The sequence below is a fragment of the Ectopseudomonas composti genome (assembly GCF_001567565.1).
GTDB lineage: Bacteria > Pseudomonadota > Gammaproteobacteria > Pseudomonadales > Pseudomonadaceae > Aquipseudomonas > Aquipseudomonas composti_A.
In genome coordinates, this window is the sequence record NZ_LSSW01000030.1 from 1 (window position 1) to 224,529 (window position 224,529).

The 224,529-nt window shown below is 63.1% G+C and carries 214 protein-coding genes, 3 tRNA genes, 1 other RNA gene and 1 pseudogene (1 of these 219 only partly in view); 103 read left to right on the forward strand and 116 right to left on the reverse strand.

The genetic code is table 11. The features are described from left to right. Window positions 1-33 precede the first annotated feature (33 nt). Window positions 34-1,158 (forward strand): glycine cleavage system aminomethyltransferase GcvT, encoded by a 1,125-nt coding sequence (gcvT, locus tag PCLY_RS20240; protein WP_061242141.1) that lies wholly within the window; start codon window positions 34-36, stop codon window positions 1,156-1,158. Between the two features lie 126 nt (window positions 1,159-1,284). On the opposite strand, the gene PCLY_RS20245 is transcribed toward gcvT, so the two are convergent. Beyond that, window positions 1,285-1,863, reverse strand: coding sequence for an NADPH-dependent FMN reductase (locus tag PCLY_RS20245; RefSeq protein ID WP_061241664.1), 579 nt, complete (start codon window positions 1,861-1,863; stop codon window positions 1,285-1,287). Between the two features lie 84 nt (window positions 1,864-1,947). Between PCLY_RS20245 and soxR the strand changes: the two genes are divergently transcribed. The 3 genes from soxR to PCLY_RS20260 all read left to right on the forward strand — a co-directional run bounded on the left by soxR (window position 1,948) and on the right by PCLY_RS20260 (window position 5,035). Continuing rightward, complete coding sequence (soxR, locus tag PCLY_RS20250; protein WP_156458639.1) at window positions 1,948-2,400, forward strand: redox-sensitive transcriptional activator SoxR; 453 nt, start codon at window positions 1,948-1,950, stop codon at window positions 2,398-2,400. A gap of 732 nt (window positions 2,401-3,132) precedes the next feature. Continuing rightward, window positions 3,133-4,392, forward strand: coding sequence for an OprD family porin (locus PCLY_RS20255; RefSeq protein WP_061241668.1), 1,260 nt, complete (start codon window positions 3,133-3,135; stop codon window positions 4,390-4,392). Window positions 4,393-4,579: 187 nt separating this feature from the next. After that, complete coding sequence (locus tag PCLY_RS20260; protein ID WP_061241670.1) at window positions 4,580-5,035, forward strand: GNAT family N-acetyltransferase; 456 nt, start codon at window positions 4,580-4,582, stop codon at window positions 5,033-5,035. A gap of 25 nt (window positions 5,036-5,060) precedes the next feature. Here the strand turns inward: PCLY_RS20260 and PCLY_RS20265 are convergent, their stop codons facing one another. Beyond that, a complete protein-coding gene (locus PCLY_RS20265; protein WP_061241672.1) occupies window positions 5,061-6,188 on the reverse strand; it encodes a M14 family metallopeptidase in 1,128 nt (375 codons plus the stop codon). Between the two features lie 247 nt (window positions 6,189-6,435). Between PCLY_RS20265 and PCLY_RS20275 the strand changes: the two genes are divergently transcribed. Beyond that, a complete protein-coding gene (locus PCLY_RS20275) occupies window positions 6,436-6,972 on the forward strand; it encodes a tetratricopeptide repeat protein (protein ID WP_061241676.1) in 537 nt (178 codons plus the stop codon). A gap of 16 nt (window positions 6,973-6,988) precedes the next feature. Here PCLY_RS20275 and PCLY_RS20280 read toward each other — a convergent pair whose 3' ends face one another. The 4 genes from PCLY_RS20280 to PCLY_RS20295 form a co-directional block, all read right to left on the reverse strand. After that, window positions 6,989-7,411: a YybH family protein gene (locus PCLY_RS20280; RefSeq protein ID WP_061241678.1), complete on the reverse strand. Its 423-nt coding sequence runs from the start codon at window positions 7,409-7,411 to the stop codon at window positions 6,989-6,991. Window positions 7,412-7,433: 22 nt separating this feature from the next. Then, complete coding sequence (locus PCLY_RS20285) at window positions 7,434-8,213, reverse strand: DUF899 domain-containing protein (protein WP_061241680.1); 780 nt, start codon at window positions 8,211-8,213, stop codon at window positions 7,434-7,436. A 28-nt stretch (window positions 8,214-8,241) separates the two neighbouring features. Next, window positions 8,242-8,604: a YciI family protein gene (locus tag PCLY_RS20290; protein WP_061241682.1), complete on the reverse strand. Its 363-nt coding sequence runs from the start codon at window positions 8,602-8,604 to the stop codon at window positions 8,242-8,244. 158 nt (window positions 8,605-8,762) lie between these two features. Then, entirely contained in the window at window positions 8,763-9,479 is a 717-nt protein-coding gene (locus PCLY_RS20295; RefSeq protein ID WP_061241684.1) for a UTRA domain-containing protein, read from the reverse strand. Window positions 9,480-9,795: 316 nt separating this feature from the next. Between PCLY_RS20295 and PCLY_RS20300 the strand changes: the two genes are divergently transcribed. The 6 genes from PCLY_RS20300 to PCLY_RS20325 all read left to right on the forward strand — a co-directional run bounded on the left by PCLY_RS20300 (window position 9,796) and on the right by PCLY_RS20325 (window position 15,125). Further along, a complete protein-coding gene (locus PCLY_RS20300) occupies window positions 9,796-10,854 on the forward strand; it encodes an ABC transporter substrate-binding protein (protein WP_061241686.1) in 1,059 nt (352 codons plus the stop codon). 202 nt (window positions 10,855-11,056) lie between these two features. Continuing rightward, window positions 11,057-11,863 (forward strand): alkaline phosphatase family protein, encoded by an 807-nt coding sequence (locus PCLY_RS20305; RefSeq protein WP_061241688.1) that lies wholly within the window; start codon window positions 11,057-11,059, stop codon window positions 11,861-11,863. Further along, window positions 11,860-12,705, forward strand: a complete 846-nt coding sequence (locus tag PCLY_RS20310) for an ABC transporter permease (protein ID WP_061241690.1) — start codon at window positions 11,860-11,862, stop codon at window positions 12,703-12,705. Before PCLY_RS20305 ends, PCLY_RS20310 begins: the two co-directional genes overlap by 4 nt. Continuing rightward, window positions 12,692-13,489 carry an ABC transporter permease gene (locus PCLY_RS20315; protein WP_061241692.1) on the forward strand — a complete coding sequence of 266 codons (798 nt, stop codon included), beginning with the start codon at window positions 12,692-12,694 and terminating at the stop codon, window positions 13,487-13,489. Before PCLY_RS20310 ends, PCLY_RS20315 begins: the two co-directional genes overlap by 14 nt. After that, complete coding sequence (locus PCLY_RS20320) at window positions 13,486-14,472, forward strand: ABC transporter ATP-binding protein (protein WP_061241694.1); 987 nt, start codon at window positions 13,486-13,488, stop codon at window positions 14,470-14,472. The genes PCLY_RS20315 and PCLY_RS20320 overlap by 4 nt, the downstream gene beginning before the upstream one ends. After that, window positions 14,472-15,125 carry an HAD family hydrolase gene (locus PCLY_RS20325; protein WP_061241696.1) on the forward strand — a complete coding sequence of 218 codons (654 nt, stop codon included), beginning with the start codon at window positions 14,472-14,474 and terminating at the stop codon, window positions 15,123-15,125. Before PCLY_RS20320 ends, PCLY_RS20325 begins: the two co-directional genes overlap by 1 nt. Before the next feature lie 52 nt (window positions 15,126-15,177). Here the strand turns inward: PCLY_RS20325 and PCLY_RS20330 are convergent, their stop codons facing one another. After that, window positions 15,178-16,032: a LysR substrate-binding domain-containing protein gene (locus PCLY_RS20330; RefSeq protein ID WP_061242143.1), complete on the reverse strand. Its 855-nt coding sequence runs from the start codon at window positions 16,030-16,032 to the stop codon at window positions 15,178-15,180. Window positions 16,033-16,175: 143 nt separating this feature from the next. On the opposite strand from PCLY_RS20330, the gene PCLY_RS20335 reads away from it, so the two are divergent. Further along, a complete protein-coding gene (locus tag PCLY_RS20335) occupies window positions 16,176-17,018 on the forward strand; it encodes a bifunctional allantoicase/(S)-ureidoglycine aminohydrolase (RefSeq protein ID WP_061241698.1) in 843 nt (280 codons plus the stop codon). A 121-nt stretch (window positions 17,019-17,139) separates the two neighbouring features. Here the strand turns inward: PCLY_RS20335 and ahpF are convergent, their stop codons facing one another. From ahpF to PCLY_RS20350, 3 genes are all read right to left on the reverse strand, one after another. Next, window positions 17,140-18,696, reverse strand: coding sequence for an alkyl hydroperoxide reductase subunit F (ahpF, locus tag PCLY_RS20340; RefSeq protein ID WP_061241699.1), 1,557 nt, complete (start codon window positions 18,694-18,696; stop codon window positions 17,140-17,142). Between the two features lie 254 nt (window positions 18,697-18,950). Beyond that, complete coding sequence (gene ahpC / locus PCLY_RS20345) at window positions 18,951-19,514, reverse strand: alkyl hydroperoxide reductase subunit C (protein ID WP_061241701.1); 564 nt, start codon at window positions 19,512-19,514, stop codon at window positions 18,951-18,953. A gap of 156 nt (window positions 19,515-19,670) precedes the next feature. Further along, complete coding sequence (locus tag PCLY_RS20350; protein WP_061241703.1) at window positions 19,671-20,633, reverse strand: NAD(P)H-quinone oxidoreductase; 963 nt, start codon at window positions 20,631-20,633, stop codon at window positions 19,671-19,673. A 128-nt stretch (window positions 20,634-20,761) separates the two neighbouring features. On the opposite strand from PCLY_RS20350, the gene PCLY_RS20355 reads away from it, so the two are divergent. Both PCLY_RS20355 and PCLY_RS20360 read left to right on the forward strand, forming a co-directional pair. Further along, window positions 20,762-22,840, forward strand: coding sequence for a carboxy terminal-processing peptidase (locus PCLY_RS20355; RefSeq protein WP_197432216.1), 2,079 nt, complete (start codon window positions 20,762-20,764; stop codon window positions 22,838-22,840). Window positions 22,841-22,937: 97 nt separating this feature from the next. Beyond that, a complete protein-coding gene (locus tag PCLY_RS20360) occupies window positions 22,938-24,692 on the forward strand; it encodes a bifunctional diguanylate cyclase/phosphodiesterase (RefSeq protein WP_061241708.1) in 1,755 nt (584 codons plus the stop codon). Here the strand turns inward: PCLY_RS20360 and PCLY_RS20365 are convergent. The 3 genes from PCLY_RS20365 to PCLY_RS20375 are packed head-to-tail and all read right to left on the reverse strand — an operon-like array spanning window position 24,681 to window position 25,844. Continuing rightward, window positions 24,681-25,166, reverse strand: coding sequence for an SEL1-like repeat protein (locus tag PCLY_RS20365; RefSeq protein ID WP_061241710.1), 486 nt, complete (start codon window positions 25,164-25,166; stop codon window positions 24,681-24,683). The genes PCLY_RS20360 and PCLY_RS20365 overlap by 12 nt on opposite strands. Continuing rightward, complete coding sequence (locus PCLY_RS20370) at window positions 25,159-25,524, reverse strand: hypothetical protein (RefSeq protein WP_061241712.1); 366 nt, start codon at window positions 25,522-25,524, stop codon at window positions 25,159-25,161. Before PCLY_RS20370 ends, PCLY_RS20365 begins: the two co-directional genes overlap by 8 nt. After that, window positions 25,521-25,844: a helix-turn-helix domain-containing protein gene (locus tag PCLY_RS20375; protein WP_061241714.1), complete on the reverse strand. Its 324-nt coding sequence runs from the start codon at window positions 25,842-25,844 to the stop codon at window positions 25,521-25,523. Before PCLY_RS20375 ends, PCLY_RS20370 begins: the two co-directional genes overlap by 4 nt. 171 nt (window positions 25,845-26,015) lie before the next feature. On the opposite strand from PCLY_RS20375, the gene PCLY_RS20380 reads away from it, so the two are divergent. Further along, on the forward strand, window positions 26,016-26,786 hold the full coding sequence (locus PCLY_RS20380) for a substrate-binding periplasmic protein (RefSeq protein WP_061241716.1): 771 nt from the start codon (window positions 26,016-26,018) through the stop codon (window positions 26,784-26,786). On the opposite strand, the gene PCLY_RS20385 is transcribed toward PCLY_RS20380, so the two are convergent. From PCLY_RS20385 to PCLY_RS20400, 4 genes are all read right to left on the reverse strand, one after another. Further along, complete coding sequence (locus tag PCLY_RS20385; protein WP_061241718.1) at window positions 26,737-27,180, reverse strand: YkvA family protein; 444 nt, start codon at window positions 27,178-27,180, stop codon at window positions 26,737-26,739. The two genes, PCLY_RS20380 and PCLY_RS20385, sit on opposite strands and share 50 nt — an antisense overlap. 335 nt (window positions 27,181-27,515) lie before the next feature. After that, the gene (locus PCLY_RS20390; RefSeq protein ID WP_061241720.1) at window positions 27,516-28,244 is read right to left on the reverse strand and encodes an FKBP-type peptidyl-prolyl cis-trans isomerase; all 729 of its coding nucleotides are present in this window, start codon (window positions 28,242-28,244) and stop codon (window positions 27,516-27,518) included. A 188-nt stretch (window positions 28,245-28,432) separates the two neighbouring features. Next, window positions 28,433-28,509 (reverse strand) — tRNA-Asp (locus PCLY_RS20395). A 15-nt stretch (window positions 28,510-28,524) separates the two neighbouring features. Continuing rightward, window positions 28,525-28,600, reverse strand: a tRNA-Val gene (locus PCLY_RS20400). 294 nt (window positions 28,601-28,894) lie between these two features. On the opposite strand from PCLY_RS20400, the gene rdgC reads away from it, so the two are divergent. Continuing rightward, a complete protein-coding gene (rdgC, locus tag PCLY_RS20405) occupies window positions 28,895-29,815 on the forward strand; it encodes a recombination-associated protein RdgC (protein ID WP_045734751.1) in 921 nt (306 codons plus the stop codon). A gap of 77 nt (window positions 29,816-29,892) precedes the next feature. On the opposite strand, the gene edd is transcribed toward rdgC, so the two are convergent. Then, a complete protein-coding gene (gene edd / locus PCLY_RS20410) occupies window positions 29,893-31,716 on the reverse strand; it encodes a phosphogluconate dehydratase (RefSeq protein WP_061241722.1) in 1,824 nt (607 codons plus the stop codon). A gap of 130 nt (window positions 31,717-31,846) precedes the next feature. On the opposite strand from edd, the gene gap reads away from it, so the two are divergent. Together gap and PCLY_RS20420 are read left to right on the forward strand one after the other, a co-directional pair. After that, entirely contained in the window at window positions 31,847-32,848 is a 1,002-nt protein-coding gene (gene gap / locus PCLY_RS20415; protein ID WP_061241724.1) for a type I glyceraldehyde-3-phosphate dehydrogenase, read from the forward strand. 13 nt (window positions 32,849-32,861) lie between these two features. Next, complete coding sequence (locus PCLY_RS20420) at window positions 32,862-33,326, forward strand: methylglyoxal synthase (protein WP_061241726.1); 465 nt, start codon at window positions 32,862-32,864, stop codon at window positions 33,324-33,326. Here the strand turns inward: PCLY_RS20420 and arfB are convergent. Continuing rightward, window positions 33,323-33,736 (reverse strand): alternative ribosome rescue aminoacyl-tRNA hydrolase ArfB, encoded by a 414-nt coding sequence (gene arfB, locus PCLY_RS20425; RefSeq protein ID WP_061241728.1) that lies wholly within the window; start codon window positions 33,734-33,736, stop codon window positions 33,323-33,325. The genes PCLY_RS20420 and arfB overlap by 4 nt on opposite strands. 131 nt (window positions 33,737-33,867) lie before the next feature. On the opposite strand from arfB, the gene PCLY_RS20430 reads away from it, so the two are divergent. Then, window positions 33,868-34,932: a metal-dependent hydrolase gene (locus PCLY_RS20430; protein WP_061241729.1), complete on the forward strand. Its 1,065-nt coding sequence runs from the start codon at window positions 33,868-33,870 to the stop codon at window positions 34,930-34,932. A 46-nt stretch (window positions 34,933-34,978) separates the two neighbouring features. Further along, window positions 34,979-36,814, forward strand: a complete 1,836-nt coding sequence (locus PCLY_RS20435; protein WP_061241731.1) for an ABC transporter ATP-binding protein — start codon at window positions 34,979-34,981, stop codon at window positions 36,812-36,814. Between the two features lie 102 nt (window positions 36,815-36,916). Here PCLY_RS20435 and PCLY_RS20440 read toward each other — a convergent pair whose 3' ends face one another. Further along, window positions 36,917-38,242, reverse strand: a complete 1,326-nt coding sequence (locus tag PCLY_RS20440) for a DEAD/DEAH box helicase (protein WP_061241733.1) — start codon at window positions 38,240-38,242, stop codon at window positions 36,917-36,919. Between the two features lie 197 nt (window positions 38,243-38,439). On the opposite strand from PCLY_RS20440, the gene PCLY_RS20445 reads away from it, so the two are divergent. Together PCLY_RS20445 and PCLY_RS20450 are read left to right on the forward strand one after the other, a co-directional pair. Then, a complete protein-coding gene (locus tag PCLY_RS20445; protein WP_061241735.1) occupies window positions 38,440-38,847 on the forward strand; it encodes an anti-virulence regulator CigR family protein in 408 nt (135 codons plus the stop codon). Window positions 38,848-38,945: 98 nt separating this feature from the next. Continuing rightward, on the forward strand, window positions 38,946-39,524 hold the full coding sequence (locus PCLY_RS20450) for a dihydrofolate reductase family protein (RefSeq protein ID WP_061241737.1): 579 nt from the start codon (window positions 38,946-38,948) through the stop codon (window positions 39,522-39,524). Here the strand turns inward: PCLY_RS20450 and rarD are convergent. The 4 genes from rarD to PCLY_RS20470 all read right to left on the reverse strand — a co-directional run bounded on the left by rarD (window position 39,511) and on the right by PCLY_RS20470 (window position 42,500). After that, entirely contained in the window at window positions 39,511-40,416 is a 906-nt protein-coding gene (gene rarD, locus PCLY_RS20455; protein WP_061241739.1) for an EamA family transporter RarD, read from the reverse strand. The two genes, PCLY_RS20450 and rarD, sit on opposite strands and share 14 nt — an antisense overlap. Then, on the reverse strand, window positions 40,416-41,288 hold the full coding sequence (locus tag PCLY_RS20460; protein WP_061241741.1) for a carboxylate/amino acid/amine transporter: 873 nt from the start codon (window positions 41,286-41,288) through the stop codon (window positions 40,416-40,418). The genes rarD and PCLY_RS20460 overlap by 1 nt, the downstream gene beginning before the upstream one ends. Window positions 41,289-41,450: 162 nt before the next feature. Then, window positions 41,451-42,050, reverse strand: coding sequence for an FMN-dependent NADH-azoreductase (locus PCLY_RS20465; protein WP_061241743.1), 600 nt, complete (start codon window positions 42,048-42,050; stop codon window positions 41,451-41,453). Window positions 42,051-42,185: 135 nt separating this feature from the next. Then, window positions 42,186-42,500 carry a hypothetical protein gene (locus tag PCLY_RS20470; protein WP_061241745.1) on the reverse strand — a complete coding sequence of 105 codons (315 nt, stop codon included), beginning with the start codon at window positions 42,498-42,500 and terminating at the stop codon, window positions 42,186-42,188. A 77-nt stretch (window positions 42,501-42,577) separates the two neighbouring features. Between PCLY_RS20470 and PCLY_RS20475 the strand changes: the two genes are divergently transcribed. From PCLY_RS20475 to PCLY_RS20485, 3 genes are read left to right on the forward strand one after another with little or no spacing between them, the layout of a single operon-like run. After that, window positions 42,578-43,504, forward strand: coding sequence for a LysR family transcriptional regulator (locus PCLY_RS20475; RefSeq protein ID WP_061241747.1), 927 nt, complete (start codon window positions 42,578-42,580; stop codon window positions 43,502-43,504). Between the two features lie 10 nt (window positions 43,505-43,514). Next, window positions 43,515-44,312, forward strand: coding sequence for an alpha/beta fold hydrolase (locus PCLY_RS20480; protein WP_061241749.1), 798 nt, complete (start codon window positions 43,515-43,517; stop codon window positions 44,310-44,312). 5 nt (window positions 44,313-44,317) lie between these two features. Further along, window positions 44,318-44,872: a peptidylprolyl isomerase gene (locus tag PCLY_RS20485; RefSeq protein WP_061241751.1), complete on the forward strand. Its 555-nt coding sequence runs from the start codon at window positions 44,318-44,320 to the stop codon at window positions 44,870-44,872. A gap of 138 nt (window positions 44,873-45,010) precedes the next feature. Here PCLY_RS20485 and fpr read toward each other — a convergent pair whose 3' ends face one another. Next, entirely contained in the window at window positions 45,011-45,790 is a 780-nt protein-coding gene (gene fpr, locus PCLY_RS20490; protein ID WP_061242146.1) for a ferredoxin-NADP reductase, read from the reverse strand. Between the two features lie 112 nt (window positions 45,791-45,902). Here fpr and PCLY_RS20495 point away from each other — a divergent pair, with 112 nt between their 5' ends. Continuing rightward, window positions 45,903-46,829: a LysR family transcriptional regulator gene (locus tag PCLY_RS20495; RefSeq protein ID WP_061241753.1), complete on the forward strand. Its 927-nt coding sequence runs from the start codon at window positions 45,903-45,905 to the stop codon at window positions 46,827-46,829. A gap of 5 nt (window positions 46,830-46,834) precedes the next feature. On the opposite strand, the gene PCLY_RS20500 is transcribed toward PCLY_RS20495, so the two are convergent. Both PCLY_RS20500 and erdR read right to left on the reverse strand, forming a co-directional pair. Continuing rightward, on the reverse strand, window positions 46,835-47,200 hold the full coding sequence (locus PCLY_RS20500) for a diacylglycerol kinase (RefSeq protein WP_061241755.1): 366 nt from the start codon (window positions 47,198-47,200) through the stop codon (window positions 46,835-46,837). A gap of 139 nt (window positions 47,201-47,339) precedes the next feature. Then, on the reverse strand, window positions 47,340-47,990 hold the full coding sequence (gene erdR / locus PCLY_RS20505) for a response regulator transcription factor ErdR (protein WP_061241757.1): 651 nt from the start codon (window positions 47,988-47,990) through the stop codon (window positions 47,340-47,342). 204 nt (window positions 47,991-48,194) lie between these two features. On the opposite strand from erdR, the gene PCLY_RS20510 reads away from it, so the two are divergent. Then, window positions 48,195-49,121 (forward strand): DMT family transporter, encoded by a 927-nt coding sequence (locus PCLY_RS20510; protein WP_061241759.1) that lies wholly within the window; start codon window positions 48,195-48,197, stop codon window positions 49,119-49,121. Here the strand turns inward: PCLY_RS20510 and PCLY_RS20515 are convergent. Then, on the reverse strand, window positions 49,081-49,803 hold the full coding sequence (locus PCLY_RS20515; protein ID WP_061241761.1) for a tRNA-uridine aminocarboxypropyltransferase: 723 nt from the start codon (window positions 49,801-49,803) through the stop codon (window positions 49,081-49,083). The genes PCLY_RS20510 and PCLY_RS20515 overlap by 41 nt on opposite strands. 59 nt (window positions 49,804-49,862) lie before the next feature. Beyond that, window positions 49,863-51,560 carry an OmpP1/FadL family transporter gene (locus PCLY_RS20520; protein WP_061241763.1) on the reverse strand — a complete coding sequence of 566 codons (1,698 nt, stop codon included), beginning with the start codon at window positions 51,558-51,560 and terminating at the stop codon, window positions 49,863-49,865. A gap of 292 nt (window positions 51,561-51,852) precedes the next feature. Here PCLY_RS20520 and PCLY_RS20525 point away from each other — a divergent pair, with 292 nt between their 5' ends. After that, window positions 51,853-52,254 carry a quorum-sensing-regulated virulence factor family protein gene (locus tag PCLY_RS20525; RefSeq protein WP_061241765.1) on the forward strand — a complete coding sequence of 134 codons (402 nt, stop codon included), beginning with the start codon at window positions 51,853-51,855 and terminating at the stop codon, window positions 52,252-52,254. Between the two features lie 13 nt (window positions 52,255-52,267). On the opposite strand, the gene PCLY_RS20530 is transcribed toward PCLY_RS20525, so the two are convergent. Then, complete coding sequence (locus PCLY_RS20530) at window positions 52,268-52,462, reverse strand: hypothetical protein (protein ID WP_061241767.1); 195 nt, start codon at window positions 52,460-52,462, stop codon at window positions 52,268-52,270. Between the two features lie 381 nt (window positions 52,463-52,843). Between PCLY_RS20530 and PCLY_RS20535 the strand changes: the two genes are divergently transcribed. Both PCLY_RS20535 and PCLY_RS20540 read left to right on the forward strand, forming a co-directional pair. Then, window positions 52,844-54,247: an MBL fold metallo-hydrolase RNA specificity domain-containing protein gene (locus PCLY_RS20535; protein ID WP_061241769.1), complete on the forward strand. Its 1,404-nt coding sequence runs from the start codon at window positions 52,844-52,846 to the stop codon at window positions 54,245-54,247. Between the two features lie 132 nt (window positions 54,248-54,379). Further along, window positions 54,380-55,453 (forward strand): LOG family protein, encoded by a 1,074-nt coding sequence (locus PCLY_RS20540; RefSeq protein WP_061241771.1) that lies wholly within the window; start codon window positions 54,380-54,382, stop codon window positions 55,451-55,453. Window positions 55,454-55,573: 120 nt separating this feature from the next. Here PCLY_RS20540 and nadA read toward each other — a convergent pair whose 3' ends face one another. The 16 genes from nadA to aspS all read right to left on the reverse strand — a co-directional run bounded on the left by nadA (window position 55,574) and on the right by aspS (window position 68,775). Further along, window positions 55,574-56,632: a quinolinate synthase NadA gene (gene nadA / locus PCLY_RS20545; RefSeq protein WP_061241772.1), complete on the reverse strand. Its 1,059-nt coding sequence runs from the start codon at window positions 56,630-56,632 to the stop codon at window positions 55,574-55,576. A 137-nt stretch (window positions 56,633-56,769) separates the two neighbouring features. Then, window positions 56,770-56,845, reverse strand: a tRNA-Lys gene (locus tag PCLY_RS20550). Between the two features lie 58 nt (window positions 56,846-56,903). Further along, complete coding sequence (queC, locus tag PCLY_RS20555) at window positions 56,904-57,578, reverse strand: 7-cyano-7-deazaguanine synthase QueC (RefSeq protein WP_061241774.1); 675 nt, start codon at window positions 57,576-57,578, stop codon at window positions 56,904-56,906. A 2-nt stretch (window positions 57,579-57,580) separates the two neighbouring features. Further along, window positions 57,581-58,228, reverse strand: coding sequence for a 7-carboxy-7-deazaguanine synthase QueE (gene queE / locus PCLY_RS20560; RefSeq protein ID WP_061242148.1), 648 nt, complete (start codon window positions 58,226-58,228; stop codon window positions 57,581-57,583). A gap of 216 nt (window positions 58,229-58,444) precedes the next feature. Continuing rightward, entirely contained in the window at window positions 58,445-59,254 is an 810-nt protein-coding gene (ybgF, locus tag PCLY_RS20565; RefSeq protein ID WP_061241776.1) for a tol-pal system protein YbgF, read from the reverse strand. A 6-nt stretch (window positions 59,255-59,260) separates the two neighbouring features. Continuing rightward, window positions 59,261-59,758: a peptidoglycan-associated lipoprotein Pal gene (gene pal / locus PCLY_RS20570; RefSeq protein ID WP_061241778.1), complete on the reverse strand. Its 498-nt coding sequence runs from the start codon at window positions 59,756-59,758 to the stop codon at window positions 59,261-59,263. Window positions 59,759-59,812: 54 nt separating this feature from the next. Next, on the reverse strand, window positions 59,813-61,111 hold the full coding sequence (tolB, locus tag PCLY_RS20575; protein ID WP_061241780.1) for a Tol-Pal system beta propeller repeat protein TolB: 1,299 nt from the start codon (window positions 61,109-61,111) through the stop codon (window positions 59,813-59,815). Window positions 61,112-61,116: 5 nt separating this feature from the next. Then, a complete protein-coding gene (gene tolA, locus PCLY_RS20580; protein WP_156458630.1) occupies window positions 61,117-62,103 on the reverse strand; it encodes a cell envelope integrity protein TolA in 987 nt (328 codons plus the stop codon). Then, on the reverse strand, window positions 62,100-62,552 hold the full coding sequence (gene tolR / locus PCLY_RS20585) for a protein TolR (RefSeq protein WP_061241785.1): 453 nt from the start codon (window positions 62,550-62,552) through the stop codon (window positions 62,100-62,102). Before tolR ends, tolA begins: the two co-directional genes overlap by 4 nt. 27 nt (window positions 62,553-62,579) lie before the next feature. Beyond that, complete coding sequence (tolQ, locus tag PCLY_RS20590) at window positions 62,580-63,275, reverse strand: protein TolQ (RefSeq protein WP_061241787.1); 696 nt, start codon at window positions 63,273-63,275, stop codon at window positions 62,580-62,582. Between the two features lie 2 nt (window positions 63,276-63,277). After that, window positions 63,278-63,730: a tol-pal system-associated acyl-CoA thioesterase gene (ybgC, locus tag PCLY_RS20595; protein ID WP_061241788.1), complete on the reverse strand. Its 453-nt coding sequence runs from the start codon at window positions 63,728-63,730 to the stop codon at window positions 63,278-63,280. Window positions 63,731-63,783: 53 nt separating this feature from the next. Next, window positions 63,784-64,836 (reverse strand): Holliday junction branch migration DNA helicase RuvB, encoded by a 1,053-nt coding sequence (ruvB, locus tag PCLY_RS20600; protein WP_061241790.1) that lies wholly within the window; start codon window positions 64,834-64,836, stop codon window positions 63,784-63,786. A 13-nt stretch (window positions 64,837-64,849) separates the two neighbouring features. Next, window positions 64,850-65,455, reverse strand: a complete 606-nt coding sequence (ruvA, locus tag PCLY_RS20605; protein WP_061241793.1) for a Holliday junction branch migration protein RuvA — start codon at window positions 65,453-65,455, stop codon at window positions 64,850-64,852. 21 nt (window positions 65,456-65,476) lie between these two features. Further along, complete coding sequence (gene ruvC, locus PCLY_RS20610) at window positions 65,477-66,001, reverse strand: crossover junction endodeoxyribonuclease RuvC (RefSeq protein ID WP_061241795.1); 525 nt, start codon at window positions 65,999-66,001, stop codon at window positions 65,477-65,479. A gap of 154 nt (window positions 66,002-66,155) precedes the next feature. Then, the gene (locus PCLY_RS20615; RefSeq protein ID WP_061241797.1) at window positions 66,156-66,905 is read right to left on the reverse strand and encodes a YebC/PmpR family DNA-binding transcriptional regulator; all 750 of its coding nucleotides are present in this window, start codon (window positions 66,903-66,905) and stop codon (window positions 66,156-66,158) included. Between the two features lie 94 nt (window positions 66,906-66,999). Further along, complete coding sequence (aspS, locus tag PCLY_RS20620; RefSeq protein WP_061241799.1) at window positions 67,000-68,775, reverse strand: aspartate--tRNA ligase; 1,776 nt, start codon at window positions 68,773-68,775, stop codon at window positions 67,000-67,002. Window positions 68,776-68,973: 198 nt separating this feature from the next. On the opposite strand from aspS, the gene PCLY_RS20625 reads away from it, so the two are divergent. From PCLY_RS20625 to PCLY_RS25425, 4 genes are all read left to right on the forward strand, one after another. After that, window positions 68,974-70,092, forward strand: a complete 1,119-nt coding sequence (locus PCLY_RS20625) for an HD domain-containing phosphohydrolase (protein WP_061241801.1) — start codon at window positions 68,974-68,976, stop codon at window positions 70,090-70,092. A gap of 174 nt (window positions 70,093-70,266) precedes the next feature. Next, window positions 70,267-70,737 carry a Dps family protein gene (locus PCLY_RS20630; protein WP_037003703.1) on the forward strand — a complete coding sequence of 157 codons (471 nt, stop codon included), beginning with the start codon at window positions 70,267-70,269 and terminating at the stop codon, window positions 70,735-70,737. A 96-nt stretch (window positions 70,738-70,833) separates the two neighbouring features. After that, window positions 70,834-71,901 carry a GGDEF domain-containing protein gene (locus PCLY_RS20635; protein ID WP_061241803.1) on the forward strand — a complete coding sequence of 356 codons (1,068 nt, stop codon included), beginning with the start codon at window positions 70,834-70,836 and terminating at the stop codon, window positions 71,899-71,901. Window positions 71,902-72,073: 172 nt separating this feature from the next. Continuing rightward, complete coding sequence (locus tag PCLY_RS25425) at window positions 72,074-72,688, forward strand: cold-shock protein (RefSeq protein WP_061241805.1); 615 nt, start codon at window positions 72,074-72,076, stop codon at window positions 72,686-72,688. Window positions 72,689-72,730: 42 nt separating this feature from the next. Here the strand turns inward: PCLY_RS25425 and PCLY_RS20645 are convergent, their stop codons facing one another. Both PCLY_RS20645 and PCLY_RS20650 read right to left on the reverse strand, forming a co-directional pair. Then, window positions 72,731-72,937 (reverse strand): SlyX family protein, encoded by a 207-nt coding sequence (locus PCLY_RS20645; protein WP_061241807.1) that lies wholly within the window; start codon window positions 72,935-72,937, stop codon window positions 72,731-72,733. Beyond that, on the reverse strand, window positions 72,934-73,365 hold the full coding sequence (locus tag PCLY_RS20650; protein ID WP_061241809.1) for an HIT family protein: 432 nt from the start codon (window positions 73,363-73,365) through the stop codon (window positions 72,934-72,936). Before PCLY_RS20650 ends, PCLY_RS20645 begins: the two co-directional genes overlap by 4 nt. A 658-nt stretch (window positions 73,366-74,023) precedes the next feature. Between PCLY_RS20650 and PCLY_RS20655 the strand changes: the two genes are divergently transcribed. Continuing rightward, entirely contained in the window at window positions 74,024-75,280 is a 1,257-nt protein-coding gene (locus tag PCLY_RS20655) for an OprD family porin (protein ID WP_061241811.1), read from the forward strand. Between the two features lie 67 nt (window positions 75,281-75,347). Here PCLY_RS20655 and PCLY_RS20660 read toward each other — a convergent pair whose 3' ends face one another. Further along, window positions 75,348-75,755 (reverse strand): PaaI family thioesterase, encoded by a 408-nt coding sequence (locus PCLY_RS20660; RefSeq protein ID WP_156458640.1) that lies wholly within the window; start codon window positions 75,753-75,755, stop codon window positions 75,348-75,350. A 129-nt stretch (window positions 75,756-75,884) separates the two neighbouring features. Between PCLY_RS20660 and PCLY_RS20665 the strand changes: the two genes are divergently transcribed. Continuing rightward, entirely contained in the window at window positions 75,885-77,600 is a 1,716-nt protein-coding gene (locus PCLY_RS20665) for a proline--tRNA ligase (RefSeq protein WP_061241813.1), read from the forward strand. 20 nt (window positions 77,601-77,620) lie between these two features. After that, window positions 77,621-78,577: a hypothetical protein gene (locus PCLY_RS20670; protein WP_061241815.1), complete on the forward strand. Its 957-nt coding sequence runs from the start codon at window positions 77,621-77,623 to the stop codon at window positions 78,575-78,577. A gap of 50 nt (window positions 78,578-78,627) precedes the next feature. On the opposite strand, the gene PCLY_RS20675 is transcribed toward PCLY_RS20670, so the two are convergent. The 3 genes from PCLY_RS20675 to PCLY_RS20685 are packed head-to-tail and all read right to left on the reverse strand — an operon-like array spanning window position 78,628 to window position 80,543. Then, a complete protein-coding gene (locus PCLY_RS20675; RefSeq protein WP_061241817.1) occupies window positions 78,628-79,449 on the reverse strand; it encodes an aldo/keto reductase in 822 nt (273 codons plus the stop codon). After that, a complete protein-coding gene (locus PCLY_RS25430) occupies window positions 79,436-79,957 on the reverse strand; it encodes a VOC family protein (protein ID WP_394326860.1) in 522 nt (173 codons plus the stop codon). Before PCLY_RS25430 ends, PCLY_RS20675 begins: the two co-directional genes overlap by 14 nt. After that, the gene (locus PCLY_RS20685; RefSeq protein WP_061242152.1) at window positions 79,863-80,543 is read right to left on the reverse strand and encodes a class I SAM-dependent methyltransferase; all 681 of its coding nucleotides are present in this window, start codon (window positions 80,541-80,543) and stop codon (window positions 79,863-79,865) included. Before PCLY_RS20685 ends, PCLY_RS25430 begins: the two co-directional genes overlap by 95 nt. A 221-nt stretch (window positions 80,544-80,764) precedes the next feature. Between PCLY_RS20685 and PCLY_RS20690 the strand changes: the two genes are divergently transcribed. Then, complete coding sequence (locus PCLY_RS20690; protein ID WP_061241819.1) at window positions 80,765-83,866, forward strand: transglycosylase domain-containing protein; 3,102 nt, start codon at window positions 80,765-80,767, stop codon at window positions 83,864-83,866. Between the two features lie 95 nt (window positions 83,867-83,961). After that, entirely contained in the window at window positions 83,962-84,843 is an 882-nt protein-coding gene (locus PCLY_RS20695) for an alpha/beta hydrolase (RefSeq protein WP_061241821.1), read from the forward strand. Window positions 84,844-84,857: 14 nt separating this feature from the next. On the opposite strand, the gene PCLY_RS20700 is transcribed toward PCLY_RS20695, so the two are convergent. From PCLY_RS20700 to PCLY_RS20710, 3 genes are all read right to left on the reverse strand, one after another. Continuing rightward, a complete protein-coding gene (locus tag PCLY_RS20700) occupies window positions 84,858-85,070 on the reverse strand; it encodes a VF530 family protein (RefSeq protein WP_061241823.1) in 213 nt (70 codons plus the stop codon). A gap of 98 nt (window positions 85,071-85,168) precedes the next feature. Then, window positions 85,169-86,653 carry a sodium/proline symporter PutP gene (putP, locus tag PCLY_RS20705; protein ID WP_156458631.1) on the reverse strand — a complete coding sequence of 495 codons (1,485 nt, stop codon included), beginning with the start codon at window positions 86,651-86,653 and terminating at the stop codon, window positions 85,169-85,171. Between the two features lie 451 nt (window positions 86,654-87,104). Continuing rightward, window positions 87,105-88,238, reverse strand: a complete 1,134-nt coding sequence (locus tag PCLY_RS20710) for a GNAT family N-acetyltransferase (RefSeq protein WP_061241827.1) — start codon at window positions 88,236-88,238, stop codon at window positions 87,105-87,107. A gap of 102 nt (window positions 88,239-88,340) precedes the next feature. Here PCLY_RS20710 and PCLY_RS20715 point away from each other — a divergent pair, with 102 nt between their 5' ends. Continuing rightward, window positions 88,341-88,946: an inorganic diphosphatase gene (locus PCLY_RS20715; protein ID WP_061241829.1), complete on the forward strand. Its 606-nt coding sequence runs from the start codon at window positions 88,341-88,343 to the stop codon at window positions 88,944-88,946. 50 nt (window positions 88,947-88,996) lie between these two features. On the opposite strand, the gene PCLY_RS20720 is transcribed toward PCLY_RS20715, so the two are convergent. The 8 genes from PCLY_RS20720 to PCLY_RS20755 form a co-directional block, all read right to left on the reverse strand. Next, window positions 88,997-89,926, reverse strand: coding sequence for a ParB/Srx family N-terminal domain-containing protein (locus PCLY_RS20720; protein ID WP_061241831.1), 930 nt, complete (start codon window positions 89,924-89,926; stop codon window positions 88,997-88,999). Window positions 89,927-90,008: 82 nt separating this feature from the next. After that, complete coding sequence (locus PCLY_RS20725; RefSeq protein WP_061241833.1) at window positions 90,009-91,313, reverse strand: OprO/OprP family phosphate-selective porin; 1,305 nt, start codon at window positions 91,311-91,313, stop codon at window positions 90,009-90,011. A 158-nt stretch (window positions 91,314-91,471) separates the two neighbouring features. Next, window positions 91,472-91,804 carry a YnfA family protein gene (locus PCLY_RS20730; protein ID WP_061241834.1) on the reverse strand — a complete coding sequence of 111 codons (333 nt, stop codon included), beginning with the start codon at window positions 91,802-91,804 and terminating at the stop codon, window positions 91,472-91,474. Window positions 91,805-91,813: 9 nt separating this feature from the next. After that, the gene (locus tag PCLY_RS20735; RefSeq protein WP_061241836.1) at window positions 91,814-92,242 is read right to left on the reverse strand and encodes a hypothetical protein; all 429 of its coding nucleotides are present in this window, start codon (window positions 92,240-92,242) and stop codon (window positions 91,814-91,816) included. A 74-nt stretch (window positions 92,243-92,316) separates the two neighbouring features. Beyond that, on the reverse strand, window positions 92,317-93,480 hold the full coding sequence (locus PCLY_RS20740; RefSeq protein ID WP_061241838.1) for an MFS transporter: 1,164 nt from the start codon (window positions 93,478-93,480) through the stop codon (window positions 92,317-92,319). Between the two features lie 100 nt (window positions 93,481-93,580). Continuing rightward, window positions 93,581-94,393 (reverse strand): SDR family oxidoreductase, encoded by an 813-nt coding sequence (locus tag PCLY_RS20745; RefSeq protein ID WP_061241840.1) that lies wholly within the window; start codon window positions 94,391-94,393, stop codon window positions 93,581-93,583. Window positions 94,394-94,492: 99 nt separating this feature from the next. After that, entirely contained in the window at window positions 94,493-94,867 is a 375-nt protein-coding gene (locus PCLY_RS20750; protein ID WP_061241842.1) for a DUF2784 domain-containing protein, read from the reverse strand. A 6-nt stretch (window positions 94,868-94,873) separates the two neighbouring features. Next, window positions 94,874-95,203, reverse strand: a complete 330-nt coding sequence (locus tag PCLY_RS20755) for a DHCW motif cupin fold protein (protein WP_061241844.1) — start codon at window positions 95,201-95,203, stop codon at window positions 94,874-94,876. A 190-nt stretch (window positions 95,204-95,393) separates the two neighbouring features. Between PCLY_RS20755 and PCLY_RS20760 the strand changes: the two genes are divergently transcribed. From PCLY_RS20760 to PCLY_RS20775, 4 genes are all read left to right on the forward strand, one after another. Then, window positions 95,394-95,618, forward strand: coding sequence for a DUF2061 domain-containing protein (locus PCLY_RS20760; RefSeq protein WP_061241846.1), 225 nt, complete (start codon window positions 95,394-95,396; stop codon window positions 95,616-95,618). 160 nt (window positions 95,619-95,778) lie between these two features. Next, a complete protein-coding gene (locus PCLY_RS20765; protein ID WP_061241848.1) occupies window positions 95,779-97,077 on the forward strand; it encodes a serine/threonine protein kinase in 1,299 nt (432 codons plus the stop codon). Then, window positions 97,070-97,840 (forward strand): MlaA family lipoprotein, encoded by a 771-nt coding sequence (locus PCLY_RS20770; RefSeq protein ID WP_061241850.1) that lies wholly within the window; start codon window positions 97,070-97,072, stop codon window positions 97,838-97,840. Before PCLY_RS20765 ends, PCLY_RS20770 begins: the two co-directional genes overlap by 8 nt. Before the next feature lie 111 nt (window positions 97,841-97,951). Then, window positions 97,952-98,806, forward strand: coding sequence for a pirin family protein (locus PCLY_RS20775; RefSeq protein WP_061241852.1), 855 nt, complete (start codon window positions 97,952-97,954; stop codon window positions 98,804-98,806). Window positions 98,807-98,888: 82 nt separating this feature from the next. Here the strand turns inward: PCLY_RS20775 and PCLY_RS20780 are convergent, their stop codons facing one another. Together PCLY_RS20780 and PCLY_RS20785 are read right to left on the reverse strand one after the other, a co-directional pair. After that, the gene (locus PCLY_RS20780; RefSeq protein ID WP_061241854.1) at window positions 98,889-100,064 is read right to left on the reverse strand and encodes a patatin-like phospholipase family protein; all 1,176 of its coding nucleotides are present in this window, start codon (window positions 100,062-100,064) and stop codon (window positions 98,889-98,891) included. A 35-nt stretch (window positions 100,065-100,099) separates the two neighbouring features. Further along, the gene (locus PCLY_RS20785) at window positions 100,100-101,032 is read right to left on the reverse strand and encodes a lipid A biosynthesis lauroyl acyltransferase (RefSeq protein ID WP_061241856.1); all 933 of its coding nucleotides are present in this window, start codon (window positions 101,030-101,032) and stop codon (window positions 100,100-100,102) included. Window positions 101,033-101,260: 228 nt separating this feature from the next. Here PCLY_RS20785 and minC point away from each other — a divergent pair, with 228 nt between their 5' ends. The 6 genes from minC (at window position 101,261) to lpcA (ending at window position 106,035) form a co-directional block, all read left to right on the forward strand. Then, window positions 101,261-101,989 (forward strand): septum site-determining protein MinC, encoded by a 729-nt coding sequence (minC, locus tag PCLY_RS20790; protein ID WP_061241858.1) that lies wholly within the window; start codon window positions 101,261-101,263, stop codon window positions 101,987-101,989. Window positions 101,990-102,089: 100 nt separating this feature from the next. Then, a complete protein-coding gene (gene minD / locus PCLY_RS20795; protein WP_061241860.1) occupies window positions 102,090-102,905 on the forward strand; it encodes a septum site-determining protein MinD in 816 nt (271 codons plus the stop codon). After that, the gene (minE, locus tag PCLY_RS20800; RefSeq protein ID WP_004423407.1) at window positions 102,902-103,156 is read left to right on the forward strand and encodes a cell division topological specificity factor MinE; all 255 of its coding nucleotides are present in this window, start codon (window positions 102,902-102,904) and stop codon (window positions 103,154-103,156) included. The genes minD and minE overlap by 4 nt, the downstream gene beginning before the upstream one ends. A gap of 141 nt (window positions 103,157-103,297) precedes the next feature. Continuing rightward, entirely contained in the window at window positions 103,298-103,933 is a 636-nt protein-coding gene (locus PCLY_RS20805; RefSeq protein ID WP_061241862.1) for an RluA family pseudouridine synthase, read from the forward strand. Between the two features lie 208 nt (window positions 103,934-104,141). After that, window positions 104,142-105,431, forward strand: coding sequence for a M18 family aminopeptidase (locus PCLY_RS20810; RefSeq protein WP_061241864.1), 1,290 nt, complete (start codon window positions 104,142-104,144; stop codon window positions 105,429-105,431). Window positions 105,432-105,447: 16 nt separating this feature from the next. Next, complete coding sequence (gene lpcA / locus PCLY_RS20815; protein WP_061241866.1) at window positions 105,448-106,035, forward strand: D-sedoheptulose 7-phosphate isomerase; 588 nt, start codon at window positions 105,448-105,450, stop codon at window positions 106,033-106,035. A gap of 151 nt (window positions 106,036-106,186) precedes the next feature. Here the strand turns inward: lpcA and PCLY_RS20820 are convergent, their stop codons facing one another. Beyond that, window positions 106,187-106,936, reverse strand: a complete 750-nt coding sequence (locus PCLY_RS20820) for a helix-turn-helix transcriptional regulator (RefSeq protein WP_061241868.1) — start codon at window positions 106,934-106,936, stop codon at window positions 106,187-106,189. Window positions 106,937-107,182: 246 nt separating this feature from the next. Here PCLY_RS20820 and PCLY_RS20825 point away from each other — a divergent pair, with 246 nt between their 5' ends. From PCLY_RS20825 to PCLY_RS20840, 4 genes are all read left to right on the forward strand, one after another. Then, window positions 107,183-107,887, forward strand: a complete 705-nt coding sequence (locus PCLY_RS20825; RefSeq protein ID WP_061241870.1) for a hypothetical protein — start codon at window positions 107,183-107,185, stop codon at window positions 107,885-107,887. Window positions 107,888-107,948: 61 nt separating this feature from the next. Then, window positions 107,949-110,342: an endopeptidase La gene (lon, locus tag PCLY_RS20830; RefSeq protein WP_061241872.1), complete on the forward strand. Its 2,394-nt coding sequence runs from the start codon at window positions 107,949-107,951 to the stop codon at window positions 110,340-110,342. 160 nt (window positions 110,343-110,502) lie between these two features. Beyond that, entirely contained in the window at window positions 110,503-110,895 is a 393-nt protein-coding gene (locus tag PCLY_RS20835) for a protease inhibitor I42 family protein (protein ID WP_061241874.1), read from the forward strand. 138 nt (window positions 110,896-111,033) lie between these two features. Beyond that, the gene (locus tag PCLY_RS20840) at window positions 111,034-111,417 is read left to right on the forward strand and encodes a pentapeptide repeat-containing protein (protein ID WP_061241875.1); all 384 of its coding nucleotides are present in this window, start codon (window positions 111,034-111,036) and stop codon (window positions 111,415-111,417) included. 74 nt (window positions 111,418-111,491) lie between these two features. On the opposite strand, the gene PCLY_RS20845 is transcribed toward PCLY_RS20840, so the two are convergent. The 8 genes from PCLY_RS20845 to kdgD all read right to left on the reverse strand — a co-directional run bounded on the left by PCLY_RS20845 (window position 111,492) and on the right by kdgD (window position 121,112). Beyond that, on the reverse strand, window positions 111,492-112,253 hold the full coding sequence (locus PCLY_RS20845) for an ABC transporter permease (protein ID WP_061241877.1): 762 nt from the start codon (window positions 112,251-112,253) through the stop codon (window positions 111,492-111,494). Beyond that, window positions 112,250-113,179, reverse strand: a complete 930-nt coding sequence (locus PCLY_RS20850) for an ABC transporter ATP-binding protein (protein ID WP_061241879.1) — start codon at window positions 113,177-113,179, stop codon at window positions 112,250-112,252. Before PCLY_RS20850 ends, PCLY_RS20845 begins: the two co-directional genes overlap by 4 nt. 196 nt (window positions 113,180-113,375) lie before the next feature. Beyond that, the gene (locus PCLY_RS20855; RefSeq protein ID WP_061241881.1) at window positions 113,376-114,317 is read right to left on the reverse strand and encodes a 2-hydroxyacid dehydrogenase; all 942 of its coding nucleotides are present in this window, start codon (window positions 114,315-114,317) and stop codon (window positions 113,376-113,378) included. Window positions 114,318-114,343: 26 nt separating this feature from the next. After that, window positions 114,344-115,762: an FAD-binding oxidoreductase gene (locus PCLY_RS20860; protein WP_061241883.1), complete on the reverse strand. Its 1,419-nt coding sequence runs from the start codon at window positions 115,760-115,762 to the stop codon at window positions 114,344-114,346. 1 nt (window position 115,763) lies between these two features. Further along, a complete protein-coding gene (gene garD, locus PCLY_RS20865; protein ID WP_061241885.1) occupies window positions 115,764-117,320 on the reverse strand; it encodes a galactarate dehydratase in 1,557 nt (518 codons plus the stop codon). Window positions 117,321-117,342: 22 nt separating this feature from the next. Beyond that, entirely contained in the window at window positions 117,343-118,683 is a 1,341-nt protein-coding gene (locus tag PCLY_RS20870; protein ID WP_061241887.1) for an MFS transporter, read from the reverse strand. 56 nt (window positions 118,684-118,739) lie between these two features. Further along, complete coding sequence (gudD, locus tag PCLY_RS20875) at window positions 118,740-120,089, reverse strand: glucarate dehydratase (RefSeq protein ID WP_061241889.1); 1,350 nt, start codon at window positions 120,087-120,089, stop codon at window positions 118,740-118,742. A 111-nt stretch (window positions 120,090-120,200) separates the two neighbouring features. After that, entirely contained in the window at window positions 120,201-121,112 is a 912-nt protein-coding gene (gene kdgD, locus PCLY_RS20880) for a 5-dehydro-4-deoxyglucarate dehydratase (protein WP_061241891.1), read from the reverse strand. 327 nt (window positions 121,113-121,439) lie between these two features. Here kdgD and PCLY_RS25070 point away from each other — a divergent pair, with 327 nt between their 5' ends. From PCLY_RS25070 to PCLY_RS20905, 6 genes are all read left to right on the forward strand, one after another. Further along, the gene (locus PCLY_RS25070) at window positions 121,440-121,604 is read left to right on the forward strand and encodes a hypothetical protein (RefSeq protein WP_197432218.1); all 165 of its coding nucleotides are present in this window, start codon (window positions 121,440-121,442) and stop codon (window positions 121,602-121,604) included. A 56-nt stretch (window positions 121,605-121,660) separates the two neighbouring features. Then, entirely contained in the window at window positions 121,661-123,040 is a 1,380-nt protein-coding gene (locus PCLY_RS20885; RefSeq protein ID WP_061241893.1) for an enolase C-terminal domain-like protein, read from the forward strand. Between the two features lie 34 nt (window positions 123,041-123,074). After that, window positions 123,075-124,052, forward strand: a complete 978-nt coding sequence (locus PCLY_RS20890; RefSeq protein WP_061241895.1) for a tripartite tricarboxylate transporter substrate binding protein — start codon at window positions 123,075-123,077, stop codon at window positions 124,050-124,052. A 66-nt stretch (window positions 124,053-124,118) separates the two neighbouring features. Continuing rightward, window positions 124,119-124,625 (forward strand): tripartite tricarboxylate transporter TctB family protein, encoded by a 507-nt coding sequence (locus tag PCLY_RS20895; protein ID WP_061241897.1) that lies wholly within the window; start codon window positions 124,119-124,121, stop codon window positions 124,623-124,625. Between the two features lie 9 nt (window positions 124,626-124,634). Then, window positions 124,635-126,155: a tripartite tricarboxylate transporter permease gene (locus PCLY_RS20900; RefSeq protein WP_061241899.1), complete on the forward strand. Its 1,521-nt coding sequence runs from the start codon at window positions 124,635-124,637 to the stop codon at window positions 126,153-126,155. A 175-nt stretch (window positions 126,156-126,330) separates the two neighbouring features. Then, window positions 126,331-127,236 carry a LysR family transcriptional regulator gene (locus tag PCLY_RS20905; protein WP_061241901.1) on the forward strand — a complete coding sequence of 302 codons (906 nt, stop codon included), beginning with the start codon at window positions 126,331-126,333 and terminating at the stop codon, window positions 127,234-127,236. A 3-nt stretch (window positions 127,237-127,239) separates the two neighbouring features. Here PCLY_RS20905 and PCLY_RS20910 read toward each other — a convergent pair whose 3' ends face one another. Further along, on the reverse strand, window positions 127,240-128,394 hold the full coding sequence (locus tag PCLY_RS20910; protein ID WP_061241903.1) for an L-talarate/galactarate dehydratase: 1,155 nt from the start codon (window positions 128,392-128,394) through the stop codon (window positions 127,240-127,242). Between the two features lie 220 nt (window positions 128,395-128,614). Between PCLY_RS20910 and PCLY_RS20915 the strand changes: the two genes are divergently transcribed. The 4 genes from PCLY_RS20915 to PCLY_RS20930 all read left to right on the forward strand — a co-directional run bounded on the left by PCLY_RS20915 (window position 128,615) and on the right by PCLY_RS20930 (window position 135,220). Then, window positions 128,615-130,240 carry a methyl-accepting chemotaxis protein gene (locus PCLY_RS20915; RefSeq protein WP_061241905.1) on the forward strand — a complete coding sequence of 542 codons (1,626 nt, stop codon included), beginning with the start codon at window positions 128,615-128,617 and terminating at the stop codon, window positions 130,238-130,240. A gap of 144 nt (window positions 130,241-130,384) precedes the next feature. Beyond that, the gene (locus PCLY_RS20920; protein ID WP_061241907.1) at window positions 130,385-131,539 is read left to right on the forward strand and encodes an efflux RND transporter periplasmic adaptor subunit; all 1,155 of its coding nucleotides are present in this window, start codon (window positions 130,385-130,387) and stop codon (window positions 131,537-131,539) included. A gap of 218 nt (window positions 131,540-131,757) precedes the next feature. After that, on the forward strand, window positions 131,758-134,817 hold the full coding sequence (locus PCLY_RS20925; RefSeq protein WP_061241909.1) for a multidrug efflux RND transporter permease subunit: 3,060 nt from the start codon (window positions 131,758-131,760) through the stop codon (window positions 134,815-134,817). A 172-nt stretch (window positions 134,818-134,989) separates the two neighbouring features. Further along, window positions 134,990-135,220, forward strand: coding sequence for a PA4570 family protein (locus PCLY_RS20930; protein WP_061241911.1), 231 nt, complete (start codon window positions 134,990-134,992; stop codon window positions 135,218-135,220). Window positions 135,221-135,437: 217 nt separating this feature from the next. Here PCLY_RS20930 and PCLY_RS20935 read toward each other — a convergent pair whose 3' ends face one another. Further along, entirely contained in the window at window positions 135,438-136,067 is a 630-nt protein-coding gene (locus tag PCLY_RS20935; protein WP_061241913.1) for an FKBP-type peptidyl-prolyl cis-trans isomerase, read from the reverse strand. Between the two features lie 198 nt (window positions 136,068-136,265). Between PCLY_RS20935 and PCLY_RS20940 the strand changes: the two genes are divergently transcribed. Together PCLY_RS20940 and PCLY_RS20945 are read left to right on the forward strand one after the other, a co-directional pair. Beyond that, window positions 136,266-138,755 (forward strand): hybrid sensor histidine kinase/response regulator, encoded by a 2,490-nt coding sequence (locus tag PCLY_RS20940; RefSeq protein WP_061241915.1) that lies wholly within the window; start codon window positions 136,266-136,268, stop codon window positions 138,753-138,755. After that, window positions 138,745-139,815 carry an HD domain-containing phosphohydrolase gene (locus PCLY_RS20945; protein WP_061241917.1) on the forward strand — a complete coding sequence of 357 codons (1,071 nt, stop codon included), beginning with the start codon at window positions 138,745-138,747 and terminating at the stop codon, window positions 139,813-139,815. Before PCLY_RS20940 ends, PCLY_RS20945 begins: the two co-directional genes overlap by 11 nt. Before the next feature lie 181 nt (window positions 139,816-139,996). Here PCLY_RS20945 and PCLY_RS24610 read toward each other — a convergent pair whose 3' ends face one another. The 6 genes from PCLY_RS24610 to PCLY_RS20970 form a co-directional block, all read right to left on the reverse strand. Further along, window positions 139,997-140,125: a DUF2256 domain-containing protein gene (locus tag PCLY_RS24610; RefSeq protein WP_082768126.1), complete on the reverse strand. Its 129-nt coding sequence runs from the start codon at window positions 140,123-140,125 to the stop codon at window positions 139,997-139,999. Continuing rightward, window positions 140,122-141,657 (reverse strand): cryptochrome/photolyase family protein, encoded by a 1,536-nt coding sequence (locus PCLY_RS20950; RefSeq protein WP_061241919.1) that lies wholly within the window; start codon window positions 141,655-141,657, stop codon window positions 140,122-140,124. Before PCLY_RS20950 ends, PCLY_RS24610 begins: the two co-directional genes overlap by 4 nt. A 46-nt stretch (window positions 141,658-141,703) precedes the next feature. After that, window positions 141,704-142,006, reverse strand: coding sequence for a DUF6482 family protein (locus tag PCLY_RS20955; RefSeq protein ID WP_061241921.1), 303 nt, complete (start codon window positions 142,004-142,006; stop codon window positions 141,704-141,706). Between the two features lie 131 nt (window positions 142,007-142,137). After that, entirely contained in the window at window positions 142,138-142,629 is a 492-nt protein-coding gene (locus PCLY_RS20960; RefSeq protein WP_061241924.1) for a TIGR00645 family protein, read from the reverse strand. 135 nt (window positions 142,630-142,764) lie between these two features. Next, window positions 142,765-143,118, reverse strand: coding sequence for a PA4575 family protein (locus PCLY_RS20965; RefSeq protein ID WP_061241925.1), 354 nt, complete (start codon window positions 143,116-143,118; stop codon window positions 142,765-142,767). Between the two features lie 165 nt (window positions 143,119-143,283). Next, window positions 143,284-145,773, reverse strand: a complete 2,490-nt coding sequence (locus tag PCLY_RS20970) for a Lon protease family protein (protein WP_061241926.1) — start codon at window positions 145,771-145,773, stop codon at window positions 143,284-143,286. Window positions 145,774-145,956: 183 nt separating this feature from the next. Between PCLY_RS20970 and PCLY_RS20975 the strand changes: the two genes are divergently transcribed. Continuing rightward, window positions 145,957-147,597, forward strand: a complete 1,641-nt coding sequence (locus PCLY_RS20975; RefSeq protein WP_061241927.1) for a cation:proton antiporter — start codon at window positions 145,957-145,959, stop codon at window positions 147,595-147,597. On the opposite strand, the gene PCLY_RS20980 is transcribed toward PCLY_RS20975, so the two are convergent. Continuing rightward, a complete protein-coding gene (locus PCLY_RS20980) occupies window positions 147,590-147,901 on the reverse strand; it encodes a TraR/DksA family transcriptional regulator (RefSeq protein WP_061241928.1) in 312 nt (103 codons plus the stop codon). The genes PCLY_RS20975 and PCLY_RS20980 overlap by 8 nt on opposite strands. 144 nt (window positions 147,902-148,045) lie before the next feature. Between PCLY_RS20980 and PCLY_RS20985 the strand changes: the two genes are divergently transcribed. Further along, window positions 148,046-149,899 (forward strand): Lnb N-terminal periplasmic domain-containing protein, encoded by a 1,854-nt coding sequence (locus PCLY_RS20985; RefSeq protein ID WP_231740192.1) that lies wholly within the window; start codon window positions 148,046-148,048, stop codon window positions 149,897-149,899. On the opposite strand, the gene rtcR is transcribed toward PCLY_RS20985, so the two are convergent. Beyond that, entirely contained in the window at window positions 149,893-151,494 is a 1,602-nt protein-coding gene (gene rtcR, locus PCLY_RS20990; RefSeq protein ID WP_061241930.1) for an RNA repair transcriptional activator RtcR, read from the reverse strand. The two genes, PCLY_RS20985 and rtcR, sit on opposite strands and share 7 nt — an antisense overlap. Before the next feature lie 219 nt (window positions 151,495-151,713). Between rtcR and PCLY_RS20995 the strand changes: the two genes are divergently transcribed. From PCLY_RS20995 to PCLY_RS21020, 6 genes are all read left to right on the forward strand, one after another. Next, window positions 151,714-153,264, forward strand: a complete 1,551-nt coding sequence (locus tag PCLY_RS20995; protein WP_061241931.1) for a vWA domain-containing protein — start codon at window positions 151,714-151,716, stop codon at window positions 153,262-153,264. Window positions 153,265-153,942: 678 nt separating this feature from the next. Continuing rightward, entirely contained in the window at window positions 153,943-155,169 is a 1,227-nt protein-coding gene (locus PCLY_RS21000) for an RtcB family protein (RefSeq protein ID WP_061241932.1), read from the forward strand. A 9-nt stretch (window positions 155,170-155,178) separates the two neighbouring features. Beyond that, window positions 155,179-155,757 carry a hypothetical protein gene (locus PCLY_RS21005; RefSeq protein WP_061241933.1) on the forward strand — a complete coding sequence of 193 codons (579 nt, stop codon included), beginning with the start codon at window positions 155,179-155,181 and terminating at the stop codon, window positions 155,755-155,757. Between the two features lie 15 nt (window positions 155,758-155,772). After that, the gene (locus PCLY_RS21010) at window positions 155,773-156,561 is read left to right on the forward strand and encodes a nucleotidyltransferase domain-containing protein (RefSeq protein ID WP_061241934.1); all 789 of its coding nucleotides are present in this window, start codon (window positions 155,773-155,775) and stop codon (window positions 156,559-156,561) included. Between the two features lie 53 nt (window positions 156,562-156,614). After that, window positions 156,615-157,637 (forward strand): RNA 3'-terminal phosphate cyclase, encoded by a 1,023-nt coding sequence (gene rtcA / locus PCLY_RS21015; RefSeq protein WP_061241938.1) that lies wholly within the window; start codon window positions 156,615-156,617, stop codon window positions 157,635-157,637. A gap of 78 nt (window positions 157,638-157,715) precedes the next feature. Continuing rightward, window positions 157,716-157,961: a hypothetical protein gene (locus PCLY_RS21020; RefSeq protein WP_061241940.1), complete on the forward strand. Its 246-nt coding sequence runs from the start codon at window positions 157,716-157,718 to the stop codon at window positions 157,959-157,961. A gap of 4 nt (window positions 157,962-157,965) precedes the next feature. Here PCLY_RS21020 and PCLY_RS21025 read toward each other — a convergent pair whose 3' ends face one another. Further along, window positions 157,966-160,881 carry a hybrid sensor histidine kinase/response regulator gene (locus PCLY_RS21025; protein WP_061241942.1) on the reverse strand — a complete coding sequence of 972 codons (2,916 nt, stop codon included), beginning with the start codon at window positions 160,879-160,881 and terminating at the stop codon, window positions 157,966-157,968. Window positions 160,882-161,008: 127 nt separating this feature from the next. Here PCLY_RS21025 and ssrA point away from each other — a divergent pair. Beyond that, window positions 161,009-161,400, forward strand: a transfer-messenger RNA (tmRNA) gene (gene ssrA, locus PCLY_RS21030). 69 nt (window positions 161,401-161,469) lie between these two features. On the opposite strand, the gene PCLY_RS21035 is transcribed toward ssrA, so the two are convergent. From PCLY_RS21035 to PCLY_RS21075, 9 genes and pseudogenes are all read right to left on the reverse strand, one after another. Continuing rightward, window positions 161,470-161,802 (reverse strand): XRE family transcriptional regulator, encoded by a 333-nt coding sequence (locus PCLY_RS21035; protein ID WP_061241943.1) that lies wholly within the window; start codon window positions 161,800-161,802, stop codon window positions 161,470-161,472. Next, window positions 161,795-162,160: a type II toxin-antitoxin system RelE/ParE family toxin gene (locus PCLY_RS21040; protein ID WP_061241945.1), complete on the reverse strand. Its 366-nt coding sequence runs from the start codon at window positions 162,158-162,160 to the stop codon at window positions 161,795-161,797. Before PCLY_RS21040 ends, PCLY_RS21035 begins: the two co-directional genes overlap by 8 nt. Window positions 162,161-162,208: 48 nt before the next feature. After that, window positions 162,209-162,433, reverse strand: a pseudogene (locus PCLY_RS21045) (tyrosine-type recombinase/integrase); the annotation flags it as partial. 89 nt (window positions 162,434-162,522) lie between these two features. Then, window positions 162,523-163,470: a D-2-hydroxyacid dehydrogenase family protein gene (locus PCLY_RS21050; protein WP_061241949.1), complete on the reverse strand. Its 948-nt coding sequence runs from the start codon at window positions 163,468-163,470 to the stop codon at window positions 162,523-162,525. A 14-nt stretch (window positions 163,471-163,484) separates the two neighbouring features. Beyond that, window positions 163,485-164,999 (reverse strand): tripartite tricarboxylate transporter permease, encoded by a 1,515-nt coding sequence (locus PCLY_RS21055; protein WP_061241952.1) that lies wholly within the window; start codon window positions 164,997-164,999, stop codon window positions 163,485-163,487. A gap of 3 nt (window positions 165,000-165,002) precedes the next feature. Then, window positions 165,003-165,455 (reverse strand): tripartite tricarboxylate transporter TctB family protein, encoded by a 453-nt coding sequence (locus PCLY_RS21060; RefSeq protein WP_061241955.1) that lies wholly within the window; start codon window positions 165,453-165,455, stop codon window positions 165,003-165,005. 48 nt (window positions 165,456-165,503) lie between these two features. Next, a complete protein-coding gene (locus PCLY_RS21065; RefSeq protein WP_061241957.1) occupies window positions 165,504-166,484 on the reverse strand; it encodes a Bug family tripartite tricarboxylate transporter substrate binding protein in 981 nt (326 codons plus the stop codon). Window positions 166,485-166,525: 41 nt separating this feature from the next. Next, entirely contained in the window at window positions 166,526-167,776 is a 1,251-nt protein-coding gene (locus PCLY_RS21070; RefSeq protein WP_061241959.1) for an OprD family porin, read from the reverse strand. 39 nt (window positions 167,777-167,815) lie between these two features. Then, entirely contained in the window at window positions 167,816-168,892 is a 1,077-nt protein-coding gene (locus tag PCLY_RS21075) for a 4-oxalomesaconate tautomerase (protein ID WP_061241961.1), read from the reverse strand. A 213-nt stretch (window positions 168,893-169,105) separates the two neighbouring features. On the opposite strand from PCLY_RS21075, the gene PCLY_RS21080 reads away from it, so the two are divergent. The 3 genes from PCLY_RS21080 (at window position 169,106) to PCLY_RS21090 (ending at window position 172,971) form a co-directional block, all read left to right on the forward strand. Then, window positions 169,106-170,038 carry a LysR family transcriptional regulator gene (locus PCLY_RS21080; protein WP_061241963.1) on the forward strand — a complete coding sequence of 311 codons (933 nt, stop codon included), beginning with the start codon at window positions 169,106-169,108 and terminating at the stop codon, window positions 170,036-170,038. A 129-nt stretch (window positions 170,039-170,167) separates the two neighbouring features. After that, on the forward strand, window positions 170,168-172,366 hold the full coding sequence (locus PCLY_RS21085) for an OsmC domain/YcaO domain-containing protein (protein WP_061241965.1): 2,199 nt from the start codon (window positions 170,168-170,170) through the stop codon (window positions 172,364-172,366). 2 nt (window positions 172,367-172,368) lie between these two features. Then, a complete protein-coding gene (locus PCLY_RS21090) occupies window positions 172,369-172,971 on the forward strand; it encodes a nucleotidyltransferase family protein (protein ID WP_061241967.1) in 603 nt (200 codons plus the stop codon). Between the two features lie 4 nt (window positions 172,972-172,975). Here the strand turns inward: PCLY_RS21090 and PCLY_RS21095 are convergent, their stop codons facing one another. After that, complete coding sequence (locus PCLY_RS21095; protein ID WP_061241968.1) at window positions 172,976-173,893, reverse strand: LysR family transcriptional regulator; 918 nt, start codon at window positions 173,891-173,893, stop codon at window positions 172,976-172,978. Window positions 173,894-174,023: 130 nt separating this feature from the next. Here PCLY_RS21095 and PCLY_RS21100 point away from each other — a divergent pair, with 130 nt between their 5' ends. After that, window positions 174,024-175,265: a cation:dicarboxylate symporter family transporter gene (locus tag PCLY_RS21100; protein WP_061241970.1), complete on the forward strand. Its 1,242-nt coding sequence runs from the start codon at window positions 174,024-174,026 to the stop codon at window positions 175,263-175,265. Window positions 175,266-175,404: 139 nt separating this feature from the next. Here PCLY_RS21100 and PCLY_RS21105 read toward each other — a convergent pair whose 3' ends face one another. From PCLY_RS21105 to PCLY_RS21115, 3 genes are all read right to left on the reverse strand, one after another. After that, a complete protein-coding gene (locus PCLY_RS21105; RefSeq protein ID WP_061241972.1) occupies window positions 175,405-176,997 on the reverse strand; it encodes an argininosuccinate lyase in 1,593 nt (530 codons plus the stop codon). Window positions 176,998-177,056: 59 nt separating this feature from the next. Next, window positions 177,057-178,298, reverse strand: a complete 1,242-nt coding sequence (locus PCLY_RS21110; protein ID WP_061242154.1) for an OprD family porin — start codon at window positions 178,296-178,298, stop codon at window positions 177,057-177,059. Window positions 178,299-178,433: 135 nt separating this feature from the next. Next, entirely contained in the window at window positions 178,434-179,321 is an 888-nt protein-coding gene (locus PCLY_RS21115; protein WP_061241973.1) for a LysR family transcriptional regulator, read from the reverse strand. Between the two features lie 105 nt (window positions 179,322-179,426). On the opposite strand from PCLY_RS21115, the gene PCLY_RS21120 reads away from it, so the two are divergent. From PCLY_RS21120 to PCLY_RS21135, 4 genes are all read left to right on the forward strand, one after another. After that, the gene (locus PCLY_RS21120; protein WP_061241975.1) at window positions 179,427-180,125 is read left to right on the forward strand and encodes a CoA transferase subunit A; all 699 of its coding nucleotides are present in this window, start codon (window positions 179,427-179,429) and stop codon (window positions 180,123-180,125) included. A gap of 11 nt (window positions 180,126-180,136) precedes the next feature. Beyond that, complete coding sequence (locus tag PCLY_RS21125) at window positions 180,137-180,793, forward strand: CoA transferase subunit B (RefSeq protein WP_061241976.1); 657 nt, start codon at window positions 180,137-180,139, stop codon at window positions 180,791-180,793. A 131-nt stretch (window positions 180,794-180,924) separates the two neighbouring features. Then, window positions 180,925-182,106 carry an acetyl-CoA C-acetyltransferase gene (locus PCLY_RS21130; RefSeq protein WP_061241977.1) on the forward strand — a complete coding sequence of 394 codons (1,182 nt, stop codon included), beginning with the start codon at window positions 180,925-180,927 and terminating at the stop codon, window positions 182,104-182,106. Between the two features lie 395 nt (window positions 182,107-182,501). Continuing rightward, window positions 182,502-183,845 (forward strand): short-chain fatty acid transporter, encoded by a 1,344-nt coding sequence (locus PCLY_RS21135; protein ID WP_061241978.1) that lies wholly within the window; start codon window positions 182,502-182,504, stop codon window positions 183,843-183,845. A gap of 194 nt (window positions 183,846-184,039) precedes the next feature. Here PCLY_RS21135 and PCLY_RS21140 read toward each other — a convergent pair whose 3' ends face one another. From PCLY_RS21140 to PCLY_RS21185, 10 genes are all read right to left on the reverse strand, one after another. Next, window positions 184,040-186,646: a LuxR C-terminal-related transcriptional regulator gene (locus PCLY_RS21140; RefSeq protein ID WP_061241979.1), complete on the reverse strand. Its 2,607-nt coding sequence runs from the start codon at window positions 186,644-186,646 to the stop codon at window positions 184,040-184,042. A 170-nt stretch (window positions 186,647-186,816) separates the two neighbouring features. Next, window positions 186,817-188,184, reverse strand: coding sequence for a DUF1329 domain-containing protein (locus tag PCLY_RS21145; RefSeq protein ID WP_061242156.1), 1,368 nt, complete (start codon window positions 188,182-188,184; stop codon window positions 186,817-186,819). A 27-nt stretch (window positions 188,185-188,211) separates the two neighbouring features. Next, window positions 188,212-190,005: a DUF1302 domain-containing protein gene (locus PCLY_RS21150; protein ID WP_061241981.1), complete on the reverse strand. Its 1,794-nt coding sequence runs from the start codon at window positions 190,003-190,005 to the stop codon at window positions 188,212-188,214. Between the two features lie 245 nt (window positions 190,006-190,250). Then, on the reverse strand, window positions 190,251-190,778 hold the full coding sequence (locus PCLY_RS24615) for a DUF805 domain-containing protein (RefSeq protein ID WP_197432219.1): 528 nt from the start codon (window positions 190,776-190,778) through the stop codon (window positions 190,251-190,253). 135 nt (window positions 190,779-190,913) lie between these two features. Continuing rightward, the gene (locus tag PCLY_RS21160; RefSeq protein WP_061241985.1) at window positions 190,914-191,255 is read right to left on the reverse strand and encodes a hypothetical protein; all 342 of its coding nucleotides are present in this window, start codon (window positions 191,253-191,255) and stop codon (window positions 190,914-190,916) included. A 207-nt stretch (window positions 191,256-191,462) separates the two neighbouring features. After that, the gene (locus tag PCLY_RS21165) at window positions 191,463-192,617 is read right to left on the reverse strand and encodes a phospholipase D-like domain-containing protein (RefSeq protein ID WP_061241987.1); all 1,155 of its coding nucleotides are present in this window, start codon (window positions 192,615-192,617) and stop codon (window positions 191,463-191,465) included. A 100-nt stretch (window positions 192,618-192,717) separates the two neighbouring features. Next, window positions 192,718-193,038 carry a hypothetical protein gene (locus PCLY_RS21170; protein WP_061241989.1) on the reverse strand — a complete coding sequence of 107 codons (321 nt, stop codon included), beginning with the start codon at window positions 193,036-193,038 and terminating at the stop codon, window positions 192,718-192,720. After that, a complete protein-coding gene (locus PCLY_RS21175) occupies window positions 193,035-194,147 on the reverse strand; it encodes a serine hydrolase domain-containing protein (protein ID WP_061241991.1) in 1,113 nt (370 codons plus the stop codon). Before PCLY_RS21175 ends, PCLY_RS21170 begins: the two co-directional genes overlap by 4 nt. An 83-nt stretch (window positions 194,148-194,230) precedes the next feature. Further along, complete coding sequence (locus PCLY_RS21180) at window positions 194,231-195,016, reverse strand: oxygen-binding di-iron domain-containing protein (protein ID WP_061241993.1); 786 nt, start codon at window positions 195,014-195,016, stop codon at window positions 194,231-194,233. Window positions 195,017-195,241: 225 nt separating this feature from the next. After that, window positions 195,242-196,132, reverse strand: a complete 891-nt coding sequence (locus PCLY_RS21185; protein ID WP_061241995.1) for an acyl-CoA dehydrogenase family protein — start codon at window positions 196,130-196,132, stop codon at window positions 195,242-195,244. Window positions 196,133-196,279: 147 nt separating this feature from the next. Here PCLY_RS21185 and olsB point away from each other — a divergent pair, with 147 nt between their 5' ends. Together olsB and PCLY_RS21195 are read left to right on the forward strand one after the other, a co-directional pair. Then, on the forward strand, window positions 196,280-197,011 hold the full coding sequence (olsB, locus tag PCLY_RS21190; RefSeq protein ID WP_061241997.1) for an L-ornithine N(alpha)-acyltransferase: 732 nt from the start codon (window positions 196,280-196,282) through the stop codon (window positions 197,009-197,011). A 152-nt stretch (window positions 197,012-197,163) separates the two neighbouring features. Further along, a complete protein-coding gene (locus PCLY_RS21195; RefSeq protein WP_061242158.1) occupies window positions 197,164-197,940 on the forward strand; it encodes a lysophospholipid acyltransferase family protein in 777 nt (258 codons plus the stop codon). 4 nt (window positions 197,941-197,944) lie between these two features. On the opposite strand, the gene PCLY_RS21200 is transcribed toward PCLY_RS21195, so the two are convergent. After that, entirely contained in the window at window positions 197,945-198,793 is an 849-nt protein-coding gene (locus PCLY_RS21200) for a universal stress protein (protein ID WP_061241999.1), read from the reverse strand. A 324-nt stretch (window positions 198,794-199,117) separates the two neighbouring features. Continuing rightward, window positions 199,118-199,705: an acyl carrier protein phosphodiesterase gene (locus PCLY_RS21205; protein ID WP_061242001.1), complete on the reverse strand. Its 588-nt coding sequence runs from the start codon at window positions 199,703-199,705 to the stop codon at window positions 199,118-199,120. A gap of 126 nt (window positions 199,706-199,831) precedes the next feature. On the opposite strand from PCLY_RS21205, the gene PCLY_RS21210 reads away from it, so the two are divergent. Next, entirely contained in the window at window positions 199,832-200,134 is a 303-nt protein-coding gene (locus PCLY_RS21210; RefSeq protein WP_061242160.1) for an ArsR/SmtB family transcription factor, read from the forward strand. 27 nt (window positions 200,135-200,161) lie between these two features. Next, entirely contained in the window at window positions 200,162-201,211 is a 1,050-nt protein-coding gene (locus PCLY_RS21215; RefSeq protein ID WP_061242003.1) for an alkene reductase, read from the forward strand. A gap of 109 nt (window positions 201,212-201,320) precedes the next feature. On the opposite strand, the gene PCLY_RS21220 is transcribed toward PCLY_RS21215, so the two are convergent. Further along, entirely contained in the window at window positions 201,321-202,169 is an 849-nt protein-coding gene (locus tag PCLY_RS21220; protein WP_061242005.1) for a hypothetical protein, read from the reverse strand. A 350-nt stretch (window positions 202,170-202,519) separates the two neighbouring features. Between PCLY_RS21220 and PCLY_RS21225 the strand changes: the two genes are divergently transcribed. After that, window positions 202,520-202,807: a hypothetical protein gene (locus PCLY_RS21225; RefSeq protein WP_061242007.1), complete on the forward strand. Its 288-nt coding sequence runs from the start codon at window positions 202,520-202,522 to the stop codon at window positions 202,805-202,807. Here the strand turns inward: PCLY_RS21225 and PCLY_RS21230 are convergent. Further along, window positions 202,798-203,796, reverse strand: coding sequence for an NAD-dependent epimerase/dehydratase family protein (locus PCLY_RS21230; protein ID WP_061242162.1), 999 nt, complete (start codon window positions 203,794-203,796; stop codon window positions 202,798-202,800). The two genes, PCLY_RS21225 and PCLY_RS21230, sit on opposite strands and share 10 nt — an antisense overlap. 101 nt (window positions 203,797-203,897) lie before the next feature. Then, window positions 203,898-204,794 carry a LysR family transcriptional regulator ArgP gene (locus PCLY_RS21235; protein WP_061242009.1) on the reverse strand — a complete coding sequence of 299 codons (897 nt, stop codon included), beginning with the start codon at window positions 204,792-204,794 and terminating at the stop codon, window positions 203,898-203,900. A 94-nt stretch (window positions 204,795-204,888) separates the two neighbouring features. Between PCLY_RS21235 and PCLY_RS21240 the strand changes: the two genes are divergently transcribed. The 12 genes from PCLY_RS21240 (at window position 204,889) to PCLY_RS21295 (ending at window position 218,857) form a co-directional block, all read left to right on the forward strand. Next, on the forward strand, window positions 204,889-205,302 hold the full coding sequence (locus PCLY_RS21240) for an ACT domain-containing protein (protein ID WP_061242011.1): 414 nt from the start codon (window positions 204,889-204,891) through the stop codon (window positions 205,300-205,302). After that, the gene (locus PCLY_RS21245; RefSeq protein ID WP_061242013.1) at window positions 205,302-205,904 is read left to right on the forward strand and encodes a LysE/ArgO family amino acid transporter; all 603 of its coding nucleotides are present in this window, start codon (window positions 205,302-205,304) and stop codon (window positions 205,902-205,904) included. The genes PCLY_RS21240 and PCLY_RS21245 overlap by 1 nt, the downstream gene beginning before the upstream one ends. Before the next feature lie 40 nt (window positions 205,905-205,944). Then, window positions 205,945-206,901 carry a LysR family transcriptional regulator gene (locus tag PCLY_RS21250; protein WP_061242015.1) on the forward strand — a complete coding sequence of 319 codons (957 nt, stop codon included), beginning with the start codon at window positions 205,945-205,947 and terminating at the stop codon, window positions 206,899-206,901. 91 nt (window positions 206,902-206,992) lie between these two features. Next, window positions 206,993-207,175: a hypothetical protein gene (locus PCLY_RS21255; RefSeq protein ID WP_061242017.1), complete on the forward strand. Its 183-nt coding sequence runs from the start codon at window positions 206,993-206,995 to the stop codon at window positions 207,173-207,175. Between the two features lie 88 nt (window positions 207,176-207,263). After that, window positions 207,264-207,491 carry a DUF2790 domain-containing protein gene (locus tag PCLY_RS21260; RefSeq protein WP_061242019.1) on the forward strand — a complete coding sequence of 76 codons (228 nt, stop codon included), beginning with the start codon at window positions 207,264-207,266 and terminating at the stop codon, window positions 207,489-207,491. 665 nt (window positions 207,492-208,156) lie between these two features. Continuing rightward, window positions 208,157-212,092 (forward strand): trifunctional transcriptional regulator/proline dehydrogenase/L-glutamate gamma-semialdehyde dehydrogenase, encoded by a 3,936-nt coding sequence (gene putA / locus PCLY_RS21265; RefSeq protein ID WP_061242021.1) that lies wholly within the window; start codon window positions 208,157-208,159, stop codon window positions 212,090-212,092. Between the two features lie 338 nt (window positions 212,093-212,430). Continuing rightward, window positions 212,431-213,858 carry an arginine-ornithine antiporter gene (gene arcD, locus PCLY_RS21270; protein WP_061242023.1) on the forward strand — a complete coding sequence of 476 codons (1,428 nt, stop codon included), beginning with the start codon at window positions 212,431-212,433 and terminating at the stop codon, window positions 213,856-213,858. Between the two features lie 74 nt (window positions 213,859-213,932). Beyond that, complete coding sequence (gene arcA / locus PCLY_RS21275) at window positions 213,933-215,183, forward strand: arginine deiminase (protein WP_061242025.1); 1,251 nt, start codon at window positions 213,933-213,935, stop codon at window positions 215,181-215,183. Window positions 215,184-215,247: 64 nt separating this feature from the next. Beyond that, window positions 215,248-216,258 (forward strand): ornithine carbamoyltransferase, encoded by a 1,011-nt coding sequence (locus tag PCLY_RS21280; RefSeq protein WP_061242026.1) that lies wholly within the window; start codon window positions 215,248-215,250, stop codon window positions 216,256-216,258. 146 nt (window positions 216,259-216,404) lie between these two features. Then, a complete protein-coding gene (gene arcC / locus PCLY_RS21285) occupies window positions 216,405-217,331 on the forward strand; it encodes a carbamate kinase (protein ID WP_061242028.1) in 927 nt (308 codons plus the stop codon). Window positions 217,332-217,342: 11 nt separating this feature from the next. Continuing rightward, on the forward strand, window positions 217,343-217,708 hold the full coding sequence (locus tag PCLY_RS21290) for a DUF5064 family protein (protein WP_061242030.1): 366 nt from the start codon (window positions 217,343-217,345) through the stop codon (window positions 217,706-217,708). A 192-nt stretch (window positions 217,709-217,900) separates the two neighbouring features. After that, the gene (locus PCLY_RS21295) at window positions 217,901-218,857 is read left to right on the forward strand and encodes a hypothetical protein (protein WP_061242032.1); all 957 of its coding nucleotides are present in this window, start codon (window positions 217,901-217,903) and stop codon (window positions 218,855-218,857) included. Window positions 218,858-218,868: 11 nt separating this feature from the next. Here PCLY_RS21295 and lpdA read toward each other — a convergent pair whose 3' ends face one another. Both lpdA and PCLY_RS21305 read right to left on the reverse strand, forming a co-directional pair. Beyond that, on the reverse strand, window positions 218,869-220,269 hold the full coding sequence (gene lpdA, locus PCLY_RS21300) for a dihydrolipoyl dehydrogenase (RefSeq protein WP_061242034.1): 1,401 nt from the start codon (window positions 220,267-220,269) through the stop codon (window positions 218,869-218,871). Between the two features lie 15 nt (window positions 220,270-220,284). After that, window positions 220,285-221,484 (reverse strand): MFS transporter, encoded by a 1,200-nt coding sequence (locus PCLY_RS21305; protein ID WP_061242036.1) that lies wholly within the window; start codon window positions 221,482-221,484, stop codon window positions 220,285-220,287. A 95-nt stretch (window positions 221,485-221,579) separates the two neighbouring features. Between PCLY_RS21305 and PCLY_RS21310 the strand changes: the two genes are divergently transcribed. Then, a complete protein-coding gene (locus PCLY_RS21310; protein WP_061242038.1) occupies window positions 221,580-222,149 on the forward strand; it encodes a PaaI family thioesterase in 570 nt (189 codons plus the stop codon). A gap of 29 nt (window positions 222,150-222,178) precedes the next feature. Next, window positions 222,179-222,745: a TetR/AcrR family transcriptional regulator gene (locus tag PCLY_RS21315; RefSeq protein ID WP_061242040.1), complete on the forward strand. Its 567-nt coding sequence runs from the start codon at window positions 222,179-222,181 to the stop codon at window positions 222,743-222,745. 17 nt (window positions 222,746-222,762) lie between these two features. On the opposite strand, the gene PCLY_RS21320 is transcribed toward PCLY_RS21315, so the two are convergent. Continuing rightward, window positions 222,763-223,557 carry an SDR family NAD(P)-dependent oxidoreductase gene (locus tag PCLY_RS21320; RefSeq protein WP_061242042.1) on the reverse strand — a complete coding sequence of 265 codons (795 nt, stop codon included), beginning with the start codon at window positions 223,555-223,557 and terminating at the stop codon, window positions 222,763-222,765. A gap of 429 nt (window positions 223,558-223,986) precedes the next feature. Between PCLY_RS21320 and PCLY_RS21325 the strand changes: the two genes are divergently transcribed. After that, window positions 223,987-224,529: the 5' portion of an outer membrane protein OmpK gene (locus tag PCLY_RS21325; protein WP_061242044.1), read on the forward strand. Its footprint extends 264 nt past the window's final position; the window shows 543 of its 807 coding nt (coding positions 1-543); the start codon lies at window positions 223,987-223,989; the stop codon falls past the right edge of the window.

The window sequence follows — 224,529 nt, forward strand, 5'->3', positions numbered from 1 at the left end:
CCATCGGCGCCGGGCCTTTTCAAGGATTTCCCGATGACCACTGAAACCCTCGCCAAAACGCCACTGCACGCCCTGCACCTCGAACTCGGCGCGCGTATGGTGCCATTCGCCGGCTATGACATGCCCGTGCAGTACCCGCTGGGCGTGATGAAGGAACACCTGCACACCCGCGACGCCGCCGGCCTGTTCGACGTCTCGCACATGGGCCAGATCCTGCTGCGTGGCGAGCACGCGGCGCGCGCCCTGGAAACCCTGGTACCGGTGGACATCATCGACCTGCCGGTGGGCACACAGCGCTACGCCATGTTCACCGACGCCCAGGGCGGCATCCTCGACGACCTAATGGTCGCCAACCTGGGTGACGACACCCTGTACCTGGTGGTCAACGCCGCCTGCAAGCATCAGGATCTGGCGCACCTGAACAAGCACATCGGCGCACAGTGCCAGATCGAATGCCTGTTCGAAGAGCGCGCCCTGCTCGCCCTGCAAGGCCCGAAGGCGGCCGACGTACTCGCGCGCCTGGCGCCAGAAGTGAGCAAGATGACCTTCATGCAGGTCGCCCGCGTACGCCTGCTGGGCAGCGAGTGCATCGTCAGCCGCAGCGGCTACACCGGCGAAGACGGTTTCGAAATTTCCGTCGCCGTCGACCAGGCCGAAGCCCTGGCGCGCAGCCTGCTGGCCGAAACCGAAGTCGAGGCCATCGGCCTCGGTGCGCGCGACTCGCTGCGCCTGGAGGCCGGTCTGTGCCTGTACGGCCACGACATGAGCAGCGCCACCACGCCGATCGAAGCCAGCCTGCTGTGGGCCATCTCCAAGGTGCGCCGTGCAGACGGCGAGCGCGCCGGCAACTTCCCGGGCGCCGAGCGCGTGTTCGAGCAACAGCTCAAAGGCGTGGCGCGCAAGCGCGTCGGCCTGCTGCCGCAGGAACGCGTGCCGGTACGTGAAGGCGCGGAAATCGTCGACGCGGACGGCCAGGTGATCGGCCAGGTCTGCAGCGGCGGCTTCGGCCCGAGCCTCGGCGCACCAGTGGCCATGGGTTACATCAACGCCAGCCACGCCGCTATCGACAGCAACGTCTGGGCCGTGGTGCGCGGCAAGCGCGTGGCGATGAAAGTGGCCAAGACCCCGTTCGTGCCGCAGCGCTACTACCGCGGCTGATTCGCAACGTAGCCCTGCGCTGTAGGAGCCGCGCCTCACGGCGAGGCTCGCGCTCTGCTCCGTAGCCCGGATGCAATCCGGGGATGCCCTGAAAAGCTCCCGGATTACATCCGGGCTACGTCGTCTCTACCCCCTGATCCGCTCATAGGGCACGCGCTCGCGTCCTGCACGCAGCGTCTGCGCCCACCAGTTCAGCTGCACCAGCGTATGCGCCAGCGCCGAGTTGGCGCGTCGCGGTTCGCTCAGCTCGCCCTTGTCGTCGAACTGCTCCCAGGCATTGGTGAAACTCACCGAGCCACGCACCGTCATGGCGTGCAGCTCCGCCAGCACCTGGCGCAATTGCTCGACCGCACGCAGCCCGCCGGATACCCCGCCATAGCTGACGAACCCCACCGGCCGTGCTTCCCAGGAGGCCGGCACCTCGTCGATGAACTGCTTGAGCGCCGCCGGATAGCCGTGGTTGTACTCCGGCGTGACGATCAGAAAGGCGTCAGCACGCAGCAACTGCTGCAACGACTGATGACGCTGCTCGGCATGCGCCTGCGGCTCGCCGGGCTGACGCAGCATCACGGCCGGGTCGACCAGGCTCAGCTCGAATTCGCTGCGCTGCTCGATCTGCTCACGTGCCCAGGCCACTACCTGATCGCAGAAGCGCTCTTCACGCACGCTGCCGTAAATCACTACCAGTCGGATGCGATCCTGCATGGAAATACCCTCGGGGTTGTCTATCAAGGCCAGCGAGGGTAAAACCTCAACTTAACTTGAGGTCAACAGGGATTTTTCATGGACATGCATCGTCCCTTCCACGAACGCCCGCTGAGCGTCGGCCAGGTCGCCGAGCGTAGCGGTGTGGCGGTTTCCACGCTGCACTTCTACGAAAGCAAGGGGTTGATCCAGAGCCAGCGCAATGCCGGCAACCAGCGGCGCTATCGGCGTGACGTGCTACGCCGCGTGGCACTCATCAAGGTGGCGCAGCGCCTGGGAATTGCGCTGGCCGACATCGGGGCAGCACTCGCCACCCTGCCCCGCGATCACCTACCCACGGCAGCGGACTGGCAGCACTTGTCGGCGCAGTGGCAGCGCGATCTGGACGCGCGCATCGCGCAGATGACGCGACTGCGCGACCAGCTCACCGGCTGCATCGGCTGCGGTTGTCTGTCGATGCAGGATTGTCCGCTGCGCAATCCCGGGGACGAACTCGGCGAACAGGGTGCCGGGGCGCGTCTGCTGGAAACGGACTGATCGTCCATGCAGTTGCGCCTGCTGCTGAATACCGCGCGACGACTGCCGCGCACGTCCTGGGAAATGGCCGGCACCTGCGGCAAGCGCTGCACCAGCCCCCGTTCGTCGACGTCACTGCGGCCGGCCAGCACGTAGCAGGTCAGGTGCACGAACAGGCCCAGTCTCGTCCGCCTGGTCATGCGCCGATTGCTCTCGCTCCCGTGGCGCCATCGACTCACTCACCTCGCAGACGGCTTCGACCAGGCAGTGCGGCACGAATAACCCTCGATGCCAGCAAATAAGTCATACGTTATCACACGACAAACTCGATAACAGATGCCTTGCTCACTCTGCGCAGAACCGCGCCGAAAGCCGTCTATCTCGCCAATAACGCCGCAATACGGGGAAAATACACTCAGACTTTAGTCTATCCATGCGTTGACAAGAGCCGGAAAGGCTGTCGATAATCCGATAAGTTGTATGACGACATATGACAACCATAACAACAAGAATCAGGGCCAGAACATGACTACCCTCGCCTTCCCTTCAGCGCAGCAGCTCCTCACCTGCCCGGCATCCATCGCCGCCACACGCCATAGAACCGGATTCGCCGGAGGCTGAAACCAGCCACTGGCAATGACCGGTCGCGTCAGGCCGGCCTGCCCTGCGGGGCACTTCAACCACCAACCCGACATGCAGGCTGCCAACAGCCAGCAGGGGAAGGTTCGTTCAAAAACTGGGAGCACAACAACAATGACCGCACGCAACATCCTTCCCTTGGCTCTGCTCGGTAGCACCGCGCTGGCGCTGATTCTGCCTGCCACCACGCATGCTGCCGGTTTCATCGAGGACGCCAAGGTCTCACTGAACCTGCGCAACTACTACTTCAACCGCAACTACCTGAACGGCACCGATCCGCTGATCCAGGGCGAACGCCAGGGCCAGGCCGAAGGCTGGACCCAGAGCTTCATCCTCGATGCCCGCTCCGGCTATACCGAAGGCACCGTCGGCTTCGGCCTCGACGTGCTCGGCCTGTACAGCATCAAGCTCGATGGCAACCGTGGCACTGCCAACACCACCCTGCTGCCCATCCACGACGATGGTCAAGCCGCCGACCAATACGGCCGCACGGCCGTGGCTGCCAAGGCCAAGATCTCCAAGACCGAGCTGAAGGTCGGCGAGTGGTTCGCCGTACTGCCGATTCTGCGTGCGGATGACGGCCGCTCGCTGCCGCAGACGTTCCAGGGCGCGCAGCTGACCTCCAACGAGATCGATGGTCTGACCCTGTACGGCGGTCAGTTCTGGAAGAACAGCCAGCGTCAAGATGCCAGCCGCGAAGACATGTCCTTCGGCGGAGTGAAAGGCGATGACTTCAACTTCGGCGGCGGTGAGTTCCGCTTCAATGACAACCGCACCATGGTCGGCGCCTGGCATGCACGCCTGGAAGACGTCTACCAGCAAAGCTTCCTGCAACTGACCCACAGCCAGCCGGTGGGTGACTGGGTACTGAGCGCCAACCTCGGCTACTTCAACGGCAAGGACGAAGGCGCCTCGAAAGCCGGCGAGCTGGACAACAAGGTCTATCAGGGCGCGCTGTCGGCCAAGAGAGGCAGCAATACCTTCCAGGTCACCTACCAGCGTCTGAGCGGTGACACCAAGTTCCTGCGTATCGACGGCGCCAGCGGTGGCTCGCTGGTCAACGACGGCTACCTGTCGGCCTTCGACAACCCGCAGGAGCGTTCCTGGCAGCTGCGTCACGACTACAACTTCGCGGGTCTCGGCATTCCCGGTTTGGTCCTGATGAACCGCTACACCAGCGGCTCCAACATCCATGCCGGTGGCCGCACCGATGCCGAAGAATGGAGCCGCGAAACCGAGCTGGGCTACACCATTCAGGACGGCACGCTGAAGAACCTGAACGTACGCTGGCGTAACTCCAACGTCCGCCGCGACGTTGGCCAGGATCTGCACGAGAACCGCCTGATCATCAACTATCCGCTGTCGATTCTGTAACACCGGACGCAGCACTGCGTCCTATTGACTCCTGTGTGTTAACGGCACTTTATGCCCGTCCTCGTGACGGGCTTTTTTATGCCCGACAGATCCGCCCGCCCCGTGACTGAAGCTGCCATATTTTTCTCGGACAATTGAGATTCGAGAGCCCCCTTGGGTGATCCAACCGACAACAGGTGGCGACACAATGCACATTCGGCGTATCGCAAAGGACGAGCTAGAGCAGCTATTGGCCCTGTATCAACATCTTCATCCACAGGACGAGCCTCTTACCGAGATGGAATCGGTCAACTCGACATGGCACGAGCTGATGGGCAATCCACGCTACCAATACCTCGGCACATTCCACGCAAACCAGTTGGTCGCCAGTTGCGTCCTGACGCTGGTGCCAAACCTGACACATGGCTGCAAACCATACGCTTTGATCGAAAATGTCGTGACGCATGGCGAGTACCGTCAGCGCGGCCTTGGCAAAAAGCTGCTGGCCCATGCGCTGGAGCTAGCCTGGGAGGAAGGTTGCTACAAAGTCATGCTCATGACCGGGCGCAAGGACGAAGCGACGCTGGGTTTCTATCAGGCAGCAGGTTTTGACCCGAACGACAAACAGGCCTTTGTCGCCAGGCCAATCCTGCACACGCGGTAAGCCCCCACGATGTAACCCAAGGGACTCAGCGCAAGCGCCCGATCATCTGCGCCAGCACTGTCAGCACATCTCGCCCCAACTGCTGCGAGCGGGCACCGTTCCAGCCGGTACGCGGCTGCGGGCTGTCATCGTGGTCCTTGAACGGCATCTCGATGGTGAACGACAGGCAGTCGAAGGCCTCGCCCACGGCGTTGCAGGCCAGGGTCAGGTTGGCCTGGCCGGGCTGGCTGCGCGGGTAACCGAAACGGGTCTGGAACTCGGCGCCGATACCGACCAGACGGCTGCGGAAGTCCTCCTCCAAGGCAGCCAGGCGCGGCGTGTAGCTCGGATTGCCCTCACAACCGGCGGTGAACACGTGGGGTATTTCCTCATCGCCGTGAATATCCAGAAACAGGTCGACGCCAATGCGCTGCATGTGCTGCAGCACGAACAACACTTCAGGGCTGTGCTCGGAGTTGGCCGACTGCCAGGCGCGGTTGAGGTCCTGCCCGGCATAGTTGGTGCGCAGATGACCGCGATAGGCGCCGTCCGGGTTCATGTTCGGCACCAGATAGAACTCGGCCTCGGCCAGCAGCGCGGCGATCTCGGCATCCTGCGGGTTCTGCAAACGCTCGATCAGCCCCTCCATGAACCATTCGGCCATATGCTCGCCGGGATGCTGCTGGGCGATGATCCACAGCTTGCGCGCGGCGCCGGCCTGGCCGCCGATACGCAGCAGCTGGATGTCGCGCCCTTCGAGGCTTCTGCCACAGGCCACGAGCGCCGCACCGCGCTCCAGCGCCGTGGCGACCAGGCGCTCATGCCGCGCTCGGGAATAGGGCTCGAAATAAGCGAACCAGGCGCGCTCGTGCTCGGCCTGCAATTCAAAGTGAAGCTGACCATCCTGGTAACGCGTCGGCACGCGAAACCAGTCTTGCTGGTCATAGCTGGCCACGGCCTGGTAACCGTCCCAGGCGCTGTTGTACGCCGACTGTGCCGCATTGTTCAGGCTGAAGCTGTGGCGTTGCCCCGGCTGCAGGCCATCGGCCAGAAAGTGAAACCACTGGAAATGATGGCTGTTGAGGTCCGGCCGCATGGCCAGCAGCACGCGCTGTGGGTCACTGGCGTCGATGACCTGGATATTGCCGCTGTCGAAATCCGCGCTGATCTTCATGACTGCCTCGTATGCGAAATCAGTGCTCAGGATTGCAGCTCATGGCGCAAGTGTGAAGTCGCCGCGAAACAGGCCGATCAACGACTGCCTGCTGGTGCAGAACCTGGACGCCTGCATGAATGCAGGAGGCAGAGCGATGCAGAAAGCCAGGGCCGAGATCGTTTTTCAACAGCCGGCCAGCGAACTAAGGTGGTCAGGGTCAGCCTAATAGCGACTTGCCCTGTTTATCGCCTACGGAGTCACTGCCATGCCCAGCCCGACCAATCTGCGTCTCGCCGCCACCGCCCTGCTCGCCCTCGCGCTGTTGGCCGGCTGCGCCGGACGTGAACCCGACTCCGCCACGCCGGAAAAACAGCCGCAGAGCGAACAGCCGATCACCCAGACCGAGCAAGACCAACTGCGCCAGCAGGCCCTGCGCGGTGATCTGGACAGCCAGTTCCAGCTCGGCAGCAGCTACTTCGTCGGCCAGCCGGAAAAAAACCTCAAGCAGGCCGAATACTGGTGGAAGCAGGCCGCAGACAAGGGCCATGCCATGGCTGCCGTGAGCCTGGCCTACCTCTATACCGGGCGTGATGCGCCGGAGTTTGCCAACCAGCGCGACATGCTCAAGTACCTCAACCAGTCAGCCGCCGCCGGCAACCCGATGGCGCAGCATGTGCTGGGCAATCTCTACCGCCGCGGCGAGGGCGGCGTACCGCGTGACCCCGACCAGGCCCAGCGCCTCTACCAGAGCGCCTGCCAGCAGAACTACGAGCCGTCCTGCGCGGCGCTGGGTCGTCAGTGATCCGAGCGGCGCTGTATCAAGGCTGTAGATCGAACAGCGCCTTGCCGCTTTCCATATCGCAGGGCGCGGAGAAATGCTCGTGAAAGATCAGCCAGCGGCCGCCCTGGCGGCGCAGGCACTGAGTCACGCGCATCCAGCAGGTTTCCAGCTCGCCCTTGTCATTGGTGCCACCGCAGTGCAGCAGATAGTGGGTGACACCAAGATCACCATCGGCGGTGAAAGTCGGCTCGTGCGGTTCGAAGCGGCCTTCGCCACTGCACATTTCCATGCAGGCCTGCCAATGCGCCTGGTACGCCGGGCGCCCTTGGAAACGCAGCGGCCCCACGGCGTCGTAGGCGACCACGCCTTCCGCGTAGTGGCTCATGATGCGCGCCACGTCCTTGCTGCGGCAGGCGTCGGTCCAATCATTCAGTGCGTCTTGCAGTTCGTGCTGACTCATGTTGTTTCTCCTTCGCTGGGGTTCAGGCCTTGTGGCAGCAATCGTGGGCAGGCACGTGCTGCTCGTACTCATCGTGCAGGCGCGTCCAGTTGAGCCCCTTGCCGTCCAGATCGGGCATGCCGTCCCACCCTTCAGCGCGGCCAAAGGGCGTGAAGTCGAGGAAATGGAAGCTGCTCATCAGCATCTCCACGCCTCGGCCATAGGTGGAATAGGTGTGGTAGATGCGCCCCTGATCACGCAGGAACACACTGACACCGGGCTGCTCGCCCTGGACGTGGTAGTTCAGGCCCAGGCGCTGCAACTCTTCTTTATCGCGGTAGTTGTACTCGACCGGTGCGACCTGCTCGTCGGTGGTGGCGTGGTAGTCGTAGTTGAAACGGCTGCCATAGGAGCTGTACCAGGGCAGCGTCCAGCCCATGCGTCGCTTGAAGGCTTCGAGATCGGCCAGCGGTGCGCGTGAGACCAGCACCAGATTGGTATCACGGGCGTGCAGGTGGGACTGGTGGCCGATGTTGTCCACCAGGCAGGAACAGCCGTCGCAGCCCTCGCCGCGGTCCATGTGGTACATGAAGTGGTAGACGATCAATTGGCTGCGCCCGTCGAACAGGGCGTCCAGCCCGACCTCGCCCTGAGGCCCGTCGAAGCGGTAATCCTCCTCGACCAGCACCATGGGTAGCGCGCGACGAGCACGATTGAGTGCGTCTCGCTGACGGGTCAGCGCCTTTTCCTGCTCGAGCAGGCTCTTGCGAGCGGCCAGCCACTGCTCTCGCGTGGCGACTTCGGGAATATAGCGACGGTCCATGAGGGTTCTCCTGCTCAACGATGGCGGCTCAGTGCTGAGCGACCGGGTCGACATCCAGTTGGCGAATCGGCCGCACCTCCACGCAGCCGACACGGGCGGCGGGAATATGGCCGGCGAGTTGTATGGCCTCGTTGAGATCGCGAGCCTCGATCAGGTAGAAGCCGGCGAGCTGCTCCTTGGTTTCGGCGAAGGGACCATCGGTAATGGCCAGCTTGCCGCTGCGCATGCGTACCGTGGTGGCAGTCTGCACCGACTGCAGCGCCTCGGCGGCGAGCATGCGCCCGCTCTCCTGCACACGCTGGGCATAGGCGTGACATTCGCTGTCATGCGGGCTTTCGGGGGAGCCGTGCAGCTCCTGTTCGTTGGCGTAGACGAGGCAGAGGTATTTCATGACGCACTCCAGTTCCTTGGCGGTGGATACTGGATAGTCGAACGCGGCGAGCGCATTTCGACATTGGCCGGAAAAACATCCTCTGAGCCGACGAACGGCAGGGCACGCCATGCGCACCGGCTTCCGTTCGCAACTACCTGAAGGGCGTGCACGGCGCCCTACTCGGGGACCTCGACGCTGACGTGAATGGCGTCATGGCGCCAGAACTCCAGGTCGCAGTCGATGATGCGGCCGTGCTGATCGCGGTTGACCCGTGTAATGCGCAGCGCCGGGCTGCCGGGGGCGACGCGCAGGCTGGCAGCCGCCTCGGTGTGCAGGGCCGTGGGCACCATGTCGAAACGCACCCGGCCATAGTGAATGCCGTATTCGCTGGCATACAGGTCGGTCAGCGAGCGCGTCAGATCGAATTCAAGAATGCCGGGGAAGTAGGCCGGGTTGAGGTAGTGCTCGACATACAGCACCAGACGCCCATCGATACGCCGCGCGCGGCACACCTGATAGACGCTCGACAGCGCCGGCAGCTCAAGCACCTGACAGACCTGCGCACTGGCCGGCATCAGCCGCGCACTCAGGACTTCGGTGGCGGGCACCCGTCCCTGTTCGGCGACCATGGCGTGGAAGTGGGTACGCACCAGCGGGTTGTAGGCCACCCGTCGCGGCGAAACGAACCAGCCACGCCGTTCCTCGCGATAGACCAGCCCCTGCGCCTCCAGCTGGCCAAGTGCTTCGCGCAGGGTAATGCGCGTGGTGTCGAACAGCTCACTGAGCTTGCGCTCGGCCGGCAACTTGCTGCCGGAGGGCAACAGGCCCCGGTCGATTTGCTCCTGCAGTGCGCGGCAGATGAGGGTGACAGCCCGCGGCGCTTCTTCGCGCATCAATATTTCCCCTTTTGGACTAGTCCAGCCCCATCACAGGGCAAAAGTCGCTTACTTAGACGGGTTACAAGACTAGGTAGTCTAGATGACCGGTAGATGACAGCTTTGCTGCAAGCACGCCGCATGCCACCGCCACACGCACTCGCAGCCAGCAAAATCAGCGACTTATCCATGGTCTACGCTTGATGAGCGCACCGCCCGGATAGGCCTAGACATCTGCCACAGGCAACCGGACATAAAACTGTCATCGAAGGCGCCTAGATTGGCTCGGGTATTGCTGATCTAGACCAACACTCACACCGCAAAGGAGTTTCCGATGAAACAACTGCTGCTGGCTTCTCTGATGGGTTCGGCCATTGCTCTGGCCACTTCCGCCATGGCTGCAGGCACCGACCTGCAGGCGCTGGAAAAAGCCGCTCGCGCCGAGGGCACCGTGAACAGCGTGGGCATGCCCGACAGCTGGGCCAACTGGAAGGACACCTGGAACGACCTCAATAGCAAGTACGGCCTCAAGCACTCCGACACCGACATGAGCTCGGCGCAGGAGATCGCCAAGTTCGCTGCCGAGAAGGACAATGCCACCGCCGATATCGGCGACGTCGGCGCCGCCTTCGGCCCCATCGCCGTGCAACAGGGCGTGACCCAGCCGTACAAGCCGAGCACCTGGGAGCAGATCCCGAGCTGGGCCAAGGACGCCGACGGTCACTGGATGCTGGCCTACACCGGCTCCATCGCCTTCATCGTCAACAAGCAACTGGTCAAGGAAGTACCGAAGTCCTGGGCCGACCTGAAGAATGGCAAGTACCGCGTCGCCATCGGTGACGTCAGCGCTGCTGCCCAGGCCGTCAACGGCGTACTGGCCGCTGCTATCGCCAATGGCGGTGACGAGAAGAATATCCAGCCGGGCCTGGACTTCTTCGCCGCCATCGCCGAGCAGGGCCGCCTGTCGCTGTCCAACCCGACCATCCAGACCCTGGAGAAGGGTGAAGTGGAAGTCGGCATCGTCTGGGACTTCAACGGCCTGTCCTACCGCGACCAGATCGACCCGAGCCGCTTCGAGGTGCTGATCCCCTCCGATGGTTCGGTGATCTCCGGCTACACCACCATCATCAACAAGTACGCCAAGCACCCCAACGCGGCCAAGCTGGCGCGTGAGTACATCCTCTCCGACGCCGGCCAGATCAACCTGGCCAAGGGCAATGCCCGGCCGATCCGCGCCGAGCACCTGACCCTGCCGGCCGAAGTGCAGGCCAAGCTGCTGCCTAACGAGCAGTACGCCAAGGTCAAGCCGATCACCGACGCAGCGGCCTGGGAAGCCACCTCCAAGGCACTGCCGCAGATGTGGCAGGAGAACGTGATCATCAATATGGAATAACCCGGCGCTCGGTGGGAGGCGCTTCAGCGGCGACAGTCGCGGCTGAAGCCCCTCCCACAAGCTGCTCCTGATACCTGTAGGAGCGCGTAGGGTGGACCGGGGCGCGTAGCTGACGCTTCATCCGTCCACCTTGCCGTTTTGGCGTTTACCCATGCGGTGGATCGATGAAGCGCGATCCGCCCTACGTTTTTCAGGATTCCCCATGCCTTCCAAGGTCATCCTCGTCGTGCTCGACGGCCTTAGCCACTCGGTCGCGCAACACGCCATGGGCCACCTGCATGCCTGGTGCGACGCCGGGCGTGCGGCCTTCTACCGCCTCGACTGCGAGCTGCCGGCCCTGTCGCGCCCGCTGTACGAGGCCATTCTCACCGGCGTGCGCCCCATCGACAGCGGCATCGTGCATAACGATGTCTCGCGCCTGTCACGCGAACGCAGCCTCTTTCACTACGCCCGTGATGCCGGCTTGAGCACTGCTGCAGCGGCCTATCACTGGGTCAGCGAGCTGTACAACCGCTCGCCGTTCAATGCCGTGCGCGACCGCCACACCTGCGATGAGTCGCTGCCGATCCAGTACGGCCACTTCTATTACGCCGACCATTACCCGGACTCGCACCTGTTCGTCGACGCCGAGAGCCTGCGCCTGCAGCACGCCCCCGACCTGCTGCTGGTGCACCCGATGAACATCGACGACGCCGGCCACAAGCATGGTCTGGACAGCCCGCAGTACCGCAACGCCGCGCGCATGGCCGACGTGCTGCTGGCCGACCACTTGCAGAACTGGGTCGATGCCGGCTACCAGGTAATGGTCACCGCCGATCACGGCATGAACGTCGACCGTTCGCACAACGGCCTGCTGCCGGAAGAGCGCCAGGTGCCGCTGTTCGTCATCGGCGACGCCTTCAGCCTCGATGCCAGTGCGCGCCCACGCCAGCTCGAACTGTGCGGCAGCATCTGTCAGTTGCTCGGCGTGCCGCACGACAAACCCTACTGCGCGGAGTTGCTGAAATGAGCGCGCCCTCCTCCCTGCGGCGCTGGCTGCCGCTGCTGTTCGTGCTGCCCTTCGCCCTGTTCTTCCTGGTGTTCCAAGTGGCGCCGCTGGTGTGGGTGGCGATCAACAGCCTGAACAGTCCCAACGGCTGGGGCCTGGGTAATTTCGAGAAGATCTTCGCCTCCAGGTTCTACCTGCAGGCGATCAAGCACAGCCTGCAGATCGCCTTCTGGTCGAGCCTGTTCGGCATGGCCATCGCCATTCTCGGCAGCTATTCGCTGCGCCAAGTGGACTCGAAGCTGCGCGACTTCGTCATCGCCTTCTCCAACATGACCAGCAACTTCTCCGGGGTGCCGCTGGCCTTCGCCTTCATCATCCTGCTCGGTTTCAACGGCGCGCTGACCCTGCTGCTGATCCAGCTCGGCCTGATCGAGAGCTTCAATCTCTACTCGAAGAACGGCCTGATCGTGCTCTACACCTACTTCCAGATCCCGCTCGGCGTGCTGCTGCTCTACCCGGCCTTCGATGCCCTGCGCCAGGACTGGCGCGAGTCGGCCGCGCTGCTCGGCGCCGGCACCTGGGACTTCTGGCGGCACATCGGCCTGCCGGTGCTGACCCCGGCGCTGCTCGGCACCTTCGTCATCCTTCTGGCCAACGCCCTGGGTGCCTACGCCACGGTGTACTACCTGACCACCGGCAACTTCAACGTGCTGCCGATCCGCATCGCGGCGATGGTCTCCGGCGACATCTCGCTGGACCCGAACCTGGCCAGCGCCCTGTCGATGATCCTGGTCGGGCTGATGGTGCTGATCACCATCGTTCACCAGCTACTGCTGAAAAGGAGCCAGCATGTCACGCGCTGATGCCCCCACTGCCAGTCTTTATCACCGCATCGTGGTCTGGTTGCTGTTTCTCATTCTGCTGCTGCCACTGGCCGGCACCCTGCTCTACTCGCTGTCCACCAGTTGGTCGGCGACCATCCTGCCGGACGGCCTGACGCTCAAGTGGTACGCCGCGCTGTGGAGCGACGAGCGCTTTTTGCGCGCCTTCGGCCAGTCGCTGCTGGTGTGCTTCGGCGCCCTCGCGCTGTCGGTGGTGCTGATCCTGCCGCTGATGTTCGTGGTGCACTACCACTTCCCCAAACTCGACACGCTGATGAACGTGCTGATCCTGCTGCCGTTCGCCGTGCCGCCGGTGGTGTCCTCGGTGGGTCTGTTGCAGCTCTACGGCTCCGGGCCGCTGGCGATGACCGGCACGCCGTGGATCCTGCTCGGCTGCTACTTCACCATCGCCCTGCCGTTCATGTACCGCGCCATCGCCAACAACCTGCAGGCGATCAACCTGCGCGACCTGATGGACGCCGCCCACCTGCTCGGCGCCAGCACCTGGAAGGCGGCCTTGCTGGTGGTGCTGCCGAACCTGCGCAAGGGCCTGATGGTGTCGTTGTTCCTCTCGTTCAGCTTTCTGTTCGGCGAGTTCGTCTTCGCCAACATGCTGGTCGGCACCCGCTACGAGACGCTGCAGGTGTACCTGAACAACATGCGCAACAGCAGCGGCCACTTCAACAGTGCGCTGGTGATTTCCTACTTCTTCTTCGTCCTGGTGTTCACCTGGGCGGCCAACCGTTTGAACAGGGACAAGGCATGAGCTTGCTGAGCATCCAGAACCTGCATAAAAGCTACGGCGACACCCGTATCTTCAGCGACATCAACTGCGAGATCGGCCAGGGTGAGTTCGTCACCCTGCTCGGTCCCTCCGGCTGCGGCAAGTCCACCCTGCTGCGCTGCATCGCCGGTCTGACTGGCGTGGATGGTGGCCAGATCCTGCTCGACGGGCAGGACCTGGTGCCGCTACCACCGCAGAAGCGCGGCATCGGCATGGTGTTCCAGAGCTATGCGCTGTTCCCCAACATGAGCGTGGCGCAAAACGTCGCCTTCGGCCTGCGCATGCAGAAGGTGGCCAAGGCGGAAAGCGAGCAGCGTGTGCGCGAGGCGCTGGAGATGGTCGAGCTAGGCGAATTCGCCGCACGCTACCCGCACCAACTCTCCGGCGGTCAGTGCCAACGTGTGGCCCTGGCCCGCTCGCTGGTCACCCGCCCACGCCTGCTGCTGCTCGACGAACCGCTGTCGGCCCTCGATGCGCGCATCCGCAAGCACCTGCGCGAACAGATCCGCGCGATCCAGCAGGAGCTGAACCTGACCACCATCTTCGTCACCCACGACCAGGAAGAGGCGCTGACCATGAGCGACCGTATCTTCCTGATGAATGCCGGCCAGATCGTCCAGAGCGGCGATGCAGAAACCCTCTACACCGCGCCGGTGGATGCCTTCGCCGCCGGTTTCATCGGCAACTACAACCTGCTCGAAGCCGACGCCGCCAGCCGCCTGCTCGGCCAGCCGCTGACCTCGCGCGTGGCCATCCGCCCGGAGGCCATCGCCTTCGCAGGCAACGGCATCGCTGCACGGATCATCAGCCACAGCCTGCTCGGCAACGTCATCCGCTACCGCGTCGAAGCCGAGGGCTGCCAGCTATTGGTGGACGTGCTCAACCGCTCGGCATCCGACCTGCATGGCAACGGCCAGACGGTCAGCCTGCAGATCGACGCGACCGCAATCCGGGAGGTGGCGTGATGGCCCTGGCGATCTTCGATCTCGACGAAACCCTGATCCATGGCGACTGCGCCAGCCTGTGGACGGCGGAAATGGTCAAGATCGGCTGGGCCGATGGTGAATCCTTCCTCGCCCACGAGCAGGAACTGATGCGCCAGTACGCCGCCGGCACCCTGGCCATGGAAGACTACATGGCCTTCACCCTGTCGCCACTGGTCGGCCGTACGCCCGAGGAAGTCGCCCATGTGGTCGAGCCCTTCGTCGAGGACGTGATCGAGCCGATCTTCTACAGCGACGCCAGCCGCACACTGGCCGCGCACCGCGCAGCTGGCGACCGTCTGCTGGTGATCTCCGCCTCGGCGCATTTTCTGGTCAGCGCTATCGCCGAGCGTTTCGGCATCGACGAGGTGCTGGCCATTGACCTGGAGCAGCAGCACGGTTTCTACACCGGTCGGACCCAGGGCGTGCTGACCTACCGTGAAGGCAAGGTGACGCGCCTGAACGCCTGGCTCGCCGAGCAGGGCGAAAGCCTGGCCGGCGCCAGCTTCTACTCCGACTCGCGCAACGACCTGCCGCTACTGCAACGGGTCGACAAGCCCTTCACCGTCAATCCCGACCCAACCCTGCGCGCCCATGCCGAGCAGGCCGGCTGGCCCATTCTGAGCTGGAGTTGAAGGTAGGCTATAACCGACGCGCCGTATCAGGTACGCGCAGGCGCAGCCGTGCCTACAGCGCCATGATGCCTGCGCAGGCCTCGATCAACGCCGCTGCCAACTCGCGCGCGTAACCGGGTAACTGGTTGCGCGCATGCAGCGCAACTTCCACCGGCGCCACTGGGGCAAAACCTTCGGCTTCGCCGAGTTCGCGGTGCGCGGCCGTGATCAATCGGCGCGGCAGCAGGGTCAGGCCCAACCCGCCTTCGGCTGCGGCGCTGACGCCGGGCAGGCTGCTGCTGACATAGGCGATGCGCCAGGGTTTGCCCATGGCATCCAGGGCGTGGGTCATCTCCAGGCGATACAGGCCGTTGGGTGGAAACACCGCCAGCGGCACCGGGTTGCGCGCCAGCACCGGGCGCGCGCGACTGTCCAGCCAGGCCAGCGGCTCGGCCCAGCTGGCCATGCCCTTGGCGCTGCCGGCGCGCTGCTTGATCAGTGCTAGGTCGAGTTCACCAGCGTTGAAGGCACGCCACACGTCATGACTGAGGCCGCTGGTGATCTCCAGGCGAATACCCGGATGCGCATCGGCAAAATCGGCCAGGTAAGGCGTCAGGCTGTTGGCGGCGAAATCATCCGGCACGCCGAGGCGCACTTCGCCTTCCACCGCGCTCTGCCCCAGCGCCAGCATGGCTTCGTCCATCAGCGCGACGATGCGGTTGGCATACCCCAGCAGGCGCTCGCCCTCGGTGGTGGTCACCACGTAGCGGCCACTGCGGTCGAGCAGCTCGGCGCCGATCTGCTCTTCCAGTCGCCTAACCTGCTGGCTGACCGTGGACTGCGTCAGGTGCAGGCTGGCCGCCGCGCGGGTGAAGCCGCCGGTCTGCACCACGGCGAGGAAACTGCGCAACAGCACCGGATCGAGCATATCGCCACCCATCATGAAATCCACTGACAGGCATTCTACTATTTAATTTCCGAATCCAGCCGCGAATTCCTATAGTGCAGGGGAGTCAGTTTTCCGCGCCGGGTTCGATCCCTGCGCCCTTCACCCGCCGAGGCAATCTCTCGATGAGCAAATCGCCCTACTACTACGCACCGCATGGCGGTCATCCCGGTCAGGAACAACTGCTGACCGACCGCGCCATGTTTACCGAAGCCTATGCCGTGATCCCCAAAGGCGTGATGCGTGACATCGTCACCAGCCACCTGCCGTTCTGGGACAACATGCGCATGTGGGTCATCGCCCGCCCGCTGACCGGCTTCGCCGAAACCTTTTCGCAGTACATCGTCGAAGTCAGCCCGAATGGCGGCAGCGACAAGCCCGAGTTGGATCCGACCGCCGAAGGCGTGATCTTCGTCGTCGAAGGCACCTGCGACCTGACTCTGAACGGCACCCAGCACGCCCTGCGTCCTGGCAGCTACGCCTTCATCCCGCCAGAAAGCGCTTGGTCGCTGCGCAACAACGGCAGCGAAGCCGTGCGTTTTCACTGGCTGCGCAAGGCCTATCAACCGGTCGAAGGCGTGCCTTACCCGGAAGCCTTCGTCACCCACGAGCAGGACATCGAGCCGATCGTTATGCCCGGCACCGAAGGTCGCTGGAGCACCACGCGCTTCGTCGAGATCAGCGACATGCGCCATGACATGCACGTCAACATCGTCAATTTCGAGCCGGGCGGCGTGATCCCCTTTGCCGAAACCCACGTCATGGAACACGGCCTGTACGTGCTGGAAGGCAAGGCGGTGTATCGCCTCAACCAGGACTGGGTCGAAGTGGAAGCCGGCGACTTCATGTGGCTGCGCGCCTTCTGCCCGCAGGCCTGCTACGCCGGTGGCCCGAGCCGCTTCCGCTACCTGCTGTACAAGGACGTGAACCGCCAGATGCCGCTGACCCTGGGTGGCCTCAAACGCTGAATGATCGCGTGCCCGTAGGAGCGGCTTCAGCCGCGATCAGATCGCCGCTCAAGCGCCCCAACAGAGCACGAACAAAAAAGGCCACCCCTCGGGGTGGCCTTTGCGTTTCCGCAGTGCTCGATCAGTTATGACGAATCAGGTGATCGAAGGCGCTCAGCGAGGCCTTGGCGCCCTCGCCCACGGCGATGACGATCTGCTTGTAGGGCACCGTGGTGACGTCGCCAGCCGCGAAGATCCCCGGCAGCGAGGTCTGGCCGCGGGCATCGACGATGATCTCGCCGCGCGGGCTCAGCTCCACCGTGCCCTTGAGCCAGTCGCTGTTGGGCAGCAGGCCGATCTGCACGAATATGCCTTCCAGTTCGAGAGCGTGGAACTCGCTGGAATTACGATCCTTGTAAACCAGACCGTTGACCTTCTGACCATCGCCGGTCACTTCACTGGTCAGGGCGCTGGTGATCACGTCGACGTTCGGCAGGCTGTAGAGCTTCTTCTGCAGCACGGCATCGGCACGCAGTTGGCTGTCGTATTCCAGCAGGGTGACGTGGGCGACGATACCGGCCAGGTCGATGGCCGCCTCGACGCCGGAGTTACCGCCGCCGATCACCGCCACGCGCTTGCCCTTGAACAGCGGGCCGTCGCAGTGCGGGCAGAAGCACACGCCCTTGGCCTTGTACTCCTGCTCGCCGGGTACGCCCATCTCGCGCCAGCGTGCGCCGGTGGAGAGGATCACGGTCTTGGCCTTGAGCGACGCACCGTTCTCGAACTTCACTTCGTGCAGGCCGCCTTCGCTGCTGGCAGGTACCAGCGCCGAAGCACGCTGCAGGTTCATCACGTCGACTTCGTATTCCTTGACGTGCTCTTCCAGAGCGCGCACCAGTTTCGGGCCTTCGGTCTCCTTCACCGAGATGAAGTTCTCGATGGCCATGGTATCGAGCACCTGACCACCGAAGCGTTCGGCGGCTATAGCAGTGCGAATGCCTTTACGTGCGGCGTAGATGGCCGCAGCAGCGCCAGCCGGGCCACCGCCGACCACCAGCACGTCGAAGGCTTGCTTGGCGCTCATTTTCTCGGCATCGCGGTTGGCGGCACCGGTATCGATCTTGGCGAGAATTTCCTTCACGTCCATACGGCCGGACGCGAAGACCTCACCGTTCAGGTAAATGCTCGGCACGGCCATGATCTGGCGACGCTCGACCTCTTCCTGGAACAACGCACCGTCGATGGAGACGTTGCGGATATTGGGGTTGAGCACGGCCATCAGGTTCAGTGCCTGAACCACGTCCGGGCAGTTCTGGCAAGAGAGCGAGAAATAGGTCTCGAACTCGAACTTGCCTTCGATGCTCTTGATCTGCTCGATGGTCTCGGCATCCAGTTTGGACGGATGGCCGCCCACCTGCAGCAATGCCAGCACCAGCGAGGTGAACTCGTGGCCCATGGGGATACCGGCAAAGGTCAGGCCGATATCCGCACCGGGGCGCACCAGCGAGAACGACGGGCGGCGGGCATCGCTGCCGTCGGTCTTCAGGGTGATCTTGTCGGTCAGGCCGACGATGTCTTCGAGCAGGCCCTGCAGCTCCTGAGATTTCGCGCTGTCATCGAGGGACGCGACGATCTCGAACGGCAGGGTGACCTTTTCCAGGTAGGCCTTCAACTGGGCTTTAAGATTGGCGTCCAACATGGCGGAAATTCCTCAAATACGAAAATTCGGGCAATAAAATGCCCGGACGGATCGCGCCCGGGCATCGGGCACCACAAGGGCCGGTAATGGCCCAAACAGCGCAGGTAGCAATTGCAAAACGGAATTCAGAGCGTCGCGAGCGACGGCTAGGCAAGGCGTAATCTGGCGAGGGCGCGGAGTGTACTGAAGTACATGACAAGCCCGAGTCTGATTACAACGCTGCCTAGCCGAGCGCAGCAGCTCTGAAGCCGTTTTTAGATCTTGCCAACCAGGTCCAGCGAAGGAGCCAGAGTGGCTTCGCCTTCTTTCCACTTGGCCGGGCAAACCTGACCCGGGTTGGCGGCGGTGTACTGGGCGGCCTTCAGCTTGCGCAGGGTCTCGGAAACGTCACGAGCGATTTCGTTCGAGTGGATTTCCAGGGTCTTGATCACGCCTTCCGGGTTGATCACGAAGGTGCCACGCAGCGCCAGACCTTCTTCAGCGATGTGCACGCCGAAAGCGTTGGTCAGTTGGTGAGTCGGGTCACCGATCAGCGGGAACTGAGCCTTGCCAACGGCAGGCGAAGTTTCGTGCCAGACCTTGTGCGAGAAGTGGGTGTCGGTGGTCACGATGTAGACCTCGGCACCAGCCTTCTGGAACTCGGCGTAGTTGTTGGCCGCGTCTTCGATTTCGGTCGGGCAGTTGAAGGTGAAGGCAGCCGGCATGAAGATCAGTACGGACCACTTGCCTTGCAGGCTCTGCTCGGTGACTTCGATGAATTCGCCGTTGTGGAAAGCGTTGGCCTTGAACGGCTGAACTTGAGTATTGATGAGGGACATCTCTGACTCCTTCTGAGGTTTCTGTGAGGGTTAGAAAATCTACGGTCGCTATATTAGCTACCTAACGGAAAAAAGCTTATTGATTACGACCATGATATCGATTGAATGCACCAATCGATGTGGCAGCCCGCGCCAGACGCGGGCTGCAGCGCTGGATCAGACCAGGCTGGGGTCAATCAGCAGCGCAAGTTTACCCGCGACTTGATTACCAGCGAGTGTCTCGAACGCCGCTTCACTGTCTTTGAACGCAAAACTGCGCTCCAGTTGCGGCTTCAATCGCCCTTCGGCGAACAGCGGCCAGACCTGCTGCTGCAGGTCGCGCAACAGGTCGGCCTTGAACTGGTCATCACGATTGCGCAGGGTCGAACCGATCAGCTGGATGCGCTTGCCCAGCACCTGAGCCAGGTCCAATGTGGCCTCGCGCCCACCCATCAGGCCAATATTGATCCAACGACCATCGCGGGCCAGCAACTCCAGATTCAGTGCCGCATAGTTCCCGCCGACCGGATCGAGAATCACGTCGAACGGCCCGAAATCACGCAATGCCTGCAGATCCTCGCCGCGCAGGGCGCCACCCTGAGCGCCTAGCGCCTCGCAGTAGGCCAATCGCTCGGCAGAGCCAACGCTGACCCAGCACGGATTGCCGAACGCCTTGCACAGCTGGATCGCCGCCGAGCCCACGCCGCTGGCACCGGCATGCAGCAGGACCTTCTCACCCGGGCGCAGGGCACCGAGCTGGAACAGGTTGAGCCAGGCCGTGGCGTATACCTCCGGCACCACCGCGGCTTCGGCCAGGCTCAGCCCCTCGGGCACCGGCATGGCGTGGCGGGCATCGAGCACCACCTCCTCGGCCATGCCGCCGCCGGCGAGCAGGCAACAGACCCGATCCCCCACCTGCCAGGCGCTACCGGCGCCGACCTCGACAACCACCCCAGAACACTCCAGCCCCAGCGCCTGGCTGGCACCAGGCGGCGGCGGATACAGCCCGGCACGCTGCAACAGGTCAGCCCGATTGAGCCCAGCGGCAGCCACCTTCACCCGAATCTGCCCCGCATCACAGGCCTGTGCCGGTTGTTCCAGCCACTCTGCACGCCCTTCGACGCCTTGCAATGCCTTCATGCTGCCTCCATAGTGCAAGTGAACCGAGCCCAGCGCTGACCGCTGGGCTTTTGCCTAGCGCCAACGGAACCTGGCGCCCTCAGATGCGGCCTAATATGCGTTATCAACTGCCACTACGTCGAATCAGCATGAAGCGATCTCTAGCAAGCACCGCCCTCGCCCTCGTACTCGGCTTCAGTGCCCTGCCGCTGGCGGCCAAGACCACCACAGCGACCAATTGGGACTACCTGCAGCCGGATCGTGACCAGGTGATCGCCAGTCTCAACGTAGTGGAACTGCTCAAGCGCCACCACTACAACAAGCCGCCACTCAATGACGAGCGTTCGATTCAGATCTATGACAACTACCTGAAGTTGCTCGATCCGTCTCGCAGCTATTTCACTGCGGCCGATATCGCCGAATTCAACCAGTGGCGCACCAAGTTCGACGACCTGCTGAAAAGCGGCGACCTCGAACCAGGCTTCACCATCTATCGCCGTCACCTGACGCGCCTGCAGGAGCGTCTCGACTTCGCCCTGGCCGAGCTGGCCAAGGGTGTCGACAAGATCGATTTCAGCGTCGACGAGGACCTACAGGTCGACCGTGAGAAAGCGCCCTGGGCCAAAGACCGCGCCGAGCTCGACGAGCTGTGGCGCAAGCGCGTCAAAGATGAAGTGCTGCGCCTGAAAATCGCCGGCAAGGAAACCAAGGACATCCAGGAGCTGCTGACCAAGCGTTACAAGAACCAGCTCAAGCGTCTCAAGCAGACCCGTGGCGAGGACGTATTCCAGGCCTACATCAACGCGTTCGCCACCACTTACGACCCCCACACCACCTATCTGTCGCCGGATAACGCGGAAAACTTCGACATCAACATGAGCCTGTCGCTGGAAGGCATCGGTGCCGTCCTGCAAAGCGATAACGAGCACGTCAAGGTGGTACGCCTGGTGCCTGCCGGCCCGGCCGAGAAGAGCAAGCAGATCGCACCGGCCGACAAGATCGTCGGCGTTGCCCAGGGCAACGATGAAATGGTCGACGTGATCGGCTGGCGCCTGGACGAAGTGGTCAAGCTGATTCGCGGCCCGAAAGGCTCCACCGTGCGCCTGGAAGTCATCCCGGCCAGCAATCCGCCCAGCGACCAGAGCAGCAAGGTAGTTACTATCACCCGTGAGGCGGTCAAGCTCGAAGAGCAGGCAGCGAAGAAGAAAGTGCTGCACCTGACCCAGGATGGCCGCGACTACAAGCTCGGCGTGATCGAACTGCCGGCCTTCTACCTTGACTTCAAGGCTTTCCGCGCCGGCGACCCGAACTACAAGAGCACCACTCGCGACGTCAAACGCCTGATCGATGAGCTGCGCGAAGAGAAAGTCGATGGCCTGGTCATCGATCTGCGCAACAACGGCGGCGGCTCTCTGCAGGAAGCCACCGAGCTGACCAGCCTGTTCATCGAACAGGGCCCGACCGTCTTGGTGCGCAATGCCGACGGCCGTGTCGACGTGCTGGCCGACGAGAACAAGGGGATCTACTACAACGGCCCTCTGGCCGTACTGGTCAATCGCCTGTCCGCGTCAGCCTCGGAGATCTTCGCCGGTGCCATGCAGGACTACCACCGCGCACTGATTCTCGGTGGCCAGACTTTCGGCAAGGGCACGGTGCAGACTATCCAGCCGCTCAACCACGGCGAGCTGAAGCTGACCCTGGCCAAGTTCTATCGCGTCTCCGGGCAGAGCACCCAGCACCAGGGCGTACTGCCGGATATCGCCTACCCTGACGTCATGCACACCAAGGACATCGGCGAGAGCGCCCTGCCCGCGGCCATGCCCTGGGACAGCATCCGCCCGGCAATCAAACCGGAGCTGGACCCGATCAAGCCGTTCCTCAAGCAACTGCAGAGCAAGCATGACCAGCGCACCGCGCACGATCCGGACTTCCTCTTCACCCGCGCCAGCATCGACCTGTCGAAACAGCTGATGGCCGAAACCACCGTTAGCCTGAATGAGGCGAAGCGCCGGGCACGGCAAGCCGATATCGAGGCCAAGCAGCTCAAGCTGGAAAATGATCGCCGCGTTGCCAAGGGCGAGAAACCGCTCGCGGCGCTAGCCAAGGAAGATGAAGACGCGCTGCCCGTCGAGGACAAGGGCACACCAGAGGACGATGCCTATCTCTCGGAGTCCGGGCATATCCTCATCGACTACCTGGGGCTCAACCCATCCCTGGCGCTGCATTGAGGCGTTTCCACTAGCGTCATCAAATCGTCATCGAACTGTCGTGAAATGAAGGGCCGGCCATCGCCGGCCCTTTCGTTTCCGGCAGATCGAGAACACCATGACCGTCACCGAGCAGTTGAGCGCACTGGGAAATATCCTTGCTCACGGCGACCTCAGCAGTCTGTTCCAACCTATCGTTTCGCTGTCCGAACAGCGCATTCTCGGCTACGAGGCGCTGACCCGAGGCCCCTCCAACAGCCCGCTGCACTCACCCTTGACCTTGTTCGCCGTGGCCCGCCACGCTGGCCGCCTGAGCGAACTGGAAATGGCCTGTCGCAAGAGCGCCTGCAAAGGCTTCAGTGCACTGGGCCTGGGCGGCAAACTCTTTCTCAACGTCTCGCCGGAGTCGCTGCTCGACCCCCGCCACCAGCCGGGACGCACCCTGAAGTTGCTGCAGGCCTTCGGCATCCCGCCCAGCCAGGTGGTGATCGAACTCACCGAACAGTCGCCCACCGAAGACTTCGCCCTACTCGACAATGCCCTGCATCACTATCGCGCCATGGGCTTTTCCATCGCCCTGGACGACCTCGGCGCCGGCTATTCCAGCCTGCGCCTGTGGTCGGAGCTGCGCCCGGACTACGTGAAGATCGATCGCCACTTCATCGACGGCATCCACCTGGATGCGGTGAAGCGCGAATTCGTCGGCTCCATCCTGAAAATGGCCGAAGCCTCGCGCGCCCAGGTGATCGCCGAAGGGATCGAGCTGCCCGAAGAGCTGGCCGTGCTGACGGAGATGGGCGTTGACCTGGTACAGGGCTACCTGCTCAGCAGGCCGCAGGAAAAACCGCCACGCGATGCGCGCCAACTGCTGCCTCAGGTGATGAGCAACCAGACCAGTCTCAGCGAAGACAATCATGACCTCAGCGCCCTGCTCAACGAGCAACCAGCGGTCGACCAGCACACGGCCATCGCCGAGGTGCTGGATGTCTTCCGTGCGCAGGCCAACCTCAACTCTCTCGCCGTGCTGGATGCGCAGCACCAGCCAGTCGGTATCGTCCACCGCCATTCGCTGTCCGAAGCGCTACTCAAGCCATTCGCCACCGATCTGTTCGCGCGTAAACCCATCAGCCGCCTGATGAGCCAGGACTTTCTCGCCGTTGAGCTGACGCAATCACTGCAAAAGGTCAGCCGCCTGCTCACCAGCCGGGCGCGCCAGCGCATCGAAGAAGACTTCATCATCATCCAGAATGGCCGCTATCTGGGCCTGGGCAGGGTGATCGACGTACTCAAACTGATCACCGAACAGAAGCTGCAGCAGGCGCGTCACGCCAACCCGCTCACGCTGCTGCCAGGCAATGTACCGATCCAGCAATGCCTTGGCCGTCTGCTGCAGCAGCAGCGCGAGGCGGCGGTGTGCTATGTCGACATCGACAGCTTCAAGCCCTTCAACGATCTCTATGGCTATGCCAAGGGCGACGAGGTGCTGCTTTGCCTGGCGCAATGTCTGAACGACCGAGTCGATCCGGCGCGCGATTTCGTCGGCCACATCGGGGGGGACGATTTCATGCTGGTACTTGGCTCGACGCAGTGGCGCGACAAGCTAGGCAAACTGATCGAGGACTTCCAGAATCAGTGCCGACGCTTCTATCGCGAAGAGCATCTGCAGGCCGGCTGTTTCATCGCCCACAATCGCCACGGGCAGCGCCAGGAATATGCACTGCTGTCGCTTTCGATCGGCGTGGTACACGTGAGAACGCAAGACTGCGCACAGCTCGATGCCTCGCGCCTGGCGGAGCTGGCCTCAGAAGCCAAGCGCCATGCCAAGGCCGTTCCCGGCTACAGCCTGCATATTATCGAAGGCTCAGTGGCCTGAACGAGCGCCGTGCTGCGCCATGGCGGCATAGCGCTCGGCGGTTTGCGCATCCGGCTCCAAGCCGCAAGCCCCCTCGCGATAGAGCTGGCTCAGGCGGCTAGCAGCCAGAGGATGGCCGGCCGCCAGCGCCATCTCCCACCAGCGCACCGCTTGCATGGCATCCGGCGCCTGGCGAGTGTCTCCCTGCAAGGATTGCACGCCCAGCTGATAGGCGGCCTTGCCATCCCCGCCATTGGCCGCCAGGCGCAACAGCCTCAGCCCTTCCTCGCGCGCCCCGAGACCCTGACCACGAAACAGCAGGATGTGGCCATAGAAGCTCTGTGCACGGGTATCACCAAGATTGGCCATGCGCCCGTACTGACCTTGCATCCATTGCCATAGACGTGGCTGACGCAACGCCGCAGGCCAATGAAACAGGCGCCGAGCCAGCCAATAGCCCAGCTGCGCACGTAACTGCCAGAGCCACCTAGACATCGGCGGGATAATCGAATTCGAACACCCTGACCACTTCGGCGGCATGCCAGGAAGCAGCGGCCACACCGTCGGAGGCACCGCTGAAACGCCCCAGACGGGTGACACAGTCGAAGAACCCGGTGCGCGGCAGGCGGCTGGCCCCCTGGCTGATGACCAGGGCGCTGCGCAGCGGTCGTTCAGCGCGCGCATCCAGTGCGGCCAGGTGCTCCAGCGCAGCAGTCAGGGTCTGCATGGCCGGCGTCGGCAAATCGAGTCGCTCGATCAGTGCCCGATAGGTAAGCAGATGGCGCTGACGGCGCGCGTCGTCCAGTTCGGTCAGCAATGCCTGCCAGTGTTGGCGACTGATACGTACACTCAAGACCAGCCCTCCAGCCCCAGTTCCCAGGCCAGCGAGCGCTGAATCGCGGCATCGGGTTGGCGCTCGCCACTCTCGATCATCGCCAGGTAGTGCGGGCTGATCCCGACACTGCGCGCCAGGCTCTCTGCCGCCAGCCCTTTGGCCTCTCGCAGCACGCGAAGCTGATCGAGCCCTGGCCGCTGCGCCTCGACAACCCGTGCAGCTGCGCTGGGCGCTGCTGCAGGTTGGCGCCCAGCGGCCTGCAACAAGGCCTGATAGTCAGCCCAGGGCAGCACCGCATATTCCGGCTCGCCATCACGGGCAATGATTTGCACAGTCATGAGTCTCTCCGTTGGAAAGCAGGGCCGACGACCTCGACCCCTTCCTTGTAGCGGCCATCTTAACAGGCGTGTAGCGCCAAGGGCGTGATCTATACTGCCAAGGTATGAGCACGGTTCCCATGGCCGGATCACGCGGGAGCGGTGCCTTATATCTGCACGTGGGGAGTCGTCTTGAGAACGTACTGCGCATTGTCGCTGGGCTTGCTGAGCAGCTTCGCTAATGCCGAGAGCCTGCTGTGGGGTTATGGCCCGGCCGACACCATGCCTTATGTGGGCGTTGAGCAGCAGCAGGTGCAATATGGGCTGGCTCACAGCCTCGGCCAGGAAATAAGCAAACGCTTCGGGCTGCCCGTTGAGTTTCGCGAAACCCCCAACAATCGCCTGGAACCCTACCTGCAACAGGGTCGCCTGCACCTGATCTGCAACAGCAACCCCGAGTGGGTCAGCCAGCCGCAGCAGTATCACTGGTCACCGCCGCTGTACGACGAAGAAGACGCCTTGCTGCAGCGTACGGACCAACCGGAGCTGACCGACCTGAACAGTCTCTATGGCAAGGTGCTGGGTACCAGCCTCGGCTATACCTACAGCCAACCTTTGATGAACGCCTTAGCCAGCGGCCAGGTCAGCAGGCAGGACGTGCGCGACCTCGAGACCAGCCTGCACATGCTCGACAAGGCGCGGCTGGATGCGGTCATCGATATGCGGCGCAACCTGGCCTACAAGCTCGCCCAGCACCCGGAAATGCACCTGCGCTTCAGCCCCTGGGTGGTGCAGCGCTATCAGGTGTACTGTGCCTACAGCCGCCACCTGCCCATTGCAGCCAAGCGAATGGACGAGTTTTTTCAGGAACTACGTGATCGACATCTGATCGACCGCTGGCGGGATGAAGCCTTCAGGAGTTCAGCGGATCGACCCGTTCAGCATTCGGCAGATGCTCAATGAGCGCCAGGCGCTCCGGACTCTGCTCGTCACGCCACGCCTTGAAGGCTTCCAGCTCTCCACGCCAGGTACGCATCACCCAGGCCAGAACGGCCAGGTCATCGACGAAGCCAACGCCAACCAGCCAATCGGGGATGGCGTCGAACGGGGTGATGAAATACAGCAGTGCAGCCACCACCATCAGCAACGCCTGACTGCTGATCTGCCGGTACTCACCCTTGAACCAGGCCAGGCTGAGCGCACGCAACAACTGCAGATCCTCCTTCAGAGCGGCGAAGCGTTGTCCTTGTGGCGTGCGCTTGTCACCGACGGCACGGAGCAACTCAGGCAACCTGCCCTCGCGTAGAAAGCGGGCAGCCAGCGGCAGGTAACGGGTCAGTTTCCAGGGAGTTTTCATTCGACCTCCTCGGCAACCCAGGCGCTATCTGGGCTTGCCACGCTTACCCACAGAAGCTGTGGATAAATCTGTGCAAAGACTTTCGACAAGCTTATCAAAGCCCCGTGGTACGGGGCCTCGGCTCAGATCGGATATTTTTTATACAGCATATAAAATCCATTAAAATCAACAAGTTGCTGATTGACACGAGCAGTGCTCGGCGGTAGTGCAAACTTGTTAGGAATGCTTCCCATAATGTGCATAAGCGTAACACCCCGAACGTCACGAACCTGCCGGTCAATCCCTGAAACGAAAACGCCCCGTCAAGACGGGGCGTTTTCATCGAGCAACGAGTGTTACTGCTCGGTCGGCTCGGTCTGCTCGGCAGCCGCCTGGTCCTTGATGCCGATCAGTTCCAGATCGAACACCAGCACCGAGTTGGCCGGAATTGCCGGGGACGGGCTCTGCTCGCCGTAGGCCAGCTCGCTGGGGATGTACAGTTTGTACTTCTCACCAACGTGCATCAGCTGCAGGCCTTCCACCCAACCCGGGATCACGCCACCGACCGGCAGGTCGATGGGGGTGCCACGAGCGACGGAGCTGTCGAAGACACTACCATCGGTCAACTTGCCTTCGTAGTGAACGGTCACTACGTCGCTTTCCTTCGGCTGGGCGCCGTCGGTCTTCTTGATCACTTCGTATTGCAGACCGGAAGCGGTGGTGACGACACCTTCACGCTTGCCGTTCTCTTCGAGGAATTTCTTGCCGGCTTCAGCGGCTTCCTTGTTCAACGCAGTCATGCGCTCTTGCGCACGGTTCTGCAGGAAGGAGAAGGCCTCGACCATGTCTTCATCCTTGATGCGCGGATCCTTCTTCGCCAGCGCGTCCTCGATACCCTGAGCGACGGCCTTGGAATCCAGATCGTCCATGCCTTCCTCGGACAGACTGCGGCCCATGTTCAGGCCGATGCCGTAGGAGGCTTTCTGCGCAGGGCTCTTGAGTTCGACTTCGCTGGTTTGCGAATCGCAACCGGCAAGCACCAGGCCCACCAGGGCAACCGCTGCCGCCAAACGATGCTGTTTCATGCTTGTTCCTTGTAGATGCGCCCGAAGGCCGTCGTGTGAAAGCGCGAGCTTAGCAGTACGCCGCAATCACTGGCTACGGCATAGGAGCCGTGCGATGCGCATAAGTTCAAGCAAACAAAGGGATTTTTCGAAAAAATTCGGCGGACGCCGAGATGTTGTCACAGGAGGGGATGAAGCGAGGAAAAGAATGGCGCAGCGGACGGGACTCGAACCCGCGACCCCCGGCGTGACAGGCCGGTATTCTAACCGACTGAACTACCGCTGCGCGTAACTGCGAGATTGGTGGGTGATGACGGGATCGAACCGCCGACCCTCTGCTTGTAAGGCAGATGCTCTCCCGGCTGAGCTAATCACCCTTCACTCTCGAAGTGGGGCGCATTCTAGAGAGCGATCCGCACCTTGGCAAGCCCTCTTCGCAAAAAAATTTACCGGCGCAGCAAGAACTTAGGCGCTACCGGCGAATTTCCTGCAGGACTCGTTGTCAGGGTTGGCCTGAGCACGCCAGCGGAGAATAATGCGCGCTCTGTGTGGGCGGTTGCCGTTGTTGGCCCGCCACCCTTATCCGTCGCTGCGCGCCGGCTTTCCTCGAAGCAATTGCCCAAGGACGGCGCCGCCCCGCGACTTCATCATCAATGGAGAGTCACCCGCCCATGTGGTTTCGTAACCTGCTGGTCTACCGCCTCACTCAGGACATCCCTTTCGACGCCGAAGCGCTGGAGACAGCACTGTCGAGCAAGCCGGCACGTCCCTGCGCCAGCCAGGAGCTGACCACCTACGGTTTCACCGCCCCCTTCGGCAAAGGCGCGGATGCTCCGCTGGTGCACGTCAGCGGCGACTTCCTGCTGATCGGCGCGCGCAAGGAAGAACGCATCCTGCCGGGTTCGGTGGTGCGTGATGCACTGAAGGAAAAGGTCGACGAGATCGAGAACACCCAGATGCGCAAGGTGTACAAGAAAGAGCGCGACCAGATCAAAGACGAGATCGTCCAGGCCTTCCTGCCGCGCGCGTTCATCCGCAAATCCGGCACCTTCGCCGCCATCGCGCCGAAGCAGGGCCTGATCCTGGTCGACAGCGCCAGCGCCAAGAAAGCCGAAGACCTGCTTTCCACCCTGCGTGAAGCCATTGGCTCGCTGCCGGTGCGCCCGCTGTCGGTGAAGATCGCGCCGACCGCTACCCTCACCGACTGGCTGAAGAACCAGAGCGCTGCCGAAGGCTTCTTCGTGCTCGATGAGTGCGAGCTGCGCGACACCCACGAAGACGGCGGCGTGGTGCGTTGCAAGCGTCAGGATCTGACCAGCGAAGAAATCCAGCTGCACCTGTCCACCGGCAAGCAGGTCACTCAGCTGTCGCTGGCCTGGCAGGACAAGCTGTCCTTCGTGCTCGACGACAAACTGACCATCAAGCGCCTGCGCTTCGAGGACGTGCTGCAGGAACAGGCCGAACAGGACGGCGGTGACGACGCCCTGGCTCAGCAGGACGCCAGCTTCATCCTGATGATGATGACCCTGGTGGAGTTCCTGCCAGAGCTGTTCACCGCTCTGGGCGGCGAAGAGATTCCGCAGGGCATCTGATGAGCCGCAAGGTGGATGAGGCTTATCCACCACTCGGACAGACGGTGGACAAGCTTCGCGTTGTCCACCCTACCTGTTCAGACCAGCGACTCTAGGCTTTCGGTAAAGGCACTGGCCCCCTGCTCGGCTGGGCTGAAGTTGTGGCGCATGAAGGCGAACAGCTCGCGCCCACAGCCACTGGCCGGAGCAGGCCGCGCTGCCGGCTGGCGCGAGGCGAACTCGGCCTCGTCGACCTGCAGCAGCAGCTCGCCGGTCTGGCCATCGACGCGAATCAGATCGCCATCGCGCACCCGCGCCAGCGGCCCGCCATCGAAGGATTCCGGGCAGACATGAATGGCGGCCGGAATCTTGCCCGAGGCGCCGGACATCCGCCCGTCGGTCACCAACGCCACCTTGAAACCGCGATCCTGCAACACGCCCAGGTAGGGCGTCATCTTGTGCAGTTCCGGCATGCCGTTGCAACGCGGCCCCTGAAAACGCACCACGGCGACGAAATCGCGCTCCAGCTTGCCCGCCTTGAACGCCTCGACCAGATCCAGCTGATCCTCGAAAACCAGCGCCGGTGCTTGTACCACCTGATGCTCGGGCGCCACTGCGGACACCTTCATCACCCCACGCCCGAGGTTACCCTGCATCAGGCGCAAGCCGCCTTCTGCCGAGAACGGCCGCGCCACGGGACGCAGCACCCCTTCCTCCAGGCTTTCGCTTGGCCCGTCGCGCCAGACCAGCTTGCCATCCTCGAGGAAAGGCTCCCGGGTGTAGCGCGACAAGCCACGCCCGGCCACGGTATTGACCTCTTCATGCAGCAGCCCGGCGTCGAGCAGCTCGCGGATCAGGAAGGCCATGCCGCCTGCGGCCTGGAAGTGATTGATGTCGGCCTTGCCATTGGGATAGACGTGCGCCAGGGTCGGTACCACTTCCGATAGATCGGCCATGTCCTGCCAGGTCAGCAGAATGCCAGCGGCGCGGGCGATGGCCGGCATGTGCAGGGTGTGGTTGGTGGAGCCACCGGTGGCATGCAGGGCCACGATGGAGTTGACCAGGCAGCGCTCGTCGACGATTTCGCCGATGGGCATGAACTGGCCGCTTTGCTTGGTCAGACGCGTAACCTGCTGCGCCGCCTCACGGGTCAGTGCATCACGCAGCGGCGTACCCGGATTGATGAAGGATGCACCCGGCAGGTGCAGGCCCATCACCTCCATGAGCAGCTGGTTGGTGTTGGCCGTACCGTAGAACGTACAGGTACCTGGCCCGTGGTAAGCAGCCATCTCCGCGGCCAGCAGCTCGTCGCGCGTCGCCTTGCCCTCGGCATAACGCTGACGCACGTCGGCTTTCTCCTTGTTGGACAGCCCCGAGGTCATGGGCCCCGCCGGCACGAACATGGACGGCAGATGACCAAAACGCAGGGCGCCCATCACCAGCCCTGGCACGATCTTGTCGCACACCCCCAGGTACAGCGCAGCGTCGAACATGTTGTGCGACAGCGCCACGGAGGCAGACATGGCGATCACCTCACGACTGGCGATACCCAGCTCCATGCCCGGCTCGCCCTGGGTGACGCCATCGCACATGGCCGGTACGCCACCGGCGAACTGCCCAACCGAACCCAGCTCACGCAGGGCCTGCTTGATCTGCTCAGGAAAGGTCTCGTAAGGCTGATGCGCCGACAACATGTCGTTGTAAGCAGAAATAATGGCCACGTTGGCCGCATCCATCAGACGCAAGGTCTGCTTGTCGTCACCACTGCAGCCGGCCACCCCGTGAGCGAAGTTGGCGCATTGCAGCTTGCCACGCTGCGGCCCTTCGCTGGCGGCGGCGCGGATCATCTCAAGGTAGCGCTGACGCGTGGCGCGACTGCGCTCGACAAGACGTTCGGTAACTTCAACAACGCGGGGATGCATGGGGAATCTCCAGGCTAGCAGCTAGCGTCTGTTTGTATTTACAACAAAATACTGCCACTCAGCGGGCTTGATTTCTAGAGCAATGGGCATAATCTTGTAATTCTAACAACAAATTTACGAGACCCTCGCCATGACACTACGAATCGCCATCAATGGCTTCGGCCGTATCGGCCGCAATGTACTACGTGCACTCTATACCCAGAATTATCGTCAGGACCTGCAGGTCGTGGCCATCAACGACCTCGGCGACAGCACCATCAACGCTCACCTGCTGCAGTACGACAGCGTTCACGGCCACTTCGCCGAAGAGGTCAGGGTCGACGGTGAAAGCCTGTGGATCAAGGGTGATCGCATCGCCGTCAGCGCCATTCGCAACCCGGCGGAACTGCCCTGGAAGAGCCATCAGGTGGATGTCGTGCTGGAATGTACCGGGCTGTTCACCGATCGCGACAAGGCCGCTGCGCATCTCGCCGCCGGTGCGCGCAAGGTGTTGATCTCCGCCCCCGCCAAGGGCGCCGATGCCACCGTGGTGTATGGCGTCAACGAGCAGGTGCTGACGCCCGACATGCAGATCATCTCCAACGCCTCGTGCACCACCAACTGCCTGGCGCCGGTCGCGCAGGTGCTGCACCGTGAACTGGGCATCGAACAGGGCCTGATGACCACCATCCACGCCTACACCAATGACCAGAACCTGTCCGACGTCTACCACAGCGACCTGTACCGAGCACGCTCAGCGACCCAGTCGATGATCCCGACCAAGACCGGTGCCGCCGAAGCGGTCGGCCTGGTGCTGCCGGAGCTGGCCGGCAAGCTCACCGGCATGGCGGTACGCGTACCGGTGATCAATGTCTCGCTGGTCGACCTGACCCTGCAGATCAAGCGCGAGACCACCGCCGAGGAAGTCAACGCCCTGCTCAAGGCCGCCAGCGAGCAGTCGCCGGTGCTGGGCTACAACGCGCTGCCGCTGGTGTCCTGCGACTTCAACCACAACCTGCTGTCATCGATCTTCGACGCCAACCACACCAAGCTCAGCGGCAGGCTGCTCAAGGTCATGGCCTGGTATGACAACGAGTGGGGCTTCTCCAACCGTATGCTGGACAACTGCAGGGCCCTGGCCCGCCTTGACTGAACGAGGAGGCTCGATGAGCCGTATCAGCTTCACCCTTGCCCGGCTGCCGGCGCGCAAGCGTATCGCCCTGGTGGCGCATGATCATTGCAAAGGCTTCCTGCTGGACTGGTGCGAACGTCAGCGCGAGCGACTGGCCAAGCATCAGTTACTGGCCACCGGCACCACCGGCCTGCTTCTGAGCAAGCGCCTGGACCTGCCGGTGGAGAGTATGATCAGCGGCCCGCTGGGTGGCGACCAGCAGATCGGCGCGCGCATCGCCGAGCAACGCGTGGACATGCTGGTGTTCTTCTGGGACCCGTTCGAGCCACAGCCACACGACCCGGACATCAAGGCCCTGCTGCGGGTGGCTGCGGTGTGGAACATCCCGGTGGCCTGCAACGAGAGCAGCGCCGATTACATGCTCAGCAGCGCCCTGCTGGAGCAACAGCACGAGTACCGCATTCCCGACTATCAGGCGTATCTGGCGGCACGCGGCTAAAAATCCACCTTGCCCCGTCCCGCCTTGATCGCCCCGCGCTTGCTCTTGCCATCCAGGCGGCGCTTTTTCGAGCCGAGGGTCGGCTTGGTCGGGCGGCGCTTCTTCTCCACCTTGCCGGACGTGCGGATCAACTCGGCAAGGCGCTCGAGGGCGTCGGCGCGATTCTGCTCCTGGGTACGGTATTGCTGCGCCTTGATGATCACCACGCCGTCAGCGGTAATGCGACTGTCGGCAAACGCCAGCAGGCGCTCCTTGTAGAACGGCGGCAGCGACGACGCCTGACTGTCGAACCGCAGATGCACCGCACTGGACACCTTGTTGACGTTCTGCCCACCCGCCCCCTGGGCACGGATGGCGGTCAGTTCGATTTCTTCATCGGGAATGTGAACACTGTTGGAGACGATCAGCATGGCCATGTTTTCTTGAAGGTCATGATCATCAGGATACCTGTCACAGCTGTAATCTTTGCTTGAAATTTCCCCACGGCATTCGCGCGGCGCCTCGGCTAACGTAGCAGCCTGTCTTTTTCCGGAAGCACGTGATGGACTCCATAACCCAGGCAGTACTTGGCGCCAGCATTCAGGGCGCGCTGCTCGGCCGCTGGCAAGGGCGCAAGGCACTGCTGTACGGCGCCATACTCGCCACCGTGCCCGACCTGGACGTGGTCATGGAGTACGGCGATGCCGTGGCCAACATGACCTACCACCGCGGCTTCAGCCACTCGCTGTTCGTCCTCAGCGGCTTTGCCCTGCTGCTGACCTGGCTGGCCAGGCGCTTTCGCCCTCATCCGGGATACTCGGCCAATCGCCTCCTGCTGACCCTCTGGCTGGTACTGATCACCCATCCACTGCTGGACGCTTTCACCAGCTACGGCACCCAGCTGTTCTGGCCGCTGATGCCGACGCCCACGGCCTGGTCGAGCCTGTTTATCATCGACCCGCTGTACACCGTGCCGCTGATCGCCGCGGTACTGATCAGCCTGTTCACCGGGCTACGCGAACAGAGCTGGCGCGTGCCGGCTGTGGCGCTGGCGATATCGACGCTGTACATCGGCTTCAGCCTGGCCGGCAAATTCATGGCCGAACAGCGCGTGGAGCGCGAGCTGGCGCGCCAGGGCATCCAGGCCGAACAACTGTTCACCACACCAACGCCGTTCAACACCCTGCTGTGGCGCGTCATCGTGCTCGATGGCGAGGACTATCACGAAGCGCTGGTCGGCTGGTTCGACGACGAGCCGCCGCAGCTGCAACGTTTGCCGCGCGGCACGCACCTGCGCGAGCTGCTGGCGGATGCGCCCATGCACCAGAGACTGCAATGGTTCACCGGTGGCGTGCTGCGCTACGACCAGGTCGATGGGCACTTGATCGTCACGGACCTGCGTCTGGGCATGACCGGCTTCCACCCCTTCCGCTTTGACTTCGCCCAGCTGCAGGACGGCCAATGGCAGGTTCACGAACGTATCGACCGCCTGCCGTTCGAGCGCGGCGAGATCGAACACCTGGCCCTGCTGTTCAAGCGCATCTGGCACCCCGAGCTGAAGGTTCCACTGCTGGCCTGGGCCGGTGGACTGCAGAAACCGCTTTTAACTGAGACTCGCTCGCACTAACGGCGCTACTATCGGCGTCCAACCCTATTGAGGCAGGATGCCTGCAATGTTGTTTCGCCGCTTCGAATCCCTGATCGACGTCTTCAAACCCAGCCCCGACGTCGCCCCGCCAACCGGCATGCTGCGCTTCTACGGCCACTACCTGAAACAGGTGTGGCCGCTGATGCTGGCGGTGCTGGTCATCGGCTTCTTCGCCGCCCTGATCGAGGTGGCGCTGTTCAGCTTCCTCGGCCAGCTGATCGACATGGCCCAGGCCAGCACGGATGCCAGCAGCTTCTTCAGCGAACATCGGAACGAGCTGCTGTGGATGCTGCTGGTGACGCTGGTCATCCGCCCCATCGTGTTCGGCCTGCACAACCTGCTCACCCATCAGGCGATCAACCCGGGCCTGACCAACCTGATTCGCTGGCAGAACCACCGCTACGTGCTCAAGCAGAGCCTGAATTTCTTCCAGAACGACTTCGCCGGGCGCATCGCCCAGCGGGTGATGCAGACCGGTCCCTCGCTACGCGACTCGGCGATGCAGGTGATCGACGCGCTGTGGCATGTGGTGGTCTACGCCGGCAGCGCGCTGTACCTGTTCGCTGCCGCCGACCTGCGTCTGGTGGTGCCACTGGCCTTGTGGATCGTCGGTTACAGCGCGGCGCTGTGGTACTTCGTGCCGCGCATCAAGGCGCGTTCGGCTGCCGCCTCTTCGGCGCGCTCGAAGGTCATGGGGCGAGTGGTCGATGGCTACAGCAACATCGCCACGCTCAAGCTGTTCGCCCACTCGCAAGAGGAGGAAAGCTACGCCCGCGAAGCCATGCAGGACCTGCTCGAAAAATTTCGCCTGCAGTCGCGCACCATCACCGCACTGGATTTTCTCGTCACCTGCCTCAACGGCGTACTGATCGTCGCCACTGGCGCCCTGGCCCTGTGGCTGTGGAGCCAGTCGCTGATCACCACAGGGGCCATCGCCCTGGCGCTGGGCCTGGTGATCCGCATCAACAACATGGCCGAATGGATCATGTGGGTGGTCAACGGCATTTTCGAGAACGTCGGCACGGTGCAGGACGGCATGCAGAGCATCGTTCAGCCCCGCCAGGTGCTCGACCGCGCTGACGCCAAGCCGATCGAGGTGCAGCAGGGCAGCGTGCGCTTCGAGGACATCCACTTCCACTACGGCAAGCAGGGCGGCGTGATCAGCGGCCTGGACATTGCCATCGCACCCGGCGAAAAAATCGGCCTGGTCGGCCCCTCCGGTGCCGGCAAGTCGACCCTGGTCAACCTGCTGCTACGCCTGTACGACCTGGAAAGCGGCCACATCCTGATCGACGGCCAGGACATCGCCACGGTTACGCAGGAGAGCCTACGCGCCAACATCGGCGTGGTGACGCAGGACACCTCCCTGCTGCACCGTTCGATCCGCGACAACCTGCGTTACGGCAAACCCGGCGCCAGCGACGACGAGCTCTGGGAAGCGGTGCGCAAGGCACGCGCCGATGCCTTCATCCCCACGCTCGATGACAGCCAGGGCGGACGCGGCATGGATGCGCAGGTGGGCGAACGTGGCGTGAAACTGTCCGGCGGCCAGCGTCAGCGCATCGCCATCGCCCGTGTACTGCTCAAGGACGCGCCGATCCTGGTGCTGGACGAGGCCACCTCAGCGCTGGACTCGGAAGTGGAAGCGGCCATTCAGGAAAGCCTGGACAGCCTGATGGAGGGCAAGACGGTGATCGCCATCGCTCACCGCCTGTCGACCATTGCCCGCATGGATCGCCTGGTGGTGATCGACCAAGGCCTGGTCATCGAAACCGGCACCCACGCCGAACTGATCGCCCGTGGCGGCCTGTATGCACGCCTGTGGCAGCATCAGACCGGTGGTTTCGTCGGGGTGGAGTGAAACGGTAGGGGGCTTCAGGCAGTAGGGTGGATGACGCTCTTTTCATCCACCATCGCGATCACAGAGCGGTGGACGGATGAAGCGTCGTCCACCGTTCTGTGATCACTCTGCAGCCGGCTTCTTGCGCTTGAGTGGCGCGCTGCCGTCTGCACTGACCAGACCTGACGGTTTGCCAGCCGGACGCGGGCCGGTCTTGCGCTTGGACGCGGTGGCCTTCTTCGGGTCTTTCTTCTCGGTCTTTTTCTTCTTGCTGCCGGCGGCCTTGCCGGAAGCCTTGAGGTTCTTCGGCCCCTGGTAGACGCCTTTGAGCTCCTTGATGGTGCGGCGCTCGAAACGCTGCTTGAGGTAGCGCTCGATGCTCGACATCAGGTTCCAGTCGGTATGGCAGATCAGCGATACCGCCAGGCCCTCGCCACCGGCGCGGCCGGTACGACCGATGCGGTGCACGTACTCGTCGCCGGAGCGCGGCATGTCGAAGTTGATCACCAGATCCAGGCCTTCGACGTCCAGGCCGCGCGCCGCCACATCCGTGGCCACCAGCACCTTGACCGCGCCCTGGCGCAGACGCTCGATGGCCAGCTTGCGATCCTTCTGATCCTTCTCGCCGTGCAGTACGAAAGCCTTGATTCCGGCGGTCACCAGCTTGCCGTAGAGGCGGTCGGCCTGCACCCGGGTATTGGTGAAGACGATGGCTTTGTCGTAGGCCTCGTTGGTCAGCAACCAGTCAACCAGCTGCTCCTTGTGGTAGTTGTGGTCGGCCGTGATGATCTGCTGACGAGTGCCTTCGTTGAGCTGGCTGACGCTGTTGAGCATCAGGTGCTGCGGGTCCTTGAGGACCTTGGCGACCATCTCGCGCAGCCCGTTGCCACCGGTCGTGGCGGAGAACAGCAGGGTCTGGTGCGGGCCGCAGGCCTCGGCCAGGCGCTGGGCGTCTTCGGCGAAGCCCATGTCGAGCATGCGGTCGGCCTCGTCGAACACCAGCACTTCGACCTCTTCCAGAGGCAGGTTGCCCGCGTTGGCGTGCTCGATCAGACGGCCCGGCGTGCCAATCAGAATGTCGATCTTGCGCATGACCGCAGCCTGCACCTTGAAGTCCTCGCCACCGGTCACCAGGCCAGCCTTGAGGAAGGTGAACTGGGCGAAGCGCTCGACTTCCTTGAGTGTCTGCTGGGCCAGTTCGCGGGTCGGCAGCAGGATCAGCGCACGAATGCTCAGGCGCTGCTTGGAATTGCCGTCACCGAGCAGGCGATTGAGCAGCGGCAGGACGAAAGCGGCGGTCTTGCCGCTACCGGTCTGGGCGATCACCCGCAGGTCCTTGCCCTCCAGTGCAGGCGGAATCGCTGCCGCCTGCACCGCAGTTGGCTCGACGAAATTTAGCTCGGCCACGGCTTTCAGCAGGCGTTCATGCAGGGCGAATTGGGCAAACACGGGGGCACTACCTCAAAGAAATCGACAAAACGGTGCATAGCCTAACGGTTTCCGCCGTCGGGGCCGAATTTCTTTGCATGAAACTCGCATTCAGGCGACGACGAACGGCAAAATCCGGGCAACATCCACAATGGGTGACGAGGAACCGGGAGGGCTAAGCTGATATCCAATCAGCACCAACCAAAGAGTCGTGCGCCATGACCAACAGAATTCAAACCACCCTCAGCATCGGCCTGTGCATCCTGCTCGCGGCATCGCCAGCGTTGGCCAGCCCACCTCCCGGCAAGGGCAAGCCAGGCCAGCACGACGACGGCGTACGTATCGACATGCGCGGCCCCAGCGTGGACATCGGCCAGGTGCGCATCATCCTTGGCGACAATCGTCAGCTGATCGGCCCGACCTCTTCACTTCCGCCTGGCATCGCCAAGAATCTGGCCCGCGGCAAACCACTGCCCCCGGGCATCGCCAAGAACTTCGACAGCCGCGTGACCTCGCGCCTACCCCATTACGACGGCTACGAGTGGAAGCAGATCGGCCGCGACGTGGTGCTGGTCGCTGTCGCGACGGGGATCATCTACGAAATCCTGCGCAACGTGCTGGACTGATCAGTTATTGCACAGCCAGCCGACAAGCGGCACGGCGTACGACGAACTTGTCCCGGCGGCGCCACTCCAATTTTCGGATGGCCCGCCGAGGTGCAACGATGAACACGTCACTGATCTACCACGTCACGTCCAGCCTCGATGGCTACATCGCTCGCCCCGATGGCCGCCTCGACTGGTTCGACTCTCTACGCAAGGCCGATGAAGAGTACGCGTTTCAGTACTTTTACTCCGCTATCGATGCCCTGCTGATGGGCCGTGGCACCTACGAAGCGCTGCTCAAGCGGGGCGGCCCCTGGCCCTACCCCGGCAAGCCCTGCGTGGTGCTGACGCGCCTCGCCCTGCCACGCGCTGCGGACGAAATCCAGCTGACCCACTGCACGCCCGCCCAGGCCGTGGCGGCGCTGAACGAGGCCGGTTTTCAGCGTATCTGGCTGGTTGGCGGCAGCCTGCTGGCAGGCAACTGCTACACCGCCGGCCTGATCGACGAAGTGGTGATCAACCTGGTGCCACACCTGCTCGGTGCCGGTATTCCGCTGCTGGCGACCGGCATGGAGCGCAGCCTGACGCTGAGTGACCAGCGCCGCTTCAACAGCGGCACGCTGCAGGTGCACTACCAGGTGCAGAAGCCGCTCAGCATGCCAACGCAGATCCCAGCGCCGCGTATCAGCGCGGCCTGATGTTCTCGAGCTGCTGCTTGCGCAGCAGCCGGGCGCTGTCCCACCCCACCAGCAGCACAGCCACCCAGATCGGCAGGTAGGTCAGCCATTGCCCGGTATCGAAGCTCTCGCCCAACACCAGTAGCGACACGGCGAACAGCAACACCGGCTCGACATAACTGAGAATGCCGAACAGCCCCAAAGGCAGCATCCGGCTGGACGCCATGTAGGCGGCGAAGGCCAGCGTGCCGATCAACGCCATCACCGGCACCAGCAGCCATAGCAGCGGGCGCTCGGCGAATGCGCCAGCGGGACCGTAGGCGACGATCAGCCAGATCGCCAGCGGCGCCAGCATCAGCATCTCCAACACGAATCCGGACAGCGCATCCAGACGCATCCAGCGGCGCAAGATGAAGTAAGGCGGATAGCCCAGCGCGGTGATCAGCGTCAGCCAGGAGAACGCCTGGGTGCGCCAGAGTTCGTGCAGTACGCCGAGCACCGCGCAGGTTACCGCCAGCTGCTGCAACGGCCGCAGGCGCTCGCCATAGAACAGCCGGCCGGTCAGCACTATCGCCAAGGGCAGAAGGAAGTACCCCATGGACACTTCCAGCATGTGTCCTGCCAGCGGCGCCCAGAGAAACAGCCCCCACTGCACGCCGATCAGCGCCGCCGCCACCGGACAGGCGACCAACAGCAGCGGCTCGCGGCGCAGACGCAGGAAGGTCTCGCGCAGCAATGCGGTCTGCCCCGCCAGCAGCACCAGCAGCAGGACCAGAGGAATCGACCAGAGCACGCGCTGAGCGAATATCTGCACGCCATCGAGCGGCGCCAGCCACTGCACATAGCCAGGCAGCACGGCGAACAGCACCGAAGCGGTAACCGACAGCGCCACACCACGCCCGGACAGTTGCATCAATGCACCTCGGCAGGCGGTCGGCGCGTACGCCCCAGATTGACCAGTGGCAGCGACGCCGCGATCACCGCCCCGCCCAACGCCAGGCGCAGCAGATCGGCATCGTGGTTCCAGATCAACAGATTGACCAGCAATCCGGCCGGCACCAGCGCGTTGTTCATCACCGCCAGAGTGCCGCCATCGACCAGGCTGGCGCCCTTGTTCCACCAATACAGGCCGAGCCCTGAGGCGACCACGCCGAGCCAGACCAGCACACCCCACTGCAACGGGGTGCTGGGCAGGCGCTCGCCGTTACCCAGCAGCAGGAAGGCTGGCAGCGCAATCAGCAGCGCGCCCAGATAGAAGAAACCGAAGCGCTTGTATTGCGGCTCGCTCGAGGGGTGCCTGAGCAGCAGATGCTTGTACAGCACCTGACCGGCCGCGAAGGTGAAGTTGGCCACCTGCAGCAGCAGGAAGCCGAGCAGGAAGCCACTGCTGATGCCGTCGTACCGGATGATGCCCGCCCCCATCACGGCCACCAGCGCGGCAGCCAGCGCCCAGGGGTTGAACCTGCGATTGAGCGCATCCTCGATCAGCGTCACGTGCAGCGGTGTGAGTATGGTGAACAGCAGCACTTCCGGCACGCTGAGCACCGAGAAGCTGAGATACAGGCAGACGTAGGTGATGCCGAACTGCAGTGCGCCGATCAGCAGCATGCCGCGCACGAAGGCCGGGGCATGACCACGCCAGCGGGTCAGCGGCGCGAACAGCAGACCGGCGATGACGATGCGCGTCAGTACCGCGAAGTAGCTGTCGACCCGACCAGCCAGGTACTCACCGATCAGGCTGAAGGAAAAAGCCCACAGCAGGGTCACTATCAGCAGATATCGCACAGCCACCTCCGAACGAAGGCGGCGACCTTAGCGCGTTCCCCCGCGCCGGACAATCCATACCCCGGCGAGCCGCTGGGCAGCCCTATAAAAAGCCGGCCACTTCAGGGGAAGCGACCGGCATAGCACGCCCGCGAACGGGCGCTCAGGAGAGTCGGAACGTTATCAGGCCACGTCAGCCAGCTTGGCCTTGGCCTGGGCCAGACCTTTCTCGCTGAACTCGGCGCCCATGTTCAGGCCTTCGGCGTGAATGAACTGCACATCGTGGATACCGATGAAGGCCAGCGCCTGACGCAGGTAGGGTTCCTGGTGATCCAGGCCGCTGCCGGCGTAGATGCCGCCGCGGGCGGTGAGCACGAAGGCACGCTTGCCGGTCAGCAGGCCCTGCGGGCCGGTTTCGGTGTACTTGAAGGTGACCCCGGCGCGCAGCACATGATCCAGCCAGGCCTTCAAGGTGCTGGGAATGGCGAAGTTGTACATCGGCGCGGCCAGCACCAGTACATCGGCGGCCAGCAGTTCATCGGTCAGTTGATTGGAGCGCGCCAGGGCAGCTTTCTCGGCTTCGCTCTGCTGCTCGCTCGGCGTCATCCAGCCACCCAGCAGCGTGGCGTCGAGGTGCGGTACGGGCTCGGCTACCAGGTCACGTAGCTGAATCTGATCAGCCGGGTGCGCAACCTGCCAGTTGGCGATGAATTGCTGGGTCAGCTCGCGGGAGACCGAACCTTGCTGGCGGGCACTGCTTTCGATTACGAGAATACGGGACATGTCTGAGGCTCCATCGAGGTGAACAAGAGTCGATGGAGCACAGAGTAGAGATGCAACTTTCGATTAAAAAGCGTAAATATCCGCTTACATATATCGACTAATTTGATTTATTGCTTCGCCACATCTAGGCTTTGATCACTTCAGATTGCAGGTCAGATTGACCCGCAGGCGAATCACGCTACGGGTGAACTTGACCGTCATGTTGTTGCTCGCGCCGGGCGCCAACAGGGTACGCCGGGTGCGTGGCGCTTCGGGGCCATTGCGGAACACGGCGCTGCACTCGGCCTCGCTCTGACCGTAGTTGTAGAGCATCAACGCCGCCATGTTGTGGTCTATTTCCTGAGTGGTCGCGGAGACCTCGGCGCCGTTGAACTGTTTTTCCACCTCGATGGGGTAGGCATTGGCAGCCAGGGGCACGAAAGCGAACAGCAAGCAGATTATTTTTTTCATCGGTGCTCTCCAACATGGGAGAGCCAGTGTAGGTGGAGATCGTCGGCGATAACAGTCGACTCAGGCAGGATGATGCAATGAAAGCTCCTCGCGTAACCCTGGATCAATGGCGCACGCTGCAGGCGGTGGTAGACCAGGGCGGCTTCGCCCAGGCCGCCGAAGTGCTGCACCGCTCGCAGTCCTCGGTCAGCTATACCGTGGCCCGCATGCAGGAACAGCTCGGCGTACCGCTGCTGCGCATCGATGGGCGCAAGGCCGTACTGACCGAGGCCGGCGACGTGCTGCTGCGTCGCTCACGGCAACTGGTCAAGCAAGCCAGCCAGCTGGAGGACCTGGCCCACCACATGGAACAGGGCTGGGAAGCCGAAGTGCGCCTGGTGGTGGACGCCGCCTACCCCACCGCCAATATCGTCCGCGCGCTGACCGCCTTCATGCCGCAGAGCCGCGGCTGCCGCGTGCGCCTGCGTGAGGAGGTGCTGTCCGGGGTCGAGGAGGTCCTGCTCGAAGGCACCGCCGACCTGGCCATCAGCGCGCTGAACATCACCGGCCATCTGGGCATTGAGCTCAATGAGGTCGAATTCGTTGCCGTGGCCAATCCGGAACACCCGCTGCACCGCCTGCAACGCGAGCTGAGCTTTCAGGATCTGGAAGGCCAGATGCAGGTGGTCACCCGCGACAGTGGCCGCCTGCAACCGCGCGACGCCGGCTGGCTGGGCGCCGAGCAGCGCTGGACGGTGGGCAGCCTGCCGACCGCGCGCACCTTCGTCAGCAGTGGCCTGGGCTTCGCCTGGCTACCCCGCCACCTGATCGTCCGCGAAGTCCAGGAAGGCCTGCTCAAACCGCTGCCACTGGGCCAGGGCGCCATTCGCAAGCCACGCTTCTTCCTCTACAGCAACAAGGATCGCGTGCTGGGCCCGGCTACGCAGATCCTCATCGAGCTGATCAAGAACTTCGATGCCGTCCCCTTGGACGCGCCCTTCGCCGCACCGCAGTCCACCAACTGAGCATTGCGCCATGCCCTATTTCGACAACGATGGTTGCCAGCTGCATTACGAGGATTACGGTCACGGTGCGCCCGTGCTGCTGGTCCACGGTCTGGGCTCGAGTACGCGCGACTGGGAATATCAGATCCCGCTGCTCGCCCAGCACTACCGGGTGATTGCTCTCGACGTGCGCGGCCATGGCCGCTCGGACAAGCCGCGCGGAGCCTATCGCATCATCGACTTCGCCGAGGATGTCACCGCCCTGATCGAACACCTGCAGCTGCCCGCCGTGCACCTGGTGGGCATTTCCATGGGCGGCATGATCGGCTTTCAGATTGGCGTCGACCACCCCGAGCTGTTGCGCAGCCTGACCATCATCAACAGCGCCCCCGAGGTGAAGGCCAAGAGCGCACGCGACTGGCTGGAGATCGGCAAGCGCTGGACGCTATCGCGCCTGCTCAGCCTGGAGACCATCGCCAAGGCCCTGGCCAAGCTGCTGTTCCCGCACCCGGAACAGGCCGAGCTGCGGCGCAAGATCGAAGAGCGCTGGCCGCAGAACGACAAGCGTGCCTACCTCGCCAGCCTCGATGCGATCATCGGCTGGGGGGTGCGGGAACGCCTCAAACGCATCACCTGTCCTACCCTGGTGATCGCCGCCGACCACGACTACACGCCCGTTGAACGCAAACGCGAGTACGTGGCAGAAATGCCCAACGCGCGCCTGCTGATCATCGAAAACTCGCGCCACGCCACACCAATGGATCAACCAGAACGCTTTAATAACGCCCTGCTCGCCTTTCTCGGCGAGACTGCCAACAAGGAAAACTGACCATCATGCTCAAGCAACTCGTTCTCGCCACCGGCGCCCTGCTGCTGTCCTCCAGCCTGCTGGCCGCGGAAAACCCCAAGGTTCTGCTGACCACCAGCCTGGGTGAAGTGGAAGTGGAGCTGGCCGCCGACAAGGCGCCGATCAGCACGCAGAACTTTCTCAAGTACGTCGACAGCGGCTTCTACAACGGTACCCAGTTCCACCGGGTGATTCCGGGCTTCATGGTCCAGGGTGGCGGTTTCGATGCCGACATGCGCCAGAAGGACACCGACGCGCCGATCAAGAACGAGGCCGACAACGGCCTGCACAACGTACGTGGCACCCTGGCCATGGCCCGTACCCAGGCCCGTGACTCGGCGACCAGCCAGTTCTTCATCAACCACAAGGACAATGCCTTCCTCGACCACAGTTCGCGCGACTTCGGCTACGCCGTGTTCGGCAAGGTGACCCGCGGCATGGAGGTGGTGGACAAGATCGCCCAGGTGCCCACCGGCAACCGCGGCATGCACCAGAACGTACCGCGCGAGCCGGTGCTGATCATCGACGCCAAGCGCCTGTAAGACGCTGATGTAACCTGTAGCCCGGATGCAATTCAGGAGATTGCAATTACGCCCCCCCCGGATTGCATCCGGGCTACGGTGAATCGCCTAAAACGACAAAGCCGCCCATGGGGCGGCTTTGTCGTTTAACGGAGGCGCTTATTTTTCCACGAAAGCGCGCTCGATCAGATAATCACCCGGCTCACGCATGCGCGGGGAGATCTTCAGGCCGAAGCTGTCGAGCACTTCGCTGGTCTCATCGAGCATGCTCGGGCTGCCGCAGATCATGGCGCGGTCGTCCTGCGGGTTGATCGGTGGCAGGCCGATGTCGGCGAACAGCTTGCCGCTGCGCATCAGGTCGGTCAGGCGTCCCTGATTCTCGAACGGCTCGCGGGTCACGGTCGGGTAGTAGATCAGCTTGCCTTTCAGCGCTTCACCGAAGAACTCGTTCTGCGGCAGATGCTCGGTGATGAATTCGCGGTAGGCGACTTCGTTCACGTAGCGCACACCATGAACCAGAATCACCTTCTCGAAACGCTCGTAGGTCTCCGGGTCCTGGATCACGCTCATGAACGGTGCCAGGCCGGTGCCGGTGCTGAGCAGATAGAGGTGTTTGCCGGGGTTGAGGTCGTCGAGCACCAGCGTGCCGGTGGGCTTCTTACTGATGATGATCTCGTCGCCTTCCTTGAGGTGCTGCAGCTGCGAGGTCAGCGGACCGTCCGGCACCTTGATGCTGAAGAACTCCAGGTGCTCTTCCCAGTTCGGGCTGGCGATGGAGTAGGCACGCATCAGCGGACGACCGTTGTCCTGCTGCAGACCGATCATCACGAACTGGCCATTCTCGAAGCGCAGGCCCGGATCACGGGTGCACTTGAAGCTGAACAACGTATCGTTCCAGTGGTGGACGCTGAGCACGCGCTCGACGTTCATATTGCTCATGATGATTTCCTCGAATACTACGACGCCAAGAGCGCTGTTGCGCGGCATTCTATTCGCGACAACAATATCTGTTAAGTGGATTATCAAGATATAGGTTATCGGTTATATAGATATGCGATTTACCCTCAGACAACTTCAGGTATTCGTTGCCGTGGCGCAGCATGAAAGCGTCTCGCGCGCGGCGCAGTCGCTCGCATTGTCGCAGTCGGCCACCAGCACCTCGCTGACAGAACTGGAGCGCCAGTCCGACTGCCAGTTGTTCGACCGCGCCGGCAAACGCCTTGCGCTCAACGCCCTGGGCCGACAGTTGCTACCCGAGGCGGTAGCGCTGATCGACCAGGCCCGCGAGATCGAACGCCTGCTGGGCGGCAAGAGTGGCTATGGATCGCTGAACGTCGGCGCTACCCTCACCGTGGGCAACTACCTCGCCACCCTGCTGATCGGCAGCTTCATGCAACACCATCCCGAATGTCGGGTGAAGCTGCAGGTGCATAACACTGCCCACGTGGTGCAGCAGATCGCGCACTACGAACTGGATATGGGCTTGATCGAAGGCGACTGCCAGCACCCGGATATCGAAGTGCAGCCCTGGGTCGAGGACGAGCTGGTGGTGTTCTGCGCGCCGCAACACCCACTGGCCCAGCGCGGCAGCGCGACCCTGGAAGAACTGACGCACGAAGCCTGGATCCTGCGTGAACAGGGGTCGGGCACGCGGCTGACCTTCGACCAGGCCATGCGTCATCACCCGCGCAATCTGAATATTCGCCTGGAGCTGGAACACACCGAGGCGATCAAGCGCGCCGTGGAGTCCGGCCTGGGCATCGGCTGCATCTCGCGCCTGGCGCTGCGCGACGCCTTCCGTCGCGGCAGCCTGATGCCGGTGGAAACGCCGGAACTGGATCTGCGTCGGCAGTTCTACTTCATCTGGCACAAGCAGAAGTACCAGACGGCAGCCATGCGCGAGTTTCTCGAGCAGTGTCGCGCACTGACTGCCGACGTCAGTCGTAGCGATCAGATCGTGCTGCCGCCGATCGTCTGAGTGTTTCAGCCAAGCAGGATGATCGCCCAGACCGAGGCGATCATGCCCAGCGCCACCAACTGCGCGGCACTGCCCATGTCCTTGGCGTTCTTCGACAACGGGTGACGTTCAAGGGAAATACGGTCGATGGCTGCCTCGATGGCCGAGTTGAGCAACTCGACGATCAGCGCCAGCAGACACACGGCCACCATCAAGGCGCGCTCGCCTCGGCTGACGTCGAGCAGAAAAGCCGACGGAATCAGTACCAGATTGAGCAGCACCAGCTGACGAAAGGCCGCTTCGCCGAGAAACGCTGCGCGCAGGCCATCGAGTGAATAACTGGCGGCGTTGAGGATACGTTTCAGGCCAGTCTGGCCCTTGAATGGCGACATGCGCCTCACCCCTGCAGGAAGAGGCGCGCAGCTTACTGCATCCGCTGCGCAAGAGCATATGCGAGCCAGAGGGCTGCAAGGAGGCCGCGCGGTTTACTGGCTTTCAACGCAGCAACACCAACGCGCAGCAGATAACGTCTCACTGCGCGGGGATCGACTCCATCTGCTGCAGCAACAACGCCGCCTGGGTGCGGGTGCGCACGCCAAGCTTGCGGAAAATCGCCGTGACATGCGCCTTGACCGTCGCTTCGGACACGCTCAACTCGTAAGCGATCTGCTTGTTCAGCAGGCCTTCACAGACCATGGTCAGCACACGGAACTGCTGCGGTGTCAGGCTGGCGAGACCGGCGCTGGCGGCCCTGGCCTCGTCGGAAACCGGTGCGCCCTCCTCGGCCAGAGGCGGCCACCAAGTGTCACCATCGAGCACCTGGCGCACGGCTTGCTGCAGGGTTTCCAGAGGGCTGGATTTGGGAATGAAACCGCTGGCACCGAACTCGCGGGAGCGGTTGACCACGCAAGCCTCTTCCTGGGCGGAAATCATCACCACGGGGATGTGCGGATACTGACCGCGTAACAGCACCAGGCCGGAAAAACCGTAGGCGCCGGGCATGTTGAGGTCGAGCAGGACCAAGTCCCAATCGTTCTTGGTAGCCAGGTGGCCTTCAAGCTCGGCGATGCTGGCAGCTTCTACCAGACGCACCTCTGGCCCCAGCCCCAGGGTCAGAGCTTGTTGCAAGGCGCTGCGAAACAACGGATGGTCGTCGGCAATCAGGATTTCGTAGGCAGCCATTGGCAGATCCTGTTCTTGTTATGAGAGGCACCGAGGTAAGTATGGCAGTGCTTTTCGCCTGAAGACCCGCTCAAGCCTGCACATGCTGCATCACAGACTCCCCACTCGGACCGACGGCGGCGCTCAGCATGCCGAGCTGTGGCGGGGTGGTCAAGCTCAATGCTTTTGCGGCAGGATGCGCAGCTTTCCTGCCGAGACGCTCCAATGCGAAGCCAAGCCCTGCGCGCCGACCTGTTGATGCTGATTACCGCGATGATCTGGGGCAGCGCCTTCGTCGCTCAACGCCTGGGCATGGATAACATCGGCCCCTTCCTTTATACCGGCTTGCGCTTTGCCCTCGCCTGCGTGGCACTGCTGCCTGTGCTGGCCCTGCTGCAACGTCGCCAGCAACGCCCCGCTGCACCGCTGAATCGCAACCTGCTGATCGGCGGCGTGGTGATGGGCCTGGCACTGTCGCTGGGGATCAACCTGCAGCAGGTCGGCTTGCTGTTCACCACGGTGACCAACTCCGGTTTCATCACCGGCCTGTACGTGATCGTGGTGCCGATTCTCGGCCTGCTGATCGGCCAGCGCAGCAGCGCGGGCATCTGGTTGGGCGCCAGCCTGGCAGTGATCGGCATGTTCCTGCTCAGCGTCGGCGAAGGTTTCAGCGTAGCCTCCGGCGACTGGCTGCAGTTGGCCGGCGCCTTCGTCTGGGGGATTCACGTGCTGCTGGTGGGGTTCTTCGCCAGCCGCCACGATCCGCTACGCCTGGCATTCATCCAGTTCGCCACCTGCGCGGTGATCAGCCTGTTGCTGGCAGCGCTGTTCGAGACGGCAACGCTGGCCGGCATCCTGGCTGCCGGCCCGGCCATCCTCTACGGCGGCCTGTTCGGCGTGGCGGTGGGCTTCACCCTGCAAGTGGTAGCGCAGCAGCATGCCATCGCCTCGCATGCAGCGATCATTCTCTCGCTGGAAGCGGTGTTTGCGGCCATCGCCGGTGCTCTGCTGCTGGGCGAAGTGCTGGAAATACGCGGCTACCTGGGTTGCGCGCTGATGTTTGGCGGCATGCTGCTGGCTCAGCTGTGGCCCAAGCCACTACCCAGCGAACTCAGCGATATGACTGCAAACGCAGGTGCAGATCGTCGTTGAGATCCAGCGGCAGGCGGCGCTTGGCAGCCAGGTAGTGCTGGCTGAAGGCATCCAGGTAATCGTCTAGCGCCTCACCGGCGCGCAGATCGCCAGCCAGCTCCAGACACATGGCGGCCACTTCGGCAGTACAGAGGTGCTCGCCGCGAGTGGAACGACGCAGGCGATAGCGCGATAGCTGCGCCGGCGTCAGGCTCAACACCGGCAGCGCATCCAGATAGGGGCTTTTGCGAAACATCTTGCGCGCCTCGGTCCAGGTGGCATCGAGCAGCACGAACAGCGGCCGCTTGCCGGGCGCCAGCGTCACCTCCTCGACCACGCGCTGCGGCGCCACGTATTCGCCGGGAAAGACCAGATAAGGCTGCCACTGCGGATCGGCCAACAGCTCCAGCAGTGCCGGATCGACAGCAGTACGCGTCCAACCGAAGGCGTGAGTTTCAGGCACCACATCAGCGATCAGCCAACCGGTATTGCTCGGTTTCAGTGCCTCGATATCGTGCATCACCAGGCACATCGCGGCGTTGGCCTCGACCTGAGGACGCCAGGCACACAGGCAATGCGTCGGCTGCACCCGGCAATGCGGGCAGCGCTCGGCACGCGAGCCGCGGGCGACGAAGGGTTTCAGGCTGCGCGCCAGACGTTCGGTACGCAGGCGGGCAACGGCATGTGGGGCTGGATGGGTCATGGAAGGCGCGACAGCGAACGGGGGCAGGATTCTACCACCCCCGATCGCCGCTCTGCCGCTCAGAACCTGTGGTTCAAGGCCAGGCCGATGAAATGAATGCGCGTCTCGTACTCACCGGTGTAGTTGCCGCCATTGCCGGTACAGCGCACACCGCTGTCCTGATACAGACCACCGGCCCCTGGCGCCCAGCCAGCCGGGGAACAACCATCGTGGTAATCCATCTTGCCGCTGGAGAACTGCACGTAGCTGTAGGCCAGGTCCACCGAGGTGTCGCGTGTCACCTTGTAGTTGGCGCCGAACGACAGCCAGTAGCGATCGGCATCGGGAAAGGCCGGGTGGCGCAACTGCGGCGAGCTGACCGGTGAGCGGTCATAGGCGACACCGGTACGCAGCAGCAGATCATCGCTGTACTGGTAGTTCATGCCCAGGGAGATCTTGTAGCTGTCCTTCCAGTCCTGCTTGACGCTCAGATCGCCCTCGGTAACCCCATTGAAGTAGGGGTAGCCGGCGACCTGATCGATACCGATACGCACTTCATCGAGCCGCGAATGGCGGGTAAAGGTCAGATCCGCCATCAGCGCGATCTTGTCGTTGAGTTGGTGGAAGGCGTTGAAGGAGAGCATCTCCGGTGTATCGATGGCAGTCTTGGCCTTGGAGTTGGGATGCAGCCGGGTGGCGGCGAACTCCCCAGGGTTGACCCAGTTGCCCTGATCGAACAACTCCTGCAGGGCGTCGGTCGGGGGGACGTAGATATCGACGATGGGGATGGTGAAACCACCCTCCAGCGAGGTATCCGGCGAGGGGACGCTACCCTGCACATCGGCGAAGCTCCATTTGGTCTCCCCTTCGAGGGTGTGGCGGATATTGGAGCGATAGGACACGCCGAAACGCGTCGACTCGGTCGGTTCCCACAGGTAACCGATATTCCAGCCAAAGCCCCAGTCATCGCCCTTGACCCGGAAATAACCGTCACCTTGTACGTTGTCAGCGAAATTGCCCGCCACGCAGTCAACGAATCCATCTCTATCCGCCACGCCGCGACAGGACGTGATTTCATCCGGCACCGGAACCCCCGCGATGCCCCCTACGATAGGCCCCAGGATCGGATCGGCAGCATTTCTGGTGCTTTCATAGTTCGCCTCGACGAACTGCCCCGCCAACTGCCTCGAAGCCCCCTTCACATCGGCGGCACCGCGCTGCACCGACTTGATGTACTGCGCCGACACACCGAAACCGACGCTGTGGTGCTCGTTGAAACGAAAGGAAATGCTCGGATTGAAGGTCACCGTCTCCAGGCTGGCCGACTGGATGCCATAGCGCCCGGCCCAGTCCTCCTTGTAATCAAGCTTGGCACCGAACGGGGTGAAAATACCGAGGCCGATCGTTACCCGGTCGTTGATCTCGTGAGAGAAATAGAAGTTGGGCGCGGCGGCGGCATCGGGCAGAAACTCGCCCGCATCTCCAGACACCGGGTTGCCGAACACGTCGCGGCTTCCCTTGTCCTCATAATCACCGTCTGGCAGCACAACGGTAAGACCGGAGGTCACCTGGGTGCCCTTGAGCCGGGCCAGGCCGGCCGGGTTGTAGAAGATGGTCGAGGGGTCGGCGGCTTCGGCACCGTTGGCATGCGCCGAACCCTGCGCTGCCACTGACTGTGAACCAAAGTGATAACCGGATGCCTGCACCTGCGCGGTGGGCAAAACCAGTAAACTGCCGACCATCACTCGCGATGGCCAGCGCCGAAAGAGCATTGTCATTGTTATTCTCCTGCACGCTGCTTGAACACCACGCAGCCCGGCGAACACCAGCGACAGACTTCAGGCAGGTCTGCACTGGCGACGAGGTCCGGCTACGACGGCGGCTCAATGTTTGTGACGTACAGGTTTGGCTGACGATCCCCAGCCTTTGGTCGTGGTGACGGACGGCGGCCAGAGGCCAGCATGTCCCCATCGGTAACACATTGTTTCAGGCAGGCAACTGGCTATCAGCGCGAACATTCGCGGCGAAGGCCTGTCCAACCCTCGTCCACGCTTTCAGGAGTCACACTACATGTTGCGTTACATCCTTCCCGCCCTTGCGCTCAGCCTGATGCTTCCCACTGCCCAGGCGGCTTCGCTGAAGGAGATGGAGCTGACTCGCACTCTGGAGCAGGTCGCCCGGCAAAGCAGCGAAGGCACGCCGCGGGCGATCAACGAGGACATTCTCGATCAGGGCTATACCGTGGAAGGTCACACGCTGATCAACCACCTCAGCGTGCGTGAAGCGCATGCCGCGAAGATGCGCGGCAACCCCGATACCGTGCGCACGCAGCTGGCAGCCAGCGTCTGCCGCAACCCGGGCTACCGCAGTTTGCTGGCAAAGGGCGCGCAACTGCGCTACCAGTTCAGCGAGTACCGCAGCAATCGCCCGGTCACCGTCGAAGTTTTCGACAAGAGCGATTGCGGCCTCTGATCCGGGGCTGAACTCAGCCCCTTTGCGCTCGGCGCTGCGCGTCATCGGCGCGCAGTTCGGCCAGCAAGGCCTCCATGTAGCGCGAACGCCGTATGCCGCCTTCGAGGCGACGCATGCACTCATCCTCCAGACTCATCTGATTGGTTCGTGCAGCCTGTTGCAGCATACGATGGAGGTCCGGTTCGATCTCCAGAATCAACTTGGGCATACCTGCCACTCCCTTCCTGTTCACACACAGCAGACTCGACGTGACGGATGAGGTTCCACCTAGCCGTCGGGGCCGCCCAATTTCCCGCCCGCCAGCCTCGAGCGAAGAACCTCAGCAGCAATTGACGGCCGATCGATGCGTGGCAGCTGCAAGCCGCCGCACCCGGCGCTTTGCGCTACATTCCAGAGAGCACTGCCCGGAACGCATCCTGCTCTATGCAAGTAAATCAGACGCACGTCCGGAGCTTGCTCGCTCGGACGAATGGCAGGGCACAGGTCAGCTGCGCCGAGAGAATCGCCCCAGACGCCGGCTGACCTGCATCAAGGCCGGCAACGCGCGGAACCGGCAGACTCTTCTCATCATCACGACGAGGACAGAACCATGGCCCTGCTCACCTTCATTGGCGCGATCCAACAAGTCACGGGCTCCTGCTATCTGATAGAGAGCCGCGATGGCGCCAAGGTCTTGCTCGAGTGCGGCATGCACCAGGGCCGGCGCCAGGAGGAGGATCAGAATCGCAGCGCCTTCCCCTTCGATCCCAGAGCCCTGGATGCCGTGGTCATTTCCCACGCCCATCTCGATCACAGCGGGCTACTGCCCCGCCTGGTCGCCGAGGGTTACCGCGGGCCAATCCACGCCACCGAAGCCAGTTGCGAACTGCTCGAACTGATGCTGCTGGACTCGGCCTTCCTGCAGGAAAAAGACGCTGAATGGGAGAACCGCTGGCGCGCACGCCAGGGCAAGGCGGCGGTCAAACCGCTGTACACGATTGCCAATGCCGAACAGGCGCTCGGCCAGCGTCGTCCACATGCCTACGGTGCAACGGTCGAGGTAGCCAAGGGCGTGCAGGTCACCTTTCACAATGCCGGCCATATCCTCGGCTCGGCCATTGTCGAGATACAGGTAGAGGATCACCACCTGCACCGCCATCTGGTGTTCTCCGGTGACCTGGGCAATACCTGTTCGCCACTGATGCAGGAACCTGCACAACTGAAGCAGGCAGACGTGCTGCTGATGGAGTCGACCTACGGCGACCGCGACCACCGTGCCAGCGACGAAACCCTAGAGGAGCTGGCCGACATTCTCCAGCAGGCTCACAAGGAAGGCGGCAATGTACTGATCCCTTCATTCGCCGTCGGCCGCACCCAGGATCTGATCTACTACCTCGGGCGTTTCTACCAGGAAGGCAGGCTGCCACAACAGGCGGTGTTCCTCGACAGCCCCATGGCCATTCGCGCCAACGCCATCTACAGCCGCTTTCACGAACAGTTCGCGGCCGCCGATCGCGCAGCGCTGCAAGCCAGGGGCGTCAAACGCATCGAAGACTGGCTGCCGATCCTGCGCTGCACGCCGACAGCCGAAGAATCGATGGCGATCAACCGGATCAAGAGCGGCGCGATCATCATCGCCGGCGCCGGCATGTGCAATGGCGGGCGCATCGTCCATCACTTCAAGCACAACCTCTGGCGCGAGAACTGCCACCTGGTATTTCCTGGCTTCCAGGCCAAGGGCACGCTCGGCCGGCTGATCGTCGACGGCGCCGAGACGGTCAAGGTGCTGCATCAGCGCATCGCGGTGAAAGCCCAGGTGCATACCCTCGGCGGCTTCTCCGCGCATGCCGGGCAATCGCAGCTGCTCGACTGGGCCAGCCAGTTCGAACATCACCCCGAGCTGTACCTGGTACATGGCGAGCTGGAGAAAATGCAAACCTTGCAACACGCCCTGCGCGAGCGTCTGAACTGGATCGCCAACATTCCTGATCCGGGCGAACAGATCGCCCTGTAACCAGTGCTTACGAAAAGCTGACGGCGAAATGGCAAGCGGGCTGTGGCAAGCTCAGGGACACTCCATAATCAAGGAACCGGCTCAGCGAGAACGTCATCGGCGTCTCGCTGAGCTCAGAACAGGAGAGCCTTCATGCCCTACGAAGCGGACGATTATCTGTCCCGTCATGTGCAAACCAGCGAAGTCGATCTGACCAGCAAGGTGGACGAGCTGGTGGCGCTGGCAGCCCCCGGCAATAGCCCGAATCTGCAGCTTTACCGCGAAATGCTGACGACCGTCATCCATATGGCTCAGGCGGATCGCAACCGCTGGGACGCCAAGATCATGCTGCAGACCCTGCGCGAGATGGAGCACGCCTTCGGTGTATTGGAACAACTGAAGCGACGTCGCAAGGTCACCGTATTCGGCTCGGCACGTACGCCCGCCAACCATCCGCTGTACCAGCAGGCTCGCGAGCTGGGCGCGCTGCTGGCACACCGCGACCTGATGGTGGTCACCGGCGCTGGCGGCGGCATCATGGCCGCCGCCCATGAGGGCGCCGGCGTGGAAAACAGCCTGGGTTTCAACATCACCCTGCCCTTCGAACAGACGGCCAACTCGACGATGCGTGGCAGCAATCACCTGCTGTCGTTCCATTTTTTCTTCCTGCGCAAGCTGTTCTTCGTCAAGGAGGCCGATGGCCTGGTGCTCTGCCCTGGCGGCTTCGGCACGCTCGACGAGGCGCTGGAAGTCCTGACACTGATCCAGACCGGCAAAAGTCCGCTGGTACCCGTGGTGTTGCTCGACCAACCAGGCGGCAGTTACTGGAAAGACGCGCTGGACTTCATCCGCCGCCAGCTCGGCGACAATGGCTACATCCTGCCTGCCGACCTCAACCTGATGCACCTGGTCTACAGCGCCGAAGAAGCCGTCGATGAAATTGCCCGCTTCTACCGCAACTTTCACTCCAGTCGCTGGCTCAAGGATCGCTTCGTGATTCGCCTCAACCATGCGCTCAACGAGGCCACGCTGACGAGACTGCAGGACGATTTCGCCAGCCTGTGCAAGGAAGGTGGTTTCATCCAGCAGCCCTATTGCGAGCAGGAACGCGACGAGCCTGAGCTCTGCCACCTGACCCGCCTGGCGTTCGTATTCAACGGACGCGACTACGGCCGCTTGCGAGCGCTACTCGATGTGGTCAACGAACCGGAGAATTGGGCGACCTGAGTTGACGAGCTGCCCGGGTGAAATCCGCGGGTATTGCCGACTCGCCACTCGCGGAGTGCATCCGCGCTACGCAAAGCAAGAAGCCCAGCATTGGCTGGGCTTCTTGTTGACGGCTAGCGGTCAGGCGTTACCCGCGACCTTCATCCGGGCGGCCTGGGTGAAGTCGAGCATACGCTTGAGCGGCTTGATCGCCTTGGGGATCAGTGCCGGGTCGACGTGAATCTCGCCAGAGCCCTGGCGCAAGCCGGTCAATACGCGCTCCAGAGTGTTCATCGCCATCCATGGGCAGTGCGCACAGCTGCGGCAGGCAGCCCCGTTGCCGGCCGTCGGCGCCTCGATGAAGGTCTTGTCCGGACACAGCTGCTGCATCTTGTAGAAGATGCCGCGGTCGGTGGCGACGATGAAGGTCGAGTTCGGCAGGGTCTGCGCCGCCTTGATCAGCTGACTGGTGGAACCCACAGCGTCAGCCAGCTCGACCACGCTCTGTGGCGACTCGGGGTGCACCAGGATGGCAGCGTCAGGGTACAAGGCCTTCATATCCAGCAGCTGCTTGGACTTGAACTCCTCATGCACGATGCAGGCACCGTCCCACAGCAGCATGTCGGCCCCGGTCTCGCGCTGGATATAGTTACCCAGGTGCTTGTCCGGCGCCCAGATGATGGTCTCGCCGTTGTCCATCAGGCTCTCGACGATCTCCAGCGCGCAGCTGGAGGTGACCACCCAGTCGGCACGCGCCTTCACCGCCGCCGACGTGTTGGCGTAAACCACCACGGTGCGCTCCGGGTGCTGATCGCAAAAGGCCGAGAATTCGTCCACCGGGCAACCCAGGTCGAGCGAACAGGTCGCCTCCAGCGTCGGCATCAGCACACGCTTTTCCGGGTTGAGGATCTTCGCCGTCTCGCCCATGAACTTGACCCCGGCCACCACCACGGTCTGCGCCGAGTGCTGATTGCCGAAGCGGGCCATTTCCAGGGAGTCGGAGACGCAACCACCAGTTTCCTCGGCCAGGGCCTGGATCACCGGGTCGCAGTAATAATGCGCCACCAGCACCGCGTTCTGCTTCTTCAGCTCGGCGGCGATTTCGCGGCGATAGAAAGCTTCCTCCTCGGCAGTCAGCGGCTTGGGCTGCTTGGCATCGAGGTGAGCCTGGACCAGAAGGCGTTCGGAAATCTGCGTCATATCATCGAACCTGCGGCGCTCTTGAGCGAGCTGCGAGTATACCCCCTGGCCGACCACCGCCACAGGCAGGGCAGCATCGGCTACCGGGCTTTTCCGAGAGCAAAAAAAAGCCAGTCTCACGACTGGCTTTTGCGATCTGGTGGGTCGTGTAGGATTCGAACCTACGACCAATTGGTTAAAAGCCAACTGCTCTACCAACTGAGCTAACGACCCAACGCGAGGCGCATGATACTGATTTAATTCAGGAAATCAACACTTCGCGAAAACTTTTTCAGAAATACCGGGTTGCATCGGCTACGCCGGCAGCGGCGAAACCGGCTGCACGCAGGCGGCAGCTGTCGCACTTGCCGCAGGCACGGCCCTCATCATCGGCCTGGTAGCAGGACACCGTGAGCGCGTAATCGACCCCCAGGCGCGTGCCTGCCTGGATGATTTCGCCCTTGCTCATCTGCTGCAACGGCGCACGGATAGTGAAGCCCTGCCCCTCTACCCCCGCTCTGGTCGCCAGGTTGGCCATGCGCTCGAAGGCGTCGACGAACTCCGGCCGACAATCCGGGTAACCCGAGTAGTCCACCGCGTTGACGCCGATGAAGATGTCGCGCGCCTCCAACACCTCGGCCCAACCCAGGGCGAGCGCCAGGAACACCGTATTGCGTGCCGGCACGTAGGTCACCGGAATGCCCTCGGTTGGCGACTCGGGCACCGCGATACTGCTGTCGGTCAGCGCCGACCCGCCGATACCGTTGAGATTCAGACCAATCACCTTGTGCTCGACCACACCCAACTGCCGGGCTACGCGCTCGGCTGCCTGCAACTCGGCGCGATGGCGCTGCCCGTAATCGAAACTCATGCTGTAGCAGCTGTAGCCCTCAGCCTTGGCCATGGCGACCACGGTGGCCGAATCCAACCCTCCGGAAAGGAGGATGACCGCATTTTTCTCGCTCATGATCAGTGTCCCGGCTCGTCGTTCCAGAGGATCTTGTGCAACTGCAGCTGCAGGCGCACCGGCAGGTTGTCGGCCACGATCCAGTCAGCCAGCGCACGGGCATTGACCTGCTGATGGCTGGGCGAAAACAGCACCTCACCGGCCCTTGCGGCCAGGTCGTACTCGATCAGCTTGGAGACCGCCCAGTCGTAATCTTCACGCGAACAGATGACGAACTTGACCTGGTCGTTGCGCGTCAACAACGGGATGTTTTCGTAGCGATTGCGCTGCACTTCGGCAGAGCCGGGGGTCTTCAGGTCGAGCACCTTGCTGACCCGCGGATCGACCGCCGAGACATCGAGCGCACCACTGGTCTCCAGCGACACTTCGTAGCCTGCGTCGCACAGGCGCGCGAGCAGGGCAATGCAGTTGGGCTGAGCCAGCGGCTCGCCGCCAGTCACACAGACATAACGCGGCCGGTAGGCGGCCACTTGATCAAGGATGCTGCCCAGCTGAAGCAATTCACCGCCGCTGAAGGCGTAGGCAGTGTCACAATACTGGCAGCGCAGGGGACAGCCGGTCAGGCGCACGAATACCGTCGGCAAGCCGGCGGTACGCGTTTCCCCCTGCAGCGAGTAGAAAATCTCGGTGATACGCAGGGTTTCTTGCATGGTAGCCACGGGCGTGATGACGAAACAGGCCATCCGCCTCCGTTGCGTTGAAAGACAGGAACGCAGGCCTGGGCCTGCATTCGACAGAGCATAGAGGCAAGGAAATCAGCCGAGCTGAAACCATGCGCGCCACGCGAGCAGGCATTCTAATGGAAGTCGCGAGTGGCGGATAAGAAAAACCCGCGACAAGCGCGGGTTCGTTCTGCGGCGATCAACTTACAGCCGTTGCAAGTCACGCTGAGCCAGTTGAGCGGCAGAGCTGCCGGGATACTGGGCGATGACCTGCTGAAGAATGCCACGGGCCTTGTCGTTGTGACCCAGGCGACGCTCGACATCGGCCAGCTTGAACAGAGAATCCGGCACCTTGGCATGGCTTGGATAAGCCTGGCTGACCTTGGCAAAGGCCTGACCGGCAGCCTGCAGATCACCCTTGGCCAGATTCACCTCACCTAACCAGTATTGTGCGTTGCCGGCGTACTGGCTGCTGGGATAGCGATTGAGAAAGGCAGCGAATGCCTGCGACGCCTTGTCAAAATCCTTGGCCTTGATCAGGTCGAAGGCGGCGTCGTAGTAAAGTTTTTCCTTGGCCGGATCACCCGGCTCTGCGCTGCTCTGCTGCGCGGCAGGCGGCGTCGGAGTGCCATTGGCGTTGACTGCGCCATCGGCTGAATTCTGTGCGGGAGCTCCACCGGCGGCAGGACCGGAAGAAATACGTTGATCCAGATCCTGGTAACGCTCCAGCCCTTCCTGCTTGAGGCGCTGGATTTCATTTTGCTGTTCTTCGACCATGCCACGCAGTTGCGCAAGTTCCTGCTGCATCTGCTGGAGCTGGTTGAACAACATACCCTGCGCAGAAGCGGGCGCTTGCGCGCCCGCTCCGGCAGAGGCGCCGGTCGTACCATAACCCGCCGGTGGATAGCTGCTGCCTTGTTGCATGGAGCTGCTTTCCAGTACGGGAACTTCCGCCATCGCCGCGAGCGGCAAGGCGAGCGTCAGAAGGGTCAGGATACGACGGCAATCTCGCATGGCAGCTTACTTACGCAGCTCTACGCGACGGTTCTGAGCCCAGGACTGCTCGTCGTTGCCAGTGGCAACCGGACGCTCTTCGCCGTAGGAAACGACTTCCAGCTGAGCCGGGGAAACGCCCTGCAGAACCAGGTAACGCTGAACGGCCTTGGCGCGACGCTCGCCCAGAGCCATGTTGTATTCACGGGTACCGCGCTCGTCAGCGTGGCCTTCCAGAACGACGCGAGCGCCGTTGGCTTTCAGGTCCTTGGCGTGTACGTCCAGAGCGCGCATGGCTTCGGCTTTCAGGTCGGAGCTGTCGTACTCGAAGTAGAAGGTGGTGATAGCGCGCAGAGCCGCTTCTTCGCTCAGGCTGCCGTCAACAGCGCCAGTGTTGGCACCGTAGCCAGCGTTCGGGTCAACAGCACCTTCGCCAGCAGCGTCGCCGCCTTTGGAGGAGCAACCTACGGCAACAGCGAGAGCCAGGGACAGTGCAGCGAACTTACCGAATTTCAGCATTTCCATCATGTAACTCCTAATGAACCCCAGTTGTGTTAAGCAAAAAGGTGTAGCGCCGCATCAGTTCAGGTAAGGGGACCAAGAAGGCTCTCGAACTTCGCCTTGAGCGGTAGGAAGAGGGAGCCTCACGCGACCGTTTGTGGACGCTAAAATCAAGACTCCCCGGCCCTGCTGGCGGGTGGCGTAGATTAGCATGGTGCCATTGGGCGCAACAGTGGGCGACTCATCCAAACTTGTGTCTGAAAGTATGCGCAAACGGTTGGTTTCCAGGTCCTGTGCCGCCACCTTGAACACGGTAAAACCATCCTGGCGATGGATCATCACCAGGGTTTTTTCATCCGCCGACAATTTCGGGTTGGCGTTGTAGTTACCGACGAAGGTCACTCGCTCCACGGCCCCGCTATTGATATTGGTCTTGTAGATCTGCGGCTTACCGGCACGATCCGAAGTGAAGTAAAGGGTCTGACCATCCTTGCCCCAGAAGGGTTCGGTATCGATGGCGTAATGGTTGGTTACGCGGCGCATCTGCCGGCTGCCCATGTCCATCACGTAGATCTCCGGGTTGCCGTCCTTGGACAGCACGAAAGCCAGACGCGAACCATCCGGCGACCAGGCCGGCGCACCGTTGAGACCCTCGAAGTTGGTGACCTGCTCGCGGCGGCCGGTGTCGATGTGCTGCACGAAGATACGCGGACGACGCTGCTCGAAGGACACATAGGCGATACGGCGGCCGTCCGGCGCGAACGACGGCGACAGGATCGGCTCACGCGATTGCAGCAGCGTCACCGCACGGGCACCGTCGTAGTCGGAACGCTGCAGGGTATAACGAGTGTTGTTGGTCCCCATGCGCTCGGCTGTGACATAGAGCAAGCGAGTGGAGAAGGCCCCTTTCACGCCCGTCAGCTTCTCGAACGACTGGTCGGCGATGTGGTGGGCCATATCGCGCAGCTGGTCGGTGCCGCCACCGACATTGCCGGTCATGACCTGCTGCTCGGTATTGACGTTGAACAGCGCGTACTGCACCTGCAGACGGCCACCGTTGGGCACGATGTTACCGACCAGTACGTACTGGGCGCCGAGGGCTTTCCAGTCGCGATAGATGACTTCACTGGCCTGGGTCGGCAGGCTGATCATGTTCTGTCGCGGGATGGGTTCGAAGTAACCGGAGTTGCGCAGGTCGTTGCCGATGATCTGCGACATGTCCTCGGGCAGCACCGAGCCACCCTGCCAGCCGAACGGCACGACGGCGATAGGTGTGGCACGGTCAGCGCCTTGCGAGATCACCAGCGGATCGGCCGCCTGGACGCTACCGACCAGCATGACCAGCCCCAGCAGGGCGATACGAATCAGGTTGTTCACAGAGCTCAATCCTCCGGTTTAAAAATGACGCGACGCTGCCTGTACATACGGTCGAAGGTAGCGCGATCCAGTTGTTGCATCTCGGGAATACGCCCGACGTTACGTACAGCGGCAACGGCTGAATTGTCGAACGGCGCATCGCCACTGGAGCGCGATACGCTGGCGTTGGTCACGGTGCCGTCAGGCAGCATCTGAATCAGCAACTCGACGCTCATGCCACGGCGCGCCGACATGGGCCGCTGCCAGTTTTCGGTGATCAACTTGATGATCAGGTCATCGAGGTTACCCGCTACCTGATCGCCATGAGTTTCGGCCAGCGCTTGCTGGTTCTGCACGTTGTCCGACAGCAGCTCGGCCAGCGCCGCCGCTTTCTGATCCTCAACAGCCTTGCGCTTGGCGGCTTCGGCTTTCTTCTTGGCGTCCTCGGCTGCCTTTTTCTTCGCAGCTTCGGCAGCGGCCTTCTTCTTGGCCTCCTCCGCCGCTTTCTTCTTCGCGTCCTCGGCTGCCTTCTTCTTGGCATCCTCGGCGGCTTTTTTCTTCGCCTCTTCTTCGGCACGCTTCTTGGCAATATCGGCCTGGCGTTTTTGCTCAGCGGCCTTCTCGGTCTCGGCTTTCTTCGCCGCTTCGGCCTTTCGAGCCTCCTCAGCCTGCTTTTGTTCCTCGGCTTTCTTGGCTGCGGCGACCTTATGCGCCTCGGCCTGAGCCTGCTTCTGCTCTTCGGCCTTCTTCTGCTCCAGTCGCTCGGTCTCGAACTGCGGTGCAGAAGTCTTCTGCGCTTCGCCTGCAACCTTCTGCGTGGTTTGCGTCGTGGCCTGGCTCTGCGACTGCAACTGGTACAGCGTAGCCTGTACCACCGGACGCGCCGGCGGCAGCTCCGGCGTGAAGGCGAAGCTGACGAACAGCATGGCGAACATCAGGACGTGCAAACCCACGGCCCAGACGATGGGCCAGAAGTAGCTTTCCGATTGCGGACGCTCGGTTTGCTGCATCAGGGAGCCTCGGTAATCAATCCGACGTTACCCACGTCGGCCTGCTGCAGACCACCCATGGCCGCCATCACGGTGCCGTAGTCGACCGACTTGTCACCGCGCACGAACACTTGCACCTGCTTACCCTGGCGACGGTTCTCGGCAATGATCGCCGTCACCGCCTGAGTCATCTGCGGCAGCGTGGAGGCGCGCTCCTGCTCGGTGTCGACGTCGACCTCGCTACCCATGTTCCAGTAATAGGTCTTGTCGGCCTTGATGGAGATGGTCAACACCTGCGCGTCGTTGTCCTGCGGCAGCACTTCACTGCTGACCTTGGGCAGATCGACCTTGACCCCCTGATTGAGCATCGGCGCGGTGACCATGAAGATGACCAGCAGTACCAACATCACATCGATGTAGGGCACCACGTTCATCTCGGCGACCGGCTTGCGTCTGTTGCGAATTCTCGCCATGGTAAAAACCTGTCCTCTTCGCTCGCCTTAGTCTTCCGAGGTGTGCACTTTGCGGTGCAGGATGGCCTGGAACTCGTCGGCGAAGGTGTAGTAACGGCCGATCAGCATTTCGCCACGGGCCGAGAAGCGGTTGTAGGCGATAACTGCCGGAATTGCCGCGAACAGGCCGATGGCGGTAGCGATCAGCGCCTCGGCAATACCCGGCGCTACAGTGGCCAGGGTCGCTTGCTGCACCTGAGCCAGGCCGCGGAAGGAGTTCATGATGCCCCACACGGTACCGAACAGACCGATGTACGGGCTGGTGGAACCGACGGTGGCGAGAAATGGCAGAGCGGTTTCCAGCTTTTCTTCTTCACGGGAAATCGCCACACGCATGGCACGGGCCACGCCGTCCATCACCGCATCCGGATCGACGCCCTGCTGCTGACGCAGACGGGAGAACTCCTTGAAGCCGGCACGGAAGATCTGCTCCAAACCGGAATCCGGATCGGGGTTGCTGCCCGCCTGGCGATACAGCTTGGACAGGTCGATCCCGGACCAGAAGCGGTCCTCGAAGTTGTCCAGGGCACGCTTGGCGGCGCGAATCGAATTACTGCGCTGGAAGATCATCACCCAGGAAATGACCGAGGCGGCCACCAGGGTCAGCATCACCAGCTGAACCACGAAGCTGGCGTTACTGATCAGACTCCACATCGACATATGGTCAACGGCGTTAGCTTCCACGCTTACTCTCCTGCTGCAATTAAACCCGGTGCCTGCCTCCCGGCGAACGCGTGTCGCAGGGTTTCGGGGATAGCCCGGGGTTTCAAGTTGTCGGCGCGCACACAGGCCACCAGGAACTGCCCTTCGCAGAGCAGCACATCATCCGCAGCCCGCCTGACCTGTTGACGAAAGCGCAGGCTGGCACGGTTCAATTCGATCACATCGGCGCTGATCAGCAGCTCGTCGTCCAGTCGCGCCGGCGCGTGGTAACGCGCTTCGGCTGAATGCACGACGAACAACAGGCCCTCACCGGCAAGCGTCGACTGGGCATAACCCAGCTCACGCAGGCGCTCGGTGCGAGCCCGCTCCATGAATTTGAGGTAGTTGACGTAGTAGACGATGCCGCCCGCATCGGTGTCTTCGTAATAGACCCGGCAGCGGTGGCTGAACGGCTGCACTTCGTTTGGCGCGCGCATACTCTAGTCTCCGGCCTGCCACTTGCCAATCCGGGCTGAGAACAATTTTTTCGTCATTGATCACCTGCCGAGAACAGATCGCCACCGGGCTGTTCACCCGAGCGTTTGGGGATATTCAGGCCGAAGTGCAGGTAGGCGTGACGGGTCACCACGCGCCCGCGCGGCGTGCGCATCATGTAGCCCTGCTGAATCAGGTACGGCTCGAGCACATCCTCGATGGTGTGACGCTCTTCGCCGATGGCTGCTGCCAGGCTATCGAGCCCCACCGGACCGCCATCAAACTTCTCGATCATGGCCAGCAGCAGACGCCGGTCGGAATGGTCGAAACCACGCTCGTCGACGTCCAGCAGGTTCAATGCCTGATCGGCAGTGGCCTGGGAGATCTGTCCGTTCCCGCGCACCTCAGCGAAATCGCGCACACGGCGCAGCAGCCGGTTGGCGATACGCGGAGTGCCACGGGCACGTCGGGCAATCTCGTAAGCACCTTTGGCCTCGATAGCCAGGCCGAGAATCCCGGCAGAGCGCGAGACGATGGTGGCCAGGTCGTCGATGCCGTAGAACTCCAGGCGCTGGACGATGCCGAAGCGGTCACGCAGCGGGTTGGTCAGCATGCCGGCGCGAGTGGTAGCGCCAACCAGGGTAAAGGGCGGCAGGTCCAGCTTGATCGAGCGCGCCGCCGGGCCTTCGCCGATCATGATGTCGAGCTGGAAATCTTCCATGGCCGGGTACAGCACTTCCTCGACCACCGGGGAAAGACGATGAATTTCGTCGATGAACAGCACATCGCCGCTTTCCAGATTGGTCAGCAGCGCAGCCAGATCCCCAGGGCGTTCGAGCACCGGGCCGGAGGTGCTCTTGATCGAGCTGCCCATTTCTTCGGCAATGATATTGGCCAGGGTGGTCTTGCCCAGACCTGGCGGGCCGAAGATCAATGTATGGTCGAGCGCTTCCGCCCTGCCCCGTGCGGCCTGGATGAACAGCGCCATCTGTTCACGCACGACGGGCTGACCGATGTAGTCGGCCAGGCGCAGCGGACGAATGGCACGGTCCTGCTGCTCTTCGCGCTCTCGTGGGCTGGAGGTAATCAGGCGATCGGCTTCGATCATCAATAGGGTTCCACTAAACCATGCCGCGCAGTGCGCGTCGGATCAAATCTTCGCTGCTCATACCTTCTTCCTTGACCGCTGCAACGGCTCGACTGGCCTCCTGCGGCTTGTAACCGAGGGAAATCAGGGCACTGACGGCGTCATTCTCCGCGCTTGAGACTGCCTGAGCCAGTTGAGGTTCAACCACCAGGGGCGCAATGGACGGGATCGACTCCCAGGCCTTGAAGCGATCCTTGAGTTCGACCAGCAGACGCTCTGCGGTTTTCTTGCCCACCCCAGGCACCTTGACCAGCGCCGCCGTGTCCTGTGCCTGCACGCAGCGCACCAGTTCATCGACCTCCAGCCCCGACATCAACGCCAGCGCCAGCTTGGGGCCGACGCCATTGAGACGAATCAGCTCGCGAAACAACTCGCGCTCACGCTTTTCGAAGAAGCCATACAGCAGATGCGCATCCTCACGCACCACCTGATGAGTGTGCAGCGTCAGCGGCTCACCCACCGCAGGCAGACGATAAAGGGTGGTCATCGGCACTTCCAGCTCATAACCAATGCCATTCACATCCAGAAGCAAATGCGGCGGCTGCTTTTCCGCCAAGGTGCCGCGCAAACGTCCGATCACCAGCGCTTTCCTTTATATCGATTACAAACGAAGACGGCCGCCGCGCCGCTTGGCGCCGGCCAGCCCATGGGGAATAAGACTCTGCCGGTGGTGCGCATGGCACAAGGCGATACCCAGGGCGTCGGAGGCGTCGATCTGCGGCTTCTGCACCAGCCCCAGCAGGTGCATGACCATCATCTGCACCTGCTGCTTGTCCGCGGCCCCAGTACCGACCACGGCTTGTTTGACCTGGGTGGCGGTGTACTCGCTGACCTCCAGCCCGGCTTCCACTGCGGCGACGATGGCAGCGCCTCGCGCCTGCCCCAGCTTGAGCGCCGAATCGGCATTGCGCGCCATGAACACTTGCTCGATGCCCATGGTCACCGGGCCGTGGGTGCGAATCACCTCACTGACGCCACGGAAGACGATTTGCAGGCGCTCGGCCAACGAGCCGTTACCGGTGCGTATGCAGCCCGAGGCCACGTACTCGCAGCTACGCCCGGTATCGCGCACCACGCCATAACCGGTGATGCGCGAGCCGGGATCGATGCCTAGGATCAGAGTCATATCAGCAACTGTCTATTTATCCAGTTGGCGAGTATACGGGCCGCCCTTGGCAACGTCATCCGCCAAGCGCCGACCTGACGAAAAAAGCCGGAAGCGCCTTGCAGCGTTTCCGGCTTCGTCAAATCCTGAATCCAGTTCGGTGGAGGCCAGAGCCTCAGCTCAACTGTTCCATGATCTCGTCGGCAACTTCGGCGTTGTGGTAGACGTTCTGCACGTCATCGAGGTCTTCGAGCATGTCGATCAGCTTGAACACCTTCTGCGCAGTTTCCAGATCGGCAATCGGCGCACTGATCGAAGGAATCATGGCGATTTCCGCTTCCTCGGCCTTGAAGCCAGCCGCATTCAGCGCTTCGTTGACCGCATGGAAGTCGGTAAAGCTGGTCGATACCAGGCCCGAGCCATCCTCGCCCATTTCCACGTCATCGGCACCCGCCTCCAGCGCCGCTTCCATCAGAGCATCTTCATCGACACCTGGCGCGAAGCTGATCTGCCCCTTGCGGTCGAACATGTAGGCGACCGAACCGTCGGTACCCAGGTTGCCACCGCACTTGGTGAAGGCATGCCGAACTTCGGCGGCGGTACGGTTGCGGTTGTCGGTCATCACTTCGACGATGATCGCAACACCGCTCGGCGCATAGCCTTCGTAACTGAACTCGACGACGTTGTCGGCTTCGTTGTTGCCAGCGCCACGGGCGATGGCGCGATCGATCACGTCACGCGACATGTTGTTGGTCAGCGCCTTGTCCACGGCCAGGCGCAGGCGCGGGTTATCTGCCGGAATCGGGCCGCCATGCTTGGCTGCCACGGTCAGTTCACGAATCAGCTTGGTGAAGATCTTGCCGCGCTTGGCGTCCTGGCGCCCTTTGCGGTGCTTGATGTTGGCCCATTTGGAATGACCAGCCATAACTCACTCCGTCTTTTCCACTGATGATTGCCAGGGCATGGACGTGCATGCCCCATAACGAAGAAGCCTGGAAATCCAGGCTTCTTGTACAGGCTTATTCGGCCTTGGGTTGCTCGCGCAAGCGGATGTGCAGCTCGCGCAGCGACTTGTTGTCCACCTCGCCCGGCGCCTGGGTCATGACACAAGCTGCACTCTGGGTTTTCGGGAAGGCGATCACTTCACGAATCGACTGCGCGCCGGTCATCAGCATCACCAGGCGATCCAGACCGAAGGCCAGGCCACCATGGGGCGGCGCACCGTACTTCAGCGCATCGAGGAGGAAGCCGAACTTCTCCTGCTGCTCGTCTTCGCTGATGCCGAGCACACGGAACACGGTCTGCTGCATGGCCTTGTCGTGGATACGGATAGAACCGCCACCCAGCTCGGTGCCGTTGAGCACCATGTCATAGGCACGCGACAGCGCGGCAGCCGGGTTGGCCTCCAGCTCGGCCGGGCTGCAGCTCGGCGCGGTGAAGGGGTGGTGCATGGCAGTCAGGCTGCCGTCGTCGTTTTCCTCGAACATCGGGAAGTCGACGACCCACAGCGGCGCCCACTCACAGGTCAGCAAGTTCAGATCGTGACCCAGCTTGATGCGCAGCGCGCCCAGGGCTTCACTGACGATCTTGGCCTTGTCGGCGCCGAAGAACACGATATCTCCATCGACCGCGCCAACGCGGTCGAGAATGACGTTGATGTTGTCCAGCGGGATGTTCTTGACGATCGGCGACTGCAGGCCTTCGACGCCGGCGGCACGCTCGTTGACCTTGATGTAGGCCAGGCCCTTGGCGCCGTAGATGCCGACGAACTTGGTGTAGTCGTCGATCTGCTTGCGCGGCATGCTCGCCCCGCCCGGAACGCGCAGCGCGGTGACGCGGCACTTGGGATCGTTGGCCGGGCCGGCGAAGACCTTGAATTCGACGTCCTTGAGCTGGTCCTCGACATCCACCAGTTCCATCGGGATACGCAGGTCCGGCTTGTCCGAACCGAAGCGACGCATGGCCTCGGCCAGGGTCATGTGCGGCAGCTCACCGAACTCGACGTCCAGCACTTCCTTGAACAGGTTGCGCACCATGGTCTCGGTGATGCCCATGATGTCTTTTTCATCGAGGAAGCTGGTCTCGATGTCGATCTGGGTGAATTCCGGCTGACGGTCGGCACGCAGGTCTTCGTCGCGGAAGCACTTGGCGATCTGGTAGTAGCGGTCGAAGCCGGCCACCATCAGCAGCTGCTTGAACAGCTGTGGCGACTGCGGCAGGGCGAAGAAACTGCCAGCGTGAGTACGGCTCGGCACCAGGTAGTCACGCGCACCTTCCGGGGTGGCGCGGGTCAGGATCGGCGTCTCGACGTCGAGGAAGCCGTTCTCGTCGAGGTAACGACGGATGCTCGAGGTGATGCGCGAACGCAGCTTGAGCTTCTCAGCCATTTCCGGACGACGCAGGTCGATGAAGCGATAACGCAGACGCGTTTCTTCACCGACGTCGGTGTATTCGTTGAGCGGGAACGGCGGGGTTTCCGCCTCGTTGAGAACTTCCAGCTCGTAACCCAGCACTTCGATGGCGCCGGACGCCATGTTCGGGTTGCGCGCGCCTTCCGGACGCAGACGCACCTTGCCGGTGATCTTGACCACATACTCGCTGCGCACGCGGTCGGCCTTGGCGAAGGTATCGGCGCGATCCGGGTCGAAAACCACCTGAGCCAGGCCTTCACGATCACGAATATCGAGGAAGATCACCCCGCCATGGTCGCGGCGACGGTGTACCCAGCCGCAAAGGGTGATTTCCTGGCCATCCAGGCTCTCGTTCAACTGGCCGCAATAGTGGCTGCGCATCATGATCGTGTTTCGCTTCTCTAAGGTCTTGGATAGGTCAGGCAGCCCCCAACGCCCTGGGCAGGAGCTACACCGCGGAGAACGTCCAACCGCACGCCGCGCTTCGATAAAGAGCGGGATTATATAGCTTAAATCGTCATGACGCAGCCGCCCGGCAGATGGCTTCTATAATGAACAGCGCCTCCTGCCTGGAGAACGAGCATGGCCCTCCCCCATCACAGCGACCTGTCCAATGATCTGCTGGAAGACTTTCGCCTTGACGCCGCCGAGCAGTTTCCCCGTTGCGAACAGTTACTGATCGAACTGGAGCGAGCCCCGAGGAGCGCGGAGCGACTGCGTGAGCTGTTTCGCCTGATCCATACGCTCAAGGGCAATCTCGGCTACGTCGAGCTCAACGAGCTGATGCCATTGCCGCAGGCCATGGAGGATGTGCTCGATGCCCTGCGTTCAGGTCGCATGACCTTCGACAGCCTGCTCGGCGACATCCTGCTGCTTAGCCTCGACCACCTGCGCGCACTGATAGCCCAGGCCTTGACTGGAACGGCAGCGCCGCCAGAGGACGCACAAACACAGCAACTGTGCAGCGCACTGCAGGCGTTGGCCATGGCTCCCCCCACGCAGCAGACCGAGCGGCGCAGCGAACTGCTACAGCAACTGGACCCAGGCACTCGCCTGCAAGCGCCGGAAACAGCAGAGCCCAGCCATGCCGAGGCGCTGTTTGCCCGCCACGAAATCGACCCTACGTCCGACCTGCAATTCTTCTACGCCCTTGCAGAAGCGGCGGAGCAGCGCTCGCCATACTGGCACGGGCGCACCCTGCGCCTGCTGGAGTTGGCGCTGAGCATCAACGCCGCAGGCGGTTACGCGGAGCAGCCGGAGCAACTGGCCGCAGCAGTCTGCCTGCATGACCTGGGCATGGCGTTTCTACCGCTGGAACTGCTGCACAAGCAGAGCCACTTCAGCCGCGAGGAACGGCGCATGATGCAAGGCCACCCTCGCCTGGCCAGTGACCTGCTCAAACGCATGCCTGGCTGGTCAGCCGCGATGGAGATCATCGTGCAGCACCAGGAACACGCGGACGGCAGCGGCTACCCGAAAGGCCTGCGCGAAGTGGAGATCACCCCCGGCGCCCTGATCCTTCATATAGTCGACACCTTCGACGCACGCACCCATGAGCGCGCGCATCAGACCTTGAGCAAACGCCCACTGCTTCGCGCCATCCTCGAAATCAACAACCTGGCCGGCCAGCAATTCAGTGCCCGCTGGGTAGAGGCCTTCAACCATACCCTGCAGCAGAGGCCAACACTGGCCCGTCGCTGAACAGCCCGCGACGAGCGGTAAGATTTCCTGGCCAGAATTGAACCGCGAGTTATCAATAGCCTCTAAACATCGCTTCCATTGATATAAGCCAAGATCATCTCGACGCCCTGCGTGTTAGGCTCGTTCCAACACTGCGGGATAGAAACCCTGGGCTCACCTGAAAGGAGAACAACCATGGAAATCAATATCGGAATCGCCGAACAGGACCGCGCCGCAATCGCTGAAGGCCTTTCGCGCCTGCTGGCTGACACCTATACCCTGTACCTGAAGACCCACAACTTTCACTGGAACGTCACTGGCCCGATGTTCAATACCCTGCACCTGATGTTCGAAGGTCAGTACACCGAACTGGCGCTGGCCGTCGACGCCATCGCCGAGCGCATTCGCGCCCTGGGGTTCCCGGCGCCTGGCACCTACGCCGCCTACGCTCGCCTGTCCTCGATCAAGGAAGAGGAAGGTGTACCCAGCGCCGAAGACATGATCAAGCAACTAGTACAAGGCCAGGAAGCCGTCGTACGCACGGCCCGTGGCATCTTCCCGCTGCTGGACAAGGTCAGCGACGAGCCCACCGCGGACCTGCTGACCCAGCGCATGCAGGTGCACGAGAAAACCGCCTGGATGCTGCGCAGCCTACTTGCTGCCTGAGAAACTCTAAGGCCCGGCTATCCGGGCCTTTTCATTAGGCATGCAGCCCCAGCCTGATCTATGCTCTGGCCATTCGCCAGTGAGTTTCCAGCATCCATGAGTCAGCCAGCCAAATCGCCCAGCATCATCGACCTGTATCCGGAGGAAACCCGCAAGGCGGCCGAGCTCCTGAAGCAGGCCGTGCCGCTGATGATGCGTCACGATATACCGCCGAACCCCGTGCACTACGCGCTGTGGTACACCTACAGCAGAGGTAGCGAACCAGAACTCAATCGCCGCCTGGACAAGGTAGTCGAAGACTTCGACGTATTCCCCCCGGAAACCGCCAGCCGGCTGTTTCGCGACTACATCATCCGCGGCGAGCTGGAAGAAGCACGCGCCGGACAGCAGCAAGTCATCGAACTGGTCGACGATATCGAAGGCGATGTTTCACGCAGCGTGCTCGGCAGCCAGCATTACCAGCAAAGCCTGAGCCAGGGTCTCAGCGCACTGCAGGAGCCGATCATCGACGATTTGCCCAGCGTGCTCAGCGAGCTGCAGGAAAGTACCCAGATGATGCATGAGCATCAGGAGAAGTTCCTTTATCGCCTGCGCGCCGCGCAACAGGAGATCAGCCACCTGCGCAGTCAACTGGAACGCGCGCACCTGGCCGCAACGCTGGACAGCCTGACCCGGGTGTTCAACCGCCATGCCTTCACTCGTTTGCTGGAGCGCGCCCTGAACGAGTCGCAGCAGGGCCTGGCGCTGGTGATCCTGGATATCGACCACTTCAAGCAGTTCAACGACCAGTACGGCCATCCGCTGGGAGACCGCGTGCTACAGCATGTCGGACAACTGCTGCGCGACCTTCTGCCACCCGGCGCATTCGCAGCACGTTACGGTGGCGAAGAGTTCTGCGTGGTACTGCGTAACTGCGCCAACCTCAGCGAAGTGCTCGATTTCGCCGAGCAACTGCGCCACAAGATCCAGTCACTGAGGGTGAAGATTCGCCGTACCGATCAGGTTCTCGACAGCATAACCGCCTCCTTCGGTTGCTCCATGGCGAAAGCCGACGACACGCTCGAGTCGCTGCTGACGCGCGCCGACGATGCGCTCTATCAGGCCAAGCGGGCCGGACGCAACCAGGTGCACCCGACTACCAGCGAAACGATGCTAAGCGCTTGATTTGAGAAGCCCTCGGCTTTGCTGTTAAATAGCCCCGCGCGCCGCGCTACCATCTCGCGGCGCCACTAACCTTGTTTGCCGGCGCGCGCGGTGGCCTTTCATCTGGCCACCAGCAAAGTGCGCTCCCTCCGCAGCACCTTGAGTCATCATTCAATCAGTGAGTTCATCAAAGATGTTGAAGATCGCCCATCTCGTCACAGGGTTCGCCGCCCTACTGCTGTCTGCCGTACCCGGTTTTTCCACTTCACTGCTCTCCACTCCGGATGCCATCTACCTGGCCCTGACCGGCCTGCTCAACCTGCTCGCCGCGTCGCTGCAACAGAACACGCCCACCGCACGCCAGCAACTGCTGGGCCTGACCTCCGCACTATTGATCCTGGCCACCGTGGTACAGAGCCTTATCCTGCTCGCTCCATTGCCCAGCATTGGCGGCCAACCGGCCATCTGGTTGCCGCTGCTGATCATCGTCGTCGCCGTGGCACTGAGCCTTGCGGCGCAGCTGAGCACACAGCCGCGCCCGCAAAAGCAGGAGCCTTTCGCGCAAACCAGCCCCAGCGCCCCTCTGGAAGACCGCGAGACCGGCACGGTCAAGTGGTTCAACACCTCCAAGGGCTTTGGCTTCATTTCCCGCGACTCGGGCGAGGATATCTTCGTGCATTTCCGCGCCATTCGTGGTGAAGGCCACCGCGTGCTGATCGAAGGTCAACGCGTGGAGTTCTCGGTCATGCAGCGCGACAAAGGCCTACAGGCGGAAGACGTGATCGCAGCAGCCCCCGCGCGGCGTTAAGCAACGCGGATGAAAAAGCCCGGGAAACCGGGCTTTTTCATATCAGTAATGCGGTGGAGGCGCCTCGTCTTCGGCAATTCCCGATAGCCCATTGAGCTCCTCCTGACGCCGCGCCAGTGCCGTCAATTGCAACTGCATCCGCTCGATGCGGCGATTCTGTTCGAGCAGCTCATCGCTCAGCGCCTGAATGGTGTCGTCCTGAAAAGCCAGACGACTCTCCAGCTCCATGATCCGCGACTCGAAGTTCATGCGAAGGCTCCGGTGAACTGAAAATCCTCGGTCAGCACCAGACGCAGCTTGTCGACGACCTGTACCACCTGCTGCTCACTATAAGGTTGCGCCGGATGCCGCCCCCAAACCGGAGCAGGCCAGGCGGCGTCCTCACGCCGGCGCACGATCACATGCATATGCAGCTGGCTGACTACATTACCAAGCGTGGCCACGTTCATCTTGTCAGCTGCGAAGGTGTCCTTCAGCGTTTCAGCCAGCAAAGTGGTTTCGTGCCAGAGCTGGCGCTGGTCGGCGGCATCGAGCTGGAACAACTCGCTGACCTCCTCGCGGCGCGGCACCAGGATGAACCAGGGATAGCTGGCGTCATTCATCAACAGCAGGTGACAGAGGGGAAAGTCCCCGACCAGCAGGCAATCCTGCTGAAGGCGTGAATCCAGAGTGAACATGGCGGCCCTCCTTTGTAAACGGATCATTCGAGCGCAGCACCAAGGGCAACCGCGCAATGGCGCGCAGCATACGCCGCCTCGATGGACAATTCACTCGCAGGACGCGCACCACGGCAAGGCACCCCACCCCCACACGCACCGCCGGCGTGCACCATTTTGTTTCTTCCCGTAATAGACATCCCCAAGCGTTACCGCGAGAGCGATGTGAACGAAGGTGGCAGCACGTGCCACCGACTGATCACAAGAACTGCGCAGCGCTTGGCCAAACCCGCACCGGGCGCGGCGTCAACGCCACTACGAGGCGCACTGCATGCCAGAAAATCAAGGTTTTAGAAGCGCATTCGGGTTTTGAGCACGACTTTTGCTACCGGTGAGATCAATGCTCGGCGAGCCGTGCAGTCGATCAATAACAGCGGCCCCAGGCACCTCAGAGCCGCGAAAGCGTTGGCATAACGAAGCGCAAGTACAGAGCTACAGATTTGCGACATTCCTCATGACTCGATGCGACACCGGCATGAATGAAGTCGCACTGAATAGACTGCAACTATCGCCAATATTGGCTGCGTGCTATAAGTTACCGCCGACACAAAAAGAAAGAGCCGCCCATATAACAAAACAGTGGGCAGCACAACTCTTCTAAACCCAAGGAGCAATCACGATGCAAGTGATGAAGTGGAGCGTAATCGCCCTGGCAGTAGCCGCGGGCACCAGCCAAATGGCAGTGGCTTCCAGCCAGTCCGAGTCGAACGGTTTCATCGAAGACAGCAGCTTCAACATCTTCAATCGCGCTTTGTACATGAACCGCGACTTCCGCTCCGGCGGCTCTCAGCGTAGCGCTCAGAGCTACCGCGAAGAAACCGGCCTGGGCATCCGCCTGCTGTTCGAATCCGGCTTCACTCAGGGTACCGTAGGCGTCGGCGTCGACGCTCACTCGCTGAGCAGCATCAAGCTCGATGGCGGCCGTGGTCACCGCGGCAACGGCCTGTTCGACCGTGCAGGCAACGGCCACAGCGAAGACACCCAGACCGAAGTTGGCGGCGCTATCAAGTTCCGTATTTCCGACACCGTCCTGAAGTACGGCAGCCAGGAAGTAGCCAGCCCGGTATTCTCTACCGATGACAGCCGCCTCCTGCCGGAAGTTGCTACCGGTACCCTGGTGACCAGCAATGAAATCGCTGGCCTGGAACTGACTGCCGGTCGTTTCACTGCAATGAGCAGCCAGACCAGCACCGACCGTGACACCTTCGGTCTGAAAGAAATCAATATCCTCGGTGCTTCTTACAGCTTCACCGACGATCTGAGCGCTGCTCTGCACTACTCGGATGCTGACGACAACTTCAAGAAGTACTACGTCAACCTGAACTACAACCTGCCGCTGGCAGAAGATCAGGCTCTGAACTTCGACCTGAACGGCTACCGCACTCGCGGCCAAGGCAAAGAGCTGCTGGGCGAGATGGACAACAACATCTGGAGCCTGGCTGCTGCCTACTCCCTGGGCGCCCACAAGTTCACCGTTGCTCACCAGCGTTCCAGCGGCGACACCAGCTATCGTTATGGCGATATCGACGGTGGCGGCACCATCTGGCTGTCCAACTCCGTTCAGTACTCTGACTTCAATGCCAAGGACGAAACTTCCTGGCAGGTTCGCTACGACATCAACATGGCCTCCTACGGCGTACCGGGTCTGAGCTTCATGACTCGCTACATTGTTGGTGACAACATTGATGTAGCAGGGATTGATTCTGACGCCTCGGAACGCGAACTCGACATCGAAGCCAAGTACGTTATCCAGGAAGGTGCTGCGAAAGACCTGTCCTTCCGTATTCGTAATGCGTTCTACCGCGCTGACAACGATTACGGCGGCGACGTCAATGACTTCCGCCTGATCGTCGAGTACCCGCTGAGCGTTCTGTAACGCCTGCGTAACTCGACAATGAAGAAACCCGGCCTTGGCCGGGTTTCTTCATTTATGGCTCGGCGTTTTAGAGAGGCAGTGCATAAGTGCCCGTCACATGCGCAACCAGTTCACTCTCATTACCAGCCGAATACAGCGAAACTTCGCACACTGCCTGACGCCGACTCAGACGCAGAATGCTCGCTTCGGCCAGCAGGTCCACCGGCCGGGGCTTGACCAGAAAGTTGATATTGAGATTCGACGTTACCGCCATCTCCACTCGGCCGAGACGCCCCAGCACAACCGCGTACATCGCCGCATCCCCCAGCGCCATGATGGTCGGGCCCGATAACGTGCCGCCCGGACGCACCAATTTGGCATGAAAGGGCACGCGTGCCAGCACGCCCTCCTCGTCCAGCCGGTCGATCCGCAGATCGATATCCTCGGCCATCGCCAGCCCATCCCGAATCAGGGTCTGAACCTCAAGCGCAGTCAATCCCACCGTTTGTTCCTCCCGCCAAAGGCAATGGCACTTTCGCGCCTGCAACCGTCCTGTACGCCACTGTATAGGCACCGTACAATGCCGGCCTATTCCAAGCCCTAGCAACCGACAGAACGGCCAAACATGCGTACCAGTCAGTTCCTGCTCTCGACCCTGAAAGAAACCCCCTCCGATGCCGTGGTGATCAGCCACCAGCTGATGCTGCGTGCCGGCATGATCCGCAAGCTGGCCTCCGGCCTGTACACCTGGCTGCCGATGGGCCTGCGCGTGCTGCGCAAGGTCGAGAACGTGGTGCGCGAGGAAATGAACGCCGCTGGTGCTCTGGAGGTGCTGATGCCCGCCATCCAGCCTGCCGAGCTGTGGCTGGAGTCCGGGCGCTGGGTGCAGTACGGCCCCGAGCTGCTGCGCGTCAAAGACCGTCATGAACGCGAGTTCTGCGTCGGCCCGACTCATGAAGAAGTCATTACCGATCTGGCGCGCAACGAGCTGAACAGCTACAAGCAGCTGCCGATCAACTTCTATCAGATCCAGACCAAGTTCCGTGACGAGATCCGCCCGCGCTTCGGCCTGATGCGCGGCCGCGAGTTCATCATGAAGGACGCCTACTCCTTCCATGCCGACCAGGCTTCCCTGCAGGAAACCTACGACCGCATGCACCAGGCGTACTGCAACGTGTTCACCCGCCTGGGCCTGAACTTCCGCCCGGTGCAGGCCGACACCGGCTCCATCGGCGGCACCGGCTCGCACGAATTCCATGTGCTGGCCGACTCCGGCGAAGACGATATCGCCTTCAGCGACAGCTCCGATTACGCCGCCAACATCGAGAAGGCCGAAGCCCTGCCCCGCGAGAAGGTGCGCCCGGCGCCTAGTGAAGAGCTGCGCCTGGTCGACACCCCCGATGCGAAAACCATCGCGGCCCTGGTCGAAGGCTTCAACCTGCCTATCGAGAAGACCATCAAGACCCTGATCGTGCATGCTGCCGAAGAAGGCAAGCTGATCGCCCTGGTGGTGCGTGGCGACCACGAACTCAACGAGATCAAGGCGGCCAACCTGGAACAGGTCGCCAATCCGCTGACCATGGCCACCGACGCCGAGCTGCGTGCCGCCATCGGCGCCGGCGCCGGCTCCCTCGGCCCGCTGAACCTGCCGCTGCCGATCATCATCGACCGCTCCGTGGAACTGATGAGCGACTTCGCCATCGGTGCCAACATCGACGACAAGCACTACTTCGGCGTCAACTGGGAGCGCGATCTGCCGGTTCCGACCGTGGCCGACCTGCGTAACGTTGTCGAAGGCGACCCCAGCCCGGATGGCCAGGGCACCCTGGTGATCAAGCGCGGCATCGAAGTCGGGCACATCTTCCAGCTCGGTACCAAGTACAGCGAGGCGATGAACTGCCAGGTACTGGGTGAGAATGGCAAGCCGGTGACCCTGACCATGGGTTGCTACGGCATCGGTGTTTCCCGCGTGGTCGCTGCCGCCATCGAGCAGAATTTCGATGAGCGTGGTATCCGCTGGAACGACGCCCTGGCGCCCTTCCATGTCGCCCTGGTACCACTGCGCTACGAAACCGAGCAGGTTCGTGAAGCCACCGACAAGCTGTATGCCGAACTCACTGCCGCGGGTTACGAAGTGCTGCTGGATGATCGCGACAAGAAAACCAGCCCCGGCATCAAGTTCGCCGACATGGAGCTGATCGGCATCCCGCACCGCGTGGTCGTCAGCGACCGTGGCCTGGCCGAGGGCAACCTCGAGTACAAGAGCCGCGCCGAAACCGACGCGCAAGCCGTGCCACTGGCCGAGATCCTGTCCTTCCTGCAAGCCCGTATCAGTCGCTGATCACGCCCTACCGAGCCATCATGCCCACGAGCAACAACCTTTGCCTCATCGGCGCCGCCCTGTGCGGCGCCCTCTTGATCAGCGGCTGCGCCAACCAGCTGCCGCAACGCAGTGAACATGAGGAGCGCATCGAGCGCAAACTGCTGGATCACCAGCTGCAGATCGATGCCGGCGAGCCCAAGGTACTGGAGTTGCCGCAACGCCGCGTGCGTGTGCATGACCAGAAGAGCTACGAGGTCACCGCCTTCGAAGTGACCCGTCGCTACGATCGCTATACGCCCTATCAACCCTGGCGCGAAATCTACGAAGTGCCAATGGGAGCAGTCGCTGTAGTGGCCGGCGTGGGGGCCAACGTCCTCAACGTCGTGTTGCTCGGCAGCCTGCCGGAAACCGCGACCCGCGACTGGATCAGCTACGGCATGGCCGGCCTCAATCCGTTCATGAACGTCGAGTCCAACGGCCGCGCGGAACAGAACCTGGCGAGCATCGAGGAGCTACAGCGCGACCGTCGCATGGAATACACCAACCTGCCCTGGTCCGAGCGCCCGGTGCAGGTCAAGGCGGGGGATCAGCAGTTCGAGCTGCTCACCGACAGCAGCGGCGTGCTACGCGTCAATCTGCTGGACAGCCCCTTCACCGAACAGGACATCACGCGCCTGAACATGCTGCAGCTGAGCGTCGAAGACCGCCTTGGCGACGATGTCGCACGCGCCGAAACGACGCTCATGGTCAGCCATACCCTGCGCGGCAAGCTGAGCGAAGCGCATGACCTGATCTTCGATGACCTCGAAGGCGGCGATGTAGCCCAGTGGGTACACCGGGTCAAACGCCTCTCCGACCTGGGTCTGGAAGAAGAAGCCAGCGAGCTGGAACAGAGCCTGATCGAACTGACTCGCAACGACCCTGAATTGCAGGATGCCTTCCTCAAGGCCCTGCTCAAGGATGCCGGACGTCTGGCTGCCGACCCGGCCAACTGACCTCGCGCGATGAGCGACAGGACAACCTGGCGCTCACCCCACAACGTCCCTCAGACCATCTCCAGCGCGCGCTTGCTCCGCGGCGGGGCAAAGGCCTGGTCCAGCAGAGCCAGGTCATCCACAGTCAAGCGTATCGAGGCCGCCGCCGCGTTATCGCGCAGATGCGCGCTGCCGACAGCCTTGGGGATGGCAATCACGCCGTCCTGCCTGATCGTCCAGGCCAGTGCGATCTGCGCCGACGTAACGCCATGGCGTTGGGCCACCTCGAGCAAGGCCGTCTGCCGCAACAGGGCGCCAGCCTGGCTGAGCGGACAGTAGGCCATCAGCGGCATCGCGGTGCGCTGTTGCCAGGGCAGCAGGTCATACTCGATACCGCGCGCCTCCAGGTTGTACAGCACCTGATTGCTGCGGCACGCAGGCTGATCCAGCTCCAGCAGGTCATCCAGATCGAAGTTGGAAACGCCCCAGGCGCCGATCTTGCCCTGTTCTCGCAGCCGCTCGAACCCCTCAACGGTTTCGGCAAGCGGGTAACGGCCGCGCCAGTGCAGCAGGTACAGGTCGATATGCTCGCAGCCAAGGCGCTTCAAACTGCGCTCACAGGCAGCCTGAACACCCGCCAGGCTGGCGTTGTGCGGGTAGACCTTGCTGACCAGAAACACCTCGTCACGACGCCCGGCAATCGCCTCGCCCACCACCTGCTCGGCGCCACCCTCGCCATACATTTCGGCGGTGTCGACCAAACCGAGTCCCAGGTCCAGGCCCGCACGCAGCGCAGCGACTTCGCGTGCGCGCTGGCGTTGATCTTCCCCCATGTGCCAGGTGCCCTGGCCCAACACGGGCACCTGCACGCCGGCCAGATCAATTCTGCGCATCGTTTTCCCCCGAGTGGGTCATGACCAGGTCGTACCCCTCACCACGCCATTGCACAAAGCACAGACCGTGGCCGAAGGGGTCGCTCAGGGTAACCAGGCGTCCCCAGTCGTATTCGTGGATTTCGCCTTCCTGCCGAGCACCGGCAGCGATCGCCCGCGCCAACGCCGCATCAAGATCATCGACGACCACAGCGGCATCCAGTGACGACGATAGTCGCGCTGCACGCCCTGTCTTGGGCAAGGTTGGGTGGCGTCCGACTTGCACAACAGATAGAGCGGAACGGCGGCGCCGAGCATCTCGACCACCGTGCCCTCGAACAGACGCCGCCCGACGCTCAAACCAAGCGCCTGCTGGTAGAAGGCAACCGCAGCTGGCAGGTCGGGCACGTCGAGGTTGAGCAGCAACTGCATGATCAGACTGGCTTGAGCAACAGCAGCAGGGACACCGGCTGAACACTCTCGGGGTGCAGCGGCTCCTGCAGCCATTCGAGACGCCAGCCGGTCTCACCGAAAAGCGTCAACCAGGATTGCAGGGTGCGGAAGAACCAGGGCATGGGCGCCTGGAAACCCTCCCCGAAGCCGACGAAGTCTTCGACCCGCCAACCATCCTGGTAGGGCTCGCCATGGCTGGCGCGCCACGGGTGCAGGGTCTGAATCAGCAGGCTGCCGCCAGACGCGAGCAAACCATGCAGGCTCCGCAGGGTCGGCTGTAGCGGCTCCTCGAGCAGGGCGAAGTTGCAGACCAGCACCTCGAAACGCCCGAGTTGCTCGGCATGTGCCTCCAATTCGGCATAGCCACAAACGCGGTACTGACTGCGCCCGTCACATGCCGCCCGAGCGGCCTCGATCAGCGGCGCCGAGGCGTCCACACCGACTGGTTCGATACCATGCTCGGCCAGGCCACGACACAACCAGCCTTCACCGCAACCGATGTCCAGCACGCGCTTGGGCTGTAGCGCCAATACGGCCTGGATGATCGCGGCATCGGTGACCAGCCGCCGACTTTCGATGCGCTGCTCACGCACCGCAGCAGCCCAGGCATCGGCATTGGCCTGCCAACTTTGCTGGAGCTGTTCTCGGTGGTCGCGCTGCATGGTGATTGCCTGCATCGATGCGATCCCGCGAGTCTAGCAGGCCTGCATGCGATAGCGGTACAAGCCGCGCAGCACGCAGAAACCGCCCGCCAGACGCCACGCCAGCGTCTAAACTGATAGCGAGACAAACGAGACGAGCGCAGCCCGGCCGACCCAGGGTCAGCATCCGGCAGAGGCAATCTCGCGGCGTTTATGATGCTGACAAAGCGGTCCGGTGACTTATGGGCGCATCATGGCAACATAATCGACAGCCACCTGAGCTCGCCTCCCCGGCGGGCACTCAGGGCAGCACCAGGTCGAGCAGCGCTGCCGGGCACCCCTGGCGCCTGACCTTCTATCTGTTGCTGATCCTGCTGCTCCTGGCGGCCACCGCCCTGCTGGTGTTCGAGGTCCGTAGCGCCCATTTTCAGTCACGCGAGCTCAGCCGCTATGCTGCAGGCCTTACCTACAAGGTCGAAGCGGGCCCCAGCCAGCGGATCATCTACCCGACCGATGGTCCCTTCGACAAACGCCAGGGCTATGCCTACCTGCCACTGATGCTGGAACGCCTACAGCAGCGCGATTACCAGATCAGCGCACAGGCGCGTTTCTCCGACCAGCTGATGGATTACAGCCGCCGAGGCCTGTTCCCGCCCTTCACCGAGAAGAGCCAGAGCGGCCTGAGCATCAGCGACTGCCGCGGCACGCCCTTCTACCAGTTTCGCTACCCGCAACAGGGCTATGCCGACTTCGCCAACATTGCACCACTGGTGGTCAACAGCCTGCTGTTCATCGAGAACCGTCAGTTGCTCGACCCCGCGCAGCCGCTGGCCAACCCGGCAGTGGACTGGCCACGTTTTGCCATGGCGGCGCTGTCACAGCTGGGCAAGATGCTCGACGTGCAGGACCAGTCCGCCGGGGGTAGCACCCTGGCCACACAATTGGAGAAGTACCGCCATTCCCCCGACGGGCTGACGTTGTCTGCCGGGGAAAAACTGCGCCAGATGATATCCGCCAGCGTACGCGCCTATCAGCATGGGCCGCAGACGCTCGAAGCGCGTCAGCACATCGTCCGTGACTATCTCAACAGCGTGCCGCTGTCCGCCGCGCCGGGACACGGTGAAGTGCACGGTCTGGCCGACGGCCTGCGCATCTGGTACGGCGCCGACTTCGAGCACAGTAACGCCCTGCTCGACCCGCGGCGCTCGCCCGACGCCAGCCTTGCCGAACGCGGTCTGGCCCTGCGGCAGATACTGTCGCTGATGATTGCTCAGCGCCGGCCCTCCTATTACCTGGCGCAAGGACGTCATGACATGGAGGCGCTGACCGAAAGTCATATTCGCCTGCTTGCCAGCGGCGGCCTGATCGACGCCGACCTGCGCGATGCCGCGCTCGCGCAGAAACTGCAGTACCGCGACTGGCAGCTGGAGCCAAACCTGCGGACCGTGGACAGCGACAAAGGCATCAGCGTAGCGCGCTCGCGCTTGTCCAATCTGCTCGGCATGCCGCTCTACGACCTTGATCGCCTGGACCTGTCCGCACGCAGCACCCTGCAGCGCGACCTGCAACAGCAGACCAGTGCCTACCTGCAGAACCTGGCCGACCCAGAGTTCGCCGGCAAGATCGGCCTGTTCGGCGAACGCCTGCTGTCGCCCGAGAAAACCGCAGAAGTGCGTTACAGCTTCACCCTCTTCGAACGCACCCCGACCGGCAGCCGGGTACGGGTGCAGACCGACAACACCGACCAGCCTTTCGATATCAACGAGGGCAGCAAGCTGGAGCTTGGCTCCACCGCCAAACTGCGGGTATTGGCCACCTACCTGGAAATCATCGCCGAACTGCATCAGCGCCACGCAGGCAAGAGCCCGGACGAGCTACGTCAGATCGACATCGCCGAGCAGGACCCTCTGAGCCGCTGGGCCGTGGGCTACCTGCAAGCCAATCCTGCGGCGGATCTGGCCGGCATGCTGGACGCCGCGCTGGAGCGGCGCTACTCGGCCAGCCCGAATGAGCGATTCTTCACCGGCGGCGGCCTGCACACCTTCGGCAACTTCCGCCGCCAGGACAACGGCCGCAACCCGACGCTGCGCGAGTCCTTGCGTGAGTCGATCAACCTGCCCTTCGTACGCCTGATGCGTGATCTGGTGCGCTACAGCACCTACCAGAACAGCGCCGAGCTGCTCAAGGACGACAAGGACCCGCGCCGCCAGGAATACCTGCAGCGCTTCGCCGACCGGGAGGGGCGCACCTTCCTCTTGCGCTTCTGGCGCAAGTACAAGGGTCAGCCGGAGCAGCAGCGCCTGGAAACCTTCATCAGTGGTCTGCGCCAGACCTCGGTACGCCTGAGCGCCGTACATCGTTACCTGCTGCCAGAGGCCGACGAAGCGACCTTCGCTGCATTCCTGCGGGCGCAACTACCGCAGGAAAAACTCACCGACCAGCGCATCGCGCGCCTGTATCAGGACTACGGCCCCGGAGCCTACAGCCTGCCGGATCAGGGTTATATCGCCCGCGTACACCCGCTGGAACTCTGGCTACTGGGCTATCTGATCAGCAACCCGCAGGCCAGCTTCAGCGATGCCGTCGCCGCCAGCATCGACGAACGTCAGGAAGTCTACGGCTGGCTGCTGCGCACTCGGCACAAGAGCGCCCGAGACAGCCGCATTCGCATCATGCTGGAGGTCGAGGCCTTCTCCGACATTCATCGGCGCTGGCAGAACCTGGGCTATCCCTTCCAGTACCTGGTGCCCTCGCTGGCCACCGCCCTGGGCAGCTCCGGCGACCGGCCAGCGGCGTTGGCCGAGCTGATGGGCATCATCCAGAACGACGGCATTCGCCAGCCGGTTCTACGCATCGACGAGCTGCACTTCGCCGCCGACACGCCTTATGACACAAGGGTCGAGCGTGATACCCACAGTGGCAAGCGGGTGATGCAGTCCGAGGTGGCTGCGGCACTGCGCAATGCCCTCTCGCAAGTGGTGGAAGGCGGCACTGCGCGGCGCCTGCAAGGCACCTTTCAACTGCAGGACGGCCGCAGCCTGGCGCTGGGCGGCAAAACCGGCACCGGCGACAACCGCATCGAAAGCGTCGGCCCTGGCGGCCGGGTCATCAGCTCACGTGCGATGAACCGGACAGCGACATTCGTGTTCTTCCTCGGCCCACGGCACTACGGCACCCTCACTGCGTTCGTACCGGGACGCGAAGCCGAGCGCTTCACCTTCACCTCGGCGTTACCGGTGCAGGTCCTCAAGGGCATGGCGCCAATCCTTGTCCCCTACCTGGAGCCTGGCAGTGCCACGCTCTGTGAGGCGCCGATGAGCGCGCCGCAGATCAGCCGGCGGTAACACTCGGTAACTACAGCGCTCAGGGGCTTGCGAAACCCGGCAGCGGATATGCAGTCCATGTCAGCATCCCCAACTGCCGTTCATGAGTATCGCCGATGCCCTCATCCTGGTTCGCCCTGCTACGCCGCCGTCGCCTGAGCCTGATGATCCTGGCGTGCCTGCTGGTATTGCTGCCGATCGGCTGCGCCAAGCTGGAGCAGACCGAACGCGAACTGGTGTTTCGCATCGAGCCTGGTAACGCCCGCTGGTTCAGCGGCCTGCCGACTGGCGTCGAGAGCGTGCAACTGCAATCGCCTGAGCTGACGGCCGATGAGAGTCTGCATGCCTGGTGGTGGCCGGCCGCACGCAAGGACGCCCCGGCGCTGCTCTACCTGCATGGCTCACGCTGGAACCTGACCGGCCAGCTGTTTCGCATCGAACAACTGCATGCCATGGGCTTCTCGGTACTGGCGGTGGACTACCGCGGCTTCGGCGAAAGCCGTGGCGCCCTGCCCTCCGAGCGCAGCGTCTATCAGGATGCCCTGATCGCCTGGCAGCATCTGGTGCGCCTGCAGCCAGAGGCAGACAAACGCTTCATTTACGGCCATTCACTGGGCGGCGCCGTGGCCGTCAACCTGGCGCACGAACTGGCGAGCGAAGATGAAACGCAAGCTGCCGGGCTGATCGTCGAATCCAGCTTCACCAACCTGGGGGATGTCGCTGCAGCGGTCACCAACACTTCGCTGCCGGTACGCTGGCTGTTGTCGCAGGAGTTCGACTCGCTGAGCAAGATTGGCGAAGTCGGCATCCCGGTGCTGATTGCCCACGGTCGCGACGACCGCTACGTGCCCTCACGCTTCAGCCAAGCGCTGTTCGACGCGGCCAGCGAGCCCAAGCAACTGCTGCTCATAGAGGGTGCCAACCACAACAACGGCCTGCGCATGGCCGGTAACCACTACCGGCAGGCCCTGCAGGCACTGGGGCTTGAAATCAACTGAAGCGCTGAACGACTTCAGGATCTGAATAACTGCAGGTAGAGCTGCTCCACCTTGTCCCGCGCCCAGGGCGTCTTGCGCAGAAAGGTCAGGCTCGACTTGATACTCGGCTCGTGCTTGAAACAGCGGACATCGACCTGACGGGCAAGGCCCTCCCAACCGATGCGCTCCACCAGGGCGGTGAGAATCGCCTGCAGGGTCAGGCCGTGGAGCGGGTCATTGCTGGTCATGAGAGCATCCGTCGAAAATGGTGCGGGTATATTAGGGCCAGAAACGCAAAAGGCGATGACTGCCGAGCAGTCATCGCCTCCGGTTCAAGCCGACAAGGTTACACCGACTTGTATTCGCTTTCGGCCTTGTCGAAGCGGCTCAGCATCGACTGGCTCGGGGCCTTACCAATACGGCTGAAGATGACGATGGCCAGGGTGGCGAGGATGAAACCCGGAATGATCTCGTACAGACCCAGACCGATCCAGTTCTTCCACACGATCACGGTAGTGGCACCGACCAGCATGCCGGCCAGGGCGCCATTACGGGTCATGCCTTTCCACACCAGGGAGAGGATCACCACCGGACCGAACGCGGCGCCGAAACCTGCCCAGGCGTAGGACACCAGGCCCAGCACACGGTTTTCCGGGTTCGCCGCCAGAGCGATGGCGATCAGCGCGACCAGCAGAACCATGGCGCGACCGACCCAGACCAGCTCGGTCTGCGAAGCGCCTTTACGCAGGAAGGCCTTGTAGAAGTCCTCAGTCAGGGCACTGGAGCACACCAGCAGCTGGCAGCTCAGGGTGCTCATCACGGCAGCCAGAATGGCCGACAGCAAGATACCGGCAATCCACGGGTTGAACAGCAGCTTGGCCAGCTCGATGAACACACGCTCCGGGTTCTCACCGACCGGGCCCGCCACTTCCGGGTGTACCGAGAAGTAGGCGATGCCGAAGAAGCCGACGGCAACGGCGCCGGCCAGGGTCAGGACCATCCAGGTCATGGAGATGCGACGGGCAGCCGGAATCGACTTGACCGAATCGGCAGCCATGAAGCGCGCCAGGATATGCGGCTGACCGAAATAGCCCAGGCCCCAGGCCATCAGCGAGATCACGCCCACGAAGGTCGCACCCTTGAGCATGTCGAAGTTGGTGGCGTCGACTGCCTCGATGGCGACCATGGCTGGATCGAAACCACCGGTAGCGATCATCACCACGACCGGCGTAATGATCAGTGCGAAGATCATCAGTGTCGCTTGCACGGTGTCGGTCCAGCTCACTGCCAGGAAGCCACCGATGAAGGTGTAGGCGATGGTCGCAGCGGCACCGGCCCACAGCGCGGTCTCGTAGGACATGCCAAAGGTGCTCTCGAACAGGCGAGCACCGGCCACCACGCCGGAAGCGCAATAGATGGTGAAGAACACGAGGATCACCAGTGCCGAGAAGATGCGCAGGATGCGGCTGTTGTCTTCGAAGCGATTGGTGAAGTAGTCAGGCAGGGTCAGGGCGTTGCCGTTGTGCTCGGTCTGCACACGCAGGCGGCCGGCGACGAACAGCCAGTTGAGGTAGGCGCCGATGAGCAGGCCAATGGCGATCCAGCTTTCGGAGATGCCGGCGACGAAGATCGCGCCTGGCAGGCCCATGAGCAGCCAGCCGCTCATGTCAGAGGCGCCGGCGGAGAGCGCGGTAACGAAGCTACCGAGGCTGCGGCCACCCAGGATGTAGTCGGAAAGGTTCTTGGTACGCAGATAGGCGATCAGGCCAATCAGTACCATGGCTGCGATGTACACCACGAAGGTGACGAGCATTGGAGTACTAGCTGTCATTTGGGGGGCTCCCCTCTCGTTTGTTGTTCTCGGGCACCGTGCCCTGATTGGCAAAGTGCACCCGTTTTTTTGCGGATGCGGGCTCCGGTCTCTCTTCCTCGTCACACCGATATCGAATGAACATGGCCAGAGCCAGCGCAGTGAAACCGCCACTGCATCGGCAAGTGCCTGAGCACTTTCCCTGACCTCCCTGGCTTGCGCCTGCGGCCACCGAATCGCGTTACCACCAGGTTTCGCCTGCAAGAACCTCTCTTACCGGTCTAGCCCAGCAACGCTGGTCTGACCAATCTATGCAGACAAAAACGGCCATAACGAAAGTGAAGCGCGGAATTTAGTGGCAGAAGCGAACGAGCTTCTTGCTGAAAGCTCTGGAGTTTTTGCAGAAATCTCCGACCTGGGGAACTTCCGGCAAACAGCAGCTTCGGCCTGCGACGATAACCTGATCGCTCGGTCAGCCGTCATTGGTCTGGCGAAAAGGCAGATGGATTCGCGCCTCTTGCGCGTAAACCCGCACGCCAGAGCGCTCCTGCTCAAGAAACTCGGCAACGGCAGCATGCAACCCCGGGTGGCAGAGATAATGCCACGAATGGGTAATGACCGGCTCGAACCCCCGGATCAACTTGTGCTCGCCCTGCGCGCCGGCATCGAAGCGCTGCAGGCCTTCGGCGATGGCCTGCTCCATGCCCTGATAGAAGCAGGTCTCGAAATGCAGCCGATCGAACTCGGCCAGACACCCCCAGTAGCGACCATAGAAGGTATCGCCATCGACCAGGCTGAACGCCATGGCCAGCGGACGCCCGTGCTGCGTGGCGAAGACCACGCGAATCATCTCGGGCATGCGCTCAGCCAGCAGACTGAAGAAGTCTCGCGTCAGATAAGGGGCCTGCCCACGTACATGGTAGGTGTTGGCATAGCAGGTGTAGACGAAATCCCAGTCGACCTCGCTCAACTCATGCCCCAGACGCCAGCCGAACTCGATGCCTTGCCCCGCCACCTGCTCGCGCTCCTTGCGCATCTGCTTGCGCTTACGCGAGCTGAGCGCATCGAGAAAGTCCTGGAAATCACGGTAACCGCGATTGTGCCAGTGAAACTGGCAACCCAGGCGTTGCAGCCAGCCCTGTCGCTGCGCCATCACGGCGTCACAGGCAGGGCTGGTGAAGTTGATGTGCAGGCTCGACAGCCCCTGCGCAGGTAACTCCGCCGTGAGCGTGTCGAGCAGTTGCCCGGCTGCCTGGGCATCACCCAGCAAGCGTGCCCCAGTGACCGGAGAGAACGGCACAGCGCCCAGCAGCTTGGGGTAGTAGCCGATGCCAGCCCGCCGACAGGCATCGGCCCAGCCGTGATCGAACACGTATTCGCCATAGGAGTGCTGTTTCAGATAAGCCGGCAACGCCGCCTGCACCTTGCCCTGTTCGTCGCTCCAGAGTCGGTGCGACGACAGCCAGCCACTGCGCCCGCCCACACTGCCGCTGTCCTCCAGCGCACTGAGAAAGGCATGACGCAGAAACGGCTGCGGCCGCTCCAGCAGCCCATCCCAGACGTCGGCGGGCAGCGCTTGAAGCGAGTCGATGATGGTAACGGGCATGAGCTCAACTCCAGAAGCCAGACTGCAATATATCTCTAACAATGCACCCGCAATATGAGAAGGCCAACTCTTATAACCTTAAGCTCTGTAAAGGAGTTCCCCATGCAAAAGTCCCTTCTCGCCCTCGGCGTCGCGCTCCTGCTCGGCACTGGTAACGCTCTCGCCCAGCAGTCGATCACCCACCCCTTTCACGCGAGCCAGGCAGAAGACGCACCGAACAACGTGCATATGGCCGTAGAAATCCCGGCAGGCAGCTTCACCAAATATGAGATCAACGAAGAAGGTCTGGTCTTCGTCGACCGTTTCCAATCCATGCCGGTGGTTTATCCGGCCAACTACGGCTCGCTGTCTCGCACGCTGGGTGGCGACAATGATCCCCTGGACGGCCTGGTACTGACTCGCGAGCCCCTGCACCCGGGCGTGCTGATCAAGTTTCGTCCGATCGGCTATCTGAAGATGATCGACGGTGGCGAAGCGGACGAGAAGATCATCGGCGTGCCCAGCAGCGATATCGATCCGAGCTACGACGATATCAAAGACATCGATGATCTACCTTTGATTGAGCGCCAGCGTATCGAGGCCTTCTTCCGCGTGTACAAGCAACTGCCGGAGGGGCGCAAGAAAGTCGAACTCAATGGCTATGGCAATGCCGCCGAAGCCCGCCAGATGATCCAGAAGGCCCTGGACAACTACAAGAAGAACAACTGAGTAATAGTGACAAGGCCCAGCCAGGTGCTGGGCCTTTTCAATTGCAGCCCTCAACTTTTTCCGGCCAGGGCCTTCTTGTAGCGGGTGGCATAGTTCAGCTTGCGGCCGGCTACCTTGTTCAGCTCCTTGCGATCCATCGACGAATAGCCGCCCAGCTCACGGGCCTTGAAGCCACTGTCACCGACTTCGTCTTCCGGCGCGAGCGCCACCATCTTCCTCGCCGCCGCTTCGACTGCGTCGCGGTAATCGCCACGGTCGCTAAGATCATAGCCATCCAGCGGCATCACCGAGCGCAACCAGTTGCCCCAGTAGAATTCCAGAAACTCGGGAGCCACTTCGCCAGAGCGCGGCTTGTCGTAGCCGACCTCACGGGTGAAGTACACCAGTGCCCGATAGGGGTCGTTGGCCAGGTGCTGCAAGCCGAGCTGGCTCGGTATCTGCTGCGCATCGATGACCTGGCCATTGCCGTCCTTCAACCAGACCTTGCGCGCCTGCGCCATGCGCTGCCAGAAACTGGCCATGTCCGCGCTGTCGCTGAAGTTGTCGGTCACCCGCACCCACATGTCGAGGTTTTCGCCCCCGTTGGGGTGCTCCAGCAACACGGTGAAGGTGTGATGTCCATCGGTCAGGAACAACTTGCCCTGCGGGCCAATGACCACGGTCTTCATGTCACTGCGACGGGCACCGATCTTGTCCTGGCATGTGAAGCTCTCGGGTTTGTGCAGGTCGGCGTCACTCGGCACCTTGGCACTCTCGCCCTGCCCGTTGGCTTCGCAGTACTCGTCGAACAGCTTGTTGCGCTCCTGCGCGAAGCGGCCGAGCTTGTAGTAGATCTGATCGTAACCGACCGCGGCCTGGGTCGGATGCAAGGCCTGCAGGGGCACCTGCAGCAGCTCGCCGGGCTGGGCTGCACTGTAATCCTGGGCCAGAACGGCCGAGCTCAGGCCCAGCGCAACCAGCAACAGAGTGATGTGACGCATCGAATGATCTCCAAAGAACTTGGCGATAAAAAAGCCCCGCCAATGGCGGGGCTCAATCAGGAGCAACGGATAAAGTCGTTGCTTAGAACACGTACTGCAGGCGACCTACGATGGCCTTGCCATCATCCTGCACGCTCTTGCCACCGACTTGGTTGGAGGTGTTGATGTTGTCTACCTGATAGTCGACGTAGTTCAAGCTGGTACGGACGGACGGGGTAACGAAGTAGTTCACGCCCACCACCATGGCCTTGGTCTTGAACTCGTCGTTGACGTCGTCAGCAACGATACCGGCCAGACCCAGGTTGCCCGGAATGGCACCTGCATCGGAGTCGATGGTGGCGCTTTCATAGCGAGCGAAGACTTCCCACGAGCCTTTCATGTTGTCCGGCTTGTCCCACTTGCCGTCAGCAGCCTTGTACTGGCGCACGCCGTTGAACATGTAGGAAACCTGAGCGTAGTAACCGCTGAGGTCGACGTCGGACTTGGCACCGGCCAGGGTTTCGCCGCTGATCTGGCGCTGGAAGTACTCGGCCTGAGCACGGAAGGCACCGAACTGAGCGCCGGACTCCAGCACCCATTCAACGTCCTTGTCAGCCACACGCACGTCGCCGAAGGTCAGGCGGAAATCGTTGTCGCTGCGGATACCCATGCGGGTACGAGCACGAGCACGGTTATCGTCGGACTCGCTGTTGTGATAGTTGGCGGCCAGGTGAATAACGTCGGTACCGTTGAGGTACGGCGCCCAGTGGGCACGCAGGGTGTAGCCGTAGAGTTCGTCGTTGTCTTCGTTCTTGTAGTTGTTGTCACCCCCATAGGTGGCAACCTGAGCCATCAGACCGTAGTTGTCGCCTGAATGCTTGAAGTTCACGCCGAACTGGGTGTCTTCATCACCGTTCAGGAAATCGTACATGAACGGGCGCTCGATGGCGGTGATCCAGGAAGAGCTGGTGGTGTTCTCCAGACCGTAGTCGCCACCAAAACGGCCAACGGTGAACTTACCGATATCCAGGCCGGTGTAGGCGATGTACGCGCGGTCGACTTTGGTGTCATCGCCTTCGTCGTAGCTCAGACGCAGACCCCAGTCCCAATCGCTGTAGGCGGTGCCTTCCAGGCCGAACTCACCGCGACGGATGAAGGTGTTGAAGGTATCGTCGAACGGTTTGTTCTGGTCGGCAGCCATCAGACCATCGAACTGCGTGGCATCCCACTGCAGCTTGCCGCTCAGCTTGAAGCTGAACGCCTTGTCGGTGGTAGCGACTTCCAGGCCGCCTTTGGTCTTGATCACGAGGTCGGCGCCGTCAGTGCTGACAGTACCGGCGAAAGCCTGGGCGGAGACGGCCAGAGCCAGGGCGCTGGCTGCGAAACCGGCGAAGTGCTTACGGATCATCGAGGATTCCCCTGTTGGACTTTAAGTGTTGAAAACACCCGAGCGATGGGCTCGTTTGTGTTGGGGGGAATCTTGGCGAGGGGTTATTTCAGCGCAGTTGCCGATATATAAAGATTTGATGACAGCGGAACTTTTTACTTCCGTTGCTTATAAGCGAGTCAGGAGGTGTGCAAACGTGGTCCCAGCAGGATGATCGCGGCGCCAGCCAGACACAGTGCTGCACCCAGCCAGTCGCTGAGCATTGGCCGGGTCTTTTCGATCAGCGCCAGCCACACCTGCGAAGCGACGATATACACGCCACCGTAGGCGGCATAGGCGCGACCGGCAAAGGATGCCTCGACGCGAGTCAGAATCAGGGCGAAGAGCGCGAGACTCAGCAATCCAGGCAACACCCACCAGGCGCTGCGATCGAGCCGCAGCCACATCCAGAAGGCATAGCAACCGGCGATCTCGAACAGGGCTGCCAGCAGAAACCACAGGTAGTTGATCATCGAGGCGACCTATCCGCGCAGAGCGCCTTCACGCTCCCAGGCGCAGCGCACACGCAGCGCGCCCTCCTGCGGGCTGTGAAAGCCGCTATCGGACTCCCAGCGGAAGGTGTGGATGCCGCCCAGTTCGGTTTCCAGGTGAACCACCGCACTGGCCCAGTACAGACGCTTGAGCAGCGCCTCAAAGGTTTCGATCCACAGGTTCCACTCATACTCCACCGCACAGTAGCTCGCGCCGAAGTGGATCACCTGAGTCTGATAGAGGCCTGCGCCGGGCAGATCGCAGAAAGAGAACATTTCCCGGCCAAGAAAGGGCCACAGATCACCCGAAGGTAGTTCGGCCAACACGCCGTGATTGGTTTCGCGGCGCAGACGGCGCTGCTCGGGATCATCCGAGGGCCAGTCGCGGATACAGCCATAGACGATGGATTCGGACTCCACACCGGCACTCCTGAAAAAGCAGAAAGCCTTCTAACACAGCACGCCTGGGCATGAAAGGAACTGCTGCCAATTGTTCAGCGAGACTGGCGGCGGTTTCGCCCCAACAACCAGGCCACCAGCGTCATCACCAGCGCCAGCGCCGTGAGCACCGCGAATGGCAAGCGGTAGCTGCCGGACAGATCGCGCGCCAGGCCGGTCAGAATGGGCGTCAGACAGCCCAGGCTGTAGCCGGTGAACAGCATCATCGCCGTCCAGCGGCTGACCGCCAGCGGCGAGCCGGCTTCGTAAAGCGGCAGTACCAGCGACAGGGCGAAGGATCCGCCCAGCGAGAAGCCCAGGATCACCGCCCACAACTCCGGCAGCCAACGCGGCATGAAGGTGACCATCGCCAGGCAGGCGCAGGTGATCGCCCCACACGCCAGCAACAGCGGATAACGCGCGTTGTAGCGCTGCGCCAACCAGGGCAGCAGGAACGAGCTGGGCAACCCCATGAGCATCGCCAGACTGAGCAGCGAATTGCTGCGCAGCATGCTCAGCCCGGCTTCGTGATAGCGCGCCACGGCCCAGGTCGCGATGGCATAGAACAACCCCGCCTGGATGGCGAAGAAGCAGCTGATCAGCCAGGCTCGCGGCTGCCGCCAGGGCAAGCCACCGCTTTCCTGCTCGTCGGCTGCGCCGGCCTGGTTGGGCAGCCACAGCCAGAGCATGACCCCGAGCAACGCGGGTACCGCCCATACGGCCAGGCCCAGGTGCCAGGCGTCGCCAAACAGCGCAGTGGCCGGCGCAGTCAGCACCGCGCCACCAGCACCGCCTATGGCCATGCCCAGCGAATACCAACCCACCACACGGCCCATCTGGCTGGCGAAATGACGCTTGATAAAACCGGACAACAGAGGCCCGGCGACCGCGATGGCCGCGCCCAGGGCGATGGCGCTGCCAATCAGCACCGTGCTCTGGTGTGCAGCCAGACGCGCCAGCAGCGCCAGGCCGATCAGCCCGAGGCAGAGCACGATGGTGCGTTCGAGCCCCCAACGCATGGCCAGACGCGGTGCCAGAGGCGCAAGCAGGCCCATGCACAGCACTGGCAAGGCGGTGGTGAGGCTGATGAAACTGCGGCTCAGCGAGAGCTCGGCAGCGATGCGTTCGATCAGTGGGGCGAGGGACGTGATGCCGGGGCGCAAATTGATCGCCGCCAGCACCAGGGCCACCAACAACAGGGCCCGAGGGACTGGTTTCACGAGGTATCCGAGGTCATTGCGGCAGGCAGGCCGGGCCGGCCACCCTACCCCTGCAGGCCACGCCAGGCAAGCCTGCAGGTAGAAATAACTGACCTTTCGGTCAGCCCGCGGACTTGACCTTTCCGCGCATCTTCTCGGCCATGCTGGCCATCTCGTCGTACAGCGCCTGCGGGTTCTTCTGCTTCAGTGCCCAGGCCATGCGGCCCATCTCGTGCGGCAGAATCAGGAAGCTGCCCCTGGCCACCTCGTCATGGATGTAGTTGGCAATGTCCGCAGCACTGATCGGCGAGCTTTCCAGCAACTTGCCAACCTGCGCCTTCATCGCCGGCGTCGGGCCACGGAAGGAGTCCAGCAGATTGGTCTGGAAGAACGACGGGCAAACCACGTGCACGCCGATATCCTGCTGACGCAGCTCCACCAGCAAGGTTTCCGACAGGGCCACCACGCCAGCCTTGGCGACGTTGTAGTTGCTCATGCCCGGGCCCTGCATCAGGGCCGCCATCGAGGCGATATTGACGATCTTGCCCTTGCTCTGCTCCAGCAGCGGCAGGAACGCCTTGCAGCCCTTGACCACGCCCATCAGGTTGATCGAGATCTGCCAGTCCCAGTCTTCCAGTGACAACTCGCTGAAGAAGCCGCCGGACGCAACTCCGGCGTTGTTGACGATGATATCGATGCCACCGAACTGCTCTTCGCAGGCCTGCGCCAGGGCCGTCAGCTGACTGTAGTCACGCACGTCGCAACGACGGGTGAAGCCGTCACCGCCAGCCTCCCGCACCAGCGTGAGGGTTTCCGCCAGGCCGGCCTCGTTGACATCGGCCAGCGCCAGGCGCCAGCCCTCGCGAGCCCAGCGCAGGGCAATTTCGCGTCCCAGGCCGGAGCCCGCGCCAGTGATCATCATGCGGTTTTGCATAGCAGCCCTGCCTTCAATGTTTGGTTGCAATGGCTGCCAGTGTAGCGAAGGAGATAAAGCCGCCGTGCCTTCATCAGGCTCATGAATGGCCAAGGCAAATCACCGCTGCGTGCGTTTGCACCGGACCATGAGCAGATAGGCGTAAACCGCGACGTTGATCAGCACCACGAAACCGCCCAGCCAGAGCTGTACCTGAGGTGTCAGCCCTGCCGGATAGATCACAGGAATCAGGTAGTGCTCGATGAAGCCGCCCTCATAACCGGCATCACCGGCCGCCTGCCGCAGCTGGTTCTCCCAGGGCGTCAGCGGACATAGCAGATGGAAGAACTCCACCGTCACGCCCCACGCCACTGCCGGCAGATGCAGCCAGAGCAAGCGCGGCCAGCGCAGCAGCAACAGACCGCCGAGCAACACGAAAAGAATGAATCCCAGGTGGATCACTACCAGAGCATCGGCAGCCAGACGCCAACCCATCGCGGCTCAGTCCACCACGAACAGGCGTGCACCGGACGCGGTCGAGGAACGGTGAGCCTCAGCACCATCCGCCACCTGATAACTCATACCGGGTTTGAGCACGAATACCCGGCCATCTTCCAGTTCGGTGTTCAGCTCCCCCTCAAGGCACAACAACACATGTCCTTTATGGCACCAGTGGTCGGCCAGGTATCCCGGGGAATACTCGACCATACGCACACGCAGCGAACCGAACTGGCAGGTGCGCCAGCGCGCCACTCCACGCTCCCCCGGATGCTCGGTCACAGGTAGCGACGCCCAGTCCGTCACACCAAAGGGTACATCGCTGATTTGCATAGACCGACTCCATTGCAATAGAGCGCCACCTTGGCGCAGCGCCAAAAAGCGCATAGATAGAAAAATACTTCAAAGAAAAATAAATCGATTTAAAAGCGCTATGAAAACCATGCAAAGGCCACATTTCCCGGCTCAAACGAACAGGACTAGCCTGTCACACAAGACGAAATGATTCTCAACGAGGCGCATCATGCTCAAGACCCTGACCTTCACCCTCATGCACTTCTGCATCGCCTTCGGCGTCACTTACGCCCTGACCGGCAGCGTCGCCGCCAGCGGCATGGTGGCGGCCATCGAGCCCCTGTGCAACTCGGTGGGTTTCTACTTCCACGAGAAAATCTGGCAGCGTTTCGAGCGCCGAGGTCAGGCGACCGCAGAGCGTCCCAAGCATGCCTGGCTGCACCACCACGCGTAACTGAAGCAGCCTACAACCAGCCAGGCTTGCATGGCATGCATCACAACTGCGCATGTTTCCCCGAGATCAGGCAGGATAGTCTGGCACTTTGCCCCGCTTGCTGCTGTCATAAGCCAGCTGTTCAATCCAGACGTTCTCTTATTCAAAGGGACTTAACTACATGCCCAGCCTTGCCCGACTCGCCGCCTTGCTCGGCGGCCTGGTCTTCTGTGCCTCCGCAACGGCGGCCGACGTGGACGCCGAAAGCTATGGCTATCCACTGGCCAATCCGTTCGAGGCGACCATCACCACCACGCCGCCTGAGCTGCGCCCCGAGTTGCCGGCCGATGACGACATCCGGCAAAGCGACTACTCGGTGCGTCTGCGCCCGGATCGCGAGTTCGAGCTGCTGGACAACTTCTGGCCAGTGACCAAACTGCATTACCGTCTGGCCCGACAAAAGGGTCGCGCACCGCTGATCTTCATCATTTCCGGCACCGGCGCGAACTACGCCAGCGGCACCACCGAGTACCTGAAGAAGCTGTTCTACGGCGCGGGTTTTCACGTCGTGCAACTGTCATCGCCGACCAGCTACGACTTCATGGCCGCCGCCTCGCGCTCGGCCACGCCAGGCTACAGCCCGGATGATGCCGACGACCTGTACCGCGTGATGCAGGCCGTGCGCGCCCAGCACCCTAAGCTGGAAGTCAGCGAGTACCTGCTCACCGGCTACAGCCTCGGCGCGCTGCATGCCGCCTTCGTCAGCCAGCTGGACGAAACCCGCCGCGCCTTCGATTTCAAGCGAGTGCTGCTGCTAAACCCGCCGGTCAACCTCTACACCTCGGTCAGCAATCTGGACAAACTGGTGCAGACCAAGGTGCAAGGCATCAACAACAGCACCAACTTCTATGACCTGGTGCTCGGCAAGCTGACCCGCTACTTCAACGACAAGGGCTACCTCGACATCAACGAGGCCATGCTCTACGACTTCCAGCAGTCCAAGGAGAAGCTCTCCAACGAGCAGATGGCGATGCTCATCGGCACCTCGTTTCGCTTCTCGTCTGCCGACATCGTGTTCACCTCGGACCTGCTCAACCGCCGTGGCCTGATCACCCCGCGTGACTACCGCATCACCGAGAGCACCAGCCTCACGCCGTTCTTCCAGATGGCTCTGCGCTGCGACTTCGACTGCTACATCGCCGAACAGCTGATGCCCATGTGGCGGGCACGCTACGACGGCGGCAGCCTCAACCAGCTGATCGACGAGAGCAGCCTCTACGCGCTGGAGGATTACCTCAAAGGCAGCGACAAGATCGCCGTGATGCACAATGCCGACGACCTGATTCTCGGCCCGGGCGACATCGGCTTCCTGCGCCGCACCTTTGGCGACCGCCTGACTCTTTACCCGCGTGGCGGGCACTGCGGCAACCTCAACTATCGCGTCAACAGCGACGCCATGCTGGAGTTCTTCCGTGGTTAAGCACAGCACCTTTCTGATTGCCCTGCTGCTGGCCAGCGAGCAGGCCCTGGCCGAGCGCCATGTCGACGCCGACGGTTTCACCAACCCGCTGCAGTATCTGCAGTTCAACCCAGGGCTGGATCAGCAGGAGTTCGAGCGCGCCTCCAGCGACGCCCTGCAGGTCTATGACCCGCTGGAGTCGTTGAACCGCCGCGTCTATCACTTCAACTACCGTTTCGATCAGTGGGTGTTCCTGCCCGTGGTCGACGGCTACCGCTATGTCACGCCGAATCTGGTGCAGACCGGCGTGCACAACTTCTTCAACAACCTCGGCGAGATCCCCACGCTGGCCAACAGCGTGCTGCAGCTCAAGGGCAAGCGGGCGATGAACAGCACCGCCCGGCTGCTGTTCAACACCATTCTCGGGGTAGGCGGTATCTGGGATCCGGCGACGAAGATGGGCCTGCCGCGCCTGAGCGAGGACTTCGGCCAGACCCTGGGTTACTACGGCGTACCGGCCGGTCCTTACCTGATGCTGCCGCTGCTCGGCCCGTCGAACCTGCGCGACACCGGCGGCCTGGTGGCGGACTACAGCCTGGAAAACGCGGTCAACTACCTCGACGTGGCCGACGCCAGCCGCAGCAATCCCGGCATCACCGCGCTGCGCATCGTCGACACCCGCGCCAATACCGGCTTCCGCTATGGCCAGCTGAACTCGCCATTCGAGTACGAGAAGCTGCGTTTCTTCTATCACGAGTCGCGCAAGCTGAAGATCGCCGACTGATCTTCCGGGCCATGCATCGAATTAATCGATGCATGGCCCGGAAATTTTCCACCCAAACATCGATTCAATCCGCATAGCATGGCGGCATTCCTAACGTTCAAGGAGCCCGCCATGACCTCGCCACGCCGCGTCATCAGCATCCAGCCTGGCCAACCTGCATCCGACGGCGCCGGCGTGCGCCTCAACCGCGTGATCGGCGGGCCCGGTCTGGAACGCTTCGATCCGTTTCTGATGCTCGACGAGTTTTCCACCGACAATCCTGACGACTACATCGCCGGCTTCCCGCCGCACCCGCATCGCGGCTTCGAGACCATCACCTACATGCTCGAAGGTCGCATGCGTCACGAGGACCACCTGGGCAACGTCGGCCTGCTCGGCAGCGGTGGCGTGCAGTGGATGACCGCCGCGCGCGGCATCATCCACAGCGAGATGCCCGAGCAGGAGTCCGGTGCCATGCGCGGCTTCCAGCTCTGGCTCAACCTGCCGGCCAAGGACAAACTGGGCGACGCCGGTTATCGCGACATTCCGGCCAGCGAGATCCCGCGCGTCAGCACGGTGTCAGGCGTCGAGGCAGTGGTGATCGCGGGCGAATTCCATGACGGCGAGATTCGTCAGGCCGGCGCCGTGCAGCGCCCGCACACCCAACCGCAACTGTTCGACCTGCACCTGCCAGCCGGCAGTCAGGTTTCGCCACGCCTGGCCGATGGCCAGCGGATCATGCTCTACGTCTACCAAGGTTTGCTGGAGCTGCCCGAGGCGAGCGCCCAACCGGTCAGTGCCGGACGCCTGGTAAGGCTGTCGGATGAGGGCACGCTGCACCTGGCCAGCGCCCATGGCGCGCGGGTGCTGCTGATCGCCGGCACACCACTGAACGAACCCATCGTGCAATACGGGCCGTTCGTGATGAACAGCCGCGAGGAAATCGAACAGGCGCTGCGTGACTTCCGTGATGGCGTGCTGGCCTGAAACGCTAGAGCGACACATATCTCAGGATGCGCCGTGCGGCTGACGCGCGCGGCGCTCCCTGGCGCAGATCAGATGATGCGCCTCAAGCAGACTGCGCCACTTCGGCCAACCCGAGAAAACGACTGAGCTCGGCCTTGCGCGTCATCGCATCCTGATAGCCCAGTTCGATCAGTTCACTGCAGTAACCGGGCTCGAACAGCAGGTAGCTGAGCACACCCGCGCCACCGGTCTTGGTCGCACCCGGGCCACGCAGGAACAGGCGCAGCGCCTTGGGCAGCTCACGCTGGTGGCGTGCGGCGATCTGATCCAGCGGCTGGCTCGGAGCGATCACCAGCACATCCACCGGATTCAAACCCAGACCGCGCGGACGCCGCTCAGGCGGCACCAGCGCGCTCATCTGGTTGAGCCGTTCGAGCAACTCGATATCGGTTTCCAGGCTGTCGATGAAGGTGCTGTTGAGCATGTGTCCACCGATCTGCGCCAGACTCGGCGGCCGATTGGCCGTAACCACCGGCACAGAGGGGTTGCTACTCGTGTTGCCACTGACCCCGATCACCAACACGCGACTGGCCCCCAGGTGCAACGCCGGGCTGATCGGCGCTGCCTGGCGCACCGCACCGTCACCGAAATATTCGCGATTGATCTTCACCGGCGGAAAGATCAGCGGAATCGATGCACTGGCCAGCAGGTGCTCGAGCTGCAGACGCGTCGGCACCCCAACCCGGCGATGGCGAAACCAGGGATCGATGGTGGCGCGCCCCTGATAGAAGGTCATCGCCTGGCCGCTTTCGTAGCCGAAGGCCGTTACCGCCACGGCGCGAAGCTGACGAGAACGCACCGCCGCCGCGATACCGGAGAAGTCCAGCTCGCGCTCCAGCAACTCGCGCAGCGGCGAGCTGTCGAGCAAGGCCACCGGAGCATCGCGCCCCAGACCCAGCAGGCTGTGGCCAACGAAGTGCGCCGCCTGGCGCAGCACCCCGGGCCAGTCGCTGCGGTACACCATGTGAGTATGAAAGCCCTGCCAGACGGAGGTCAGGCGACGCACTGCCTCGCCGAACTGCATCGCGCCACAGGCCAGGCTGACGGCGTTGATCGCCCCGGCCGAGGTGCCGACTATCACCGGAAAGGGATTGTGCGAGGCATCGGGCAGCAGGTCGGCGATGGCCGACAGTACGCCCACCTGATAGGCAGCCCGCGCCCCGCCCCCAGAGAGGATCAAACCGGTAACGGGAGCATCGGGACGTGCAATCACTGTCATCGGCTGATCCTGTTTTTCGTTGCAGTATAGATGGGCTACTTGTCCTTTCCGTAGAGCTTCGCTTCGCCCTCGGGGCGGGTCTTGAAGCGACGATGGGCCCACAGGTACTGCTCGGGGCAGGTGCTGACCACCTGCTCGATCCACTGATTGATGCGCAGGCAGTCGGCTTCTTCGCTCTCGCCCGGAAAGTCGTCCAGCGGTGGGTGGATCATCAGGCGATAACCGCTGCCATCGGCCAGACGCTGCTGAGTGAAAGGCACCACGCGCGCCTTGCCCAGGCGCGCGAACTTGGTGGTGGCGGTAACCGTCGCCGCCTGGATGCCGAACAACGGCACGAAGATGCTCTGTTTGCGGCCGTAGTCCTGATCCGGCGCGTACCAGATCGCCCGACCGGCACGCAGCACCTTGAGCATCGCGCGGATGTCCTCACGCTCGATGGCAGTCGCATCGAGGTTGTGGCGCTCGCGACCACGGCGCTGAACGTAGTCGAACAGCGGGTTGTCGTGCTCGCGGTACATGCCATCGATGGTGTGCAACTGACCGAGCAGCGCGGCGCCGATCTCCAGAGTGGTGAAGTGCACGGCCATGAGAATCACGCCCTGCCCCTCGGCCTGCGCCTGCTGCAGATGTTCGAGGCCTTCGACATGCGCCAGGCGCGCCAGGCGTGCCTTGGGCCACCACCAGCTCATGGCCATCTCGAAAAAAGCGATACCGGTGGAGGCAAAGTTCTCCTTGAGCAGACGCTCGCGCTCGGCAACGCTCTTGCCGGGGAAGCACAGTTGCAGGTTGCGCGCAGCGATCTGCCGGCGCGAGCTCGCCGTGAAGTACATCAGCCAGCCCAGCGCTCGCCCCAGCTTCAGTTGCACGCCATAAGGCAACTGCACCACCAGCCACAGCAGCCCAAGGCCCAGCCACAACGGCCAGAAACGCGGATGAAGAAAACAGGCGCGAAAGCGGGGGCGATCCATGAGGCGTATCCGATCACTTACAAAGCCGCGCATTCTAACGCAGTTTTCCCGCCCGGCTCGGTGGCATCGCTGCCGCCACCGCAGGTGACCGCATGGAATCGACAGCCCGCGTGCACAGCTGACGGCGCGGCGCTCCTGCATGGCTGACGCACGCAGCTTGCGGCAGGCGGGCGATGCCGTTATAAGTCCGGGCATCTTTCGACTCGCCAGAAGGCCCATCGCACCACCATGAGCCAAGCCGACCTCCTCGCCCAAGACCCCGTATTCCAGCTCAAGGGCAGCATGCTCGCCATCACAGTGATGGAACTGGCGCACAACGACCTCGAACGCCTCGACGCGCAGCTGACGGAAAAAGTCGCCCAGGCCCCGGCCTTCTTCAGTAACACGCCGCTGGTGCTGGCCTTGGACAAGCTGCCAGAAGGCGAAGGCGAGCTGGACCTGGCCGAGCTGATGGCCGTCTGTCGCCGTCATGGCCTGCGAACCCTGGCCATTCGCGCCTCGCGGGAAAGCGACGTTGCCGCCGCCGAAGCCATGGACCTGCCAGTGCTGCCGCCCTCTGGTGCACGTGAGCGGCCGCTCGACCCAGCCCCGAAGAAGGTGGAAGAAAAACCACCGGAGCCCGAACACAAGCCCAGCCGCATCATCACCAGCCCGGTGCGCGGCGGCCAGCAGGTCTATGCTCAGGGTGGCGACCTGATCGTACTGGCGCCGGTCAGCGCCGGGGCGGAACTTCTCGCCGATGGCAACATCCATGTTTACGCGCCCATGCGCGGCCGCGCCCTGGCAGGTATCAAGGGCAACACCCAGGCACGAATTTTCTGTCAGCAAATGGGCGCCGAAATGCTGTCGATCGCCGGCCACTATAAGGTCGCCGAAGACCTGCGACGCGACCCGCTGTGGGGCGATGCGATACAGGTCAGCCTGTCGGGTGACGTGTTGAACATCACCCGCCTTTAACGGATACTTCCGCCACTTTTTACGGACACAAAAAGGGCATCTGGAAGCCTCGAATGGCCTCAGATTCCCGCGTTATTTTCATTTTTTGGGGTGAATCACCTTGGCCAAGATCCTCGTAGTCACTTCCGGCAAAGGTGGCGTCGGTAAAACCACCACCAGCGCCGCCATCGGTACCGGCCTCGCTCTGCGCGGGCACAAGACCGTCATCGTCGACTTCGACGTCGGCCTGCGTAACCTCGACCTGATCATGGGCTGCGAGCGCCGCGTGGTGTACGACTTCGTCAACGTCGTCAACGGCGAAGCCACCCTGACTCAAGCCCTGATCAAGGACAAGCGCCTCGAGAACCTCTATGTGCTAGCCGCCAGCCAGACCCGTGACAAGGACGCGCTGACCCTGGAGGGCGTAGAAAAGGTCATCGCCGAGCTGTCGCAGAATTTCGAGTACGTGGTCTGCGATTCGCCGGCAGGTATCGAGAAAGGTGCGCACCTGGCGATGTACTTCGCCGACGAAGCCATCGTCGTGACCAACCCGGAAGTCTCCTCGGTACGTGACTCCGACCGTATGCTGGGCCTGCTGGCGAGCAAATCGCGCCGCGCCGAGAAAGGCGAGGAAGCGATCAAGGAGCACCTGCTGCTCACCCGCTACAACCCCGAGCGCGTTACCAAGGGCGAAATGCTCGGCGTCGAAGACGTCGAGGAAATCCTCGCCATCCGCCTGCTCGGCGTGATCCCCGAATCCCAGGCCGTGCTCAAGGCATCCAACCAGGGTATCCCGGTCATCCTCGATGACCAGAGCGATGCGGGCCAGGCCTACAGCGACGCAGTCGATCGCCTGCTCGGCAAGGAAGTGGCGCACCGCTTTCTGGATGTGAAGAAGCAGGGCTTCCTGCAGCGCCTATTTGGAGGTCGCGAATGAATATTTTCGACTTCTTGCGTTCGCGCAAGAAGGAAACCACGGCCTCCATCGCCAAAGAGCGCCTGCAGATCATCGTTGCCCACGAACGTGGCCAGCGTACCCAGCCCGACTACCTGCCCGCTCTGCAGCAGGAGCTGGTTGAGGTGATCCGCAAGTACGTCAACATCGATTCGGATCAGGTTCAGGTCGCCCTGGAAAACCAGGGTAGCTGCTCGATTCTGGAATTGAATATCACCCTGCCGGATCGTTGATCGAGACTGGCGGTGCTCACGGCGGCTTCGGCCGCCGTATTCGTTTGTAGCAACACGCATCTGTAGGAGCGGATTCATCCGCGAAGCTTCTACAGGCCAAAGCATCGCGAATGAATTCGCTCCTACACCAGCCCACACACCATGCCGCTAAGCCAGATCGAAATTCTCCACCAGGACGCCGCCCTGCTGGTGATCAACAAACCTACCCTGCTGCTGTCGGTGCCCGGCCGCGCCGATGACAACAAGGATTGCCTGGTCACCCGCCTGCAGGAAAATGGCTACCCCGAGGCGCGCATCGTGCACCGGCTGGACTGGGAAACCTCCGGCATCATCGTCCTGGCGCGCGACGCCGACAGCCACCGCGAGCTGTCGCGGCAGTTCCACGACCGCGAGACCGAGAAGGCCTATACCGCCCTGTGCTGGGGCCAGCCGCAGGCCGACAGTGGCAGCATCGACCTGCCGCTACGCTACGACCCGCCTACCAAGCCGCGCCATGTCGTCGACCACGAACTGGGCAAGCACGCCCTGACCCACTGGCGCATCGTCGAGCGTTGCGGCGACTGGTGCCGGGTCGAGCTCACGCCCATCACCGGCCGCTCGCACCAGCTGCGCGTGCACATGCTGTCCATCGGTCACCCGCTGCTGGGCGACCGCCTCTACGCCCACGAACAGGCCCTGGCCGCCCATGAGCGTCTGTGCCTGCACGCCAGCATGCTCGCCCTCACCCACCCGCAGACCGGCGAGCGCATGCGTTTCGAGTGCCCGGCGCCGTTCTGATAACTCCCGGCACTCACTTCCCGTAGGGTGCGCCGTGCGCACCGACGGTTACAGCAGCGCAGCCCTTCAATCCTCGACCATGGATAGAGGGCGGTGCGCACAGCCAACCCTACCCAGATAGCCTGGAACTATCGCCCCAAACGAGTGCGCGAGCGGCACAGCGCGATGCAAATTGGTTACACTCGCGCTATCGTTGCCCGGAGTCCCTATGCGCGAAGAACTGATCCAAGGCCTGCTCGATTTTCTCAACGCCTCGCCGACCCCCTTCCATGCCACCACCAGCCTGGCCATGCGCCTGGAAGCCGCGGGTTACCGCCATCTAGACGAACGCGCGCCCTGGCACCTCGAGGCTGGCGGCCGCTACTACGTGACCCGCAACGACTCCTCGATCATCGCTTTCAAGCTCGGCAAGCGTCCGGCGGTAGATGGCGGCATTCGCCTGGTCGGCGCACATACCGACAGCCCCTGCCTGCGCGTCAAGCCGAGCCCGGAGCTGCAGCGCCAGGGCTATTTCCAGCTTGGCGTGGAAGTCTACGGCGGCGCCCTGCTCGCGCCCTGGTTCGACCGCGACCTGTCGCTGGCCGGCCGAGTGACCTACCGCCGTGACGGCAAGGTCGAGAGCCAGCTGATCGACTTCTACCAGCCCATCGCCGTGATCCCCAGCCTGGCCATCCACCTCAATCGCGAGGCCAACCAGGGCTGGGCGATCAACCCGCAAACCGAGCTGCCGCCAATCCTGGCCCAGCTCGCCAGCAGCGAAACCGCCGATTTCCGCGCGCTGCTCGCCGAACAGCTGGCCATGGAGCACGACTTCAACCCCGACGCGGTGCTCGACTACGAGCTGAGTTTCTACGACACCCAGAGCGCCGCCATCGTCGGCCTCAACCAGGATTTCATCGCCAGTGCGCGCCTGGACAACCTGCTGTCCTGCTACGCCGGCCTGCAGGCGCTGATCGACTCGGACGACGAGGAAACCTGCGTGCTGGTGTGCACCGACCACGAAGAAGTGGGCTCCTGCTCGGCCTGTGGCGCCGACGGTCCCTTCCTCGAGCAGGTACTGCGCCGCGTGCTGCCGGAAGGCGACGCCTTCGTGCGCAGCATCCAGCGCTCGCTGCTGGTATCGGCCGACAACGCCCATGGCGTGCACCCCAACTATGAAAGCAAGCACGACGGCAACCACGGGCCCAAGCTCAACGCCGGCCCGGTGATCAAGATCAACAGCAACCAGCGCTACGCCACCAACAGCGAGACCGCCGGCTTCTTCCGCCACCTGTGCCTGGAGAACGAAGTACCGGTGCAGAGCTTCGTGGTGCGCAGCGACATGGGCTGTGGCTCCACCATCGGCCCGATCACCGCCAGCCAGCTCGGCGTGCGCACCGTCGACATCGGCCTGCCCACCTTCGCCATGCACTCGGTGCGCGAACTGGCCGGCAGCCACGACCTGGATCACCTGGTGAAAGTGCTGACGGCCTTCTACTCCAGCCCCGAACTCCCTTGAGGTTCCGAGACCTGCCATGATCGAACATATCCGCAACAGCCTGCAGGAAGCCCAGCGCGCGCTGGAAGCCTTCCTCGCCAACGAGCAGACCCTGGGCAATATCCAGAAAGCTGCCGAACTGCTGGTCGAAAGCTTCGAGCACAAGGGCAAGGCGTTTTCCTGCGGCAACGGCGGCTCGATGTGCGACGCCATGCACTTTGCCGAGGAGCTGACCGGGCGCTACCGCAAGAACCGTCCCGGCATCGCCGCCGTGTCGATCAGCGACCCCAGCCACATCAGCTGCGTGGCCAACGATTTCGGCTACGACTACATCTTCTCGCGCTATATCGAGTCGCACGGCCGCGAAGGTGACGTGTTGATCGCCATCAGCACCAGCGGCAAGAGCCCCAACGTGGTCAAGGCCGCCGAAGCGGCGAAAACCCTGGGCGTGAAGGTGATCGCCCTGACCGGCAAGCCCGGCTCGCTGCTGGAAAGCCTGGCCGACGTGTGCATCTGTGCTCCGGGCGGCGACTTCGCCGACCGCGTGCAGGAGCTGCACATCAAGACCCTGCATATTCTGATCGAGCTGATCGAGCGCAAGCTGAGCCCGCAGAATTACGCCTGAGCAATCCTCGCTCCCGCGCGCGGGAGTGACGGCAAAGGCAGTGGTTTTGAATGAACGGTAGCGCTGCGCCAGGCGCTACCCACATCGTATCCGATGCTACGAGCCGGATAGTCAGGGTGAAGCTGCTGGAGCGGCTCTGCTGACGAACGGCTCAAGCCGCACGCAGGCGCTTCGGGGTCAGGCCCATATAACGGCGCATGGCCGTGGTCAGCGCGCTCTGGCTGGAAAAACCACACTCCTCAGCGATTCGCACCAACGGCAGATTACTTTCGCGCAGCATGCGCGCGGCACGGTCGAGGCGGGTCTGCAGCAGGTACTGGTGTGGCGTGAGGCCGACGCTGTCCTTGAATTGGGCGTGGAAGTGGCTGGGGCTCAGGCACATTTCCTGCGCCAGCTCGGCAACGCTGATGCGCCGTGCCAGGTGTTCACCGATGTAATCATCCAGACGCTGCAGGTCCATCGCCCCCTGGGGCTGCCGGCGCTGTTCGCCGAACAGGCGCAGATGCAGGGCCCGGAGCAATACGCCACCGAGGGAGCGGGCAAGGATCGAGTCGCTGCCATAGCGCTCCAGCTCCGCGCCGGCATAGGTCAACAGGTGCTGGAAATCGACGTCGAGGGCGGGATAACGGGGGGTTTCGAACAGACGATGGAGCAGCTCCAGGTCTTCGCTGGGCGTGTCCTGCTCGTCCAGATCGAGAATCAGCATGCGGTTATCGCCCATGCCGGCGAACTGGTGAGCGGCATCGCCCGGCACCAGGCAGGCGCGCATGCGGCACACTTCGCCACCACGACCACCGACCTCGAATTCGGCGCGGCCGACCAGGGACATCACCAGTTGATGATGGTCATGGGCATGTTCATGGGCCTGTTCATCCAGGCGGATCACACGGGCTTGCAACATCGCAAAAGACTGGCGGCACGAAACAAGGGTTGCACTTTACTCTTTTTCAACGAAAAACGCCGCAACCACCCATCAGCGAAATGGTTGCACCTTTAGCAACCCACGCACCGAATAACACCCGCCAACCACTTCAGGCCCTATTACCGTGCACCCAGCAACGCCCGCACAACCGCATCATTCGACGCTCAGGCAGATGGCAGGAGAGTTGCTTCACTGCTTCCGTCCGACAACAACAAGCGAAACGCAATGAGCGACAGCGCCCTTATTCTTTTGCCCCTGCTGATCCTGCTGCTGGTCCTGGGATACGGGTTCAGTCAGCGCGCAGATCGCCGCCAACTCGATGCCAGCAAACAGGCGAACACGGAAATCGTCCAGCGTTGCCTGGACCTGTTGCAGGCGCTGCAGCAACACCGAGGCCTGGGTGCACAGGTGGATGCCGAAGACGTAGCGCAGCGTAATGCGTTGGCGCATCAACTGGACCAGCTCTGGCTCGAATGGCCCGGCGCCAGCCTGTTGCTGCCGCCGCTACAGCAACACTGGCCGCAGTTGCGCCGCAAGCCCGCCGACTTCGACGCACATTGCCGACTGATCGAGTCGCTGCTGGAGGTGATCGAACTGCTCGAAGATCGCCTGTATCGCCAGGATCACTTCAAGATTCGCGGCCTCGGTGAAGCCTGTCGCTCGCTGGAGGATCTCGCCAGGTTGCGCGGCCTGGCGACACGCGCAGCCAATTACGAGCGCTGCCCGCCGGGCCTGCAGATGCAACTGCGCTTTCTCTGCAAGCGCCTGCTGGACCAGGAGCAGGACCCAGCTCTGCTGGCGTTGATCGAGCGCCTGCAGTGCGACCTGATCGAGTCAGCGCAGATTCGCCTGGCGCCCGGCGAATGCTTCGCGCTGCTTACCCCGCTGATCGAACAGCGCCTGCAAGGTATTCGCCTGAGCCTCGACTGAAACGTTGAAATAGCCCTGCAGTCGCCCCATGTAGCAACCAACGTGCAAGCAAAGGTGCTCCATGAACGATCAGGACATCCACTCCGAAGCTGTCGACGACAACGTGCAGTCCACCACCGGCGTGGTGCTGCCGGCACAAATGCTACCGGACAAGCTCTACATCATCCCCATCAACAACCGCCCGTTCTTCCCCGCGCAGGTGCTGCCGGTGATCGTCAACGAGCATCCCTGGGGACGCACACTCAAGCGCGTGGACAACACCGAGCACAAATGCCTGGCGCTGTTCTATGTCGATAACCCGCCCGATGAACACGGCGAGTTCGACGTCGACAGCTTGCCCGAACACGGCACCCTGGTGCGCGTGCACCATATCAGCGAGGAGGGCGGCAAGCTGCAGTTCGTTGCTCAGGGCCTGACCCGTGTGCGCATCCGCAGCTGGCTCAGCCGCCGTGGCCCGTACCTGGCCGAAGTGGAATACCCACAGGCGCCCAATGACCCGCGTGATGAGGTCAAGGCCTACGGCATGGCGCTGATCAACGCGATCAAGGAGCTGCTGCCACTCAACCCGCTGTACAGCGAGGAGCTGAAGAACTACCTCAATCGCTTCAGCCCCAACGAGCCCTCGCCGCTCACCGACTTCGCCGCCGCACTGACCACTGCCGCCGGCCAGGAGCTGCAGGAAGTGCTGGACACCGTGCCCATGCTCAAGCGCATGGAGAAGGTGCTGCCGTTGCTGCGCAAGGAGGTCGAGGTCGGCCGTCTGCAGAAAGAACTGTCGGCCGAGGTCAACAAGCAGATCGGCGAGCGCCAGCGTGAATTCTTCCTCAAGGAGCAGCTCAAGCTGATCCAGCAGGAACTGGGCATCAGCAAGGATGACAAGAGCGCCGACCGCGAGGAATTCCTCGCCCGCCTGGAAGGCAAGACCCTATCTGCGCCCGCGCAAAAGCGTATCGACGAGGAGCTGAACAAGCTATCGATCCTCGAAACCGGTTCGCCGGAATACGCCGTCACCCGCAATTACCTGGACTGGGCAACGGCCCTGCCCTGGGGCATCCATGGCGAGGACAAGCTCGACCTGGGCCGCGCGCGCAAGGTGCTGGACAAGCACCACGCCGGCATGGACGACATCAAAGAGCGCATCACCGAATTCTTGGCCGTCGGCGCCTTCAAGGGCGAGATCGCCGGCTCCATCGTGCTGCTGGTCGGCCCGCCCGGCGTAGGCAAGACCAGCATCGGCAAGTCCATCGCCGAATCCCTCGGCAGGCCGTTCTACCGCTTCTCGGTCGGTGGCATGCGTGACGAGGCGGAGATCAAGGGCCATCGCCGCACCTACATCGGCGCCATGCCCGGCAAGCTGGTGCAGGCGCTGAAGGAAGCCGAGGTGATGAACCCGGTGATCATGCTCGACGAGATCGACAAGATGGGCACCAGCTACCAGGGCGACCCGGCCTCGGCGCTGCTGGAAACGCTCGATCCGGAGCAGAACGTCGAGTTCCTCGACCACTACCTGGACCTGCGCCTGGATCTGTCCAAGGTGCTGTTCGTCTGCACCGCCAACACCCTCGACTCCATCCCCGGGCCGCTGCTCGACCGTATGGAAGTGATCCGCCTGTCCGGCTACATCACCGAGGAAAAACTGGCCATCGCCAAACGCCACCTGTGGCCCAAACAGCTGGAGAAGGCCGGCGTGCCGAAGGCGCGCCTGTCCATCAGCGATGCGGCGCTGCGCGCGGTGATCGAAGGCTATGCCCGCGAGGCCGGTGTGCGTCAGTTGGAGAAGCAACTGGGCAAACTGGTGCGCAAAGCGGTAGTCAAGCTACTGGAAGACCCCGAGTCGAAAATCCGCATCGGCGCCAAGGATCTGGAAGAAGCGCTCGGCATGCCGGTGTTCCGCAACGAGCGGGTGCTGGCTGGCACCGGGGTGATCACCGGCCTGGCCTGGACCAGCATGGGCGGCGCCACCCTGCCGATCGAGGCGACGCGTATCCACACGCTCAACCGCGGCTTCAAGCTCACCGGCCAGCTCGGCGAGGTGATGAAGGAGTCGGCGGAAATCGCCTACAGCTACGTCAGCTCGCATCTGAAGCAGTTCGGCGGCGACCCGACCTTCTTCGACCAAGCCTTCATCCACCTGCACGTGCCGGAAGGCGCCACGCCCAAGGACGGACCCAGCGCCGGCATCACCATGGCCAGCGCCCTGCTTTCGCTCGCGCGCAACCAGGCGCCGAAAAAAGGCGTGGCCATGACCGGCGAGCTGACCCTGACCGGTCAGGTGCTGCCCATCGGCGGCGTGCGCGAGAAGGTGATCGCGGCGCGCCGGCAGAAAATCCATGAGCTGATCCTGCCGGAGGCCAACCGCGGCAGCTACGAGGAGCTGCCGGACTACCTCAAGGAAGGCATCACCGTGCACTTCGCCAAACGCTACAGCGATGTGGCCAAGGTGTTGTTCGACTAGACCGGCAGGTGTGGGAGCGGGCCCCGTTCGCGGCGCTTTTCAGCCGCGCGGATATCCGCGAGCCAGGCTCGCTCCTGCACCAAACCGCCCGCCTCTGCGGTCGCCACCGACAAGCCAATACAGCTATGCTGGGCCCAGGTTTCGTCGACTGGAGTTTCTCATGCACGCCACCTTGCGCCTGCTCACCCTGCCCGCCCTGGCCCTGCTTACGGCCTGCGCTCATCAATCCGGCACGCTGGAATTGAAGAAGGACCGGCAGTGCCCGCTGACGCTGAACAAGGGCCAGCAACTGATCCTCAGCCTGCCCAGCAACCCCACCACCGGCTTTCGCTGGGAAGTTCGCGACGGCGCGGAGACTGTCCTGCAAAGCCTAGGCCCGGAGGTCTACAGCAATCCGGAAGACGCCGGGCTGGTGGGCGCTGGCGGCATCTCCACCTGGCGCTTCAGCGCGCGTGAGCCGGGCGAAGGCCGCCTGCTGCTGACCTACCAGCAACCCTGGGAGCCGAATGTGCCACCGGCAGAAACCTTCGAGTGTGAACTGCGAGTGAAGTGAGCAAGGCGGATTCCGTGGGAGGGGCTTTAGCCGCGACGACTCGAAACGGGTCGCCGCTGAAGCGCTTTCTACCGGTCCGCAGGGCGGTACAACCCGCCACCCAACCAAGGAAGTTACTTTTGATTTGCGGAGAGGATCATGAGCGAAAACAATCACCCGTTTCCAGACTCGACATTCAAAGGCTTCACGTTCACACAGTCAGATATGACTGCAGCAAAATTCAACGGCGTTGACCTGTCCGACGCGCATTTCTGGGCAGTGTTGAAGCATGCCCAGTTCAACGACTGCAATTTGCAATCAGCCAGATTCGATGACGTCAACTTGTCGAACAGCTCGTTCGAAGACATCGATCTAAGCCACTCAACATTTAGCAACATCAACATGTCTGGCGTCACGCTCAGCCATCTCAACCTGGCCAATGTCGAGATCACCGATGCGAACGTGGAGGGCATGAAAATCAATGGCGTGCTCGTGACCGAGCTCATAGGGTGCTACGAGCAAAAGCGCTCACGAACAGACTAGCCCCAAGGCGGGGCACGCCTTGTCGATCCGCGCAGCGGTGGATGTAAAAAGCGACATCCACCCTACGCCATGCCTCAGCTCTTGAGCCGGTAACCGGTCTTGAAGATCCAGCCCACCAGCAGGATGCACAGCGCCAGAAAGCCCAGCACCATCGCCAGGCTGACGCCGACGTTGACGTCGGACACGCCATAGAAACTCCAGCGGAACGCGCTGATCAGGTACACCACCGGATTGAACAGGGTCACCGTCTGCCAGGCCGGCGGCAGCATGCTGATCGAATAGAAGGCGCCGCCGAGGAAGGTCAGCGGCGTGACGATCAACGCCGGGACGATCTGCAGCTTCTCCCAGCCATCGGCCCACACGCCGATGATGAAGCCGAACAGGCTGAAGGTCAGCGCCGTCAGCACCAGGAACGCCGCCATCCACAGCGGATGCTGAATCTCGAAATCGACGAACAGCCTCGCCGTGAACAGGATGATCAGACCGAGGATCACCGACTTGGTCGCTGCCGCACCGACATAGCCGATCAGAATCTCCAGATAGGACACCGGCGCCGAAAGAATCTCGTAGATGCTCCCCGAGTACTTGGGCATGTAGATGCCGAACGAGGCGTTGGAGATGCTCTCGGTGAGCAGCGCCAGCATGATCAGGCCGGGGATGATGAAGGCGCCGTAGCTCACGCCCTGCACCTGGGTCATGCTCGAACCGATGGCCGAACCGAACACCACGAAGTACAGCGAGGTGCTGATTACCGGGGTGGCGATGCTCTGCAGCAGGGTGCGCCAAGTGCGCGCCAGCTCGAACAGGTAGATGGCCTTGATGGCGTACAGGTTCATGCGCGCGACTCCTTGAGCAGGGACACGAAAATCTCCTCCAGCGAACTCTGGCTCGACTGCAGGTCCTTGAAGTCGATGCCGTGCTGAGCGAGATCGCGCAGCAACTCGGCGATGCCAGTGTTCTCGTGCTGGGCATCGAAGGTGAACACCAGGGCATGGCCCTGATCGGCCAGCTCCAGCCCATAGCGCGCCAACTCGGCCGGCACGCAGGACAACGGCTGCTGCAATTGCAGGGTCAGCTGCTTCTTGCCCAGCTTGTGCATCAGCACCTGCTTGTCCTCCACCAGGATGATTCGACCCTGGCTGATCACCCCAATGCGGTCGGCCATTTCCTCGGCCTCTTCGATGTAGTGGGTGGTGAGGATGATGGTCACGCCGCGCTCGCGCAGACGGCGCACCATGTTCCACATGTCGCGGCGCAACTCGACGTCGACGCCGGCCGTGGGTTCGTCGAGAAAGAGAATCTGCGGCTCGTGGGAGAGCGCCTTGGCGATCATCACCCGGCGCTTCATGCCACCGGACAGTTCCATGATCTTGGCATTGCGCTTGTCCCACAGCGACAGGTCCTTGAGCAGTTGCTCCAGGTAGGCCGGATCGGGCTTCTTGCCGAACAGGCCTCGGCTGAACTTGACCGTGGCCCAGACGGTTTCGAACACGTCGCTGACCAGCTCCTGCGGCACCAGGCCGATCTGCGAGCGGGCCGCGCGGTAGTCGCGGACGATGTCGTGCCCCGCTACCAGCACCTGGCCCTCGCCCGGATTGACGATGCCGCAGATGATGCTGATCAGGGTGGTCTTGCCGGCGCCGTTGGGGCCGAGCAAGGCGAAGATCTCGCCCTGGCGAATCTCTAGGTCGATGCCCTGCAGGGCCGGGTGGCCCGAGGCATAGATCTTGTTCAATTGCGCGATGGAAATGATCGGCTGCACGCTGGATCGCCCCTTGCCTGCGGAAAACGCTGCAGTTTACAGGGCTTGTGCCAGCGACATCAGCGCACAGCAGAAAAAACGGCGCACTTGTGGTGCGCCGGGGATGCTGCAGGTGAGGTAAGAAACGTTCGCAGCGCTTGTGACGCTGTGACGATAGGCCGGACGGCGAACCCGCCCGGCCATATTCCGTGGGACCTCAGAGCGGCGTCAGCAGTTTGCCGGTGGCGATAAAGGCGCGCAGGTTGTCCAGCACCAGTTCGGCCATCTGCTGACGGGTCTCGACGCTGGCGCTGCCAACGTGTGGCAGCAGCACCACATTGTCCAGCTCGCGCAATGCAGCCGGCACCTGGGGTTCGCGTTCGAAGACATCCAGCCCGGCGCCGCCGATCACCTTCTGCTCAAGTGCAGCGATCAGCGCCGCTTCATCGACCACCGAACCGCGCGCCACGTTGATCAGAAAGCCATCAGGCCCGAGCGCTTCGAGCACCTCGGCGTTGATCAGATGCTGGGTGGCCTTGCCACCCGGACAGGTCAGCACCAGAAAATCCGCCCAGCGCGCCAGCGCCAGCAGATCCGGCTCATGCTGGTAAGGGCTGCCCTCGACCGCACGGCGATTGTGGTAACGCACCGGCATGGCGAACCCGGAGGCGCGCAGCGCCACCGCCTCGCCGATGCGGCCGAGGCCTACGATGCCCAGGCGCTTGCCACTGACCCGACGCGCCAGCGGGAAGCCCGTGGTGCTGTTCCAGGCGCTGCCGCGCACGAAGCGGTCGGCCTCGGACAGGCGCCGCGCGCTGTCGATCATCAGGCCCATGGCCAGGTCGGCCACGCAGTCGTTGAGCACATCCGGCGTGGTGCTGAGGGCAATGCCCCGGTCACGCAGCAACTCCAGCGGATAGGGGTCGTAGCCCACACCGAAACTGCAGATGGCGCGCAGGTTGGGCAGCAGCGCGAGCTGATCGGCCGTGCAGCCGAAACGTGCCGAGGACACGATGTAGATGAACTGCTCGCCCCGCTCACGCAGGAACGCCAGCGGCTCGGCCTGTTGCCACAGCGCACTGACCTCGTATTCTTCGGCCAGCTCGCGGTTGAAACGCTCGCTCAGCGGGCCGATCTGCAGCACCTTGGGTTTGCTCATGAGGCCTCCTGTTTAGGTTGTGCCATTTACAGCATTTTGCCCGGGTTCATCAGCCCGGCTGGATCCAGCGCCTGCTTGATGCGCGCCATCAGCTCCAGCTCCAGCGGAGCCTTGTACTGTTGCGCGGCCAGGCGCTTGGACTGGCCCAGGCCATGTTCGGCGCTGATGCTACCGGCATGGTGCAGGGTCTGATCGTAGATCACCCGCATGATCGCCTCGGCCTGCACCTTGAACGACGCGTCCTCGGCACCAACCGGTTTGCTGATGTTGTAGTGCAGGTTGCCGTCGCCGACATGACCGTAGGCGACGATGCGCACACCGGGAAACGCCTGCTGCAGCGCCTGATCGGTACGCGCGATAAAGTCCGGAATACGGCTGACCGGCACGCTGATATCGTGCTTGAGACTCGGTCCCTCGTGGTTCTGCGCTTCGGAAATACCCTCACGCAGCGCCCACAAGGCGCGCACCTGCGCGTCGCTGGCAGCGACTACTGCATCCAGCGCCACGCCTTGTTCGAAGGCGGCACCGAGGCCCTCTTCCAGCAATTCGTTCAACGCCGCGTTGGGTTGGGTGTCGCTCAGCTCGATCAGCACGTACCAGGGGTGCACCGCGGCGAACGGATCGCTGACACCGGCGACATGGCGCAGGACGAACTCGACGCTCTGTCGCGACATCAGCTCGAAGCCGGTCAATCGCTCGCCGCAAAGGCTGCGCATCTGCCCGATAAGTTCGACGGCCGCCTGCGGGCTGGGCAGCGCCACCCAGGCGGTGGTCAGGCTGCGCACGGCCGGGAACAACTTGAGCACGGCGGCGGTGATGATGCCCAGGGTGCCCTCGCTGCCGATGAACAGATGCTTGAGGTCATAGCCCGTGTTGTCCTTGCGCAGCCCGCGCAGACCGTCCCAGATGCGCCCATCGGGCAGCACCACTTCCACGCCCAGGGTCAGCTCGCGCATATTGCCGTAGCGCAACACCGCGGTGCCGCCGGCATTGGTCGCCAGGTTGCCGCCGACCGTGCAACTGCCCTCGGCGCCCAGCGACAGCGGGAACAGGCGGCCGACTTCGGCGGCGGCTTCCTGCAGCTGCTGCAGGATCACCCCGGCTTCGACGGTGATGGTTGCATTGCCAACGTCCACGTCGCGGATGCGCTTCATACGTGTCAGCGACAGCACGACTTGCGCGCCGCTGTCGTCCGGAATCGAGCCGCCGCACAGGCCGGTATTGCCGCCCTGCGGCACCAGCGCCACGCCGGCCTGCGCGCACAGCCGCACCACCGCCGCCACTTCTTCGGTCGAGGCCGGGCGCAGCACCGCAGCCGCCTGGCCGCGGTAGGCGCCGCGCCAGTCGCTGAGGTAGCTCTGCATACGCTCGGCATCAAGGATCAGGCCAGCCTCGCCGACCACCTCGCGCAATGCCTGGAGCAGATCATCGGAAAGACCACTCATCTCAGGTCACCGGCGCCGGGTTGAACAGCACCAGGTCGTTGTGCAGGCGCAGGTGCTCGGCGCAGGTCTGCTTGCGCCCGCTGGCCACGTCCAGGTAGAGCTGGAAGATGTGCCAGCCCATTTGCTCCAGCGTCATGCGCCCGGAGACGATCTGCCCGGCGTCGACGTCGATCAGATCCGGCCAGCGTTCGGCCAGTTGCGTGCGCGTGGCCACCTTGATCACCGGCACCATGGACAGGCCATAAGGCGTACCACGCCCGGTGGTGAAGATGTGCAGGTTCATGCCCGCCGCCAATTGCAAGGTGCCGCAGATGAAGTCGCTGGCCGGCGTGGCGCAGAACCACAGGCCCTTGCCACGAATGCGCTCGCCCGGCGCGACCACCCCCGCGATGGGGCTGTTGCCAGACTTGGCGATGGAGCCCATGGCCTTCTCGACGATGTTGTTCAGCCCGCCCTTCTTGTTGCCCGGCGTGGTATTGGCGCTGCGGTCGGCCATGCCGCGCTGCAGGTAGCGGTCGTACCAGTCCATCTCGCGGATCAGTGCGTCGGCGACTTCGACGCTGGCGGCGCGCGGCGTGAGCAGGTGAATACCGTCACGCACTTCGGTGTTCTCGGAGAACATCACCGTGGCGCCGGCGCGCACCAGCAGGTCGGCAGCGACGCCGAGCGCCGGGTTGGCGGTAATACCGGAGAAGGCGTCGCTGCCGCCGCACTGCATGCCGACCACCAGCTCGGAGGCCGGCACGGTCTCGCGGCGGCGCTGGTCGAGCACCTTCAGACGCGCCTCGATCATGCCCATGATCTGCTCGACCATGCCGCTGAAACCGGTGCCGGAATCCTGCAGGCGGAACAGCCAGTCTTCCTCGTCCATGCCGTTGGTGAGCTGATCGCCATCCATCAACTGGCTGGCCTGCAGCTTCTCGCAACCGAGGCTGATCACCAGCGCCTGGCCGCCGAGGTTGGGGTTGCGGCTGATGTTGTACAGGGTGCGGATCGGCACCACCGCGTCCGGCGCGTTGATCGCCACGCCGCAGCCGTAGCTGTGCGACAGCGCCACCACGTCATCGACGTTGGGGTAGTTGGGCAGCACTTCCTTGCGCACGCGCTCGACCACGTGATCGAGCACGCCGACCACGCACTGCACGGTGGTGGTCACACCGAGGATGTTACGTGTGCCGACGCTGCCGTCCGGGTTGCGGAAGCCTTCGAAGCTGTAGCCGTCCAGCGGCTCGCCGGGCGCGGCCTGGATGGTTGCCTTGGGCAGGTTGTCCAGCACCGGCGGCTCGGGCATGCGCAGCACCTGTTCGGTGACCCAGCTGCCAGCGGCGATAGGGGTGAGCGCATAGCCGATCACCTCGCCATAACGCACCACCTCACCACCTTCGGCGATGTTCAGCAGCGCCACCTTGTGACTCTGTGGAATGCCTTCAATAGCCGTCAGGCCGTCGTCGAACTGGCCGCCCGCGGCCACGCCCTGGTCATTGACCACCACGCCGACGTTGTCGCTCGGGTGCAGGCGAATGTAACGGGGCGAATCCTGATGGGGAATCAACTGCATGTTGCTTGCTCCTGTCATGCGTTCAGGATGCCGAGCCGGACGTGGCGCCAGAGGGGCCCTCGCCCAGTTCGACCCTGCGAATTTGGCCGACGATCAGACCGAAGCTGACCACCGCCAGCAGGGCATTGAGGCCAACGTAGACCAATGCCCCATCGAAAGAACCACTATGGCTGACCAGGTAACCGATGATGATCGGCGTGGTCACTGCCGCCAGATTGCCAAAGGTGTTGAACAGCCCCCCAGAAAGGCCGAGGATCTGCCGTGGCGAAGTGTCGGCCACCAGCGTCCAGCCCAGCGAACCGAGGCCCTTGCCGAAGAAGGCCAGGGCCATCAGCGCCACCACGGCCGTATCGCTGTCGACGAAGATGCACAGCACCACCGCGCTCGACAGCAGCAGGCCGAGCACCATCGGCAGCTTGCGCGCCAGGGTCAGCGAATGGCCGCGACGCAGCATGCCGTCGGACAGCAGCCCGCCGAGCACACCACCGATGCAGCCACTGATGGCCGGCAGCGCGGCGGCGAAACCGGCGCCGAGAATGCTCATGCCGCGCGCCTGCACCAGGTACACGGGGAACCAGGTGAGAAAGAAGTAGGTAATGGCGTTGTTGCAGTACTGGCCAAGGTAGATACCGATCATGGTGCGCTGGCGCAGCAGCAGCCCCAGGTAGCGCCACTGCGAACCGCCGCTACCGCCGCGCTGCCCTTCCAGGTCGATCAACGCCCCGCCCTGCTCCAGGTGCGCCAGTTCGGCCGCGCCGATGCGCGGGTGCTGACGCGGGCCGTGCAGTTGCTTGAGCCAGACGAGCGACAGCACCAGGCCGAGACAACCGAGCACGATGAATACCGCTTGCCAGCCCATCGTCTGCACCACCCAGCCCATCAGCGGCGCGAACAGCGCGGTGGCGGCGTACTGCGCCGAGCTGGAGATGGCCGTGGCAGTGGCGCGCTCGGCCGTGGGAAACCAGGAGGCAGTGATCCGCGCATTGCCGGGAAAGCACGGCGCACTGGCAAAGCCCACCAGCAAGCGCAGGAGGAACATCGAGGTCACCGCCCAGGTGCCCGGCAGCCAGCCGACGAAGCCCTGCAGCAGGGTCAGCGTCGACCAGATGAACAGCGCCAGGGTATACACCGGCTTGGTGCCGAAGCGGTCGAACAGCCAACCGCCGGGAATCTGCCCGATCACATAGGCCCAGCCGAACGCCGAGAAGATGTAGCCGAGCGTCACCGCGTCGATGCCCAGGCCGGCCTGCATCGCCGAACCGGCGACGGAAAGACTGGAGCGATCGGCGAAGGTGATGGTGGTGACCAGAAACAGCATCAGCAGAATGCGGTAGCGCACCCGACCTGGTTTGGCGTCCGGCATCGGTAAGACTCGCGTATGGAAACGACAGGCCCGATGCACAGCACCGGGCCGCTGGATCACCGTACCAGGCAGGGCTTCTTGTTATTGAAGGTCCAACCAGGGATCAGGTACTGCATGGCAATCGCATCGTCACGCGCGCCCAGGCCCTTGGCCTGGTACAGCTCGTGCGCCTTGGCCAGCGCGTCCCAGTCCAACTCGACGCCGAGCCCCGGCGTCTTCGGCACCTGCACCAGGCCACCTTCGATGCGCAGCGGGTTGCGCGTCAGGTACTGACCGTCCTGCCAGATCCAGTGGGTGTCGATGGCGGTGACTCGCCCCGGCGCTGCGGCGGCGACATGGGTGAACATGGCCAGGGAAATGTCGAAGTGGTTGTTCGAGTGCGAGCCCCACGTCAGGCCCCAGTCGTTGCACATCTGCGCCACGCGCACGGAGCCGGCCATGGTCCAGAAGTGCGGATCGGCCAGCGGGATGTCCACCGATTGCAGGGAAATGGTGTGGCCCATCTGCCGCCAGTCGGTGGCGATCATGTTGGTCGCGGTCGGCAGGCCGGTGGCGCGGCGGAACTCGGCCATCACCTCACGGCCGCTGTAGCCGTTCTCGGCGCCGCACGGGTCTTCGGCATAGGCCAGCACGCCATGCAGGTCGCGGCACAGGGCGATGGCCTGATCCAGCGACCAACCGCCATTGGGGTCGAGGGTCACGCGGGCATTCGGGAAACGCGCAGCCAGGGCACGAATCGCCTCGACCTCGGCCTCACCATGCAGCACACCGCCCTTGAGTTTGAAGTCGTTGAAGCCATAGCGCGCATGCGCGGCCTCGGCCTGGCGGACGATGGTTTCCGGGGTCAACGCGGTCTGGTTGCGCACACGCTCCCAGGTGTCGTCGGCGTCGCGCTCATCGCGGTAGCCGAGATCGGTCTTGTCCTTGTCACCGACGAAGAACAGATAGCCGAGCATTTCCACCGCATCGCGCTGCTGGCCTTCGCCAAGCAGGGCCGCCACCGGCACACCGAGGTGCTGACCGAGCAAATCGAGCAGCGCCGACTCCAGCGCGGTGACGGCATGAATGGTGATGCGCAGGTCGAAGGTCTGCAGGCCACGGCCGCCAGAATCGCGGTCGGCGAAGGCACGGCGCACCTGGTTGAGCAGCGCGTTGTAATTGCCGACCGGCTGGCCGACGAGGATCGAGCGGGCGTCTTCGAGGGTCTGGCGAATGCCCTCGCCACCGGGGACTTCGCCGACACCGACGTGGCCGGCGCTGTCCTTGAGAATGAGGATGTTGCGGGTGAAGTAAGGGCCGTGGGCACCGCTCAGGTTGAGCAGCATGCTGTCGTGGCCGGCGACCGGCACGACTTGCAGCTCGGTGATCAGCGGAGTACCGACAGCGGCAGGATTCTGTGAAGTCATGAGCGTTACCCTGTTGTTCTTATGCGGGTTCGACAATGGTGCAACCATGTCGCGCCCGGCCTGCCGGGGCGCGACTGCGCCGCTCGCCGAGGCGAGCGGCTATCTGCGCTGTTACTGCGCGCCTTGCGCTTCGATCAGCTTGGCCAGGGCTTCGTATTCGTCCGGCAGCAGATCGGTCAGCGGTGCACGTACCGGGCCGGCATCGTAACCGACGATCTTGGCGCCGGCCTTGACGATGCTCACCGCATAACCGGCCTTGCGGTTGCGGATGTCCAGGTACGGCAGGAAGAAATCGTCGATCAGCTTGCCAACGGTGGCGTGATCTTCCGCAGCGATGGCGCGGTAGAACGCCATGGCGGTTTTCGGGATGAAGTTGAACACGGCCGAGGAATACACCGGTACACCCAGCGCCCTGTAGGCAGCGGCATAGACTTCGGCGGTCGGCAGGCCGCCGAGGTAGGTCAGGCGCTCGCCCAGGCGGCGACGGATCGACACCATCAGTTCGATGTCACCCAGGCCGTCCTTGTAGCCGATCAGGTTCGGGCAACGCTCGGCCAGTTGCTCCAGCAGGTTGGCGTTGAGGCGGCAGACGTTACGGTTGTAGATCACCACACCGATGTTCACCGACTTGCACACCTGCTCGACGTGAGCGGCAACACCGTCCTGCGAGGCTTCGGTCAGGTAATGCGGCAGCAGCAGCAGGCCCTTGGCGCCCAGGCGCTCGGCTTCCTGTGCCATCTGGATGGCAACGCGGGTCGGGCCACCCACGCCGGCCAGGATAGGTACGGACTTCTCGCAGGTATCTACGGCTGTCTTGATCACGGCGCTGTACTCGTCCGGCGCCAGGGAGAAGAACTCGCCAGTACCACCGGCGGCGAACAGGGCGGAAGCACCATAAGGCGCCAGCCACTCAAGACGGCGCACGTAGCCCGCCGGGTTGAAATCACCGGCAGCATCGAAGTCGGTCACCGGGAAAGACAGCAGACCAGAGGAGAGGATGGACTTAAGTTCTTGTGGATTCATTATGCGAACACCCTGTAAAGCGAGTTGTGAGGAATGGCGTCAGCCGCAGCTGTAGAGATACGTTATCGTACAACAATAAAAAAAACACCAGTTTTTCTATCGTCCGTTCGTCGCAGTCTTTTCGCTGCGGCCAAGCCCGCCCGCAAAACCACCCCGCAGCGCCAAAGCTCAGCGTAGAGCAGGCCCCATCATGACGCCAGAAAATATGCCAGCGCAATCATCATCATTCATGAGCGGCGTTGACAGGCCAGGAACAGGCTGGTACTAATTTCACCAAGTCATACGACAACCTATGACATTCCAATAAAAACAAACGAGGCCCAGGTCATGTCACAGACCTTCACTGCCACCACCTGCTCTCGCCGCGTACTGCATTGCCGCGTTGCCAGCTCTGGTCAGGACAACGCCGCTTGCGCGAGCTTCGTTGCCGGCTTCGCCCCCGCTCTTGTCTGCTGCCGCCTGGATCGCCTGCTGATCCCGGTGCACGGCTGAACCGTCCCTTCGCCATTGCGGCCGAGGGCCGCACCAAGTCCGGAGCCCCTGCCAAGATGTCCAACACCCCTCAGATAGTCGACATGCAAGTCATCCCGGTCGCCGGACATGACAGCATGCTGCTCAACCTGTGCGGCGCCCATGCCCCCTACTTCACCCGCAACCTGGTGCTGCTCAAGGACAATGCAGGCCGCACCGGTTGTGGCGAAGTCCCTGGTGGCGAAGGTATCCGCCAGGCGTTGGAGCGCTGTCGCGAGCTGGTGATCGGCCAATCGGTCGGCCGCTACAACCACGTGCTCAATCGCCTGCGCCAGGCCATCGCGGGGCCGGCCAAGGGGCCACAGACCACCCAGCATCAGGTCACGTCCGAATCCGAAGCACGGGTGCTCAAGCAACCGCACGAAATCAACCTGCGCCTGGACAACGTGATCACTGCGGTCGAAGCCGCCCTGCTCGACCTGCTCGGCCAGCATCTCGACGTGCCGGTGGCCGAACTGCTCGGCAGCGGCCAGCAGCGCGACAGCGTGCCGATGCTCGCTTACCTCTTCTATATAGGTGAGCGCCAGCGTACCGACCTACCCTACCTCGCCGGCAAGGGCTCGCACGATGACTGGTATCACCTGCGCCACCAGGCCGCGCTGACGCCCGCGGCCATCGCTCGCCTGGCCGAAGCCGCGCATGCGCGCTATGGCTTCAACGACTTCAAGCTCAAGGGCGGCGTGATGCGCGGTGCCGAGGAAATGGACGCGATCCGTGCAATCAAGGCGCGCTTCCCCAATGCGCGCGTCACCCTCGACCCCAATGGCGCCTGGTCGCTGGACGAGGCTATCGCCCTGTGCCAGGGCCAAGGTCATGTATTGGCCTACGCCGAAGACCCCTGCGGCCCGGAAAACGGCTACTCGGGCCGCGAGGTGATGGCCGAGTTCAAGCGCGCCACCGGCATTCCCACCGCTACCAACATGGTCGCCACCGACTGGCGGCAGATGGGCCACTCGCTGCGCCTGGAAGCCGTCGACATTCCCCTGGCCGACCCACACTTCTGGACCATGCAGGGCGCCGTGCGCCTCGGCCAGGTGTGCGAAGAATTCGGCCTGACCTGGGGTTCGCATTCGAACAACCATTTCGACATTTCCCTGGCCATGTTCACCCATGCCGCCGCTGCCGTACCGGGCCGCGTCACGGCCATCGACACCCACTGGATCTGGCAGGAAGGCGAAGAGCGCCTGACCCGCGAGCCGCTGCAGATCAGCGCTGGCCAGGTACAGGTTGCCGACAGGCCCGGCCTCGGTATCGAGCCGGACATGGAGCGGATCATGGCCGCTCACGAGCTTTACAAGAAGGTGGCAAGCGGCGCGCGTGACGACGCCATGGCCATGCAGTACCTGGTTCCGGGTTGGCAATATCACCCGAAACGTCCCAGCCTCGGCCGCGACTGACTCGCGCGGCTTTCATCCCAACCGGAGTATTCCAATGAAAAAAACATTCCGCGCCTCCCTCCTTTCCGCTGTCGTCGGTATCGGTGCCCTGGTCAGCAGCGCTGCCACGTTCGCCGATGAGGTCAAATGGCCGACGCGGCCGATCCAGGTGGTGGTGATCGCCAACCCTGGCGGTGACACCGATTTCAATGCCCGCATGATGGCCAAGTACTTCAACGAGATCACCGGCAAGACCATGGTGGTGACCAACGTCGCTGGCGGCGGTGGCACCCTGGCGGCCGAGCAGGTCAAGGGCGCAGCAGCGGATGGCAACACCATCCTCTTCACCCACCCGGGCCAGTTGATCGTCAACGAAGTCGCCGGTCTGACCGAAGACAGCTTCAATACCTTCGACGTCGCCTGCATCGCCGGCGTCGACAAGAGCACCGTGTTCGTCGCTTCCAAACAGTCCGGCGTGACCAGCATGAAAGACCTGGTCGACAAGTCCAAAGCCAACCCGGGCAGCATCACCTACGGCACCGAGATGGGCAGCTTCTCCCACCTGCAAGGCCTGATGCTGGAGAAGCTCACCGGCGCCAAGCTGAAGATGGTCGACGGCGGCACCGTCTCCGACCGCGTGGTCGGCATGCTCGGCGGTCGCCTGGACATGGGCGCCATCACCTATGGTTCGGTGCAGGACTACGTTCAGGGTGGGCAGATGGTCGCACTGGGCCAGCCTAACGCCGAGCGCAACCCCATGATTGGCAACGTACCGACCCTCAAGGAGCAGGGCCTGGATATCACCATGGACAAGCCTTACGTCGTGGCCTTCCCGAAAGGTACCGATCCGGCGATCGTGGAAAAGATGTCCGCCATCATGAAGCAGATCACCGAGCAGCCCGGCTACGCCGAAGACCTGAAGAAATTCAAACAGCCAGTCGCCTTCTTCGGCACCGAAGAGGCCAAGCAGATTCTGGCCAAGACCCGCGAAGACTTCATGCAGTTCAAGGATGAGCTGCGCAAGGCCAAGTAAGCCACAACGCAGCGCCGGCCCGATCGACTTGGGCCGGCGCTGCACCTCAGAACATCGAGGTACGCGATGAACACCCTCAACAAGAAAGAACTGATCATCGGCATCGCCATGCTCGGTGCGAGCCTTGCCTACCTGCTCGCGGCGCAGCAGTTGCCCGGGCATGACGGCGTCGATGCGGCCACCGTGCCCAAGCTGCTGGCCGGGCTGCTGTCTCTACTGGGCGTGATGCAACTGGTCAGCGCCTTTGCCAGACCCAAGGCGGCGGCCGAACCCGCGAGCCCGGCACCGGCAGACGCCGAAGAGCCGAGCGCCGATGTCGTCGAACCGAAGACAGTCTTCAAGACACTTGGCCTGATCCTCGGCTACATGGCCCTGCTCGGCCCTGTGGGCTTCCCGATCATGACCGTGGTTTACCTGTATCTGCAGTTCCTCGTGCTGACCCCGGCGAACCAGAAAGCCAGGCACCTGACCTACCTGTTGATCGCCGTCACCTGCTCTGCGCTCATCTTCCTGCTGTTCCGCGAGGCCTTCGACCTGTTGCTGCCCGCTGGTCTGCTGAACAACTTCCTCTGAGGATCGACCATGCTCGAATTACTGCAGCAAGGCTTCGGTGCCGTCTTCTCATTGCACATTCTGATGCTGATGGCCGTCGGTGTGGCCATGGGCATTGTCTTCGGCGCCGTGCCCGGCCTGTCGGCCACCATGGCCGTGGCGCTGTGCCTGCCGCTGACCTTCACCATGGGCCCGCAGGCGGGCCTGTCGCTGCTGGTGGCGCTGTTCATCGGCGCCACCTCCGGCGGTTTGATCTCGGCGATCCTGCTGAAGATTCCGGGTACGCCCTCCTCCATCGCCACGGTGTTCGATGGCGGCCCGCTGATGGAACAGGGCCACGGGGTCAAGGCACTCGGCGTCGGCATCGTGTTTTCCTTCCTCGGCACCATCTTCAGCATCGTCGCGCTGATGTTCATCGCCCCGCAGCTGGCCAAGGTCGCCCTGAGCTTCGGTCCGCATGAGTACTTCGCCATCGCCATATTCTCCCTGACCCTGATCGCCACCCTGTCGGCCGGTTCCATGGTCAAGGGCCTGTTCGCCGGTGCGCTGGGCATCGCCGTGTCCACGGTGGGCATCGCCCCGGTCGAAGCGGTACGCCGCTTCACCTTCGGCGTCAGCGAGCTCAATGGCGGCTTCTCCATGCTCACGGTGATGATCGGCATGTTCGCCGTCGCCGAGATCATCAAACTCGCCGAAACCGGCCGCCATGCCGTGCAGGGCAAGGCCCGGTCGGTGAGCATGAAGAACATCAAGGGCTTCGGTTTCTCGCTCAAGGAATTCCGCGAGCAGCTGCCCAACGCCGGTCGCTCCGGCCTGATCGGCCTGGGTATCGGCATCCTCCCGGGCATCGGTGCCGGCACCTCCAACCTGGTGTCGTACATCATCGCCAAGAAGCGCGCCAAGGACGGCCACACCTATGGCAAGGGCAACATCGGCGGCGTGGTCGCCAGCGAAACAGCCAACAACGCCGGTATCGGCGGCGCCATGATGCCGCTGATGACCCTGGGCATTCCCGGCGACACCGTCACCGCGATCATGCTCGGCGGCTTTTTGATCCACGGCATCCAGCCCGGCCCGCTGCTGTTCATCAGCCAGGGGCCGCTGGTGTACACCATCTTCGCCGCGCTGATCGTCGCCACCTGCATGATGCTGTTCATGGAGTTCTACGGCCTGCGCCTGTTCATCAAGCTGCTCGACGTACCCAAGCACATCCTCCTGCCGATCATCCTGGTGCTCTGTGTGGTCGGTGCCTTCGGTCTGTCCAGCCGCCTGTTCGACGTCTGGTCGATCCTGCTGTTCGGCCTGCTCGGCTACGGCTTCGTCAAGGCGGGCATGCCGGCGGCGCCATTCATCATCGGCTTCATCCTCGGGCCGATGGCGGAAACCAACCTACGCCGGGGCCTGATGCTGTCGGACGGCAGCTTCGCCGACTTCTTCACCAACCCCATCGCCGGCACCTTCCTCGGCATGGCAGTGGTGTTCGTGCTCTGGCAGGTATTCAGTGCGCTGCGTCCCAAGCCCAGTGCGATCAACGAAATCCTGCGTACCTGATCCCCTCCCACCATGCCGCCCCCTCTGCTCAGGGGGCGGTTCATTTCTGACTCCCGCCTCTTTCGCCTCCAGCCCTCTACAACGCCAACTGCAGCGGCTTGAGCAAGATAATGGACGCGCTCATTGATCCAGGTCTAATCTAATCCATCACTTGATTGATACCCAGATTGGATCAATGTTCGACCTCGCCCAACTGCGCTGCTTCACCACTCTCGCTGCAGAGCTGAATTTCCGTCGCGCTGCCGAGCGCCTGAACATGACCCAGCCGCCACTAAGTCGGCAGATCCAGTTGCTCGAACATCAGTTGGGCGTGACGCTGTTCACCCGCAGCACTCGCTCGGTTGCCTTGACGGCGGCTGGCCGTGCCTTCTTCGTCGAAGCCCAGGCGCTGCTCGATCAGGCCCACCGTGCCGCGCAAAGCGCCCGCCTGGCTGCCATCGGTGAAAGCGGTTCGCTGAACATCAGCTTCGTCGCCAGTGCGGTGTACGACGTGCTGCCACGTGCGATCACCACCGCCAAGCGCGAACGCCCTGGCGTGGATATCGTCCTGCAGGAAATGAGCACCTTCGAACAGGTACAGGCGTTGCGCGCCCGGGGCGTCGACCTGGCCATCGTGCGGGCACCGTTGCAGCAGCCCGGCCTGGTCAGCGAATGCCTGCTGCGCGAGCCCTTCGTGCTGGCAGCCCCGGCCGAGCATTCCCTGGCGCAGCACGAACGGCCGACCCTGGAAATGCTCCATGGCCAGCCCTTCATTCTCTATGCGCATACGGCCTGGCAGCCGTTCAACGAACTGCATACCGGCCTGTTTCGCGCCAGCGGCATCCAGCCGGATTTCGTTCAATCTCTGGGCTCGACCCTGACCATCCTGTCGCTGGTCAATGCCGGCATGGGGCTGGCACTGGTGCCGCGCAGCGCCAGTGCCATTCGCTTCGAGCAGGTGCGCTTCCGCGACCTGCCGCTACCCAAGGGTGTGTGTGGCGAGCTGCATCTGCTCTGGCGCGACGACAACGACAACCCCGCACTACCGGCGGTGATCGATGCCGTGCGCCAGGCTGCTCGCGACATCTATCCGCCGAGCTGAAGATCAGGCGCGCTTGCCAACTTCCGCCTGCTGCACCGTCCAACCGGCGACCTGCTCGCTCAGGCTCAGGCCAAGCCCCGGACGGGTCGGCACCAGCATGCGCCCGTCACGGGTTTCCAGGCGCTCGTTGAACAGCGGCTCCAGCCACTCGAAATGCTCGACCCAGGGCTCACGCGTATGGCTGGCGGCCAGGTGCACGTGCAGCTCCATGGCGAAGTGTGGCGCCAGGGTCATGCCGGCCTGCTCGGCCAGGGTCTGCACGCGCAGGTAAGGCGTGATGCCACCGAGGCGTGGCGCATCCGGCATGAGAAAGTCGGCACCGCGCTGGCGGATGAACTCCCAGTGCTCGGCCGGACTGGTGAGCATCTCGCCGGTGGCGATCGGTGTATCGAACAGGCGCGCCAACTCGGCGTGACCCTCGGCGTCGTAGCAGTCCAGCGGCTCCTCGATCCAGATCAGGTCGAAGGGCTCCAGACGCCGGCACATGCGCCGCGCGGTCGCCCGATCCCACTGCTGGTTGGCATCGACCATCAGCGCGAAGCTCTCGCCCAGATGTTCACGCACCCTGCTGACGCGGTGAATATCCAGCGCCCAGTCGGGTTGGCCGACCTTGAGCTTGATGCCACCGATACCCTTCTCGCGGGAGAGGTCGGTGTTCTTCAGCAGTTGCTCGAGCGGCGTATGCAGGAAGCCGCCGGAGGTGTTGTAGCAACGCACCGAATCGCGGTGGCTGCCGAGCAGGCGCGCCAGCGACAGCCCGGCGCGACGTGCCTTGAGGTCCCACAGGGCGACATCGAAGGCACCGATGGCCTGGGTTGCCAGGCCGCTACGACCAACCGAGGCGCCGGCCCAGCACAGCTTGTCCCAGAGCTTGGCGATATCGCTGGGGTTCTCGCCGATCAGGTTCGGCGCCACTTCCACAGCATGGGCGAACTGGCCGGGACCACCAGCGCGCTTGGAATAGCTGAAGCCCAGGCCACAATGACCGTCACGGGTTTCGATCTCGGCGATCAGGATGGCGATCTCGGTCATCGGCTTCTGCCGGCCGGTGAGTACCTTGGCATCGCTGATCGGGTTGGCCAGTGGCAGGGCTACCGAACGCAGGCTCAGCCAGGCAATGCGATCGTCGTCGGCGCGTGGGGTGGCGTGATCAGTCATGACGTCTTCCTCGTGATGAACTCGGCACCCTCTGGGCCGCCGAAAATGGACAACCCGAGCCAGATTAAGATGATTGCGCAATCATTCAAGCATCAGAATCTTCTACTGCTCTCTGACTCATCAGCACTGCGACAACTCATCTAGACATTTCACAAATCTGCAACATTTGCCAACTACGCTGAATATGTCCCGCTCCGCCTGACCTCCGAGGCACCTCATCATGTTCCTGCAAAAATCCCTGCGCGCGCAGATTCTCACCCTGCTCGGTGGCAGCCTGGCGCTGATCCTGGTCACCGCCCTGGCCTGCTTCAGCTTTCTCTCCAGCGGCATTCAGTCCTATCGCGGCCTGCTCGACGGCCCGGTGGAATCCTCACGCCTGATCGACGCGGCCAATGTGGAGTTCAAGATCCAGGTACAGGAGTGGAAGAACGTTCTGCTGCGAGGCCAGGACAGCGCCAACCTGCAGCGCTACTGGAGTCAGTTCGAAGAACAGGAGCGCAAGGTGCAGGACACCCTCGGTAAACTGGCTCAGGTAGCCGCTGCCGACCCTGCCCTGAAACAGCAGGTCGAGCGCCTGCGCAGCGAACACCAGGCCCTCGGTGCCAACTATCGCAAAGGCCGGGATGCCTTCATTGCCGCTGGCGCCGATGCCAAGGCCGGCGACGCGGCGGTAAAAGGTATCGACCGCGACGCCAGCGAGCAGATGACGGCACTGGTCGAGCAACTGCGGCAAAACAGCCTGAGCCAGGCCGAGCAGATCAACGCCAACGCCGCTCGCACCATTCTTGGCGGCACCATCGTGATGCTCTGCGCCGCGCTGGTCATCGCCGTGTTCAGCCTGTGGCTGGTCAACCGCAACCTGATCATCCCCATTCGCCACCTGATCGGTCACGTCGATCAGCTCAGCCATGGCCAGTTCGGTCAACGCGTGGAGAGCACCCGCCAGGATGAACTGGGCCTGCTCGCTCGCGCCGCCAACACGTTGCGTGACTTTCTCGCCAGCACCAGCGAGCGCCTGCACCACAGCACGCAGAATCTCGACAACGCCAGCAGCGAGCTGAACGCCATCGCCTCGCGCATGACCGAAGGCGTCAGCGAGCAGTTCGAACGTACCGACCAGGTCGCCACGGCCATGCACGAGATGTCCGCCACTGCTCAGGAAGTGGCCCGTCACGCCGCCGATGCCGCCCACGCCGCCAACGATGCCGACGACTCTGCACGCCAGGGCGGTGCGGTGATGCAGTCGACCATCGCCACCATCACCGACATTCGCGGCGAGATCGCCAATACCGCCGAAGTGATCCGTCGCCTGGAAAGCGACAGCGGCCGCATCGGCAAGGTGCTCGAAGTGATCCGTGGGATTGCCGAGCAGACCAACCTGCTGGCCCTCAACGCGGCCATCGAAGCTGCCCGCGCCGGCGAGCAAGGCCGAGGCTTCGCCGTGGTCGCCGATGAGGTGCGTCATCTGGCGCAGCGCACGGCCGAGTCCACCGCGGAGATCAATCAGATCATCGACACCGTGCAAATGGGCGCCCTCAATGCCGTGCGCGCCATCGAAAGCGGCCAGCAGCGCAGCGAACAGGGGGTCACCCAGGTCACCGAAGCAGGTGCCATGCTGCAGCGCATCACCGAAGCGGTGGAAGCGATCCGCGACATGAACCAGCAAATCGCCACCGCCGCCGAAGAGCAAACGTCGGTGGCCGAGGATATCTCGCGCAACCTCACCGAGCTGACGGCCATTGCCAGTGCCAATCAGGACAACGTCGAACGCACGCAATTGGCCAGCCGCAACCTGCACGAGATGTCCGGAGAACTGGGCGAAGTCACCCGTCGCCTGGGCTCCTGAGCCCATTGGTCAGCCGGCACAGGGAGGCGCCGGGCAGGCGGTAAGGCTGAGGCACACGAGGCGCTTTGACAGCGACTGCAACTGGCACTAAGGTTCCTCTCTTGCCTATTCCCAGGCCCCTCCCGCTTGCCAAGGAAACGGAATATGTTGCTCCGTCGCATGCTCATCATGCTCGGCGTGGTACTCGTCGTGGTACTCGCTCTCGCCGGCTATAAAGGCTTCTCCATCTACCAGCAGATCCAGATGTTCTCGGCCCCGCAGCCGGCCATCAGCGTTTCTGCCGCGCATGCCGAAGAGCAGCCATGGCAGAGCCGCCTGCCAGCCATCGGCACGCTCAAGGCGTTTCAGGGCGTGGATCTGGCCGCAGAGGTCGAAGGTATCGTGCGCGAGGTGATGTTCGAATCGGGGCAAAAGGTGACCCAGGGTCAAGCGCTGATCCAGCTCGACAGCGAAGTGGAACGCGCCAGCCTGGCCACCGCCGAAGCCGAGCGCAGCCTGGCGCAGATCGAGTATGAGCGCGGGCGCAGCCTGGTCAGCCGCTCGAACATTTCCAAGAGCGAGTTCGATCGCCTGGCCTCGGCCCTGCAAAAAGCCACGGCCAGCGCTGCCCAACTCAAGGCGCAACTGGACAAGAAGCGCATCAACGCGCCCTTCGCCGGCACCATCGGCATTCGCCAGGTCGACACCGGCGACTACCTCTCGCCGGGCGCCACCATCGCCACCTTGCAGGACCTGTCGCACCTGCACGTCGACTTCTTCCTGCCGGAGCAGCGCGCGCCGCAGCTTCAGGTCGGCCAGCCGGTGCGCCTGAGCGTCGCCGCCTACCCCGACGAGCAGTTCGAAGGCCGCATCGCCGCGATCAACCCCAAGGTGGAAAACGAGACCCGCAACCTGCAGGTGCGCGCCACCCTGAGCAACCCGGACGAGAAGCTGCTGCCCGGCATGTTCGCCAACCTGGAGGTGCTGCTGCCCGATGACCGACCGCAGATCGTGGTGCCGGAAACCGCCATCACCTACACCCTCTATGGCAACTCGGTGTACGTGGTGACGGAAAAGCAGGGCGAGGACGGCAAGACGGTCAAGGACGAAGACGGCACGGCCCAGTTGACCGTCGAGCGGCGCTTCGTCGAGACCGGCGAGCGCCGTGCCGGCCGCGTGGTGATCAGCAAGGGCCTGAAGGCCGGCGAGCAGGTGGTCACCTCCGGCCAGCTCAAGCTGGACAACGGTGCTCACGTCGTCATCGTCGCCGACCCGGCGCTGCAACTCGAAACAGACGAAGCGGCCGACGCCGCGCAGTAACGTTCGCGTCCAGTTGTAATGTTGTTCAACTAAGCGTCGACCAAGCGCGATTAGTCCCCTCGCCCCTCAGGGGAGAGGGTCAGGGAGAGGGGAAAACGGGCCATTACCTGGTACTTCCGGCCCTCTCCCCCAGCCCCTCCTCCATAAATGGGCGAGGGGAGCAAAACGCGCGCAACTGCTGATAGACAGGCCGCCGCAGGGCGGCCAAGGAAATCTCCATGGCTTTTACCGATCCCTTCATCCGCCGTCCGGTGCTGGCCACCGTGGTCAGCCTGCTGATCGTCCTGCTCGGCTTCCAGGCGTTCAGCAAGCTGACCATCCGCCAGTACCCGCAGATGGAGAACGCCCTGATCACGGTGACCACCGCCTATCCCGGGGCCAACGCCGAGACCATCCAGGGCTACATCACCCAGCCGCTGCAACAGAGCCTGGCCAGCGCCGAAGGCATCGACTACATGACCTCGTCGAGCCAGCAGAACCTGTCCACCATCTCCATCTACGCACGCATCGGCGCCAACAGCGACCGCCTGTTCACCGAGCTGCTGGCCAAGGCCAACGAGGTCAAGAACCAGCTGCCGCAGGACGCCGAAGACCCGGTGCTGTCGAAAGAGGCCGCCGACGCCTCGGCGCTGATGTACGTCAGCTTCTACAGCGACGAGTTGTCCAACCCACAGATCACCGACTACCTGTCGCGCGTGATCCAGCCCAAGCTGGCCACCCTGCCCGGCATGGCCGAGGCGCAGATTCTCGGCAACCAGGTGTTCGCCATGCGTCTGTGGCTGGACCCGGTGAAGATGGCCGCCTACGGCGTCACCGCCGGTGACCTCAACAACGCGGTGCGCAAGTACAACTTCCTCTCCGCCGCGGGCGAGGTGAAAGGCCAGTACGTGGTGACCAGCATCAACGCCAGCACCGACCTCAAATCGGTGGAGGCCTTCGGCGCCATTCCGGTCAAGACGCTCGGTGACACCCGCGTGCTGGTGCGTGACATCGCCCGCGTGGAAATGGGCGCAGCCAACTACGACTCGATCAGCTCGTTCGACGGCATTCCCTCGGTGTACATCGCCATCAAGGGCACGCCGAGCGCCAACCCGCTGGACGTGATCAAGGAGGTGCGCAACGCCCTGCCGGAGCTGGAGGCGCAGCTGCCGCCGAACCTCAAGGTGGCCATCGCCTACGACGCCACGCTGTTCATCCAGGCGTCCATCGACGAAGTGGTGAAGACCCTGGCCGAAGCGGTGCTGATCGTCATCGTCGTGGTCTTCCTGTTCCTCGGTGCGTTCCGTTCGGTGTTGATCCCGGTAATCACCATTCCGCTGTCGATGATCGGCGTGCTGTTCTTCATGCAGCTGATGGGTTATTCCATCAATCTGCTCACCCTGCTGGCGATGGTGCTGGCTATCGGCCTGGTGGTGGACGACGCCATCGTCGTGGTGGAGAACATCCACCGCCATATCGAAGAAGGCAAGACGCCCTTCGATGCCGCCATCGAGGGGGCGCGCGAGATCGCCGTGCCGGTGATCTCGATGACCATCACCCTGGCCGCGGTCTATGCCCCTATCGGCTTCCTCGAAGGCCTGACCGGCGCCCTGTTCAAGGAGTTCGCCCTGACCCTGGCCGGTGCGGTGATCATCTCCGGCATCGTCGCCCTGACCCTGTCGCCGATGATGTGCGCCAAGCTGCTGCGCCACGAGGAGAACCCCTCGGGCCTGGCCCATCGTCTGGACCTGATCTTCGACCGACTCAAGCAGCGTTATCAGAAGATGCTGCACGGCACCCTCAACACCCGCCCGGTGGTGGTGGTATTCGGTGTGATCGTCATGGCGCTGATTCCGGTGCTGCTTTCCTTCACCCAGAGCGAGCTGGCGCCCGAGGAAGACCAGGGCATCGTGTTCCTCTTCGCCAACGCACCGCAGCCGACCAACCTCGATTACGTCAACGCCTACACCGACCAGTTCGTGGAGATCTTCAAGACCTTCCCCGAGTACTACTCGTCGTTCCAGATCAACGGCTTCGACGGCGTGCAGTCGGGTATCGGGGGGTTCCTGCTGACGCCCTGGAACGAACGTAAACGCACGCAGATGGCGATCCTTCCCGAAGTCCAGGCCAAGCTCAACCACATCCCCGGCCTGCAGATCTTCGGCTTCAACCTGCCGTCACTGCCGGGTACCGGTGAAGGCCTGCCCTTCCAGTTCGTGATCAACACGCCGAACGACTACGAGTCGCTGCTGCAGGTGGCTGAGCGAGTCAAATCGCGCGCCCAGGAATCGGGCAAGTTCGCCTTCCTCAACATCGACCTGGCCTTCGACAAGCCGGAAATCGTCGTCGACATCGACCGCGAGAAGGCCGCGCAGATGGGCGTGTCCATGGAGGACCTGGGCACCACCCTGGCCAGCCTGCTCGGCGAGGGCGAAATCAACCGCTTCACCATCGACGGACGCAGCTACAAGGTGATCGCCCAGGTCGAGCGCGCCTATCGCGAGAACCCGAGCTGGCTGGATAGCTACTACGTGCGTAGCGAAAGCGGCGCCATGGTGCCGCTGGGCACCCTGATCAGCATCAGTGACCGCGCGCGGCCGACCAAGCTCAAGCAGTTCCAGCAGCTCAACTCGGCGATCATCGAAGGCGTGGCCATCGTCAGCCAGGGCGACGCCATCGACACCATCACCGCCATCGCCCGTGAGGAAGCGCCGCGCGGCTACAGCTTCGACTATGCCGGGGCCTCACGGCAGTACATCCAGGAAGGCAGCGCGCTGTTCGTCACCTTCGCCCTGGCCCTGGCGATCATCTTCCTGGTGCTGGCGGCCCAGTTCGAAAGCTTCCGCGACCCGCTGGTGATTCTGGTGACCGTGCCGCTGTCGATCTGCGGCGCACTGATCCCGATCTTCCTCGGCTTCTCGACCATGAACATCTACACCCAGGTGGGCCTGGTGACGCTGATCGGCCTGATCAGCAAGCACGGCATCCTCATCGTCGAGTTCGCCAACCAGCTGCGCCACGAAAAGGGCCTGCCGCTGCGCGAAGCCATCGAAGAGGCCGCCGCCATTCGCCTGCGTCCGGTGCTGATGACCACCGCAGCTATGGTCTTCGGCATGGTGCCGCTGATCTTCGCCACCGGTGCCGGCGCGGTGAGTCGCTTCGACATCGGCCTGGTGATCGCCACCGGCATGAGCGTCGGCACGCTGTTCACCCTGTTCGTCCTGCCCTGTGTCTACAGCCTACTGGCCAAGCCGGATGCCAAACCGCAGGAACAGGCAGAGGTCTCGCCCGCGCACTGACCGAGCCTGTGGGAGGCGCTTCAGCGGCGACTGTCGCGGCTGAAGCCCCTCCCACAGGCCGCCTTATCGCCAGCATCGATTCACGCAAACGACAGAAGGTCGCAATTAACCCTTGCTATTTATGTAATAGGAATTATTCTCAGTTACGTAATGACGGCCAAGGAGACCTGCCATGACCTACCTGATCGATGCCTGGCTGGACCGCCCGCATCCCTACCTGCGCATCCTCAACCGCGAAACCGGTGAAGTCTGCGCCATGCTCGAAGAAGAAGCGCTGGACGAGCTGCGCGACCAGGGCGACCTGGATCTGCACGAACTAAGCTCCAGCGAACCCAGCGTGCTCAAGGAGCTGGTGCGCAGCCTGTTTCTGTTCTGCTATGCCCGGGCCTTGCGCCCGGCCTGAAAACAAAACGGCCCTTCTACTCAGCAGAAGGGCCGTTTTGTATGTACGCAGACTGGCAGCGGTTCATCCGCCCCGCCGCTGTCGCAGCGATGGACAAAAACAGCGTTGTCCACCCTAGACACTGCAACGCAAACGGGGCGTAGGGTGGACGACGCCTCACCCGTCCACCATCACCGCGATGGAGGACAAAAACAGCCTCGCCTCCTAACGATTACGCTTACAGAATGTCGAGCAGCTCGACATCAAATACCAGCACGCTGTGCGGCGGGATGCTGCCGACGCCCTGGGCGCCGTAAGCCAGCTCGCTCGGCACGTGCAGGCGCCACTTGCTGCCGGTGTTCATCAGTTGCAGCGCCTCGACCCAGCCTGCAATCACGCCACCGACCGGGAATTCAGCCGGCTGGCCGCGCTCGTAGGAGCTGTCGAATACGGTGCCGTCGATCAGCGTACCGTGGTAGTGAACACGTACCTGATCCTCGGCCGAAGGCTTGGCACCCTCGCCTGCCACCAGCACTTCGTATTGCAGGCCAGAGGCCAGAACGCTCATGCCGTCACGCTTGGCATTCTCGGCCAGGTAAGCACGACCTTCACCGGCGGCGGCTTCGGCCTTGGCGGCAGCTTCGGCCTGCATGACTTCGCGGATCACCTTGAAACTGGCGCCCAGCTCGGCTTCGGAAACGCGGCTGGCCTGGCCGGTGAAGGCGTCGGTCAGACCGGCGAGGATGGCCTGCAGATCGACACCTGGCGGCGGGTTGTCGCGCAACTGACCACCGAGTTGACGACCGATGCCGTAGCTGACGCGACCTTCATCGGAGGACAGATCGGGGCTGAAGTTGAATTCGGACATGAAAGGCTCCGCTTGGGGCTGTGAAAAAGGCCGGCCAGCCTAGCACAGAACATTGAGCCAACGGACACCCGCCCTAGCGCCCATCCATGCAGCGCGCTTGATCCTGCGCAATATCTACTACCTTTAGCTAAGCCTTGCTTAAGAAAAGCCCTGATATCATATAGACATCACTCCGTTCGCCCAGCAGGAGCGCGCGTCATGCAAAACGGCTCTCGAGTCAGTCTTCGGACCTGGATATGGCGCGCTTTCGTACAGACGGCCCTGATCCCACTGATTCTGGTGGAGACAGTACTGATCAGCGTCTACCTGATCACCAACGTGTCCATCCGCGACGCGCAGATAACCCACCTGCGCGAGACAGCCCTGAACGATCTACAGGCGGCCGCCAGCCAGGAAGCCCACCTGGTCGAGAGTGAGCTCGGCCATGTCGCCCGCCTCACCAGCACCTATGCATCCCTTGCCCAGGAAACGCTGAACGACAACCAGCCAGTCGCCCCGGCAGAACTGGCAGTGACTCCCAGTGGCGTGCGCTACAGCCCTCGCGATGACGGCGGCGCGGCGTCCTTCTACTCCAACGCCACGCCGCTGGAGAAACAGGATCTGCTCAAAGTCGCGCGCCTTGCCGCCCTCGACCCGCTGATGCGTGAAACCGTACAGCAGAATCCGCTGGTCGCCAGCATCTATTTCAACAGCTGGGACAGCTACAACCGCATCTATCCCTGGTTCGACACGCCAGCCCAGTATCCCCACGACATGGTGATCCCGGACTACAACTTCTATTACCTGGCGGACGCCGAGCACAACCCCGATCACAAGGTGGCCTGGACCGACGTCTACCTCGACCCGGCCGGCCAGGGCTGGATGCTCTCGGCCGTTGCGCCGGTGCTGCGCGGCGACTTCCTCGAAGGTGTGGTGGGCCTGGACATCACCGTCGGCAAACTGCTCGAGCACATCCAGAGCCTCGATGTGCCCTGGGACGGTTATGGGGTCATCGTCAGCAACGAGCTGAACATCATGGCCCTGCCGCCGGCCGGTGAAGACGACTTCGGCCTGGATGAGCTGACCACCCACTCCTACGACGAGGCCATCAGCTCGGAGCTGTTCAAACCCGAAGACTTCAACCTGGGCAAACGTGCCGATACCGAAGGCCTCGCCAAAGCCATTGCGCGCCAGGACAACGGCGTGCTCTCCGTCCGCCTCAACGGCCGTCCACATCTGGTGGCCTGGTCAACGATTCCAGCGACCCGCTGGCACCTGCTCACCGTGGTTGACGAGGCTGAAGTCTTCAGCCAGACCAACGAACTGGCCAGCCACTACCGCGATATCGGTTACCTGTTGATCGGCGGTCTGGTGCTGTTCTACGTGGTGTTCTTCGCCTTCATGTGGGGCCGCGCCCGCGAACTGACCGAGCGCTTGCGCAAACCCATTGGCGGCATCGTCGCCATGCTTCGCGAGATTGGCGAGGGCAACTGGAAACCCAAGCGCCCGGCAACCACCATCACCGAACTCGAAGCCATCATCGATGACGTCGAGGCCATGGGCCAGCGCCTGGAACGCAGCGCCACCCAACTGCAGCGCGCCAGCCGCGAGGCCCAGGAAGCCAGCCGAGCCAAGAGTCAGTTCATTTCCAGCATGAGCCATGAGCTACGCACCCCCCTCAATGCGATTCAGGGCTTCGCTCAACTGATGCGCATGCAGCAAGGTCCGCAGACGCAGCAAGACACCGACTACCTCGAAGAAATTCTGCTCGCCAGTCGCCACCTCAATCAGCTGGTGGGCGACATCCTCGACTGGTCGAGCCTGCAGAGCGAACAACCACGCCTGGAAATGAGCAAGGTCGACGCCGTTGCCCTGATGAACGAGTGTGCTGATCTGGTCGCCCCGGAAATCGAAGCTCATGGCCTGACGCTCGAGTTGTCACTGCCCGAAGGCACGCTGCCGGTGCTGGCGGACCAACGACGCCTACGCCAGGTGCTGCTCAACCTGCTGTCCAATGCCATCAAGTACACCCCGGCTGGCAGCATCAGCCTGAGCTGCACCGAGCATGGCGGGCGTGTACGACTGATGGTCAGCGACACCGGCATGGGCATCTCCAGTGAGCTGCAGCCGCTGCTGTTCGAGCCCTTCCAGCGCCTCGGCCAGGAGAACGGTGCCATCCAGGGCACTGGAATTGGCCTGTCGTTGTGCAAGGAATATGCAGCCTTGATGAATGGCGAGATGGGTCTGCACAGCCAGCCGAACCAGGGCAGCCAGTTCTGGATAGACCTGCCGCGCTATGTTGCCCCCCTCCAACCTGAAGTGGCCGAAGTGACGCAACACCAGGCCTGCGTCTATCACGGCGACCTCGACAGCAGCAACCGCGAGGTGGTCAGACAGGCGCTGGCGGATATCGACCTGCAGCAGTTCGAGGATGGCCACCAGCTGCTGACGGCGCTCCACACCCGGCGCCCTGACGCGCTGCTCCTGAGTGTCGACCTGAACGGCCTGGACGGCCGTGACCTGCTGCGCACCCTGCACCAGAGCGCAGAGCTGGCGGACCTGCCAGTCATACTGCTGAGCCGTGAAGACCAGTTGCAGGAGCTGGTCGGCCTGGGCGCCAGCGCCCTGCTTGGCGTACCGATCGACCCCAACGAACTGCACCAACTGATCTACGACCTGACCGGCAAGGAGGCAAGTGATGCTGTCTAATGGCTTTAACCATTCACGGGTGGTCATCGTCGATGACGTGGTCGCCAACAGCCGCCTGCTGGAGTCCAGTCTCAAGGCCTTCGGCTTGCGCGACACCATCAGTTTCTCCGATTCGGCAGCGGCGCTGGAGTGGTTGCAGCACAACGCCTGGAACCTGCTGCTGCTCGACCTGGACATGCCGGCGCCAAACGGATTCGACATCCTCCGCGCGCTGGCCGACCGTGACCGCAGCAGCAACCCGATCATCATCATCACCGCGTTGAACGACAGCGTCAGCCGCCGCACAGGCCTGGAGCTGGGTGCCAACGACTACCTGAGCAAACCGGTCGACCTGCCCGAGGTGATCCTGCGCGTACGCAGCAACCTGCAACTGAGCCAGGCCAGCCTGGCCCTGAATGAAGCCAACACGACGCTGGAGCGGCGCGTGCATGAGCGCACTGCCGAGCTCAGCCAGAGCTATGGCGCCGTGGTGCGCACCCTGGCACGTGCTGCCGCTTACCGTGACAGCGATACCGGCAACCATATCCTGCGCATCGGCGAGTCCGCCGCATTGATCGCCAAGACCTACGGCATGAACGCCGACTGGGTCGAACTGATTCGCCAGGCCGCGCCCATGCACGACGTCGGCAAGATCGGCATTGCCGACGAGATTCTCCTCAAGCCTGGCCCACTGACCGAAGCCGAACGCTCGTTGATGCAAGAACATCCCCGGATCGGCCATTCGATCCTGTTCGACCAGCATGCCTCGGAGCTGACCGCTCTGGCTGCGGAAATCGCCCTGAACCACCACGAAAAGTGGGACGGCAGCGGTTACCCCCGCGGCCTGAGCGGTGAGGACATTCCGCTTTCCGGACGCATCGTCGCCATATGCGACGTCTACGATGCCTTGCGCATGCCTCGCCCCTACAAGGCACCCTGGCCGCAGGAAAAGGCAAGAGCCTACATCCGCGAACAATCGGGCAAGCACTTCGACCCCACTCTGGTCGACCTGGTCGAGGGCCTGTACGAGCAGATGGAAACGCTGCAGCATGACTTCAGTGATCACCCGCTGGCCGAGTGACGTTCGGCGACCGCAACCTGGTGATCGCCGGCGCCACCGAACAGCAGGTCCATTCGCCCGCGAAGTGGACCGCAGCCTGGTCAACACTCGCGCCCTGTCGAGCCTGACTGCCAACATGCGGGGCATGCTCGCGCTCGCTCAGGCCTGAACCTTCACAGTCGGTGCCCGGAACTGAGGCCGCTCAGCGCGAGCGCCGGCAGCGCTCCGAGCAGTAGCGCACCTCCTCCCAGCAGCGCGTCCACTTCTTGCGCCAGATGAACGGCAAGCCGCAGACCGCACAGGTTTTCACCGGCAACTGGCTCTTGCTCACAGCATCTCCCCGGCATCGAGCTTGGCCAGCAGGCGCTCGCCCCAGTCCCACAACGCCTGCTGCTTGGCGTCGGTCATGCGCGCCAGGTTGCGGTAGACCATGCCGATGCGCGGGTTGCGTTCGAGCGGCTCACGGTGACGCATGAGAAAGTGCCAATACAGCGCGTTGAACGGGCAGGCCGACTCGCCGGTGCTCTCGCTCACCTTGTAGCTGCAGCCCTGGCAATGGTTGGACATGCGCTTGATGTACTGGCCACTGGCGCAATAAGGCTTGGAACCGAGGTAGCCACCGTCGGCATGCATCACCATGCCCAGGGTGTTGGGCAACTCGACCCAGTCGAAGGCGTCCATGTACACGGCCAGGTACCAGTCGCAGATAGCCTTGGGCGCGATGCCGGCGAGCAAGGCGAAGTTGCCGGTGACCATCAGCCGCTGGATATGGTGCGCGTAGGCGTGCTCCAGGGTCTGGCCGATGGCCTGGCGCATGCAGTTCATCCGCGTTTTGCCGGTCCAGTAGAACTCGGGTAGCGCTCGTGAATTGCCAAAGCGATTGCCCTCGGCGTACTCCGGCATGCGCAGCCAGTAAATGCCGCGCACGTACTCGCGCCAGCCGATCAGTTGACGGATGAAGCCTTCGGCGGCGTTCAGCGGTACATCGCCGGCACGATAAGCGGCCTCGACCTCGGCGCAGATCCGCCGCAGGTCGAGCAGGCCGATATTCAGCGCGGCGCTGATGCGCGAGTGAAAGAGAAAGGGTTGACCATCGGCCATGGCGTCCTGATAGTCCCCGAAGTCGGCCAGGCCCCGGGCGAGGAAGTGCTGCCAGAGGCGTTCGGCCTGCTCGGCCGTGACCGGGTAATCGAAACCCTCCAGGCTGCCGTAATGGCCGGCGAAGCGTCGCTGCACCAGCGCCAGCACCTCGTGCGTGATGGCGTCCGGCTCGACGCGCAGTGGCGTGGGCGGGCGCACGCCCTTGGGCAAGGCCTTGCGGTTATCCGCATCGAAGTTCCAGGCACCGCCCTCCGGCGTGCCGTCCGGGTTGAGCAGCAGAGCGCTGTCGCGGCGCATCTCGCGGTAGAAGAACTCCATGCGCAGTTGCTTGCGCCCCCTGGCCCAGGCGGCGAATGCATCACGGCTGCAGAGAAAGCGGCTGTCCTGATGCCAGTGAATCGGCACGCCGCAATGACGCAGCGCCTGCTCCAGGCGCCAATCGCCGCACTCGGTCAGATGCACCTCGGCCGGATCGAGCCGCTGCGTCCAGCGCAGCAGCTCGCCAGGCAAGGTGCCGCTGTTGTCAGGATCGTCCAGGGCCACGTAGTGCACGTGCAGGCCCTGCTCACCCAAGGCTTCGGCAAAATGGCGCATGGCGCTGAAGATCAGAGCGATCTTCTTCGGGTGATGCGGCACATGGCTGGCTTCTTCCATCACCTCGGCCAACAGCACGTGGTCGTGCTGCGGATCGATGTCCTGCAACGCGCCGAGGCCGTGGGTGAGCTGGTCCCCCAGGATCAGAATCAGACGGCGTGCAGTCACCGCGGCACGGTCTCCATGCTCGGCTGGCCCGGTGCGGAAACGGCCGTCACCAGCCGCTGCGAAAGGCAATGGGCACGCGCAGGCTGTTGTCAGCCGAAGGCATGCCGCACATTTCGTCATGGACCGAGCTGTGCACCAGGTACAACGGCAGCGTCGGCATTTCCTGCAGCACGTCCCGTGCGTGCTCCACTGAGCGCAGGTTAAGCGTGCCGCCCTGCGTGTTCACAACAGGATGCGCACGCCCGTCCATCCGCGCTTCCAGCACATAGATACCGCCCTCGAGCGAGATCAGGTTCAGTTCATCGATACGCCCGGCCTGGGCGTGAGTGGACAGATCATGCAGATTCATCAGGGCTTGCCTCCGACCTTTACTATACAAGACTTATACAAAAACAATTCTTGTACAACAAAGAAAAAGCTCAAGCCCAGAAAACAAAACGCCCGTCCTGTTCGGACGGGCGGTTGTGAAGCAGCTTCACATCAGTCGTGCTTGGTGACCTTGTCCAGATAGCCCATGGCGAAGGCAGAGCCAACGAACGTCAGGTGAATCAGCACGTACCATTTCAGGTACTCCAGATCGTAACTCTTCGCATCCATGAACACCTTCAGCAGGTGAATGGACGAAATGGCCACGATGGACGCCGCCACTTTCATTTTCAACGAGCTGGAATCCATCTTGCCGAGCCAGCTGAGCTTCTCGGTGTCTTCATGAATGTCCAGGCGAGAAACGAAGTTCTCGTAGCCGGACAACATCACCATGACCAGCAGGCCGCCCACCAGCGCCATGTCGATCAGCGACAGGAGTTTGAGAATCACGTCGGCTTCGGCGAGGGAAAAGATCTGCGGCAGGATGTGATAAAGCTCTTGGAAGAACTTGACCGACAATGCGAGCACGGCAAGAGAAAGACCAAAGTAGATCGGCGCCAGCAACCAGCGCGATGCGTACATGGTGTTTTCGATAAAGCGTTCCATGGAGAACTCACTGAAGGGGGAAATCGCGGCGAGTATACCCATCGCACTGCACCAACAGAAGGTGCCTGGCATTGTGGATAACCCCAGCCTCGCAGCCGTGCACGGATGGCCCCGGCGCGCTTTGCTTCGGGGATTTCAGCTCTGTCCGTCGGTTTCGGGGTGACGCTGGAATGACCCGGAGGGGTGATGGCGCTCACCGTTGACCCGGCGTAGCTCGGCCTGCAGGTGCAGGCGCCAGATCGGCGGTTCACTGCATTCGACGTAGCCTTGCAAGGCCAGGCTCTCGGCGATCGCCGAGAGGGCTCCCTCTGCAACCGAAGGCCCGTAGAACGGGCCCTGCGCCTTGATCGCAGAAGGCTGAGCGCCCGACATACCGGCGGCGCAAAGTAGTGTCCAACGTCCGTTGTCTCCAGCCAGCGGCCTGATCACGCACTCGATGCGAGTGACCAGGCCCAGGCATTGGCGGGTGAGGCAGAGGCTGCGCGACATGGCGGCGACCCTCGCAGAATCCAGGCTTCAGCCTACACCCCGAGCGGCCGCACTGTGAAGGCCAAAGTTATCCACGCAATCTGTGGATAACTCTGTGCATGAGCCGTGAGCAAAACGTTCGATGCAGCTGTCCCGGGCGATCCGGGACAATCGTGCGAGATTTGCTCAGCCCGCACTGCCCTCTCCCTCGTCCTTCTTGCGCCGCGGCGCCTTGGCTGGTTTCGCCGCTGCCACCTCGGCTTCGGCTTTCGCCTTGCCGGCCTCGGCTGGCTTGCTTTCTTCCTCCAGGCCGATTTCGGCGATGTCGCGCAGGCGCTCGACCACACGGGCGTTGACGCTGCCCTTGGGGAAGCGCCCTTTCTCGTCCGGGTGCCCCGCCGCCTCGCCGACCAGCAGGCTCAGGGCCTCGTCGACGTGGCGCACCGCGTAGACGTTGAACTGCCCCTCTCGCACGGCCTGCAGCACGCGCTCGTCGAGCATCAGGTTGGCGACGTTGGAGTGCGGGATGATCACACCCTGCTCGCCAGTCAGGCCGCGTGCCTCGCACAGGCGGAAGAAGCCTTCGATCTTCTCGTTGACGCCACCGACCGCCTGCACCTCGCCAAACTGGTTGATCGAGCCGGTGATGGCGAAACACTGCTTGAGTGGGGTGCGCGACAGTGCCGAGATCAGCGTGCACACCTCGCCCAGCGAAGCGCTGTCACCGTCGACGTAACCATAGGACTGCTCCAGGGCGATACTGGCGGAAATCTCCAGGGGGAATTCCTGCGCATAGCGGCTGCCGAGAAAGCCGGTAAGGATCATCACGCCCTTGGAGTGGATCGGCTGGCCGAGGCTGACCTCGCGTTCGATATCGACGATACCGCTACCGCCGGGATAGACAGTGGCGGAAATGCGCGCCGGCACCCCGAAAGCCGAGTCGCCGACCTCCAGTACGGTCAGACCGTTGCACTTGCCCACAGCAGCACCGCAGGTGTCGATAAGAATGATGCCGGCCAGCATATCGTCGATGATCCGCGCCGAAACGCGTCCGGTGCGCGTGGCCTTGGCCTTCAGCGCCCGTTCGATATGGCCGACGTCGGTGATCGTCTCGCCAGCCAGCTGGCGAATGAAGTCGGCCTCGCTGACCAACTGGAACAGGTCGCCGATACGCGCAGACAGACGCCCCTGGTGCTCGGCCAGGCGTGCGCTGTAGGTGGCCAGACGCGCCACGGCAGCACCGGTCATCGGCGCCATGCCCTCTTCCGAAGTACGGGTTTTCATCAACTGGGCGAACTGCTCCAGGCTGTCCTCGGCGAGCGGGATGTCCTCGTCGAAGTCGACCAGCACGCGGAACATTTCCTGGAAGTCCGGATCGGCATCCTGCAGCGCGTAATACAGCTGGCGCGAGCCGATGATGATGACCTTCAGTTGCAGCGGGATGACCTGCGGGTTGAGCGTGACGGTGGCGATGCGGCCGAGATCGCCCAGCGGCGACTCCATCTTCAACTGACGCGAATGCAGGGCGCGCTTCAGCGCTTCCCAGACGAAGGGTTCGCTGAGCAGTTTTTCCGCTTCGACCACCAGATAGCCGCCGTTGGCGCGGTGCAACGCGCCGGGGCGCAGCTGACGATAGCTGGTGTACAAGGCGCCCTGATCGGAGCTGTATTCGATGCGACCGAACAGGTTGTCATAGGTCGGGTGCGACTCGAACACCACCGGCGCACCGCCATTGGCATGGTGACCGACCACCAGGCTCGGGCAGTACATCTCCTCCAGCAGCTTGCGCAGTTGTGGATCAGCCTTGTCGACATCGACCAGTTGCTCGACGGCGGTTTTCAGCAGATTGACCTGCATGGCCTGGAGATAGGCGCAGACACCGGCGTTTTCCGAGTATTTTTCCGACAAAGGCGCCAACAGCGGCTGCAAGGCAACGGTGATGGTCTCTTCATTGAGCTGACGCAGCAGGTTGCTCGACTCGCGCTTCCACTGCGGCAGGCTGGCCAGCTCCTCGTTGAGGCGCTCTTCCAGCGCGGCGATATCGGCGTGGAAACGCTCGCGCTCGGCTTCGGGCAACTGCGCGAACTCGGCTTCGTCCAGCGCCTTGCCGTCAGCCATCGGGGTGAAGGCGATATTGGTGCTGTCGCGGTACAGGGCCACGCCCTTCTCCAGCGACAGTCGTTCGATCACGTCCAGCGCCTGGTCGTAGCGCTTGTTGAAGCTGCGGTCGATGGCGCTTTTCTTCTGCTGGTAGGTCGGCGTTTCGAACACCGCCGGGAAGGTGGCCAGCAGGTTGTCGATCAACTGATTGATGTCGGCGATAAAATCGCTCGCGGTGCCGGCTGGCAGCTCCAGCGCACGTGGCTCGCGGGGTTCGTCGAAGTGATTGACGTAGACGCGGTCGGCCGGCGTTTCCATGCGCTTGGCTTCGGCCTTGAGATAGCGCTGGACGAAGGAGAAGCGCCCGGTGCCGGGCTCGCCCATGACGAACACGTTGTAGCCGGGGCGCGGCATGGCCACGCCGAACTGCAGCGCCTCGACCGCACGGGACTGACCCAGTACGCCGCGGAAAGGTTCGAGGTCATCGGTACTGCTGAAGCTGAACTGCTCGGGGGAGAAGGGGCGGGTCAGAGATTCGGGGGCAAGGCGCAAAGCATCGAGGCTACGCTTGGACATTGGCGATCCTTATAGCGGGCGGAAGTTTCCGCAAAACATGGGGTGATTCTGGGCCTGTGGCGCGAAGAGGATCAAGGCTTGATTCAAGGCAATGCGCAAAAACGCCGCATCGATAAGCTGCCATGCATTGCTGCGCCAAGCCTGCAACAACGACAGGCAGCCCCATGACCAGGAACCTTGCCTATGAGTGCCTTTCAGGAAATCGCAGCCCTGCTCAGCCTGTCCGCGCTGCTCGGCATGCTCGCCGTGAAGCTGCGCCAGCCACTGATCATCGCCTACATTCTGGTTGGCATTCTCGCCGGCCCGGCGGTGATGAACCTGTCCGGCGATCACAGTTCCATCAGCCTGCTATCGGAAATCGGCATCACCGTGCTGCTGTTCGTCGTTGGCCTGAAACTGGACATGCACCTGGTCCGCACCCTGGGTGCGGTGGCCCTGGCCACGGGCCTGGGACAACTGGCCTTCACCATCCTCGCGGGGCTGGCCCTGTGTCGCCTGCTGGGCCTGGACTGGACGAGCGCCGGTTACGTGGCCGTCGCGCTGACCTTCTCCAGCACCATCATCATCGTCAAGCTGCTATCGGACAAAGGCGAGATCGACTCGCTGCATGGGCGCATCGCCATGGGTTTTCTCATCGTGCAGGACATCGCCGTGGTGCTGGCAATGCTGGTGATCAGCCTGTATCAGCCGGCCAACAGCGAACACGCGGGCCTGTCGCCGCTGGCACTGATCGCTGCGCTGCTGGCCAGCCTGCTGGGGCTCTATGCACTGATGCGCTTCGCCCTGCCCCGCCTGCTGACGCCCATGGCCCGCTCCCCCGAGCTGCTGATGCTGGTCGCAATCGCCTGGGGCACGCTGCTGGCAGGCGGCGCCGAGGCCCTTGGCCTGTCCAAGGAGCTGGGCGCGTTCATCGCCGGCTTCTGCCTGGCCTCCACACCGCTGCGCGAGGCGATCGCCAGCCGCCTGACCAGCCTGCGCGACTTTCTCCTGCTGTTCTTCTTCCTGCACCTGGGCATCCAGCTGGACTTTTCCTACCTGCACCAGCAGATCGGCAGCGCCGTGCTGCTGTCGCTGTTCGTGCTGATCGGCAACCCGCTGATCGTCATGGCCATCATGGGCGCCATGGGCTACCGCAAGCGCACCGGTTTCATGGCCGGGCTGACGGTGGCGCAGATCAGCGAGTTCTCCATCATCTTCGTCGCCATGGGCATCAGCCTCGGCCACGTGGGCGGGGCGGCGCTGGGGCTGACGACCCTGGTAGGAATCATCACCATCACTCTGTCCACCTACATGATTCTCTACTCGCAGCCGCTGTTCGAACGCCTTGCGCCCTGGCTCGGCCTGTTCGAACGGCGTGTCGCCCACCGCGAGAATGCCGAGGACAACGCCCCCGCACAGGCGCAGCCACAAGTCATCGTCTACGGCCTGGGCCGCTACGGGCGTGAGCTGGCGTATCGCCTGCAGGACGGAGGCCTGCGCGTGCTGGGTGTGGACTTCGACCCACAGGCGCTGGCCAGCGCGCGCCAGGCAGGCCTGGCCGTGTGCTACGGCGATGCCGAGGACGCCGACTTCATTGCCCACCTGCCCCTGGCACAGGCACGCGCACTGGTCAGCACCATCCCCCAGCGCGAGGTCAATGCATTGCTGCTGCGTGCAGCACGCAGTGCCGGTTTTCGCGGCAGCGTGACCCTCAGCGCCTTTCGCGAAGGCGACCTGGAAGCCTTCAATCGCGCCGGTGCGGCCAGTGTCCTGCAGCCCTATATCGATGCCGCCGACTCGGCCGCCCGGCGCCTGTTGCAGGAAGTCGAAGCGCCGCTCAGTTGAACTCGGCGCAGTGCAGGCAGTACTCGGCAACCGGCATGGCGGCCAGGCGCGCCGCGTCGATCGGCTCACCGCAGCACAGGCATTCGCCATAACGGCCTTCGGCCAGGCGCTGCTGTGCCTGACGCACCAGCACCAGTCCATGTTCGGCCTCCGCCAACAGGGCTTCGAGCACTTCATCGTTCTGCCGCTGCTGCGCCTGCTCGGCGAAATCCGCCGAGTGGCTGCGCCCCAGATCGCGGCGAATCGCCTCGGCGCGGGTCGTGTAGTCATGCAGCAGAGCGTCCAACACATCACGGTGAGCCATGAGCCATCTCCTTGGGTAATAAAGAAGGCTCAGTGTGATCGGCAGCGCAGCGTGCCTGACTGACACCGATCAGCACTTGCGCGAAATGCCAACCTCGGCTGCCTTGACACCCATCAACCGCCTGGCCAAAGCTCGGACATCGCCATGACCAGAAGAACAGCGACCTTGAAACGGATATTCACCGCTCTCGCCCTGAGCCTCAGCCTGCCCCTGCATGCAGCCACGGTCGAACAGCTGGCCAACGATCCCTACTGGATCGCCCTCGGTCACTACGAAACCGGCAAGCTCGGCGGCTGGCGCAGCTATGTCGACGATGACGACTTCTTTCTCGCAGAACAGGGCGCCAGCGACCCGAGCGCCGAGCTGCAGGCGACCGTCAAGGCGCTGTACCAACCTGCCGAGCTGGGCGACCGCCACCCGCAGTGCATCTACCCGGCGCGCACACGCTGGCTCAAGGCGCAATTGCAACTCGATGACCTGCCCCAGCCGGACTGCGCCGAATATCGAAACTGGTTCGCCGACGTCAATCCACACAGCACCGTACTGGTGTTTCCGGCCGCCTATCTGAACAGCCCATCATCGATGTTCGGCCACACCCTGCTGCGCATCGACCAGCCCGACATCGACAGCCACAACACCGCACTGCTGAGCTACGCGCTGAATTTCGGCGCCTTCATCGAAGGCGACGACAACAGCATCCTCTATGCCTGGCGCGGGCTGATGGGGGGCTACCCCGGCCTGTTCGCCCTGGTGCCCTACCGCGACAAGCTCAGCGAATACAACCGCCTGGAAAACCGCGACCTGTGGGAATACCGGCTGAACCTCACAGCGGAAGAAACCGCGCGCATGGTCGAGCACGTCTGGGAGCTCAAACAGATCCGCTTCGACTACTTCTTCTTCGACGAGAACTGCTCCTACCGTCTGCTCGAGCTGCTGGAAATCGCCCGCCCCGGCATCGAGCTGACCGAACACTTCCCGCTCACTGCCATCCCCACCGACACCGTGCGTGCGGTCAAGGACGCGGGGCTGATCGAACGTATCGACTATCGCCCGTCGCGTGAGCGCGAACTGCTGGCGCGCGCCGAACCACTTGATCGTGACGAACAAGCCTGGGTGCTGCGCCTGAGCGAAGACCCGACGCAACTCAAGGAGGCCGATTTTCTCGCTCTGCCGGCCGAGCGCCGCGCGCTGATTCAGGATGCCGCCTTTCGCCTGGTGCGCTACCACGCCAACGACGAAGAGCGCAGCAGCAACGCCCAGCGCAGCTTCCAACTGCTCGGCGCGATCAACCGCAACCCGCCACCGCCCCTGGAAGTCGAGCGCCCGCCGCTGCCCGAGGAAGGTCACGAGTCACGCACCTGGCAGCTGGCCGGCGGTAGCCGTGATGATCGCGCCTTCGCCGAGTACGGCCTGCGCATGGCCTACCACGACCTGAACGACAACCTCGACGGCTTCCCCCTCGGCGCGCAGATCGAGATTCTCCAGCTCAAACTGCGTCAGTACGAGAACAACCACTGGCAGCTGCAACGCCTGGACCTGGCCAATATCCGCTCACTTACACCACGCAATGCACTGCTGCGGCCGCTGTCCTGGCAGGTCGGCGGCGGGCTGGAGCGCGTACTGGGTGAAGACGGCGATAGCCGGCTGGTCGGCCATTTCAGCGGTGGTGCCGGCGCCAGCTGGCAACTGAGCGACGACCTGCTCGGCTTCGCCCTTGGCACCGCACGCCTGGAATACAACGAGGATTTCGCCGCCGTCATCGCCCCCGCGATGGGCTTCGACACCGGCCTGCTCTGGCGCCACCCAGTGGGCAACCTGACCCTGGAGGCAGCCGGCGACTATTTCCACAACGGCGAAGTGCGCCGCCGCCTGTCGCTCAACCAACAGTGGGAAGTGTCACGCAACCTCGGCCTGCGCCTGAGTGCCCAGCGTGAATTCAGCCAACTCGCCAGCCCGGTCAACGAGGTAAAACTGGAGCTGCGTTGGTATCACTACTGACACACCGCCTGCCAATCCAGGCCGAAGCGCGCCAGGTACTTGCGCAGGCGGTCGGCATCGTTGGGTTGCGCCTTGGCCAGGCGTGACACCTGATACAGGCGTCTGCCCGCTTCCGACAGGCTGTCGGCCTGGCGGCACACCTCGATCACCGCCTGCAGCTGCAGACGGTCGAACAGATCGAGGCCGGCAGCCTGCTCACCGAGCAGGTCGCCCAGCGCGTCCTGCTGCTGGGCCAACCCCCAGGCTCGCCGCAACCGCGTGATTTCCTCCTCGACCTGCGCCTCGTCGATACGCCCGCTGTCGGCCAGGGTGGCCATGCGTGTGATCGAGGCCGACAGCTCGCGGAAGTTGCCCTGCCAGGCCGCCTCGCTCGAGCTGGCAAACGCCAGGTAGCGGCGCCGGGCCTCCAGGTTGAAGCGCACCATGCGCCCCTGCTCGCGGGCATGACGCTCCAGCTCGAAGTCGATGTTCGGCTCGATGTCCTCACGGCGCCCGGCCAGCCCCGGCAGCTCGAAGGTCCACAGGTTGATGCGGGCGTAGAGGTCCTCACGGAACAGGCCCTCGGCGACCCGCGTACGCAGGTCGCGGTGCGTGCCGGCGATCAGCAGAAAGTCGCTGCTGACCTCCTTGTCCGAGCCCATCGGAAAGAAGCGTTTTTCCTCGACGGCCTTGAGCAGCATGGCCTGCTCGTCGAGGCCCAGCTCGCCGATCTCGTCGAGAAACAGCATGCCGCCATCGGCCGCGCGCAGCAGCCCATCGCGGGCATTCTGCGCACCGGTGAAGGCGCCCTTAATATGGCCGAACAGCGCCGACATAGCGCCGTCGCCGCGCAAGGTGGCGCAGTTGACCTCGACGAAACGCCCCTCGACCAGATGGCGACTGCGCTTGAGTTCGTACACGCGGCGAGCGAGGAATGACTTGCCGGCACCGGTCGGGCCGATCAGCAGCATCGGCGCCGAGGAGCGCAGCGCGACCCGTTCGATCTGCTCGATGCTACGGTTGAAGGCGTCATTACGCGTGGCGATGCCGGACTTGAGGAAGGCCAGGCTTTCCAGGCGCTTGCTCTGAAAGCGCGAGGCAATAAGGTCATAGCGCGACAGGTCGAGGTCGATCAGTGCATGGGTACCGGTGACCTGCGCCGCCTCATCACGCTTGCGCGCCGGCGAGGTCTGCACCAGCCGTGCCGGCAGATAGCGCGCCTCGGTCAGCAGGAACCAGCAGATCTGTGCCACGTGGGTACCGGTGGTGATATGCACCAGGTAGTCCTCGTGCTCGGTATCGAAGGCATAACCACTGGTGAAGTCATGCAGCGCGCCATACACCTCCTCGAAATCCCAGGGGTTGCGCAGGTGCATCGGCTGCAGGCGCACCTCGGTTTCCGGGGATATCTGTTGGATGTCGGCGCGGATGCGCTCGGCCAGGCTGAGGTCGCGCGCATCGGTACCGTGAATCAACTCCAGGCGATCGATCAACAGATCGGCCTGCTGACACAGACCGATGCTCGGCCGCCACTTGTTCCAGCGGTTGGCGCCCTTGCCGACCCGGTCCAGGGTCGTGCCGATGAAACCGATGGCGACTGTGCGTTTGCCATTCATATCCACCGCCTCAGAAACTATCCATAAAGATAAGAAACGATATTATCAGATATAAAAATCAGAGCGAACGCTGCCAAGCAGTTTTCCATAACGGGCAAAAATAAAATATTAAATTCTTATAAATCAATAACTTAAAAATAAATCACAGCAAGAAAACGAAACCTGGCACAGCCGCTGCAATAGTTCTGGCACAACGGATAAACACAGCGAGACGCCACGATGGCCAACTTCAATCTGTTCAACACCCGGGCCGCGCAACTGCCGGCCAGCGACACCCTGAATCAGCAGCAGGCACCGGCTTATGCCTACACGCCCAAGCACAAGCTGGCTCAGCTCGCCGTCACCGGCTGCCTGAACCAGACCTTCTACGCCGATGCTGAAACGCAGCTGGCCGAAGTGCTGAAGCTGGTCGCCGGACTCGACGCCCGCTACGTGGCCAAGGCCGCACTGTACGCCCGCAAGAAAGGCCACATAAAAGACATGCCGGCCCTGCTGCTGGCAGCCCTGGCCGCCCAGCGTTCGAGCCTGGTGCCGGCGCTGTTCGAGCAGGTGGTGGACAACGGCAAGATGCTGCGCACCTTCGTGCAGATCCTGCGCAGCGGCGTGACCGGGCGCAAATCGCTCGGCTCGCAGCCCAAGCGACTGGTGCAGAACTGGCTGAACACGGCCAGCGAACGCCAGCTGCTGCAGGCGGCGATCGGCAACCAGCCGTCACTGGCAGACGTGGTGAAGATGGTTCACCCCAAGCCGAGCGAAGCCTGGCGCGCCGCCTTCTTCGCCTGGCTGATCGGCAAACCGGCCGATGCCGCCGCCCTGCCGCCGCTGACCCGCGCCCTGCTGGCCTTTCGCAGCGGCGCCAGCAGCGAACTGCCGGACGTACCGTTCCAGTTGCTCGGCAACGAGACGCTGAGCGCCGAGCATTGGGCCGAACTGGCTGGACGCATGGGCTGGCAGGCACTGCGCATGAACCTCAACACCCTGCAGCGCCACGGCGCACTGGCGGTCGAGGGTTGCGCAGAGCGGGTTGCACAGCGTCTGGCTGATGCCGAAGCCGTGGCCAAGGCACGGGTTTACCCGTACCAGCTGCTGGCCGCCTACCGCATGACTGGCGACGGTGTGCCGCTGGCCGTGCGCGAGGCGCTGCAGGACGCCCTGGAGCTGTCGCTGGCCAACGTGCCGGCGCTGAGCGGCCATGTGGTGGTGTGCCCGGACGTGTCCGGCTCGATGCACAGCCCCGTGACCGGCTACCGCCAGGGCGCGACCACGGCTGTGCGCTGCATCGATGTCGCGGCGCTGGTGGCAGCGGCCATCCTGCGCAAGCAACCGCGCGCTCAGGTACTGCCGTTCGAGAACAAGGTGGTGAAGGTAGCGCTCAACCCACGTGACAGTGTGATGAGCAACGCTTCGAGGCTGGCGGCGGTCGGCGGTGGCGGCACCAGCTGCTCCGCGCCGCTCAAGCAACTGGCCGACGCCAAGGCCAAGGTGGACACACTGGTTCTGGTTTCCGACAACGAATCCTGGATCGACGCCCGCCGCCACGGCGCCACCGAAACCCTGCGGCAGTGGGAGCGGATCAAGCACATCAACCCGCAAGCGCGGCTGATCTGCATCGATCTGCAGCCCTACGGCACCACGCAGGCGGCGGACCGCAAGGACATCCTGAATGTCGGCGGCTTCAGCGACGCGGTGTTCGATGTGCTGGCACAGTTCGCCAGCGGCCGCTTCGGCGCCGGCCACTGGGTCGACGCCATCGAGCAGATGGAGTTATGACAACGCGCCCGGCCAATTGCGGCCGGGCACACAGATCAACGATTTCGAGCGCATTCGAATGCCGATGGGACTACATCCAAGACGTCTCATCACACCCTTGTCGACTGCGCACGAAGGCACGAATGCCAGTGGCTGTACATTGGTTATGCCGGTTTCGATACCGGCCCGTGGCAACACGGAACAGTCACTCATCTTGTCGTGCCACCTGATTCAGAGTTTTGCGACGAATGCCGGTGGAACTACACCCTTCCACGGTCGAGATGCGGGTTCGAATCCCGTCGACTCCATCACTGCGGGGTCGTAGTTCAATGGCAGAACACGAAAACGTTTCACCACACCTTGTCGTCGCATCTTTTTTGGCCCGCCACGGCGGGCCGGCAGCGAATGCCACGGGTACTACATTGGGTCGCGGGTTCGAATCCCGCCAGCCGCAAGGCTGTAGCTCAGTCGGTAGAGCAAATGTGCCCGTTATCTCGTCGCTGCGCGGAGGCCCGGCCTCCACTTTTTTGCTTGACCCGGCGAATGCCGGTGGAACTACAGAACGTGAAGGTTGCGGGTTCAACTCCCGCCCCGGCAACGGGTAGCTCAATGGGATAGAGCAGCGCGCATGTTTCACCACCTCTAGTCGCCTCACTGAACACACGCCGGATAACCGGCACGAATGACGAGTGAATGACGATGCAAACCAAGACTTACAACCTGCTGGAAGTGGCCAATGGCAAGCCGATCAAGCTGTGGACGCAAGGCGTCCCGGTCGAGGAGGACGCCAAGCAGCAGTTGATGAACACGGCGCAGATGCCGTTCATCTTCAAGCACCTGGCGGTGATGCCGGATGTGCACCTGGGTAAGGGTTCGACCATCGGCAGCGTGATCCCCACGGTCGGTGCGATCATCCCGGCGGCCGTTGGTGTGGATATCGGTTGCGGCATGATCGCCGCGCGCACCACGCTGATGGCCCACGACCTGCCGGATAACCTGGCCGGCCTGCGCGCTGCCATCGAGAAGGCCGTGCCGCATGGCCGTACTTCCGGGCGCGGTGCCCGCGACAAAGGCGCCTGGGAGAACGTGCCGGAGCAGACCGACCACGCCTGGTCGGCGCTGAGCGAGCGCTTCAAGCTGATCACCGACAAGCACCCGAAGCTGGAGAAGACCAACAACCGCAAACACCTGGGAACCCTGGGTACCGGCAACCACTTCATCGAGGTCTGCCTGGATGAAGCCAATCGCGTGTGGTTCATGCTGCACAGCGGATCACGCGGCGTGGGGAACGCCATCGGTAACCTGTTCATCGAACTGGCCCAGGCCGATATGCGCCAGCACATCGCCAACCTGCCGCACCGCGACCTGGCCTACTTCGAAGAAGGCAGCCAGCACTTCAACGACTACGTGGAAGCCGTGGGCTGGGCGCAGGACTTCGCCAAGCAAAACCGCGCACTGATGATGCACGCGGTGATCGCGGCGGCGCGAGGCGTGATCAGCAAGCCGTTCGACGTGGCACTGGAAGCGGTGAACTGCCACCACAACTATGTGCAGAAGGAGCGCCACTTCGGCGAAGAGGTGCTGGTAACGCGAAAAGGTGCGGTGTCGGCGAAGAAGGGAGAACTGGGGATCATCCCCGGCTCCATGGGGGCCAAGAGCTTCATCGTGCGCGGCCTGGGCAACGAGGAAGCGTTCTGCTCCTGCAGCCACGGCGCCGGCCGAACCATGAGCCGCACCAAGGCGAAGAAGCTGTTCACCGTGGACGACCAGATCAAGGCCACGGCCCACGTCGAATGCCGAAAGGACGCCGACGTGATCGACGAGATCCCGATGGCCTACAAGGACATCGACCAGGTAATGGACGCCCAGCGCGAGCTGGTGGAAGTGATGCATACCCTGCGACAGGTGGTGTGCGTGAAAGGATGAGGTAAGGACATGCTGCAACCCATGCAAAGCCAACGACTCGACGAACTACGCATCCGCCTGGAAGCGGCGGGCTGCGTGTTCGACTTCGTGGTGATGACGCTCGACCCGACGGCTACGCCCGGCGAGGCGGAACACCGGCAGGCGTTGCAGTTGCTGTTCGAGGGCATTGAGGAACGCGCTCGCCTTGGCCGACTTGAGCTGATTGCACAAGACTCGCGCTTTGCTAAACAACGCTGGCCCGACCTGACACCCGATTTTGCACAAGCACACCCAACGGCTCTCAACCCTATAGAGCTGCATGAGCTGGCCAGTGAGGATGGCTTGCTGTGTCGGAACTTTCGCGACCCGCCCTACGGCACACAGCTGCAAGTGACGGACTTTCGCGAGTGGCAAAAGACACTGCGGCTGTATCCCGACGAGGGGCTGCAAGTGTTCGACTGGGTCGGCAACGCGGATACCGAACCTCACCGCAGCACCTGGAGCAGCTACTTCGACGAAGGCAAGGAATGGTGGGGAGTCTGGTGCCTCACGCTGTACAACCCGCGACGAAATACCTTGTCGGCGCTGGCCGCCAGCGCAACAGATTGAGCAAGGACCTCAAACATGGACATGCAACAACGCCACCCGCTCAGCGACGCCATGCGCGCACGGGTGCTGGAAGAACTTGAGCGCATAGAGCGCGAGCGCAACGTCAAGGTGCTGTATGCCTGCGAGTCGGGCAGCCGCGCCTGGGGCTTCGCCTCGCCCGACAGCGACTACGACGTACGCTTCGTCTACGTGGAAAAACCGGACTGGTTCGTCCAGGTCGACACACCACGCGACGTGATCGAGCGGCCGCTGGACGACGAGCTGGACGTCAGCGGCTGGGAGCTGCGCAAGACCCTTGGCCTGCTGCGCAAATCCAACCCGACGCTGCTGGAATGGCTCGACTCACCGTTGGTGTATCGCCAGGAAGACGACGCCACGGCGCGCCTGCGCGAACTGGCCGAGCTGTTCTACAGCCCGCCTGCGGCGCGTCATCACTACCTGTCGATGGCCAAGAAGAATTTTCGCGGCTACCTGCAAGACGAGACGGTGCGCTTCAAGAAGTACTTCTATGTGCTGCGCCCGCTGCTTGCCGTACGCTGGATCGACCAAGATCGCGGCCGCCCGCCGATGACCTTCGCCGACCTGCTGCAGACTGTGGACGACCGCGCCCTGCTGGCGGAAGTCGATGAGCTGCTGGCGCTCAAGCGCAGTGCTGACGAGTCGGCCTACGGCCCACGTCGTCCGGCCCTGCATGCGTTTATCGAAACGCAGCTGGAACAGACGGTAGCGAGCCTGCCACGCACCCGAGCGGACGATAGCGTGCTCGACACCTACCTGCGTGAGACGGTTGAGCGATACGCCTGAATGAACATGCCCTCGCGCCGCAAGGGCATGTTCAGCGAACACAAGGACACAACATGAACACGGACTTCCTCGAACTGGACGGCGCCATCGGTGGCGGCCAGATTCTGCGCAGCGCGCTGAGCCTGTCGATGCTTACCGGCCAGCCGTTTCGCATCCACAACATCCGCGCCAAGCGCAGCCGGCCGGGCTTGCTGCGCCAGCATCTGACCGCAGTGACTGCCGCCGCGCAGATCAGCTCGGCCAACACCTGCGGTGTCGAGCTTGGCTCACAGAGCCTGAGTTTCGTACCGGGGCCGATTCGCGGCGGCGATTACCGCTTCGCCATCGGCACCGCCGGCAGCTGCAGCCTGGTGCTGCAGACGCTGCTGCCCGCCTTGCTGCAGGCCGACACTCCGAGTCGCATCCATCTAAGCGGCGGTACGCACAACCCGCTGGCGCCGCCGTTCGAGTTTCTCGCGCACAGCTGGCTGCCGTTGTTGCAGCGCATGGGCGCCCAGGTCGAGCTGCAGTTGCTGCGCCACGGTTTCGTGCCGGCCGGCGGTGGTGAAGTGACCCTGCAGATAACCCCTGGCACCCTGCAGCCGCTGCACCTGAGCGGCCCCGGCGAGCGCCTCGGCCAGCAGGCTCGGGCACTGCTGGCCGACGTGCCGGGGCATGTAGCCGAACGCGAACTGGCTCGGGTCAGCAAGCGCCTGAAATGGCCGGACGAAGACCTCAAGGGTGTATGGCTGGATCGGGACATCGGCCCCGGCAACATATTGCTGCTGGAGGTCACCTGCAGCGATGTCACCGCCGTATTCAGCAGCGTTGGGCAAACCAGCGTGCGCGCCGAACAGGTAGCCGACCAGGCCATCGAACAGGCGCGCACCTGGCTCGGCAGCGGCGCTGCTGTCGAGGAGCACCTGGCAGACCAACTGCTGCTGCCGCTGGCCATGGCCGGTGCAGGCAGTTTCACCACACCGCACATCAGCGAGCACTTGAGCAGCAACATAGAGGTCATCCGACACTTCATGGATATCGACATCCAGTGCGACAAATCGAACGGTAACGTTCTGGTGCGCGCGCTGCGACGCTGACGGGTTTCGCCGATAACCGGCCACTGACTCAAGCTCTCCTATACTGCAACTCCCAACACCCGTTTCAGGAGAGTCACCATGCGTCGCACGCTCATGTTTCTCGCCGCTGCCCTGATCAGCCTGCCGCTATGGGCCATGCACTGCCCGCAGGACATGGCCAAGATCGATGCGCTGCTGCAAAGCGATCCACCGTCCGATCCCGAGGTGCTGGCCAAGGTCAAGGAGCTGCGCGCCGAGGGAGAAACACTGCACAAGGCAGGCGATCACGCAGAGTCGGTCAAGGTCCTCGGCGAAGCGCTGGATCTGCTGTCAGCCAGCGAGTAAGCCTTCAGAAGCCGCTATAGAGCAGACCCAACGCCACCTGCCTGACCTCCTGTAGATCCACCGGCTTGCTCAGGCAGGCCGACGCCCCGCGAGCCTTGGCATCCTCGAACAGACGGGCGTCGGCCACTGCACTGATCACCATCACCGGCACATCACGTAGCCGTGGCTCGGCACGCATGGCATCGAGCACTTCCAGCCCGTTGCCATCGGGCAGGTCGATGTCCAGCAGCACCAGCGCCGGCTCGCTGCCCTGCAGTTCAGCCAGCGCACGCTGGCAGGAACCCACGCCTCTGACCTCGGCAAATTCACGCAACGATGCCTGGAGAATCCTCAGGCAAGCTGGGTGATCCTCCACGCACAGCACCTGCACCAGACTCTGCACACTCTGCGCGGGGGCGTCGTCAGCCTCGCCGTACGGGCCTTCAGGGCTCGCCGCACTGGGAATGTCGAGCCAGAAGCGGCTGCCTACCCCGGCTTCGCTGCGCACACCGATCTCGCCATCCATCAGCGTGGCCAACTCCCGGCACAACACCAGCCCGATGCCGGTCCCCGGAATATTCGAGCTCTCCCGCCCGAGACGCTGGAATGGCTGGAACAACTGCGCCTGCTGCTCACTGGACAATCCAGGTCCAGTGTCGTCGACCCACAGTCGCATGCAGTCGGCGCGCACCTCGTAGCCCATGCGGATCATTCCGCGCAGGCTGTTGTACTTGATCGCGTTGGACAACAGGTTGAGCAGTATCTGCCTTACCCGCCGCGGATCGCCCTGCACGAACAAGGGAGGATCGGCTGCCTCCATCACCTGCAGCTGCAGCTGTTTCTGCTGCACTTCGGGCTGCACCAGCTCGGCACAGCCCTTGAGCAGGCTGCCAATCTCGATCGGCTGCAACTGCAACTGCTGTCGCCGGCTCTCGATGCTCGACAGGTCGAGGATGTCATCCACCAGCGAAGTCAGATGGCGACTGGCACTGACGATCTCACGCGAGTAATCGGCCTCCAGTTTGGCGTCCTGCTTGTCCTGCACCTCCATCTCGATCAACTGGGCAAAGCCGTGAATGGCATTGAGCGGGGTACGCAGTTCATGACTCATGCTCGACAGGAAGCGACTCTTGGCCTGACTGGCAGCGAGCGCCTGCAGGCTGGCGTGACGCAGCTCCTCCTCGACTTGCTTGAGCCGGGTAATGTCGACGTGCGTACCGGCGATGCGCAGCGGCCAGCCGTTCTCATTACGCGACAGGACCTTGCCTCGACTGAGCAGCCAGAGGTACTCGCCACGGCAATCGAGATAGCGATACTCGGCGTCAAAGTAATCTTCGCCATTGTCCGCGAACAGCTTGCGCAGATGACGCAGGCGCTCCAGGTCGTCCGGATGTACACGCTGATTGAACTCGCTCAACGTCAGCAGCGATGCGCCCAATCCGAAGCGCCGCACAAAGCGCTCGCTGAGCTCGATGGTCAGCGAGCTGGTATCGATCTGCCAGAGGCTTTCGGTTGTGCTCTCCAGTACCAGTTGCAGGATGCTCTGCGCTTCCTGCCGCTCACGTTCGCTGGCCTTGAGCTGTTTGCCAGCCTGTTGCACGGCATCGGCCAAGCGGCTGACCTCGGCGATATGGCTGTCCGGTGCCGCTGGCAGATACTTGCCCTGTCCAAGGCTGGCGGCCATGTCGACGATGCCATTGATGGGGCCCGCCAGTTGCTCGCTGAGGTTGCGCGAGCGCAGCCACATCAGGGCAAAAAACAGCAGGTAGAAGCCGCCCAGGCCGGCAATCAGCAGATAACCGATCTGCATGTAGCGCTCGGCCAACTGGTTGGTGTCCTGAAATATCTGCTGCTCATCCACCACCAGCAACAGACGCCAGCCGGTCTGCGGAACCTCGCTCCAGGCCACCAGTTGCTTGCGACCGCCAAGCAGCACCTCCTGCACACTGCCATCACCTGAGTTCATCGCCTGCAGCAACGACGCCATGCCCTCGCGCGTGGCCAGGTTGAAATCCTCGGGCTTGAGCACCTCGCGGCGCACGGCTTCATCGTAGGAATACTGAGTCAACTCACGCAGGCCGAAGTCCCGCTCACCGGCCTTCGGCAGCGCCATGATGTTGTGGTCATGGCTGACCAGCATCGCATAGCCCTGCCAGGGCACGTCGAGGTCCCCGATCTCCCCCAGAATCTGACCGACCGTCACGTCGAGACCGACCACACCTTCGAGAAAATCATCCCGATAGACCGGAGCGATTGCCGACATCATCCAGCCCAGCCCGGCGGGGTCGAGATACACCTCGGTCCACATTACCTTGCGTTGCGGGTTGTGCTTGGCGTCGGCGAGGTAATAGAAGTTGTAGTCGGGTATCACCATGTCATGGGGATACTGCGCAGGCGTATCGAACCAGGGGTAAATGCGGTTGTAGCTGTCCCAGGTATTGAAATACAGGGCAGCGACCAACGGGTTGGCCTGCTGAATCGAACGCATCAAGGGATCGAGCTGCGACAGGCGCATCACCTTGTCGTGATCCTGTTGCGCCAAGGGTGTGCTGTTGGCGTAGAACGACGCCGCGCGCCCATCATCGCTGCGGGTATAGAAAACGCCGCTGTCGGTCACGGCATGGCGCTGACGCTCAAGGCCGTCAGCCTGGAAACGGCTATCGAACAAAGCCTTGTGGGTGGCATCACGATACACCTGCACCAGCGACTCGATTGAGCGCAGGCGACCGTCGATCACCTGACTTTCACGTAAAGCGGCACTGGCCAGATCCTGGACTGCCGTCTCCTGCAGATGGCCGATCTGCGCATCGCGGATCGCCTGATTGCTCAGCAGGTAAACCGTAATCAGCACCGACTCCACCAGAATCAGCGGGATGAGCGCACTTTGCACAAACGCGCGCCAGATCCACTGACGTAGAGGGTAGCGGCTACAACTCGGCATTACGGTTCCTTGCAGAGGGCGCAGGCAGATGCGAGCCGTCATCATAGCGTCCCGAGAGGGAATCCGCAGTCGACGCTGAGGAACCTTTGCCGTACACTCTGCGTCCTATCTGTAACCACGCAGTTTTGGGGCCGATTAGGATTCGACGCCGGTAGCGAAGCTCGAGGTGCATGCCGACTTGGTAACAGAAGTCGTAAATAAACTGTTGCAACTTTCTATAGTTGCCAATGACGAAAACTACGAGGGCTACGCTCTCGCTGCGTAAGCGGCGCGACTAGTCCTTCTGGTAGCTTCGGCTCCAGCGATCACTAGGGGATGCCTGTAAACCTGAAGTGATTGTCATGCAGAACAGGATCGCCGCGTAGTACGTTGTGGACGAAGTGGCTAAAACTTACACAACTCGCCCAATGCACCCTGCCCGTCGGGCGGCTGAGGGTTAACTCAATAGACACGGCTAAGCATGTAGTACCGACAGTGGAGAACTGGCGGACGGGGGTTCAAATCCCCCCGGCTCCACCAAATAAACCCCTGATTTTCCTAGAGAAAGTCAGGGGTTTTTCTTTGGGGTGTCGAAAAAGTGTCGAAGCGTTAAGCCTGCTGGAGAAGATCGCTTTCGATGTCTGAAAAGTTACTGATCTTCACCGAACCATCGGGAAACCGGGCAATGACATCCAACTGACCACCCATGGCTTCGATGTGGCTACGCAAAGTGGAAATGTACATGTCAGTACGCTTTTCCATCTTGGCAATGGATGGTTGCTGTACATGCAGCACCTCAGCCAGCACCTTCTGTGACAACCCACGAGCCTGGCGCAGCTCATGAAGCGGCATCTCTGCAAGCAACTCCTGGGCTTTGGCCTCTACCCTGGCCTGAGCCTCAGGCGCCATTTTTGCGCGCAGCTCTGCAAATTTCTTAGCCATCTATCAAGCCCTCCTTTCGAAGCTGTTCCAGATGTTCGTCATACAGTCGATCAGACAGCGGAACGTTAATGTCATACCAACGATCATCACCAGTCTTGTCGCCACCAATCAGCAAAATAGCCGAGCGCCTGGGATCGAACGCATACAGGGTTCTGTATGGCCGGCCTTCGTGCTGCGTCCTCAGCTCGCGCATATGGCTGTGACGAGAGCCGTTGATTCCGCTGCTGTGTGGAAAGCCGAGTGACGGGCCTCGCTCCTCCAGAAGCTGGACTGACACCGCAACGGACTCCTGCTCCTCAGCAGACAAGCTTTCCCACCACTCACCGAATTCGTCGGTGTATTCAATATCCCAAGTCATGGCGGAAATATAACCCTGAAGGAATATTCCATCAATGGAATATCTGAATCATAGAGACCAGAGCGGGCCAAAGCGTACCGCATCCTGTAGATGATCCGGCGCCAAGTGCACATAGCGCATGATCATCGCCAGGCTCGAATGACCCAGGATTATCTGTAGCGTGAGGATGTTCCCGCCCTTCTGCATGAAGTGGCTGGCGAAGGTGTAGCGCAGTGCTTGGCTGGCCTGCCCTCTCGGCAGCTCGATGCCAGATGGGTTGAGCGCTCGGCGGAACCAAGTGATAGGCCCGGTCGGGCTGGAGGCGGCTGATGCTCGCGATTCCAGTCCCTAATCAGCATGCCCGCGACCCTGCCAACAAAGCCCTACGCGCGCTCAGCGGAGGCGCCCAGTGCAAACGCCCTGACATTGGCGAAGGCCTCGCCGAAGTAGGCTTCGTAGCTGTGCTTCTCGACATAGCCCAGGTGCGGGGTGCAGAGGATACGCGGATGGGTCAGCAGCGGATGATCGGCCTGCAGGATCGGTTCCTGCTCGAACACGTCCAGCGCTGCCTGGCCAGGACGGCCGCGGTTCAATGCATCGAGTAGTGCCCCCGGCGCGATCAGTTCCGCGCGACTGCTATTGACCAGCAGTGCGTCGGGCTTCATGCGCGCCAGATCGTCGGCGCCCACGCAATGCCGTGTGGCCTCTACCAGGCGCAGGTGCAGGGTGAGGATATCGGCTTGCTCGAAGAAGGCCTCGCGTGTCGCCGCTGCCTCATATCCGTCGGCCACGGCCGCCTGGCGCGACGACTCGCTGCCCCACACCAGTACCTGCATGTCGAAGGCCCGCGCATAACGCGCCAGGCGCTGGCCGATCTTGCCGTAGCCCCATATGCCCAGCGTCTGGCCATAGAGACGCTGGCCCAGGTTGACCTGCCAGTGCCCGGCATACAGACCGTTCATGGCCTCGCGCAACTGCCGCCGGGCATTGAGGATCAGTGCCCAGGTCAGCTCGGCTGCTGCGATGGGCGAGCCGGTACCTTCGGCAACCGTTACGCCGCGTTCGCGACAGGCGTCCAGATCGAGGTGCGGGCCGGCTCGCCCGGTCTGGCTGATCAGTTTCAGGTGGGGCAAGCGCGCCAGCAGCGCGGCATCGATACGTGCGCGTTCGCGAGTGAGCACCAGCGCTTCAGCATCGGCGAAGCGCTCGGCCAGCACATCCGGATCGCTGACAGGATCGTGATACAGGCGAACATCGAAACCATCCAGCAGGCTGAAACAATCGAGCGTTTGCACGACCCGCTGATAGTCATCCGGTATCACGATACGCATGCCGAGCCTCCGAATCAGGCCACGCTGGCGGCGCGGCCCTGCTGACGACGCGCACGCCAGGCGCGCCAGAATGGCAGCACGATCATCACGGCCACCAGGCCCCAGACCACCCAGGTGATCGGGCTGGCGAACAGGATACCGATATCGCCGCTGGACAGGGACAGCGCGCGGCGCAGATTCTGCTCCATCATCCCGCCGAGGATGAACCCCAGGAGAATCGCCGACAGCGGGAAGTCCATCTTGCGCAGGACGTAACCGAACAGGCCGATGGCGATCATCAGATAGAGGTCGAAGGTGGTTGCATGCACCGCGTACACACCGATGGCCGTGACGATCGCCACCGCGGGCACCAGCGCCCAGTACGGTACGGCCAGCACCTTGGTGAAGACCTTGATCATCGGCACGTTCATCACGATCAGCATGATGTTGGCGACGAACAGCGAAGCGATCAGGCCCCAGACGATGTCCGGCTGGTGCTGGAACAGCAAAGGCCCTGGCGTAATGTTGTACAGCGTCAGGGCGCCGAGCATCACCGCGGTGGTCCCCGAACCCGGCACGCCGAGGGTCAGCATCGGCACCATGGAGCCGCAGGCAGCGGCGCTGTTGGCGGTTTCCGGTGCAGCCAGGCCACGCAGGTCGCCATTGCCGAACTTGTTGTCCTTCACCGCCATGCGCTTCTCGCTCATGTACGACACCGCACTGGCCAGCGTCGCGCCAGCACCCGGCAGCACGCCGAGGACGAAGCCAACCACGCCACTGCGCAGGTTGGTGGCGAGCACAAAACCACCTTCCTTGAGGGTGAAGAGCATGCGGCCGCTGGCCTTGATCGCCTTCTGCCCATGGTGGGTGCGCTCGAGCAGCACCAGCAGTTCACTGACCGAGAACAGGCCCAGCACCAGCACCACGAACTGGATACCGTCAGCCAGCCCGAGGCTGCCGAAGGTGAAGCGATAGACACCGCTGTTGGCGTCGATGCCCACGCACGACAGCAACAGACCGATCAGCGCGGCAACAGCGGTCTTCAACGGCTTGCTGCCGGCCATACCGGCCAGACAGGTGATGGCGAAGACCATCAGCACGAAGTATTCGGCCGGGCCGAAGGCCACTGCCCACTTCGCCAGCAAGGGCGCAAACAGCACCACACCGATGGTGGCGATCACGCCGCCGATGAACGAGCTCCAGGCCGACAGCGACAGGGCCACGCCCGCCTGCCCCTGACGCGCCAGGGGATAACCGTCGAGGGTGGTCATCACGGCGGATGCCTCACCCGGAATATTGAGCAGGATCGAGGAGATACGGCCACCGTACTCGCAGCCCAGATAGACCGCAGCCAGCAGGATCAGCGCCGTCTCCGGCGGCAGACCGAGGGCGAAGGCGACCGGAATCAGCAGCGCCACGCCGTTGATCGGGCCAAGGCCCGGCAGCAGGCCGACCACTGTGCCAATCAGGGTCCCGCAGAGGGCGGTGAGCAGGTTGTAAGGACTCAGCGCCACGCCGAAGCCATGGCTGAGATAACCGAGCGTTTCCATGGGTTAGCTCTCCAGATTCGCGAGGATGCCGAGCGGTAGCGGTACCGCGAGGGCTTTGTCGAACAGCAGATAAAGGCCGATGGCGAGCACCACGCCACTGATCACGCTGTGCAGCCAGTTGCCGCCATACAGGCGCGCCATGCCGATACCGAAGAGCACACTGGCCAGAATGAAGCCGAGGCTCTCGAACAGCATCGCGTAACCAAGCATCAGGCCGAGGAAAGTCACCGACTTGAGCAGCACCGCACGATTGAGCGGTGGCTCCTCGCCTTCGGCTGGCGCTGGCGGGTTCAGTAGAAGCTGCACGCAGCCGAACGCGATCAGCAACAGCAGCAGCAACGGGAAGGCTTTGGGCCCGACCGGCTCATAGGAAAAAGGCGCGCTGTAGCCCCAGGCCAGAACAGCCAGGACGCAGCAAAGCAGCAAGGTGACCCCTGCAAAGATACGATCATGCATGGTGTTGCTCCGCAGCAATGCGCCGCCCGAAGACGGCGCATGGGACTATCACTCAACCAGGCCGAACTCTTCGCCCAGCTTGCGGTACTCCTGAACCTGCGTCTTGACCAGCTTCTCCAGCTCCGGGCCAGTCACGTAGTCGGGCAACACATCACGATCAGCCAGGTAGGTCTGGAAGTCCTTGGAGGCATGCAGCTTGTCGAACTGTGTGTGCCACCAGGCAACGTCTTCTTCCTTCACGTCCGGACCGAGGAAGTAGCCACGGATCAGCGGCCACTGAATTTCATAGCCCTGCTCGCGAGCCGTGGGGATGGAGGCCAGGTCGCCGTCCAGGCGTTTTTCGCTGAAGATCGCCAGGGTGCGGATCTTGTTGCCCTGCTGCGCACGGATCTCGCTGGCACTGCCGGTGACCAGATCGACGTGCCCGCCCATCAGCGCCATGTAGTGCTCGGCACCGCCTTCGAACGCGGCGTAACGCAGGTCGCGCGGATTGACACCGGCGGCACGTGCCAGCAGCGCGATCTTCATCCAGCCCTGACCTCCGATGCTGCCGCCGCCACCCACGATGATGCTCTTGGGGTCCTTCTTGAGGGCCTGCACCACGTCGTCGAGGTTCTTGTAGGGCGAGTCGTCGCGCACGGCAAGAGTGCCGTAGTCGTTGCCGATCACCGCCAGCCAGTTCACTGCGTTCTCATCGAAACGGCCGTACTTGCCCAGTGCCAGGTTGAGCAGCGAAGCACCGGAGAAGGCCACCAGGGTGCCCGGCTCGGCACGGCGATTGGCGGCGATGGAGTTGTAGGCCACGGCGCCGATACCACCCGGCATGTAGGTCACGCGCATTGGCGATTTGAGCAGACCTTCGTCCTTGAAACCGGCCTGGGCCAGCTTGCAGGTCAGGTCGAAACCACCGCCCGGCTTGCTCGGGGCGATGCATTCCGGGCGCGCCGGCTCATTGGCCAGCACGGAGGCGCTGGCCAGCAGAGCGGCCATGGAAAGCGGCAGGATACGGCGAATGGAACGAGTGATCATGATGGGTTCCTCTTATTAGATTTGTAGGCAAGGGCGCTGGGTTACCACAGCGGCACGATGTAACTCAGGATCAGGCGATTCTCGTCCAGATCACGGACGAAGCTCGACCGGTAGGTGGCGTTTCTCCAGGTCACCTTGAGATTTTTCAGCGGGCCATCGCTGAAGGCGTAGGCGATATCGGTGTCGCGTTCCCACTCGCGCCCCTCGCCTACCGCCAGGTCGACCTGATCGCCGCGTACATAGCGGGTCATGAAGGTCAGACCAGGGACGCCGACCTTGGCGAAGTCGAAGTCGTAGCGCAGCTGCCAGGATCGCTGGTCGGGACCGGCGAAATCGTTGATCTGCAGGAAGTTGGTCAGGTAAGGCGTGGCACCGTTGACGTAGGTGAAGGCATCGTCGCCGAGCATTTTCTGGTAGCCGAGCCCCAGAGAATGCCCCGAGACGCTGTACGTGAACATGGCGTTGACCGCTTGGTTATCGATCTTGCCAACCCGCTCGCGACCCGTTTCGCTGTTATTGAAATAACGCAGGTCGCTCTTCAGCTTGCCGCTGCCCAGTGGCAGGTTGTGCTGCAGCCCGACGAAATGCTGGCGATAGATATCACTCAACTCGGCGTAGTGATAGCTGGCCAGCAGCTGCGGATTGATTGCGTAATCGACACCTGCGTAGCGCAGTTCGTCGCTTTCCGGGCTGGCGCCAAAACGGCCGTTCTTGTTGTTCAAGGCAAGTTTGTCCGAACCGGACACGTTGCGCTGAACCACACGGTTGATCTCGCCCAGGGTGAAGGTCGCCCCCTCGAGGTCCTTGCTCTGCAGCTGAACGCCTTCGAACACCTGCGGCAGCAGGCGCGAGTTGCTGTACTGCAGGTAGGGCATCTTCGGCATCAGCGTGCCGACGCGCAGCTGGCTCTCGGCGAAACGCACCTTACCGGTCACGCCCAGCTTGCTGTAGTCGTCCTCGGCGCGATTGCGGCTATTGCGCGGCAGCAGATCGGTGCCGCTGCGGTCAGGGGAAGAGTCGAGCTTGACGCCCAGCATGCCGATGGCATCGATGCCGAACCCCACGGTGCCCTGGGTGAAGCCGGACTCCAAATTGAGAATGAAGCCCTGCGCCCATTCTTCGCGCTTGTTCTGCCCGGCATTCTCGCGAAAGTCACGGTTGAGGTAGAAGTTGCGCAGCTCGAGGCTGGCCTTGCTGTCTTCGATGAAACCGGCGGCGTTGGCGCCAACTGCAGGCAGCGCCATGACCGTCATACCGACGACGGAGTAGCTGAGGGATTTTTTTCTTGTCATTGTGGTTGGCCCTACGGGTGTGGTTGTAGTGAAGCGGAATCAGGTGCCGGTGCGCCTCAGGCTGGGGATGTACACCTCGCCCGAGAACAGTCGACGGGCAGTGCGTACCAGCGAAGCGCGCAGGTGCTCGGGGTTACCGTCAGCGGCAGGCTGCAGGGAAACCTCGATTTGCCCGCCTGGATGCTCCAGACGAACCACCGCCTCGCCTTCGATGGGCGCGACCTGCTGGGCGACGCTGCCCGGCAGCGCACACGCCGTGGCCAGGCCGATGGCACCGGTGGCAGCCACGGAGCGATGGCAGGTGTGCGGCATGAAATAACGCACGCTCAGCGTGCCGCCCTGGCGTGCAGGCGCCAGCAGCACCGGCTTGGGAATGACCATCTGGGATACGTCGCCGAGCCCCATGGCCAGGCCCGCCTGCAAACGGATACGTTCCAGGCGCTGGAGAAATTCGCTGTCGGCATCCAGCTCGGCAGGCGACTCGTAGCCAGTCTTGCCCAGTGCCTCGGCATGCATCAGCACCATCGGCATGGCCATGTCGATGCAGGTCACCTCGACGCCGTCGAACGTGTCACGCACGCGGCCAGTGGGCAGCAGGCGGCCGGTCTTGGCGCCAGCGGCATTGAGGAAAGTCAGCTTGATCGGAGCAGCGGTGCCCGGCACGCCGTCGATGGCGGTGTCACCGTCGTAGCGCACACGGCCACCCGGCGTCATCACGTCGGAATCGACGAAGGTGTTGGTGTTGAGGTTGCGAATGCGCACGCGGGTCGTCGGCGAACCGGCATTGACCAGGCCGTGCTCGATGGCGAAAGGACCGATGGCGCAGAGCATGTTGCCGCAGTTGGGCGCGGTGTCGACGCGGCGCTGGGTGACCATGACCTGCACGAACAGGTAGTCGACATCGGCATCCGGGTGCGGCGAACGACTGACGATTGCCACCTTGCTGGTCTGCGGGCTGCCGCCGCCGATACCGTCGATTTCCAGCTCGTGGCCCGACCCCATCAGGCTGAGCAATACCTCGTCGCGCTGCTGCGGGTCGGTGGGCAGGTGATTGGCCAGAAAGACTGGCCCTTTCGAAGTACCGCCTCGCATGAGTACACAAGGTACCGTCCGCATGATGCCTCCAACGCAATAAAAACAGTGATTGTTGCTTTGCGTGGATTATGGAGAGCGAGTCTTTATTCTGTAAATTGCATATATTTTGATATTTATTCCAAATAACGCATTAATGCACGCTCCGTATTTCCTCGCTTGCCAGCCCTGAACGGAAAGACTAGGGTTCATTGGTAACTAGCAAGCAAAAATATGCACAACTGATAACCCAAGCGCATGAATTACGAACTGCAAGATATCCGCGCTTTCGTGAAAATCGCCGAGTTCGGCAACTTCCACGAAGCCGCCAATGCCATCCACCTGTCTCAGCCGGCGTTGACTCGACGCATGCAGAAGCTGGAAGAAAGCCTCGGTACGCAACTGCTGGACCGCACCACGCGACGCGTCAGCCTGACTGCCGTGGGCCGGGATTTCCTGCCCAAGGCGCAGCGCCTGCTGGATGACTTCGAGCGCTCGATCCTGGGCATCCGCGAGTTGGCCGAGCGCCAGTCCGGCCAAGTCACCCTCGCCTGCATCCCGACTGCAGCCTTCTACTTCCTGCCGACGGTCATCCGTGCGTTCAACCTGCAGTACCCGAAAATCCGCATTCGCATCCTTGATCTCAGCGCCCATGAGGGGCTGGAAGCGGTGATCCGCGGCGAAGCGGATTTCGGCATCAACATGCAGAGCGGGCAAAGTGCGGAAATCGACTTCACCCCGCTGGTCAACGAGCCTTTCGTGCTCGCCTGCCGGCGCGATCATCCCCTGGCCAAACGCTCGGAAGTGGCTTGGCGCGAGCTGAGCGACTACCGCCTGATTGGCGTCGGCCGCCTCAGTGGCAACCGTGTGCTGCTCGATCACGGCCTGGCCCATCTCGACTGGCGTCCAAGCTGGTTCTACGAGGTACAGCACCTATCGACCTCGCTCGGCATGGTCGAGGCCGGGCTCGGTATCGCCGCCCTGCCCAGCCTGGCCATGCCCGCCGAGGACCATCCGATTCTGGTCAGCCGGCCGCTGGTCGATCCAGTGATCAGCCGCACCCTGGGCCTGGTCCGCCGCCGCGGCTCCTCTCTGTCGCCAGCGGCGGAGCAGTTCGTCGAAACCCTGCTGCGGCAGTGGCCGAGCTACACCTCCATCGGTACCAGCAATCCCGCAGAACTGGAAAGCTGAGCCCTCGCTCGGGCCGGCGTCGCACCCGCCGCCGGTCCGGCGCGCCTTGATCGCCAGCCACCAAGCAAGACAGGCCGCCGAAAACCCGGATAATGGCGGCCATTTCGTTTTGCTTGCCGGTGCCGCTCCATGGAAATCAAGGTCAACTTTCTCGACAACCTTCGCCTCGAAGCCAAGTTCGATGACTTCACGGTGATCGCCGATCAGCCGATTCGCTACAAGGGCGACGGCTCGGCGCCGGGGCCGTTCGACTATTTCCTGGCATCCTCGGCGCTGTGCGCGGCCTACTTCGTCAAGCTGTACTGCCAGACCCGCGACATTCCTACCGAGAACATTCGCCTGTCGCAGAACAATATCGTCGACCCGGAGAACCGCTACGCGCAGATATTCAAGATCCAGGTCGAGCTGCCGGCCGATATCTCCGAGAAAGACCGCCAGGGCATCCTGCGCTCCATCGACCGCTGCACCGTGAAGAAGGTGGTGCAGCAAGGTCCCGAGTTCATCATCGAAGAGGTGGAAAGCCTCGACGCCGATGCCCAGGCGCTGCTGATGCCGGTGGCAGGTACCACCACCTACATCCCGGGCAAGGATCTGCCGCTGGAGCAGACCATCGCCAACATGTCGGGCATCCTCGCCGAGCTGGGCATGAAGATCGAGATCGCCTCCTGGCGCAATATCGTGCCCAACGTCTGGTCGCTGCATATCCGCGACGCGCAGTCGAACCTGTGCTTCACCAACGGCAAGGGTTCGACCAAGGAAAGCGCCCTGGCCTCGGCGCTGGGCGAGTTCATCGAGCGGCTGAACTGCAACTTCTTCTACAACGACCAATTCTGGGGCGAGGACATCGCCGCCGCCGAGTTCGTCCACTACCCCAACGAGCGCTGGTTCAAGCCAGGGCCGAAGGATGCGCTGCCCGAGGAAATACTCGACGAGCACTGCCTGGCCATCTACAACCCGGATGGCGAACTGCGGGGCTCGCACCTGTACGACACCAACTCGGGCAACACCGTACGCGGTATCTGCTCACTGCCCTTCGTGCGCCGCAGCGATGACGAAACGGTGTATTTCCCGTCCAACCTGATCGAGAACCTGTACCTCTCCAACGGCATGAGCGCCGGCAACACCCTGGCCGAAGCCCAGGTGCAGTGCCTGTCGGAAATCTTCGAGCGGGCGGTCAAACGCGAAATCCTCGAAGGCGAACTGTGCCTGCCGGACGTGCCGCAAGAGGTGCTGGCCAAGTACCCGGGCATCGTCGCCGGCATCCACGGCCTGGAAGAACAAGGTTTCCCGGTGCTGGTGAAGGATGCCTCGCTTGGCGGCGAATTCCCGGTGATGTGCGTGACGCTGATGAATCCGCGCACCGGCGGTGTGTTCGCCTCCTTCGGCGCCCACCCGAGCCTGGAAGTGGCGCTGGAGCGCAGCCTCACCGAACTGCTGCAGGGGCGCAGCTTCGAAGGCCTCAACGACCTGCCGCAGCCGACCTTCGACAGCCTGGCGCTGACCGAGCCGAACAACTTCGTCGAGCACTTCATCGACTCCAGCGGCGTGGTGTCCTGGCGCTTCTTCGGCGCCACGCCGGACTTCGAATTCGTCGAGTGGGATTTCTCCGGTGAAGGCAGCGATTCCAACGAGCAGGAAGCCGCGACCCTGCTTGGCATCCTCGAAGACATGGGCAAGGAAGTCTACGTGGCCACCTATGACGACCTCGGCGCCAACGCCTGCCGCATCCTGGTGCCGGGCTATTCGGAGATCTATCCGGTCGAGGACCTGATCTGGGACAACACCAACAAGGCGCTGCTGTTTCGCAAGGACATCCTCAACCTGCACGCCCTGAGCGACCGCGAACTCAAGTCGCTGCTGCGCAACCTCAACAACAGCGAAGTCGACGACTATACCGACATCACCACGCTGATCGGCGTCGAGTTCGACGACAACACGGTGTGGGGCCAGCTGACCATTCTCGAGCTGAAGCTGTTGATCAACCTGGCGCTGAACAAATACGACGACGCCAAGGAACTGGTCGAGGCCTTCCTGCAGTACAACGACAACACCGTCGAGCGCGGCCTGTTCTACCAGGCGGTAAACGCCGTGCTGGAGATCCAGCTGGACGACGAACTGGAGCTGGCCAACTACGAGCACAACCTGCGCCGTATGTTCGGTAACGAGCGCATGGACGCGGTGATCGGCTCGGTAAATGGCAGCGTGCGTTTCCATGGTCTGACCCCGACCAACATGCAGCTCGAAGGCCTGGACAAGCACCTGCGCCTGATCGACAGCTACAAGAAGCTGCACGCCGCTCGTGCCAGGGCAGCCGGGCTGGCCGGCTGAGCATGTGCGCCGAGCGCCCTGCCCTCCACGTTGCGGCGTTGATGCTGGCGGCCGGTTACAGCCGCCGCTTTGGCAGCGATAAACGCCGTGCAAGCCTGGCCGATGGCCGCTCGCTGCTCACCGCCAGCCTGGCGCTGCCCTGCGCGATGCTGGAGGAAGTCTGGCTGGTGCTGCGCCCGGACGAAGCGCCAGCAGCGCTGGATCTACCGACGGGTGTGCATATCGTGCAGAACCCGGCCACCGCCCAGGGCATGGGCCACAGCCTGGCTGCCGGCGCCGAACGACTAGTGGCTGAATCCAACGCTGATGCCGTGGCGATCTTTCTCGCCGATATGCCGTTGATTCGCCGGGACAGCCTGGAAACCCTGCTCGCCCACGCCAGCGCCAACGCCATCGTGCAGCCCAGTTACCAGGGCAAACGCGGCCACCCGGTGCTGTTCGGCCGCGATTTCTGGCCGCAGCTTGCCGCACTGAGCGGCGATGCCGGTGCACGTACGGTGCTGCAGCTCAACGCCGAGGCCGTGCAGATCGTCGAACTGGCCGACCCCGGTATCCTTCAGGACGTCGATACCCAGCAAGACTGGCAGCGCCTCAGCACGCGCTGAGCACTCAAAGTGGTTCCTTGCGATACTCGGCGCCCAATTCACGGGCCAAGGCAATGAAATTGGCCACCTGCGGCGACTGGTGCAACTCGCGGCAGACCAGGGTGATCGGCGCGACCAGGCGCGGCTTGGCATCACGAATAGAGCGATAAGCCACACTGTGCTCGTGGAAGCCGCGCATCGATGCCGGCACCACTGAGACCCCAGCCCCAGCCGCCACCAGGCTGACGTTGGTCAGCATGCGCTCAACCTCGAACGCCACGTTTGGCTCGAAACCGGCATTACGGCAGGCCTGCAGAAAGTTGGCGTACATCCCCGGCGCGCCAGGGCGACGCACCAGAATCAATGGCTCGTCAGCCAGATCCCTCAGCGAAACAGGCCCTTTGCCCGCCAGCAACCGATGCCCGACGGGCAGGGTGAGCAGCAACTCCTCGTTGAGCAGGCGGTGATAGGCAACGCCGGCTGGGTCGGCCACGGGCGCACGCAGGATTCCAATATCGACTCGCTCACTGACCACGTTATCGGTCAACACCCTGGCACTGCCCTCGTTCAGGGCAATATCCACCCCCGGATAGTCCTCTCGATAACGGCGAATGATCTTGGGAATAAGCGGATGCGAGGCCGCGGAACTGGTAAACCCCAGCCGCAACGTTCCTTCAATGCCCTGAGCAGCGCGCGCAGCCTTGAGTCCGCCCTGTTGCACACGCACAAGGATGTCCCTGGCCTCACGCAGAAACACTTCGCCGCCGACTGTCAGGTCGACGCCTTTGGCGTGACGAATGAACAGCTCGAATCCCAACTCCTGCTCCAGAGCCCGAATCTGTTGACTCAAGGGCGGCTGCTGCATGTTCAAGCGCGCAGCGGCGCGAGTGAAATGACGCTCTTCAGCGACCATGACGAAGTAACGCAGGTGACGAAGCTCCATTGGGATAGTTCACCGTAAGGGAGGATGACAGCAGGGCCGAACAATACCGAATAGCACCAGCGATGGGGTAGGATGGCCCTGCTCGCAAGCTGCGGGCAGCCGATACCCATAACTACAAAAACAAAGTGCAATGATCCACCGACTGGTCCGCTCCGGTATTGCCCGACTGCTTCTGGCCGTTCTACTCGGCGGTACGCTCGGTGTCTGGAATCCACCTCTGGCCATCCAGATGAAACCGTTCAGTGAAGTGTTCCTGAGCGTCATCGGCTGGCTGACCCCCTTCGTGATGTTCATCCTGCTGTGCTCCAGTGTCGCCAGACTTGTCGGTTACCCAGGCAGCGCAAAGCTGGCGTTCAGGATGCTGGGCTACTGGCAACTGGTCTCTCTGCTGTCGCTCAGTACCGGGCTCGTGGTGGCGCTGGTGCTGCAACCTGGCAGCGAGTCCTACGCCTCACCGACGCCAGAGAGTGCGACGAGCACAGAGGTCTTCGCTCAACTTCCCGCCTTGGTGCTGCATTCGCTCGAGCAGAGTGTGATTCTCAAAGTACTGCTCGCCGCATTGCTCTGTGGCTACCTGCTGGGGCTTTCCGGCGCCGCGGGAGCCCCTCTGCAAAAACGACTGGATCAGAGCGTTTCACTGATATTCGCGCTGATGCGCGGCATCGTGCACTTTGCTCCCCTCGCCGCCTTTGGCGCCATCGCGTTCACCATCGGCAAGTACGGCGCCACTGCAGCGCTGCCGTTGCTGAAGTTCCTGCTCACCATATACCTGGCCAGTTTTCTCTACGTCACCTTGGTACTGGGGCTGATGCTGCGCCTGATAGGTTTGCGCCTGTGGCGGCTGATTCCCTACATCAAAGAGGAGCTGCTGCTGGTTGCCACCACCGGCTCGTCAGTGGCGGCGCTGCCGCGCTTGCTCGACAAGCTCGAAACCGCTGGTTGCCATAACCAGGTGGCCCGTCTGGTACTGACCGGTGGCTACAGCTTCAACCTCAATGGCTCCAATCTCTACCTGACCGTAGCCATGGTGTTTCTCGCGCAATTGACGGGAAACGACCTGAACGGCCAGCAGCTTCTGCTGTTGCTCTGCGCCAGCCTGTTCACCTCACTGGGGGCCACCAGCGTGGCGGGGTCAGCCTTCATCATGCTGACCGCCACACTCAGCGTCTTGCAGTTCGCCCCCCTGGAAACGCTGGGTATCCTCATTGGTGTCGAACGCCTGATGAAATGCCGCTCACTGACGAACGTTCTGGGCAATTGCGTGGCCTGCCTGTTCATCAGTCGCTGGAATGGGGCGCTGGACAGTGAACTATCCCGGCAAACGCTGGGCAGGCCTCCACGGCGACGCGCACTCCTCCTCGATGGCAAGTGAAGGCTGATCGGAGCGTCTGGAGCCTCGGCAGCGAATCGGGCGGAGCGCGACAAGCAGCCGAACACGGCGAAGCGCTGCCACCGATTATCGATAGCAGCGCGGGCAAGCAGAGCAGATGCTTACTGGCTACCTTAGCGGGTCATGGCTGCGCGAGACGATTGAAAGCCTTGTCCAGCGCCTGATCTGCATCGAGCAGATGCTGGCGCCGCTTGCTCATCCAGTTCTGATCGGCCACCAGCACTTTCTGCGCAGCGGCCAGCATCCGCTTGACCTCTGCCGGCTGCGGCCCGCCCGTGCCCTTGCGCGTTTCGACCATGGTGCGAGGAGACAAGGTCGCGCGGAACTCGGACTCGCTCAACGGCAACTTCTGCTCCTGCCATTTGTACTTCTGCGCGGCCTTGGTATAGAGCTTCTGGGCATCGGCATAAGGAAAGTTCTTGGGCAGCAAGCCTTCCTTGCGCGCCTGCCCAACGATCAGCGACGCGAAGCTGTGGCCGATGCGAAATGGCACCTTGTGCTCCCGCTCGAGGGTATCGGCCAGTTCCATCGACGTGGTCCAGTCGTTGTCCAGCTCCTCCATGGCCCGCTCGGGGTTGATCACCAGAGCATCGAGCACCGAGTCCAGGCGCTTGAACATCTGCGTAGCCGACTCGAACAGGCCGAGCTCGTCGAAGGCGATCTTGTAATCGGTCATGCCGGTGGTGACGTTGTGCGCGCGGATCGTCGTGGCGCCGGCCAGACCGACGACATTGGACGCCGACTCACGGGTACGCATCAGCAGGCCTGGGTTGCGCTTCTGCGGCATGGCACTACTGGTATAGGTCGAGCCCTCCTCGAGCAGCAGCCAGGGCCGGGTCTGGTGATACTGGGTGTGAATGTCGCCGATCAGCGCACCGACACGAATCGCCGACGAGGACGCGATACCGGCCGCCTCCAGAGGAATGTCGAACGTCGAGACCTGACTGGAGTCCAGTGAGTTCTCGCGCACGCCATCGAAACCGAGCAAGGTGGCCAGGCGCTCGCGATCGAGCGGCCAGCCCGAATTGGCCAGGACTGCCGTCCCCATCGGGCTAAGGTTGAGCCGCTGGTACAGCTCGTGAATACGCTGGGCATCACGCTGGAATGCGGCCTCGAACGCCAGCAGGTAGTGCGCGTAGCTGATCGGCATGGCCTGCACACCGTTGGTATAGGCCGGGATCAGCGTGTCGACGTTGTCGCCGGCGACTTTCAGCAGGCGCTCACGCACGCTGTTGAGACCATCGCTGAAATCCAGCACCTGAGCACGCAGCACGGCCAGGCGATAGGTCGCGTACATGTCCTGCCGACTGCGCCCGGAATGGATCAGCGATGCCTCGGGGCCGATCTTGTCGATCATGATCTTCTCGACCTGCAACACGTCGCTGGGACGCTTGCCATCGGGCTGCCCAGCCTGATCGATGACATGCTGCACGCCGCTGGCGATACGCTTGCCCTGCGGGGCGCTGACGATGCCTTGCTCGGTGAGCATGACGATGGAAGCCTTGTTGATGCGATTCATCCAGGCGAACTGACTTTCGTAGGCACCGCCTTTCAGCGCGCGCTTGTCAGTGCTCGCACCAATCTTGGCAGCCTGCGCGGCACACTCGGCAGTACTGTTGCAGGGAACGTCGGCGGTGTTGGCGGCCTGGAGGCTGAACGGCAGGAACAGCGCGGCGCTAATGGCCAGGTGCAACAGGGTCTTGTGGGTATTCATGTATGAATCCTCGCGAATGCACCGGGCCACAGCGGGCCCGGTATCAGGCAAAAAAGGGGTCAGAGCAGCGGCAGGGTGTAGCTGAAGATCAGACGGTTCTGGTCGACATCGTTGCCGCCGTTACTGCGGTAAGTGCCGTTACGCCACTTGACGCCGAAGTTCTTCAGCGGACCGTTCTGCACCACGTAGCCAATGTCGGTGTTGCGCTCCCATTCCTTGCCCTCGCGGCCTCCTGCACGTTGGAAGTTGTCGCCGCTGATGTAGCGCGTCATGAACGTCAGGCCAGGCAGCCCGAGCGCAGCGAAATCGTAGTCGTAGCGCAGTTGCCAGGAACGCTCCTCGGGGCTGGCGAAATCCGCCGAGATCATCACGTAGTTGACCAGGAAGGAGTTGGTACCTTCGATGTGCGGAAAGCCCGTATCACCGCTCATCTTCTGATACGCCACAGCGAACGAATGGCTGTTGAGGTTGTAGGTGAACTTGGCGCCAACGGCGGTGTTGTCGACGTTGCTGTTGCCATCGCGGGTGGACCGCGCATAACGGATGTCACTGTCGAACGAATGCCCTTCCATGATCGGCAAACGATGACGCAGGTTGACGATGTGCTGCTTGTAGTTGCTGTCCAGGTGGCCGTAGTTGTAGGCGGTGGTGAGGTTCTTCGACCACTTGTAACTGGCACCTGCGAAGTTGAATTCATCGCTGGCCTGCCCGCCACGGATGCCTTTGCCGGCGACCAGCATGTCATCACTGGCACTGGAGTTGCGCAGGCTGTTGTGCGTCAGCTGGCCCACGTCCAGGGTCAGCCCGTCGATTTCCCTTGATTGCAGTTGTGCACCGCGAAACGTCTGCGGCAACAGGCGCGAGTCGCTGGGCAGGACCGTCGGCAGCTTTGGAATCAGGGTGCCGACGTGCAGCGTGCTCTTGGAAATGCGCGCCTTGGCCGCGAAACCCAGCTGGCTGTAATCATCTGGGGCCTTGTCATCGCCCACCGGCAGCAGGCCGGTGCCCTGGCGATCGGGACCGGAGTCCAGCTTGAGGCCAAGCAGCCCCAGCGCATCGACACCAAAACCTATCGGCCCTTCGGTGAAGCCGGACTGATAGTTGAGCAGGAAGCCCTGTGCCCACTCGTCTCGCTTGGACTGGCTGGCGCCGTCCTGGCGAAAGTCATGGTTCATGTAGAAGTTGCGTAGCTCGACCGTGGCCTTGCTGTCTTCGAAGAAGGCGGCGTTGGTGAGGACGGGAAAGGCGAGGGAACTGCCCGCTGCGACAAGAGCGGTCAGGCGCGAGGTAGGTCGTATCATTTTCATGCCTCGATTCATTGTTGTTGTTAGCTACCAGGCAACTGGCATGGGGATGCTAAAGACAACGAATCGAGATTAAAAATATATAAATAATCTCGAATTGATACTTTAAAAATATATCGATCCAGCAACGATCTATTCGCTATCGGCCATCCCAAGCAAGGTTTCACTCAACGCCTGTGCCGCACTGGACAGTTGACGCCCGGCCTGGTGCAGCAAGCCCACCCTGCGCGACACCTGCGGCTCGCTCAGCGGCAGGCAGCGGGCGCCCAGGTCTTCCATCTGCTGACGGCACAACTGCGGCACCGCGCTGACGCCCAGGCCTTCGGCGACCATGCGTCCCACCGTCACCAGTTGGTGACTCTCGAACGCCACCGGCAACCGGCCATGGCTGGCGACCACGCTGTCTTCCAGCAGCAGGCGCACCGCCGAGGGTCGCTGCAGGGTGATGAAGGGCTGCTCCAGCAACTGTGCCCAGGTCAGCGCTGCCTGCCCGGCCAGAGGGCTCTCGGCCGGTACCACGGCGACGAAACGATCATCGTACAGGGCAGTGAATTGCAGGCCATCGAGGCTCAAAGGCTCGAAGGCGATGCCCAGCTCGACGCGACCGTCGCGCACCATCTCCATCACCTGTTCGTTGATCACGTCGTGCACCGCCACGTTGACCCGTGGGTAAGCACCACGAAACGCGCGCAGCACCGCCGGCAGACGGTTGCCGGCGAACGACGGCATGGCCGCCACCGCCACCTTGCCCATCTGCAGGGTGAAGTGCTGGCGCAGCAGATCCTCGGCGTTGTCCCAGTCGGCGAGCAGGCGCACGGCAATCGGCAGCAGCGTCTCGCCCTCGGGCGTCAGCGCCACGCTGCGGGTGGTGCGCACCAGTAGCTGACCGCCTAGCGACTGCTCCAGGTTCTTGATCGCCAGGCTCAGCGCTGGCTGCGACAGGTGCAGGCGCTCGCAGGCCTGGGCGAAGCTCAGGCTCTGCGCCACGGCAAGGAAGGCACGCAGCTGTTTGACGGTCATTGATTTATTTACCTGATCAATACAGAGGAAAAACAAACTTAACAAATAAGCTCACAGCGCTGAAGCTTGGCCTCACTCCTGATAACAACAAAGAGGCAGCCTCGAATGAGCGGACTCGACAAACGCGTCGGCAGCTACGCAGAAGCCCTGGACGGCCTGCAGGATGGCATGACCGTGCTGGCCGGCGGCTTCGGCCTGTGCGGCATCCCCGAGAATCTGATTGCGGAGATCCGCCGCCGTGGCGTACGCGATCTGACCGTGGTGTCCAACAACTGCGGCGTCGACGGTTTCGGCCTCGGCGTGCTGCTGGAAGACCGGCAGATCCGCAAGATGATCGCCTCCTACGTCGGCGAGAACGCCCTGTTCGAGCAGCAGTTGCTCAGCGGCGAGCTGGAAGTCGAGCTCACCCCGCAGGGCACCCTGGCCGAGAAGCTGCGCGCCGGCGGCGCCGGCATCCCGGCCTTCTTCACCGCTACCGGCTACGGCACCCCGGTCGCCGAGGGCAAGGAAGCACGCGAGATCAACGGCCGTCACTACATCCTCGAGCCGGCCATCACCGGCGACTTCGCCATCGTCAAAGGCTGGAAGGCCGACCACTTCGGCAACGTGGTCTACCGCCACACCGCGCAGAACTTCAACCCGGTGGTCGCCAGCGCCGGGCGCATCACCGTGGTCGAGGTCGAAGAGATCGTCGAACCCGGTGAACTCGACCCGACGCAGATTCACACCCCCGGCATCTATGTCGACCGGCTGATCTGCGGCAGCTTCGAGAAACGCATCGAAAAACGCACCCTGCGCGCCTAGGAGAAACCAGCATGGCACTAACCCGTGAACAAATGGCCCAGCGCGTGGCCCGCGAGCTGCAGGACGGCTTCTACGTCAACCTCGGCATCGGCATCCCGACTCTGGTGGCCAACTATGTGCCCGAGGGCATGCAGGTGATGCTGCAGTCGGAGAACGGCCTGCTCGGCATGGGCGCCTTCCCTACCGAAGAGCAAGTGGACGCCGACATGATCAACGCCGGCAAGCAGACCGTCACCACAGTCAAAGGCGCGGCGATCTTCGACTCGGCGCAGTCCTTCGCCATGATCCGTGGCGGCCACGTCGACCTCACCGTGCTCGGCGCCTTCGAGGTGGACGTGCGCGGCAACATCGCCTCGTGGATGATCCCCGGCAAGCTGGTCAAGGGCATGGGCGGCGCGATGGATCTGGTAGCCGGCGCCGACAACATCATCGTCACCATGACCCACGCCTCGAAAGATGGCGAGTCCAAGCTGCTGGAGCACTGCAGCCTGCCGCTGACCGGCTGCGGCTGTATCCGCAAGGTGCTGACCGACCTGGCCTACCTGGAGATCGACAATAACGCCTTCATCCTGCGCGAGCGTGCGCCGGGCGTCAGCGTCGAGGAAATCGTCGCCAAGACCGCTGGCAAGCTGATCGTTCCAGAACACGTACCGGAAATGAGCTTCTAAAGTTGTCTAGCGTTGCGCAGGCGCCACCACGCACGGCGCCTGCGCAGCGTTTTTTGCCTATGTCCTACACCCTGTAGGAGCGGATTCATCCGCGAAGCGTTCTCCGCCCTACCGCGCCAAGAGGATTTCCCATGCAAGACGTCGTCATCGTCGCCGCCACCCGCACCGCCATCGGCAGCTTCCAGGGCAGCCTGGCCGATATTCCCGCACCTGAACTCGGCGCTATCGTCATCAAGCGCCTGCTGGAGCAAACCGGCCTCGACGCCGCCCAGGTCGATGAAGTGATCCTCGGCCAAGTGCTCACCGCCGGCAGTGGTCAGAACCCCGCACGCCAGGCCGCCATTCGTGCCGACCTACCGCATGCCGTGCCGGCCATGACCCTGAACAAGGTCTGCGGCTCGGGTCTCAAGGCCCTGCACCTGGCCACCCAGGCCATTCGCTGCGGCGACGCCGAGGTGGTGATCGCCGGCGGCATGGAGAACATGAGCCTGTCGCCCTACGTGCTGCCCAAGGCCCGCACCGGCCTGCGCATGGGCCACGCGCAGATGATCGACAGCATGATCGTCGACGGCCTGTGGGATGCCTTCAACGACTACCACATGGGCATCACCGCCGAGAATCTGGTGGAGAAATACGGCATCAGCCGTGAAGCCCAGGACGCCTTCGCCGCTGCCTCGCAACAAAAAGCCGTGGCGGCCATCGAAGCCGGTCGTTTCGATGCCGAGATCACTCCAGTGCTGATCCCGCAGCGCAAAGGCGACCCCATTGCCTTCGCCCGGGACGAGCAGCCGCGTGCCGGCACCACCGCCGAATCCCTGGCCAAACTCAAGCCGGCATTCAAGAAGGACGGCAGCGTCACCGCTGGCAACGCCTCCAGCCTCAACGACGGCGCCGCCGCCGTGCTGCTGATGAGCGCGGCCAAGGCTCAATCGCTCGGCCTGCCGGTGCTGGCGAAGATTGCCGGCTACGCCAACGCCGGCGTCGACCCGGCAATCATGGGCATCGCCCCGGTTTCCGCTACCCGCCGCTGCCTGGACAAGGCCGGCTGGAGCCTGGATGAGCTGGACCTGATCGAAGCCAACGAAGCCTTCGCGGCGCAGGCACTCTCGGTTGGCCAGGAACTGGGCTGGGATGCTGACAAGGTCAACGTCAACGGCGGCGCCATCGCCCTTGGCCACCCCATCGGCGCCTCGGGCTGCCGCGTGCTGGTGAGCCTGCTGCACGAAATGATTCGCCGCGACGCCAAGAAAGGCCTGGCCACGCTGTGCATCGGTGGCGGTCAGGGCGTGGCGCTGGCCATCGAGCGCGCCTGAGCGCCAGGCAATAGTCGCCGCTGAAGCGCCTGCCACAACGCCGGCCTGGTGCCTGTGGGAAGGGCTTTAGCCGCGACGATTCACAATAGAGGTAGCCCGGATGTAATCCGGGGAGTCCCTGGCAGATTTCCCCGGATTGCATCCGGGCTACGCAAACAGCTCGGCCTCGGCCGGGCTTTGTAGTATCCAGGCGTAACCAACCTCGAATGCCTGGTCAAAGCCCCAGAACCTGTTCAAAGCCTCGCGAGCTAGAGGCATGCAAGGCAAAAACAGGCGAAGAAGCGGAGTTTACGAGTTGTAAATGAGCATTCTGAGCCTGTTTTTAACGCTGCAGGCCCGACGCGCAGCAGGCTTTTAACAGGTTCTTACACAACCATAAGAAAGAGGCGTACCCCATGTTCAACACCCTCACCCGCATGAGTGTGAGCCTGGTACAGAAGTACCTGCCCTCACCCTTCGTTTTCTCCGCCTTGCTGACCCTCGGCGTCCTGCTCGCCGGTATCGTCTCCACCGGCCAGTCGCTACCGGCCATGGTGCAGCACTGGAGTGGCGGCTTCTGGACCTTGCTTGGCTTCGCCATGCAGATGGCGCTGATCTTCGTTACCGGCCATGCCCTGGCCAGTGCACCGATCATCAACCGTCAGCTCGACCGTCTGGCCAGCCTGGCGCGCACGCCCGGCCAGGCGATCATCATGGTCACCCTGGTGGCGCTGGTCGGCTGCTGGGTCAACTGGGGCTTCGGCCTGGTGATCGGCGCGGTGTTCGCCCGCGCCCTGGCGCGCAAGGTCGATGGCGTCGACTACCCGCTGCTGGTGGCCTCTGCGTACTCGGGCTTCCTGGTCTGGCACGGCGGCCTGGCTGGCTCGATCCCGCTGTCGATGGCCACCGGCGGCCCGGATCTGGCGCGCATCACGGCCGGCGTACTGACCGCTCCGGTGAGCATCAGCGAAACCCTGTTCAGCACCCTGAACCTGACCATCGTCGCGCTTCTGGTAATCGGTCTGCCGCTGCTCAACCGCGCCATGCACCCACGCCAGAACGCCAAGGTGGCCGACGCCGCCAAGCTGGTGGAATCGCGTGCCGAGCTGCCGGCCCGTGAAACCCCGGCACAGCGCCTGGACGACAGTCGCATCCTCGGTCTGGCGCTGGTGGCCATGGCCGGTATCTACCTGTTCAACCACTTCGCCAGCAAGGGCTTCGTGCTGGGCCTGGACGTGGTCATCGCCATCTTCCTGTTCTGCGGCCTGCTGATGCACGGCACCCCGGAGCGCTACATGCGCGCGGTGGACGAGAGCGTGCGCGGCATCGGCGGCATAGTCCTGCTGTTCCCCTTCTACGCCGGGATCATGGGCATGATGATGGGCGCCAACGCCGACGGCATCTCCCTCGGCCGGCAGATCACCGAGTCGTTCATTTCCTGGTCGTCGGCCGACACCTTCCCACTGCTGGCCTTCCTCAGCGCTGGCGTGGTCAACGTGTTCGTACCGTCCGGTGGCGGCCAGTGGGCCGTGCAGGGCCCGATCATGCTGCCGGCGGCCCAGGCCCTGGGCGTCTCGCCTACCGTTACCGCCATGGCGATTGCCTGGGGCGACGCCTGGACCAACATGATCCAGCCGTTCTGGGCGCTGCCGCTGCTGGGCATCGTCGGCCTCGGCGCACGCGACATCATGGGCTACTGCCTGATCATGCTGCTGTACTCGGGCGTGGTGATCTGCGGCGCGTTCTATCTGCTCGGCTGAGCTCTCGGCTTTTCTGCCCGCTCGCGATCAACGCTCTGTGAAGCCTCGCGAGCTGGAGCGATGCAAGGCAGAAGCAGGCGAGCAACGGTCGGATTTGCGGGCGACTGTACTTTTGTACATGAGCATCCGACCGGGCTGGCGCTCCAGCCTGCTTCTAACGCAGCAGCGCCGACGCCCAGCAGGCTGTGCCGAACTCAATCGCCCATCAGCCCCTGCGCCTTGGCCATGGCCACAGCCTGGGTGCGTCGTTGCACCCCGAGCTTGACGTTGATCCGCCGTGCATGGGTCTTGACCGTGTGCAGCGAGATGAACAGGCGATCGGCGATTTCCTGATTGGAGCAACCCTGCGCGATCAGGTGCAGCACCGCCAGCTCGCGCGCACTGAGTAGCGCCGTACCGGCACTGGCCGGCTCATCCAGCGCCGGCGCAGGTTCGAACAGACGCTGATGCAGGCTCTGCCCCGCCTCACCCGGCAACAGGCGCTCCAGCCATGGCCCCTGGCGTTGCTGCAACCCCTGCAGAGGCCGTAGCAGGCGCAGTTGTCGCGCCTCAGCCAGTGCCTGCTGCAGCAGAGCATCGGCCTGCTCGTGCTGCTCCTGCACGAACAGCGCCTCGGCCAGGCTGACCCGACATTCGCAGGCAAGGCTGCGATGCCCGGCAAGCTGGCATTCGTCCAGCAAAAGGCGCAGGGCATGTTCGGCGGCGGCGTGGTGGCCGATCAGCAGATCACTCAGCGCCAGGTACAGGCGCAGGCGCGGCAGCAAATCGTAGAACTCCGATGGCGCCAGCTGCTGGCGTTGCTGCAACTGCTGCAGGGTCTGGGCGAACAACTCACGCGCGCGCCCGGTCTGTCCCTGGCGCAGCAACAGCCGACCGGCCTGCAACTGCAACACGCAGCGGTAGCGCACTTCCGGTACGTGCGACCACTGCATCACCCGCTCGGCCTTCTGCAGCCATTGGTGCGCCTCGTCGAGATCGCCACGGCTCTCCGCCAGCTCCAGCATGCCGAGATAGCCGGAGATGATGTAGGCATCCTCGCAGTGCTCGGCTTCCTGCAACCCCAGGCGATACGCCTGCTGCGCAGCCTCATCGAGCCCCTGGCGTGCCAGCAGGCTGGCGCGCACCAGCAGCAGCCGGGCCACCACCGGACTGTGGCTGAAGCGCTCGCGTAGCAGCGCCAGAGACTGCTCGGCCAGCTCGGCTGCGCGCCCCGCCTCACCATGCATCTGCAGCAGCAGGCAATGATCGGTATTGAGCAAGGCCTCGTAGATCAGGCTGCCGTGCACACGCGCCAGGCGCAGACCCTGATCCAGCGCCTGCTTGGCCTGGACCAGGGCATGTTCAGCCATGTGCTGCTGAGCCAGCGCCTGATAGCAGAGCACGCGCTGCGACCAGCTGCCTTCGTCCAGCACCTGCAGGGCCTGCTCGCAGTGCAGCCGGGCATCACGGCGGCCACATTGCCGCGCCAGCACGCCCATCAACGCCTGCCAATGGGCGATCAGCTTGCTCTGGCGCCGCTCATCGGGCTGCGGCATGAAATACGCCAGCCCCTGAATGCAGTCGCGGGCCTCATCGAAACGGGCGCAGATGATCAGGGCCCAGGCCTGCAACACGATCAGCCGCGGTGAACTGGCGAACAGCCAGTCTGGCAGTTCCTCGCGCCACTGCAGCAGCTGCGCCACCGATTGCCCTTGTAGCAGCTGTTCCTGATCGAAACGCTGCAGGTAGTTGACCGCCACTTCGACCTGCCCGGCGAGCAAGGCGTGCTCGACAGCCTCGCGAATATCGCCATGCTGGGCGAACCACTGACAGGCGCGTACATGCACCGACGCCGGCAGCGGTGCGCCTGGCAGGCGGCGCAGCACCTCGGCCAAGGTTCGCCACAAGCGAAACCAGGTGCCGCTGCTGTCGAGGCTACGCACGAACAGTTGGCGCCGCTGCAGCTCCGCCAGCAACTGACTGCCGCGCCCATCGAGCAGATGCTCGCAAAGCGGCAGGGAAAAACGCGGCAGCAGGGCCAGCGCGTGCAGGTCGCTGCGCAGCTCCTCGTCCAGGTCGGCCAGCACCTCGCGCTGCACGTAGTCGCGCAGCACCGGGCAGCCATCCTGCAAGCGCTGCCGCAACGCATCCTCGTCGGCATCGAGCAGCAACAGGCGGATCGCCGCCAGCCAACCTTCCGTGCTTCGTAGCAGCGCCTGCTGGACGTCTTCGGCGAGCGTCACCTGCAGCGCCGCCAACAGCTCGCTGAGCGCCGCCTGGTCCAGCGCCAGCTCCTCGCCCTTGAGCTCCAGCAGGTCACCCTGCAGCAACAGGCGAGGCAGATTCCACGCTGGTATACGGCGGCTGGCGACCCACCAGACGACCTGCTGCGGCGCCGCGGCGAACAGCCGGTCGAGGCAGGCATCGAGCATGTCGTCGGCCTGTCGCGGGTAGTCGTCGATGAAGATCCACAGGCGCTGCGCGCGCTCGTGCAGGCAATCGACAAGGCCCGCTTCGTTGGCCTGCTCGGCGGGTATCTGCAGCAGCACCGCCAGGCGCTTGCACAGCTGTGCCGGGGTCAGGCTACGCCCACCCAGATCGAGCCATATGCGCTCCATGGCCACCGGTGTGTGGCGCGCACACAAACCGAGCAGCACGCTCTTGCCGGTACCGGCAGGCGCGCACAGCAGGCGCAGGCGCGCTTCACTGGCGAGCAGACGCTGCTCCAGGGCAGGACGGGAAACGACGCACGGCGGCAATCGTGGCAGATCGGCAGGTTGCGCCTGCACCGCAGTCGGGCGGGCGATGGCAAGGGTCGGCATGGCAGCGGTTCTCTCTGCTTGTCATTGTTGAACCACATGTCGATGGTACCCCCCTCACCTCTGGCGACCACCCCCTGGGGCTTATGGCGCGAGATTCACGTGAGCGTGGCACGCAGAAAAAAGCCGGCGACGCACAGGGCGGCACCGGCTGGTTTCAGCCTGGGGCGAACTCAGCGTACGCCGGCGTTGCGAAGCGCTGCGGGGGTGAAGTCCTTGGCCGAGGCCTGGGTACCGTACTGCACCGCACTTTTCTCCTCGTTGGCCATGCCGATGGCGATATAGCGACCGGCGATGACATCGTACAGCGCCTCGAACGCGTATACCGGAACCTGCTTGTCGTACTGCTGGAACAACATCGCCTCGCCCACGCGCCAGAGTTGGCCGCGACCGTCGTAGTGCTCGGACAGGGCGATCTGCCAGGAGTCCTCATCGACGTAGAAGCGGCGCTTGGCGTAGATGTTGCGCTCGCCGGACTTCAGCGTCGCCTCCACTTCCCACACCCGGTGCAGCTCGTAGCGGATCAGGTCCTGATTGACGTGGCCGGCCTTGAGGATGTCGGCGTACTTCACTTGCGGCGAGGCGACCCGGTAGTTGTTGTAGGGGATGAACAGCTCGCGCTTGCCCACCAGCTTCCAGTCGTAACGATCCGGCGCGCCGCTGAACATGTCGAAGTTGTCGGTGGTGCGCATGCCGTCAGCGGCAGTGCCGGGGCCGTCGTAAGCCACCTGCGGTGCACGGCGCACGCGGCGCTGGCCGGCGTTGTAGATCCAGGCCATGCGTGGCTCGCTCACCTGATCCAGCGAGTCGTGTACCAGCAGCACGTTACCGGCCAGACGCGACGGTGCGGTGACGCGCTGCTTGAAGAACAGCAGGGTGTTTTCCGCCTTGCCCGGATCGATGTCCGGAATATCCTCGGGGAAGGCCACCTCGTCCTCGAAGCTCACCAGGGTGTAGGCGCCGTTGGTCTGTGGCGAAGCCTGCACGATGCTGCGCTTGAGGTTGCCGCCGCGATAACGGGTGATGTGGTTCCACACCACCTCCAGGCCGCTCTGCGGAATCGGGAAGGCGTAGTAGCGGCTGTCGGTGAAGCCGGTCAGGCCGTTGCCACCGTCACGCAGACCGGTCTTCAGCGCGCTGGTCATCGCCGCAGCGTTGATCGCCTCCGGCACTGCAGCGCTGCGGTGCGTCGGGTACACCTGCATGCGATAGGTGTCCGGGTAGCGCGTGAACATCGCCAGTTGCCCGGCCGAGAGCTGATCGCGGTACTGCTCCAGATTCTGTGCGGTGATGGTGAACAGCGGCTGCTCGCTGGCGAACGGGTCACTGAGAAAACCGCGTGCATCCACCTGCCCGGCGTCGGTGGCCAGGCCGCCCGTCCAGGCGGGGATGGAGCCGGCGGCGTTGCCGGCCATCTCACCGCCCAACGGGGTCAGACTGGTGCCGAGCTTGGCCGCTTCCTGCTCGCTGACCGCGGCCAGCACGCCGCTGGCCAGCAGGCTCAGGGAAAGTGCGCCGAGCATCTTCAGGGTTGTATTCATCTGCATTCCTCAACTGATCCTGATGGCCTAGAAGCTCACGCCGAAGCTGAGCGCCAGGAAGTCACGGTCGACCGCGACGTTGTAATCGCCGCCGAAGAAGTCGGTGTACGACAGGCTGGCGGTGTAGGTATTGCGGTAGTCGGCGTCGATACCGAAGCTCACGGCCTTGGCTCCCTCGTTGAACAGGCCGTTGGGGCCGTAGCCGTCGACGTCATGCGACCAGGAGATGTTCGGCTTGAGGTTCACCCCGGCGAACGCGTTGCTGTACTCCCAGATGCCGCGCACGCGGTAACCCCAGGAGGTGCTGGTGACGAAGCCGTTGGTGTCACCACGGAAGCCATAGGCGCCGAACAGCGAGTCACGGCCATAACGCAGGTCTTCGCGGCTCTCCAGCCCGCCGACGTGAGCCACGCCGATTTCGCCGACCAGGGTGAAGCGTCCCGCGCCCATCACCTGATCGAAGAAGTGGGTGAAGGTGGTCTGCACCTGGGTGACTTCCTTGCGCCGGTAGCCGACGTTGTCCTGGCCCGCCCCGGCAGTGACCGGCGAGGTGCCAGCTGCGATGGGGTTGAGCAGGCTGAGGGTGATGTCGGTGGTGTTGATCTGCAGTGGCAGGTTCGGCCGGTAGCTGATCTCGCCACTCCAGGCCGTGCCGGTGGGCAGGGTGGTGGAGAAGCTCAGGCCATAGAGGCGGATGTCCTCGGGGTACTCGAGGTAGTAGCGGCCGTTACCGAGCATCACGCTCTGCGCCAGGCCCTGACCACTACCAGGCACAATGGCATTGGCAGCGCCGATGATCCCCAGCAAAGAATCCAGGGTCGCCTGCCCGGCGTTCTGCGTGCTGACGATGGGCGTACGGCTGTGATAGTTCATGAAGTAGGCGCCGTACTCGGTCTCGTCACCGAGCCAGCGCAGGGCCAGGCCCCACTGACCGCTGTCACGGGCATCGCGATCACCGGCACGTGGCAGGATCACCCCTTCGCTGTCGACACGGAACCCCTGACCGAACGCGGCAGCGACCGGCTGCAGCGGCGCGATGGCCGGCGAGCCGATGTGATAGCCATTGTCGCAGCCATCGGCGGCCACATCGGCGGTAGAGAAGAAGGTGCCGCAGTTGTCGATGATGGTCTGGTCCCACTCCAGCTGGTAGAAGGCCTCCATGCTCAAGCGGTCGGTAAGGCTCTGCGACAGGTAGAGCATGTTCACCGGAATCAGGCCTTCCTTGATCTCGGCTCCCGGGCGGCGGAAGGCGGCCACGTCGATCGGGTTGATCGAGTTGATGCTGTTGCCGATGAAGGTGCTCTCGCCCCAGCTCACCACCTGTTTGCCGACCCGCACCGTGCCGGGCAGATCGCCGATGGCGTAGTTGTGATAGACGAAGGCATCGAGGATTTCCGCACCCGAGGATTTGGCGCCCTCCTTGCGATTGCTGTCATCGATGTCCTTGAACAGGCGGCTCTCGTCCTTCAGCTCGAAGTCGTACCAGTACTTGCCGCGGACGAAGACGCCGGTATCGCGATAGCGCAATTCGAGATCGTGGATACCCTTGAAGATCTTCGAGAAGGTCTCGCCTTTCTTGAAGTTCAAGCGGCCATCGTCACCGGTCTGCGCCTGGCCCTGACCACCGTTGTTGGGGCCGACCAGATCGCGATCCGGGCTGCGCATCGACCAGCTGGCACCGACCGACAGCGAGCTGTCGAACTGCCCTTCGATCTCACCGATGTTGAAATTGACGGCCTGTGCCGGTGCGGCGAAACCGACGGCGACGGCCAATGCCAAGGTGTGCGGCTGGAATAGTCCGGGCCCTGTTGTTGTTGTCATGCGGGTCTCCTGATGTAGGGGTACAGCTGCAGGAAACCCTACGCAGCACCCACACCACGGATAAGCGCACCAAGGAGGGATTTCATCTGTCGCCCGAAAGGATGAGTGGCGCCCTGGCGCGGGCGCGCGCAGGCCGACCTCAACTTGCTGAATGACGGGGTATCAGGCAGGAGGGGAACTATTTGTGTCAGGCCATACCGGGCGTGGATCGACGGCTGTCGATCCACGTCTGGGCAGCTACGACGTCAGGGTGCCGCTGTCTCCGGTGCGCTGGCAAAGAAGTTGAGTTCACCGAACAGAGTGCTCGGCAGGTATTGCGGCAGATAGAACGCCAGCAGGAGCGAAGCGGTGAATGCCCCCAGTACCAGCAGGCCGGTGGATGCTTTGCCAAGACGGCTCATAGACGGATTCGGTGGGCCGAAACGGTTGCTTCGCTCCCGACCCGGTAGCACGACCAGCAGCAGAAGAACCACGGTTCCCAGAGCCGGCAGCAACGCAGCGATCACGCCCCAGATCGGGCTCCAACCCAGATCCCGTGCACGACGCATCAGCAACGAGCAGAACAGCAGGCAAGAGACCACCAGCACCACAGCCAGGGCGATGCCCATCACTACCAGCTGATGCTGGAGCCCTAACACGAGGAAAATGATCAGCGCTGTCGGTATGACAAAAACGAAGGGCACATGAAACAGCCAATAACGCGCCAGGGATAGGCGTCCGGAGAAGTCGAAGACTTTCGGCAAAGGCGAGCAAGCGGGCTCATCATGGCTCAACGCGGCCTCACTGACCCGGTAATAGTCCGGCTCCTCATCGACGGCGGCGGCCGACTCCAGAATGGGTTCTAATCTCTCTCTCTCACAACAATAAGTCCTTATATTGAAGGTTCCAGCACTGACTGACGCTGGGTGTCAGTCAGACTCTTCCGTACCAGTCGATCCGCTCAAGTGATCGGTCAGGTCCCGCCTCAATGCGAAGGGAATGACGACCCACCCGAGCCCAGCGATGAGACAGGAGATCAGCACGGAAAACGCGACGTAGCTGGGGCTGATGCAGCCTTTTCTACAAGCGCTGAGCAGACAGAACAGTGAAAACGGGATGGTGACAATCACCGTCAAAAGGGAAGCGGCCAAGACCAGGGGAACATGGCCGGGGCTGACAAACAGGGCCAAGCTGACACCCCCTACGAACAGTAGCGCGGCCAGGTATAGCAGGATGATCGTCAGCTGGTTCAGAAAAATCAGTAAACGCATTCGTCCCTCCGCCAGCTCCACTCGCCATGAACATCGGAACCAAGCATCGGTAACGTTCGGAGAGACGGAAAACGCCCGTCAGCGGGAAAGTGCACCACGTACATACCACAGTCCTTAAGGTGCAGGTCTCGGTCAAAGTCGCCGAGAACCATGATATTGGCACGGCACCTTAAGCATTCCTTGACGCGGCGGCAAGCGCATGCAGCTCTAGCGCCAGCGATCGAGCAGGTTCACCGCCAGTCGGTCCAGCCAACCCCACAACCGTTGTTGCGCGCGCCGCCACCAGGGGCGCTGGCGCCAGTCGGCGAGGGTGATCTCGCGGCTGACGGCGAAGTCCTCGATGAAGCTGGCCGTTACCGCCTGGGTGAAATTCGGATCGAGCGCCTCGACGTTGGCGTCGAGGTTGAAGCGCAGGTTCCAGTGATCGAAGTTGCACGAGCCGACGCTGACCCAGTCGTCCACCAGCACCATCTTCAAGTGCAAGAAGCGCGGCTGGTACTCGAAGATGCGCACCCCGGCCTTGAGCAACCTGGGGTAGTAGCGCTGGCCGGCAAAACGCACTGGCGGATGATCGGTGTGGCGCCCGGCCAGCAACAGGCGCACTTCGACGCCACGGGCAGCGGCGCGGCGCAAGGCGCGGCGGATTTTCCAGGTCGGCAGGAAGTAAGGCGTGGCCAGCCACACCCGCTGCTTGGCGCCACGCAAGGCGCGCAGCAGCGAGAGCAGGATGTCGCGGTGCTGCGCCGCATCGGCATAGGCCACGCGGCCCAGGCCTGCACCGGCCGGAGGACATTGCGGCAGGCTCAATGCAGCAGGCCTGTGGCTGGGACGCCAGGAAAAGCGCGCCTGCCAGAGCTGCTCGAACAGCTGCTGCCAATCGCCGACCAGCGGCCCCTCGATTTCCACCATGACTTCGTGCCAGGGGCTGCGTGACTCGTTGGGTAGCCAGAACTCATCTGTAGCGCCCGTGCCGCCGACATAGGCCAGGCGCCCGTCCACCAGCAGCAACTTGCGATGATCCCGATGAAAATTGCGGATGCCACGGCGCCAGCGCACCGGGTTGTACCAACGCAGCTGCACACCTGCCGCGAGCAGGCGCTCGCGCATCAGCGCGCCCAGCCCTGCCGCACCATAGGCATCGAACAGCGCCCGCACCGTCACACCCCGCTCGGTGGCGCGGCACAGGGCGTCGATCAGGCGCTCGCTGCACTGGCCATCTTCGATCAGGTAGAGCTCCACCTCCACCTGCTGCCGGGCGCCCTCGATGGCCGCCAGCATACGAGGGAAGAACGCCGCGCCATCGAGCAGAAGCTCGAAGCGATTACCCGCTCGCCAGGGATAAATAGTCCCACGCGTGGACACCAGTCAGTTCTCCGTGAACATCACGCACGTCGCGTAGCTCTTCGTCCTGCGGCGCGCTGACAAGTTCAACGCGCACAGCGAGACAGGCGAACGATACCTGTCATTGCGCCGGCAGCAACTGGCAACCCTGGCGCTCACCCAGCCAGACGGCGCTGTGGGTACGGCCCAGGCCGCTGGCGGTCACGCGCTTGGCGCTTTGCTCATCCAGCAGGCTGCTGATCGGCACGTACTGCGCGACATAACCTTCGCAATAGGCCGCCGGGTTGCCACTGACGTAACGGCAGGAGCAGTACTCCTTGGCCGTGTAGGCACTGATGATGTCAGGGAACGCCTGCAGATACACACGGTTCGGCCAGGCCCAGGCCAGCAGCAGAAGCAATAGCAGTACCAGCACGCTGAGGAACGGATGGCGACGGATCACGGCTGCACCTCCGCGGCAAAGGCCGCACGCACGCGTTTGAGCAGTTCGTTGTGCTGGAAGCTGCCATCGCGGTCATCGGCGTATCGCACCACCACCAGGTTCTCGCTGGGCATCACATAGAGGCCCTGCCCCCAATGCCCGAGCGCGGCAATGGTATCGGCCGGTGCATCCGGCCAGGGGCGCGCGCTGCCCGGCAGTTCGGCGTTGAGCCACCACTGCCCGCCCGGCACCGCATCGCCCGGCGCGAAGCCCTGTGGCTGATAATCGGCGAACGGCGTAGAGACGAAGTCGACCCAGGCCGTAGGCAGCAACTGGCGCTCGCCCCAACGCCCACCGCGCTGCATCAAAAGGCCGACGCGGGCCAGGTCGCGCGCACTGAGGTAGGCAGAGGACGAGGCGATGAAGGTGCCGCTGGCGTCGCGCTCCCACACGGCATGGCTGATGCCCAGCGGTTCGAACAACGCGGTCCAGGGATAATCGGCATAGGCCTGCTGATCGACCATGCCACGCAGGGCTGCCGCCAGCAGGTTGCTGTCGCCACTGGAATAACGAAAGCGCGTACCCGGCGCGGCGTCGGCCGCATGCGCAGCGGTGAACGCGGCCATGTCGTCGCGACCACGGGTATAGAGCATGGCCACCACCGAGGATTTCAGCGGGGCGTATTCGTAGTCCTCTTGCCAAGCCAGGCCCGAGGCCCAGTTGAGCAGGTGACCGATCTTGATCTGCGGGTGCTCGGCCATCGGCGGGTAATACTGCGCCACCGGAGCATCGAGCTTGAAGCGCCCTTGGCCATAGGCCACGCCGAGTACGGTGGCGAACAGGCTCTTGGCCATCGACCAGGTCAGGTGCGGCGTCTGCGCGGTGGTCGGTTCGGCGTAACGCTCGTAGACGATCTGCCCATCGCGAATCACCAGCAACGCATCGGTGCGCACGCCCTTGCGTTCGGCATCGTCGCGCGGGGCAAAGGCATAGGTTTCCAGCTCGTCGATGGCGGCCGAGCGTGGCGCGGGTTGACTCCGCCAATCGGGTTGCGGCCAGTTTTCCGCCTGGGCGGCGCTGGCGAACAGGACCAGCGCCAGGCTCAACCGGCTTAGGAAGGAAGTGGGCATGGCGGGCCTCGCTGAGAAATCGTGGCGCACCCTAGCACGCGCATGATGACGGCTTGAAGCGACGAAACCGCCATCTCCCACCCTCATTTGGGCAGTTGGTAATCCTCAGGTCCCATCAGGTCGAGGCCGCATTCGAGGTTCTCGATCCAGTGCAGAAAGGCGCTGATCATTTCCCCACCGACGAAGGGCCGGCCATGCTGCGGCACGATCATCGCCACGTCCATCTCACGCACCATCGCCGCCCACAGACGACAGGCCTTGTTGCCAGCCATGTAGCGGCGGTGGAAGCCTTCCATGTTCGGCACGTGGTTGACGAAGTCGCGTACCGGCGTGGCGTCATCCACCAGCGAAGCGCCCATGTCGCCGGAGAAGAGAATCTTGCTCACCGGGTCATAGAGCTGGAAGTTGCCTACCGAATGCAGAAAGTGCGCCGGCACAGCCTTGAGCGTGCACTTGCCCAAGGGGATGTTCTGGCCGCGATCAGGCAACGCGATGATGCGATCGAAGGTGTTGATGCCGCGACTCAGGACCAGGTAGTTGGCCGTCAGGTGCGGCAAAAAGCGCGCCCACAGCTTGGAGCAGATCACCCGCGCGCGGGTGTGCAGCAGCCACTTGTCCAGCGAGGCGATGATGTCCGGGTCCTGGTGCGAGGCGAAGATATAGGTCAGATCCTGCACCGGGATGTGCTTGGACAACTCCAGCGACAGCGGCGTGTAGGTCAGATCACCGCCCGGATCGAGCAGCAGGTACTGCTCGTTGTCGGTGATCAGGAACTGGTTGGACTGCACGCCTTCGCCGCTGACCAGGTCATCGAACATCAGGCATTGATGGCGGCCGTTATCAAACAGCACGATGGGCTCGCGGCGCATGGAAACCTCGTTAGCAGGCCTTTGAAAAACGTAGGCGAGGCAGGCAAGACAAGGCAAAAACGGCCGAAAAAAGCACTGGGCCCGCACTCGGGTTTACGTGCTGTAAATGAGCATTTTGAGGCCGTTTTTAACGCAGTATTGCCAACGCAGGTAGTTTTTCAACAGCCTGCTAGTGAATCGCGAGGCAACCTTATGCGCAGGCAGACCAGCCGGTACTGATATGGATCAACAGCCGGCGACAATCTGCCGCGCTTTCTCCAGGCGCTTGCTGCGCGCCGCCTCGGCGATGCGCAGCAAGCCCTTGTCGCGCTGCCACAGCGCGGCCCAGGGCGCCGGCCCCGCGGCGAAGGCTGCATCCAGTTCGTCAGCCAGCGCCTGCTGCTGGGCGAACAACCCGGCGAGCAACAGATGAGTGGTGGCGGCATTGGGCGCCTGTCGTGCCACCTCGGCACAACCGGCCAGCAGCCCCTGCAGGCGCAGCATCAATGATGATGACCAGCTGCATTCGCGGCCAACGCCAAACAGCCAGGCGGCGACGGCAGTAAGCACATGGACATCTTCCAGGGTGCGGAAGGGTTTGACGTAATCATCCCAGCCATCGCCGGCCAGGCGTTCGCCCTGCGCCTGGTCCAGATGCAGGCGGGCATGGCCGATATCCGGCATCAGCGGCAAAGCCGGCAGCGCTTCGATGCGCACCCCCGGCGCGCCCTGGCGTACCACGCCCAGTGCCAGCCGTGGCGACTCCTCAGCAGCGTCCTCGCGCGCCGCCACCAGCAACCAGTCGGCGCATTCGGCGGCAGTGACGAAATCCTTGCGACCACTGATGTACAGCCCGTATGTGCGCGTGCTCATGTCCGCCGGACGGGTGCTGCGGTTCTCCGTCACGCACAGCGCCCCGGCCGTCCACGGCGCCGCGGGCCACAGCACTCGCAAAGCGGCCTGGTAACCGGCGAGAAAGGCCAGCCCCGGCGTGGCGGCCTGCAGGCCACCTACCAGCGCCAGCTCGAACGGTTGCGGCGTACCGTCCAGCTGCGCCAGCAGGCGTGCGTACCAATCCTCCAGGCCCGCTTCGGCAGTCAGGCGCTCGATGGGCTGAAACAGGCTCGACCAGGGCATCGCAGCTCTCCTCGCGGCAACACCTGGGCCGCCGTCACATAAGCGTAAAAAAAGCTTCACGGTGGTGACACCGCCACTACCTAGCCTGAGATTGCCCAACAAGATCGACCGGCTGCAAGCATACAGCCGGCACACGGAGGATCTGGCATGACTCAAACCGCTCGCCGTCTGCAGGCCGAACGCCTGCAAGGCCCAGCCGCCCTGCGTGAAGCTCAGGCATTGCGCTACCGCGTATTCAGCGCGGAATTCGACGCCAAACTCAACGGCGCCGAACTGGGTCTGGACATGGACGACTACGACATCCACTGCCGCCATATCGGTGTGCGCGACATGCAAAGCGGTGAGCTGGTAGCCACCACCCGCCTGCTCGATCATCAGGCTGCCGCCGGCCTGGGTCGCTACTACAGCGAAGAAGAATTCGCCCTGCACGGCCTGACCAAGCTCGAAGGTCCGGTGCTGGAGATCGGCCGCACCTGCGTCGACACCGCCTACCGCAACGGTGCCACCATCGCCGTGCTCTGGGGTGAGCTGGCGGAGGTCCTCAACGAAGGCGGCTATCGCTACCTGATGGGCTGCGCCAGCATTCCCATGCAGGACGGCGGCATCCAGGCACAAGCGATCATGCAACGCCTGCGCGAGCGCTACCTGTGCACCGAACACCTGCGCGCCGAACCCAAGCACCCGCTGCCGCAACTGGACCTGCCGGGCAACGTCATCGCCGAGATGCCACCACTGCTCAAGGCCTACATGCGCCTGGGCGCCAAGATCTGTGGCGAACCCTGCTGGGACCGCGACTTCCAGGTGGCCGACGTGTTCATCCTGCTCAAGCGCGACGAGCTGTGCCCACGTTACGCCCGGCACTTCAAGGCCGCGGTCTGAAACCTGAGCGTGGGAACGAGCGTTGCTCGCGCGGGCGGCTGTTCGCCATGCGCGTGCAGCGCTCGCTGCAACACGACAGCCTGACCGCCAGGCATCGCCAAACGACGCTATCCATGGATAATGCCGGCACACGTCTTCAAGCGGAGGCCTTGATGGCCAAACTGCGTCTATCCATACGTCTGCTTCACCTGGCCCTGGTAATCACCTTCGGCGCCCTGCTGGCCAGCATCGTCAGCCTGTACGAGCGCCTGGTGCGGCACGACCTGATGCCGTTACGTCAGCGCCTGACCCGCTGGTTCCTGGCGCGCCTGGGCGGCGCCTTGCCATTTCGCGTGCGGGTCGAGGGCGAGCTGCCGACGCAGCCGATGCTATGGGTCGCCAATCATGTGTCATGGACCGACATTCCCCTGCTCGGCGCCCTGCAACCGCTGTCCTTCCTGTCCAAGGCGGAAGTCCGTGGCTGGCCGCTGGCCGGCTGGCTGGCGCACAAGGGCGGTACGCTGTTCATCCGTCGCGGCGCGGGCGACAGCAGCCAGGTGAGCCAGCAGCTCACCCAGCACCTGCAGCGAGGCCATCACCTGCTGATCTTTCCTGAAGGCACCACCACCGACGGCCTGGCCCTGCGCACCTTTCACGGTCGCCTGCTGAGCAGCGCCATCGACAGCGGTGTGGCACTGCAACCGGTGGCCATCCGTTACCTGCGCGACGGTCAACCCTGCTCGGTGGCGCCATTCGTGGGCGACGACGACATGCTGTCGCACCTGCTGCGCCTGCTGTCGAACTCGGCCTGCGAGGTCGAGATACGCCTGCTGGCTCCGATCCCCAGCGAATCACGCAGCCGCAACGAGCTGGCCCGGCACAGCCAGGCCATCATCGCCAGTGCCCTGCGCCTGAACGCCGCCGAGACGGAACAGGTCGAAGCCGCCTGAGCTATCAGTCAGCCGGCGGCACGATCAAAGCGTCGCTGTCGAGCGAGGCCAGCAGGCGACTGGCGACGCTGCCCAGGAAGAAGCGCGAAACGCCTTCACGGGCATGGGTACCGAGCACCAGCAGATCGGCACCTGAGTGCTTCAGGGCCTCGCCGATTACCCCTTCGGGTGAGCCGATCTGTACCAGCAAGCGTTCATGGCCCAGCTTCGCGCCGATGGTATCCAGGCGCTCCACCAGCTGCTTGCGCAACTGCTCACGCTGGCTCTCCAGCACCTCGGCACTGACCCCGACTTCCATCACCGCGCCTGCCGCCAGCGGCTCCACCGCGCTGGCCACATGCAGGTTGTCCAGGCTCGCCAGCCCCAGCTCGCGGGCCCGACTCAACGCCTGTTGCGAGGTACGCGACAGATCCATCGCCAACAGCGCATGACGGTACTCGTGCGTCACCGGACCATTGACCCGCAACACCGGAAGATGGCTGCTGCGCACCACTCGCTCGAGCGTGGTGCCGACGAAGAAATCGCGCAGCGCCGACTTGCGATGCGCCCCCACTACCAGCAGGTCGGCCCCCGTCCCCTGGGCGCTTTCGACGATTACCGTGGCCGCTTCGCCAGTGCCCACGATCACCCGTGGCACGCTGCCGGCCTGCTCGCCGAGGCGTTCAGCCTGCGCCTGCAGCAGGGTTTCGGCTTGCTGCACCTGACGTTGCACGTGTGCGGCCGGCGCATCGTCATCGATCACGTGCAGCAGGCTCCACTCACCGCCGCCCTGATGACGGATCAGTTGCACGGCACGCTGTACCGCATGCGCCGAGCGCTCGGACAGGTCGGTTGCTACCAGAATCTTGATCATCTCGTGTTCCTCCATCCGTATGACACCGCGTTACATTCAAGCGCCTCCCGAGTTCGCACGCCTTGATGCAGGTCAGCTCGGGCGCGGTAAAGCGCTCCAGGGCAGCCATAACCATCGGCGATAACGCCCCGCTCAGCGCAGGTGATACATGCCGATCCGGCCCCCTTTGAAATAGTGACCACGCCCGGCCCGGATTGACTGCACAAAAACGCTCGCAGCCCGGCGCGGCGACGCACAGGAGCGTGGCCGCCGCCAGGCAACGGCAGGTCGGTGCAAGGGTTTGAGTACTGCTCAATGCGGGCAAAGCGCCGGATTGCATCCGGGCTATGGCTTGCTCGCGGCCAGCTCGGCGGCAGCGAAGGCCATCAGCTCGGGATAGAAAGCGCGGAAGTCCTCGCTGAGCGGTTCATACAACCGCTCCAGCTCGCTCAGGCTGCCGTCGAGCAACTGCGGTTTGGACAGGCGCCGCTGCATGCCGGCGATAACCTGCTCCAGCACCGCGAACTCGCGGTAGCTGCCCAGCCAGTCCTGCGCGGCCATGCGTGGCGCCATCAGCGCCAGGCGCCCCGGCAGTTCGGGCTCAGCCGCCAGCACCTGATAGACCCGCCCGGTGAAGTGATCCAGCGGCTGCAGCGCGTAGCTCGACCAGTCGCGGGCCAGACAATGGTCGAAGAACAGGTCCAGCAGCATGCCGGCCATGCGCCGCCGCTCGACGGGAAAGCGGGCGCGGGCACGCGCCTGCAGCGGGTGACTGTCGGTAAAGGCATCGATGCGCCGGTGCAGGCGAATGGCCGCCTCGATGGGCGCCGGCCAGGCCCCGTTCAGTGGGCCTTTGACGAAATCGCCATAGAGGCTGCCAAGCAGTTGCGGCGGCGCGTCGCCGCCAAGATGCAGATGGGCGAGGTAGTTCATGCCCCGAGCTTAACGCCGACGCCAGGACAATCGAAGCCGTCGATGGAGACTATTGGAACAATCGATCTGTATATCGCTCAGAGACGATATAAGGTTCGCCACATGACGATACGGACCGACACCACCATGGAAATCGACCTCGACGCCATCATCAAGGCCCTCGCCCATCCGGCACGCCGCGACATCCTCGATTGGCTGAAGGAGCCCGAACGCCACTTCGCCGCACAGGATCATCCGCTGGAAATCGGTGTGTGCGCCGGCAAGATCTTCCAGCGTACCGGGCTGTCGCAATCCACCGTTTCCGCCCATTTGACCACCCTGCAGCGCGCCGGTCTGGTGACCAGCCGCAAGGTCGGCCAATGGCACTTTTTCAAGCGCAACGACGAGCTGATCCAGACGTTCGTCGAGCGCCTCGGCCAGCAACTGTGATTTGACCTTTCCTTCGGAGAAACCACCATGCCCACACTGTTCGACCCCATTCAGATCGGCGATCTGCAACTGAACAACCGCATCATCATGGCGCCGCTGACCCGCTGCCGCGCCGACGAAGGCCGCGTGCCCAACGCGCTGATGGCCGAGTACTACACCCAACGCGCCTCGGCCGGCCTGATCATCAGCGAAGCCACCGCCGTCACGCCGATGGGCGTGGGGTATCCGGATACCCCCGGCATCTGGTCCGACGAGCAGGTTCGCGGCTGGAGCAACATCACCCAGGCCGTGCACGCCAACGGCGGCAAGATCGTGCTGCAGCTGTGGCACGTCGGGCGCATCTCCGATCCGACCTATCTGAACGGCGAACTGCCGGTCGCGCCGAGCGCGATCCAGCCGGCCGGCCATGTCAGCCTTGTGCGTCCGCTCAAGGACTACGTCACCCCGCGCGCACTGGAAACCGAAGAGATCGCCGATATCGTCGAGGCGTATCGTCAGGGCGCGGAAAACGCCATGGCCGCTGGCTTCGATGGCGTGGAAATCCACGGTGCCAACGGTTACCTGCTCGACCAGTTTCTGCAGAGCAGCACCAACCAGCGCACCGACCGCTATGGCGGCAGCGTCGAGAACCGTGCGCGCCTGCTACTGGAGGTGACCGATGCGGCGATTTCCGTGTGGGGCGCCGGCCGCGTCGGCGTGCACCTGGCGCCGCGTGCCGATGCCCATGACATGGGCGACGCCAACCGCGCCGAAACCTTCGGCTACGTTGCCCGCGAACTGGGCAAACGCGGCATCGCCTTCATCTGTGCCCGCGAAAAGGCTGGCGATGACAGCCTGACCCCGCAACTGAAGAAAGCATTCGGCGGCGTGTTCATCGCCAACGAGCGCTTCACCAAGGATCAGGCCAATGCCTGGCTGGCAGAAGGCAACGCCGACGCCGTGGCCTTCGGCATCCCCTTCATCGCCAACCCGGACCTGCCAGAGCGCCTGCAGCAGGATGCCGCGCTGAACGAGCCGCACCCGGAAACCTTCTACGGTTCCGGCCCGGTCGGCTACATCGACTATCCGCGCCTGTAATCGTCAGCCAAGCCCCTCCCCGGGCATGACACCTGTGGGAAGGGCTTTAGCCACGAGCAAACAAAAACGCCCCGCATTGCGGGGCGTTGGTTTATCGAGGTAATGGCAATCAGCGCTGATTGATCTGCTGCTGCAGGTTCACCACCTGACTCTGCAGGGTGTTGATGTTGCGCGTCATCTGCGCGCGAAAGGCATCGAACTCGGCGGTGTTGGGGCCGGCGCTCGGGGCCGGGCGATTGTCCAGCTCGCTGCGCAGTACCAACAGGTCCTGCTCCAGGCTGCGAATGGCCTGGGCCGGGTTGCCCTGCTTTTTCAGCGCATCGATATCGCCGCCGAGGGCCTTGATACGACTGTCGAGCTTGGCCAGCTCAGCCTCGGTGGCCTTGGCATCGCCCTGCGCAGACTTCAGTGCCGCCTGCTCGCTGGTCAGCGTTTGCAGACGCTTGTCGAAATCGGCGCTGGCGCCGATGCCGCTCTTGAGCTCTGTACCCAACTGCTCGACGCGCTTGTCCAGCGCAGCCTGCGCGCTAGCGCTCTGCTGTTGCTGCTTGCCCAGTTCGGCCAGGCGCGTTTCCAACTGCTTGACCTGCAGCTTGAGCGCCTCGCTGCCAGTGGTGACGCTGGACTCGGTCGCCACCACCTTGCCGGAAATATCCTGAATACGTCCGGCCGCTTCCTCGCTGATGCGCGCGAAGCTTTCCTGAGTCGCCACCAGGCGCTGCTCCATCATGCCGATCTGCTGCAGGCTCCACCAACCCAGGCCTGCCAGGGCGAAACTCAAAGCGCCAACCAGCGCCCACAGCGGCCCGGTGCTGGCACCCTTGACCACAGGCGCCTTGCTAGCGCTGGGGCGGCTGCTGCGCGGCGCTGGTTCGTCGCGCGGTTCGACAAACTCCTCACGGCGGTCCGGGGTCAGGCTGGGCAGGTTGTCGAGCTCGTCGTTGGCGTCGTTACGCATGGTCGGACCTATGGTTTGGAACGAAGAAACGGAAATGCCGCGCAGTATACCGATTCGCCATTACACCATCAGCGTCGCGCCAAGCAGGTGCGCGACGCACCGACGAAGGGCGCGACAGGGCCATCGACTCGTCTGCAACCCAGCAGTTCCGCAAAACATGAACTGGTACGCACTTTGCTTTTCTCCTGTCGCGAACACGCCGGTAGAGCGTCGCTAACGAGCCAGCAGGCGGCCTGAAAATTCTGCAACGCACAAAAAAGAGTTCCAGTCGCAGGATGAAGGCTGGCGCGGTTACGGATGGCGAGGAAGGCCCGATTCCGTGACCCCTCAAGCAAACGGGGGAAGTGGCAATGGAACTGAACAAAGAAGTGCTGGACTGCATGAAAGCGCTGCGTCGTCGCCTGCGTGACGAGCAGGCCATGGACATTCGCCTGAGCCAGGTCGACGCGATCGACGCCATGCTCGATGGCAGCATGAAGTCCGCAGATGAAGAAACCCGCCGCCTCGGTCAGCGCCTGGCGCAATTGTCCGATCAACCGCAGCGCGCGACGGTCACTGCACTGGCAGCGGCCGGGCTACAGTCCGGCGCGCCTACCGGCTCGGTGCGCGTCTATCGCGGGCAGCGCATCTACGCCTGAGGCCCCATCTGCGCCTGCCACCAGGTGCAGAATTCATCCAGCGCATCCCACAGGCTGGCCCTGGGTTCGTAGTCGAGCAGATCGCGAGCGCGGTCGATGTTCAGGGAGAAATCCCTGGCCATCACCGCCACACCCAGGCGAAACAGGCTCGGCTCCGGCCGCCCCGGCAGCACCCGACACACACCTTCATTGAGCGTCGCTGCCGCATAGGCCAGCGGCAACGGCACATGCCGCGTCACCGCGGGCAACTGCAGGCGCCGCAACACGTAATTGACCACGTCCCACAACGGCACCGGGGCGCCGTTACTGATGTTGTGCGCCTGGCCAAGCGCGGCATCGCCAACCTGCAACGAGCTGAACAAGGCATCGTTGAGGTTGTGCACGCTGGTGAAGTCGACCTTGTTCAGGCCATTGCCGATGATCGCCAGGCGGCCTTTGCGCTGCATGCCGATCAACCTTGGGAAGATGCTGGTATCGCCTGCACCGGTGACGAAGCGCGGACGCAGGGCAATGACCTCGAGACCGAACTCCTGCGCGGCGAACACCTGCTGTTCGGCCTGGTACTTGGTCTTGCCGTAGTGATCGGAGAAGCGTTTGGGCACCTGCTCCTCGCGGATGTCGACATGGGACCTTCCATCGAAGTAGATCGATGGCGAAGACAGATGCACCAGGCGCCGGACCTTCTGCTTGAGGCAGGCGTCGACGATGTTTTCGGTGAGGGTGACGTTGGCCTGATGAAAATGCGCGTAGTCGCCCCACACGCCAACCGCTCCGGCGCAATGCACCACCGCCTCGACATCCCGGCACAGCGCCTGCGCCAACTCCTCGTCGGCAAGGTCACCTGAAACGAATTCGGCGCCACGCTTGATCAGGTGCTGCACACCTTCGGCACGACGGCCGTTGACTCGCACGGCCAGCCCCTGTTCGAGCGCGAAACGAGCGAAGCGCCCACCGATGAAGCCACTCGCGCCGGTGACCAGAATCTTCATCGCCATCCCCTACCCTGGATTCTTGTCATTGCCGCACTCTAGCAGCGCCATCGTCGTGGCGCGTTGTCGGCGGCGGCCATAACTACGACCCTGCGGGCCGCTCATAGGTGCAACGGCACCAGCACCGAGGCAGAGTGAAGACGCAGCTGCTGGGTCAGTTCGCTGAGCAACTCCCCACCATTGCGCCAGTGGTGCCAGTACAACGGCACATCGATGCAGCGCTCGGGTACCAGGTCCACCAGCCTGCCGCTGGCCCGCTCCTCACGCACCTGCAATTCCGGCACCAGGCCCCAGCCGAGGCCGCCTTCGGTCATACGTACGAAACCTTCGGACGACGGGCACAGGTGATAAGCGAAGGCCCCCGAGACACCGAGGCCTGCCAGATAGCGATGCTGCAGTTGATCATCCGGGCCGTAGACGATGGCCGGCGCACGTGCCAGTGCCTCGGCAGTGACGCCACCGGCAAAATGCCGGGCGATGAAGGCCGGGCTGGCCAGCGCGCGATAACGCATCGCGCCCAGCGCCAGGCTGCGCGCCCCCGCCACCGGACGCTCGGCAGCACACACGCAGCCAGCTACTTCGCCCGCGCGCATGCGCTTGAGGCCGACCTCCTGGTCCTCCACCACCAGTTCCATCAGCACCTGCTGGCTGGCGCAGAACGTGGCCGTCGCCGCCGCCCACCAGGTCGCCAGGCTGTCGGCATTGATGGCGATGCGCAGGCGCTCGGGCAAGGCCTGCTCGTCCAACCCTGGAACCTGGCCCTGCAGGTCGCGTTCGAGCAGACGCACCTGCTGCACGTGGTTGAGCAGGCGCCGCCCGATCTCGGTGGGCGCCGGTGGCGTGGCACGCACCAGCACCGGCTGGCCGACCCGCGCTTCGAGCAGCTTGATGCGCTGCGACACCGCCGATTGCGACAGCCCCAGCACCTGCGCCGCGCGTTCGAAGCCAGCCTGCTCCACCACCGCCGCCAGAGCGGCAAGAAGCTTGTAATCGAACAATCGATTTTCCTAATGAGCGATCAGTAATATTGGTTTCTCTTATACATCCAGACGTCGCAGACTCGCCAGCATTCAGCCCAATCAGGAGCCCGCAATGTCCGGCGAAACCAACCTCGCGCGCCTGCTGCGCAGCATGACGCCGCAGCTCAACCCAGGTCAGTACGTGTTCTGCTGCGTCCCGGTCGAGCATGACTGCAGTGCCCTGCAACCGATCGCCAGCCTGCGCGAAGCCGAAGGCCTGAGCCTGGTGCTGACCCGCGAAAGCGCAGACGCCCATGGCCTGCACTATGACTACGTCGCGGCCTGGATCACCCTGCAGGTGCACTCGTCACTGGCGGCCGTCGGGCTGACCGCCTCCTTCTCCGCCGCCCTGGCGCAGACAGGAATCAGCTGCAACGTGGTCGCCGGCTTTCACCACGACCACCTCTTCGTCCCCAGCGAGCGCGCCGAAAAGGCGCTGTACACCCTGCGCGCCCTGTCGGCAGCGTCCATGCCGGAGCCAGCGTGATGTGGCAGAGCTACAGCAACGGCCTGCTGGTCGCCATCGGCCTGATCATGGCCATCGGCACGCAGAACGCCTTCGTCCTGGCGCAGAGCCTGCGCCGTGAACACCATCTGCCCGTAGCCGCCCTGTGCATCCTCTGCGATGCGATTCTGGTCGCTGCCGGCGTGTTCGGCCTGGCCACGCTGCTGGCGCAGAGTCCGACCTTGCTGGCCATCGCCCGCTGGGGCGGCGCCGCGTTTCTGATCTGGTACGGCAGCCAGGCGCTGCTGCGCGCCGCACGGCCGCAATCGTTGCAGGCGGCCGGCAGTGAACCACGCTCATTGCGCGCCGTGCTGCTCGCGGCCCTGGCGGTCACCCTGCTCAACCCGCATGTCTATTTGGATACCGTGTTGCTGATCGGTTCGCTCGGCGCCCAGCAGCCCGAGCCAGGCGCCTATGCAGCGGGAGCCGCCAGCGCCTCGCTGCTCTGGTTCAGTGCGCTGGCCCTCGGTGCCGCGTGGCTTGCGCCCTGGCTGGCCAGACCGCTGACCTGGCGCCTGATCGACCTGGGTGTGGCGGCGATGATGTTCACGGTGGCCGCGCAACTGATCCTGGGCGCGCTGTAATCGCGCATAATGCGCCTGGCTCATTACGCCAGGAGCAACAATGGATACCTTGCATGCAATGCGCGTGTTCGTTCAGGTGGTCGAGCGCGGCAGCTTCACCGCCGCGGCCCAGACACTCGACCTGTCCACCGCACAGGTGTCACGGCTGATCGCCGACCTGGAGCAGCACCTTGAAGCACGCCTGCTGCAACGCACCACGCGGCGCCTGGCCCTGACCGAAACCGGCGAGCATTATCTGGAGCGCTGCCGGCAGATTCTCGATCAGGTCGACGAGGCCGACGCCGAAGCCCGCGGCGCCCACCAGACACCCAGCGGCCGCCTGCGCGTGCACACCATGACCGGCCTCGGCCTGCAGCACATCACCCCACTGATCGCCCGCTATGCCGAACACCACCCTCAGGTCGTGGTGGAACTGACCCTGGCCCAGCGCACCCCCGACCTGCTCGAAGACGGCCATGACGTGACCATCGCCTTCGCCCGCGACCTGCCTGACTCGCAACTGGTCGCGCAGCGCCTGGGGGCGATCCACAGCGTGATCTGCGCAGCCCCCAGCTACCTGGCTGAATACGGGATTCCCGAGCACCCGGCTGACCTCCAGCGCCATCGCCATCTGCGCCTGACCGATCCGCTCTACCGCGGCCAATGGGATTTCAGTGACGACCCGCTGCAGGCGCTGCCGGCCGAATGCTTCCAGGTCAACGTCGCCGAGGCGCTGGTCAAGGCGGCCCAGGCCGGCATGGGGTTCTGCCTGCTGCCCTCCTTCGTCGCCAGCCAGCCGCTGCGCGAAGGGCGCCTGCTCCGCCTGCTGCCGCAACACCGGCTGCGCGCGCTGAACATCTACGCGATGTATCCGTCGCGACGCTTCCTCGATGCCAAGACGCGCACCTGGGTGGAGTTTCTCAAGGCCGAACTGCCGCCGCTGCTGCTCGCCGACGAGGCGGTGCTGGACGATGCGCAGCACTGGGCAAGCCCGGAGAAATTGTTGCGCGAAAGGTAATGGTCATTCACCCGGATCGCGCTTTTTCGGGCTCAGCAGCCTCAATAGGATGACTTCGAACCCACGAAGAGTCCGCAAGAGGATCGCCCCCATGAAAAACCTTATCACTGCCGCTGCCCTGTCCCTTTCCGCCCTGCTTGCCACTCAGGCCTGCTTCGCCGAAGAGTCCCCCGCGTTCGTCGCCCACCAGCAGGCCTATCAGCAACATTCGCACAGCGCCCCGACCCAGCAGGCGCAAGCCGCGAGCACGCAGAACGCCGATCAGCACGGTTGAACCCAGGCTTCCCTGGCGCCGGCCCTGCTCCTGACCGGCGCCCCTCGGGCCGCTGATCCGACCCTTTTTCCCGAACATCGAGGCCATCATGAAACGTATCGTCTATCTATTGGCGCTCGCCTGTGCGACCACCCAGACGCAGGCCGAAACGCCCGAGCATTACCACTACGGCATGCACCTGGACATTGCCAAGGTCATCAGCCAGACCTTGCCGCAAGGCTGCGAAACAGGTGAAGCCCAAATGGTCTATCTGGACTCCAAAGGTGAGCAGCACACACTGACCTACCTGCGCATGGGCGAAGGCTGCGATTACTGACTACTGCCCGCGCCCGCACCGGCCGCGCTGAGCATCAGCCTGCCCCTGATCGCCGCCGCGCCAGCGATCCAGGGCCTACCGGACTTATGCGAATGCGCTGTTCAACCCCCCCGCCATCCAGGCGCATGCATACCCCACCCTGCGCCTCTATCACGCCCACCGCCGACCTTCACCGCCACCCTGCGCGAACACGCCAGCACAACGCGCCCGACGACCGGGAACCACACCCCGGCAATCTCGCGGTCTATGCTCAATAGAGGTTACCGAGTTGCGATAGCGCTCGACGCCTTGGTCATCCCGCTGGCAAGCGACCGCGCGCGGGTAGCACCTAGGTTGCACCAGCATGGCGCAGCGCATCGACCCGCAGCATCAGGCGAATGTTTCTCAGCGCCCGCGTCAAGACTGGCGAACACCCCTCATGCCGCGTAAGCCAGCATAAAACGGGGCTTGAGCAGCATTATCCAGCGCGGAATGAACGTCCGTCGGGACGCTGATCTAATTGGTTGCACCTAGTTGCACCAAGGACCAAAGCAGGTTTAATCTCCCGCAGCTTTTTTGCTGCCCGCCATTCATGGCGGCAACGCATCGGGCCGTCGCAGGCGACGTCAAAAATTGCCCAGGCAATTTTTCTACCGTGCATAACCTGACAATAAGTAGGACTCTCCATGGCTACTACCACTCTTGGCGTAAAACTCGACGATGCCACCCGCGAGCGCCTGAAAAAGGCCGCCGCGCAGATCGACCGTACGCCGCACTGGATGATCAAGCAGGCGATCTTCAATTATCTGGAGCAAGTCGAGAGTGGCCTGACGCCCGCCGAACATGCCGGCCTGGCTGCCGCAGCCGGTGAGGAAGCCCTGGAGTCGCTGACCGAGCAAGGCCTGCAGGTGTTTCTCGACTTCGCCGAGAGCATTCTCCCGCAGTCGGTACTGCGCGCCGCCATCACCAGCGCCTACCGTCGCCCGGAGACCGAAGTGGTGCCGATGCTGCTGGAGCAGGCACGCCTGAACCCGGAACAGGCCGAGGCTTCGCAGAAGCTGGCCCTGGGGATTGCCGAGAAGCTGCGCAACCAGAAGAACGCCAGCGGCCGCCAGGGTCTGGTACAGGGTCTGCTGCAGGAGTTCTCGCTGTCGTCGCAGGAAGGCGTGGCCCTGATGTGCCTGGCCGAAGCCCTGCTGCGCATCCCTGACAAGGCCACCCGCGACGCACTGATCCGCGACAAGATCGCCAATGGCAATTGGAGCCAGCACCTCGGCCAGAGCCCGTCGATGTTCGTCAACGCGGCGAGCTGGGGCCTGCTGATCACCGGCAAGCTGGTGTCCACCCACAACGAGGCCGGCATGACCTCGTCGCTCAACCGCATCATCGGCAAGAGCGGCGAACCGGTGATCCGCAAGGGCGTGGACATGGCCATGCGCCTGATGGGCGAGCAGTTCGTCACCGGCGAAACCATCGCCGAAGCCCTGGCCAATGCCGCCACCCTGGAAGCCAGGGGCTTCCGCTACTCCTACGACATGCTCGGTGAAGCCGCGCTGACCGAGGAAGACGCCAAGCGTTACCTGGCCTCCTACGAGCAGGCCATCCACGCCATCGGCAAGGCCTCGCACGGTCGCGGCATCTACGAAGGCCCGGGCATCTCGATCAAGCTCTCGGCCCTGCACCCGCGCTACAGCCGCGCCCAGTACGAGCGGGTGATGGACGAGCTGTACCCGACCCTGCTGAGCCTGACCCAACTGGCCAAGCAGTACGATATCGGCCTCAACATCGACGCCGAGGAAGCCGACCGCCTGGAGCTGTCGCTGGATCTGCTCGAACGCCTGTGCTTCGAGCCAAGCCTGGCCGGCTGGAACGGTATCGGTTTCGTCATCCAGGCCTACCAGAAGCGCTGCCCGTACGTGATCGACTATGTGATCGACCTGGCCAAGCGCAGCCGTCACCGCCTGATGATCCGCCTGGTGAAAGGCGCCTACTGGGACAGCGAAATCAAGCTGGCCCAGGTCAACGGCCTGGAAGGCTACCCGGTGTACACCCGCAAGCCGTACACCGACGTCTCCTACATCGCCTGCGCGCGCAAGCTGCTGGCCGCGCCGGAAGCCATCTACCCGCAGTTCGCCACCCACAACGCCCACTCGCTGTCGGCCATCTACCACCTGGCCGGGCAGAACTACTACCCGGGCCAGTACGAGTTCCAGTGCCTGCACGGCATGGGCGAGCCGCTGTACGAGCAAGTGGTGGGCAAGCTCAAGGATGGCAAGCTGAACCGTCCGTGCCGCATCTACGCCCCGGTCGGTAGCCACGAAACCCTGCTGGCCTACCTGGTACGCCGCCTGCTGGAAAACGGCGCCAACACCAGCTTCGTCAACCGCATCGCCGACCACAGCATCTCGCTGAAAGACCTGGTGCTCGACCCGGTGCTGCAGGTCGAGCAGATGGCCGCGCAGGAAGGCAGCATCGGCCTGCCGCATCCGCGCATCGCCCTGCCGCGTGACCTGTACGGCCAGGAGCGGGTCAACTCCGCCGGCCTGGATCTGGCCAACGAACACCGCCTCGGTTCGCTGTCATCGGCGCTGCTGTCGACCGCCAACCTGAACTACCTGGCCGAGCCGATGCTCGGTTGCGATGGCGCCAACCCGGGCGAGCCGGAGCCGGTGCGCAACCCGGCCGATCACCGCGATCTGGTCGGCCACGTGCGCGAAGCCAGCATTGCCGACGTCGACAGCGCCATCCTCTGCGCCCTGGCCAGTGGGCAGATCTGGCAATCCACCCGGCCCGCCGAACGCGCTGCCGTGCTGGAGCGCGCCGCCGACCTGATGGAAGCCGAGCTGCAGCAATTGATGGGCCTGCTGGTGCGCGAGTCCGGCAAGACCTTCGCCAACGCCATCGCCGAGGTGCGCGAGGCGGTGGACTTCCTGCGTTACTACGCGATCCAGGCACGCAGCTTCGGCAACGATAGCCACCGCCCGCTGGGCCCGGTGGTGTGCATCAGCCCGTGGAACTTTCCCCTGGCGATCTTCAGCGGCCAGGTGGCCGCCGCACTGGCCGCCGGCAACACCGTACTGGCCAAGCCGGCCGAACAGACGCCGCTGATCGCCGCCCAGGCCGTGCGCATTCTGCTCGAAGCCGGCGTGCCGGCCGGTGCCGTGCAATTGCTGCCGGGCCGTGGCGAAACCGTCGGCGCGCGCCTGGTGGGTGACGAGCGTGTGCGTGGTGTGATGTTCACCGGTTCCACCGAAGTGGCCGGCATCCTCCAGCGCAACATCGCCGGGCGCCTCGACGCCCAGGGCCGCACCATTCCGCTGATCGCCGAAACCGGCGGCCTCAACGCCATGATCGTCGACTCCTCGGCGCTGACCGAGCAGGTGGTGATGGACGTGGTCGCCTCCGCCTTCGACAGCGCCGGCCAGCGTTGCTCGGCCCTGCGCGTGCTGTGCGTGCAAGACGACGTGGCCGACCGTGTGCTGACCATGCTCAAGGGCGCCATGGCCGAATACACCCTCGGCAACCCGGAGCGCCTCAATACCGACATCGGCCCGGTGATCGACGCCGAAGCCAAGGCCGGCATCGAAACCCATATCGCCAAGCTGCGTGAGAAAGGCCGCAAGGTCACTCAACTGGCGCGCGTCAACGGTGACGAGATCAAGCGCGGCACCTTCGTCGTACCGACCCTGGTCGAGCTGGACAGCTTCGATGAGATGAAACGCGAGATCTTCGGCCCGGTGCTGCACGTGGTGCGCTACCAGCGCGCCGATCTGGGCAAGCTGCTGCAGCAGATCAACGACAGCGGCTACGGCCTGACCCTCGGCGTGCACACGCGCATCGACGAGACCATCGCCCAGGTGGTCGGCACCGCCAAGGTCGGCAACCTGTACGTCAACCGCAACATGGTTGGCGCCGTGGTCGGCGTGCAGCCGTTCGGCGGTGAAGGCCTGTCCGGCACTGGTCCGAAAGCTGGTGGTCCGCTGTACCTGTTCCGCCTGCTCTCGACCCGCCCGCAGGAGGCTGTCGCCCAGTACCTGCAGCAGGCCGAGGTGCAGGTACTGCCGGCCCCTACCGAGCTGGACAAGCTGCGCACCGCCTTCGCTGAGTGGGCGAGCAAGCAGGAACCGGCCATCGCCGCGCTGTTCGAGCAGTATCGCGCACTGTCGCAGAGCTACAGCGCGCACACGCTGACCGGCCCGACCGGCGAGCGCAACAGCTACACCCTGCTGCCGCGCGAGCACGTGCTGAACCTGGCCGACGAGCGCGGCGATCTGCTGGCGCAGCTGGCTGCCACCTTGGCCGTCGGCAGCCGGGCGATCTGGCTGGAAAGCCAGCGCGCGCTGTACAGCGAACTGCCGAAGGAGGTGCAGAAGCACATCCAGCTGGTGGGTGACTGGAACAGCGTCGACGTGGAGCTGGACGCCATCCTGCACCACGGCGACTCCGATCAGCTGCGCGCGGTGAGCGAGCAGGCGGCGCAGCGCAAGGGCGCGATCATCAGCGTGCACGGCCTGAACAAGGGCGAGACCGACATCGCCCTGGAGCGTCTGCTGGTGGAACACGCCCTGAGCGTCAACACCGCAGCCGCTGGTGGCAACGCCAGCCTGATGACCATTGGTTAAACGCCAAGGTCATCGATAAGTCATGCCGTGGAAAGCTGGCTGAAAGCTTTCCACGGCATGCTGTACCCACATGACGCAACTGCCTGCAGGGGCTACCCGCCCGGCGTCGTGCTCCTTCCTTTGACCTTAGGGTCTGCGCCAGCCTACCCGGCCAGCGCGTCGAGCGGGGCCAACCGCCCCGCCCGCTCCCTCCCCTTCAGCGAAACGACCCCCAGCCTGCGATGCAGCTCGCAAAGGTGTGCGTCGATAAACCCTGAGCATTGATTCAGATCAGGGTGCTACGCTGGCCAAGCGCGCTCAATACCTCAGTCCCCACAGGTGACATGGAGGTAATTGAGATGTCTGCTTCGACGCAAAAACTCCGCCTCGGCGCCCTCGTCGCGCTGGTCGTCGGCTCCATGGTTGGCGGCGGTATCTTCTCGCTACCACAAAACATCGCCGCCAGCGCCAGCGCCGGCGCTACCCTGATCGGCTGGTTGATCACCGGGGTCGGCATGCTGACTCTGGCATTCGTGTTCCAGACCCTGGCCAACCGCAAGCCCGAACTCGACGGCGGCGTATACGCCTACGCCAAGGCCGGTTTCGGCGACTACATGGGCTTCTCCTCGGCCTGGGGCTACTGGATCAGCGCCTGGATCGGCAACGTCAGCTACCTGGTGCTGCTGTTCTCCACCCTGGGTTACTTCTTCCCGGTATTCGGCGAAGGCAACACCCTGCCAGCGGTGATCTGCGCCTCGATTCTGCTCTGGCTGCTGCACTTTCTGGTGCTGCGCGGGATCAAGGAGGCAGCCTTCATCAACACGGTGACCACGGTGGCGAAGATGCTGCCGCTGGCGCTGTTCATCATCATCGCCGCCATCGCCTTCAAGCTGGACGTGTTCACCACGGACTTCTGGGGCGCTGGTAATCCCGAACTGGGCCGCGTGATGGATCAGGTGCGCAACATGATGCTGGTCACCGTCTGGGTGTTCATCGGCATCGAGGGTGCGAGCATCTTCTCCGCCCGCGCCGAAAAACGCAGCGATGTCGGCAAGGCCACGGTGATCGGCTTCGTCGGCGTGCTCCTGCTGCTGGTGCTGGTCAACGTGCTCAGCCAGGGCATCCTCGCCCAGGCGCAACTGGCCGGGCTGAAGAACCCGTCCATGGCCAGCGTGCTGGAGCAGGTGGTCGGCCCCTGGGGCGCCCAGCTGATCGCCATCGGCCTGATCGTCTCGCTGGCCGGCGCGCTGCTGTCCTGGACGCTGCTGTGCGGTGAGATTCTCTTCGCCAGCGCCCGCGACCACACCATGCCCGAGTTCCTGCGCAAGGAGAACGCCAACCAGGTTCCGGCCAATGCGCTGTGGCTGTCCAACGGGCTGATCCAGCTTTTTCTGATCATCACCCTGTTCAGCGCCTCCACCTACCTCAGCCTGCTGTACCTGGCCACTTCGATGATCCTGGTGCCGTACTTCTGGTCCAGCGCCTATGCGGTGCTGCTGGCCGTACGCGGCGAGACCTACGCAAGCGCCTCCGGCGAGCGCAACAAGGATCTGCTGATCGCGCTGATCTCCACCCTGTACGCGCTGTGGCTGCTGTATGCCGCAGGTATCCAGTACCTGCTGCTCTCGGCGCTGCTCTACGCCCCCGGCGCGATCCTCTTCGCCAAGGCCAAGCACGAGCTGGGGCAGCCCGTTTTCACCGCTCTGGAAAAACTGATTTTCGTCGCCGTACTGATCGGCGCCGCCATCGCGGCCTACGGGCTGTATGCCGGTTTCCTGAGTCTGTAACACCGCTGGCCATGAGCGGCCCGCGACGGGGCGCCGGCCAGCCTGAAAACTCGCTCTACGAGAAGGAGTTCGACATGTCCAAGAAAGCCCTAGGCGTTCATTCCGAAGCCGGCAAATTGCACAAGGTGATGGTCTGCTCGCCGGGCCTGGCGCACCTGCGCCTGACCCCTGCCAACTGCGACGAACTGTTGTTCGACGACGTGATCTGGGTGTCCCAGGCCAAGCGCGATCACTTCGACTTCATGACCAAGATGCGCGAACGCGGCATCGAGGTGGTGGAGATGCACAACCTGCTCGAGGAGACGGTGCGCGACCCGCAGGCGCTGCAGTGGATCCTCGACCGCAAGATCACCGCCAACAGCGTCGGCCTCGGCCTGCTCACGGAAGTGCGCGATTTCGTCGAGTCCCTGGAGCCGCGACGCATCGCCGAGTTCCTCATCGGCGGCGTGTCCGGCGCCGACCTGGCCAAGCACCAGGAATCCGAGGCGGCGAAGATGTTCAACGCCTACCTGGGCGAAGCCAGCTTCATCTTCCCGCCACTGCCCAACACCCAGTTCACCCGCGACACCACCTGCTGGATCTACGGCGGCGTCACCCTCAACCCCATGCACTGGCCGGCACGGCGCCAGGAAACCCTGCTGGCCAGCGCCATCTACAAATTCCACCCGGACTTCGCCGGTGAACAGTTCGAGATCTGGTACGGCGACCCGGACAAGGATCACGGCTCGGCCTCGCTGGAAGGCGGCGACGTCATGCCAATCGGCAACGGCACCGTGCTGATCGGCATGGGCGAACGCACCACGCACCAGGCCATTGGCCAGGTGGCCCGCGCACTGTTCGCCAAGGGCGCGGCGGACAAGGTCATAGTCGCCGGCCTCGATCGCTCCCGTGCGGCCATGCACCTGGACACTGTGTTCAGCTTCTGCGACCGCGACCTGGTGACCATCTTCCCGGAAGTGGCCAACTCCATCGTGCCCTTCACCCTGCGCCCGGACGAGAGCCGCCCCGGCGGCATCGACGTGCGCCGCGAGGACAAACCCTTCGTCGAGGTGGTCGCCGAATCGCTCGGCCTGGCCAAGCTGCGCGTGGTGGAAACCGGCGGTGACGCCTACGAGGCCGAGCGCGAGCAGTGGGACGACGGCAACAACGTGATCTGCCTGGAGCCGGGGGTGGTGATCGGCTACGACCGCAATACCTACACCAACACCCTGCTGCGCAAGGCCGGCGTCGAGGTCATCACCATCAGCGCCAGCGAACTGGGGCGCGGCCGTGGCGGCGGCCATTGCATGACCTGCCCGATCATCCGCGACCCTATCGATTACTGACCCCGCCAACCCCGGCGGCCATCCGCTGCCGGGGTGCTTCGACGGCCCACAAGGAGAGAGAACCATGGCGTTCAACATGCACAACCGCCACCTGCTCAGCCTGATGCACCACAGCACCCGCGAGCTGCGTTACCTGCTCGACCTGTCGCGCGACCTCAAGCGCGCCAAGTACACCGGCACCGAGCAGCAACATCTGCACCGCAAGAACATCGCGCTGATCTTCGAGAAGACCTCCACCCGCACCCGCTGCGCCTTCGAGGTGGCCGCCTACGACCAGGGCGCCAACGTCACCTACATCGACCCCAACTCCTCGCAGATCGGCCACAAGGAATCGATGAAGGACACCGCCCGCGTGCTCGGGCGCATGTACGACGCCATCGAGTACCGCGGCTTCAAGCAGGAGATCGTCGAAGAACTGGCCACCTACGCCGGCGTGCCGGTGTTCAACGGCCTGACCGACGAGTACCACCCGACGCAGATGCTCGCCGACGTGCTGACCATGCGCGAACACAGCGACAAGCCGCTGCACGACATCGCCTACGCCTACCTCGGTGATGCGCGCAACAACATGGGCAACTCGCTGCTGCTGATCGGCGCCAAGCTCGGCATGGACGTGCGCATCGCCGCGCCCAAGGCGCTGTGGCCGAGCGACGAACACGTCGCCGCCTGCAAGCGCTTCGCCGAGGAAAGCGGCGCGCGCCTACTGCTCACCGAAGATCCGAAGGAAGCGGTCAAGGGCGTCGACTTCGTCCACACCGACGTCTGGGTGTCGATGGGCGAGCCGGTGGAAGCCTGGGGCGAGCGTATCCAGGAACTGCTGCCCTACCAGGTCAATGCCGAAATCATGAAAGCCGCCGGCAACCCACGGGTGAAGTTCATGCATTGCCTGCCCGCCTTCCACAACAGCGAAACCAAGGTCGGCAAGCAGATCGCGGAGAAGCACCCACAGCTGGCCAACGGCATCGAGGTCACCGAAGAGGTGTTCGAGTCGCCCTGGAACATCGCCTTCGAACAGGCAGAAAACCGCATGCACACCATCAAGGCGATTCTGGTGGCCACTCTGGCTGATATCTGACGCGGCTCGCTTGTCTCCCCTCTCCCGTTGATGGGAGAGGGCCTGGCCGGCAACTCAGTCACGTAGCCCGGATGCAATCCGGGAATGACCTGCACCTCCGCCCCGGATTACATCCGGGCTACGAACACGAACAAGGAGAATCGCACATGCGACTCGTCATCGCCCTGGGCGGTAACGCCCTGCTTCGTCGCGGCGAAGCCATGACCGCGGACAACCAGCGTGACAACGTGCGCGTCGCCTGCCAGCAGATCGCCAAGGTAGCGCCAGGCGTTGAGCTGGTGATCGCCCATGGCAACGGCCCTCAGGTCGGCCTGCTGGCCCTGCAGGGCAACGCCTATGATGCCGCCAACCCTTACCCACTGGACGTACTCGGCGCCGAAACCGAAGGCATGATCGGCTACATGATCGAGCAGGAGCTGGGCAATCTGCTGCCCTTCGAGGTGCCCTTCGCCACCATCCTCACCCAGGTGGAAGTGGATGGCGCCGACCCGGCCTTCAAGCACCCCAGCAAACCCATCGGCCCGGTCTACAGCAAAGAAGAGGCCCAACGCCTGGCCGCCGAAAAAGGCTGGAGCATCGCCGCCGACGGCGACAAGTTCCGCCGTGTGGTGGCCAGTCCACGGCCGCAGCGCATCTTCGAGATCCGCCCGATCAAATGGCTGCTGGAAAAGGGCAGCGTGGTGATCTGCGCGGGTGGCGGTGGCATCCCGACGATGTACGACGGCCAGCAGTTGCGTGGCGTCGAGGCAGTGATCGACAAGGACCTGTGCTCGGCACTGCTGGCCGAACAGCTGGCTGCCGACCTGCTGGTGATCGCCACCGATGTCGACGCCGTCTACATGGACTGGGGCAAGCCGACGCAGCACTCCATTGCTGCAGCCCATCCCGACGCGCTGGCAAAGCTCGGCTTCGCTGCCGGCTCCATGGGACCGAAAGTGCAGGCCGCCTGTGAGTTCGCGCGCAATACCGGCAACACCGCGGTGATCGGCTCGCTGGAGAACATCGAGGCCATCGTCCAGGGGCATTGCGGCACACGCATCAGCCTGGACTGCAACTGCATCGTCTATCGCTGAGAGATGCACTCATGTTCACGCCCGGCCATCTGCATCGCGACAACCTCGACCTTCCGGCCTCCCTGCGTCACGCACCGCCGTTCACGGTCGATTTCTACTATGACGTGCGCCAGGACCCAGAGCGCGGCCCCATGCTGCACATGCGTCTTGCTGGCGACGTGGACGGCAAGCCATTCGCGGAAGAATTCGAGCTGTACCGCGATGTTGCCTACAACTTCGCCAGTGTCGCCACCCGCGTCGCCGCGCGTCACGGCCTGCCGATCAAGGCCAGCCCGGTGATGCGCAGTCACGAGGAGTACGACCGCATTTTCGCCGACATTCGCGCCAAACTGCATGCCAGGCCGGGCGAGCCGGTGAACCTGAATCACGTGCTCTGACACATCTGCATCCGAACAAACGCAGCGCCTGCAGAGGGCGCCGCGCGCATCGCTGAAGCCGCTCGACTACCGCCGTCAGCAGCGCTCGCAGAAGTGGCTGCACCTCAAGACGCCCGCCCAAGTGCCGATCTAGATCACATGGCGCGGCAGCTAGCTGCGCGCGCAGGACAGCACAAACCAAGGGATGTGGACATGACACACTTCAGCGTGGAAGGACTACTGGCATACCGCTCCTTCAAGGCGGGCTCGGCTAACGCCGTTATTCAACGCGACGCCGCTCCATCCAAGTCATCACCTGGCCCACAGGCCGTCGGTAGCGACACGGGCGTGAAGGTAACCCTCTCGCCCGCCGCCACGAAGATATCCTTGCTCCTGAAAAACGAGTCCGCGGGCAAGGCCAGCGCGGCGGTCGGCTTCGACGAGTTTGTGGAAAGCAACCACCAGCAGATCAAGGCACAGGGCAAGAATGCCGACTTCCTCAAGGAAGTTCCTCAGGATCCGAGCCCGGAACGACAAGTCCTGGCCCAGCAAGCAGCCAACTACCTTCTCAGCCATCATTACGGTGAAGAGAAGCTGCATAGCAATCGCTCGGCGGAAAACCCATTCGCAGCACTGGATCGAGTGACGCTTTCAAAAATTTCCTTCGATGACTCAGGACTGTTTACTACAGCAGAGCGCCAGGTCGCGTTTCTGGAAATGACCAATCGAGATCTGGTGCATCGCAACGAAACATATGAGTTGAGTGAGACACTGCAAAGAACGGATGACTCCGCGCCCTGGTTCATGGTGACCAGTTATCTCAGAGATGCGCAGTTGCTCGGCAGCATGAGCGAAGGCGAGAAGGCCTGGCGAAACTGGCCACCCGCGACCGAGCTGGAGGCCTTTGCAGCGTCGATGCTACGCAACGACCCCAGCCGGGAGCCAACCCTGCCGGAGTATCAGAACCTGAATAACCAGGACAACCCCATCCTGGCCTACGTGGTTGGCAAGGATGGTTCAGGCAGTTGGCAGAACCTCGCAGTCGAAGACCTGGCGTCGGACACCATGCCGCTCAAACTCATCCAATCCTTGATCGAAAAAAGCAAAACCAGCCAACCCGAGCATCCGTGGCTATCGCTCTATCTCAGTATCGACAGTCTCAGCCGATAGCCACGCACCTCTCAGGCCTGCATCGTCCAGCCATGCACGCCCATCGCCGCCTGACGCCCGGCTTCCGAACGAGTCGGGTGCGGGTGGCAGGTCAGCGCGATGTCCTCGGCCGAGGCTGAGAACTCCATGGCCACGCAGTACTCGCCGATCAGCTCGCCCACGCTCGGACCGATCATGTGCACGCCGAGAATCTGGTCGGTGTTGGCGTCGGCGAGAATTTTCACGAAGCCTTCGGTTTCGTGATTGATCTTCGCTCGACTGTTAGCGGTGAAGGGGAACTTGCCGACCTTGTAGGCGCGGCCCTCGGCCTTCAGCTCCTCCTCGCCCTTGCCGACGCTGGCCACTTCCGGACGGGTGTAGATCACGCCGGGAATCACCCCATAGTTGACCTCTGCCGCATGCCCGGCGATGCGCTCGATGCAGGCCACGGCCTCGTCCTCGGCCTTGTGTGCGAGCATCGGGCCGGAGGTGACGTCGCCGATTACCCACATACCGGGTACGCCGCTCTGGTGTTTTTCGTTGCCGAGCATGCCGCGCTTGTCGGTGTTTAGGCCGACGCTGTCCAGCCCTAGTCCGTGGGTATAGGGGCGCCGCCCGATGGCCACCAGCACGTAGTCGGCGTCCAGGGTTTCAGCCGCGCCGCCGGCAGCTGGTTCCAGGCTCAGACTGACGCCCGCCTCGCTGGTCTTGGCCCCCGTGACCTTGGTGCCCAGCTTGAAGCTCATGCCCTGCTTGCCGAGCGTGCGCTGCAGCGTCTTGGCGGTTTCGCCGTCCAGGCCGGGGCAGATGCGCTCGAGGTATTCCACCACGGTCACCTGGCTACCCAGGCGACGCCATACCGAGCCCAGCTCCAGGCCGATCACCCCGGCGCCGATTACCACCAGATGCTTGGGCACCTCCGGCAGTGACAGCGCGCCAGTGGAATCGAGGATGCGTACATTGTCGATAACCACGCCCGGCAACGGCGTCGGTTCGGAGCCGGTGGCAATGACGATGTTCTGCGTCTCCAGCAGGCGCTCGCCGCCTTCGCTCAGTTTGACCTGTACACGCCCGGGGCCGTCGATGCGCCCCCAGCCCTTGACCCATTCCACCTTGTTCTTGCGAAACAGGAATTCCACCCCCTTGGTCAGTGCGTCGACGCTATCGGCCTTCTGCTTCATCATCTGCGCCAGGTTGAGCGTCGGCGTGACCTCCACCCCCAGCGCACTCAGCTCTCCGCCGGCAGCCGCCTCGTAGAGTTCGGAGGCATGCAGCAGCGCCTTGGATGGCATGCAGCCGACGTTCAGGCAGGTGCCACCGAGGGTTTCGCGCCCTTCCACACAGGCCACTTTCAGGCCCAACTGGCCGGCACGAATGGCGGCGTTGTAACCGCCGGGGCCGGCGCCGATGATGACCACGTCATAGCTGCTCATTACTTTGTCCTCGGATCAGGGGAGTTTGCCGAGCGCCGCAGTCGTGGCGACCGGGCGCAGGCGCAAGAAATGGAAGAACAGAAACGCCAGCACGGCGAACAGCGCGTTCAAGGCAACCATAGGCCAGGCCGAGCCATCCTGCAGGGCGCCCAGCAGCAGGCCAGCGACGGTGGCGCCGGCCATCTGCGAGAAGCCCATCAGCCCCGCCGCCAGCCCGGCGCACTGGGGGTTGGGAATCACCGCGCCAGCCACGGCGGCCGGCAGCAGCATGCCGCCGCCCAACGTCACCAGCACCTGCGGCAGTGACAGCCCCAGCAGCGACAGGCCGAACAGCAGATAGACCACCAGGGTCAGCAGCGACCCGGCCAGCACCAGCGCCACACCGATACCCACTACCCGTTGCGGCCCCAGGCGCTGCACATTGCGCAGGGTGAACACTGCACCACCGAGCAGGCCGGAAACGATCAGAGCGAAGGTCAGGCCATACTGCGCGGCGCTGAGGCCCAGCAAACCGATGTACACCGACGACGAGCCGGCTACCACAACGAACATCGCGCCATAGGTGCAGGCGATGGTCAGCGCCAGCGCGCGGCAACTGGGCCAAACCTGCAGGTAGCTGGCCAGCAAGCCCTTGAGCCGGCCGGCCTGTGGATCACGCTGCAGATGCGTCTCGCGGTAGCTGCCGAGCACCGACAGCAAGGCCAGGCTGCCCAGCACCAGGGTCGCCAGCAGCGGTGCGCGCCAGCCGCCGTATTGGGTCAGCAGGCCACCGACCACCGGTGACAAGACGATGGCGGCGAACATGCCCAGCACCGCCAGTGCCAGCGCCGGCCCCGCACGCTCCTGCCACACATCGCGGACGATGGCCCGCGCCAGCACCAGCGCCGCACAAGCGCCCAAGCCCTGCAGCACGCGCAGACCGATCAGCACCTCGATGTTCGGCGCCAGCAGCATACCCAGGGTCGCCAGCAGGTAGAGGCTCAAGCCGGCGAGCAATACCGGCCGGCGCCCCAGGCGATCCGACAGCGGCCCGAGCAGCAGCTGGCCAAGGCCAAAGGCGCCGACGAACAGCGACAGCGCCAGCAGGCTGCTACCCGGCTTGGCATTCAAACCACGCTCCAGCTCGCCCAGCGCAGGAATGAGCAACTGGGTGGAGGTTTCCCCCAGCGCAGTGAGCAGCATCAGGATGATCAGCAGAACTCGGGAAGGTGGCATGACAAGGCTCCGATGGGCAGCGACTGGCGGCCATTTATATTTCGACCATAATATGAAACATTGAATGTCGTCCATCATATTTATCTGGAGCCTGTATGACCGCCCTATCCCGAGATGCCCTCCTCGCCGCCTGGATCGCCGAAGAGCAGGCTGTGCGCAGCCAGCTGGCCGCGCCCGGCACCCTCAGCCTGGCGGAAGTCGCCGCCATGACGCCGATGGATTTCTTCGACGGCATCGGCCGTGGCGAGCTGCCGTCGCCACCGATCAACGCCGTGCTCGACTTCACCCCGGTGCAGTGGGCCAGCGGCCTGTTCGTCTTCCAGGGCATGCCCGACCAGCGCCACTACAATCCGCTGGGCAGCGTACACGGAGGCTACATCGCCACCCTGCTCGACTCCTGCATGGGCTGCGCCGTGCACACCCTGCTCAAACCGGGCCAGGGCTACACCACCGCCGACTTGCGAGTGAGCTACATCCGCGCCCTGCGCAGCGAGGCCGGCCCGGTGCGCGCCGAGGGCCGCATCATCCACCTCGGCCGCTCCACCGCACTGGCCGAAGGCCGTCTGTATGACGTCGACGAACGCCTGTACGCCGTCGCCTCCACCACTTGCCTGATTCTCGATATGAATGCGCCGCGCCAGAACAACGACGCGGGTGTAAGATGACAGGCAACATTTGATAGACGAGGCCCGCCATGCGCTATTCGGAAGATCACAAGGCCAAGACCCATCAACGCATCATCGAGGAAGCGGCACTGCGCTTTCGCCGCGACGGCGTTGGGGCCACGGGCTTGCAGCCACTGATGAAGGCGCTGGGCCTGACCCATGGCGGTTTCTACGCTCACTTCAAGTCCAAGGATGACCTGGTGGAAACGGCGCTGCAGCACGCCGTGCAGACCCTGGAAAGCAGCACGGCCGAAGTGCTGCACAGCGCCGAGTCGCCCTTGCCGCTGTTCATCCAGCGCTACCTGTCCGACCTGCACCGTGACAATCCCGGCGCCGGCTGCCCATTACCGACCATGTCTGCCGAACTGGGCCAGCGCGGTGAACCGAGCGCCACCACCGATGCGATGGTGCGCAATCGCCTGGCACTGATCGAGCAGAACCTGGAAGGTGAAAACGCGGAGGACGAAAGCGTACTGATGCTCTCGGCCATGATCGGCGCACTGCTGCTGTCGCGTAGCGTCAAGGACCCGGAGCTGTCCGACCGCCTGCTGCATACGACCCGCCGCCTGTTGATCGAAAAGACGCAAGACCAGTAACGGCCTTGCGCCTGGCATCACTTGTAGCGCGCTGCGGCCTTGTCGTGAGACAGGTTCGGCCCCAGCGCCGCACGTGCCTTGACGAAGGCATCCCAGTCGGCGGCGTCGGGTAACGAGGGAATGGTCACCAACTCCTGCTGATCGAAACCAGCCAGCGCGGCATCGACCATCTCACCCACTTCCATGATCATCGACGGCGGCAGCGCCGAAGCGTCGGTGCCGCTGCGCTGCCAGATTTCGGTGCGGGTCACGCCCGGCATCACGGCCTGTAGTTGCACACCCGAACCCCGCAGCTCGCCAGCCAGGGTCTGGGTCAAACTCAGCACATAAGCTTTGGTCGCGCTGTAAATGGCATTGAACATTTCCGGCGCCAGTGCCACCACCGAGCCGAGGTTGATGATTCCGCCGCGGCCGACTGCGGAGAAGTTGGCCGCGGCCGCCGCTGCCAGACGGGTCAGCGCCACGACGTTGAGCTGGATCATGCTCTCGGCCTGCTCCAGATCAGCGGACGCCAACGGACCATTCATGGCAACGCCCGCGTTATTGACCAGCAGCGCGAGGGACGCATCCTCCCGCAGGCGCTTTTCCACCTTGAGCACATCGGCCTTGCTGGTGAGATCCGCCGGCATCACTTCGACCGCAACGCCGTACTCCGCGCCCAGACGCTTGGCCAGTGTATCCAGGCGCTGGGCATCACGCGCGACCAGCAGCAAGTCGTAGCCGCGCCGTGCCAGGCGTTCGGCATAAGTGGCGCCAATGCCGGACGAGGCACCAGTGATCAGAGCGGTTCCGGGGGTATCTTGGGCAGTCATGATGAGTCTCCAGGGTGGTGTGGTGAGTGAGAGGGCATCCTCCCACCAATAGAATTACAGCCATAATTTAATATTTATATTACGACCATAATCAAACTAATCAAGCACACCCCTGAGAAAGCGCTGCAGCCGCCGCCAAACGGTTGCGCACCAAGTTATGGCTTTTTTGTCCTATCGGTCAGAAAACAGTGCACCCGATACAACGAAACGATCCTGAAAATCTGTTTATACGATTGATTTGCAAGGGATATGCGCAATCACGAAAATTGGCGCCGTTCTTGCTCTAGCAGCACCAGCCTGACCAGGCGGACAGGTTTAAAACCGACGCGAGCGCTGCTCAACGTCGCTCAGCAGCGACCCGAAAAGTGTCCGCCAGAGATCCCAGGCCAAAAAAATCATAACGACACGTCTTAACCACCAGGAGCTTTCATGAATCGCACACTTTCTTCGCTGGCGCTGGCCGGCGGTCTGCTGGCGGGCGGCCAGGCCATCGCCGGTGACCTGCTGCAGTGGCAGAACAACAGCCTGACCTATCTCTACGGCCAGGACTTCAAGATCGACCCGGAAATCCAGCAGACCATCACCTTCGAGCACGCCAGCGGCTGGAGCTTCGGCGACCTGTTCTTCTTCACCGATTTCATCAAATACAACACTGACGCCACCAATGGCGCAGGTGACGGCCATACCTTCTACGGCGAGTTCAGCCCACGCTTCTCGCTGGGCAAGATCACCGGTGCCGACCTCTCCTTTGGCCCGATCAAGGACGTGCTGATCTCGACCACCTACGAGTTCGGCGAAGATGACGTCGAGTCCTACCTGATCGGCCCGGCAGTCGACCTGGACATCCCCGGTTTCGATTACTTCCAGCTCAACACCTACCTGCGCACCACTGACGGCAGCCGCGCCGGCAGCAATGTCTGGCAGATCACCCCGGTGTGGAGCTACACCATCGCAGTGGGCGAATCGGACATT

What these genes read in the sequence shown, in the direction of transcription:
- gcvT (WP_061242141.1), top strand. Translation starts at nt 34, where the DNA reads ATGACCACTGAAACCCTCGCCAAAACGCCACTGCACGCCCTGCACCTC.
- PCLY_RS20245 (WP_061241664.1), bottom strand. Translation starts at nt 1,863, where the DNA reads ATGCAGGATCGCATCCGACTGGTAGTGATTTACGGCAGCGTGCGTGAA.
- soxR (WP_156458639.1), top strand. Translation starts at nt 1,948, where the DNA reads ATGCATCGTCCCTTCCACGAACGCCCGCTGAGCGTCGGCCAGGTCGCC.
- PCLY_RS20255 (WP_061241668.1), top strand. Translation starts at nt 3,133, where the DNA reads ATGACCGCACGCAACATCCTTCCCTTGGCTCTGCTCGGTAGCACCGCG.
- PCLY_RS20260 (WP_061241670.1), top strand. Translation starts at nt 4,580, where the DNA reads ATGCACATTCGGCGTATCGCAAAGGACGAGCTAGAGCAGCTATTGGCC.
- PCLY_RS20265 (WP_061241672.1), bottom strand. Translation starts at nt 6,188, where the DNA reads ATGAAGATCAGCGCGGATTTCGACAGCGGCAATATCCAGGTCATCGAC.
- PCLY_RS20275 (WP_061241676.1), top strand. Translation starts at nt 6,436, where the DNA reads ATGCCCAGCCCGACCAATCTGCGTCTCGCCGCCACCGCCCTGCTCGCC.
- PCLY_RS20280 (WP_061241678.1), bottom strand. Translation starts at nt 7,411, where the DNA reads ATGAGTCAGCACGAACTGCAAGACGCACTGAATGATTGGACCGACGCC.
- PCLY_RS20285 (WP_061241680.1), bottom strand. Translation starts at nt 8,213, where the DNA reads ATGGACCGTCGCTATATTCCCGAAGTCGCCACGCGAGAGCAGTGGCTG.
- PCLY_RS20290 (WP_061241682.1), bottom strand. Translation starts at nt 8,604, where the DNA reads ATGAAATACCTCTGCCTCGTCTACGCCAACGAACAGGAGCTGCACGGC.
- PCLY_RS20295 (WP_061241684.1), bottom strand. Translation starts at nt 9,479, where the DNA reads ATGCGCGAAGAAGCGCCGCGGGCTGTCACCCTCATCTGCCGCGCACTG.
- PCLY_RS20300 (WP_061241686.1), top strand. Translation starts at nt 9,796, where the DNA reads ATGAAACAACTGCTGCTGGCTTCTCTGATGGGTTCGGCCATTGCTCTG.
- PCLY_RS20305 (WP_061241688.1), top strand. Translation starts at nt 11,057, where the DNA reads ATGCCTTCCAAGGTCATCCTCGTCGTGCTCGACGGCCTTAGCCACTCG.
- PCLY_RS20310 (WP_061241690.1), top strand. Translation starts at nt 11,860, where the DNA reads ATGAGCGCGCCCTCCTCCCTGCGGCGCTGGCTGCCGCTGCTGTTCGTG.
- PCLY_RS20315 (WP_061241692.1), top strand. Translation starts at nt 12,692, where the DNA reads ATGTCACGCGCTGATGCCCCCACTGCCAGTCTTTATCACCGCATCGTG.
- PCLY_RS20320 (WP_061241694.1), top strand. Translation starts at nt 13,486, where the DNA reads ATGAGCTTGCTGAGCATCCAGAACCTGCATAAAAGCTACGGCGACACC.
- PCLY_RS20325 (WP_061241696.1), top strand. Translation starts at nt 14,472, where the DNA reads ATGGCCCTGGCGATCTTCGATCTCGACGAAACCCTGATCCATGGCGAC.
- PCLY_RS20330 (WP_061242143.1), bottom strand. Translation starts at nt 16,032, where the DNA reads ATGCTCGATCCGGTGCTGTTGCGCAGTTTCCTCGCCGTGGTGCAGACC.
- PCLY_RS20335 (WP_061241698.1), top strand. Translation starts at nt 16,176, where the DNA reads ATGAGCAAATCGCCCTACTACTACGCACCGCATGGCGGTCATCCCGGT.
- ahpF (WP_061241699.1), bottom strand. Translation starts at nt 18,696, where the DNA reads ATGTTGGACGCCAATCTTAAAGCCCAGTTGAAGGCCTACCTGGAAAAG.
- ahpC (WP_061241701.1), bottom strand. Translation starts at nt 19,514, where the DNA reads ATGTCCCTCATCAATACTCAAGTTCAGCCGTTCAAGGCCAACGCTTTC.
- PCLY_RS20350 (WP_061241703.1), bottom strand. Translation starts at nt 20,633, where the DNA reads ATGAAGGCATTGCAAGGCGTCGAAGGGCGTGCAGAGTGGCTGGAACAA.
- PCLY_RS20355 (WP_197432216.1), top strand. Translation starts at nt 20,762, where the DNA reads ATGAAGCGATCTCTAGCAAGCACCGCCCTCGCCCTCGTACTCGGCTTC.
- PCLY_RS20360 (WP_061241708.1), top strand. Translation starts at nt 22,938, where the DNA reads ATGACCGTCACCGAGCAGTTGAGCGCACTGGGAAATATCCTTGCTCAC.
- PCLY_RS20365 (WP_061241710.1), bottom strand. Translation starts at nt 25,166, where the DNA reads ATGTCTAGGTGGCTCTGGCAGTTACGTGCGCAGCTGGGCTATTGGCTG.
- PCLY_RS20375 (WP_061241714.1), bottom strand. Translation starts at nt 25,844, where the DNA reads ATGACTGTGCAAATCATTGCCCGTGATGGCGAGCCGGAATATGCGGTG.
- PCLY_RS20385 (WP_061241718.1), bottom strand. Translation starts at nt 27,180, where the DNA reads ATGAAAACTCCCTGGAAACTGACCCGTTACCTGCCGCTGGCTGCCCGC.
- PCLY_RS20390 (WP_061241720.1), bottom strand. Translation starts at nt 28,244, where the DNA reads ATGAAACAGCATCGTTTGGCGGCAGCGGTTGCCCTGGTGGGCCTGGTG.
- rdgC (WP_045734751.1), top strand. Translation starts at nt 28,895, where the DNA reads ATGTGGTTTCGTAACCTGCTGGTCTACCGCCTCACTCAGGACATCCCT.
- edd (WP_061241722.1), bottom strand. Translation starts at nt 31,716, where the DNA reads ATGCATCCCCGCGTTGTTGAAGTTACCGAACGTCTTGTCGAGCGCAGT.
- gap (WP_061241724.1), top strand. Translation starts at nt 31,847, where the DNA reads ATGACACTACGAATCGCCATCAATGGCTTCGGCCGTATCGGCCGCAAT.
- PCLY_RS20420 (WP_061241726.1), top strand. Translation starts at nt 32,862, where the DNA reads ATGAGCCGTATCAGCTTCACCCTTGCCCGGCTGCCGGCGCGCAAGCGT.
- arfB (WP_061241728.1), bottom strand. Translation starts at nt 33,736, where the DNA reads ATGCTGATCGTCTCCAACAGTGTTCACATTCCCGATGAAGAAATCGAA.
- PCLY_RS20430 (WP_061241729.1), top strand. Translation starts at nt 33,868, where the DNA reads ATGGACTCCATAACCCAGGCAGTACTTGGCGCCAGCATTCAGGGCGCG.
- PCLY_RS20435 (WP_061241731.1), top strand. Translation starts at nt 34,979, where the DNA reads ATGTTGTTTCGCCGCTTCGAATCCCTGATCGACGTCTTCAAACCCAGC.
- PCLY_RS20445 (WP_061241735.1), top strand. Translation starts at nt 38,440, where the DNA reads ATGACCAACAGAATTCAAACCACCCTCAGCATCGGCCTGTGCATCCTG.
- PCLY_RS20450 (WP_061241737.1), top strand. Translation starts at nt 38,946, where the DNA reads ATGAACACGTCACTGATCTACCACGTCACGTCCAGCCTCGATGGCTAC.
- rarD (WP_061241739.1), bottom strand. Translation starts at nt 40,416, where the DNA reads ATGCAACTGTCCGGGCGTGGTGTGGCGCTGTCGGTTACCGCTTCGGTG.
- PCLY_RS20465 (WP_061241743.1), bottom strand. Translation starts at nt 42,050, where the DNA reads ATGTCCCGTATTCTCGTAATCGAAAGCAGTGCCCGCCAGCAAGGTTCG.
- PCLY_RS20470 (WP_061241745.1), bottom strand. Translation starts at nt 42,500, where the DNA reads ATGAAAAAAATAATCTGCTTGCTGTTCGCTTTCGTGCCCCTGGCTGCC.
- PCLY_RS20475 (WP_061241747.1), top strand. Translation starts at nt 42,578, where the DNA reads ATGAAAGCTCCTCGCGTAACCCTGGATCAATGGCGCACGCTGCAGGCG.
- PCLY_RS20480 (WP_061241749.1), top strand. Translation starts at nt 43,515, where the DNA reads ATGCCCTATTTCGACAACGATGGTTGCCAGCTGCATTACGAGGATTAC.
- PCLY_RS20485 (WP_061241751.1), top strand. Translation starts at nt 44,318, where the DNA reads ATGCTCAAGCAACTCGTTCTCGCCACCGGCGCCCTGCTGCTGTCCTCC.
- fpr (WP_061242146.1), bottom strand. Translation starts at nt 45,790, where the DNA reads ATGAGCAATATGAACGTCGAGCGCGTGCTCAGCGTCCACCACTGGAAC.
- PCLY_RS20495 (WP_061241753.1), top strand. Translation starts at nt 45,903, where the DNA reads ATGCGATTTACCCTCAGACAACTTCAGGTATTCGTTGCCGTGGCGCAG.
- PCLY_RS20500 (WP_061241755.1), bottom strand. Translation starts at nt 47,200, where the DNA reads ATGTCGCCATTCAAGGGCCAGACTGGCCTGAAACGTATCCTCAACGCC.
- erdR (WP_061241757.1), bottom strand. Translation starts at nt 47,990, where the DNA reads ATGGCTGCCTACGAAATCCTGATTGCCGACGACCATCCGTTGTTTCGC.
- PCLY_RS20510 (WP_061241759.1), top strand. Translation starts at nt 48,195, where the DNA reads ATGCGAAGCCAAGCCCTGCGCGCCGACCTGTTGATGCTGATTACCGCG.
- PCLY_RS20515 (WP_061241761.1), bottom strand. Translation starts at nt 49,803, where the DNA reads ATGACCCATCCAGCCCCACATGCCGTTGCCCGCCTGCGTACCGAACGT.
- PCLY_RS20520 (WP_061241763.1), bottom strand. Translation starts at nt 51,560, where the DNA reads ATGACAATGCTCTTTCGGCGCTGGCCATCGCGAGTGATGGTCGGCAGT.
- PCLY_RS20525 (WP_061241765.1), top strand. Translation starts at nt 51,853, where the DNA reads ATGTTGCGTTACATCCTTCCCGCCCTTGCGCTCAGCCTGATGCTTCCC.
- PCLY_RS20530 (WP_061241767.1), bottom strand. Translation starts at nt 52,462, where the DNA reads ATGCCCAAGTTGATTCTGGAGATCGAACCGGACCTCCATCGTATGCTG.
- PCLY_RS20535 (WP_061241769.1), top strand. Translation starts at nt 52,844, where the DNA reads ATGGCCCTGCTCACCTTCATTGGCGCGATCCAACAAGTCACGGGCTCC.
- PCLY_RS20540 (WP_061241771.1), top strand. Translation starts at nt 54,380, where the DNA reads ATGCCCTACGAAGCGGACGATTATCTGTCCCGTCATGTGCAAACCAGC.
- nadA (WP_061241772.1), bottom strand. Translation starts at nt 56,632, where the DNA reads ATGACGCAGATTTCCGAACGCCTTCTGGTCCAGGCTCACCTCGATGCC.
- queC (WP_061241774.1), bottom strand. Translation starts at nt 57,578, where the DNA reads ATGAGCGAGAAAAATGCGGTCATCCTCCTTTCCGGAGGGTTGGATTCG.
- queE (WP_061242148.1), bottom strand. Translation starts at nt 58,228, where the DNA reads ATGCAAGAAACCCTGCGTATCACCGAGATTTTCTACTCGCTGCAGGGG.
- ybgF (WP_061241776.1), bottom strand. Translation starts at nt 59,254, where the DNA reads ATGCGAGATTGCCGTCGTATCCTGACCCTTCTGACGCTCGCCTTGCCG.
- pal (WP_061241778.1), bottom strand. Translation starts at nt 59,758, where the DNA reads ATGGAAATGCTGAAATTCGGTAAGTTCGCTGCACTGTCCCTGGCTCTC.
- tolR (WP_061241785.1), bottom strand. Translation starts at nt 62,552, where the DNA reads ATGGCGAGAATTCGCAACAGACGCAAGCCGGTCGCCGAGATGAACGTG.
- ybgC (WP_061241788.1), bottom strand. Translation starts at nt 63,730, where the DNA reads ATGCGCGCGCCAAACGAAGTGCAGCCGTTCAGCCACCGCTGCCGGGTC.
- ruvB (WP_061241790.1), bottom strand. Translation starts at nt 64,836, where the DNA reads ATGATCGAAGCCGATCGCCTGATTACCTCCAGCCCACGAGAGCGCGAA.
- ruvC (WP_061241795.1), bottom strand. Translation starts at nt 66,001, where the DNA reads ATGACTCTGATCCTAGGCATCGATCCCGGCTCGCGCATCACCGGTTAT.
- PCLY_RS20615 (WP_061241797.1), bottom strand. Translation starts at nt 66,905, where the DNA reads ATGGCTGGTCATTCCAAATGGGCCAACATCAAGCACCGCAAAGGGCGC.
- aspS (WP_061241799.1), bottom strand. Translation starts at nt 68,775, where the DNA reads ATGATGCGCAGCCACTATTGCGGCCAGTTGAACGAGAGCCTGGATGGC.
- PCLY_RS20625 (WP_061241801.1), top strand. Translation starts at nt 68,974, where the DNA reads ATGGCCCTCCCCCATCACAGCGACCTGTCCAATGATCTGCTGGAAGAC.
- PCLY_RS20630 (WP_037003703.1), top strand. Translation starts at nt 70,267, where the DNA reads ATGGAAATCAATATCGGAATCGCCGAACAGGACCGCGCCGCAATCGCT.
- PCLY_RS20635 (WP_061241803.1), top strand. Translation starts at nt 70,834, where the DNA reads ATGAGTCAGCCAGCCAAATCGCCCAGCATCATCGACCTGTATCCGGAG.
- PCLY_RS25425 (WP_061241805.1), top strand. Translation starts at nt 72,074, where the DNA reads ATGTTGAAGATCGCCCATCTCGTCACAGGGTTCGCCGCCCTACTGCTG.
- PCLY_RS20645 (WP_061241807.1), bottom strand. Translation starts at nt 72,937, where the DNA reads ATGAACTTCGAGTCGCGGATCATGGAGCTGGAGAGTCGTCTGGCTTTT.
- PCLY_RS20650 (WP_061241809.1), bottom strand. Translation starts at nt 73,365, where the DNA reads ATGTTCACTCTGGATTCACGCCTTCAGCAGGATTGCCTGCTGGTCGGG.
- PCLY_RS20655 (WP_061241811.1), top strand. Translation starts at nt 74,024, where the DNA reads ATGCAAGTGATGAAGTGGAGCGTAATCGCCCTGGCAGTAGCCGCGGGC.
- PCLY_RS20665 (WP_061241813.1), top strand. Translation starts at nt 75,885, where the DNA reads ATGCGTACCAGTCAGTTCCTGCTCTCGACCCTGAAAGAAACCCCCTCC.
- PCLY_RS20670 (WP_061241815.1), top strand. Translation starts at nt 77,621, where the DNA reads ATGCCCACGAGCAACAACCTTTGCCTCATCGGCGCCGCCCTGTGCGGC.
- PCLY_RS20675 (WP_061241817.1), bottom strand. Translation starts at nt 79,449, where the DNA reads ATGCGCAGAATTGATCTGGCCGGCGTGCAGGTGCCCGTGTTGGGCCAG.
- PCLY_RS20685 (WP_061242152.1), bottom strand. Translation starts at nt 80,543, where the DNA reads ATGCAGCGCGACCACCGAGAACAGCTCCAGCAAAGTTGGCAGGCCAAT.
- PCLY_RS20690 (WP_061241819.1), top strand. Translation starts at nt 80,765, where the DNA reads ATGGGCGCATCATGGCAACATAATCGACAGCCACCTGAGCTCGCCTCC.
- PCLY_RS20695 (WP_061241821.1), top strand. Translation starts at nt 83,962, where the DNA reads ATGCCCTCATCCTGGTTCGCCCTGCTACGCCGCCGTCGCCTGAGCCTG.
- PCLY_RS20700 (WP_061241823.1), bottom strand. Translation starts at nt 85,070, where the DNA reads ATGACCAGCAATGACCCGCTCCACGGCCTGACCCTGCAGGCGATTCTC.
- putP (WP_156458631.1), bottom strand. Translation starts at nt 86,653, where the DNA reads ATGACAGCTAGTACTCCAATGCTCGTCACCTTCGTGGTGTACATCGCA.
- PCLY_RS20710 (WP_061241827.1), bottom strand. Translation starts at nt 88,238, where the DNA reads ATGCCCGTTACCATCATCGACTCGCTTCAAGCGCTGCCCGCCGACGTC.
- PCLY_RS20715 (WP_061241829.1), top strand. Translation starts at nt 88,341, where the DNA reads ATGCAAAAGTCCCTTCTCGCCCTCGGCGTCGCGCTCCTGCTCGGCACT.
- PCLY_RS20720 (WP_061241831.1), bottom strand. Translation starts at nt 89,926, where the DNA reads ATGCGTCACATCACTCTGTTGCTGGTTGCGCTGGGCCTGAGCTCGGCC.
- PCLY_RS20725 (WP_061241833.1), bottom strand. Translation starts at nt 91,313, where the DNA reads ATGATCCGTAAGCACTTCGCCGGTTTCGCAGCCAGCGCCCTGGCTCTG.
- PCLY_RS20730 (WP_061241834.1), bottom strand. Translation starts at nt 91,804, where the DNA reads ATGATCAACTACCTGTGGTTTCTGCTGGCAGCCCTGTTCGAGATCGCC.
- PCLY_RS20745 (WP_061241840.1), bottom strand. Translation starts at nt 94,393, where the DNA reads ATGCAAAACCGCATGATGATCACTGGCGCGGGCTCCGGCCTGGGACGC.
- PCLY_RS20750 (WP_061241842.1), bottom strand. Translation starts at nt 94,867, where the DNA reads ATGGGTTGGCGTCTGGCTGCCGATGCTCTGGTAGTGATCCACCTGGGA.
- PCLY_RS20755 (WP_061241844.1), bottom strand. Translation starts at nt 95,203, where the DNA reads ATGCAAATCAGCGATGTACCCTTTGGTGTGACGGACTGGGCGTCGCTA.
- PCLY_RS20760 (WP_061241846.1), top strand. Translation starts at nt 95,394, where the DNA reads ATGCTCAAGACCCTGACCTTCACCCTCATGCACTTCTGCATCGCCTTC.
- PCLY_RS20765 (WP_061241848.1), top strand. Translation starts at nt 95,779, where the DNA reads ATGCCCAGCCTTGCCCGACTCGCCGCCTTGCTCGGCGGCCTGGTCTTC.
- PCLY_RS20775 (WP_061241852.1), top strand. Translation starts at nt 97,952, where the DNA reads ATGACCTCGCCACGCCGCGTCATCAGCATCCAGCCTGGCCAACCTGCA.
- PCLY_RS20780 (WP_061241854.1), bottom strand. Translation starts at nt 100,064, where the DNA reads ATGACAGTGATTGCACGTCCCGATGCTCCCGTTACCGGTTTGATCCTC.
- PCLY_RS20785 (WP_061241856.1), bottom strand. Translation starts at nt 101,032, where the DNA reads ATGGATCGCCCCCGCTTTCGCGCCTGTTTTCTTCATCCGCGTTTCTGG.
- minC (WP_061241858.1), top strand. Translation starts at nt 101,261, where the DNA reads ATGAGCCAAGCCGACCTCCTCGCCCAAGACCCCGTATTCCAGCTCAAG.
- minE (WP_004423407.1), top strand. Translation starts at nt 102,902, where the DNA reads ATGAATATTTTCGACTTCTTGCGTTCGCGCAAGAAGGAAACCACGGCC.
- PCLY_RS20805 (WP_061241862.1), top strand. Translation starts at nt 103,298, where the DNA reads ATGCCGCTAAGCCAGATCGAAATTCTCCACCAGGACGCCGCCCTGCTG.
- PCLY_RS20810 (WP_061241864.1), top strand. Translation starts at nt 104,142, where the DNA reads ATGCGCGAAGAACTGATCCAAGGCCTGCTCGATTTTCTCAACGCCTCG.
- lpcA (WP_061241866.1), top strand. Translation starts at nt 105,448, where the DNA reads ATGATCGAACATATCCGCAACAGCCTGCAGGAAGCCCAGCGCGCGCTG.
- PCLY_RS20820 (WP_061241868.1), bottom strand. Translation starts at nt 106,936, where the DNA reads ATGTTGCAAGCCCGTGTGATCCGCCTGGATGAACAGGCCCATGAACAT.
- PCLY_RS20825 (WP_061241870.1), top strand. Translation starts at nt 107,183, where the DNA reads ATGAGCGACAGCGCCCTTATTCTTTTGCCCCTGCTGATCCTGCTGCTG.
- lon (WP_061241872.1), top strand. Translation starts at nt 107,949, where the DNA reads ATGAACGATCAGGACATCCACTCCGAAGCTGTCGACGACAACGTGCAG.
- PCLY_RS20835 (WP_061241874.1), top strand. Translation starts at nt 110,503, where the DNA reads ATGCACGCCACCTTGCGCCTGCTCACCCTGCCCGCCCTGGCCCTGCTT.
- PCLY_RS20840 (WP_061241875.1), top strand. Translation starts at nt 111,034, where the DNA reads ATGAGCGAAAACAATCACCCGTTTCCAGACTCGACATTCAAAGGCTTC.
- PCLY_RS20845 (WP_061241877.1), bottom strand. Translation starts at nt 112,253, where the DNA reads ATGAACCTGTACGCCATCAAGGCCATCTACCTGTTCGAGCTGGCGCGC.
- PCLY_RS20855 (WP_061241881.1), bottom strand. Translation starts at nt 114,317, where the DNA reads ATGAGCAAACCCAAGGTGCTGCAGATCGGCCCGCTGAGCGAGCGTTTC.
- PCLY_RS20860 (WP_061241883.1), bottom strand. Translation starts at nt 115,762, where the DNA reads ATGAGTGGTCTTTCCGATGATCTGCTCCAGGCATTGCGCGAGGTGGTC.
- garD (WP_061241885.1), bottom strand. Translation starts at nt 117,320, where the DNA reads ATGCAGTTGATTCCCCATCAGGATTCGCCCCGTTACATTCGCCTGCAC.
- PCLY_RS20870 (WP_061241887.1), bottom strand. Translation starts at nt 118,683, where the DNA reads ATGCCGGACGCCAAACCAGGTCGGGTGCGCTACCGCATTCTGCTGATG.
- gudD (WP_061241889.1), bottom strand. Translation starts at nt 120,089, where the DNA reads ATGACTTCACAGAATCCTGCCGCTGTCGGTACTCCGCTGATCACCGAG.
- kdgD (WP_061241891.1), bottom strand. Translation starts at nt 121,112, where the DNA reads ATGAATCCACAAGAACTTAAGTCCATCCTCTCCTCTGGTCTGCTGTCT.
- PCLY_RS25070 (WP_197432218.1), top strand. Translation starts at nt 121,440, where the DNA reads ATGTCACAGACCTTCACTGCCACCACCTGCTCTCGCCGCGTACTGCAT.
- PCLY_RS20885 (WP_061241893.1), top strand. Translation starts at nt 121,661, where the DNA reads ATGTCCAACACCCCTCAGATAGTCGACATGCAAGTCATCCCGGTCGCC.
- PCLY_RS20890 (WP_061241895.1), top strand. Translation starts at nt 123,075, where the DNA reads ATGAAAAAAACATTCCGCGCCTCCCTCCTTTCCGCTGTCGTCGGTATC.
- PCLY_RS20895 (WP_061241897.1), top strand. Translation starts at nt 124,119, where the DNA reads ATGAACACCCTCAACAAGAAAGAACTGATCATCGGCATCGCCATGCTC.
- PCLY_RS20900 (WP_061241899.1), top strand. Translation starts at nt 124,635, where the DNA reads ATGCTCGAATTACTGCAGCAAGGCTTCGGTGCCGTCTTCTCATTGCAC.
- PCLY_RS20905 (WP_061241901.1), top strand. Translation starts at nt 126,331, where the DNA reads ATGTTCGACCTCGCCCAACTGCGCTGCTTCACCACTCTCGCTGCAGAG.
- PCLY_RS20910 (WP_061241903.1), bottom strand. Translation starts at nt 128,394, where the DNA reads ATGACTGATCACGCCACCCCACGCGCCGACGACGATCGCATTGCCTGG.
- PCLY_RS20915 (WP_061241905.1), top strand. Translation starts at nt 128,615, where the DNA reads ATGTTCCTGCAAAAATCCCTGCGCGCGCAGATTCTCACCCTGCTCGGT.
- PCLY_RS20920 (WP_061241907.1), top strand. Translation starts at nt 130,385, where the DNA reads ATGTTGCTCCGTCGCATGCTCATCATGCTCGGCGTGGTACTCGTCGTG.
- PCLY_RS20925 (WP_061241909.1), top strand. Translation starts at nt 131,758, where the DNA reads ATGGCTTTTACCGATCCCTTCATCCGCCGTCCGGTGCTGGCCACCGTG.
- PCLY_RS20930 (WP_061241911.1), top strand. Translation starts at nt 134,990, where the DNA reads ATGACCTACCTGATCGATGCCTGGCTGGACCGCCCGCATCCCTACCTG.
- PCLY_RS20935 (WP_061241913.1), bottom strand. Translation starts at nt 136,067, where the DNA reads ATGTCCGAATTCAACTTCAGCCCCGATCTGTCCTCCGATGAAGGTCGC.
- PCLY_RS20940 (WP_061241915.1), top strand. Translation starts at nt 136,266, where the DNA reads ATGCAAAACGGCTCTCGAGTCAGTCTTCGGACCTGGATATGGCGCGCT.
- PCLY_RS20945 (WP_061241917.1), top strand. Translation starts at nt 138,745, where the DNA reads ATGCTGTCTAATGGCTTTAACCATTCACGGGTGGTCATCGTCGATGAC.
- PCLY_RS20955 (WP_061241921.1), bottom strand. Translation starts at nt 142,006, where the DNA reads ATGAATCTGCATGATCTGTCCACTCACGCCCAGGCCGGGCGTATCGAT.
- PCLY_RS20960 (WP_061241924.1), bottom strand. Translation starts at nt 142,629, where the DNA reads ATGGAACGCTTTATCGAAAACACCATGTACGCATCGCGCTGGTTGCTG.
- PCLY_RS20965 (WP_061241925.1), bottom strand. Translation starts at nt 143,118, where the DNA reads ATGTCGCGCAGCCTCTGCCTCACCCGCCAATGCCTGGGCCTGGTCACT.
- PCLY_RS20970 (WP_061241926.1), bottom strand. Translation starts at nt 145,773, where the DNA reads ATGTCCAAGCGTAGCCTCGATGCTTTGCGCCTTGCCCCCGAATCTCTG.
- PCLY_RS20975 (WP_061241927.1), top strand. Translation starts at nt 145,957, where the DNA reads ATGAGTGCCTTTCAGGAAATCGCAGCCCTGCTCAGCCTGTCCGCGCTG.
- PCLY_RS20980 (WP_061241928.1), bottom strand. Translation starts at nt 147,901, where the DNA reads ATGGCTCACCGTGATGTGTTGGACGCTCTGCTGCATGACTACACGACC.
- PCLY_RS20985 (WP_231740192.1), top strand. Translation starts at nt 148,046, where the DNA reads ATGACCAGAAGAACAGCGACCTTGAAACGGATATTCACCGCTCTCGCC.
- rtcR (WP_061241930.1), bottom strand. Translation starts at nt 151,494, where the DNA reads ATGAATGGCAAACGCACAGTCGCCATCGGTTTCATCGGCACGACCCTG.
- PCLY_RS20995 (WP_061241931.1), top strand. Translation starts at nt 151,714, where the DNA reads ATGGCCAACTTCAATCTGTTCAACACCCGGGCCGCGCAACTGCCGGCC.
- PCLY_RS21000 (WP_061241932.1), top strand. Translation starts at nt 153,943, where the DNA reads ATGCAAACCAAGACTTACAACCTGCTGGAAGTGGCCAATGGCAAGCCG.
- PCLY_RS21005 (WP_061241933.1), top strand. Translation starts at nt 155,179, where the DNA reads ATGCTGCAACCCATGCAAAGCCAACGACTCGACGAACTACGCATCCGC.
- PCLY_RS21010 (WP_061241934.1), top strand. Translation starts at nt 155,773, where the DNA reads ATGGACATGCAACAACGCCACCCGCTCAGCGACGCCATGCGCGCACGG.
- rtcA (WP_061241938.1), top strand. Translation starts at nt 156,615, where the DNA reads ATGAACACGGACTTCCTCGAACTGGACGGCGCCATCGGTGGCGGCCAG.
- PCLY_RS21020 (WP_061241940.1), top strand. Translation starts at nt 157,716, where the DNA reads ATGCGTCGCACGCTCATGTTTCTCGCCGCTGCCCTGATCAGCCTGCCG.
- PCLY_RS21025 (WP_061241942.1), bottom strand. Translation starts at nt 160,881, where the DNA reads ATGCCGAGTTGTAGCCGCTACCCTCTACGTCAGTGGATCTGGCGCGCG.
- PCLY_RS21035 (WP_061241943.1), bottom strand. Translation starts at nt 161,802, where the DNA reads ATGGCTAAGAAATTTGCAGAGCTGCGCGCAAAAATGGCGCCTGAGGCT.
- PCLY_RS21040 (WP_061241945.1), bottom strand. Translation starts at nt 162,160, where the DNA reads ATGACTTGGGATATTGAATACACCGACGAATTCGGTGAGTGGTGGGAA.
- PCLY_RS21050 (WP_061241949.1), bottom strand. Translation starts at nt 163,470, where the DNA reads ATGCGTATCGTGATACCGGATGACTATCAGCGGGTCGTGCAAACGCTC.
- PCLY_RS21055 (WP_061241952.1), bottom strand. Translation starts at nt 164,999, where the DNA reads ATGGAAACGCTCGGTTATCTCAGCCATGGCTTCGGCGTGGCGCTGAGT.
- PCLY_RS21060 (WP_061241955.1), bottom strand. Translation starts at nt 165,455, where the DNA reads ATGCATGATCGTATCTTTGCAGGGGTCACCTTGCTGCTTTGCTGCGTC.
- PCLY_RS21065 (WP_061241957.1), bottom strand. Translation starts at nt 166,484, where the DNA reads ATGATCACTCGTTCCATTCGCCGTATCCTGCCGCTTTCCATGGCCGCT.
- PCLY_RS21070 (WP_061241959.1), bottom strand. Translation starts at nt 167,776, where the DNA reads ATGACAAGAAAAAAATCCCTCAGCTACTCCGTCGTCGGTATGACGGTC.
- PCLY_RS21075 (WP_061241961.1), bottom strand. Translation starts at nt 168,892, where the DNA reads ATGCGGACGGTACCTTGTGTACTCATGCGAGGCGGTACTTCGAAAGGG.
- PCLY_RS21080 (WP_061241963.1), top strand. Translation starts at nt 169,106, where the DNA reads ATGAATTACGAACTGCAAGATATCCGCGCTTTCGTGAAAATCGCCGAG.
- PCLY_RS21085 (WP_061241965.1), top strand. Translation starts at nt 170,168, where the DNA reads ATGGAAATCAAGGTCAACTTTCTCGACAACCTTCGCCTCGAAGCCAAG.
- PCLY_RS21090 (WP_061241967.1), top strand. Translation starts at nt 172,369, where the DNA reads ATGTGCGCCGAGCGCCCTGCCCTCCACGTTGCGGCGTTGATGCTGGCG.
- PCLY_RS21095 (WP_061241968.1), bottom strand. Translation starts at nt 173,893, where the DNA reads ATGGAGCTTCGTCACCTGCGTTACTTCGTCATGGTCGCTGAAGAGCGT.
- PCLY_RS21100 (WP_061241970.1), top strand. Translation starts at nt 174,024, where the DNA reads ATGATCCACCGACTGGTCCGCTCCGGTATTGCCCGACTGCTTCTGGCC.
- PCLY_RS21105 (WP_061241972.1), bottom strand. Translation starts at nt 176,997, where the DNA reads ATGAATACCCACAAGACCCTGTTGCACCTGGCCATTAGCGCCGCGCTG.
- PCLY_RS21110 (WP_061242154.1), bottom strand. Translation starts at nt 178,298, where the DNA reads ATGATACGACCTACCTCGCGCCTGACCGCTCTTGTCGCAGCGGGCAGT.
- PCLY_RS21115 (WP_061241973.1), bottom strand. Translation starts at nt 179,321, where the DNA reads ATGACCGTCAAACAGCTGCGTGCCTTCCTTGCCGTGGCGCAGAGCCTG.
- PCLY_RS21120 (WP_061241975.1), top strand. Translation starts at nt 179,427, where the DNA reads ATGAGCGGACTCGACAAACGCGTCGGCAGCTACGCAGAAGCCCTGGAC.
- PCLY_RS21125 (WP_061241976.1), top strand. Translation starts at nt 180,137, where the DNA reads ATGGCACTAACCCGTGAACAAATGGCCCAGCGCGTGGCCCGCGAGCTG.
- PCLY_RS21130 (WP_061241977.1), top strand. Translation starts at nt 180,925, where the DNA reads ATGCAAGACGTCGTCATCGTCGCCGCCACCCGCACCGCCATCGGCAGC.
- PCLY_RS21135 (WP_061241978.1), top strand. Translation starts at nt 182,502, where the DNA reads ATGTTCAACACCCTCACCCGCATGAGTGTGAGCCTGGTACAGAAGTAC.
- PCLY_RS21140 (WP_061241979.1), bottom strand. Translation starts at nt 186,646, where the DNA reads ATGCCGACCCTTGCCATCGCCCGCCCGACTGCGGTGCAGGCGCAACCT.
- PCLY_RS21145 (WP_061242156.1), bottom strand. Translation starts at nt 188,184, where the DNA reads ATGAATACAACCCTGAAGATGCTCGGCGCACTTTCCCTGAGCCTGCTG.
- PCLY_RS21150 (WP_061241981.1), bottom strand. Translation starts at nt 190,005, where the DNA reads ATGACAACAACAACAGGGCCCGGACTATTCCAGCCGCACACCTTGGCA.
- PCLY_RS21160 (WP_061241985.1), bottom strand. Translation starts at nt 191,255, where the DNA reads ATGCGTTTACTGATTTTTCTGAACCAGCTGACGATCATCCTGCTATAC.
- PCLY_RS21175 (WP_061241991.1), bottom strand. Translation starts at nt 194,147, where the DNA reads ATGCCCACTTCCTTCCTAAGCCGGTTGAGCCTGGCGCTGGTCCTGTTC.
- PCLY_RS21180 (WP_061241993.1), bottom strand. Translation starts at nt 195,016, where the DNA reads ATGCGCCGCGAGCCCATCGTGCTGTTTGATAACGGCCGCCATCAATGC.
- PCLY_RS21185 (WP_061241995.1), bottom strand. Translation starts at nt 196,132, where the DNA reads ATGCCCTGGTCGAGCCTGTTTCAGCCCATCGAGCGCCTGACTGCCGAA.
- olsB (WP_061241997.1), top strand. Translation starts at nt 196,280, where the DNA reads ATGACTCAAACCGCTCGCCGTCTGCAGGCCGAACGCCTGCAAGGCCCA.
- PCLY_RS21195 (WP_061242158.1), top strand. Translation starts at nt 197,164, where the DNA reads ATGGCCAAACTGCGTCTATCCATACGTCTGCTTCACCTGGCCCTGGTA.
- PCLY_RS21200 (WP_061241999.1), bottom strand. Translation starts at nt 198,793, where the DNA reads ATGATCAAGATTCTGGTAGCAACCGACCTGTCCGAGCGCTCGGCGCAT.
- PCLY_RS21205 (WP_061242001.1), bottom strand. Translation starts at nt 199,705, where the DNA reads ATGAACTACCTCGCCCATCTGCATCTTGGCGGCGACGCGCCGCCGCAA.
- PCLY_RS21210 (WP_061242160.1), top strand. Translation starts at nt 199,832, where the DNA reads ATGGAAATCGACCTCGACGCCATCATCAAGGCCCTCGCCCATCCGGCA.
- PCLY_RS21215 (WP_061242003.1), top strand. Translation starts at nt 200,162, where the DNA reads ATGCCCACACTGTTCGACCCCATTCAGATCGGCGATCTGCAACTGAAC.
- PCLY_RS21220 (WP_061242005.1), bottom strand. Translation starts at nt 202,169, where the DNA reads ATGCGTAACGACGCCAACGACGAGCTCGACAACCTGCCCAGCCTGACC.
- PCLY_RS21225 (WP_061242007.1), top strand. Translation starts at nt 202,520, where the DNA reads ATGGAACTGAACAAAGAAGTGCTGGACTGCATGAAAGCGCTGCGTCGT.
- PCLY_RS21230 (WP_061242162.1), bottom strand. Translation starts at nt 203,796, where the DNA reads ATGAAGATTCTGGTCACCGGCGCGAGTGGCTTCATCGGTGGGCGCTTC.
- PCLY_RS21240 (WP_061242011.1), top strand. Translation starts at nt 204,889, where the DNA reads ATGTCCGGCGAAACCAACCTCGCGCGCCTGCTGCGCAGCATGACGCCG.
- PCLY_RS21245 (WP_061242013.1), top strand. Translation starts at nt 205,302, where the DNA reads ATGTGGCAGAGCTACAGCAACGGCCTGCTGGTCGCCATCGGCCTGATC.
- PCLY_RS21250 (WP_061242015.1), top strand. Translation starts at nt 205,945, where the DNA reads ATGGATACCTTGCATGCAATGCGCGTGTTCGTTCAGGTGGTCGAGCGC.
- PCLY_RS21255 (WP_061242017.1), top strand. Translation starts at nt 206,993, where the DNA reads ATGAAAAACCTTATCACTGCCGCTGCCCTGTCCCTTTCCGCCCTGCTT.
- PCLY_RS21260 (WP_061242019.1), top strand. Translation starts at nt 207,264, where the DNA reads ATGAAACGTATCGTCTATCTATTGGCGCTCGCCTGTGCGACCACCCAG.
- putA (WP_061242021.1), top strand. Translation starts at nt 208,157, where the DNA reads ATGGCTACTACCACTCTTGGCGTAAAACTCGACGATGCCACCCGCGAG.
- arcD (WP_061242023.1), top strand. Translation starts at nt 212,431, where the DNA reads ATGTCTGCTTCGACGCAAAAACTCCGCCTCGGCGCCCTCGTCGCGCTG.
- arcA (WP_061242025.1), top strand. Translation starts at nt 213,933, where the DNA reads ATGTCCAAGAAAGCCCTAGGCGTTCATTCCGAAGCCGGCAAATTGCAC.
- PCLY_RS21280 (WP_061242026.1), top strand. Translation starts at nt 215,248, where the DNA reads ATGGCGTTCAACATGCACAACCGCCACCTGCTCAGCCTGATGCACCAC.
- arcC (WP_061242028.1), top strand. Translation starts at nt 216,405, where the DNA reads ATGCGACTCGTCATCGCCCTGGGCGGTAACGCCCTGCTTCGTCGCGGC.
- PCLY_RS21290 (WP_061242030.1), top strand. Translation starts at nt 217,343, where the DNA reads ATGTTCACGCCCGGCCATCTGCATCGCGACAACCTCGACCTTCCGGCC.
- PCLY_RS21295 (WP_061242032.1), top strand. Translation starts at nt 217,901, where the DNA reads ATGACACACTTCAGCGTGGAAGGACTACTGGCATACCGCTCCTTCAAG.
- lpdA (WP_061242034.1), bottom strand. Translation starts at nt 220,269, where the DNA reads ATGAGCAGCTATGACGTGGTCATCATCGGCGCCGGCCCCGGCGGTTAC.
- PCLY_RS21305 (WP_061242036.1), bottom strand. Translation starts at nt 221,484, where the DNA reads ATGCCACCTTCCCGAGTTCTGCTGATCATCCTGATGCTGCTCACTGCG.
- PCLY_RS21310 (WP_061242038.1), top strand. Translation starts at nt 221,580, where the DNA reads ATGACCGCCCTATCCCGAGATGCCCTCCTCGCCGCCTGGATCGCCGAA.
- PCLY_RS21315 (WP_061242040.1), top strand. Translation starts at nt 222,179, where the DNA reads ATGCGCTATTCGGAAGATCACAAGGCCAAGACCCATCAACGCATCATC.
- PCLY_RS21320 (WP_061242042.1), bottom strand. Translation starts at nt 223,557, where the DNA reads ATGACTGCCCAAGATACCCCCGGAACCGCTCTGATCACTGGTGCCTCG.